Source organism: Mesorhizobium sp. P2_B11, from assembly GCF_056404855.1.
On the sequence record NZ_JBFUDF010000008.1, the window covers coordinates 54,113 to 273,821 of the forward strand.

Below are 219,709 nucleotides of genomic sequence, written 5' to 3' on the forward strand. Positions count from 1 at the left end.
GAATAAAGCGTTATTTTCCAATACTCTGGCCGATTGAAAAGCCGAAGGTACTTGCGGATGAATTTGTAGGAGGCAAACGACGTTGACCCAAACGAGATGCCGAAACCGGCTGCCTTGCCGATGCTGTCCCCCAGTGAGGGGAATAGAAGCGCGAAGATGATAAAGACAGCGGTCAAGCCTATCATCATCAGAGTATAGAATCCGACATAAGGCCAGACATTTACTGATTTTACTTGTTCGACGTCCATGACGCTTGCCCCCATATTTCTAGCAGGAGTAAGCTGAAATACTGCAAGCAAATCAAGTCTACCAGTAAGGCGACACCGGGTTTCTCCCAAAAACCTCACCAATCCGCCGCAGCGTTGCCGGTGTCGTGCCCTCGGGCAAACGGTCGAGCGGGAAGAAGCCGGCTTCGGCGATCTCGTGGTCCGGCAGCTTCGGCGCCGTCTGGCTGAAGGCCTCGATCAGGTAGAAGGCGACATGGTCGCGGCGGCTAGAGCGGCGGTTGAAATGCATCGACTTCAGCAGCGGTGGGGCGGTGAGTGCGACGTTGCCTTCCTCCGTCAATTCCCGCGCCAGCGCTTCGCCAAGCGTTTCGCCCACTTCGACGCCACCGCCCGGCAACTGCCAGCCGGGAACATAGGTGTGGCGGATGAGGAAGACGGAGTTCGACGCGCGATCGTGGATCAGGCCGCGCACGCCGAGCGTCATTGGCCGCCGCAGCAGGAAATAGAGATGGAACAGCCTTGCCCTGAGGCCCGCCCAGCCGGTCTGGCGGAAGGCCTGCTCCGGGTCCGATATCGCCATCGCTAGCGAAACCGCGAGTGGACAGGAAACAGTGAGTGGAAAGCGCAGGGCGCGTCGCCTATGAAGGAAGGATGTTCAGGCTCGCGCATATTTCCGATGTCCATCTGGGGCCGCTTCCCGGTGTAACCTATCGCGAACTCGCGTCCAAGCGCGTGGTCGGTTACGTCAACTGGCAGCGCAACCGCCGCCGCCACATGCACGATGCCGTCATCGACACCATCGTCGCCGACATGAAGGCGAGCGGTCCCGACCACCTCACTGTTACCGGCGATCTGGTCAATCTGGCGCTGGATGGCGAGATCGAGATGGCAAAACACTGGCTGGAGACGCTGGGCTCGCCGGAAGATGTCTCGGTGGTGCCGGGCAATCACGACGCCTATGTGCCGGGCGCCTTCGACAAGGTCTGCCGCTCCTGGGCAGCATGGATGACCGGCGACGGCGTGACTGCGCCGATCGACCGCAACACCTTTCCCTATCTGCGCGTGCGCGGCAATGTCGCGCTGATCGGAGTCTCGACGGCGCGTGCCACCGCGCCCTTCATGGCCAATGGCTTCTTCCTCGAGGGACAGGCGCAAAGGCTGGCCTCGGTGCTCGACGCTACGGCCAAACGCGGGCTGTTGCGGGTGATCATGATCCATCATCCGCCGGTGCGCGGCGCCGTCACCCAGCAAAAGCGCCTGTTCGGCATCTCGCGCTTCCACAAGATCGTTCACCGGCACGGCGCCGAGCTTGTTCTGCACGGCCATTCGCATCTGCCGTCGCTGTTCTTCATCGGCGGCCGCGGCACCAGGATTCCGGTTGTCGGCGTTGCCGCTGCCGGTCAGTCGCCCGGCGGCAAGAACCCGGCGGCGCAGTATAATCTGCTCGATATGGACGGCGAAAAGGGCAACTGGCGGATCAGGCTAACGCGACGCGGCCTGACAGGGCCGGCCATACCGCCGTCGGACCTGCAGGTGGTCGAGCTCGGCGTCGATGCCGAGGCCTCGCAATCGCTTATCAGAAGCTGATCTTCATCGCCATCAGGCGATCCCAGAACAGCGCGGCGGCCACAGCAAGGCCAACCAGCATGCCGGCGGCGACCAGGCCGAGGCTGGACAGGAAGGTCGACCAGCGCTTGGCTGATGCGGCTGCTTGCAGGGGTGGTTCGGCTTCCCGCACGGTGGCGCGGTTGAGGCCGGCAACCGCTGGCTCGACGCCGCCTTCCATCATGCGCTGACGCTCGACAATACGCTCCGCCACATAGCGCGTGACCTGATCGACGACCGGTTTCATATCGGTCGATTCGGCGAGCACGACGCGGCCGATGCGGGTATCTCTGAGGAAGCGGTAGGTGCGGCGGTCGCGCCCCATGGCGACATGGCTGACGGCGTCGATCCACAGCCGCGGCTGCAGGCCGGAGGAGACGACGAAGTCGAAATTGTCCATGTCGGCGGGTACGTCAGCAAAGACCGGGGTGAGTTCGGCAGCAAGCAAATCGAGCCGCATACGGTGCGCCTCGCGCATGTCGACCACGACATCGTCGCGATCGGCGAAGGCGTTCTTTACGTCGCGAATGGCATCGGACAGTTTGCGCGACGGGGTCAAAGAGGTGAATTGCTCGTCTGAGTCCTTCATTATCCCTCGCTAATATGGTTAAGAGCGAGTTAACACAGCCGCCGGAAAAATGCACTGGCGAGATCGAGGTTCAGCTCGCCGCGGCGCCCAGTGTCGGACGCACACGCCTGCCACGACGGCCCATGTTCCGGCGCAAGGCCTGGGCGATCACGCCTGGCACTTCTTCGACCAGCATATGGCCGGCATCGAGCACGTGATGGATATGAAAATGCGCCGGCAGGCTATCAGCCTGGGTGACGGGCAGCACCGGATCGTCCGTTCCCCAAACCACCATCACCGGCATGTTGAGCGTGTCGAACTGTTCGCGGGGGATGACGCCCTGCCGCTCATCCCTGGTCACGACGGCTGCGATCTCGATCAGCTTGCGCAACTGGCCGGGGCGACGGCGTCCTTCCGCCAGGACGCCAACGACGCGTTCGGGCGGCGGGCTTTGCGGTCCGGACATGGCGGCAAGGCTGGCGCGGATTTCACGCCTGTCGGCCGCCGCCGCGTAACGGCGCAACAGCGGTCCGTTGATCTCCGGGCCAACACCGCCAGGCGCCACAAGCGTCAGCGAGGCTATCCTATCAGGCTCGGCCAATGCCATCAGGGCAGCTACCGCACCACCCATCGAATGACCGGCGACATGCACCCGTCCTATCCCGCGCGCGGTCAGATCGGCGAGAACCGCTCGCGCCGCTGTCCTGGCCGGACCGCTGCCCGGGAAATCGAGTGACAGCCCGTGTCCCGGAAGATCGTAGGCCAGTGTTCTGATCCCGGGCGCCAGTGCTGCGGTCACCTCGCGCCAGATGTCATGGCAGCCGCCGAAGCCATGCAACAGGACGACGGCCTTCGGCCCGGCGCCCCGCTCGGCAACATAGAGGGATGAGACCATGAAAATGTATGATTGTTGCAAGATCGGACAGGAAATTTCGGATTGGGGCTGAATTGCTCCCAGTCCAGACCGATGGCCAGTAAAATTTTCGCGATCCTATATCAGCTGGCGCTGCCGAGGCCCGCGGCGTGCAATGCCTCGACCAGCCGGTCCGCCAGATCGGCGGGATATTTCCGCTCGGCGAAGGCTGCGCGCGGATCGGCGGCGAATTTTGGGAATTTGGTGTTCAGTTCATCGAGAAGCTTGGCCGCCAGCTGATCGCGGCCGGCAGCCTTGGCGCCGATCAGCCGCGCCGCCAGATAATGCGATTTCATCGCCGTCGTGCGCAGCGACTCGCTGGCGATCGCGGCCTTGTTCATATCGCCCAGCATGAACTGCCCGGCGAAGAGTCCGTAATCCCACCAGGTCGGGTGGCCGCTGAACGTCTCGACGGCATGGGTCAGGATCGGTGTTCCCTCGGCATATTTGCCGGCGAAGATCAGGCCATAGCCGTAAGCGGCAGCCATGCTGAGGTCGTAGGGGTTGAGCTCATAGGCCTTGCGCATCCAACGGATCGCTTCCTCGGTGTTGCCGAGGCGCGAGTAAAGGTAACCGTATGCGCGGTGCGCATAGGGGCTGGTCGGTCCCATCTGGATGGCGCGATGAGCAAAAGACATCGCCTGTTCGACCGTCGCGCCAGGCGGATAGGCGTAATGATCGGTGGCAGCCTCAAGGGTCAGCGAGGCAAGTTCCGAATAGACGAGCGACGATTTCGCACCCTGGCTGGCGAGGTTGTCCAGGCAGCGATAGGCGGCCTCGTGGGTCTTGGTGCTCTGGTCGAGATAGTATCTGTCGTTGAGGATAAGGCAGCTCGTCAGCCCGGTCTGGATGCCGTTCTGTTCGATGTAGCTGTAGAGCGGGCCGGAGGCGGGAATGGTCGAACTGAGGATGGCGGCGATACGATCCTCGACGGCGCCAGGTGCGCTGTCGGCCGCCATCAGATTGCGGGACAAAAGCACACGTCCGGTCGCCACGCTCTGCAGTTCGAGCGTCACGTCACCTGCCATCGGTCCCTGCAGGACATCGAAAACGAAGCTGGTCGGGTCGGTGCTCGGGTCGCGCTTGCTGTCGGCGTCACGGCCGATGAAGTCGATGGTGTCGAAACCGGCAAGACCGGCGCGCAGCGAGGCAGCGACACGGCCGGCCTCGGGGCCGGTGGCCTTTACGGCGATGTAGACGAGGGGCAGGGCTTCCATCGACGGCGATGCGATGCTGCTCGTCGCGCCCGCGGTCTCGACCACCGCCGCCGGGTCGCTGCCGGCAAGCAATGCGCCGCTGCCCTGGCGCAGGATGAGCACGCCCAGCATAAGGATGACCAACGCCACGGCGCCCCAGAAGAACTGGAGATGGCGCGCCAGCGAAGACCCAGGTTCCGTAGCCACCGACGCCTCGGGAGCCGCGGCAGGAGCCGCCTGGTCAGGCGATCCGGGCAAGGCGGCTACCGCCTGCGCCAGCGCCACCGGCTCCTGCCCAACCGGCAGGCGTATGGCGTTGAGTTCATAGGACGGAACATAGCCACCGCGTGGAATGGCGATGCGGACCGGTTCGGCTATGCCCTCATTGGCGAAATAATGCTGGAGAAGTTCGCGCAGCCGGCCGGCCTGCACCCGGACCACCGCATCGGTCGACGAATCGAAATCGCCGTCCTTGCCGAAGACGTCCATGGCGATGGAGAAACCCTTGAGCCTGTCGGCTTCGCCGGCTTGCTCGCGCTCCACAAGGTAGCGCAACAACTTGCGTGCGCGTTCGGATCGTCCGAACGTTTCGCTGGCGAGCAGTCGTTCCAGTGTCTCGCGCACTGCGGGGGCGGCAGGCGTGGCATGCTGCAAGTGTCGATCCTCTCGAAGTCGGCACAGGTTAAGGCGCGATAATATAGCGCCTGCACCACCACACAAGCATCCAAATATTATGCGATCGCGTACCGCACCGGATAATTGCCGATGGTTAACACGAAAAAACCGGCAATTCCCCCGGCAAACGGGGGATATCCGGACGCCGCGAAGAAGCGGCGCCCGGGAGGATATCAGCTGACCTTGCGGCCGATGATGCGGTTGGCGGCCGAAACCACGGCTTCCAGCGAGGCGGCGACGATGTTGGTGTTGATGCCGGCGCCGAACAGCTTGCCGCCTGGATATTCCATCTCGACATAGGAGATCGCCGAGGCGTTCGAGCCGCGCTGGAGCGAATGCTCGGAATAGTCGAGCACCGACATGTCGACGCCGACATGGCGCGACAGCGCATCGACGAAGCCGTCGATCGGGCCGGTGCCGGAGCCGGTGATGGTCGTCTCCTTGCCGTTGTCGAGGATCACCGCCTCGACCACGCGCCGACCCTTTTTCTCGGTGTCGGGATAGGTTTGATGGTCGAGGAATTTGATCCGACCGCCGGGCTGGTCGACATAGGTCTCGAGGAAGCGGTCATGGATGCGCTTGGCCGGCACTTCCTTGCCTTCGGCGTCGGTGATCGCCTGGATCTCCTGGCTGAACTCGATCTGCAGGTTGCGCGGCAGATTGAGGCCGTAGTCGGCCTGCAGCACATAGGCGATGCCACCTTTGCCGGACTGCGAGTTGATGCGGATGATCGCCTCGTAGCTGCGCCCGACATCGGCCGGATCGATCGGCAGATAGGGCACTTCCCAGACCGGCGTGTTGGCCTTCTTCAAAGCCTTCATGCCCTTGTTGATGGCATCCTGGTGCGAGCCGGAAAAGGCGGTGTAGACGAGTTCGCCGACGTAGGGGTGGCGCTCAGTGATCTTCAGCTGGTTGGAATATTCGTAGACGTCCTTCATCCGGTTGATGTCGGAGCAATCCAGATGGGGATCGACGCCTTGCGTGTACATGTTGAGCGCCAGGGTGACGATGTCGACATTGCCGGTACGCTCGCCATTGCCGAACAGCGTGCCTTCGACGCGGTCGGCACCCGCCATCAGGCCGAGTTCGGTGGTGGCGATGCCGGTGCCGCGATCGTTGTGCGGGTGCAGCGAAATCAACAGGTTGTCGCGGTTGTCGAGGTTGCGACACATCCATTCGATGCGGTCGGCATAGATGTTGGGCGTCGACATCTCGACCGTCGAGGGCAGGTTGATGATGAGCTTGTTGTCGGGCGTCGGCTTCACGATCTCGGTGACGGCGTTGCAGATCTCCAGCGCGACTTCGAGTTCGGTGCCGGTAAAGCTCTCCGGCGAATATTCGAAGCGGTAGCCGCCGCCGGCCTTGGCGGCCATGTCGGTGATCATCTTGGCCGCGTCGGTGGCGATGCGCTTGATGCCGCCGACGTCTTTCTCGAAGACGACGCGGCGCTGCAACTCGCTGGTCGAATTGTAGAAATGTACGATCGGATTGGTAGCGCCCTTCAGCGCCTCGAAGGTGCGGGTGATGAGTTCGGGACGGCACTGCACCAGCACCTGCAGCGAGACATCGGCCGGCACATTGCCTTGTTCGATGCACCAGCGGGCGAAATCGAAGTCGGTCTGCGAGGCCGAGGGGAAACCGATCTCGATCTCCTTGAAGCCCATGTCGAGCAGGAGGGCGAACATGCGCGCCTTGCGCTCATGGCCCATCGGATCGATCAGCGCCTGGTTGCCGTCGCGCAGGTCGACCGAACACCAGATCGGCGCCTTGTCGATGACCTTGTTGGGCCAGGTGCGGTCGGTGAGGCCGACGGTCGGATAGGGTTGGTATTTGCGGGCAGCGCCCGGCATGTGGCCGGCCGCGCGTTTTACGCTTTCGGCTTCGCCGGATCGGATCTCTTCTCGTGCGTTCATCGTCTTGTTCTCCCGGCGGCTCACGGATCGGTCCTCAGACGGATTGGTGGCGAGCGGCGCCTTACCAGATTTTCGTTCGCTTGATGTGAATTGCCAATGGCCAAGGAGCGTGCGCGTAAGCGGCGGTTCGACCGCCGGGCGCTCCTTCAGCGAACCCGGCGATCGCCGATAAGGCCGAGAAGAAGCAGGGTCGATGCCAGCGCGCGCACGGTCTCGCCGGCAAAGCCGGTCGGACGGGAAGCGACGGAGGAGGCGCGCGTGTTCATGGCGGGTTTCATACAGGAGCCGCCAGGGACAGGCAAGTGGGCTGCCGTTCCACCGCTCGCGAGCGCTCTTCCCCATGCGCGGCAAATGCGCCAAACTTGTGTGTAGCCGAGGTCGCAGTGCTTCGCTGTCGAGAGGGGGTCATCCATGAATTTCGTTTTCTTCTCGCCGCATTTTCCGACCAACGGCGCCGACTTCTGCGACCGGCTGAAGAAGGCCGGCGCCACGGTGCTGGGCATCGGCGACGCGCCTTACGAGGCGCTGGACGGCAAGCTGAAGACGGCACTTTCGGAATATTACCGCATCGCCGATATGGAGAATTACGATCTCGTATTCCGGGCGATGGGCCATTTCATCCATAAATGGGGCCGCATCGACCGTTTCGAGTCGCTCAACGAGCATTGGCTGGAACTGGAAGCCAACATCCGCACCGACTTCAACATCTACGGCACCAAGCTCGATTTCGTGAAGAATCTCAAGCGCAAGAGCCGCATGCGCGCCTTCTTCCGCAAGAGCGGCGTCGCTACGATTGCGCAGCGCAAATGCTCCGACCGGGCAGGCGCCATGACCTTCATCCGCCGCGTCGGCTATCCCGTGGTGGTGAAGCCGGATTCCGGCTCGGGCGCCTCGAACACCTTCAAGATTTCCAACGCCAAAGAGCTCGACCAGTTCTTCCGGGACAAGCCCGAGGATGTGACCTTCGTCATGGAGGAGTTCATCGAAGGCCTGGTGGTGACCTTCGACGGGCTGGTCAACCGCGACGGCGAGGTGGTGCTGGCGGCAAGCCACCGCTACGACCAGAGCGTCATGGAGGTGGTCAACAAGGACCGCCACATGAGCTACACCTGCTTTCCCAGGATCAACCCGGCGGTGGAGGAGGCCGGTCGCAAGATCCTGAAGGCGTTCGACGTGCGCGAGCGTTTCTTCCACATCGAGCTGTTCGAGACCAAGGACCGTATCATCGCGCTCGAAGTCAACATGCGGCCGCCCGGCGCCTGGATGACCGATGCGATCAACTACACGTTCGATATCGACGTCTATGCGGCATGGGCAGACATGGTGGTGAAGGACGCCGCCGGCGGACCCTACGAGGGCAAGTATTTCACCGCCTATGCCAGCCGCAAGCACCACCTCCACTATTTGCACAGCCATGAGGACGTGCTAGCCGCGCATCGCGACAAGATCGTCCACCATCAGCCGATAGAAAAGGTTTTCAGCCGCGCCATGGGAAATTACGCCTATCAGATGCGCTCCAAGGACGAAGCAGCGCTGCGCGCGGCAGTCGCCTATATCCACGCGGAAAAGGCCTAAACGCGATGGACATTTCCTATCACAAGCATTTCTCGGAAAAGCTCGGCCGCGACATGGAATACAAGCGCTACGGCCATGCCGGCCGGCCGGTGGTGGTGTTCCCGACCTCGCAGGGGCGGTTCTACCAGTTCGAGGATTCCGGCGGGGTGGGCGCGCTGGCCGAATTCATCGACACCGGCCGCATCCAGCTGTTCGCGGTCGACGGCATCGATTCGGAATCCTTCTTCAACAAGCATGCCGACGCCGCGCACCGCATCGGTCGCCACGAAGCCTATTTCCGCTATGTCCGCGAGGAGGCGCTGCCGGAATTCCTGGCCACGGCCGCTCAGGCCAATGGCGGGCGCAAGCTCAAGCCGCTGTTCACCGGCTGCTCGATGGGCGGCTACCATTCCTCGAACTTTGTCTTCCGCTTTCCCGAACTCGCCAGCGGCGTGATTGCCCTGTCGGGCGTCTATTCGGCGCGCGACTTCTTCGGCAAGGCGCTTGAAGGCGATATCTTCTACAATTCGCCGCTCGACTATTTGCCTGGCATCGTCGACCCCAAACTGCTGGCGCGGCTGAAGGCGCTGCGGATGATCTTCTGTTGCGGGCAGGGCGCCTGGGAAGAGCGCATGCTGGTGGAGACGCGCAGACTGGAACATATCCTGCGCGACAAATCCATTCCGGCCTGGGTCGACTATTGGGGTGGCGATGTCAGCCACGACTGGCCGTGGTGGCACAAGCAGCTGGTCTATTTCTTCGGCCGCTGGCTGGATGAGGACCTGATGCATAGGTTGGACTAAGGTGCGTTGATATTCAGGTGAGGCTGGCCTGCAAATGGTTGATACCTGCGCTTCCGGTGCTCACGTACGAAAAGTACGCTCCGCTCCGGTTCTCGGTATCAACCATTTTCGACTCAGCCTGACCTGAATCTCAACGCACCTTGGGCACAGATGAATGACCACACCCGAACCCATCCGCCGCTTTGTCGAAGCCACCAATGCGGGTGACACCGAGGTGTTTCTCGACACGTTCACGGCAAATGCATCCTTGACCGACTGGGGACGGTCATTCCATGGCCGCGCTGAGATCGCGCGCTGGAATCAGTCGGACAATATCGGCGTGAACTCCAGCCTCCGCATTATCCGCATCGCCGAGGCGCAAGGCAGCTACCACGTCCGCATCGCCGTCAAAGGCAATGGCTTCAACGGCGAAGGGGACATGGTCTTCACGCTGGACGGCGACCGCATAGCGAGCCTCGTCATCAGTTGAGTTCGCCTAGCTTTCCTGGCTTACCGGTAGAGGCGTGGTCCCGTGTTCCGGCGCCGATGCGCGCCGCAAGCCGAGGAAGACGACAAGAGCGGTGACGACGGTGATTGCCGCCAGCACGATCAGCAGCCTGTCGAACGCCGCCTCGTAGGCCTGGATCAGGACCGTGGTTCCGGCACCGGGCAAGCGGGCTGCCGCCTCGCCGACATTGCCGGTCACCAGCAGCTGGGCGGCGGCGGTTGCGCTCGGGGAAGATGCTGTTCCCTGGGTCACCAGTTGCGCTGCCGTGAAACCCGACAAGACAGCCATGACGATCGCCAGCGCGACGCCCTCGCAGGCGACGCGGGTGGTGTTGAAGATGCCGACCGCCATGCCGGCGCGCTCCTTTGGCACGACGCTGACGGCAAGCCCGTCCATCAGCCCCCAGGGCAAAGCGATGCCGACGCCGATCAGCACCAGCGGCGCCACCAAAGCGAGGGCGATCGGCGGCGTCAGGCTCAGCCAGACCAGGCTGCCGGCGGCAATCAACAGGCCGACGCCGCAGATCGTCGCCGGCGCGATCCAGCGTGCCAGCTGGCCGGCGAGCAGAGGCATGATCAGCAGCGGCCCCGACAGGCAGATCATCAATTGCCCGGCCTCGATCTCGCTCATCCTCTCGATGCCGATGAAGCGGATCGGCAACAGCACCAGCAGGACGACGAAGCCATAGGCCGGCGCCGCCGCCAGAAACTGGACGCCGACGAAGCGGGGAAAGCGGAACAGCGAGAGATAGAGCATCGGCCGTCGAACGCGCTGTTCGACGATGACGAAAGCGGAAAAGAAGAGAACAGCCATGGCAAGCAGCGCGATGACGAGCGGATCGCTCCAGCCGCTCTGCGGCGCCTGCAGCACGCCATAGGTCAGCGTGGCCAGAGCGACGGTGAAAGTGCCCGCGCCCGCCCAGTCGAGGCCGATCGCATCGGGATCGCGCGATTCCTTGATGGTGCGCAGGCCGAGCAGAGCGGCAGCAATCGCAAGCGCTACCACCAGAACGAAGATCGACCGCCAGCCGAAGGCTTCGATGATGAGACCCGACGCGATCGGTCCGAAGGCGAGGCCGATGCCGAAACTGGTGCCGAGGAAAGAGAAGGCGCGCAGCCGCAACTGGCCCTCGAACTCCTGGGCAAGCGCGGAGGCGCCACCGGCGAAGGCGGCGGCACTGCCGAGCCCTTGCGCAGCCCGAAGCGTGTCGAACCAGACGATGTCAGGCGCCAGCATCGCGCCCAGCGTGGCCAGGACATAGAGGCCGAGGCCAACAATGAACATCCGCTTGCGGCCATGATTATCTGCGAGCGCGCCCAGCGCCATCAGGGTGGCGCCAAAGGTCAGCATGAAGGCGTTCGTCACCCAGTTGAGTGCGATCGGGCTGCCGCCGAGATCGGCTGCAATGCGCGAGAGTGCGACGGCCGGGCCGGTGAAGGTCAAAGGCATGGTCATGGCGGCAAGGCATACCGACAGCAGGACGAGCCATGGCGCGGCCGCACCGTTTATAGTCTTCGAAGTCATGGATTTTCCTATCTGAAGCAGGATCCGCCGGCCTACCGTTGGGAGCCCGGCGCCGGTCGTGACGAGAAGATAGGCCAGCGACATTCCCAGAAAAATAGTATTAAATCTCCAGATATACCGGACTAAAACGCTCGAATGGAGGAGCGCCATGGAGCGCCTCAACGGCCTTCTGGCCTTTGCCCGCACGGCTGAGTTCGGCAGCTTCATCGCTGCCGGCCGAACGCTCGGCATCTCGGCATCGGCCGTCGGCAAGAGCGTCGCCAGGCTGGAGCAGGATCTCGGCGTGCGGCTGTTACAGCGCAGCACGCGCCGCATCGGCCTGACCGAGGAGGGCAAGCTTTTCAACGAGCGGGTGCGGCGCATCCTCGACGACATCGACGATGCCGAGGCGATGCTGTCGCGGACACGGGAAACGCCACATGGGCGGCTGCGCGTTTCGACGCCGATCGTGACCTATCATTTGCTGTTCCCGGTGCTGTCGGAGTTCATGGCGCGCTATCCCGAGATCGAGCTCGACATCGACTTCAATGATCGCATCGTCGACCTCATCGACGAAGGCGTCGACATCGCAATCCGCAGCGGCGACCTGCCGGATTCACGCCTGGTGGCGCGGCCGCTCGCGCCGTTTCGGCTGCTGTTGTGCGCGGCGCCTTCCTATCTCAAGCAGCACGGCAACCCGAGCGGACCGGACGATCTCGTGAACCATTACGGCATACGCTTCCGCTTTCCCAACAGCGGCAAGCTGCAGGGCTGGCCGTTCATCGGCGGCAGCGCCGAGCCGCAGGTTCGCTCGATGCTGACCTGCAACAATACCGAGGCGCTGAAGGGCGCCACGATGGCCGGACTCGGCATCAGCTCCATGCCTGATTTCCTGGTCCGTGACGCGCTGCGCGACGGCACGCTGCGCACTGTGTTGGACGACCATGTCGACGGTCGCGGCCAGTTCCGGCTGCTGTGGCCATCCAACCGCCATCTCGCGCCGAAGGTGCGCGCTTTCGTTGATTTCCTTCCCGATCGGCTTGCCGCGACGCTGAGCGGATCGTAGTGCTGCTTCTCAGTAAGTGGCGCGCCCGCCGGACAGGTCGAACGTCGCGCCCGTCGTGAAGGAGTTTTCGTCCGACAGCATGAAGGCGACCATGGCGGCCGCCTCTTCGACTTCGACGAACCGGCCGCGCGGCACCTTGCCCAGCATGTAGGCGACCTGCGCCTCGGTGAGCTGTTCGAGGATGCGGGTGCGGGCGGGCGACGGGGTCAGCGCGTTGACGGCGATGTCGTGGCCGGCGAGTTCCTTGCCGAGCGATTTTGTCAGCGCCAGCACGCCGGCCTTGGCAGCGGAATAGGCGGCGGCATTGGGATTGCCTTCCTTGCCGGCCACCGAGGCGACGTTGACGATGCGGCCGTAGCCGCGCGCGATCATGCCGGGCACCAGACGCTTGCAGCAGTAGAAGACGCCGTTGAGGTCGATGTCGATGATCTGGCGCCAGGCGGCTGGATCATAGTCCACCACGGTTGCCGCCGGCCCGGCGATGCCGGCATTGTTGACCAGCAGATCGACCGGGCCGAGCGAGCGCTCGGTTTGCTTTGCTGCGCTGTCGACGGCGTCGATCAGCGATTGATCGCAAAGCACGGTCTCGACCCGGCCGAGCGGGGCGAGTTCGGCGTCGGCGTTCTTCATCGCGGCCTGGTCGACATCCCAGATGGCAACGCTGGCGCCCGACGACAGCAGGCGTCGGGCAACGGCAAGGCCGATGCCTTGCGCGCCGCCGGTCACCACGGCGACACGGCCTGAGAGATCGACAGCATTCACGCGACGGTTCATGGGCAATTTTCCTCTTCCCTGGATTTTTGAAGCTCAGTCCCTGACGGCTCTCGCCACCAGCCGCGCTATGCTCGGTCCGGCGATGAGCACGACCAGGAAACGGGCCGACTGCAGCGCCATGACGAAGGAGATGTCGACGTTCTGCGCCGCGGCGGCGATGATGGCGACGCTGTCCATGCCGCCGGGGCTGGTTGCGAGATAGGCGGTCAGCGGATCGATGCCGAGGAGATGGCTGATCAGCCAGGCAAGCCCGCCGCAAAAGGCGATCAGCACGACGATCGAGCCGACGATCTGCGGCAGTGCCCGCGTCGCATGGCGCAGGATCGCCCGGGTGAAGTTCAGCCCGATCGACCACCCGACCATCGCATAGGAGAGCGCCAGCAGCCATGGCGGCAATTGCATCGCCACGCCAAAGCCGAGATGGACGATGGTGCCGAAGATAAAGGTGCCGAGGAAGAATGGTGAGGGCAACCGGCACAAGCGGCCGAGGAGGCCGCCGACCAGCGCCACGCCGAGCGTGGCGGCAAAGGCCATTGCGTCGATCGGCGGGAACCAGACAATGGCTGGGATTTCGACGCCGGAGGTGTCGACCCACATCTTGGCGACAAATGCCGCCGTCATCGAGACGAAGATGACGCGCAGATATTGCATGAAGGCAACGAGGCGCTGGTCGGCGCCGAAAGCGCCGGCCATCAGCACCATGGCGGTGGCCGCACCTGGCGACGAGCCCCAGACCGCGGTGGTGCCGGGCAGAATGCGCCAGCGGCTGATCAGCCAGCCAAGCAGGCTGGACGCCGCAAGGGTCGCCAGCACCACGACGAGAAACAGCGGCCATTCCTTGTAGAAGACCGAAAAGATGTCGGCCGAGATCGACGCCGCGACCAGGCAGCCGACGACGGCCTGGGCGGCGCCGAACAGCGGGCGCGGCACGCGCACCGTGGCGCCGTTGGTGCCGGCAAGGATCGCCGCCAGCATCGGGCCGATCAGCAGGGCGGCGGGCAGTGCAGCGTATTCCAGTGCGCCGGCAAACAGCAGCGAGAAAATCAGCAGCACCAGCCACTGCCAGACCGGACGCATGCGCGCCATGCGTTCGACGGCCGGCTGTTCTGGCGAGGAGTCCATATCAGGGTCTTAGACCTGGAGAAGAGAAATGCGAACCCTGTCCGCGAACCGAATTCAAGGTCTGCGTTGCTTGGGATGTCAGCCGGTTTTGGTCTCGGCCAGGCCGAAGCCGCCGGCGGGATGGGTCTCGACCTGGAATTCGAAGCCGGCGATGATCGGCCGCGCCTTGGCGATCGCGGCCTGGACTTCGGGCAGCTGCAGCGACGCCTTGTGGCTCGCGGCGTCGGTCCACACTTCGGTCACCCAGATCGCGTCGGCATCGGCCGGATCGCGGGCGATGACATAACTCAGGCAGCCCGGCATGGCGCCCGTCGAGGCGAGCAGGACGTCCATGATCGCGTCGCGCTGGCCGCGCGCCGCCCGCATCTTGCCGATCAATCCGTACATTGCCTTCCCCTCCAAACCTCAGCAAACGCTCGCAGAACGTGCATGGTTGCAAGACGCAGTATGCAATTGCTCGCTCAAGGCATCAACTGGCCACCGTTCACCTCGATCACCTGGCCGGTGATGTAGCCACTCAGAAGGTCGGAGGAGAGGAACAGATAGGCGCCAACGCAGTCTTCAGCCGTACCGGCACGCCCCTGTGGAATGGTGGCGACCATGCCCTTGATTTGTTCATCGGTGGAATAGCGCTCGTGGAATGGCGTCAGGATCGTACCGGGCGCCACCGCATTGACGCGGATGCCAAAGCCGATCAATTCCTTGGCCATGCCGCGGGTGACGTTGGAGACAAAGGCCTTGGCCGAGCCGTAGAGCCCGGCGCCGCCGCCGGCGCCATTGCGCGCGGCGATCGACGAGGTGTTGACGATGAAGCCGCCCTGCTTCTTCAGCCAAGGCATCGCCTTGCGTGACGCCGTCAGCACCGAGCGGGCGTTGAGGTCCATCACCGCGTCATAATGCGCCTCGGTCTGCTCGGCATAGGGCACGCGTCCAAGCATGCCGCCGGCATTGTTGACCAGCCCGTCGAGCCGGCCGTAATGCTCAGCACTTTCCTCAACGACACGCTCGACATCGGCGGCCTGAGAGAAATCGCCCTGGGTCAGGAACACCTCGCCGCCGCCATCGCGGATGGTTTTGGCCAGCTTCTCGGCGGCGTCGCGGCTTGAATTGTAGTGCAGTGCGACCCGGCATTTCTGCTGGGCATAGGCCAGTGCAAGGGCGGCACCAATGCCGGTCGAAGCACCGGTGACCAGCACCGCCTTGCCGGCAAGATCTGGAATGACAAGAGCGGTCGCGGTCATGGGCATTTTTCCTCCGGGATGTCTAATCTCCCTTCGTAGGCTCTCGTTGCCGTCACGTTCAAGTCCATGGCGGCTTATGGCCTGAGATAAGCGTAACCCTGGCGCTGCAGTTCGGCGAGCTTGACGACGCCGCCCTTGTCGGCGGCGTGGAAGCCCTCGAGCAGGTCGGCAAGCGTGATCTCCATGCCTTTCATGGTGTTGCCGCACGCCTGCGGTTCAAGACCTTGCTGCACCAGGCCGGCGAAGCGTCCCGAAATCGCCGCCGATATGCCTTTCGATTTGAAGGCGGCAAGGGCGGGACCATGCACGACCAGCACGATGTCGACATTGCCGCCGGTGCCTTCATAGTGGTTCTTGATGTTGCCGAGCACGAAATTGACCTTGTCGACATCGCTGAGGTGATAGGCAACCTTCGGCTTGTCTTCGGCGGCGGCCGCTCGGCTCAGCCCGAACAGGCCGGCGGCACCGGCAAGGCTGGCCCGGAACATGTCGCGTCGGCGCATGGCATCCTCCCCGTCCTGGCGCTCACCGCAGTTGCGTGGCTGCGGCCATGATCCTAGCATAAACTGACGTTACGTCCTGTCGATGCGAGGGAGGGGGTCCAATGGCATTCAGGAAGTGGAAGGCGATTGCCGGTGCGGGATTTGGCGTGGTGTTGTTCAGCGCGCTTGCCGGAACCGCTCTTGCCGACGAGAGGCCAGGACTCACCGAACTCAGCCCGAATGGCGCCGATGCCTGTTTCGGCCGGGTCTATGACGCAGCCCACCTCAAGGCGCATCCGAAGCAGAAGGTGGCGCGGATATTCTTCCTCTATGGCCATGATCCGGTGAGCCGTCCGAACGAGGAGCCGATGGCTAACGCCGATACCTCCTACAATGGCTTTCTCTCCACCACCGTGCGCGGCGCCAAGACGCCGCAATGGGCCGGCGGCTGGTGCAACCATGAGTCCGAGGACGGCAAATCAGGTCCGATCCGCTGCGGCATGGACTGCGACCGCACCATGGCCTCGCTGAAACTCGATGACAAAGGCCGCCTGATCCTCACCGATGTCTCGTCCGATCTCTATCTCGACGCCGGATCGGAAGACGAACTGGGCGAGGCCGAATATGACCGGCAGGCGCTGGGCTCAGAAGACGACAATTTCCGCCTCGATCCGATGCCGGTCGCGACCTGCAAGGCCGAATTCGCCAAGATCGATCCGATCGATCCAGCGCTGGGCACGCCTTTGCGCGAGCGGCTGAAGCCGGACCAGCCTTTCTGCTTCGGACGCGACTACGATGCCGCGCATCTCTCCTCTCATCCCGACCAGGTGACGCAGTCGATCCGCGTCTTCCGCGGACCGGTCGAACTGGCGTCCTTCGCCTCAGGCGGCGATGTCGCCAACTGGCCCGACGGCGCCGACATCGCCGTTTCGGTGACCACCAGGAAGAACGGAGCCAAGGTCACGCAGACTTATTCGTGCCAGGGCGAGGCCGACCAATGGCGCTGCGCGGCCAGTTCGAAGATGAGCAATTTTTCCTGCGACATCAGCCAAAAGGAAATTTACCTCAAGCGCGGCGCCAACGGCACCATGATGCTGGCGAATCCCAACAGCAGCCTGGCGATTGTCGACATGTGCTCGAAGGCGGCGGAGGGCAAGACGCAGTCGGACGACAAGGTTTATCGGCTGGAAGCGATGCCGCAGTCGGCTTGCGCCCCATAAGGCCTGTCGACATTCAGGTGAGGCCGGCCTGCGAACGGCGGCTTCCTGCGCTTCCGGTGCTCACTTCAAGTACGCTCCGCTCCGGTTCTCGGAAGCCACCATTCTCGACTCGGCCTGACCTGAATCTCGACAGACCTTCGCACCTAGCGCTGGCCTACGCGAAAGGCACCGCCGTCGTGCCTTTCGGCAGCTTCGCCTCGTCGTCGGGCTCGACGTGGATGGTGACGCGCACGGAGGGGATTTCGGCTTTCAGCGCATCTTCGATGCGGTCGCAGATGACGTGGCTGGCGCCGACGGTCATGTCGGCGTCGACGACCAGGTGGAACTCGATGAAGGTGGCGCGGCCGGCGATGCGGGTCTTGAGGTCGTGAACCTCCAGCGCGCCCTTGCAATTGGCCGAGATGGTGTCGCGGATATGCATGTGCTCCGTGGTGTCGACGGCGCGGTCCATCAAGCCGTTCATCGACGAGCCGATGACGTGCCAGCCCTGCCACAGGATGTTGAGCGCAACGATGACGGCAAGCGCCGGATCGAGGATCTGCCAGCCGGTCAGGATTGCGCCGACGAGACCGCCGAAGACGCCGACGGAAGTCACCACGTCGGTCATGATGTGCTTGCCGTCGGCAACCAGCGCCGGTGATTTCGCAGCGCGGCCTGTGCGGATCAGCGTCCACGCCCAGAAGGCGTTGATGACGGTGGCGACGCCGTTGATCCCCAGGCCTTCCCAGGGCTGTTCGATCGGCGTCGGCGTCTGCCAGGAGCGCCAGACCTCGTTAAGGATCAGCAGTGCCGCGACCACGATCAGCACGCCTTCCAGCACGGCCGAGAAATATTCGGCCTTGTGGTGGCCGAACGGATGGTCCTGGTCGGCCGGCTTGTAGCTGACCTGGATCGCCCAATAGGCGGCGGCCGAGGCAATGACGTTGACGATCGATTCCAGCGCATCCGAATAGAGCGCGACCGAGCCGGTGATGTACCAGGCGGCAAGTTTCAGGGCGAGCACGACGCAGGCGACGATGATCGACCAGAAGGCGAGGGCGGCGACCCTGTGCTTGGCCGCCTCCTTCGCCGCGATCGCCGTTACGCTGTCCGTTGCGGCCATACTGGTCAGGCCGCCTTTTCCTTGGCCTTGCGCGGCAGATGCGCAACGATGTTTTCGATGATGCGCATGCCGGCATTGTGGCCGAGCGTCATGATCGATTCCGGATGGAACTGCACGGCGGCGATCGGCTCCTTGCGGTGCTCGAAGGCCATGATGACACCGTCTTCCGTCTCGGCGGTGACAACGAAGCCGTCAGGCAGCCGCACCGGATCGGCAAAGATCGAGTGGTAGCGGCCGACGGTCACTTCCTTGGGCAGGCCGGAGAAGATGATGCCGGGCTTGGAAACGCGGATGCGCGATGGCTTGCCGTGCATCGGCACATGCAACTGCCTGAGTTCCCCGCCATAGGCTTCTGCCAGCGCCTGCAGGCCAAGGCAGACGCCGAAGATCGGCAGGTCGCGAGCTCTGGCCTTCTTGATCGTTGCGGCGCAGTCGAAATCCTTCGGCGTGCCGGGTCCGGGCGACAGCACGACGAGGTCGGGCTTCAGCCGTTCGAAGACTTCCTCCGGCACCGGCGTGCGCACGGTCGAGACATTCGCGCCGGTCTGGCGGAAGTAATTGGCCAGCGTGTGGACGAAGGAGTCCTCGTGGTCGACCAGCAGGATGTTGACGCCGTCGCCGACGCGCGCGGTGGTGCGTTCGGTGCCGGCGGCATTGCCTAGTTTGGCGTCGCGGATGGCGGAGAGCATGGCGGATGCCTTCAATTCGGTTTCGGCTTCTTCTTCCTCGGGGATGCTGTCGAAGAGCAGCGTGGCGCCGGCGCGCACCTCGGCGATGCCGTCCTTGATGCGGATGGTGCGCAAGGTCAGGCCGGTGTTCATGTCGCCGTTGAAATTGACCATGCCGATGGCGCCGCCATACCAGGCGCGCGGGCTCTTCTCGTTCTGCTCGATGAAGCGCATGGCCCACAATTTCGGCGCGCCGGTGACGGTGACCGCCCAGGCGTGCGACAGGAAGGCGTCGAAGGCGTCCATGCCTTCGCGCAGCCGCCCTTCGATGTGATCCACCGTATGGATCAGGCGCGAATACATCTCGATCTGGCGGCGGCCGATGACGCGCACCGAACCGGGATCGCAGACCCTGGACTTGTCGTTGCGGTCGACGTCCGAGCACATGGTCAGCTCGGATTCGTCCTTCTTGGAGTTGAGCAGCTTCAGGATCTGCTCACTGTCGGAAATGGCGTCGTCGCCGCGCTTGATCGTGCCGGAGATCGGGCAGGTCTCGACCCGGCGGCCATTGACGCGCACGAACATTTCGGGCGAGGCGCCGATCAGATATTCGTTTTCGCCGAGATTGATGAAGAACGAATAGGGCGAGGGGTTGATCGACTTCAGCTTGCGCGAAATCTCGGAAGGCTGCGTCTCGCAGCGCTCGTAGAACATCTGCCCGGGCACGACCTCAAACAGGTCGCCGCGCTTGAAACTGTCCATCGCCTTGCGCACCAGATTGGCATATTCGCCAGGCTCATGGTCGCCGCGCGGTGGGATACGGTCAGCGGTCTTGAACGGTTCGGCGATTTCGTCGCGTGGCAATCCCTCGGTCGAAAAACCCTCGCCGGAATAGTCGTAGCGATCGGTCCAGGCCTTGGTCGAATAATGGTCGACGACCAGGATTTCGTCGGGCAGGAACAGCACGAGATCGCGCTGGCTCTCTCTGCGCTCGAGCTTGTAGTCGACCGGATCGAACTGGAAGGCGAGATCGTAGCCGAAGGCGCCGTAAAGGCCGAGATTGGCGTCTTCCTCGGTCTTGAACAAAGCGGTGATGGCGCGCAGCACGGTGAAGACGGAGGGAACGCGGCTGCGCTCTTCCTCGGTGAAGACCCGGCCAGGCTTGGCGACATCGAGGCGGATGAGCTTCTTCGAGGTTTCGGTGACAGTGACTTCGCTCAAGCCGGCGAGCGCCTTGCCGATCACCGGCAGCAGCACCTCGCCACGGCTGTTCAGCGCCTCGATGCGCATGGCGCGGCCGCGCGCCGAAATCACCAGCGGCGGATCGATGATGGCGGTGTCCCAGCGCGTGTAGCGGCCGGGATACTCGTAATTGGAGGAAAACACCGCACCCCGGCGCGAATTCAGCCCGTCGACATAGGCGTCGATCGCACCGGCATAGGGCTTGTCGTGACGATCACGGGTGATGGTGACGCCACCCGCGGTCACGAAGCGTTCCGCGCCGTTTTCCAGAACCTTGATCGTCGTCATTGCCGTCTCCATCTGGCTTGTTGGGCAACGGACCCGGGACTGGCTTTGAAAAAACAAATGGCCGCCCGGACATTCCGTTGCGGCCACCTTCTATTTTCACGCGCACGCGTTCGAACAGGCCGCTGTCAGCGAGCCCACCACCAAATGGTCTTGATCGAACGCATATTCATGGGCGAAATCCATAGCGGCGAAAAGTAGGATGCGCAACAGGTTTGAAAGGCCTGTTTGTGGCTGTCGCTTCCGAGGCCCATGGCACATCGCCAGGGCCGGCGGTCCTGCCTAGACTGTCCGTCCAACATCGAGAAGACGGGAAAGACACCGATGGCCGACCAGATCGAGCGCGCACGCACGTTCCATTCCCTCCACGTCAAGGGAAACCCGATCGTCCTCTACAATGCCTGGGATCCCGGCTCGGCCAAGATCGTCGAGAAGGCGGGCGCCAAGGCGATTGCCACAGGAAGCTGGCCGGTCGCGGCCGCCTTCGGCTATGCCGATGGCGAGAAAATCCCTCTGGAATTGGCACTCGACAACATCAGGCGCATCGTGGCGGCGGTCGACCTGCCGGTGACCATGGACCTCGAGGGCGGTTACGGCGCCGAGCCGGAGGTCGTTGCTCAGACAGTGTCGCGTGCCTTGCAGGCTGGCGCCATCGGCTTCAATTTCGAGGACCAGATTGTCGGCGGTGCCGGCCTCTATGACATCGCCACCCAGGTGAAGCGGGTCGAGGCGGCAGCGGCGGCGGTGAAGGCTTCCGGCATTCCCGCCTACATCAACGCGCGCACCGACATTTTCCTCAAGGCCAAGCCGGATGAGCACAACAAGGGTCACCTCGACCAGGCGATCGAGCGGGCCAAGGCCTATGAAAAGGCGGGCGCGAGTGGTTTCTTCGCGCCGGGCCTCGGCGATGAGGGGCTGATTGAGGCGCTCTGCAAAGCGACAGCGTTGCCGGTCAACATCATCGCGCTGGCGCACGTGCCACCGCGCCAGCGGCTGGCGGAGCTTGGTGTTGCGCGTGTGAGTCACGGACCGGTCCCATACCGGCAGATGGCCGAATGGCTGGAGGCCAAAGCGCGGCTGGCTATTTCTGGTTAGGACGAGGCGCCTCCGACTTTTCGTCATCCCTGGGCGAAGCAGGAGCGAAGCTCCGTCGCGGAGACCCTGGGATCCATGCCGTGACCTTCGCCGTGGAATGCAGCGGAGCAGAATGCCGCACCATTGCAACGCATCAGCGTCACGGCATGGATTCTAGGGTCTGCGCCGCGTCGCTTCGCTCCTTGCTCCGCCCTAGAATGACGAAGTTTCCTCAATCCTCCAGCGTCCCTGACCTCGCATCGGCGCTCTTCTTGTCGCCGACGAGTTTCAAGAGATCCTCGCCGGTGCGGATGATGCGGCGCGCGCGGCGGGTCAGGATGACGCCGTCCTGCGGGGCAAATACTTCCGTACGGCCGCCGGCCTCGCCTGGTGTGTGGACGATGGTGGCGAGGCGTGCGCCCTTGGCGACACGGTCGCCGGGCTTCACGTCATAGAGGATGGCGCCGGCCCGGGGCGCCGGCATCATCTCGATGTTTTCCAGGGGGGCGGCGAAGCCCTTGAACGGGCCGGGCGCGGGAAGGGCGGAATCGGTGATTACGCCGCGCGCCACCAGCAGCCGGTAGAGGCCTTCGGCATCGGAAGCGGCGAGCGTGCCGTCGACATCGAGCATGCCGCGATATTCGACCGTGGTGGCGACGCGGCGGTCGAGCTTCGCCACGTCGGCGGGGACGTTCTGATAGGGCATGACCATAGCGCCCTCGAAGGTGCCGTCCGTGTCCTCGCTCCACAGCATCACCGCGTCGATGCCCATGGCCGCGGCGCAATCGGCCATGGCCGGCCACAGGCTGGTGTGGACGTAGAGACAGGCGAGCCCCTCATCGTCGCAATGCAGGTCGAGCACGATGTCGTGGCCGAGCGACAGCTGCACCAGCCGGGTCTTCAACCGCTGATCTGGCGTGCCCTGCGTGGTGTCGGGCAACAGCTTGGTGTCAGGCGCAGCAAGCAGTGGGAAGCCGCGGTTGAAATTGGTGCGGGTGCCGAGATGAAAGCGGCCCTGATGCTCGCCGAAATGATATTGCGCGCGGCCGATCGGGTTGGCCCAGGGGACGATCGTGATGTTGCCCTTGATGCGGCCTTCGGCTTCGGCCTTGTTCAGCGCCGGCATCAGCGCGTCGATGGCGACGACGCCCGGCAACTCGCCGGCATGGAGTGCCGCCTGCAGATAGGCCGAGGGTGCGGCCTTGTCGGCGCCGGCAAAGCGGAACACCGGAAATTCGTAGGAAACGCCTTCGGTATCGCCGGCGATGCGTTCAATCGATTTCTGCATGGATGCCTCCTGGAAAAGAGGCAGAACACATGCACGTTTGTCGGAGGGCTGTCGATTGGTCCAGTTCACGCCGCCATGGGCGCAATGGGACTATTCGGCTGGGGCCTGAACGGCAACAGGCGCCGACCGTTCGAGCGCCTGCGAGACCACGGCGACGCTGACCGCCAGCAAAGCGAGCACCGCGCCAACCAGCGGCAGGTGGGCATAGGATACGCCTGCGGACAAAGCCACGCCGCCGATCCAGGCGCCGCTGGCATTGCCGACATTGAAGGCGCCCTGGTTGAGCGTGGCGGCAAGGTTCGGCCCTTCGGACGCCGCCTCGACGACGCGGATCTGCAGCGGCGGCACGACGACGAAGATCAGCAGGCCCCACAGGAAGACGACGCCGATGGCGACGCTGGCAATGGCGCCGAACTGCATGAAACCGACAAACAGCACCGCCATCAGAAGCAGCGTACCGATCACGGTCGGCATCAGCTTCCAGTCGGCCAGCCGGCCGCCGATGATGTTGCCGATGGTCATGCCGGCGCCGAACAGCAAGAGCACCCAGGTGACCGCCGAAGTGGACAGGCCGGAGACGTCGGTGAGGTAGGGCTTGATGTAGGTGAAGACCGCAAACAGGCTGGCCGAGGCCAACGACGCGATCAGCATGGCCAGCCACACCTGCAGTCTGCCCAGCACGCGCAACTCGCCGCGCAGGCCGCCGCCGCTTGGTTCGGCGACGTTGGAAGGCACCAGCCAGGCGATGGCCGCGACTGAAATCAGGCCGATGCCGACGACGGCAAAGAAGGTGGAACGCCAGCCAAACGCTTCGCCAAGCGCGGTGCCGGCGGGAACGCCCAGAATGTTGGAGAGCGTCAGGCCTGCGAACATCATCGCCATGGCGCTGGCGCGCTTGTTGCGCGGCACCAGGCTGGCCGCCACGACCGAACCTATGCCGAAGAAGGCGCCGTGGCCGAACGCGGTGAAGACGCGCGCGGCCATCAACAGCCAGTAGTTGGGTGCGATGGCGCAGAGCAGGTTGCCGACGACGAACATCGCCGTCAGCGCGACCAGCACCGGCTTGCGCGGCAGATGCGCGGTGGCCATAGCGACGATCGGCGCACCGAAGACGACGCCCAGCGCATAGCCGGTGACCAGCAGTCCGGCCGAGGGGATCGACACGCCGAGATCGGCGGCGACCTCCGGCAGCAGGCCCATGATGACGAATTCGGTGGTGCCGATGCAGAAGGATGCAATGGCAAGCGCAAGGATCGGCATAGGCATGGGAAGTCCAGACTGAATCGGTTCAATTTCAGACTGAACGAGAAGCCTGGCCATGCGCAATGCACATTGCTGCAATGCACCAATGCAGAAAGTCGAGAGCTTGACGCGGGGCTATCTCAGGCGAGCGGCTTCAGCTCCTGGGCGATGGTTGGCAACAGCTCGGAGACGTTGGGATGGATGTGCACGGCGCGCGCCAGCGTGTCGACGGGCGCCTTGGCGTACATCAGGTCGAGCACGCAGTGCACGGCCTCGTCGCCGCCAGGGCCGAGCACGGAGCAGCCGAGGATCTCCCTGGTGTCGGCATCGACCAGGATTTTCATGAAACCTTGCGTCTCGCCCTTTTCGACGGCGCGGCCGACGCGGGTCATCGGCCGCTGGCCGACCAGCGCCTTGCGCCCGGATTTCTTCACCGCGGCCTCGGTCATGCCGCAGCGGCCGAGCGGCGGATCGATGTAGAGCGCATAGGCCTCGATGCGGTCGCTGACCTTGCGCGGATCGTTGTCGAGCAGATTGGCGGCGACGATCTCATAGTCGTTGTAGGAGGTGTGGGTGAAGGCGCCCTTGCCGTTGCAGTCGCCCATCGCCCAGATGCCGGGCACGCTGGTGCGCAGCTGATCGTCGACGGTGACGAAGCCGCGCAGATCGACCGCTACCCCGGCCTTGTCGAGTCCGAGATCGTCGGTGTTGGGGGTGCGGCCGAGCGCCAGAAGCACATGCGAGCCGACCGCCGGCGGTTTGCCGGCCGAGAAGGTGACGGCGATGTCGTTGCCCTGTTTGGCGAAGCCGATGTCGTCGGCGCCGATATGGACCGCTATGCCTTCGTTTTCGAGGATCGACAGGATAGCCGCGGACACGTCCTCATCCTCGCGGCCGGTCAGGCGGGGGCTCTTCTCGATGACGGTGACTTCCGAGCCGAAGCGTCGGAACATCTGCGCGAATTCGAGCGAGATGTAGCTGCCACCGACGACGATGAGATGGCGCGGCAAAACGTTGAGATCCATCATCGACGAGTTGGTGAGATAGTCGATATCATTGATGCCGGGCAGGTCCGGCACCGAGGCGCGGCCGCCGGTGTTGAGGAAAATCTTTTCGGCGGTCAGAAGGTCGTCGCCGACGCGCACCGTGTTGGCGGATTCGAAGCGCGCATGGCCGCGATAGAGCGTGCATTTGTCCATGCCGGCGATCCAGGTTTCCAAGCCGGTGCGGGCGTCGGTCGTGACCTTGTCCTTGCGCGCCTTGATCCTTGCGTAGTCGACGCCGACAGGGCCGGAGAGGGTCACGCCATAATCGGCGGCGCGCCGCGCCAGATGCGCGGCATAGGCGCTGGCGACCATGGTCTTGGTCGGCATGCAGCCGGTGTTGACGCAGGTACCGCCGACCAGCTTGCGCTCGATCAGCGCCACGTTCATGCCGGCTGACGTCAGCCGGCCGGCGAGCGATGGGCCGGCCTGTCCGGCGCCGATGATGATGGCGTCATACGCTTTGGCGCTTGGGGTCTTTGCCGTCATACCACCGCTGCCACGATCAGCAGGCCGCCGATGATCGCCACCGCGTCCTCGATGAGGGCAGCGGGCAAATCCTTACCGAAGGCGGCGGCGAGCCGGCCGCGCGCTTCGGCGCCGCCATAGGTGCCGATGACCGCGCCGATGGCGCCGGCGATCAGGCCGCCAATGGTGGAACCGGCGGTGGCGCCGATGACCGCGCCACTGAAGGCGCCAAGCAGGATGCGGGCGCCGAATTGCTGCGGCACTTTGCGGCTCGGCGTCGATGGCAACTGGTCGGTGATGAGTTCGACGATGGCCAGGATGGTGAAGATGCCGACGGCAGCCCAATGGCCCATGAAACTGGCCCAGGTGCCGGCCACCGGCAGCCAGCCGAGATAAGCGCCCCAGGCGACCGCGGCCGGCGCTGCCATGGCGCGAAGACCGGCAATGACACCGATCAAAAGTGCGAGCAGGTAGAGCATGATGGATCCCCTCAGAACCTCGGACAGTCCGCGCGGGCAAGCTAGCATAGGCCGGGCATTTGGCCAGCGGGCTTTTCCCCAATGCGGGATTGTGCTTTGGCAGGAGATCAACCGGAGAAGCCGACATGGCCGGAAGCGAACGCACAAAGATGATCGCAGGCGAATGGTACACCTGCATCGACGACGAGCTGGAGGCGTTGCGGGTGATCGCGCGCGATGCGGTGTTCGAGCACAATTCACTGCCGCCCCGGCAACGCGGCAACATCGGTCCGGCGCTATCTGCCCTGCTTGGCAGCGCAGGCGAGGGCGCCCGCATCGAGGCGCCCTTCCATTGCGCCTACGGGCTCAACATCCATCTCGGCGCAGGCGCCTTTCTCAATGCTGGCTGCACCATTCTCGACACCGCGCCGGTGCGTATCGGCAGGCGAACGCTGCTTGGACCCAATGTGCAGATCTATTGCGCCGAGCATCACAAGGAGGCTGCGGGCCGGCAGGCGGGGCTGGAGATCGCCAGGCCGGTCACCATCGGCAATGACACCTGGATCGGCGGCAGCGCCATCATCCTTGGCGGCATCACCATCGGCGATGGCGCCATTGTCGGCGCCGGTGCGGTGGTGACGCGCGACGTGCCTGATAACACCACCGTGGTCGGCAATCCGGCGCGGGCGGTCAAGCGCGGCTGAATCCGTCGCGAGCGGTCAGTGTGAAGCGACGCGCTCGTCCGGATAGGCTCGCCGCGAAAACTCACGCCGGTATTGCGCCGGTGACGTCTTGAGCCGCGTTGAAAAATGCTGGCGCAGCGAGGTGGCGCTGCCGAAGCCGGCTTCGAAGGCCACCATGTCCATCGATTTCTCCGTCGCCTCCAGCAGCCGCTGCGCGAGTTCGATGCGCTGACCGGCCAGCCACTCGCCGAAGCTGGTGCCGATCGATTTCTGGAAGCGGCGGGTGAAGGTGCGCCGGGTCAGGCCGGCGGCCTCGGCGACGCGGTCCAGGCTGTGCGTTTGCCCCAGCGTTGCACGCACCGTGTCGAGCGCCTGGGTGAAGCGGTCGGTTGCCGGGGTTTTCGCCAGCGGGCGCTCGATGAATTGTGCCTGCCCACCCTGCCGGTGCGGCGACAGCACGATGTGCCTGGCCAGCCGCAACGCTATCTCCGCGCCATAGCGGGCGCGCACGATGTGCAGGCAGCAGTCGAGCCCGGCGGCGACACCGGCCGAGGTGACGATGTCGCCATCGTCGACATAGAGCACGTCGGCGTCGACTTCGATGTCGGGATGCAGCGCCTGCAACCGGTCGGTGGAGGACCAATGCGTGGCCGCCCGCCGGCCGGCAAGCAGCCCGGTGGCGGCGATGGCGAAGGTGCCGAGACAGAGGCCAACGATCAGCGCGCCGCGCCGGTTTGCGCGCGTAAGCGCTTCGAGCAGCGGGGTGGGAAGCGGGGCGTCGAGATCTTTCCAGCTCGGAATGATGATGATGTCGGCGGCGTCGAACGCCGAGAGCCCATGCGGAACAGCGATCGTCAGCCCGGCATCGGTGTGGATAGGCCCATCGTCGAGCGCGCAGACGCGAAAGTCGAAACGCGGCAGGCCGAGCTTGGTGCGGTCGGTGCCAAACACCACGCACGGCACTGAGAGGTGGAACGGGCTGATGCCGTCAAAAGCGAGCACGGCAATGATCGGGTCGGTCATGGGCGTTTCCAGCAAGCGAAAGCGAATTGTCCCAATTCTTTCGAATGATGTCAATCGGGCCACTTTTGGCAGGCGGGTGATCCGCCTATTTTCGGCCCATCCCATTCAAGCCCGAGAGGAAACCACCATGTCCGCCAACACCACGCCGCGCCGCGCACTCATCGTCATCGATGTCCAGAACGATTATGATGGCGGCAACCTCGCCATCCAGCATCCGCCGTTCCGCGACAGCGTCGTCAATGTGGCGCGCGCCATGGACGCCGCCGCCGCGGCCGGGGTTAAGGTGGTGGTCATCAAGCAGATGGCGCCGGAGACGTCGCCGATCTTCGCCAAGGGCAGCCATGGCGGCGAACTGCATCCCGAGATCGCAAGGCGTCCGCGCGACCACTATGTCGAGAAGTCGCTGCCCTCGGCCTTTGCCGGCACCGATCTCGAGGAATGGCTGCGCGCCAACGCCATCGATACAATCACGGTGGTCGGCTACATGACACATAATTGCGATCTGTCGACCATCATCCATGCTGCGCATGTCGGCTTTGCGGTCGAATTCCTGTCCGACGCCACCGGCTCGCTGCCTTACGCCAACAGCGCCGGCTATGCCTCGGCCGAGGAGATCCACCGCGTGGTGACCGTCATCCTGCAGTCGCGCTTCGCGGCCGTGCTCGACACCGCCGAATGGATCGATGGGCTGAAGACCGGCGTCCTGCCCAAGCGCGACACGATCTACGCCTCCAACCAGCGGGCGCTGGCGCGCAACGCGGCCTAAACGCCTTAGAGTTCCGAAACAAAAAAGGCGCCGCATCGCTGCGGCGCCTTTCTGACGTCGAGACTAAAAGATCTTAGAACAGGCCTTCGATCTGGCCGGCTTCGTTGAGGAAGATCTTTTCCGAAGACGGCGCCTTGGGCAGGCCAGGCATGGTCATGACCTCGCCGCAGATGACGACGACGAAGCCCGCACCCGCCGACAGCCTGACCTCGCGCACCGGCACGGTGTGGCCGGTCGGCGCGCCGCGCAGGTTCGGGTCGGTCGAGAAGGAATACTGGGTCTTGGCCATGCAGACCGGCAACTTGCCGTAGCCGGCATCTTCCCAGGCCCTGAGCTGGTCGCGCACCGACTTGTCGGCGATGGCTTCCGAGCCGCGATAGATGCGCTGGACGATGGTGTTGATTTTCTCGAACAGCGGCATGTCATCGGGATAGAGTGGTGCGAACTGCGACGCGCCGGATTCGGCGAGCTGCACCACCTTGTTGGCGAGCTCCTCGATGCCGGCCGAGCCCTTGGCCCAGTGCTTGCACAGGATCGCCTCTTCGCCCATCGAGGCGACATAGTCCTTCATCGCCTGGATTTCGGCGTCGGTGTCGGAATAGAAGTGGTTGATGGCGACCACCGCCGGCACGCCGAACTGGCGGATGTTTTCGATGTGGCGGCCGAGATTGGCGCAGCCCTTCTTCACCGCCTCGATGTTTTCCTTGCCGAGGTCTTCCTTCTTAACGCCGCCATTCATCTTCATGGCGCGCACGGTGGCGACGATGACGGCGGCGGCCGGCTTCAGGCCCGCCTTGCGGCACTTGATGTCGAAGAATTTTTCGGCACCGAGGTCAGCGCCGAAGCCGGCTTCGGTGACGACATAGTCGGCGAGCTTCAGCGCCGTGGTGGTGGCGACGACCGAATTACAGCCATGCGCAATGTTGGCGAACGGGCCGCCATGGACGAAGGCCGGGTTGTTCTCCAGCGTCTGCACAAGGTTGGGCTGCATGGCGTCCTTCAAGAGCACTGCCATGGCGCCGTCGGCCTTGAGGTCGCGGGCATAGACCGGCGTCTTGTCGCGGCGATAGGCGATGATGATGTCGCCGAGGCGCTTTTCCAGGTCCTTGAGGTCGGTGGCAAGGCACAGGATGGCCATGACTTCCGAGGCGACGGTGATGTCGAAGCCGGCCTCGCGCGGATAGCCGTTGGCGACGCCGCCGAGCGAGCAGATGATTTCGCGCAGCGCCCGGTCGTTCATGTCCATGACGCGGCGCCAGGCGACGCGGCGGGTGTCGATGCCGAGCTCATTGCCCCAGTAGATGTGGTTGTCGATCAGCGCTGACAGCAAATTGTGCGCCGTGGTGATGGCGTGGAAGTCGCCGGTGAAGTGGAGGTTCATGTCCTCCATCGGCACGACCTGTGCATAGCCGCCGCCGGCGGCACCGCCCTTGACACCAAAATTCGGGCCGAGCGACGCTTCGCGAATGCAGACGATCGCCTTCTTGCCGATGCGGTTCAAGCCATCGCCGAGGCCGACGGTGGTGGTCGTCTTGCCTTCGCCGGCCGGCGTCGGGTTGATGGCTGTGACCAGGATCAGCCTGCCGTCCTTGTTGCCTTTCACCGACTTAATGAATTCAGCCGAGATTTTCGCCTTGTCGTGGCCGTAGGGCAAAAGGTGTTCGGTCGGGATGCCGATCTTCTTGCCGATCTCCTGGATCTGCTTTTTCTTGGCGCCGCGCGCGATCTCGATGTCGGACTTCACTTCGGCCATGACGGCTTTCCTTCGGATTGGACGGTGGAGGGGACGGGTTTGGTCTCACTCGCAGGCATGTTGAACCCGGGCGCGGGCATGTTCTAACCCTGTCGCGGCCGCGGCGTCAACTTGCATGCAACTATGTTTCCTATGAAGAAAGTGTCTATACGGCCGGGCCGACCTGCCGTCGGTTCTTCCTGGCTCCGTTGCCGCGCCGTATAGAAGCCAGAGGACGCGTCGTTCCGCCGTCTCAAAACAGCCGCCCAATGCACGGAATGCGACAGAGGCGACGGCGCAAATTCGCCATCGCCTCGCTAAAGCGCATCGCGCTTTAGCCTTTTGTTTTTGTGCATGTCGTTATCCCAAAACCGGGACCACTTTTGGGCGACATGCATCGAGTAACAGACGTTACTGCGTCAGAACGTTGCTGATCTCGACCATGTTGGAGCGCACGCGAAGGACGTAGAAGCCCATCGTCGTCAGGTGGGTCGGCATGATCCAGCCATCCTCGCGGCCATTGGCGATGATGAAGGGCTGGATGCGTAGCGCCGAGACGAATTGCGCATCCATCGTGTCCCACAGATTGCCGAGATGCTTTTCCTTGATGACGTCCTCAAAATCGGCCTGGGCGCCCTTCATCAGGCCGTAATAGGCATAGAGCTGGCCATAGGCGAACCAGAAGCGGTCGTCGGCGCGGAAGTCGAACCAGCCATTGTTGTGGTTTTCGGCGCGCTCCTTGAGGATCGCCGAGGTCGAGCCGATGTCGGAARAGATGCGGTCGATATACTGCTTCAGATTGTCGGCGCGGGCGTCGAACGTCGCCTGGCAGGTGCCGAGGCGGGCGTTGAAGGAGCGCAGCTTGTTGACGGCATCGCGATAATAGCTTGGCGTCGGCGTCTTGGGGCCGAACGGGTTGAGGCCGAAATACCAGGTCTCTTCGTCAAATTGCAGATTGCCGCGCGCATCCTGCAGATCGGCGTCGATCTGCGAGGTGGTGCGCACGCGGCCAAGATTGTCGGCCAGTTCTGTCGCGGTACGCCGCACAGCCTGGTTGATGCCGCGCTGGAACGAGGCCTTGTTGTCCATGAACGGCGTGTGATCCCAGTCAATGCCGAAAAAGCCGAGCTTGTAGAGGATCATCGACGAGATCCAGGAATTCTGGTTCACGTTGAAGTCGGTCAGGTCAGCCGCAATCTGGGCGATGCCCGAATTGCCGCAAGTCTTGGCGGTCTCGGTGCCGGCGCCGGCCGCCACCTGCTCGCCGGCGGAAATGTTGCGGTTCTCGAAAGTGTATTTGTCGACGTAGTTGGGGTCGAACTTGTTCCACCATTGGGTGGCGTAGAAGAAGTTGGCGTAGAGACCGATCAGCACCAGCAGAGCCAGGCCGACCACCGCTTTCAGGATCCAGCCGCGCTGCGTGTACCAGCGCCCGGCCCACAGGAACGGCCACAGGATCACGCCGATAGCGAGGCCGATGCCGCGGCCGATCCATTGGAAAATCCGGGTGAAGAAGTTCACGATCGGATCGAGCATGGCGATGTCACCTCTCAGCATGATGCCAAAAAAGTTGCAGACTTTTTGGATAACATCATGCGCTAGAACAATAAATTAGAACGAAATGACGGCTCATTTCGTTCTAGTCAGTCAGGCCGTAGAGGCGTGTGCGAAACGCCACCTTGTCCTTCAAATATGTGGTTTTCAGAACGTCCACAACATGCGATCGCCAGGCGTCGCTGTAGCCGTCATAGTCCTTGTAGAAGCCGGGCTTGTTGAAGACGTAGCGCGAGACGAAGTCCTGCGGCACGAAATCCGAAATCAGCTGGTTGGTCAGCCAGGCGTCGGGATGGTCGGGCTTGCCGCGCACGACCAGAAAGCGCTGGCGCGGCGGGACGTCCTCGATCTTGAGATGGCCGAGCTGAGCGATCTCGCGCTTGGCGGCGTTGAGGAAGGGGAAATTGCCGTCGCTGGTGATCAAATCGGCATGGCCGTGGATCCAGGTCTGCAGCCAGACCTTGTCGACGTCGGTCAGATTGCGATTGGGCTCGGTGTCGCGGATCAGCGAGCGCACCACCATCTCGGCGCGATGCTCGAGATAGCCCGAGCTCTCGACCCATGAGGCCCGAGGCAGTTCGATACGGCCGGTCGAGGCCAGGAACTTGAACACCTTGTCGGCATCGTTGATCGAGAGATAGCTGACCTGCCAAGGCCGCGAGCGGCGGAAGCCCGGTGCGGCCGGGTCGCCGATCACCGTGGTCATATCAGGGTCGACGAAGACGTAGAGCCCGCCGAAATGGCTGGTCCAGTAGGCGTTGTGACGGAAGATCACCTGATCCGGCACCAGCGCGTTCTCGCGGATGTCGCCGCAGACCTTGGCCAGTTCGACCATGCGGGTCAGCATGGCATTGTCGCGCCAGGCGTCCGGCTCCTGCTTCAGCCGGTCGACCAACTTGCCGAGTTCGGCGGCCTTGCCCAGCACGTCCTCGGCCGACAGCACCCTGAACTCGACCTGGCTGATCGACAGCAGGTCCTCGATGTCGTTGACCAGCGGGACGGAATCCTCGATCTCGCCGTAGATGACATCCTTGATGGTCAGCGCGTCGATGGCGCGCTGGTTCTTGGACATGAACTCGAACATCAGCTGCGAGGTGTTGGAGAAGGCGGTGTGCACCACCGGCAGCTCGATCTGCGACGGCGTCAGGATGATGAAGCGGCGGTTGACCTCATTGGGGTCGAGATAATCGAAATCGCCGCATTCCTCGGCGATTTCGGGCGAGAAGCCGGTGCGGTCGATCTGGAAGCTCTTCAGCTTGGTCGGCTTGAGGCCGAAGGCGACCAGCGCCTTGTTGTAGCGCTGGATGAGGTGCGACTCGTCGACGGTGAGGAGACGGCCGTAGATCAGCTCGTTGTCGCGGAGAAGGTCGGGTTTTTTGGCGGGGTGGGTCATGCGAAAGGTTCCGAGGAGCTTTGCCTGGAAAGGAAAAGCGCCAACGCCGACGCCCCCCTCTCCCCGTTCTTCACGGGGAGAGGGTAAGGGTGAGGGGCAGCGCTAACGGTCAAGGACATGTCTCCCGATAACCTTTGGCAGCGATAAATCGAAGATCATTCGTCTCGATGTGGCGATCGAGGCGCTGTTCGATAGCTGCCAATATGGTCTCAAGAACCGCGTCCCGTTCTTTTAATACGTCGACGTTCCAAAAGCGGAGCACAGACCAATCATTTGAAACCATGAATTGATCACGAGCCTGATCGTACTTGTTTTCGGCATGTTGACTGCCGTCCACTTCAACAACCAATTGGCACTCTCTGCAGGCAAAATCAGCAAAGTAGCTGCCTATCGGAAACTGTCGCACGAATTTGTGGCCGTTCAGTCTGCGGTCTCGCAATTCCATCCAAAGAGCACCTTCAGCGTCATTGTCTGATTGACGCAAACGTCTTGCCCGTTTTGTCGTCGCGATTTCCGGTCCACGCATGCGCTGCCCCTCACCCTTACCCTCTCCCCGTGAAGGACGGGGAGAGGGGGGCGTCAGCGTTGGCGCCAAGCCTTTCAGCATCCGCGGGCTGCGAAGGAAGCTCACGCATTCCACAGCCCCTTCTTCTTCATCTCCTCCATTTCCCGCGCCGCCCTCTCACGAAGCCTCGCGTCGCGCAGCAGCTTCTCCACAGCCGCGTCGTCTGACTTGTCGGAATAGCGGAATTCTGAGTCGGCGTAGCGGTTGATCTCCTGCATGACCATGTCCATCGAGAACGGGCCGCGCAGTTCCTCGATCATGGCTTTCTTCTCGTCATAGCCCTTGTGCATGAAGGCTTCCGGCTTCTCGAACCACTCGTCGGGCAGCTCGATGTCCATGGCGCGCATCTTGATGGCGTCGGTGACGTTCTTGATGGCGCGCCCGGTGAAGCGTGGTTCGGCGTCCTTGATCAGGTGCAGATAGGTGCCGACATCGGCCATCGATTTCGGCGCGCCATTTTCCTTCATGTAGCGCTCATAGACCTTCATCAGCCCATCTTCCTGCGGCTTCTCGTGCTCCTCATAGGCCTCGGTCACAGCACGCTGGATTTCCTGCGCGGCGTAGAGCTTGTGGTCGCCGAGCGGGATCTTGTGGTTCTTGCCGGCGAGCAGAACGAAGATGTCGATGTAGTCGTCGCGGGTCTGTGGCCCGTCGACCAGCCAGCGGGCGCCGGCGCGCTGGCGCAGCGCGTCGTCGACGTTTTCGGGATAGTTGGAAAACATGCCGAAGGAGCAGTTGCCGCGCACCACCGTGCCGGCGCCGGCAAAGGCGTCCATCAGGACGCCGGTGATTTCCTGCTGGCCGGCCGAGGCGCGGTCGTCGGAGCGGCGCGCGGCCACCTGGTCGATGTCGTCAACGGTACCGAAGCCGATGACGCGCGGGTTCAAGACATTGTTGATGAACTGGCGGCAGTTCTGGCCGGACTTGCCCTGGTAGGACGAGATCTGGTCGACGCCGAAATTCTCATAGGCGAAGGGATAGCCGGCGACCTGGCAATAGCCGTTGACCAGGCCGGCGATCATCTGGATCAGCGTCGTCTTGCCGGTGCCGGGCGCGCCGTCGCCGATGAAGGTGAAGAGGAAGCCGCCGAGTTCGACGAACGGGTTCAGCTCGCGCTCGAAATCATAGGCCATCAGCATCTTGGCGAGCTTGACCGACTGGTATTTGGCGATGTGATTGCCGACCACCTCTTCCGGCTTCTTGAAGGTCATCACCAGCGGCTTCGAGCGTTTGCCGGGTGCTACGTCGAAGCCGTCCAAGGTAAAATCGTCGGCGTCGATGCGGATATGGGCGTTCTCGAACGGACCGATGCCGTCGAAACGGCCTTTGCGGGCCAAGAGCCCGTCAATGGCGACGCGGGCGAAAGCACGTGCCCGCGTCGTCAGGTCGCCATCATCCTTGGAGCCGGCAATCGCCTTGTCGAGACCGGCGACGATCGACTTCACCGCATCCTGCGGCGTGTCGAACAGGAAGTCGGGTTCGGGGATATCGTTGGGCGCCTCGCCATCGCTGTCGATCAGCTGGAACAGATAGGAGGCAAGGCTGAAGGCCGAAATGTAAGCTGAGGCTGACAGAAGCTTCTTGAAAGTTGTGGCTTCGTCGCCTTCGAGCGGCGCGCGCGTGTTTTTGGCCTGCAGGCTTTCGAGATCGGAGCCCTCGGCAAAAACGTCGGAGATAGCGAGCGCAATCGCCAGGCCGCGCCGGGCACGAAACAACAGCGTATGCTGCGGGATGCTCATCAGCTGGTCGTCGGGATGGATGGCGGCGACGGTCTTGGTCAGCTCGACCTCGCGCGTGCGGCGTACCGAGCCGACCGAGACGGTGGAGACGAAGCGGCGGTTGGTGCCGGCCAGCGCTGTGCCGGATTCCCGCGCAGGGTCTTCCAGAACGACGACGCGGGTGATGAAGCTCTGCGCCGTGGCGCGGTGCTTTTCGATCGCGGCTTCCGGGATGGTGGTCAGGCCGGTGTCCATGAAGGATGCTCCGTGGTGTGACGGTCAGACGTCTGAGATGACCTGTCCGTTGGACAGGATGTGAACCTTGTAGCCGGAAAAGATCTTCTGCGCCTCGCCGGCGGCATAGAGCGCCTGGTAGGCTTCGTGCGGGATCAGCGCGTGGTTCTCGTAGCTCGACACGCCCTGGCGCGCGGCTTCGAGATCGTCGGTGTTGATGAAGAATTCCTGCGTCGTCTTCTCGCTGGAAAACAGGCCCTTGCGGCCGGGTTTCTCGCCCTTGGAATAGACCTCCTGGATGGTCCAGGTGAGCAGCCAAGCGTTTTCGGGCTTGCGCACCTTGGCCAGCACCTCGGTCACCGTCGAATTGTTGTCGGTAATCCCTGCGGAATAGAAGGGGCCAAGCACGACGCGGCGCAACTGCTTGGGGTGCAGCGGCTCGAAATCCTTGTCGAGATTGACCGCAATCGTTGCCGGCGACAGCGTGTAGGCGGAATTCTTCTCCGTGAAATCGTCGAAGCGATGGGCAAGCTCGGGGTTGAGCAAGCCGTCGACCGGCAGCGGGATGTCGACCTGTTCGTTGAGCTTGCCATTGCTGTCAACGAGCTGCGCGATCATGGCTTCGGAGGAATCCTCCACCGTCACCATATAGACCAGCGGCAGGTTGGCGCTGCCGTCGAATGTTGCCCAGTGAACGAGGTAATAGGGTCGGAAGGTTTTTGGATTGACCGAGACCTTGGCCGTCTGCGCCAGCGAAAAGGGCCCGAAGGTCTGCTCGCTCTTGACGTCCTCGAGATAGAGCCGCTCGGCCATCGACTTCTGCAGCGCCTCGGGGAATTCCTTGTGGCGCAGAATGAAGTCGGCCATTTCCTCGCGCAATTCACCGGCCAGCGGGATGTTGGCCAGCCGCGCGTCGGCCTGGCGGCGGTCGTTTTCCAGTTCGAGCAGGTTCTGGAAGACGGGATAGCCGCTGTCGGCGCGCGAAATGCGGAACGTGTCCATGAAGCCGAGACGGTTGCGCCAGCAGGAGAACGATTTGTCCAGCCGGGCAATGTATTCGGCAACGATCTTGGCGACGATACCATGCCGGTAGAGCGGCGAGCGGTCGTCGCGCATGAACACTTCAAGGCCGCTGAGTGCGGCCGTGATGGCGGAAAAATAGCGCGCCGCCGCTTCGTTTTCGGGGGTCATGCCGGGTGTGCTCGCGTACAGCCGCTCCTTACGACTGCACGTAGTTCGCCGAATTGTGCTTCTTCATCACGTCGTCGAAACGGCGGGCGAAGGCGTCGTCGGCAAGCTTCTTGCGGCGCTGGATGTCGGATGAGGCCACCATGTTCTTCTCGTGCATTTCGAGGAGATCGCCAATGTGCTTCTGCGCGGCGGCACCAATGCCGGCCATGGTCTCTTCGGCGGTGTTGTCGACCTGACTGCCCAGCGTGTTGATCTTGTGGGCGACGTCCTGCTGTGCGGCGGTCTTCAGCGAATCTTCCAGGGCCTTGTAAAGCACGATGCGCTGCTCTGTATCGATGGTCAGCTTGTTGATCAGCGTCGACTGCGCGGCGATCTGATTGTTGAGCGAATCGACGAAGGTCTGGAACATCGAGGTGTAGCGTTCCAGCGTCTGGCTCTCGGCCAGCAATTCCTGCTCCTTGGCCTGCTTTTCATTGTATTCTGTGGCCAGTTTCGAGCGCTCGCCCTCAAGCTGCGTGCGTTCCTTCTGGCTGGTCGAGGCAGCGATCTTGTTCTCGATGTCGAGCAGCAGCGGGTTGACCTCCTCGATGCGTTTCTGCACCGCTTCGAGGTTGGTCATTGTCACCTTGCGGCGCTCGATCACCTGCGACAGGCTGTTTTCCGAGGTTTTGTAGCGCTGGTCGAGGACCTCTTTCTGCGCCTTCAGGATGCCGACGATCGTATCGGACTTGACCAGAAGCTCCTGCAGATTGCCGGCCAGCGACATGTTGCGGACACGATCGGTGCGCATGCGCTGCTTGCGTTGCGCCGAGAAGACGCCGACGAAACTTTCCCAGCCGGTGTAGTTCTTCATGCTTTCGAATTCGGCGCCGAAGACGTTGGTGGCGTCTTCCAGGCCGATGATCAGGTCGGCGATGTTGCCTTCCATCACCTTCTGCTGCTTCAGCACGTCCTCGATGCGGGCATTCTCGATGTCGAAATTGGCGTCGCCGATCTTCTTGTCTGCGGTGGCCAGCGTATCAAGCACGGTGCCGGACTGCTCTATCTTGGTGCGCATGTCCTGCACGACCTGCCTGGTCTTGGCAATTTCGGCATCGAAATTCTGCAATGTCGCCATAGGAGCCTCCCGCTTCGGCATCAGTTTCGTGTCGGCGCGAATATATGTGGGGCATTTCAGGAATGAAAGGCGCAAGACATCGAAGGCCGCGAAAACAAAAGGATGGGCGCGGCGATTGTATGGCGGGCAGGCCATGCATAAGGCGATGCCACCAAGTCAGCCGCTGCCGATTCAACTGTGGCTGGACTTTGGCAGTCGGCGCGGCTCGCCCTCAAGTAATTTTCGATTCCAGCCGCGGATCAGGGCTTCGGATCGGCCTTCAGATAGGCGATGACGTTGGCAATGTCCTCGCCGCTGGTCAGGCCGGAGAAGGCCATCCTGTTGCCGGGCACTTTCAGTTTTGGAGCGCCGAGATAGGCCTTGAGGTTGGCTTCGTCCCAGACGAGGCCGGCGGCGCCGGCGTCCTTCATGGCCTGCGAATAGTTGAAGTTCGCGGCCGTGCCGGCGGTGCGGCCGACAATACCCAGGAGGTGCGGGCCGATCTTGTCGTGGTCGGTTGCCGCCTCGTGACAGGCCATGCAGCGGTAGAACACTTTCTTGCCCAACGCGGCGTCGCCGTCGGCTTGCGCGGCGAGGATGCTGGCTAAGTAAAAGACAAGTGCTGACGAAATGGCTCGAAGCATGGCGGTCCCCGGCTGGCTCTGGCTGCGGGCAAAATAGGCCGCAGGCCTTAACAAACGCCGCATGGCGGCTGGATTGCAAGGCCGGTGCTATCCCGTTCGGCGGAGCGGCATTTCCGCGATTGCCTGCCGGATCGCTTTTCCAATTGCTGCCGATGAGTGGTTGTCGCGCACGAAGGTACGGCCGCTCTCCGCCATCTCGGCCGCCGCTTGCGGGCGTTTCGCGATTTCGATGATTTTCGACGCCAGTTCGCCGGCATCGCCGCCTGACAGGAAATGCCCGCCCGCTTGCAGGCCTAGCCCTTCGACGGCTTTTTCGGTGGCGGCGACGACCATGCCCGCCGCCATCGCCTCCAACACCTTGATGCGGGTTCCGCCGCCGAAGCGCAGCGGGATCGGCGCGTAGCCGGCACGTCTGAGCAATTCCGGCAGATGCGGTGGATTCTCGATCAGCTCCAGACCATGCCTGGCGCACAAACCGCGCACGACATCGCCTGGGGCCTTGCCGGCGACGGTGATCGACCATGGCCGGCCGGAGGCGGCGAGGCGCGGCACCATCTTGCGGCCGATCTGTTTGACGGCGTCGATGTTGGGGAAATAGCCGAGATGGCCGATGAAGCACAGGCGGAGTTCGCGGTACCGCTCGGCATCAATCGGCAGGGAAAGCACGCTCTCGTCGGGAATGGGGTTGGCGATGAGCCTGATGTCGTTGACGGGGCCGAGAGCGGACAGCAGCGCCCCATCGGTCCGCGAACAGACCCAGACCTGATCGGCGGTGGCTGCCGCACACCTGTCGGCGTCACGCGCCTCTGCCTTCTTGCGCCTGTTTTGGCGCCAGCCTCGAAGTCGCTGCCACGGCGTCAGGCCGGCGATGCGGTCCGCCACTGTCTGGGAATCGATGTTGTGCAAGTCAAGGACGGTGCGCGCGCGATGCTTGCGCGCCAGCGTCAGCAACTGCGCAAGCGCGATCTCTTCGATAACCACGAGGTCGGGGTCGAATTGCCCCCAAAGCGCGTCTGCCTCCGCCAGTTCGTCGTCCGGCATGATGTGCATGGTCGGGTGGGGGCTACGCCGGTACCAGGAAGCCCGGCCGCGCGCCGCCTCGATGGTCCGGTGCCGGATGTTCGGCGGTGGCGAGGGCGCCGGAGCGCCAGTCAGGCTTACCGTCAGAACCTCGCCCATCGATGCCAGGGCGCGCGCATTGGCGGCGTTCCTGATCTCGCCGCCGGACACAGGCGGAAACGGGCAGTCGACTGTGAACTGGAGAATTCTCATGTTGCCCCGGCCGCTCAGCCTCTGGTGAAGCCGATGAAGTCGTCGGGCGCGGCGCGGCCCATTTCCTCTTCCCAGTGGCGGCGGCAGAGCGAGACATAGACGTCCTTGCCGATCGCCACCTGTTCGCCTTGCCGCGCCACCTTGCCGTCAGGGCCGAGACGCACGACCATTGTCGCCTTGCGGCCGCAGCGGCAGATGGTGCGCACTTCGCGCAGGTCGTCGGCAATGGCCAGAAGGGCACGCGAGCCGGAAAACAGATTGCCCTGGAAATCCGTACGCAGGCCGTAGCACATCACCGGGATGTTCAGCCGGTCGGCGATCCGGGCAAGCTGCCAGACCTGCTCCTCGTCGAGGAACTGCGCCTCGTCGACGAAGATGCAATGCACGGTCGTGTGCTCATGATGCTCGGCGACGCGGGCGTAGAGATCGTCGCCGTCGCGGAACATCTCGGCTTCGGTCTCCAGGCCGATGCGCGACGAAATCAGCCCGGTGTCGCCCTTCCTGTAGTGGCCGGCGACGAATAGCATCGTCGTCATGCCGCGTTCGCGATAATTGTAGGACGCCTGCAGCAGCATTGTCGTCTTGCCGGCATTCATCGTCGCATAGTGGAAGTAAAGCTTGGCCATGCCGCCCTTTTAAGCCGAGTTGGCGCCGCGCGGGGAGGGGGCACCGCAGCATTTCATGGGAAAAGCCGTCTGCCATCGAAAAAGCGTCAGCCGTGTCGCTGTTTGGCCAGTCCGCGCCGTTGATCGTGATTGCCTTAACGCTTGAAACCACACCAGAATGGTGTTTGGCTGACGAAACAAGGCGGGCAGAGAAACCGTAACTACGCTTCGCCAAAGAATCACAATGGGAGACTACCAATGTCGCGTATGAACACTTTCGTCGCCGGCCTCGGTCTGGCGACTTTCCTGTCCACGAGCGCAGCGCTTGCCGGTGATCCGGAGAGCTGCAAGGCGGTTCGCCTTTCCGATGTCGGCTGGACCGACATCCAGGCGACGACCGGCGTCGCTTCAGTGCTGCTCACCGCGCTCGGCTACGAGCCGCAGACGATCCAGCTTTCGGTGCCGGTGACCATGGCGTCGCTGAAGAACAAGGATCTCGACGTCTTCCTCGGCAACTGGATGCCGTCGATGACCAACGACATCAAGGATTACACCGCCGACGGTTCGGTCGAGACGATCAGCACCAACCTGACCGGCGCCGGCTACGGCATCGTCGTGCCGACCTATGTTGCGGACGCCGGCGTCAAGTCGCTGACCGATATCGGCAAGTTCAAGGACAAGTTCAACGGCAAGATCTACGGCATCGAGGCCGGCAATGACGGCAACCGCATCATCCTCGACATGATCAAGAACCCGAAGGACAATCTCGAAGGTTTCGAACTGGTCGAGTCCTCGGAAGCCGGCATGCTGACGCAGGCCGAGCAGTCGATGAAGAACAATGAGTGGATCGCCTTCCTCGGCTGGACGCCGCATCCGGTGATGGGCGCCATGAAGATCACCTATCTCGACGGCATGGGCGACAGCGGCTTCGGCGCCGCCACCGTCTTCACCAATGTGCGCAAGGGCTACACCACCGAATGCCCGAATGCCGGCAAGTTCATCGCCAATCTGAAGTTCAATCTCGACATGGAAGGCGAGATGATGGACGCGATCCTGAAAGGCGGCGACGCCAATACGGTCGCAGCCGACTGGCTGAAGAAGCACCCTGACGCGGTTGCGCCGTGGATTGCCGGCGTCACCACCTTCGATGGCGGCGATGCGGCGGCGGCGGTCAAGACCGCGCTCGGAAGCTGAGCCGACTGAATTCGGCAAAGCCGAACCAGGAAGGGCAGCCATTTTAGAAAAGGCTGCCCTTTTTCATATCCTGTGAGAAGATGACGTAACGACAGCCGAGGCCGAGGGGCAGGCGGTCTCGCGCATGAGAGGGGCGATATGGATCCGATTTCGAAATTCATGGTCGATCACAAGATACCGATCGGCGCCTGGGGAAAGGCGTTCTTCGGTTTCCTCACCGACAATTTCGACACTGTGTTCAGGGCTTTTTCTAACGGCCTCAATTTCCTGCTCGACGGGCTGGTCGATATCCTGCTGTTGGTGCCGCCGGTGCTGCTGGCGCTGGTCATCGCCATCATCGCCTGGCTGCTGCAGCGCTCGCGGCCGCTGGCCATCGGCGTCTTTCTCGGCCTGATCTTCATCATCAACCAGAACCTCTGGAAGCAGACGGTGCAGACGCTGGTGCTGGTCGTGGCTGCCGCCGCCATGGCGATGGCGATCGGCGTGCCGCTCGGCATCTGGGCCGCGCACAAGCCGAAGGTCTACCGCATCATGCTGCCGGTGCTCGACCTGATGCAGACGCTGCCGACCTTCGTCTACCTGATCCCGGTCTTGACGCTGTTCGGCCTCGGCAACGCGCCCGGCCTCATCGTCACCATCATCTTCGTCATCCCGACCGCGGTCCGGCTCACTCATCTCGGCGTCGTCTCGGTGCCGAAGTCGATCATCGAGGCCGGCGAGGCGTTCGGCGCCACCAAGCAGCAGCTGCTGTGGAAGGTCGAGCTGCCCTCGGCGCTGCCGACCATCATGGCCGGCTTGACGCAGTCGATCATGCTGTCGCTGTCGATGGTGGTGTTCGCCGCGCTGATCGGCGCCGGCGGGCTCGGTACTGAAATCAACCGCGCGCTTGGCTCGCGCCGCATCGACCTCGGCCTTGAGGCCGGCCTGGCGATCGTCGTGCTCGCCATCGTGCTCGACCGGATGACGCGTATCGGCGTTGGAGGCAAGAAATGACCGTCGCCGTTGACTTCAAGAATGTCGATATCGTCTTCGGATCCGATCAGGCCGGTTCGCTGGCGCTGATCGACGGCGGCGCTACGCGTGCCGAAATCCTCGAAAAGACCGGCAATGTGCTGGGCTGCGCAGGGGCCAGCCTGACCGTGCATGAGGGCGAGATTTCGGTGCTGATGGGCCTGTCGGGCTCCGGCAAGTCGACGCTGCTTCGGGCTGTCAACCGGCTCAACGTGGTGTCGCGCGGCCAGGTGCTGGTCAAGGACGGCGACAACATCGTCGACGTCGTGACCTGCGATCAGGCGACGTTGCGGCGGCTGCGGCAGAAGCAGGTGGCGATGGTGTTCCAGCAGTTCGGCCTGCTGCCATGGCGCACGGTCGAGGAGAATGTCGGCCTCGGCCTCGAACTCGCCGGCGTGCCGGACGCAGAACGCAAGGAGCGCGTGCACAAGCAGCTCAAGCTGGTTAATCTCGACCAGTGGTCGAAGAAATACGCGCACGAACTGTCCGGCGGCATGCAGCAGCGTGTCGGCCTGGCCCGCGCCTTCGCCACGGAAGCGCCGATCCTGCTGATGGACGAGCCGTTCTCCGCACTCGATCCGCTGATCCGCACCAAGCTGCAGGACGAATTGCTGCAGCTGCAGGCGGAACTGAAGAAGACCATCATCTTCGTCAGCCACGATCTCGAAGAGGCGCTGAAGATCGGCAGCCACATCACCATCATGGAAGGTGGCCGCATCGTGCAGACCGGCGCGCCGGAAGACATCGTGTTGCGGCCGGCCAACGACTATGTCCGCGACTTCATCGCCAATGTGAACCCGCTTTCGGTGCTGACCGCCTGGAACGTCATGCGCGACAGCCGCGACCTCGAGCACGGTGACAACGGCTGGGTGTGGCTCGACCGGCGCAAGACGACGCGCTTCAAGATCGACGAGCACGGGCTGGTGGCCGCGGCTGAACGCGACGGCAAGCCGGCGGTGTGGGTGTCGTGCGCCGATGTCGAGGCGCAGCCGGAGGAGACGGCGCAGGTATTCTGGGCCACTCCGGGCACCTCGCTGAAGACGGTGATGCTGGCCATGCACCGCTCGCAGACGGCACCGGTGGCGCTGTTCGACGACCAATCGCGCTTTGTCGGCGCGATCGGCATACGCGACGTGCTGAGCGCGGTGCTGCGGCGCTAGGGGAGCTATCAGCCGCTGGTCTGAATCAGTTCAGCCCGATGCGCCTGGCGCCGAGCTTGAACAGGGCTGTGGCGTCCGGGTCGAAGCGGAAAGTGTCGATGAAGTCGTCGGCGCGGTAGCCCGGAAGCGTCTTGCGGATGGCGGCGGCGAAGGTTTTGGCCTCGTCCAGCCGGCCGGCCAACGCCAGGCAGTGGGCGGCGATCGACAGGATGATGATATGGGCGTTGGGGCGCGCGGCCGCCTTCAGCGCCCAGTCTGCCGCTTCGTCGAACTGGCCGAGGCGGACATGGGCCATGGCGCGCGCGCCGAGCATGCCGAACAGCATCGGGTCGAACGGCGACAGATGGCGCGAATGATCCGACGACCCGATCGCCGCTTGCGGGTCGCCCGACTGCGACTGCACGAAAGACAGCGCATAGTGGCCAAGCGCGAAGTTAGGGCTGAGGTCGACAGCTTGCTCCAGTTCGAGCAGGGACGCGTTGCCTTCGCCGCGCAGCCACAGCGCCCGGCCCATCGCCCAGTGCGCGGCCGGATTGTGATCGTCGATCAGCAGGCTCTGGCCGGCCGCCTCAAAGGCGAGCGCGGTGTCCTGGTCGCGGTCGCCCCAGCGCTGGAAGGCGCTCTGCCAATGGGTGAAGGACAGGCCGGCATAAGCGCGGGTGAACGTCGGGTCCTGTTGCAGGGCGATGCCGAAGAAGTGCCTGGCCTGATCGTTTTCGCTGCGAGTGAAGCGATACATGTGCCAGAGGCCGCGATGGTAGGCCTCCCAGGCATTGAGCGAATTGGGCGCCTTCAGCATGGCGCGGTTGCGCTCGACCGTCTCGATCTCGGATGAGATAGAGGCCACGATGCTGTTGCAGATGTCGTCGAGGACGAAGAAGATGTCGTCGGGCCTGCGCTCGAACGTTTCGGCCCAGACGATCCTGGCGGTGCGCACCTCGACCAGTTCGACGGTGACGATGAGGCGGCCCGCCAGGCTGCGCACGGTGCCGGTGGCGACATAGTCGACATTCAGCCTGCGGCCGGCATCCTCCGGCGCGATGTTCTTTTCCGCAAGCGCAAACACCGAGCCCCGGGCAATGACGAAGAAATCCCTGAGCTTGGCGAGGCGGGTGATGATGTCGTGCGTCAAGCCGTCGGCCAGCCCGCCGCGAACGCCGCCGGCGTCTTCGGCGAACGGCATCACGGCAAGCGAAGCCTTGTGGGGCGTTGCCGTTTCGGTACCGGCAAGCATGATCGGGCTTTGGTTCGGCGCGGGTGAGGCTGCCGGCTGTGCCGGCGCAGTCGCGCAGGGTCGTTCCGCGCGAATGGCCAGCCACGCCTGGCGCACAGGGCCGAAGTCCAGTTCTTCCGACTGGAAGAGCGCTGCGGCGGCGGCAAGATGGTCCTCGCAGGCGCCGAACTGGCCGTGCCGCGCCAGCCTCGTGAGAAGCGCTATGTGGGCGCAGCTGTCGAACGGGGTCAGCTCCAGCCATTTTTCGAGATGGGCGGAGACGTCCTCGGACACGGCCGGGAGCGTCTTGACCAGATGTTCCAGTATCACCGCGTGGCAGGAACCGAATCGGCGGCGCTGCGCGGTCAACCAATTGTTGAAGAGTGGGTTGCGGTCGATCTCCAGCCCCTCAAGGAAATCGCCGACGAAGAGCTTCGACAGGGCCTGCAGCCGCTCGGTATCAAGCTCTTCGATTCCCGTAGCAGCCGCTGACGCGACATCCAACGCGTCGATGCAAATACCATCGAGATCAAGCGCGATCGTATCGTCAGCGGCTTGGATCCTGCGGCGGCCCGGTTCGTCGAGAGCGGCCCGCAATTTGCTCAGGCACCAGCGAAGCTCGCCGCGGGGATCATTTGGAACATCCCACAACAATTCGCACAGCTTGCCACGTCCGACCGGGTGGGGCGCCAGCGCCAGATATGCGAGCAGCGCACGCAGCTTGCGCGATGCCGGCAAAGCCACAGAAACGCCGTCGCGAACAATCGCCAGCGGCCCGAAAAGCCGCACGACAAGGCCTTTCTGGCCCTTGGTCCGGCTCGATTCCACGCCCGTTTCCACGCCTGCTCCCACGCTGGCCCTCCAGCTATTGCTTTATCACTGATCCCGACAAAGTGCACCGGCTCGCAAAATATGCGCGTCGAATGTGGCGTTTACCACATTGCTAGACGTCAAGGACCTGTAGTGCGGCAAGGTGTCGAAATCTCGTCGCCCAAACCGCCGGTGTGTAACCGGCCCGTGAGCAAAACCAGGAGTTCATCCATGTTGCATCAGCAGAAAATCAGAACCACGGCCGGCCGCGGCCGCCTGTTCGACAGCATTCTCGACACCGTCGGCGACACGCCGGTCATCCGCGTCAACAATCTCGGCCCGGCGCATGCCACCATCTACGTCAAGGCCGAGTTCTTCAATCCGGCGGCGTCGGTGAAGGACCGGCTGGCGCTCAACATCATCGAGGAAGGCGAGCGCACCGGCGCGCTCAAGCCCGGACAAACCATTGTCGAGGCGACGAGCGGCAATACGGGCATCGGCCTTGCCATGGTTTGCGCGCAGAAGGGCTATCCGCTGGTGGTGACGATGGCCGACAGTTTTTCGGTCGAGCGCCGCAAGTTGATGCGCATGCTGGGCGCCAAGGTGGTGCTGACGCCGCGCGCCGAAAAAGGCTTTGGCATGTACAAGAAGGCGGTCGAACTGGCTGAAGCCAATGGCTGGTTCCTGGCTCGCCAGTTCGAGACCAAGGCCAACGCCGCCATCCATGAAGCAACCACGGGACGCGAGATCGTCAACGATTTCGCCGGCTCGCGGCTCGACTATTTCGTCACCGGCTACGGCACCGGCGGCACCGTTGCCGGCGTGGCGCGTGTGCTGCGCCGCGAGCGGCCCGAGACCAGGATCGTGCTGACCGAGCCGGCCAATGCGCAGCTTGTCGGCAGCGGCAAGCCGCAGGTGCGCGGCGCCGGTGGCGCGCCGGCTGCCAGCCATCCGGCCTTCGAGCCGCACCCGATCCAAGGCTGGACGCCGGACTTCATCCCGAACGTCCTGCAGGAAGCGATCGATGGCAACTTCTATGACGAGGTGATGCCGATCGCCGGACCGGAGGGCATGAAATGGGCCAAGGCGCTGGCGCAGCAGGAGGGCATCTTCACCGGTATTTCCGGCGGCTCGGCTTTTGCCGTGGCGCGCCAGATCGCCGGCACGGCGCCTGCCGGTTCGGTGATCCTGTGCATGCTTCCCGATACCGGCGAACGCTATATGTCGACGCCGCTGTTCGATGGCATCGAGGCCGAGATGAATGCGGAAGAGCTTGCTCTCTCGCGCTCGACGCCCGGCTGCCAGTTCCCAGCATGATGACGCGGGAGCAATCTGCATGGACGCGATGCCTGTCACCTCGGCTGTCGAGGAAACGCTTGACCCCTCGGACTGGGCCGATGTGCAGAACCTGTCGCATCGGATCGTTGACGATGCCGTCGCCTATTTGCGCGACGTCAGGCAACGGCCGGTGTGGCAGGAGATGCCTGGAGATGTGAGGGAGTTCTTCACCGCGTCCCTGCCGCAATCGCCGACGCCCCTTGCCGATATCTATGGCGATGTCGTGGACAAGGTGATGCCCTATCCGATGGGCAACATCCATCCGCGCTTCTGGTCCTGGTATATGGGCTCGAGCAATTTTACCGGCGCGCTTGGCGATTTCCTGGCGGCCATCCAGGGCTCCAATCTCGGCGGCGGCAATCATGCCGCCGCCCTGATGGACGGCCAGGTCGTCGACTGGTGCAAACAGATGACGGGCATGCCGGCTTCGGCCAGCGGCACGCTGGTCAGCGGCGGCTCGATGGCCAACATCATCGGGCTGACCGTGGCGCGCAACACCAAGGCCGGCATCGACGTGCGCGAGCACGGCGTTGCCGCCATCGAAAAGCCCTTGCGTTTCTATGGCTCGGACCAGATCCATTCCTGCCATCGCAAAGGCATGGAGGCGCTCGGCCTCGGCAACAAAGCGTTGCGCCGCATTGCCAGCGACGCCAGCCTGCGCATCGACATCGCGGCCTTGCGGGCGGCAATTGCCGAGGATCGCACAGCCGGGTTCAAGCCGGCCTGCATCATCGGCAATGCCGGCACGGTCAACACCGGCGCCATCGACGATCTGCAGGCGCTGGCCAAGTTGGCGCATGAGGAAGACATGTGGTTCCATGTCGACGGCTGCATCGGCGCATTGATCGCGATTGCACCTGAGAATGGCCATCGCGTCGCCGGCATCGAATGGGCCGATTCCATCGCGCTCGATCCGCACAAATGGCTGCATGCGCCGTTCGAGGCGGGCTGCGCGCTGGTCAGGGATGCCTCGGCGCATCGCAAGACCTTCGCGGTGACGCCCGAATATCTGGAATCGACACCGCGCGGCCTCGCTTCCGGGCAATGGCTGCACGATTACGGGCTGCAGACGTCACGCGGCTTTCGCGCGCTCAAAGTGTGGATGGCGCTCAGGGAACATGGCGTCGAAAAATTCGGACGCCTGATCGACCAGAACATTGCGCAAGGGCACTATCTCGCGGGCCTGATCGAGGCCGAACCGGCGCTCGAGCTGACGGCGCCGACCAGCATCAACATCGTCTGCTTCCGCTATCGCGCGGAAGGGCTCGATGGAGAGCGTGCGAAGGCACTCAACACCGAGATCATGCTGAGGCTGCAGGAAGAAGGCATCGCCGCCATTTCCGATACGACGGTGCAAGGCCGGCATTGCCTGCGGGTGGCAATCAACAACCACCGGACCCGGCGCGAGGATCTCGACCTTCTGGTCGCTGAAACGGTGCGTCTGGGCAATGAGATCGCGGCGGCCTGAGTTGGTGAGGCAGGCCCCCCTATTGCCGGCAGCTGTGTGGCGGCGGTTGAGATCGCCGCTACCTCATCCTTCTGCAGCCGGAAAGGTTACGCCGGGAAGGTAGAATGTGATCGGCCGGATTTCATACACGGCCGAAGGGTTCACGCGGCGCAAGTCACGCGCGGCCGCGATGGCCTCCTCCTGGGTCGCGCAGTCGATGACGTACAAGCCCAGCAATTGTTCCTTGGTCTCGGCAAACGGCCCGTCGATGACGATGCCGTCGTCCGGGCCGCGCAGCGTGACGGCGTCGGCGGTTGCGCCCAGCCGTGCCGCCGGCCCAAGCTTGCCCTCGCGGGTCAGCCTGGCATTGACCTCGAGAAGGTCGTGCATCAGCGCCGCGTCCTCTTGCGGCGTCAGGGCCTGGATGGTCTGTTCGACGTGATAGGCCAGGATGGCGTAAAACATGCGGCGATCTCCTCCCGTTAGAGCGGCGGCACTATTGCAAGGGAGGGCGGCCCGATCCAGCCTGTCGCTCACCGAGACGGTAGCCTGCTGCCTTATACTGCCAGTGGCAGGCGCAGTTCCGTTTGCAGGCCGCCGCCGGGATGGTTGGAGAGGTGGACTTCGCCGCCGGCGGCACGCGCAATGTTGCGGGCAATGGTCAGGCCGAGGCCGAGGCCACCGGTCTGGCGGTTGCGCGACTGTTCCAGCCGCACGAAGGAACCGAACACCTGGTCGAGCTGTGCCTGCGGAATGCCCGGTCCTTCGTCGCGGATGACCAGCGTGATAACATCGTCCGACTGGCGTAGGCTGAGATGCGCCTTCTTGCCGTAGGTCACGGCATTCTGGACCAGATTGTTGACGCAGCGCTTCAGCGCCACCGGCCGCGCCATGCAGATCATGCCGCGGGGTCTGGCGCCGTCATGGTCGAACGAGACGTCTTCGAAACTGTCGGCGATCGATTCCACCAGCGACCAGAAATCGATCCGTTCGCTCTTCTCCTCGGTGACTTCGAAAGTGGCGAAGTCGATGACGGAGCTGGCGATGCTCTCGATGTCGGCGAGGTCGTGCGCCAGCGCCTCGCGCGCCGTCGATTTGCGCAACAGTTCAAGGCGCAGCCGCATTCGGGTCAGTGGCGTGCGCAAATCGTGGGCGAGGGCGGCGGCAAGGTGTTCGCGATCCTCGACATAGTCGCGCAGCCGGACCTGCATGGCGTTTACGGCTTTCGCCGCGGCGCGGATCTCGCGGCTGCCGGTCTCGGCGATCGGCGGGCTCTTCAGATCCGTGCCGATCCGGTTGACCGCCGTTTCCATCATCCGGTAGGGCGCCGTCAGCCGGCGCAGCGACCAGATCGACATGATCACCACCAGGGCCGCGATCAGCGAATAGAGCGGCAGGCTGTCGAAGCTCAATATCGGCCCGACCGGCGTGTTGGGCTCGGTGAAGTTCAGCCATTGGCCGTCGGCGAAGCGGACCGATGCCGTCAGCTTGTCGCTCTGGGCGAAGCTCGCCGCCAATCCCAGGAGGTCGCGCTCCACCGCGCCGACATCCTTGGTGAGCACCACGCCGCCTGGCGCGTTGGTTGCCTGCGATGCCGGATCGCGCCGGACGCGGGCGTCGGTGATGCCGAATTTCGACAGCCGACCGACCAGAATGTCCTCGAGCTCGGCCAGTTCGTCGTCGCCGGCGATCGACGAGGTGACCGCGGGCGTGTCCGAAACGGTGAGCGCATAGGTGGCGTTGAACAGGCCGGACGCCGTCAGCTTGCGCTGTTCGGGCGTGTCGTCATGCATCAGCTGCACCAGCGAATAGGCGCGATCATTCAACCGATAGAGATCGACCTCGTCATTGGCGACGGCACGGTCGCGCGAGACGATGTACAGCGTCGCCACCTGGCTGATCAGCAGGCCGGCAATGACGATGAGCAAAACCCAGACCGGCAGGGTTTGCGGCAGGAAGCGTCTCATTCGGAGGTGGTCTCTGGCAGGAACTGGTAGCCGCCGCTGCGCACGGTCAGGATCAGTTTCGGCGTCTTGGGGTCGTCTTCCATCTTGCGCCTGAGACGGCTGACCAGAATGTCGATGCTGCGATCGAAGGAATAGTCGCTGTCGCCACCGGAAAGTTCGATGAGCTGGTCTCGCGTAAGCACGCGCTGCGCGCTTTTGACGAAGGTCTGAAGCAGGTTGAACTCCGCCATGGTCAGCTCGACCCTGACGTCGCCGGGCGCCATCAGCCGGCGGCGCGAGCAGTCCATCGTCCAGCCGGCGAAGTGGTAGATCTGCTTGGTGCTGGCGCGCTTGGGCTCGGCCGTACCATTGCGCCTCAGCACGGCGCGGATGCGGGCAAGCAGCTCGCGCGGATCGAAAGGCTTCGGCACATAGTCGTCGGCGCCCATTTCGAGGCCGACGACGCGGTCGGTGGTTTCGGTGACCGCCGTCAGCATGATGATCGGTGTGGAGTAGCTGGCGCGCAGGTCGCGGCAGAGCTCCAGCCCGCTTTTCCCGGGCAGCATCACATCGAGAACGATAAGGTCGACCTGCGTGCGGCGCAGGATGTCTTCCATCTCGATGCCGTCGGCGGCAACCGTGGTGCGCAGGCCGCGCTTCTGGAAGAACTCCTGAAGCAGGTCGCGTATGCCCTTGTCGTCGTCGACGATCAGTATGTGCGCATCGGATTTCACGGCGATCCTGTCTTTGTTGGCCGGGCAGGCGGTGGCTGCCTTCTTGAGTCTGCTTCTGTGGCGTCACCCACACGATAGAATTCTGGCCACATGTTGGCCAGCGGCGATGATCGCCCGGCATCGGCTTTGCCAGAAACAATCCAGAAACAAAATTCTATAGTTCGGAAAAACTCACGAAAAAAATCAAGGGCATAAAGGGTGCCGTGGCGGTCAGGACATCGGCTGCGACGCGAAGTCTCCGGAGTAACGGACATTACCGATGCACAGGTTCACGATCAGCTTGATGGGTGCGCTGTTCAGCATTTCGCTCGTCACGGCCGCGGTCGCAGCCTCCAGCGCAAAGGTGACGCCGATCACAAGGAGCGAGCGCTGCATCGATCTCAATCGCCAGGTAGACGAAGCCCTCGAAACCCATGCCGCGGCAACGCAGGTCACCGCGGCGAAAGCACTGCAAAGAAAGGGAAACCGGTTCTGCGCCAACAAGAAACAGGCACAGGGTATCCGGATGCTCGCGAACGCTTTGAAGCTGCTTGGAGTGACACCGATCGACCCGGTTCAGTGACACTCAAACCGACCCGCACCAAAAAGGAAATGAAGCCATGAAAAAGTCCATCCTCTCCGCCACCGGTCTCGCCGTCGCTCTCGCTTTCGCAATGCCGGCCCTGGGCAACGCCGCTGCCACCACGACCGCTGCTCCGGCTGCCACGACGGCTGCTCCGGCGACCACGACCGCCAAGCCCCCGGTGAAGAAGGTCGTCGCCAAGAAGCCCGTCAAGAAGCACAAGAAGGCCAAGAAGGTCGTCAAGAAGGACGCTCCGAAGGCCTGATTTCAGACAGCCAACAGGCTTGTCTGGTACAAGGCCGCTCCAGTCCCCCCGGCTGGAGCGGCCTTGTCGCATGAGTTGTCATGATTACCCGTTGATGGGTGCCGGCCACCCAGGACTTTAACCCGTTTGCAATGCCGGTCCGCTAGGACAGCTCGCATGAAGAAGCGGCTTTCGTACATATTGCGTTCGATGACCATTGGCGGTCTCCTGGCCTCGGCCGTGGTGAGACTTCTGATTCAGTTCACAGCGAGCCCGGTGCCCGACCCGGCAAGCGGCCGCACCGAGCCGTCCTCGTTTGCGCCGTTGATCTCCGCCGGCTGGCAATATGTCACGCCATTGCAAAGCCTGCTGCTTTCCCTGCTCAGCGGCTTTACGGTCATCTGTCTCGCCGGATGGCTTGCGAGAGCATGGATGGAGCGCAAGGCCTCCGGCTTCGGCCCGCACGCCGCGCGCGAATTCCAAGGCCGTCGCGCCATCGATCGTCAGGGCCGTTGAACGGCACCAAACTGTTCCTAAATTTGTGAACGGCAGCACCCCCGGGAAGCCGGTTTTGCGCGCCGATCAAAATGGACGACCGCTTTCCCCCATGACAAAGTGAGAGCGACCCTGGCGCGATGACGGTTCCCCATGCCTGAGATCACCTCCAAGCCCCGCACCAAGACCAAGCCGCAGACCGAGCGGCCGAAGCTCTACAAGGTCATCCTCGTCAATGACGATTTCACGCCGCGCGAATTCGTGGTGACGGTGCTGAAGGGTGAGTTCAAGCTCAGCGAAGACCAGGCGCGCCGGGTGATGATCACCGCCCACCAGCGCGGCGTCTGCGTCGTCGCCGTGTTCACGCGGGATGTCGCCGAGACCAAGGCGACACGGGCGACAGACGCCGGCAAGGCGAAAGGCTATCCGCTGCTGTTTACGACGGAGCCGGAGGAGTAGCTTCTTTCTCCCCGTTTACGGGGAGAAATGTCCGGCAGGACAATGAGGGGCGGCGCTGAGGCTGACGAAAGTGCACTTGGGCAGGCTGTGGAGATCGCCAATCACATCACGTCGGCGCTGCCCCTCATCCGCCCTTCGGGCACCTTCTCCCCGTGAACGGGGAGAAGGAAAAGGCTCTCACCGTCCCTCTCTGAACCACATCGCGCCCATGGCCAGCAGCAGCAGGCCGAGGCCGAGGAAGCCGCCGAACAGGGGTACGCGCGAAACGGCTTTGAGCACGCTGTCGTCGGTGGTGCGCAGGCCGATCCAGTCCGCGCCCGAGGCCGCACCCGAGGCGCGGACCGGGACGATGGAGGGCAGGGCGACACCGCCGGTGAGCTGGCCAAGCGTCGAGGACGCCGCAAGCCGGCGCACGCTGCCACCCGTGGCTTCCGCCGGCGCCTTCAGCCGGTCTTCGGTGGAGATGACGTCGGAGAATTCCGGCGCGTTGACCGGGCCGACATGGGCGAGTGCGGTCAGGTCGCCATTGCCGATCTGGTAGAGGCCGATCTCACGCGTCTCGATGCTGCCGAGAAACACGCCGGGCTCGGATTTTTCCAGCTTGACGATCAGCGCCTTGCCCGACGGGGTGATGACCTGGGCCGAGCCGGGGTCGTCGCTCATCGTCTGGCGGCGGATTTCCAGCACCATGCCGCGTCCGTCGGCGGTCAGCCGCTCTTCCTCGAGCTCGGGTTCTTTCATCAGCCAATGGGCGATGCGGCGGTAGAGCTGGACATGCGGGCCGCCGCCCTCGAAGCCGCGCGCCCACAGCCAGCCCTGATCGGACAGGAGCATGCCGACGCGGCCTTCGCCCTTGTGGTCGAGCAGAAGCAGGGGACGGTTGTCGGCGCCCTTCATGACCACTTCGCCTTCGGGATTCTGCACGCCGATGGTGCGGAACCAGCGGCTCCAATGCGGTGGCTCCGTCGCCGAGCCGTCGAGCCCGCGCGTCACCGGATGGCGCTGGCCGACATCGGTGAGGCGCGGATAAAAGGCCTTGTCGATGACTTCGCCGGTCGGCATCGCCGGCAGCGACGACATCAGCGGCGTGCGCGCGATCGAGGCGTCGCCGGCATATTCCGGCCCGGCGGCGATCAACAGCGCGCCGCCCTTTTCGACATATTCGGAGATGTAGTCGTAATAGAGGATCGGCAGCACATCGCGGTGCTGGTAGCGGTCGAAAATGATGAGGTCGAAATCCTTGATCTTCTCGACGAACAGTTCACGCGTCGGGAAGGCGATCAGCGACAATTCGTTGATCGGCGTGCCATCCTGTTTTTCCGGCGGCCGTAAAATGGTGAAATGGACGAGATCGACCGAAGCGTCCGACTTCAGCAGATTGCGCCAGGTGCGCTCGCCGGCATGCGGCTCGCCCGAAACCAGCAGCACGCGCAGGTTTTCGCGGATGCCGTCGATCAGCGCGATGGCGCGGTTATTGGCTTCGGTCAGTTCGCCCGGCTCGCGGTCGATGGAGAGTTCGACGATGTTGCGACCGGCGCCGGGAATGGTCACCTGCAGCGGCATCGCCTGGCCGATGGTCGCTTCTTCGACCGCGACCTGCTCGCCATTGACCGAGACGCGAACATCGACCGGGCCGGTTTCGCCGTCGGTGGCGATGACGCGGTAGGTCATGTCGAGCGGCTTGCCGACCAGGCCGAAGCGCGGCGCATTCTCGAAGCGGATACGGCGGTCCTTCTCGTGCTCATTGCCGGTGATCAGCGCATGCAGCGGGGCGTTGAAGTCGGAGGCGGCCGGCGGCGCGTCATGCACCTCGCCATCGGTGATCATGATGGCGCCGCCGATGCGCGAGGGCGGCACGTCGCGGAAGGCGCCTTCGAGGGCTGCGAAAAGCTTGGTTTCGGTGCGCTCCTCGGCGGCTTCGGACTTGCCGGCCTCGACGACACGCACGTCGAACTGCTTGAAGCGGCCAAGGCGCTGCTGCAACCCTGCCAGCGCTTCGTCTGTCTGTTTGGTTCGGCCGCCGATGTCCTGGCTCTGGCTACGGTCGACGATGACGGCAACGACGCTTTTCAGCGCTTCGCGCTCCTCGTCGAGAAACACCGGGTTGAGAAGCGCAGCGCCGAGCGCAACAAGTGCTGCAAAGCGGAAGATCGCGCCGCGCTGGCGAAACCACAGGCCGACGGCCGCCAGCAACAGCAGCGGCACCAGCACCAAAGCCAGCAAGGGCCAGGACAGCAGCGGTTCGAAGGAGATCGACCAGTTCATGATCTTACTGCCCCAACCGTTCGAGCAGGATGGGCACGTGCACCTGGTCGGATTTGTAGTTGCCGGTCAGCATGTACATCATGATGTTGACGCCGGCGCGTAGTGCATAGACGCGCTGCATCGGGTCCGACGGCACGGTCGGCAACAGCGGATCGCCGTTCTCGTCGACGGCCCAGGCGCCGGCAAAATCATTGGCGGTGATCAGGATCGGCGAGACGCCGTCACCGACGCGCACCGGCCGGTTCTCGGCATTGCTGGCGTCAAGCGAGGCTTCGACCCAGAGCGGGCTGCCGGCGAAGCGGCCGGGAAATTCGGGCAGGATGAAGAAGGATTTGGTCAGCACATGGTCGGCAGGCACCGGCTCCAGCGGTGGCACATTGAGATTGCCGAGGATGTCGCGCAAGCGTTCCGTCGCCGGGCTCGCCGAATCCGCGCCGATGCCGTTGGCGAACTGGTCGCGGGTGTCGAACAGCACCGTGCCGCCCTGCTGCATATAGGCGTCGATGCGGGCGATCGCGGCCTCGCTCGGCATCGGGGCGGAGGGGTCGATCGGCCAATAGATCAGCGGATAGAAGGACAGCTCGTCCTTCGAGATGTCGACGCCCGCCGGCGCGCCCGGCTCGAGCGCGGTCTTCTCGATCAGGAAGCGGGTCAGGCCTTCGAGCCCGGCGCGGCTGATCGAATCGTCGCCGGGCACTCCGGTCAGCACATAGGCGATGCGGGTCTTGGCAATGTCCTCGATGGCCGCGGCGTCGCCCGGTTTGGCATCGTCGGCGCGGGCGAGGTCGGCATGGCCAAACAGCATGCCGAGGCCGAGCAGAAGTGCTGCCGTCGTTGCCGCAGCCGTGCGGGTGCGGCGTGGCCGGCGCGACAACAGCCCGCCCATCCAGAACACCGCAAGCGTGTCGAGCAGCATCAGCACGAGTGCCGCGGTCACCAGCGGACCCTTGAGGTCGCGCGATTCATCGAAAGCATATTGGATATTGGTCACCGGCACGGTGAATTGCGGCCGCACCAGCGGTGCGAAGGCGGTGGCCGGATCGAGCAGATTGTGGGCGAAGACGCCGGTTTCCGAGCCGTAGAGGCCGGGCGGGTTCTCGAACGTCACCGGCAGCGGACCGGCGACGGGCACCAGCGGCCGGGCATCGGGCGTCGGCGGCACCAGCGTGCCGTCGGCGGCGATCATGCGGTAGGGCGCGAGCGATGTCGCGGCGGCTTCGGCATTGGCGACCGCCGCGCCCTGGTTGCGCGACAGCTGCACGATACGTCGCAGCATTTCGACGAAGCTGCCGGAGATCGGCAGGGTCGACCACGTCGCCTCCGGCGTGACGTGGAATAGGACGAGCGTGCCCTTGCCCTTCTTCAACCCGGTCACCAGCGGCGTGCCATCGGCAAGCGTCGCCCAGGTGCGCTCGACGATGTCGGGCGTCGGCTCGGCCAGGACCTGCCGGCTCACCGTGACTTCGGCCGGCGGCGCGAGGTCGGCAAAGGGGCCGTTCTTCGGGAATTCGGTCACCGGCTGCGGCGTCGTCCATGACAGGGAGCCACCGAGCGAGCGTTCGCCGGTGCGCAGTCTGACCGGCAAAAGATCATCGTCATTGCCGGCGGCGGCCAGCCGCGACCCGGCGAAGCGCACCAGCGTGCCGCCATTGTCGACCCAGTCGACCAGCCGCTGATGGACCTGCGGCGGAATGGTGCCGATATCGGCCATGACGATCATCGCCGGCTTCTGGTCGAGGAGCTGCGGGATGGCGTCGGCGAGGTCGGCGCTCGACGGTTCGACCAGGTCGGCGAAGGGCTGCAGCGCGCGCCTGATGTAGTAGAGCGGCGACAGAAGCGGCTGCGCCTGGTCGGCCTCGGCCTGCGACAACAATCCGACGCGGCGGCGCTTCGAGCTTTCGTCGAGCACGCGTACCGCACCTGCCTGGCGCTCGCCATCAAGCGCGATCGAGGCGAAGTCGTTGCGCAGTTCGAACGGAACCGCCATCGTGCCCGTGGCGGTGGTCTCGCCGGGTGCGAAAGTCAGCGTTGCATCGGCGATACGGCGGCCCTTGTCGTCGAAGGCGCCGGCGGTGACCTGTGCCGGCGCCGGATCGCCGGGTGCGCGAATGGCGGTCAGCGCGAAGCCGTCGACCTGGTTCTCGGCGCCGGTCAGCCCGGTCAGCGCCAGGCGGTCGGAGCTAGCCCAGACGACACGGGCGGCATTTTGCGACAGCAGCGTGTTGAAGGCGGCCTCGTCGCCTTTTGCCGCAAGGCCGTCGGCCAGCACGGCAACGCTGGCGCCAGGCAAGGTCTCCAGCACGCCGGCGACGCGGGCATAGACGGCGGGACGGTCGGTCGGGATCGGTCGCGGTTTGGCCGCGCGCAGCCGGTCGAGAGCGGCCGCGGCGTCGAAGGGTCCGATTTCGGCATTCGGTTTTTCGGCAGTGAAGGCGATGACGACAGGAACACCGTTCGAGCCGGCATCGGCGATCAGCCGCTGGGCGGTGGCGACGCGTTTGCCCCAGTCGGCGGCACTTGCCCAGTCATTGTCGATGACAAGCGCCAGGGCGGCACCCTCGGCCGGCAGCTTTTCGCGCGGGTTGAATACGGGTTCGGCCAAGGCCGCGACGACAAGGGCTGCCATCAGCAGGCGAAGCAGCGTCAGCCACCATGGGCTCTGCTGCGGCGTTTCCTCGCGCTTCAGCACCCGGGCGAGGATCTTCAGCGGCGGAAACACTTCGGTCTGCGGCTTGGGCGGCGTCAGCCTGAGCAGCCACCAGATCACCGGCAGCGCCAAAAGGCCCCACAACACCATGGGAGCGCCGAAGGAGAGCGGCAACCAGCTCATGCGCCGGCCTTTCCGGCACGGCCGCTAGCGGCCGGCCCGGCGAAGCCATCGGCGGTCATCGCCAAATGGATGCGCACCAGCGCCTCGGAGGCGAGGCGATCCGTGTGGTTGACCGTATAGCTCCAGCCGAGGCGCTTGCACCATCCGGCCAGCTCCTGGCGGCGGGCGGTGTAGAGCAGGCGATATTCGTCGCCGAGCATTTCGGCGCGGCCGGCGGTCAGCTTGTCGCCGGTCTCGGGATCGGTGAATTCGGTGCGGCCGGCGTAAGGGAAAGTCTCCTCGGCCGGATCGGCGACCTCGATCAGATGCGCGCGCACGCCATGGCGCGCCAGCACGTCGAGCCAGGCCATGGTCTCCTCGACCGGATCGAGGAAATCGCTGACGATGACGATGTCGCAGAAGCGGCGGATGTTGGAAAGATCAGGCTTTCCCGGTGGGTCGGCGGCGTGCATCAATTGCGCTGCGATGCGCTCGGCGCCGTTGCGGGCTGTGAAGGGATCAGTCAGGCCCGGCCAGGCGATGCGTTCGCCGCTGCGCGACAGCAATTCGGCCATGGCCAGCGCTAGCACCAGCGCGCGCGATTCCTTGGAAACGCTGGCGCCGGTCGATTTGTAGAGCATGGAAGGCGAGGGGTCGGCCCACAGCCACACCGTATGGGCCGCTTCCCATTCGCGGTCGCGCACATAGGTATGGTCGTCGCGGGCCGAGCGGCGCCAGTCGATGCGCGAGGAATCGCCTTCGACATAGGGGCGGAACTGCCAGAAATTCTCGCCGATGCCGCGCTTGCGGCGGCCATGCCAGCCGGCAATCACCGTGTTGACGATGCGGCGCGCCTCGACCAGCAGGTCCGGCACCAGCGAAGCCCGCAACCGGCCTCTGGCGAGCGCGTCGCGCGTCGCTGCCGGTGCCTGGACTTCGCCGATACGCGCCATCAGATGCCTTTGGCCAGTTTCGCCACCACGTCACGCACGGTCGTGCCCTCGGCGCGGGCGGCGAAGGTCAGCGCCATGCGGTGCTGCAGCACAGGCTCGGCCAGTGCGCGGATGTCGTCGACCGACGGCGCCAGCCGTCCATCATAAAGCGCACGCGCGCGGGCGCAAAGCGTCAGCGCCTGGCTGGCGCGCGGGCCCGGGCCCCAGGCGACATGTTTGTCGGTCTCGGCATTGCCCTGGCCGGGGCGCGCCGAGCGCACCAGCTTGAGGATTGCGTCGACGACGCTTTCGGGCACCGGCATGCGGCGGATGAGCGTCTGGATCTCTTTCAGCCGCACGGGCTGCAGGACGTTTTGCGCCTTGGCGTCCTCGATGCCGGTGGTCTCAAGCAGGATGCGGCGCTCGGCCTCGATTTCGGGATAGAGGATATCGACCTGCATCAGGAAGCGATCGAGCTGCGCCTCGGGCAGGGGATAGGTGCCTTCCTGCTCCAGCGGGTTCTGCGTCGCCAGCACATGGAAGGGTGCCGGCAGGTCGTGGCGAATGCCGGCGATGGTGACGTGATATTCCTGCATCGCCTGCAACAGCGCCGACTGGGTGCGCGGCGAGGCGCGGTTGATCTCGTCGGCCATCAGCAATTGCGCGAAGATCGGGCCGGAGATGAAGCGGAAGGAGCGCTTGCCGGCCTCGTCCTGCTCCATCACTTCGGAGCCAAGAATGTCGGACGGCATCAGGTCGGGGGTGAACTGGATGCGGCGCGAATCGAGGCCGAGCACGACGCCGAGCGTCTCGACCAGCTTGGTCTTGGCAAGGCCGGGCACGCCGACCAGCAGCGCATGGCCGCCGGCGAGCAGCGCCACCAGCGTGCGTTCGACCACCGCTTCCTGGCCGAAGATGACGCGGCCGACACCGTCGCGAACCCTCGAAATATCGGCCAGCGCCGCCTCCGCCTGGGCGATCATGTCCTTTTCGTTGATCGGGCTTTCCTTGACCATCACGCTCATGCCGCTTCGATCCTTGTGCTGGAAGTACCGGCTTGCACTGTAGCAGTGCCGCAGAATGCCGCGATTCGGCCTCGCCTGGCGCCTGCATTTCAACTTAAATCACAGACTTAGGCTGACAAGCGGAACAACAGTGACTATTTCGTGACCATGACGGAACGCTCCGAACATCGCGAACAAAGCCTTACCGGTGCCACAGAGGCGCGCGGTCTCGAGGCGCTGATCTCGCGCGCCACCCGCGCCGGCAAGGGCGCGGCGCCGGTGGAGCGCTGGAATCCCGAGTTTTGCGGCGATCTCGACATGGAGATCAAACAGGACGGAACCTGGTTCTATCTCGGCACGCCGATCGGCCGCATGCCGCTGGTTCAGCTGTTTTCCACAGTGCTGCGCAAGGACGAGGATGGCAGGACCTATCTGGTGACGCCGGTCGAACGGGTCGGCATCCGCGTCGTCGATGCGCCGTTCATTGCCGTCGAAATGGACGTTTCCGGCGCCGGCGCCGAGCAAATCATCACGTTCCGCACCAATGTCGGCGATGTCGTCGAGGCCGGGCCCGGCCATCCGCTGCGCTTCGTCGACGAGGACGAGACCGGCGGGCTAAAACCCTATGTGCTGGTGCGCGGGCGCCTGGAAGCGCTGGTGGCGCGGCCGGTGATGTACGAACTGGTCGAGCATGGCGAGGAAATCGACATCGACGGCAGGACGATGTTTGCCGTGCGTTCGAAAGGCGAGATCTATCCGATCATGCCGGCGGAAAAACTGAAGCGGCTGAGCGCATGATGGACCAGGTGACGCCGGCAGCGTTTTCCACAGCTGATTTTCGGGCGCGCGTCGCCGCGCAAGCAGAAACCCATGCCGGGGACGACTATGGCGACCATCGCTTCAACCCAGGCCATCCCCGGTTGAAGCAGCTGAAGGCGCTGCGCGATGCCGCGGTGCTGATCCCGGTCGTCGATCACGGGCGCGATGCGACCGTGCTTTTGACCAAGCGTGCGGAAAAGCTGCGCAGCCATTCGGGCCAGGTGGCTTTCCCCGGCGGCACCATCGATCCGACCGATCCGACACCGGAAGCAGCTGCGCTGCGCGAGACTTTCGAGGAGATCGGGCTCAGCCAGGACCGCGTCGAGATCATCGGCCGCATGCCCGACTATGTCGCCGGCAGCGGTTATCGCATCGCCCCGGTGCTGGCGATCGTGCAGCCCGGCTTTACGCTGTCGCTGAATGCCGATGAGGTCGATGCCGCCTTCGAAGTGCCGCTTTCGTTCCTGATGGATCCGGCCAATCACACCAGGGACAGCCGCATGTGGAACGATCTCGAATGGTTCTTCTACGATATGCCCTATGGCGGCCAGCGCATCTGGGGCGTCACCGCCGGCATCATCCGCACGCTCTATGAAAGGCTTTATGCGTGAAGGTTTCGATCGCGGGCAAAGCAGACTGGCTCGGCGGAAAACATCTTCAGCGGCTGCTTGCCGTGCTGGCGCAAGGCGGTGAAGAAGCCCGTATCGCCGGCGGCGCGGTGCGCAATGCGCTGATCGGCCAGCCGGTCGCCGACATTGACATCGCCACCACGTGCCTGCCGCAGGAAACCATCCGTCGCGCCGAAGCGGCGGGGTTCAAGGCGGTGCCGACCGGCATCGAGCACGGGACGGTGACGGTGATCGCCGGCGGCACGCCCTATGAGATCACCACGCTGCGCGCCGACATCGAGACCGACGGCCGCCGCGCCAAAGTGTCGTTCGGCCGCGGCTGGAAGGCCGATGCCGAACGGCGCGATTTCACCATCAACGCGCTCTATGCCGAGGCCGACGGCACGGTCATCGACCTGGTTGGTGGCGTTGCAGATATCGAAGCGCGCCGGCTGCGCTTCATCGGCGATGCCGAGCAGCGCATCCGCGAGGACTATTTGCGCATCCTGCGCTTCTTCCGCTTCTTCGCCTGGTATGGCGAAGGCCGGCCCGATGCCGAGGGCCTGAAAGCCTGCGCCCGGCTCAAGGAAGGGCTCGGCCAGCTCTCGGCCGAGCGCATCTGGTCCGAACTGAAGAAGTTGCTGGCGGCCCCCGATCCGTCGCGCGCGCTGCTGTGGATGCGCCAGGCCGGCGTGCTCACCAGCGCCCTGCCGGAAAGCGAGAAATGGGGCATCGATGCCATTCACGGACTGACCAAGACCGAGAAGGATCTGGGCTGGGCGCCGGATCCGCTGCTCCGGCTGGAGGCCATCGTGCCGCCCGATGCGACGCGGATGAAGGTGTTGGCGGAGCGGCTGAAACTGTCCACCAATGAAGCGGAGCGCCTGCGGCATTGGGCGCTGACGGCTGCGATCGAGCCCAGGACGAGCGAAGCGGAACTGGCCAAAAAGCTTTATTCCGGCGACCGTCAGGGTTTTGTCGATCGCCTTCGGCTGTCGCTCGCCTCGGCAAGGGCGCGCGCTGTCGAGGACAATGACGCAATGATCCAGGCTGGCGGCTTTTCGCGCCTGCTGGCTTTCGCTGGAAAATGGGAAAAACCGGTGTTTCAGGTCAAGGGCGCCGATCTGACAGCGCTTGGCGCGTCGCCGGGGCCGAAACTCGGCGCGATCCTGAAAAACCTCGAAAAGGAATGGATCGGCTCAGGCTTTGCGCTCGATCGCGACGCGCTGCTTGAGCGCGCCGCGGAGGCCCTGAAGGCCCAATAAGCGTAGGTTACTCAGGCCGCGTCGCGAACCTTCTCGATGCGCGAACGGATCGCTTCGATCATCGTCTCGCGGATGACAGTTTCGCCATGCGTCTCGCGCATATGGTCGACGGCGCGGCGCATCACCTCGGCTTCCTCATCGGCACGGGTGTGCCACTCACAGCCGGGGACCAGCGAGCCGCAATGGAATTCCTTCATGGGATTTTCTCCTTTCCTCCTGGAAGCCTGCGCCTCTCATGGGCACACGAAGCTCCGCAACCTTGTTTCGCGCCCTTCGCAGCAGTCGGTTTTGGGGGCACGTACGGGGGAACAAGCATAACACGGTTCGGCGGTTTTGGTTGCCGCCTTTGATTTCATGCATGTCATTCTCCCAAAACCGAGGTCATTTTTGGGTGACATGCAGACGAAAAAGGCGGAGCAGCGCTGCTCCGCCTCTCTACGCCTCGGTCAAGACCAAGTCGGTCTTGTCCCGACAGGGCCGTCACTTCACGATTTTGACGGACTCGGCAACTTTGTTCTTGCCGCTCATGTCCCATGAAACGCGGACCTTTTCGCCGGCCTTCAGGCCAGGATCCTTGAAGGTCTTGGGCAGCGTAAAGGTGGATCCATCGTCCAGAACAAGGCTCATGGCCGTTCCATCATAGGTTTTGATCGTGCCCGTGGTGTGCTTGACCGCGGCAAAGGCGACCGAACCGGAAGCGAGAACGGCAGCGGCGGCTGCCGTTACAATGAGCTTTCGCATGGTAAGTACTCCTGGAAATGCGGGCATCCGTTTCCTGAGAATGCTCCGCCTTGTTCAGGGCCGTCCGGTAGCGTCGTGTCGCGGCACCCTTCATTGACGCAATTCCGGACGGAAAACCGCTAGGCACTTTTCCTGGAATTGCTCTCGGGAACCGCCGGCGCTTCCCGGCCCGGAAACGACAAATAGTCGTTTTATTTCAATTGCCTATTAGACGAAAAAGATAATCCACGCGCCACATTGGATGCCAAGATTCGGCAAATGGGACGCTTTTGCGGCTCACGCTTCGCTCACCGATTTGTTACGGCCACCTGACCTCCGGCGGCAGGCTGGACAGGATCGAGGCGACATTGCCGCCGGTCTTCAGGCCGAAGATGGTGCCGCGATCGTGAAGAAGGTTGAATTCGACGTAACGGCCGCGCCGGATCAGCTGTTCGTCGCGGTCGTCATCCGTCCAGTTCTCGTTGAAATGGGCCCGAACCAGGTGACCGTAGACGACAAGAAAAGAACGTCCGACATCCTGGACGAAGTTCAAATCGGCATTCCAGCCGCCTATGTCCTCGCCTGAATGCAGCCAGTCGAAAAAGATGCCGCCGACGCCGCGCGGTTCGTTGCGGTGCGGCAGATAGAAATACTCATCGCACCAGGCCTTGAATTTCGGGTGGTCGGCGACCGCGGCGTTCTTCTCGCAAGCGAACTGCATAGCGCGGTGGAAAGCGACCGTGTCGGGGTGATCCTCGGTGCGGTTGCGGTCGAGCACCGGGGTCAGGTCGGCGCCGCCGCCGAACCAGTGGCGCGACGTCACCACCATGCGGGTGTTCATGTGCACGGCCGGCACGTTGGGGCTCCAGGGATGCGCGATCAGCGAAATGCCTGAGGCCCAGAAACTCGGGTCTTCCTCGGCGCCGGGCATCTGCTTCCTGAATTCGGGCGAGAATTCGCCATAGACGGTCGAGGTGTGGACGCCGACCTTCTCGAAGACGCGGCCATGCATCATCGACATGGTGCCGCCGCCGCCCTTGCCCTGGTCGCGCTCCCACGGCGTCTTTTCGAAGCGGCCGGGCGACCAGGCGGCCATCGGCCCCTGCAATTCCTGCTCGATCTGCTCGAAGGTCGCGCAGATGCGCTCGCGCAGCGTCTCGAACCAGAGCCTGGCCTTCATCTTCTTCTGTTCGATGTCGGCCGGCAGGCCTGCCGGTATTTCTGGTCGTTCCAAAATCATGTCTCCGGTCGCAGCCGACAAAGGACTCGTCTTTTTAGGGCGCGATCCCTAATCTCTTAAGGGCAAGGGTCAAGTGTCATCTGGTTCAGGCCCAGGAGTTCTTTCATGCGCGCCCCGGCAAGACCGCCGCTGCACGGGTTGAAGAAAAGGCTCGATCGTTCGCGCGCCGAGCGCGAGCGCATGCCGCGCGACGGTTTTTTGCGTGAAACCTTCGTGCTGCCGCGTTCGGACGCGCGGCTCAAAGCCAAGGAATGGTTCGAGCGCTTCCCGAAGCAGGCCTACTGGACCGAGATCGAAAGCTGGTTCGAGCGGCCGGGAGATGTGATCGAATTCACGATACGGCGGTTGCCGGCGGCGGACTGAACGCCGACGGCGTCGACGCGGATCGTACTCGACTATTTGCCTTGGACGATCTTGATGAATGTGCTCCTGTCGCCCGTTCCGAGATGCGCCCGCTTCATCTCGGCATAGGTCAGACGGCCGCTCTTGAAAGCGCGCGCGGTTCTTGCGCACCAAACCTTCGAAACGCTGGCTGCATTGACATTGATCAACTTGGCAATTTGCTGCTTGGTGGCAAGCGGCGCTTGGTCGCCATGTCGGATGCATTCCGCAAGCAGTTGCCGATACATTGCAGGGCTGCCCTGAACCATTGTTCTTGCAGTATTCCATTCACCTTCGCTCGGCGTGCATGCCGAGAGCGCGACGGCAGCAAGCAACGCTCCAAAAATCTTACAAGAGAATTTCAACTCTACCCCCAAAAGCCAATTGCAGCTGATATCAAGCATACAGATTTGAGCCCGGCAAGACTGGGCGGACGCTTTATAGTCAGAATATTGCCGGAGGGGCAGCGGACCGTAGATTGGCTCAGTGCGGCACCAGCCGCCTCGCGCCTGGCCCTTCGGCACTCAGCCGGTCTTCCCTGTTCCGCAATGGGCATTTGTCGATCGACATGCAGCCGCAGCCGATGCAGTCGGTCAGGCCGTCGCGCAACTTCTTCAACTGACTGATCTTGCGGTCGAGGTCGTCGCGCCAGCCGGTCGACAACAGGTTCCAGTCTTCGCGGGTCGGCGTGCGGCCTTCCGGGAGTGATTCAAGTGCGGCGCCGATCTCGGCCAGCGAGATGCCGACCTCCTGCGCCACTTTGATGATCGCCACCCGCCGCAGCACGTCGCGGCCATAGCGGCGCTGGTTGCCCGATGTGCGGTGGCTGCGGATCAGCCCGCGTGCCTCGTAGAAATGCAGCGCCGACACCGCCACGCCGCTGCGCATGGCCACCTGGCCAACCGTCAATTCCTTCACCGGAGCCATTTCACTTTTCCGCTTGACCTCAAGTTAAGTTGAGCTTGTAGCCAAGAAAACATGGATGTGCAAACGACGGAGAAGGCGATGTGCGCCTGGACGAAGATGACGGAAGTTGCCAGCGTGCCGATGGAGCCGTTCATCGTTTCACAGAAACGCCGAACAACTCCCTCTCTTTGTCTTGGCGCAATTCCCAAGGGAAAGCGCTATGCGCTTTTCCCGGGAAAACCGCTTCACACTTTTCCTGGAATTGCTTTAGCCGAGCTGCCGGATGGCTTCGCCGGCAACCATAGCCACCGACAGCGCGACATTGATGCTGCGCGTGCCCGGCTGCATCGGGATCGTCAGCCGCGCATCCACAGCCTGGTGGACAGAATCCGGCACGCCGGCCGATTCGCGGCCGAACAGCAGGATGTCGCCGTCGGCGAAGGCAAAGCCGGTGTAGGCGGTCGCGCCTTTGGTGGTGAGCAGCACCAGCCGGTGCGCGCTCGCTTGGCGCCAATCCTCGAAGGCGTTCCAGTCGACATGCCGGGTCAGGGCAGCCATTTCGAGATAGTCCATTCCGGCGCGCTTGAGTGCTTTGTCGGAGAGCGGGAAGCCGGCCGGCTCGATGATATCGACACCGAGACCGAGGCAAGCGGCGAAGCGCAGGATTGTCCCGGTGTTGCCGGCAATGTCAGGCTGGTAGAGGGCGATGCGGAGACGGTGGTTCATTTCCGCGTCTTTCTAATAAGTGGCAGATCGGCCACAGCGGTCTCCTGGTTTTGGAAATTGCTGGACCTGCGGGTGGCCATTTTCTGCGAAGTCGAGTATACCGCAAGCATTGTCAACCCGAACCGATGGAGGGGAAATTCATGATGACCATGCACATCCAGCGCCCCTCTCGTGGGCTTACCTGCCTGCTGGCGGTTTCGGTACGACGATTCACCTGACTTCTTAATCTGATCGCACCGATTCCCGCCGAACCCAGTTTTCGGCTGTTGAAGGAATCCTGCGATGTTTTTCAAACTGTTAAAGGGGCTGTACGCCCCAGTTGAACGCGTCCCGACCGAGGTGTCCCCTCGCGTCCCGACCGATGCAATCCGTGCCTCCGGCCGAATGCCGGCGCACGACGTTGCTTCGCCTTTCTATCTCTATTTGCACACGGAGGATGGACCGATGTTCGATCCCTACAAAATACCTGGCTCAAGGAGCCTGCACGAGCGCAAGACGGCGACCTGGGCGTTGCTGATCGGCGAGACCTATTCGTCGGCGGTCCACGCCGAGACGCGTCGGCGTCCACATCGCGGCATGCTGCCGGATGTCGATTTCTCGTGCGCGGTTCCCGACCACAGCCGACCGTCGCTGGTCCGCCGGATCATCCGGCTGATCCGGCCGGGCGCGAAAAACCGGGCTGGCAGCAGCGTGCCGTCAGGTCAGTCGCACGCGTCTGTCGGCGAAAAGCCCGCAAGTCCCTATATTGCGCGAAGCAGGACCGATGGCCCGGGTGATTCCGGGCCGTCGGTCCCCGACGTCGTGCGGTCCGGGGATTTTTCCCGTGCCGCGTGAGCGGACAACAGTTTTGTGAGCATCCCTATGTTTAACTGGTTTGAAAAAAGGCTCGATCCGTTCCCCGCAGCGGAACCGGTCGAGCCGCCGAAGACATTGGTTGCCTTCTGCGTGCATTATACACGAGGCGCCTGGCCCTACATCATCGTCGATGCGGTGCTGGTGACGGCGATCGCGGTGGCCGAAGTGTGGATGTTCGGCTTCATGGGCCGCATCGTCGACTGGCTGTCGGGGCAGAATCGCGAAACCTTCCTGCAGACCGAGAGCTGGAAGCTCGCCGGCATGGCCTTCGTCGTGCTGTTCGCGCTGCCGGGTACGGTATGGCTTCATTCGCTGCTCAACCAGCAGACGCTGATGGGCAACTACCCCATGCGCATCCGCTGGCAGGTGCATCGCTATCTCCTGAAGCAGTCGATGAGCTTCTACCAGGACGAGTTCGCCGGCCGCATCGCCACCAAGCTGATGCAGACGGCGCTCGCCGTGCGCGAATGTGTCATCAAGGTGATCGACGTGCTCAACTACGTCATCGTCTATTTCCTTGGCATGCTGTTCATCGTCGGCTCGGCCGATTTGCGGCTGGCAGCGCCGCTTGGCGTCTGGCTGCTCGGCTATATCGGGTTGTTGCGCTACTTCATCCCGAAGCTGGGCAAGGTCGGCGAGGCGCAGGCCAATGCGCGCTCGACCATGACCGGCCGCGTCGTCGACAGCTACACCAACATCCAGACGGTCAAGCTGTTTTCCCATGCGCGCCGCGAAGCAACGTTTGCCAAAGAGGGGATGGCCGGCTTCCTCGACACGGTCTACCAGTCGATGCGGCTGGTGACGGTGCTTTACGGCCTGCTTTACATCCTCAACGCGCTGCTGCTGTTTTCGGTGACGGCGCTGGCGCTGTGGCTGTGGCTCGGCCAGGCAGTGACGATCGGCGCGGTTGCCGTGGTCATCGGCCTGGTGCTCCGGATGTGGGGCATGTCGCAGTGGATCATGTGGGAAATGTCTGGCCTGTTCGAGAACATCGGCACGGTGCAGGACGGCATCGCCTCGATCTCGTTGCCGCGCCTGGTCGAGGACCGGCCAGGAGCGAAGGACATTGCCGTCACCAAGGGCGAGATCCGCTTCGACGATATCCGCTTCCACTACGGCAAGCAGAAGGGCGTAATCGAGAGCCTGTCGCTGACGGTGAAGCCCGGCGAGAAGGTCGGCATTGTCGGCCGCTCGGGTGCGGGCAAGTCGACGCTGGTCAACCTCTTGTTGCGCTTCTACGACCTCGAGAACGGCCGGATCCTGATCGACGGCCAGGAGATAGCTTCGGTGACGCAGGATTCGTTGCGGGCGCAGATCGGCATGGTGACGCAGGACACCTCGCTGCTGCACCGTTCGGTGCGCGACAACATCCTGTATGGCCGGCCCGACGCCACCGAAGAGATGCTTGTCGAGGCAGCCGGGCGGGCCGAGGCGCTGGAGTTCATCGCCGGGCTTTCGGACCACACTGGACGCAAAGGGCTCGACGCTCATGTCGGCGACCGCGGCGTCAAATTGTCCGGTGGCCAGCGGCAACGCATCGCCATTGCTCGCGTTATGTTGAAGGACGCACCGATACTTATCCTTGACGAAGCGACGTCGGCGCTGGATTCCGAAGCCGAGGCCGCCATCCAGGAGAATCTCTACAAGCTCATGCAAGGCAAGACCGTCATCGCCATTGCGCACCGGCTGTCGACCATCGCGGCGATGGACAGGCTTGTCGTGCTCGACAAGGGCCGCGTCATCGAGGAAGGGTCGCACGAGGAACTCGTCGCCAGCGGCGGGCTCTATGCGCAGCTCTGGCAGCGTCAGTCGGGCGGGTTCCTGCTCGACGACGGTCCGCCCGATCCAGCCCCGGACCCCGCCAATGACGCTGTGGCCAAGGGAGAAGCCGCGGAGTGATGACATCAGCATGATGACAGCCGTCTATCGCTGGTTCGAGAACTGGGTCTATCCGTTCAGGGAGCCAGCGAATCTTCGGCCACCGTCAAGCGTCGGCGGCTTCCTCTGGCACTATGTCGGCCAGGCGAAGTTCGCCTTCTTCGCCATGCTGGTCATCGGCGGCTTCGCGCCGCTGATCGAGGCCGGGCTGTTCTACTTCGTCGGGCGGCTGGTCGATATTCTCGACCAGCTTCCCGCCGAACGCAGCTGGCACGCGCTGTGGGCCGCTGCCGGGCCCGAGCTTGTCTTCATGATCGCGGTGGTGCTGGTCATCCGCACCGTGGTCGTCGGCATGGCGGCGCTGGTCAACGAACAGACGATCACGCCGGGCTTCTACAATCTGGTGCGCTGGCAGGCGCACCGGCATGTGTCGCGCCAGTCCTACACCTTCTTCCAGAACGATTTCGCCGGCCGCATCGCGACAAAAGTCTGGCAGGCGGGGCAAGCGACCGGCGACCTGATGGAGAGCTTCATCGAGGTCATCTGGTTCATGCTCATCTATACGGTGACGACGCTGGCGCTGGTCGCCGGGCTCGATCTGCGTCTGGCCGTGCTGGTGGTGGTCTGGATTCTCGCTTTCGCCTGGCTGGCCAAGCTCTATCTGCCCTCGATCCGCAGGAATGCCGAGGCCACGGCTGAAGCCGGCTCGATGATCAATGGGCGTATCATCGATTCCTATTCCAATGTGCAGACGCTGAAACTGTTCTCGGCCGATGGCGACGACCGCTACATCAGGAATGGCTTCGACATCTATCTCGACGCATTGCGGCCATTCACCCGCCGGCTGACCGGCGTGCGCATGGCGCTGACGACGCTGTCGGGCATCATGATCACGGCGATCGGCTGCTTTGCCGTCTATCTCTGGGTCGAAGGGTCGATCACCGTCGGCGCTGTCGCCTTCACGCTCTCGCTGGTGCTGCGGCTCAACATGCTGCTCGGGCGGGTGATGATGCAGCTCAACGGCATATTGCGAAATCTCGGCGTACTGGAAAACTCCAAGGCGCTGATCTCGCAGCCGCTTGGGCTTGTCGATGCGCCCGATGCGAAGGAGCTTGTCGTGGCCGGCGGCCGCATCGACGTGAAGAATGTCGAGTTCCACTACGGCAAGGGCTTTGGCGTGCTGAACGGCATCAACCTTGTCGTCAGGCCGGGCGAGAAGGTCGGGCTGGTCGGACCGTCGGGCGCCGGCAAGACGACACTCGCCAACCTCATCTTGCGCCTCTACGACCTCGAAGGCGGGTCGATCACCATCGACGGCCAGAACGTTGCCGATGTGACGCAGAACTCGCTGCGCGCCAATATCGGTGTCGTCAGCCAGGACACCGCGCTCTTCCACCGCTCGCTGCGCGACAACATCAAGCTCGGCATGCCGGATGCAACCGACGCCGAGGTGATCGCGGCAGCGAAGAAGGCTGAGGCGCACGACTTCATCCTTGGCCTGCGCGACAACCGGGACCGTGCCGGCTATGAAGCCTTTGTCGGCGAACGTGGCGTCAAACTGTCAGGCGGCCAGCGCCAACGCGTGGCGATCGCCCGCGTCTTCCTCAAGGACGCGCCGATCCTGATCCTCGACGAGGCGACCTCCGCGCTCGATTCCGACATCGAGGCGGCGATCCAGGAGAACCTGGCAAAGCTGATGGAGGACAAGACTGTCATCGCTATCGCCCACCGGCTGTCGACCATTGCCGCGCTCGACCGGCTGGTGGTGCTGGATGGCGGCCGCATCGTCGAACAAGGCACGCATGACGAGCTGGTGGCGCAGGACGGGCTCTATGCGCGTCTGTGGAAACGGCAATCCGGCGGCTTCCTCTATCACGAGGAAAGCGTGCTGGAAGAGACGCGGCCGGCGGAGTAGAAGGCGATCATGTCGGTCCGGATGCCTTCGAATTTTGGACAAAGCAGCGCGCAGGAGAGCGCCCTCGACCTGCTCGGCCACGAGATCCTGGCTGAAAAGGCTGCCGCCCTCGGCCGCACCGGCCAGCGTGTCGAGGAGACACTGAAGAAGCTGCGCGAAAACAGTGAGGACGAGCATCGCCCGCAGTTGCTGAAGGAGGCCGCCGCGGCGGTGCACGCCTATTTCATCCAGCGCGAACTCTGCGGCTTGCGCCGGCATGAGTCGGTGATCCGCGAATACGACATCCCAAGGGCGGTGCTGGTCAGGCTCGGCGCCAGCTAGAGATCATCGGCCGGCAAACGATCATTCCAGCCATTCGGTGATGAAACTGCCGTTTTCGTGAATGTCGGTCGATTCGAGCGGGCCGGGTCCGAGATTGGTGAATTTGTGCGGTGTGTTCGGCGGCACGATCAGGATCTGGCCAGCCGTGGCCTCGATCTGCTGGTCGCCGATCGTGAACAGGCCGGTGCCCTGGCGGATGATGAAGATCTCGCTATAGGGGTGGGTGTGCAGCCGCGGGCCGCCGCCGATCTCCGCCTGGTAATTGAAGATCAGGCAAGAGTTGGAGCCATGGGCGGCGAGTTGCAATTCGCCCTGCCAGCGGCCGGGCGTCCTGGTCCAGGTCTCGAGGTCGATGATGTGTGCCATGTCGACGAGACTAGATCACGGCAAGCTGTCCTGTCGAGACAGGGCGGGGTGCCCAGGATTTGCTGAGATTTCCCTGTTGTTTAGCCGCCTTTTCTGGCCGTTGGACGTCTGGCCGGCTGACATGGTGTTTCGTCCCCGCGACAATCTGCCCTTGTGGCCTCACCCCGCTGGACAAAAACGGGCTTCACGCATAAACCGAAATCCAAATGCCGGAGGAATTCGCTAGCTTGTTCGCCATGCGCTGTCGGGCCGGCGCGATGGAGCGGGGAACAAAGCTCGACCGCCGGCTCGGAAGAGGCGAAAGGATCAGGCACCCGTGAGCGCAACCGACACCCAGGATCCCAACCGTCGTGATTTTCTCTACGTCGCCACCGGCATGGCCGCAGTGGTCGGCGCAGGGGCCGTCGCCTGGCCGTTCATCGACCAGATGCGCCCCGATGCCTCGACGCTGGCGCTGGCCTCGGTCGAGGTCGATGTTTCCTCGCTGACCCCTGGCACGTCGCTGATCGTCAAATGGCGTGGCAAGCCGGTCGTGGTGCGCAACCGCACCGAGCAGGAGATGAAGGACGGCGAGGCGGTCAACCTTGGCGACCTCAAGGATCCGATCGCCCGCAACGCCAATCTGCCGGCCGATGCGCCGGCAACCGACGCCAACCGCACCACGCCCGGCAAGGAAGCCTGGATGGTGATGGTGCAGGTCTGCACGCATCTGGGCTGCATTCCGCTCGGCCAGGAAGGCGATTTCGGCGGCTGGTTCTGCCCGTGCCATGGCTCGGTGTACGATACCGCCGGCCGTATCCGCAAAGGCCCGGCGCCGGAAAACATGGCTGTGCCGGTATTCAAGTTCATTTCCGATACCAAAATCCTTATCGGTTGAGGCAGGGGATATTTCGATGAGCGAGGGACACTCGACCTATACGCCCAAGACCGGTATCGAACGCTGGTTCGACGCCCGCATGCCGCTGCCGCGCATGGTCTATGACAGCTTCATCGCCTATCCGGTGCCGCGCAATCTCAACTATGCCTGGACCTTCGGCGGCATCCTGGCGATCATGCTGGTGGCGCAGATCCTGACCGGCATCGTGCTGGCCATGCACTATACGGCCGACACCAATCTCGCCTTCAATTCGGTCGAGAAAATCATGCGCGACGTGAATTCGGGCTGGCTGTTGCGCTACATGCATTCCAACGGCGCATCCTTCTTCTTCGTCGCCGTCTATATCCACATCTTCCGCGGGCTTTATTACGGCTCATACAAGGCGCCGCGCGAGTTGCTGTGGATCCTCGGCTGCATCATCTACCTGTTGATGATGGCAACCGGCTTCATGGGCTATGTGCTGCCATGGGGTCAGATGAGCTTCTGGGGCGCCACCGTCATCACCGGGTTCTTCAGCGCCATTCCGCTTGTCGGTGACTGGATCCAGCAACTGCTGCTCGGCGGTTTCGCCGTCGACAATCCGACGCTCAACCGCTTCTTTGCGCTGCACTATCTGCTGCCGTTCATGATTGCCGGCGTCGTCGTGCTGCACGTCTGGGCGCTGCATGTGGTCGGCCAGTCGAACCCGACCGGCATCGAGGTCAAGTCGAAGACCGACACCGTCGCCTTCACCCCTTACGCGACCATCAAGGACGCGTTCGGCATGATCGTGTTCCTGTTCTTCTTCGCCTATTTCGTCTTCTACCTGCCGAATTTCCTCGGCCATCCCGACAATTACACGATCGCCAACCCGCTGAAGACGCCGGCCCATATCGTGCCGGAATGGTACTTCCTGCCGTTCTACGCGATCCTGCGCGCCATCACCTTCAACATCGGGCCGATCAACTCCAAGCTCGGTGGCGTGCTGTGCATGTTCGGCGCCATCGTGATGCTGTTCCTGGTGCCGTGGCTCGACACCTCGAAGGTACGCTCGGCGGTTTACCGGCCCTGGTACAAGCTGTTCTTCTGGCTGTTCGTGGCCGATGCCGTCCTGCTTGGCTGGCTGGGCTCGCAGCCGGCGGAAGGCGGTGGTCTGTTGACCCTCGTGATCGGTGAGGTCTCGGGCAACTACGTTGGCTACGCCCAAGCGGCGACACTGTTCTACTTTGCCTTCTTCCTCGTCATCCTGCCGGTGCTCGGCCTGATCGAAACGCCGCGCAGACTGCCGAATTCGATTACCGAGGCGGTGCTGGAGAAGAACAAGGGTGCCGGTGGGGGACATCCGGCCGGTGCAACCTCCGCGCCGGAAACCAAGGGCTGAGCGAGAATCTAAGGGGATTTGGCATGAAGAAGATTCTCACCTCGCTCGCCCTGCTCGGCCTGTTTGCCGGCGGCATCGGGTCCGTCGGCAGCGTGGCTATCGCCGCCGAAGAGGCACACAACGCGGCAGCGCCGACGCATTTCCCGATCGACGAGCCGAAGGAAATGGACTGGAGCTTCGCCGGTCCGTTCGGCACCTATGACAAGGCGCAGCTGCAGCGCGGCCTGAAGGTCTACAAGGAAGTCTGCTCGGCCTGCCATTCGATGAACCTCGTGTCGTTCCGCACGCTGGAAGGTCTTGGTTATTCGGAAGCGCAGGTGAAGTCCTTTGCCGCCGAATACACCATCCATGACGGCCCCAACGATGCCGGCGACATGTTCGACCGCCCGGGCAAGCCGTCCGACTATTTCCCGGCGCCGTTCGCCAATGAGGCGGCGGCCGCTGCCTCCAACGGTGGCGCTGCTCCGCCCGACATGTCGCTGCTGGCCAAGGCACGCGGCGTCGAGCGCGGCTTCCCGCGCTTCGTCTTCGACATCTTCACCCAGTACGCCCAGGGCGGCCCGGATTACATCCATTCGCTGCTGACCGGCTACGACGAGACGCCGCCGGCCGGCATGGTGATCCCCGAAGGCACCCACTACAATCCGTACTTCATGTCCGGCGTGTCGCTGAAGATGCCGAAGCCGCTGTCCGACGGCCAGGTCACCTATGATGACGGCTCGCCGCAGACCGTCGACCAGTATTCGCGCGACGTCTCCGCCTTCCTGATGTGGGCCGCCGAGCCGCATATGGAAGACCGCAAGAAGACCGGCTTTCGCGTGCTGGTGTTCCTGCTTCTGTTCGGGACGCTGATGTATCTGACCAAGCGCAAGGTATGGGAAGGCGTGGCGCACTAAGCGCCCACCAGCCAAGTCAAAAAAGGGCGCCGAGAGGCGCCCTTTTGCTTTTGCGGAGGCGGCGTGTCACACGGCCGTCACTGCCGCTGGCGATCCTGCGGCGCCCTCATCAAAGGATCGCACCCATGAAAAGATACGCATCGCTCGCGGCAGGACTGCTGCTGCTCGTCGTCGGCTCGGCCGCCCAGGCCGAAGACGCAAAACCCTTTATCACCAACAAGGATGTCGACCTGACGATGATCCTGCCGCCGCCGCCGGCCAACGATTCGGCTGAGACCAAGGCCGAGCTAGGCGCAGTGCTGATGCTGCAGGTGACGCGCACACCCGAAATGGAGGCCAGCGCCGTTGCCGACGCCGAGGAAGACGTCTGGCGCTTCACCAAGGTCATGGGGCCGAACTTCAACAAGGAAAAGCTGCCGAAATTCGCGGCCTTCTTCGATCGTGTGGTGGCCACCGAAGGCGCCGTCGTCGATCCGGCCAAGGATGTCTGGAAGCGGCCGCGCCCGCATCAGCTCAGCGACCTCGTCAAGCCGGTGGTCAAGCTGTCGAGCTCCGGCTCCTGGCCTTCGGGTCATGCCACGGTCGGCACCATGATGGGCATCATCCTGGCCGACATGGTTCCGGAAAAGCGCGCCGAGATCATGGCGCGTGCGGCCGAGTACGCCCACAACCGCGTGGTCGGCGGCATCCGCTACCCGTCCGATGTCGAGATGGGCAAGATTTCCGGCAGCGTCATTGCCGCCGTCCTGCTCAACCGCGACGACTTCAAGGCCGAGTATGATGTAGCCAAGGCCGAGCTGCGCTCCGACCTCGGCATATAAGCTATTCCCAACAATCGATTTTCGACGGGAAGGGGCGCCAGAGGCGCCCCTTTTTCGTTTATGGCTGTGGCCAAGAGGCAGTTCGGCAAATCGCCCGTTGGCACGGCGGCATCGGATTGATATTCGACGCAGCGAGCTTCTTGCGCCATGTATTGGAAATCGATGATGCGGCTACGCGACTGTCACAACTTTTCCGATTTCCGCCGCATGGCGCAGCAGCGGCTGCCGGGGCCGATCTTCAACTACATCGACGGCGCGGCGGACGACGAGGTCACCTATCGCCGCAACACCGAGAGTTTCGAGCGCTGCGACCTCGTTCCCAACGTGCTGCGCGGTGTCAGCGAGATCGACATGTCGGTGACGGTGATGGGCCAGAAGCTGGCGATGCCCGTCTATTGCTCGCCGACCGCCTTGCAGCGGCTGTTCCATCATCAGGGCGAGCGCGCTGTGGCCAAGGCTTCGGCCAAATTCGGCACCATGTTCGGCGTGTCCTCGCTCGGCACGGTCAGCCTCGAGGAMGCGCGCAGGATCAGCAGCAGCCCGCAGGTCTACCAGTTCTATTTCCACCGGGATCGCGGCCTCAACCGGGCGATGATGCAGCGGGCGAAGGCGGTTGGCGTCGAGGTGATGATGCTGACCGTCGACTCGATCACCGGCGGCAATCGAGAGCGCGACAAGCGCACCGGCTTTGCCATTCCCTTCAAGCTCAGCCTTGCCGGCATGCTGCAGTTCGCGCTCAAGCCCGGTTGGGCGATCAACTATTTCACCCATGAGGGGTTCAAGCTGCCGCAGCTCGACGAGCATGTCGACATGGGTGGCGGCACGATGTCGATCAGCCGCTACTTTACCGAGATGCTCGATCCGTCGATGACCTGGGACGATGTCGCCGAGATGGTCAGGCTTTGGGGAGGCCCGTTCTGCCTGAAGGGTGTCATGTCGGTGGAGGACGCCAGGCGCGCCGTCGAGATCGGCTGCAGCGGCATTGTGCTGTCGAACCATGGCGGCCGGCAGCTGGACGGCTCACGGGCGGCGTTCGACCAGTTGGCGGAGATCGTCGATGCCGTTGGCGACAGGATAGACGTCATCATGGATGGCGGCGTGCAGCGGGGCACGCATGTGCTGAAGGCGCTCTCGCTCGGCGCCAAGGCAGTCGGCGTCGGCCGCTACTATCTGTTTCCGCTGGCGGCTGCCGGCCAGCCCGGCGTCGAACGGGCGCTCGAGCAGATGCGGGTCGAGATCGAGCGCGGTATGAAGCTGATGGGCTGCAGTTCGATCGAACAATTGTCGCGCACGAATCTCCGTTTCAGGTAATCTCGGCTCATGAAATCCTCGCTCGAAGACACGCTTCTCGCCGCGATCCGCACCATTCCGGACTATCCCAAGCCCGGCATCCTGTTTCGCGACATCACCACGCTGCTCGGCAATGCGCGCGCCTTCCGCCGCGCCATCGACGAGCTGGTGCATCCCTATGCCGGCCAGAAGATCGACAAGATCGCCGGCATCGAGGCGCGCGGCTTCATCCTCGGCGGCGCCGTCGCGCACCAGCTTTCGGCCGGCTTCGTGCCGATCCGCAAGAAGGGCAAGCTGCCTTACGAGACGGTGCGCGTCGCCTACAGCCTGGAATATGGCCTGGACGAGATGGAGATGCACAAGGATGGCGTTGCGCCGGGCGAGAAGGTGATCCTGGTCGACGACCTGATCGCCACCGGCGGCACCGCGGAGGCAGCGGTCAAGCTGCTCAGGCAGATCGGTGCAGACATTCTCGCTGCTTGCTTTGTGATCGATCTGCCGGACCTCGGCGGACGAGCGAAGCTTGAGGCGCTGGGTGTTCCGGTGCGGACGCTGATCGGGTTCGAGGGGCATTAGAGTAGAGCACTTTTTCCCTTCTCCCCTTGTGGGAGAAGGTGTCGCCGAAGGCGACGGATGAGGGGTGTTCCAGGGAACGCCAACGCCTCACTCCGCTGGAACACCCCTCATCCGTCTTGCCGCTTCGCGGCAATCCACCTTCTCCCACAGGGGGAGAAGGTAAGAGGCGCCGCTGCTACTCCACCTTCACCAGCACCGCGCTGTCGAATGCGATGACCTTGTCGCCGGTCGAATCGGAGCCCTCGCAGAGCAGCGTCAGCAGGCTCCAGCCGGGACGCGCGGGAAGCGGGCGGTGGGCCAGCGCCGTGCGCGTGAAGGTGACGGTCTCGCCGGCATAGACCGGCTTCAGCCATTTCAGGTTCCGGAAGCCGGGCGAGGGGCCGAATTCCGGCTGCGGGCCCGGGCCGGTCCAGCGCACGCCCTCGGTCTCCATGCGCTTTTCGAGGTTGTATTTCATCCAGGTCGCGGCGGTGTGCCAGCCCGAGGCGCAGAGCCCGCCGAGCACGCTCTTCTTCGCTACCTCCTCGTCGACATGAAAGATTTGCGGATCGTATTTGCGGGCGAAGGCCTTGATCTCGTCGGGCTCGAATCGGTGTGAGCCCAGCGTCACGGTGACACCGATTAGGAAGAACTCGTCGAGCGTCATGCGGCGGCCTCGCGGGTCAGGAACATGCCGGTGTTCTCGAGCTCGAAGACGCTTTCGCCGCGCTGGTTGAACAATTCGCTGCGCATGGTGACGAGGCCGAGCTGAGGCCGTGATTTGGACTGGCGCTTGGCAAGCACGGTGAGGGTGCCGGTAAGCCGGTCGCCGGCCAGGACCGGCTTCTTCCATTTGACATGGTCGATGCCGGGCGAACCTTGCGAGGTCGAGTCGAGCAGGAAGGCATCGCACAGCATGCGCATGAACATGGCGCAGGTGTGCCAGCCCGAAGCCGACAGGCCGCCGAGAATGCTGGCCTTGCCGGCTTCCTCGTCGAGATGCATCGGCTGGGCATCGAATTCGCTGGCGAACTCGATAATCTCGGCAGCACTCACCTGCTTGACGCCGAGGTCGAACGAGCCGCCCTCGACGAAGTCCTCATAGGCCCAGGTCTTTGCGGTCATGATCCTAATCCGGTTCAAGGTTGTACGATCACCGGGCATCCGGATGCCGTCCGGGTGGCGTTTGGTCAAGCGATTTCTACTGAACCAGGGGGATCAGAGCCAGCCGCGGCGGCGGAAATACCAGAAGGGCAGGATCGCCGACAGGATCATCAGGCCGATGGCGAAGGGATAGCCGAGCTGCCATTTCAGCTCCGGAATGACGTCGAAGTTCATGCCGTAGATCGAAGCCACCAGCGTTGGCGGCAGGAAGATGACGGCGGCGACCGAGAAGATCTTGATGATGGCGTTCTGTTCGATCGAGATCATGCCGAGCGTCGCGTCGAGCAGGAAGGAGATCTTCTGCGACAGGAAGGTGGCGTGGTCGGCGAGCGACAGCACATCGCGCGACACGGTCTTGATGCGGGCGCGGACGTCCTTGCTCATCTTGATCTGGGTCGCGACATGGGCGAGGAAGCCTGAGAGGCGCTGCAGCGAGATCAGGCTGTCGCGGATCGAGGAGGCGATGTCCTCCTTGCGGCCGATGGCCTTGAGCAGCTCCTGGAAATCGCGGTTGCGCTTGTTCACCTTGGTCGAGCGCGCTTCGAAAATATCGCGCGAGATCGTCTCGATGTCGCGGCCGGCGCGTTCGAGAATGTCGGCGAGCCGATCGACGATCGCCTCCAGCAGGCCGATCAGGATGGTGTTGCCTGTGGTGCAGCCTGTCGCCACTTTCTCGGCGCGCAGCGGAAAGGTCTTGAACGCCTTCGGCTCATGATAGCGGATGGTGACCAGTCTCGGCCCGGCAAGCACGAAAGTGACCGGCGACATCAAGGGATCGTCGATCTCGGTCTGCGCCGGCAAAGTGGCGGTCATGAAATAGGCGCCGTCCTCGATGTAGAGCCGGCTCGAGATCTCGATCTCCTCCATCTCCTCACGGGTCGGGATGGCGACGCCGAGCCAGGTCTCGATCGTTGTTTCTTCTTCCTTGGTCGGGTTCAGAAGGTCGGCCCAGACGACGTGGTCGCCGTCGGTCGCGAGATCGTCAGTGACGCGCAGGCGGTCATTGTCGACGACGAAGGCCTTGATCATCGCCGGTCTCCGTTGGTTGAGCCCAAGAGGTTTCGTTCGAAAGCGATGGGTCCTGCGCGCGCAGCCGTTTCCCACGGAGACGGGCCAAGTCGCATGCAGACGGCCTTAGACCCGGTGCCAAGGGCAGTCAAGCGAAGCAGCATATCGGCTCGTCCACTTGACGCAGCTGTGAACGGGCGCAGTCAGCGCGCCAGCCGCGAGATGCATTGGCACCTCAAGTATTGAACTTGAACAGCAGGACGTCGCCGTCCTGGACGACGTATTCCTTGCCTTCGTCGCGCGCCTTGCCGGCTTCCTTGGCCGCCACTTCGCCACCCAGCGTGATGTAGTCGTCATAGGCGATGGTCTGGGCGCGGATGAAGCCGCGCTCGAAATCGGTATGGATGACGCCGGCGGCCTGCGGGGCCTTGTCGCCCTTGTGGATCGTCCAGGCGCGCGTCTCCTTCGGCCCGGCGGTGAAATAGGTGATGAGATGCAACAGATCGTAGCCGGCGCGGATCACCTTGTTGAGGCCTGGCTCGTCGAGGCCGAGCGAGGACAGGAATTCCATCTCTTCTTCGTCTGAGAGCTGGGCAACTTCGGCCTCGATCGCGGCCGAGATCACCACCGTGCCGGCGCCCTGGGCGGTCGCCATCTTCTCGACAGCCGCAGTGTGCTCGTTGCCGGTGGCAGCATCCGCCTCGGCGACGTTGCACACATAGAGCACGGGGTGCGAGGTCAACAGGTTCAGCCCCTGCAGGATGCGCAGGTCTTCGGCGGAGATACCCTTGAGCAGGATGCGGGTCGGCTTGCCGGCCTGCAGCAGTTCGAGGGCTGCCTCCATCATCGGCAGCACGGTTACGGCTTCCTTGTCCTTCGAGCCAGCGCGCTTGCGGAACTGCACGATGCGGCGCTCGAGGCTATCGAGGTCGGCGAGCATCAGTTCGGTCTCGACTGTATCGGCGTCGGCGACAGGGTCGATCTTGCCCTCGACATGGGTGATGTCGTCATCCTCGAAGCAGCGCAGCACATGCACGATGGCGTCGACCTCGCGGATGTTGGCGAGGAACTGGTTGCCCAGGCCTTCGCCCTTGGACGCGCCGCGCACCAGGCCGGCAATGTCGACGAAGGAGATGCGGGTCGGGATGATCTCCTTCGACTTGGCGATCGCGGCGATCTTCTGCAGGCGCGGATCGGGCACCGCCACCTCGCCGGTGTTCGGTTCGATGGTGCAGAACGGATAGTTGGCGGCCTGCGCCGCCGCCGTCCTGGTCAACGCGTTGAAAAGCGTCGACTTGCCGACGTTGGGCAAGCCAACGATGCCGCATTTGAAACCCATGTGTCCGGTCCTATCGGGAAACTAGAAATTTGATGAGGGCTATGGGCGATAGCGGTGAGCAACGTCAAGCCCCGCGGCCCCGATCCTATCGAAGCTCAGTCCTTCTTGCCGAACAGTTTCTTCAGCATGGCGGCCATCGGGCCGCTTTCTGGCAGCTTGGCCGGCGCCTGCTGCGGCCGCGCCTGGCGGATGTGGCTTTGGGCTTTCGGGCCCTGCACTTTCGGCGCCTTGGGCGGCGGCCGGTCGTCATCGCCGGTCGGCACGAGCTTGTCGCGCAAGGCCAGCGTCACGCGGTTCATGAAGGAACTGTCATCGCCCTTGGCCAGCAGCCCGGCATCGTCGGCGATGGTGTCGAGCAGCACGTTCAGCCATTCGCGGTCGGCCTTGGCGAAGTCGCCGAGCACATGGCCCTGCACCATTTCCCTGACGCCGGGATGGCCGACGCCGATGCGCACGCGGCGATAATTCTTGCCGACATGCTGGTCCAGCGAGCGGATGCCGTTGTGGCCGCCGGCGCCGCCGCCGACCTTGACCCGCAATTTGCCGGCCGGCAGGTCGATCTCGTCGTAAAGGACGGTCAGCGCCTCGGGGCCGAGCTTGTAGAAGCGAAGGGCTTCACCGACCGGCTGCCCCGACAGGTTCATGAAGGTCTGTGGTTTGATCAGGAGGATCTTTTCGCCGGCAATCGTGCCTTCGGCGATCAGGCCCTGGAATTTCTTCGACCAGGGCGAAAAGGAATGGCGGCGGGCGATAGCGTCCGCCGCCATGAAGCCGACATTGTGCCGGTTATCAGCGTATTTCGCGCCCGGATTGCCGAGGCCTGCAAAGACAAGCATCGTCAAGCTCCGGACCCGAAAATTACTTCTCGTCGGCAGCAGGAGCCGCCGCTTCGGGGGCTGCCGCTTCCGCCGTCTCTTCCGCCTCCGGCTTCATCGCCGAGGAGCCGGCAATGGTCGCGATGGTGAAGTCGCGGTCGGAGATCACCGGCTTGACGCCGGCCGGCAGGGTAACCGCCGAGATGTGGATCGAATCGCCAATGTCGGCGCCGGTGAGATCGACGGTGATGAATTCCGGGATCGCATTGGCCGGGCAGTGGAACTCGACCTCGTGACGCACGATGTTGAGCACGCCGCCGCGCTTGATGCCGGGCGACTTGTCTTCATTGATGAAGTGGACAGGCACGTCGACATTGACCTCGGTGTCCTTGCCGATGCGCAGGAAGTCGACATGGACCGGGAAATCCTTGACCGGGTCGAGCTGGAAATCCTTGGGCAGAACCTGGATCTTCTTGCCTTCGACATCGATCGTGGCAATCGTGGTCAAAAACCCGCCGCCATGGATCTTGTAGTAGACGTCCTTGTAGTTCAGCGCGATAGCCAGGGGAGGCTGTCTGTCGCCGTAGATGACTGCAGGCACTTTACCGTTACGGCGAACTGCACGGGCGGACCCCTTACCGACCTGTTCGCGCGCTTCGGCCTTGAGCTCGTAAGTATCGTGGCTCATGGCATTTCCTTTCGCGTGTTATGGAGCGTTTGCGGCGGGCAAAGTGCCTGAACCGTAAACGTCGAAAGCCGCCAGGCCTGGATATCCGAATGCGAGATGCCGCATACGCGGACCTTTGTTCGGGATCACAGGGGGAAGGCAGCCTTCCGCCGCGTTGCCTCCAAGGGTGTCTACGCGGGTGGCGGCTCTATAGCGGAAGGCGGGAAAGGGTGCAAGTCGGTGGCAATTGTCTGCTTTGCACCATGATTGGACATTTCAAAGTCCTAAGCTGTCGATAGCGCCAGAGCCGGAGATACTCCACCGCCTAGATGTTCTCGCGCGTATAGATCTCGAACGGCAGGATGGTGGTGACGTTGCCGCTTTCGTTCGGCGCCGAGACGGCGCGGATCATGCCGGCCAGCGCTTCCTGCGCGATGCGGGCGAGCGGGTGCGAGATGACGAAGGTCAGCGTGCCGTCGAGCAGGGCCGGGCGGGTCGAGTCCATCAGTTCGTAGCCAACGACGACGATGCCGCCGGCGCGGCCGGTGGAGCGGAGCGCAGCGATGGCGCCGGTGATGCCGCCGCCGGCGACATAAAGGCCGGACAGATCCGGATTTTCGTTGAGCAGCTTTTCGGTCATCTCCTGCGCGATGGCGCTGGATTCGAAGGTCAGCAGCGGCTCCAGCAGCGTGAAATCAGGCGCGTGCTCGCGGAAATAGGAGCGGAAACCGCTTTCGTTCATCTCCTGGCAGCGATAGCGATGATTGCCGACGAGGATGCCGAGCTTGCCGGGCGCCCGGCAGACATGCTCGAACACCCAGGCAGCGGTGCGCCCAACCTTCCAGTTGTCGAGCCCGATATAGTTGACATGGCCTGTGGCCGAAATCTGCGAAATCAGCGCGAAGACCGGGACGTTGCGGGCCTGCAGCGCATCGACCGCCTGGGTGACGAGAGGATGGACCGCGGCGACAACGCCGACGGCGTCACATTCGGCGCCGAGCGCCAGCATCCGGGCAGCGACGTTCTGCGGCGACAGATCGTCGAGAAACTCGCTGCGCAGCTCAATCTCGCAGTCAGGCATGGTCGGCGCCACCGCGCGCAGCGCCTCGGCGATGTTGCGATAGAAGGCGCGGCCGGGCTGGTGCAGCAGAAAGCCGAAGCGGTAGCGCGGCCGGGCGGCCGCTATGCGGCTGCGCAGCGCGCCCATACCATAGAAGCCGATCTGCTCGGCCGCCAGCCTGACGCGCTCGCGCGTGCCCTGGCGGACGGCGCCGGCACCGCTCAGCACCCGGTTCACTGTGGCCACCGAGACCTTGGCCTCGGCGGCAACATCCCTGATCGTCGGCCGCTTGTTTTGATCCATTTCGTCTCATCCGTCTGTAGCAATTGATACGAAGATATCATTTGCCGTGCACGATTGATATGAATGACACAATCAATTTGGAATAAAAATTCTATTCTTGATTCATTTTGGATCAAGATGTTTATCTCAGCAAAAGCAAGCAAGGCGGACGCACCGCCCGCCCAAGGATAGCAGCAGCACAGCACAGAGGGTTTCCGCCCACCGCCTCGGCGGTGTCAGGCAGCGTGCGCGTACGGGCTATGTCGGGCGTTGCGGGTGCAGCATTGCGGGTGGAGGATTGGCATGGACGATCTCAAATACGGCGCGCGCGACAAGCGCGGCGACTGGAAGCCGAACGGGCGCATCGAGGGCGCGCCGTTGTTGAACTGGCCGCCGAGACTGCCGAAGATCCTGGCGTGGCTGCCCGGCTATATCTGGCCGTGGAATGCGTTCCACATGGCCACGGCGCTGATCTACTGGTTCTATGTCGTCCCCGGCGTCGAGACGATGAAGACGATCAGTTGGGGGTGGGCGCTCTGGCTCTATGCCGTCAATGCCGCGGCGATCCTGATGTTCTACGGCATCTTCGAGCTGCGCTATTACATCAGGCGCGCCCAGGCGACGCGGTTCAAATACAACCACAAATTTCCAGGCGATGCGCCTTCGGACGTGTTCTGGTTCCAGAGCCAGAACCTCGACAACTTCCTGCGCTCGTTCTTCATCACCATGCCGTTGTGGACCGTGGTCGAAGTCATTTTCCTGTGGTGCTTTGCCAATGGCTACGCGCCGTGGGTCAGTTGGTCGGATCATCCAGTCTACCTCGCCGCCCTGGTGCTGATCGCGCCGGCCATCCACGAGGTGCACTTCTTCTTCATCCACCGCCTGATCCACTGGGGGCCGCTGTATCGCTGGATCCATTCGGTGCATCACAATTCGATCAACCCCTCGCCGTGGTCGTCGCTGTCGATGCATCCGGTGGAAGGGTTCCTCTATCACGCGGTCGCCTTCTGGCACCTTGTCATTCCGTCCAATCCGATCGTCGCGCTGTTCCAGCTGCACGTCGCCGGCTTCGGCGCCGTCAACGGTCATCTTGGCTTCGACAAGCTGGAAGTGACCGACGACAGGGCCGTCGATAGCCATGCCTACGCGCATTACCTGCACCACAAATATTTCGAGGTGAACTACGGCGGCGACGGGCTGATCCCGCTCGATCGCTGGTTCGGCACCTGGCACGACGGCACCAGGGAGGGCGACGCCATGATGGACGCCCGCTTCCAGAAAAAGAAGGAACGCATGAACGCCAAGGCCGCGGCGAACCATTGATCACGCGACGCCACGCGCAACGGGAGAGGGTGCGCGCCGGCAGACGAATTCACTGTTTTTCTGAACCCGTCGAACGACGGCAACTGGGAGGAGACGACATGAAGCGTACAACGAAACTCTTGACGGCGATGATGGCGGCGGCCGTGCTGGCGACATCAGCCACAGCCGCGATGGCCGACGGGGCGAAGATCTTCGTCATCGGCGGCAAGGCGGACGACCCGTTCTGGTCGAAGGTCAAGAAGGGCGCCGACGATGCCGGCAAGGTTGCCGAACTGACCGGCGGCTCGGTCACCTGGCTCGGTCCGCAGAACTACGACAATCTCGGCCCTGACGCGGCCAAGCTGATCCGCACCGCGCTCAGCCAGAAGCCGAGCGCCATCGTCGGCCCCGACTGGGTGCCGGAGGCCATGGATGACGCCTTCAAGGAAGTCGTTGCCGCGGGCGTGCCGCTCATCATCTACAATTCCGGCGGCATGGATGCAGCCAAGCGGCTCGGCGCCATGAACTATGTCGGCAACGAAGAATACACGGCTGGCCTGGGCGGCGGCGCCTATTTCGGCAACCATGGCGCCAAGAACGTTTTGTGCGTCAACACCTTGCCGGGCTCCACCAACACCGAGGACCGCTGCAAGGGCATCGCCGACGCCATCGCCAAGAGCGGCGGCAAATCGAGCCAGCTGCCGCTGCCTTCATCCAGCTTCGGCAACCCGACCGCGGTCGCCGAGGCGATCAAGGCCGCCGTGCTGAAAGACAATACGCTCGACGGTGTCATCACCATCAGTGCCGGCGACGCCAACAGCGCGGCCAACGCCATCAGCCAGGCCAGTGTCGGCGACAAGGTCAAGCTTGCGTCGTTCGACATGGACGAAACCGGCCTGCAGCGCATCAAGGACGGCACGCAATTGTTCGCTGTCGACCAGCAGCCGTATTTGCAGGGCTATCTCGCTGTGTCGCTGCTCAACGGCTTCGTCAATTATGGGCTGGACCTGCCGACGAAACCGGTGCTGACCGGGCCGGGGATCGTCGACGCGGCCAATGTCGCCGCGACTATGGGTGGCGCGGCGGCCGGCGCCCGGTAACGCTCCGCCTTGCCTTCTCCCCTTGTGGGAGAAGGTGGATCGGCGCGCAGCGCCGAGACGGTTGAGGGGTGCGTGGCGGATCGCCATCCTTGCCAAGCTGGAACACCCCTCATCCGTCGCCTGCGGCGACACCTTCTCCCACAAGGGGAGAAGGGGGAGCCAACGTGCCGACGCCCCAAAGAGAGCGGCAACCAAACCACAACGCCAGGGACCACTTCGATGACATCCCAAGCCCATCACCAAACCGCCGTGGCAGCCACCGCGCCCCCGCACTCTTCGATGCCCTCGATCGGCAGCCTCGTGCGCCGGCCCGAGGTCGGCTCCCTCATCGGCATGATCGCCGTTCTGGTGTTCTTCTCGATCTTCGGCGGCGCGAATTTCCTGTCGGCCGGCGGGTCCGCCAGCTGGCTCAACGTCGCTTCGGAACTGGGCATCATTGCGCTGCCGGTGGGATTGCTGATGATCGCCGGGCACCTCGATCTGTCCATCGGGTCGATGATCCCGGCCAGCTCGATGACCATAGCTATCCTCTCGGGTCATTACGGGTTGCCGATCATCGTCGGCATCCTCGCGGCGCTCTCCCTCGGGCTGGCTGTCGGCTTCATCAACGGCGTCCTGGTGATCCGCACCAAGGTGCCGTCCTTCGTCGTTACGCTCGCAACGCTGTTCGCGCTGGCCGGCCTGACGCTCGGCCTCTCGGTCATCCTGTCCGGCAGCACGAGTGTGGCACTGAAGAGCGGGCCGACCGCCAAGCTTTTGTTCGGCGACTATCTCGGTGGCAAGTTCCAGGTGACCCTGTTCTGGTGGATCGCCATCATCCTGATCGTTGGCTTCATCCTGAATTTCTCGCGCTTCGGCAACTGGATCCTGGCCATGGGCGGCGATGCCGTCAGCGCCCGCAATGCCGGCATCCCGACAGACCGGGTCACCATCGCGCTGTTCATGAGCAGCGGCCTGTGCGCATCCTTCGTCGGCATGTCGCAGGCGATCCTCTACAACAGCGCCCAGGTGGCGGCGGGGCAGTCTTTTATCTTCAACTCGATCATCGCGGTGGTCATCGGCGGCGTGCTGCTCACCGGCGGCTACGGCTCGGTGGTCGGCATCGTGCTCGGCACGCTGACCTTCTCCATCGTCAACCAGGGCATCTTCTACACCGGTTTCGACGCCAACTGGGCGAGCCTGATCATCGGCGTCCTGCTGCTCGCCGCCGTGCTGATGAACAACACCTTCCGCACCATGGCGCTCACCTACGCGCCGCGCACCAAGCAGAGGGCCCGCTGATGACAATGCCCTTGCTCAAGCTGACTGGAATCAACAAGTCGTTCGGTCCGATCGACGTGCTCCACGACATTTCGCTCGAGGTTAACGCAGGCGAGGTGCTGTGCCTGCTCGGCGACAATGGCGCTGGCAAGTCCACGCTGATCAAGATCCTCTCCGGTGTCCACAAGCCGACATCGGGGACAATGGAAATGGACGGCAAGGCAGTCGAGTTCGCCAGCCCGCGCGATGCCAGCGACCATGGCATCGCCACCGTCCACCAGTTTGGCGGGACGTTCGCGCTGATGAGCATCGGCCGTTCCTTCTTCGTCGGCGCCGAACCGACACGGCGCTGGGGGCCGCTCACCATCTACGACCGCAAGCGGGCCAACGAGATCGCCGTCACCGAGATGCGCCAGCTCGGCATCACCCGCATCGACGACGGCGACCGCCTGGTCGGTGGGCTGTCCGGCGGTGAACGCCAGGCGCTGGCCATCGCGCGCGCCGTGCATTTCGGCGCCAGCGTGCTGATCCTCGACGAGCCGACCGCGGCGCTTGGCGTCAAGGAGGCGGCGCATGTGCTGCGCATCGTGCTGCAGGCACGCCGCAAGGGCATCGCTGTCATCTTCATCACCCACAATGTCGTCCATGCGCTGACCGTCGGCGATCATTTCGCCGTGCTGATCAGAGGCTCCAAGGCCGCCGATTTCCGCAAAGGCGAGAAGAGCCGCGAAGCGATCACCGACCTGATGGCGGGCGGCGAGCAGATGGCCGAGCTTGAAGCGGAGATCGAGAGCTTCAGCGCAACACAGTGAAGACGCCCATCTCCTCCTCCCGGGCATCTTCCTGCGGCCGGCGGAATTCCGCCGGCCGCCTTTTCAGCCAACCAGAGACAGCTTGCAGGAACCAGCAATGGCAAAGTGGATTGATGCGTGTGCGACGGACGATATCGAGGAAGAGGATGTCATCCGCTTCGATCACGAAGGCCGGACCTTCGCCATCTTCCGCAGTCCGGACGATGCATTCTTCTGTACCGACGGGCTGTGCACGCATGAGAAGGTGCATCTGAGCGACGGGCTGGTTATGGGACACAGGATCGAATGCCCGAAGCACAACGGCGTGTTCGATTATCGGACCGGCGAAGCGGTGCGCGCGCCGGTCTGCGTGAACCTCAAAACCTACAACACGAAGGTCGAGGACGGCCGCGTGTATATCGAGGCCTGACATGTCCGATATTTTTACGCTTGCGGCTTGCGCGGAAATGCTTTGGCGCGACCGGCCGATGGAATTCCGCGTCAAGCGCCTCACCGAAATGGGTTTTCAGGTCGGCCTGTGGAACTGGCCTGAGCACGACCTCGCAATGCTGGAGAAATCCGGTGCCACCTTCTCGATCATGAACGGCTATCTGCGCGGCCGGTTGGCCGATGACGAGGGCGCCGCCGAACTGTTGAAGACGGCAAAGGAGACGGCGGCGGTCGGCAAGCGCCTCGGCGTCGCACGGCTCAATCTGCACGGCACCGGACTGGGCGAGGGCGGCCTTCCGGTTACGCCTTGCGAGATCGTTACCGGCGCGATGTGGCTCAAGGCGCGCGACACGCTCAACCGCATCGCGGACCTCGCCGACGCCGAGGGCGTGACCTTCACGCTGGAGAATTTGAACCTGCCAGTCGACCATCCCGGCGTGCCGTTTGGGCGCGCGGAAGATACGTTGGCGCTGGTGTCGAGCGTGAACCGGCCGGGACTTCGTCTCAATCTCGACCTCTACCATGCGCAGATCGGCGAAGGGAACCTGATCGAGCTCTGCCGCGCCTGCCTGCCATGGATCGGCGAGGTGCAGGTCGCCGATGTTCCGGGACGCATGGAGCCCGGGACCGGCGAGATCAACTACCGGGGCATCGCCCGCGCGCTGAAGGACATGGGCTATCGCGGACCGGTCGGCATGGAGGCGTTTGCCTCCGGCGACCCCGAGGCGGCGCTACTGGCCTTCCGCGACGCTTTCACTGTCTGAGGAACAACAATGGTCACCAAGAGCAACCGCCCCACCGTCGCCGACATCCGCGCCATGAAGAGCCGCGGGCAGAAGATATCCATGCTCTACGTCACCTCGCTCGAGGAGGCGGCGGCGGCGGATGCGGCCGGCGTCGACATGCTGTCGATCGAAGGCCGCTTCTTCTCGCCCGAGATGCGCGAGGCCGCCGGCCGCTGCTTCGTGCAGGTCGGGCTGCCCTATGGCCCGTTCGGCAATCTGATCACGGCCGAGGACTATCTGAAAACCGCCTATCACTACATGCGCATCGGTGGCGATTGCTTCTACTGCGCTGCCTCGCTCGATATCCAGAAGACGCTTTGTGACAATGCGGTGCCGGTCGTCGCCCATGTCGGCCTGATCCCGTCGCAATGCACCTGGACCGGTGGCTTCAAGGCGGTCGGCAGGACAGCCGAGGGCGCGCGTGCGGTGTGGGATCACGTCAAGCGCCTGGAAGCCATTGGCTGCTTTGGCGCCGAGCTGGAGGTAGTGCCAGATCGGATCGCCGAACTGATCACCGCGAATACGCCGATGATCATGCTTGGCATGGGCGCCGGGCCGCATGCCGATGCGCAGTATCTGTTCAGCGAGGACGTGCTCGGCCACACGGCCGGCCACAGACCGCGCCACGCCAAGACCTACCGTAACTTCGCCGCCGAGTTTGAGCGGCTGCAGCGCGAGCGTGTCGCCGCCTATCGCGAGTTCATCTCCGATGTGCAGACAGGCGCGTATCCCGAACCGCAGCACGTGGTCCCTATCACCGACACGGAACTGTCCACTTTCAAGGCCGCTCTGGGGCTGTAGCGATTTTCAGGCCGGCACACTGTCGGCGGATGATCCGTTGCCTTTCGCGCCGGCCAGTGTGGACAGGGCGCTCAGCAGCTTCGTCCGGTCCTTGCCGATCATGAGCACACCGCTGTCGGGCGCCAGCAGCGCCGAGAACGGCAGCATGGCGGCTCCAATCGAGGAAGCCTCGGCACCGAATTGCCCCGGCACGATCTCTGGCGCGACGATTCCGATGGCGCTCGCCTGGTTGAACTGGGTCTGCACCCTGGCCAGCAGTTCGAGATGGATCGGCCGCGGCAGGATCGAGTCGAGGACGATGGCCTCGATGTCGATGATGGAGGTGATGGCGATGATCGCCTCGACCAGCGCGCTTGCGCAATCGTCGATCCACTCGAACAAAGGCGCGCGCGCCTCCGGCGGCAGCGGGTCGAGTTCCCGCACACGGTTGATCACCACGCCTCGCGACCTCAGATGATTGACCAGCACATAGATCGAGGCGCGGTGCAGCAGGCTCTGGTAGCGCGCCGGCTTGGCGGCCACCGAATCGAGGCTTGAGGGCGAGACCGGCAAGGGCCCGAGTGCTGCGCTGTTGCCGTGCGGTCCGGTATGGACCTTGCCGCCTTGCACCAGGCCGCCGCCGACGAAAGTGTCGATCGAGATGTGCATGAAGTCGCGGAAGCGGGCGCCGGCGCCCWGGACCAGTTCGGCAAGTGCCGCCGACGTGGCATCGTTTTCGACGAACACCGGCGTCTTTGCCGGGGTGGCAAAGCATGTCGTCAGGTCGATTGCTTCCCAGCGGCTGCCGAGATCGTCGGGAAAGCAAAGCTCCTCGCTCCAGCCGCCGAGGAAATAGGGCGAGGCAATGCCGACGCCGACGATGCTGGCATCGCCAAGCCCGTCGACCAGTTTTTCGAAAGTCGCCAGCGCCGTGTTGCCGGCCTTGAGCACTAGGTCGGGATCGGGGAAGCGGTATTCGTGCGACTCACGCGCCCGGATTTCGCCAGCAAAATCGACCAGCACCGCTTCCAGCGCGCGTCGGCCGATCTTGATGCCGACGCTGTAGATGCGCTCCGGCGTCAGCCGGTACAGCGTGGAGGGCGATCCGCGCTGCCCGAACCTTTTTCCCACTTGCTTTACAAAACCGGACGACTCCAGCCCGTCGACAATCGCAGCGACCGCTGCCGGCGTCAGGCTGGCCGCACGCGCCAGATCGGACTTGGACGCTTCCTTGAGACGGCGGATAGCGTCGAGCACGAAACGCTCATTGTAGTGCCGAACTTTGACAGAATTGCTGCCTTTTCCTGACAAACCCGCATCTCCCCAATTGTCGCCATTCCGCCCGCGAAGGCTGCAAACCACCTGCGGCCGAGGGCACCCGGTGGTGCCTGTGTTGGCAGCGACAGTGCGCGCCGGCACCATGGAAGTCAATTTTCTCGTTGCGCCTTTGTCTCATTTAATATAGCAAATTGAAAAAATAACTAGACCGGGAGGAGACGTGCTGCACTCGGGCACACAAAGCAAAGCCGACGCTGCGGTGGTGCGGGCTGTCCCCGTGGCCCTGGTCCAAGCGACGAAGGCTTTCGGCGGCACGATTGCGCTCAAGGACGCCTCCTTCGAGTTGCGCTCTGGCGAGGTGCTGGCGCTGCTAGGCGAAAACGGCGCCGGCAAGAGCACCTGCGTGAAGCTGTTGGCCGGGGTGCATTCTCCCACCAGTGGCCACGTCGAGGTCGACGGCAGGCCGGCAACCTTTCATTCGCCGCACGATGCGCAGGCCGCAGGCATTGCGGTCATGCACCAGCATCCCGGCCTGTTTCCCGATCTCTCGGTGGCGGAAAACATCTATCTCGGCCACATGCCGCGCGGCTTCGGCGGCATCGACAATGCCGCCATGCTTGCCGGCGCGCGCAAGGTGCTGGCCACCGTCGGCCTCGATGTACCGGCGGCAACGCGGTTAGGGACACTGCGCACCTCCGAACAGCAGCTGGTCGAGATCGCCCGGGCATTGTCGCTCAATGCGCGCGTGCTGATCATGGACGAGCCGACGGCCGCATTGTCGCAGCGCGAGGTCGAGCGGCTTTTCACAGTCGTTGCCGATCTCAGGCTGCACGGTGTGGCGATGATGTTCGTCGGCCACCGCATGGACGAGATATTCCGCATCGCTGATCGCATCGCCGTGTTGCGCGACGGCCGCCTCATCGGCGTCAAGCCGAAGGCCGGTCTTGGCCGCGCAGCCGCCATCAGCATGATGGTCGGCCGTGAAGTTACCGACCTCTATCCCGAACGGCATCACGCTTCAGGCGCGCTGGTGCTGGAAGCGAAAGGGCTTTCGCGCGCCGGCGGTTTTTCCAACATCGACATCAAGCTGCACGCCGGCGAGGTGGTCGGCCTCGGCGGGCTCGTCGGCAGCGGGCGCACCGAGATCGCGCGCGTGCTGTTCGGCATCGACCGTCCCGACGCCGGCGAAATCCTGATCGACGGCAAGCCGGTGCAGTTCGCCTCGGCGCGCGACGCCATGGATGCGCGCATCGCCTATGTCTCTGAAGACCGCATGGGCCAGAGCCTGGTGATGGATTTCTCCATTCTCGACAATGCGGTGCTGCCGGTGCTCGACAAGGCCGCACCCGCCGGCCTCTACGGTACCGATCGAGCTATCGATCTGGTGGCGGATTGGCTGAAGCGCATGAAACTGCGCTTTGCCGGCTACGGGCAGCCGGTCAAGGAATTGTCGGGCGGCAACCAGCAGAAGGTGGTGCTGGCCAAATGGTTGCGCACCGAGCCGCGTGTGCTCATCCTCGACGAGCCGACGCAAGGCATCGATGTCGGCACCAAAGCGGAAGTGCATGCGATGATCGCCGACCTTGCCGCGCAGGGCATGGCGATCCTCTTGATCTCGTCTGAAATGCCCGAACTGATCGGCATGTGCGACCGCATCGTCGTGCTGCGCGAAGGCCACCAGACGGCCGAGTTTTCGCGTGGGCAAGCCACGCAGGAAAAGGTGCTGGAGGCAGCGACCAGGACCGATGAGCGCGCCGGCCAGGCGACGCAGCTGGAGCGCAGTGACGAAAAGGCAAAAGGCCCGTTCGATTTTCTGAAGCGGCGAGAGTTCGGTCTGCTCGCCGCGATGCTGGCGGTCGCCATTCCCGTCACCATCATCAACCCGCGCATGGTGAGCGCGGCAAACCTCACCGCTGTGTCGATGGATGCTGCCTTGCTGATTGTTGCGGCGCTCGCACAGATGCTGGTGCTGATCACCCGCAACATCGACCTGTCGATCGCTGCCGTGATCGGCCTTTCCGCCTATATGGCGGCCAGCATGGTGCAGGCCTATCCGGGGTTGGACATCGCCATCGGGCTGGTCACCGCTTGCGCGATCGGCGGCTTTGCCGGGCTGCTCAACGGGCTTGTCGTGACCCGGGGAAAAATCCCGGCCATCGTCGTCACGCTGGCCTCGATGTCGATCTTTCGCGGCTTCAATTCGATCTGGGCGGCGGGCGACCAGGTCAGCGCCGATGAGGTCACGCAAGCCTGGCTCGACATGACCGGGCTGAAGATCGCCGGCGTGCCGCTGATCGTCGTCATCGCCATTGTCATCCTGTGTGCCGGCTATGTGCTGCTCTACCGCACGGCCACCGGGCGCGAGCTGTTTGCCACCGGCTCCAACCCGGATGGCGCAAGGCTGATCGGTATCCCGGTCGACCGGCGCATCCTGCTCGCCTTCGGCATGGCCGGCCTGCTCGGCGGCCTGTGCGGGGCGCTGTGGGCCTCGCGCTACGCCACCATCGACGCCCGCGTCGCGCTCGGCTTCGAGCTGACGGTCATCGCCTCCGCCGTGGTCGGCGGCGTCGCCATCCGTGGCGGTTCAGGCACGCTGCTCGGCATCATCCTTGGCGCGCTCACTTTGCTGGTCATCAAGAACGGGCTGACGCTGGTGCGGGTCGATCCGCTCTGGCTGCAAGGCGTCTACGGCCTGGTGATCCTGGTCGCCATCGGCATCGACACTTTCATCGTGCGGCGCGCCGAGCAGGCAAGACAGGCGAGGGCGAGATGAGAAAATTCCTGCGCTCGATCGACTTCTGGGACCTGCTGCTGGCGACCGCTTGCCTCGCCGTCTTCGTCTATGCGGCGGTGTTCGTGCCGAATTTCGTGTCCGGCTTCAATCTCTCGCAGCTGGCGGCGAGCGCTTCGGAAAAGGCGTTGCTGATCCTGCCGATGACGCTGCTCATCATCACCCGCGAGATCGACCTGTCGATCGCCTCGGTGCTGGCGCTGACCTCCGTGGTGTTCGGCCTGGCTGTCCAGGCCGGTGTGCCGACGCTGGCCGCAATCCCGCTGACGCTTGCCTTCGGCGGCCTGCTTGGCGCCTTCAACGGCTATCTCGTCTCGGGGCTGGGGCTGCAGTCGCTGGTGGTGACGCTCGGCACCATGGCGCTCTACCGGGGCATTGGCTACATCCTGCTCGGCACCGGCTCGGTCAACATATTGCCGCCCGCTATCGTCGATTTCGGCATCAACAATTTGCCGGGCACACAGATTCCATGGACGATTGTGCCGTTCCTGCTGCTGGCGCCGATCTTCGCGATCGTGTTGCAGAAGACGCCGACGGGAAAACGCATCTACGCGCTCGGCGGCAGCCCGGAAGTGGCGCGCTATTCCGGCATCGACACGCGCAAAATGGTGCTGAAGCTGTTCGTCGTCTCCGGCGTCGTCGCGGCCATTGCCGGCATCGTCTATACCGCGCGGCTTTCCAATGCCCGCGCCAACAATGCGCTCGGCATGGAACTCGACGTCATCACCATCGTGCTGCTCGGCGGCGTCAGTGTCTTTGGCGGCAAGGGCAAGCTCACCGGCGTGATGCTGGCGCTGCTGCTGATCGCCATCATCCGCAACGTGCTGGCGCTCAACCAGATCGGCGGCGACGCCCAAGGCATGATCATCGGCCTGCTTCTGATCGGCTCGCTGCTGGTCGGCAATTACTGGCGCTCCCTGGAGGAGCGGCTCTCGAGATCGCGCGCCTTGCGCGAAACCAAGGGGTGATTTCGGGACCCTTCCTGCAAGCCCGAATTCTTTGATGGAGGAGTGTACAATGAAAGCGTTTAGACTAGTCCTGCTCGCATCCGCGGTTCTGCTTGCGCCGGTATCGCTGGCTTACAGCCAGGAATGCGCCAAGGAACCGGTGACCGTCGGCTTCCTGCCCAAGCTCGACACAGATCCCTATTTCAAGGTGGCTTTCGGCGGCGCCGAAGAGGCGGCGAAGGAAATTGGCGGCACCGCTACCCAGGTCGCCCCGTCGCAGGCGACGGCCGAGGCACAGATCGAATTCATCAACAGCCTGGTGTCGCAGAAGGTCGGGGTCATCGCAATTGCCGGCAACGACGCCAACGCTGTTGCGCCCGCGCTGAAGCGCGCCGTTCAGCAGGGCGTCCGGGTTATCTCGTATGACTCCGACGTGGCGGCCGATGCCCGCGCGGTCTTCGTCAACCAGGTGAAAGGCGACAGTCTCGCCGAAATGATGCTGGAAAGTGCCTTCAACCTCAGCGGCGGCGAGGGCGAATTCGCCATCCTGTCGTCGACGCCGACAGCAACCAACCAGAACGCCTGGATCGACTTCATGAAGGCGAAGATGGCGGCCGAGCCGAAATACGCCAAGATGAAGCTGGTGCAGGTCGCCTATGGCGAAGAAAGCGAGCAGGTCAACCAGCAGCAGGCACTGGCGCTGGTGCAGGCGTTTCCGGATCTCAAGGTGATTATCGTTCCGGCAGGGATTGGCCTTCCGGCCGCCGCGCGTGCACTCGAGGAAGCCGGCATGATCGGCAAGGTCAAGCTGACGGGGCTGGCGCCGGCCACTCTGATCTCGAAATACATCAAGGATGGCGCGGCGCAGGATATCTGGTGGAATGTCACCGATCTTGGCTATCTGACCTATCAGACGGCCCAGGCTCTGGCGCAGTGCAAGATCACCGGCAAGGAAGGTGAGAAGTTCACGGCAGGCAGGCTCGGCGAATACACGATCGGGGCCAGCGGCGAACTGATCCTTGGCCCGGCCAAGATCGTGACGCCGGAAAACCTGGCCGAGTTCAAGTTCTAAGCCTCCCAAGGCCCGGCGGGCGCCGGTTCGAGCCGGCGCCCGCCCTTCCAATCTTCAGTTGAACAGTGCGAGGGCGACGATGAAACTCTTGCTGGCAGGCGAGACGTTCGCAGCGACGACTTCTGTCGCTGCCGGCGGCGACGTGCTGACAAGTGCGACATGGATAAACGGCGCGACGGCCTTCAATGCCGCGCTCGCCGCCGAGGGCATCGCGGTCACGCAGATCGGCGGCGATCGCTGCGCGGCCGAATTCCCCTATGATGTTGAAGCGCTCGCCGAATACCAGGCGGTGGTGATCTCCGATGTCGGCGCGCTGACCTTGCTGGTGACCCCAGAGGCCCGCACCGGGCGCATCGGCGTCAACCGGCTCGAGGTGCTGAAAACCTATGTCGAAGGCGGCGGCGGGCTGATGCTGGCCGGCGGCTATATGGGGTTCCAGGGCATGTTCGGCACGGCACGCTTCCACGACACCCCGGTCGAGGATGTGCTGCCGGTCCGCTGCCTTCCATTCTCGGACGGGCTGGAAGTGCCGCAAGGCCTACAGGCTTCCATTCTGCAGTCGTCGCATCCGATCCTTGCCGGTGTGGCGGGTCCGTTGCCGCCGATCCTCGGCATGAACAAGCTGGATTTCAGGCGGGACGGCTCGTCCCAGCTTCTGGCGACCTGCCACTATCGCGGCACCGACTGGCCGTTGCTTGCGGTTCGTCAGCATGGCCGCGGCCGCACCGTCGCCTGGGCGACCGATATCGGCCCGCACTGGCTGTCGCAGGACTTTCTCGGCTGGCCGCTCTACGGCACGCTGATGGGCAACATCGTCCGCTGGCTCGCCGGCAAGGATTAGAGCCAGGCATGCTTGCGGGGCAGGGCTAGTCCTGATCGCTGATCAGTGCGTCGCGCAACGTCTGGATCTGCCGATTCAGAGCGTCGAGCTGAGGCAGCGTCATGCCCGAGCGCTCGATCAGGGTTTCGTTGAGGCAGTTGCACTGGGAGAGCAGGGCGCGGCCGGCGGGGGTCAGGTCGACCTGCACCTGGCGCTCGTCGGTCTGGCTGCGCTGACGGGTGACCAGGCCGGCCTGTTCCATGCGCTTGACCAGCGGCGTGATCGTGCTCGATTCCAGAGCAAGCCTGTGCGCAATCGAGCCGATCGACATGCCGTCGGCCTCGGCAAGCGCGTTCAGCACGAGGTACTGCGGATAGGTGATCCCCATCTTGTCGAGCATCGGCTTGTAGGTGCGGTTGATCGCCATTGACGTGGCGTAGAGGGTGAAACAGATCTGGTTGTCCAACGGGAGAGGCACGACGCATTCCTTTGCCGACTGAGCGTTTTTGATATGTACCACGAAAAATAATATCGCGATACATATTTCCTGTAGACAAGGGTTTCGATCTGCGCTAGTCATATTGTTATCGCGATATTGATTATCGCGAAAACAATCAATGGAGATTGAGATGACCAAGCCCGGCAGCAGCACGATCACCACCAAGGACGGCACCGAGATTTTCTACAAGGATTGGGGCACCGGCCAGCCCATCGTCTTCCATCATGGCTGGCCGCTGAGCAGCGACGACTGGGACGCCCAGATGCTGTTCTTCCTGGAGAAGGGCTATCGCGTCATTGCCCATGACCGGCGCGGCCATGGCCGCTCGACCCAGACCGATACCGGCAACGAGATGGACACCTATGCCGCCGACGTCGCGGAACTTGTGGCGCATCTCGACCTCAAGGACGCCATCCATGTCGGCCATTCCACGGGCGGCGGTGAGGTGGCGCGTTATGTCGCCAAGTACGGCAAAGGCGGTCGCGTCGCCAAGGCGGCGCTGCTCGGCGCCGTGCCGCCGATCATGCTGAAGACCGCGGCCAATCCCGGCGGTCTGCCGATCGAAGTGTTCGATGGCTTCCGCGCTGCCCAGGCCGCCAACCGCGCCCAGTTCTTCCACGATGTTGCAGCCGGTCCGTTCTACGGCTTCAACCGTCCCGGCGCTCAAGTCTCGCAGGCGGTCGTCGAGAATTGGTGGCGCCAGGGCATGATGGGCGGCACCAAGGCGCATTATGATTGCATCAAGGCCTTCTCGGAAACCGACTTCACCGAAGACCTGAAGGCGATCGACGTGCCGGTGCTGGTCATGCATGGCGACGACGACCAGATCGTTCCGATCGCGGACTCGGCGCTGCTGTCGGTCAAGCTGCTCAAGAAGGGCGAGCTCAAGGTCTACAAGGGCTTCCCGCATGGCATGGCCACGACCCATGCCGACGTCATCAACGCCGACCTCTTGGCCTTCATCAAGGCCTGATACTGTCCGCCTGGAACAGGCAAGGCACCCGCCGTCAGGCGGGTGCCTTGTGCTTTCATCGAAATGCTCGCTAGGCCTACTTGGCGAGAAAATCCGTGATCAGCTTGACGGTGGCGTCGGGATTTTCCTCCATGATCCAGTGACCGGAGGCGGGCACGATGCCGCCGGTGACATCGGTCGCAACAAGCCGCAAGGTATCGGCCTGCGTGGTGCCGGCGGATTTTTCGCCGCCAACAGCCAGCACCGGCATGGTCAGTTTGCCGCCGGCTGCAAGCATCGCCTGGTTGTCGATCGCGTCCTGGTCAAAGGCCTTGAACTGCTCGAAAGCGTCATGCATCGCATGCGGGCGGGCATAGAGTTTGGCGTAGTGCCTGCGCGTTGCCTCGTCGATCTTCTTCGGGTCGGCCGACAGCTCGTTGTAGAAGCGGTCGAGATAGATGCGCTCGCGCCCCGCGACCAGCCGCTCCATGTCCGGCCCGCGGAAGTTGAAGTGCCAAAGCAGCGGGCTCTGCTTGATCTTTTCCCAGTCGCCGATGCCGGGCAGCGGCGCATCGATGATGACCCATTTGGTGATGCGCTTGGGATATTGCGCGGCAAGCGCATAGCCGACCATGTTGCCGATATCGTGGGTGACCAGGTCGGCCTTGTCGATCTTCAGGGCATCCAACACGCCGGCGATGTCCACGGCCTGGTTCTTCTTGGTGTAGCCAACGTCCGGGTGGGCAGACAGACCCATGCCGCGCAGGTCCGGCACGATGACGGTATGGTCCTTCGCAAGCGCCACCGCAGCCGCGCCCCACATGTCGCCGGTATCGGCAAAGCCGTGCAGCAGCACGACAGCGGGACCCTTTCCGCCGACGCGCACATAGAGTTTGGTTCCGTTGGTTTCGACGGACTGCGTCTTGAATCCCGGCGGGAAAGGAACGATGCGTGCCGTGGCCGGCACGGTAACAAAAAGCAGGCCCAACACGGCCAACACGATCTTGCGCATACCATTCTCCAGAGACGTCGGAGGCCCCAAGCCTTCAGCGATGACTATCTCGTAGCAGGCTTTTCACCCGGCGTATGGCGAAAGAAGCAAAGAGGGCGCAGCAAATGCCGCACCCTCTTGTCTAATCCGGAAAATCGAACGGTTTAGCTGGCTACCGCCTGCGCCTTCCTGGCTTCCTTCATGTTGGGCAGGAAGACCGTCAGCAGACCGAGCAGCGGCAGATACGAGCAGATCTGGAAGACGAAATCGATGCCCTTCATGTCGGCGACGACGCCGAGCACGGCAGCAGCGATGCCGCCCATGCCGAAGGCGAAGCCGAAGAAGATGCCGGCGATGGTGCCGACACGCCCCGGCACCAGTTCCTGCGCGAAGACGACGATGTTGGAGAAGGCCGAGGACAGGATCAGGCCGATCAGCACCGTCAACACCATCGTCCATTCGAAATTGGCGTAGGGCAGGGCGAGCGTGAAAGGCAGCACGCCGACGATCGAGAACCAGATCATCGCCTTCTGGCCATAGCGGTCGCCGAACGGGCCGCCGAGCAGGATGCCGAGCGCCGAGGCGCCGAGGAACAGGAACAGCATGACCTGGCTCATCTGCACCGACACGCCGAACTTATGGATGGAGTAGAAGGTGTAGTAGCTGGAGAGCGAGGCGATGTAGGCGTTCTTGGTCAGCACCAGCAGCGTCAGCACGGCCAGCGCTGCCATCACCTTGCGGCGCGGGAAGGGCGAGACGAAGCTTGCCGCCTTGCGATTGCCTTGCGCGGCGCGCATGCGGCTGTACCAGCCGCCGACCCGCGACAAAACGATGATGCCGATCAGCGAACCGACGGCGAACCAGGAAATGCTTGTCTGGCCGAAGGGCACGACGATGAAGGCGGCAAGCAGCGGCCCCATCGACTGGCCGAAATTGCCGCCGACCTGGAACAGCGATTGCGCCAGGCCAAAGCGGCCGCCCGAGGCGAAGCGGGCAATGCGCGAGGATTCCGGATGGAAGATCGCCGAGCCGATGCCGATCAGCGAGGCGCCGACCAGAAGCAGCGCGTAATGGCCGGCATAGGCGAGCACGACCAGGCCGATCAGCGAAGACGCCATGCCATAGGGCAGGGAATAGGGCATCGGTCGCCTGTCGGTGATCATGCCGATGATCGGCTGCAGCAGCGACGCCGTAACCTGGAAGGTGAAGGTCAAAAGACCGATCTGCCAGAAATCGAGGCCGTAATTCTCTTTCAGCAGCGGATAGATCGCCGGCAGCAGCGACTGCATGATGTCGTTGATGCCATGGCAAAAGCTCACCGCCAGGATGACGGTGAAGGCGGTTGCCTGGACTGAAGGGAGGCTGGCGGACGCCGGCGGCGCTATGCTGGTGGCTGTGGTATCGGTCAAGACAGGCTCCGAGGTCTTTTTGGCGGGTGTTTGCCCGCGGGCAGGCTTGGCGGCCGCTCCTGCGGACCGCCTTAAGGACGCTCGTCTGGAAGCGCCTTGGGGGACGACTGCCTTATAAGCTGCTTGCGAGGCGACTTCTTTCGTGGTTTGGTCCAATAGTTTCGCAAGTGGGCCATAGCCGATGCCACATGGCAGGGACGTCTTCCGCGCCGGCAATGCCGATCTCGGGCAACTGCACGAAAGCCGCTGGCAGTGGCTGGAGGAGGTTTCCGGGCCGGCGGTGGCTTTGCCGACCGAGTATCCTGATGGTTACCATGTGCCGCAACACCGCCACAGCCGCAGCCAGCTCTTGCATGCGCTGGTCGGCGTCGTGCTGGTGACGACGCGGTACGGGCGCTGGATGGTGCCGCCCGACCATGCGATGTGGATACCGGCCGGCACGGAGCATTCGGTCGAAATGCTGGGCGATGTCTCGATGCGCTCGGTCTATGTCATGCCAGGCGCAATCCCCGGCCTGCCGGAAGGCTTGCGCGTCGTCGGCGTCACCGAGCTGATGCACAGCCTGATCGTCGAATCGGAAAAGCTGCCGCAAGGCGGCGAACTGGAAGGGCGCGGCGGGCTGATCATGAACCTGTTGTTGCACGAGATTCCGATCTTGCCGGAACGGCCGCTCGGGCTGCCGTTCCCGACCGATGCGAAGCTGGCAGCACTCTGCCGGCGCTTCGTCGCGGCACCGTCGCCGCATGCCACGATCGACGAGTGGGCCGATGCCGCTGGCATGAGCCGCCGCTCGTTCACCCGCGCCTTCCATCGCCAGACCGGGCTGTCCCTGTCGACATGGCGCCAGCAGGCCTGCCTGTTTGCAGCGCTGCCCAGGCTCGCCGATGGCGAGCCGATCACCAGGGTGGCGCTCGACCTCGGCTATGACAGCGTGCCGGCCTTCATCACCATGTTCAAGCGCATGCTGGGCGCCTCGCCGCGCGGCTATATGCGCGGCGCGCGCGACGAAGGCATGCGGCGGGCTCTGCCTCGCCTGGAGGGCCCGACGCCATAAGCAGCGCCGGAGCCCGCATCGACGTGTTAATCCAGTTGGACCCCGCTGGCCTTGACGATCGGCTCCCATTTGGCGAGCTCGGCCTTCACATGCGCTCCAAGTTCCTCCGGAGTGGAGGCCACGATCGAGGCGCTGAACTGGGCCATGCGGGCAATCACGTCCGGATCTCTAAGGGATTCAACTGCCGCCTTCTGAAGAACGGCGATCACCTCCGGCGGGGTGCCCGCGGGTGCGAACAAAGCGTTCCAGCTGTAGGTTTCATAGCCGGGGATGGTTTCGGCAATGGCCGGCACGTCGGGGAAGGAGGGAACGCGTTCCTTGGTGGTGACGCCGAGCGCTCTCAGCGTCCCGCTCTTGATGTGTCCCGACGAGGACGGAAGGTTGTCGAACATCATCGGCACCTGATTGCCGATGACGTCGTTCAAGGCCGGTCCGGCGCCTTTGTAGGGAATGTGCTGCATGCTGACGCCGGCCATGGTCTTGAAAAGCTCGCCAGAGAGATGCAACGGGGTGCCATTGCCCGAGGAGGCGTAGGCGTATTTGTCCGGATCCTTCTTCAGCATCTCGATCAGTTCCTTGACGTCCTTGGCGGGGAATTCAGGGTTCACGACCAGGACGTTCGGCACCAGGACAAGCAGCGATATCGGCGCGAAATCCTTCTCTGCGTCGTAAGGCTTTGTCTTCAGAATCAGAGGGTTGAGCGCGTGTGTGGCAACCGTACCCATGAGAATTGTGTAGCCGTCCGGCTCGGCCCGGGCGACCTGCGCAGCGCCAATGCTGCCGCCCGCGCCGCCGACATTTTCGACGACAATCTGCTGCCCAAGCTTCTCGGACATCTTGTTGGCGACGAGCCGCGCGACCAGATCCGTCGAGCCGCCGGCGGAGAAAGGGACAACCAGTGTGATGGTCCGGTCCGGAAAATCGGCGGCTGAGGCCACCGGCGCCGAAAAGGCGGCCGCGATGGAAACCGCAAGCCCGAGCAAAGTCCTACGCCGCATCTGCTACTCCTCCATTGTTTGGAGGGGCAGTATGTCACGGCAAGTGCGTCAGGAGAAACGTCTGCTTCCCGCAACAATGCAGATTACGGGCCGCTAATGTAGGTGTCCGCTTTATCTGTTTGTTTGACGCAATTCCCCAAGGGAAAGCGCTACGCGCTTTTCTCGGGAAACCGCTTCACACTTTTCTTGGAATTGCTAGTCGAACAGGCTCGACACCGACTCTTCGGTCGCCGTGCGCGAAATCGCCTCGCCCATCAGATCGGCGATGGAGATGACGCGGATGTTCGGCGCGTCGAGCACGCCTTGCGTCGGCTGGATCGAATCGGTGATCACCAGTTCCTGCAGCTTCGAGCCGCTGATGCGAGCCACCGCCCCACCCGACAGCACGCCATGGGTGATGTAGGCGGTGACGCTGGTGGCGCCGTTGGCGAGCAGTGCGTCGGCGGCGTTGCACAGCGTCCCGCCGGAATCGACGATGTCGTCGATCAGCAAGCAATCTTTGCCGGCAACCGCGCCGATGATGTTCATCACCTCGGATTCACCGGGGCGCTCACGGCGCTTGTCGACAATGGCCAGCTGCGCGTCGAAGCGCTTGGCCAGCGCACGGGCGCGGACCACGCCGCCAATGTCGGGTGATACGACAACCACGTTGCCGAGCTGCTTGTATTTCGCCTTCACGTCGCGGGCCATCACCGGCACCGAGAACAGATTGTCGGTCGGGATGTCGAAAAAGCCCTGGATTTGTCCGGCATGCAGATCGAGCGTCAAAACGCGGTCGACGCCGGCGCGGGTGATCATGTTGGCGACCAGCTTGGCTGAGATCGGGGTGCGGCCCGATGCGCGGCGATCCTGCCTGGCGTAGCCGAAATAGGGGATAACCGCGGTGATGCGCTTGGCCGAGGAGCGCATGAAGGCGTCGATCATGATGAGCAGTTCCATCAGATGATCGTTGGTCGGGAACGAGGTCGACTGCAGGATGAAGACATCCTCGCCGCGCACGTTTTCCTGGATTTCGACGAAGATTTCCTGATCGGCGAAGCGTCTGACGCTGGCTTTGCCCAGCGGGACGTTGAGATAGCGGGCGACCGCTTCGGCCAGCACCCGGTTGGAATTGCCCGCGAAAAGCTTCATGCACCGTTCCTGGCGAAGGATGGGGGAGGTCCTCTTAACCGGGCTTTTAGCGAGCCGCGCCGGTATTGCAAGCCCGTTGACGGGAATCCGCCGGCTAATCTCAAAAACGTCAACAGTGACGAAAGTCTGCAACAGGCGGATCAGCCGGCACTGCCGCCGAGCCAGGCCGCGAACTGGTCGATCGTCTGGTCGGCGATCGCCTGCATTGTAGCTGGCGCGACCGCGGGCCAGCCTTCGGTGGCGCCGACCGAGGGCGCCTTCTGCTGGCCGTTGATGCGGTGCAGCCGGTTGCCAGCGGGATCATAGATGTCCCAGACATAGATGACAGTGGTGTCCTTACCCTCCGTCATGGTCGAGAAATAGCCCTTCAGCACATGCGTGGCGGCCTGATCGGCGCTGCCGGCAAGGGTGATGCCGCGCTGCCTGGCGCGCGTCTGCAGTTCGGCCGTCAGCGGCGTGGCCGCTTCCACCGAGGCGCCGACGATCGGCGCGATCTGCAGCCGCGTCTTCGAGAGGGCGGCAGCACTTTGCGCTGGATTGGCGGGTGGTGCAGGTGCGGCCGGTGATGACGGCGACGGCGTTGCAGGGTCAGTGCCTGAAGCTGCCGATAGAGGCTGCGCGGGCTGGGCCGAGGCGGCCGGCGGTGTGATGGCGGAGGGTTCGAGCACGTCCTTGGCATTCGGCGTGCAGGCGGTGAGCACAAGCGCTGCGAGCAATGACACGGTCGTCACATGCGATCGTCTCATCTGCCCGAAAACTCCCTGTGCCTTTACGCAATTCCGGACGGAAAACCGATTACACTTTTCCTGGAATTGCTCTCGTGAACGCCCCCGCGTGAACCAACCATTATGGATTCACTGTACGATCAAGTCGAGATCATGGCGCGAAAGCGGCTTCGGTTGGGATTCGGTGGTCAGGTAGGTGCGGCCAAGCGTCATTGCCGTCTCGGTTTCGGAGTCCATGATGATCATGTGCGCGAACAGCGTCATGTTGGGCGCAATCGGCTCGGGATTGCCCTGGTAGAACATCGGCATGTCCATCCAGGACGGGGTGAAGCGGGCGCCGACCGAGTAGCCGCACGCGTTGAGCCGGTGCTTGGTCAGATTGTGCGCTTCCAGCGTGCGGGCATGGGCGTCGAAGACGTCGCCGAAGGTGTTGCCCGGCGTCATCGCCTTCTCGACCGCCAGCAGAGCGGCGCGGGCGGCGTCGAACAGCTCCTGGTGGCGCTTCGACACCTTGCCGGTCAGCACGGTCCGCATCATCGGCGCGTGATAGTGGTGGAAGACGCCCGCCCATTCGAGCGTCAGCTGGTCGTTCTTGGTCAGCTTGCGGCGCCCGGCCTTGTAGCGGCAGAGCAGCGCGTCGACACCCGAGCCGATGATGAATTCATTGGCCGGATAATCGCCGCCGCCGGCAAAGACAGCACCCTGCATCGCCGCAAGGATCAGCGCCTCGTCGCCGCCTTGCTTTATCAGCGGCAGGGCCGCGTCGAGCGCGTCGTCGGACAGGTTGGCGGCTTTTTCGGCCTTGGCGATTTCGGCTGGGCTCTTGAACAGGCGCAGACGGCCGACAATGCCTGAGGCATCGGCGATCTGGCCGAAGGTCTGCAGCTGCTCGTCGACGCGGCGGCCATTGAAGGCGGTCAGGCCATGGGTGTCGTATTCGACGCCGATGCGGGCGCCGAGCAGATTGAGATCGTTGAGCAGGTTGCGCAGGTCGATCGCCGGGTTGGCGCCGTCGCGATCGGTCCACAGCACGATCTTGTCGATGATCGAGGTGTGGCGCGCCTGGCGCAAATCGGCCGAGCGGGTGAGCAGCACCATCGAACCGTCGGCCTTCACCACCAGGCACTGGAAGAAGCAGAAGCCGAACGTGTCGTAGCCGGTCAGCCAGTACATGCTCTCCTGGGCGAAAAGCAGCACCGCATCGAGCTTCTTCTCGGTCATTTCGATCATCAGCCGGTCACGCCGGGCGTCAAATTCCGATCGTTCGAAATGCAGCGCCATCAGTCATTCTCCAAAACAATTGCCGAAACCTGCCGACCGTAGTCCGGTTCCTTGCGATGCGTCGTGCGCCGGTAGGAAAAAAAGAGATCCTCCTCGGCATAGGTACAGCGGCCAAGCCCCTCGGCGGTCACGCCCGCCTTTTTGAGCCGGTCGACCGTATAGAGGTTGAGGTCGAACATCGCATGCCCGGCATTGGCCGACGGCATAAAATAGCTGATGTTTTGCGCATCGGCCTCGACGAAGCGCGCGACGAATTCCGGTCCGACCTCGTAATTGTCGGGTCCGATCGAAGGACCGAGTACCGCAACGATGCGATCGCGGTGGGCGCCGAGGCTTTCCATCGCCGCAATGGTGTTTTCAAGCACGCCCGTGAAAGCGCCCTTCCAGCCGGCATGTGCCGCACCGATGATGCGAGCTTCGGCGTCAGCGAACAGCACAGGGCCGCAATCCGCGGTCGAGGCGCCGATGGCGATGCCCGGGCGGTCGGTGACGATGGCGTCGGCCTTGGGCCGCGGACCGGGAAACGGCTCATTCACGATGACGACGTCGGGCGAGTGGACCTGATGCGCGGTCAAGAGATGGCTGGCCGGCACGCCCATCCAGGCGGCGACGCGGCGGCGGTTCTCGGCGACCAGCGCCTGGTCGTCATCCGAGCCGGTGCCGATGTTGAGGCCCTGGTAGATGCCACCGGAGACGCCGCCGATACGGGTGAAATAGCCATGGCGGATACCTTGCGGCTTCGCCGCTTCCAGCAACGCTGCGCGAACAGGATCCGGTTTGGTCAGATTCAGCATGGATGGGTTTGTTGTCTGCCCCAACGCTTTCGTCAAGGCGAAGTTCGGCCAAGTGATTGCGGCAGCGATGCCGGATTGGGCCCATGTTGGCGAAAAGCAGGCATTCGACTATAGGCAATGGCCAGACAATTTCCGGGGCGGGCGAAAGTGCATGGGCTGGAATCCAGTCAAAAGCCTGATCCGACAGATCCACCGGAACCGGCATGTGCGCAAGGCGAAGGATTTTCGCAACGCGCTGGTGAAAGGCTATTTCCGCTCACGCAATACGGCGTCGGGCGCGGAATTCGCCGAGAGCCTGCTGCGGACCGGCGCCCGGCATTTCTGCTTTTCCATTGCCTACAACACGCCTTGGGTCATCGATGCGCTGACCAAGGCGTGGCTGACCTATTCGAGCGGGATGACGCTGGTGGTCATCGACAATTCGTCCAGGCCCGCGGCGCGGCAGGCGATCGAGGCCATCTGCCGGCAGCGCGGCATTGCCTATTTCGGCCTGCCGCGGAACCCGGAATGGAATCCGAACCGGTCGCACGGCATCTCGATGAACTGGGTTTTTCATAACATCGTGCGCCCGCTGCGGACCGAGCTGTTCGGCTTTCTCGACCATGACTGTTTTCCGGTGGTTGCCCTCGACATAGCCAGGCGCATGGAAGGCAAAGACGCCTTCGGTGCCAAATACCGCGCCAAGCGGGGCCATGAGGGATGGTACTTCTGGGCGGGGCTTTGCTTCTTTCGCTTTTCCGTCGTCGAGGACCTTGAGCTCGATTTCACGCCGCGCTTCGACACCGGGCTCGATACTGGCGGCGGCAACTGGCCGATGCTGCGCGACAGGCTGAATGACGGCAACATCGTCAATGCCGGGAAGGCCACGATCAGCCTGAAGCTCGGCGGCATCGAAGCCGACCATCGCATGCTGGATGACAGCTTCTTTCATGTAGGCGGTGCTTCGTATCGCGGCCTGATCAGCACCGGGCACTATCGCCGGCTGATGAGCGACCATGTCTGGGAGACTTACCTTGGCGGTGTGGCTGGGCGGCTTGTAAACGATCTCTGACGCGATCAGTCAGCCGGCTGGTGCGGCAGGATTTTCAGGACCTTGAACAGCGTGCCCATCGCGTCGGGGCCTGCGAGGCGCTCGACGGCGTCGGCAATGGTTTGTCGTGCCTCTTCGCCTGCCTGGCTGCCCAGCAGGCCGGCCCGTTCGAGCAAACCCATGGAAAGCAGGAAGTCGCCCTGCGTCGTCAATTCCGCTTCGAGTCCATGCGCGCGCACGACAGCGGCCAGTGCTGCGAAGTCGACATGGGCGGTGAGATCGGCTTGCCCGGGATTGGCCAGCACATCTTCGGGAGCGTGCTTGCGCACGGCCTGCAATGTGTCGCCGAAACCGGGCTGGATATGGCCGTAGTCGGGAAATAGCCCGGCGCCGCCGTGGCTGGCTATTCGCTCGGCAATGGCCGCCATCAGCGCCGCGCGGGCCGGTGCTACTTCGAAAATAGCGCCTTCCGGCGCCTCGGTGGCGTCGCCCGGCAGCAGCGTTGCCTCGACTGAACCGGCGCCGGCGAAGAAGCTCAGTTCATCTGACACATCGAGGCCGATCATCCGTTCGCGCCAACCGGCGCCGGCGCGGATGAATTGGCGGATCGGCACGGCGTCAAACAATTCATTGCCTACGATCAGCAGCGGCGCTTGCGGCAGGGTGGCGATGGTTTCGTGCCAGCCGACCTCAGCCGAGCTGCCGGCAAGCGTCTGCTTCTGGATTTCGGTCAGGCGCGGGCTGGTCTCGATCAGAGCAAACGATGCGCCTTCGGCGAGCGCGGGGTGGAGCCGCGCCAGGGTGCGCAGCATGTCCTTCATCAGCGTGCCGCGGCCGGGACCGATTTCAGCAATGGTGACCGGCAGCGGGCGGCCGACGGCCAGCCAGGCCTGATATAGCCAGACGGCGACCAGTTCGCCGAACATCTGGCTGATCTCCGGCGCGGTGATGAAGTCGCCTTCGGCGCCGAACGGTTCGCGTGTCGTGTAGTAGCCGTCGCTCGGGTCGAACAGGCAGAGCGCCATATACTCGTTGACGGGGAGGGGGCCTAGCGCACCGATCAGGTCGACGATGCGGGTTTTCAGCCGTGTCATGCCGGCTGCGGTTGCGGCGCCGGTCTGGCGGTGGCCATAGCCCAGATGCCGGCCAGCACCATTGGCAGGGACAGCACCATGCCCATGGTGAGCCAGCCGCCGAAGAGGTAGCCGAGCTGCTGGTCGGGCTCGCGGAAGAACTCGACGAAGATGCGCGACAGGCCATAGCCGCAGATGAAGGCGCCGCCGACGAAGCGCGGCGTCTTCAGCTTCAGCCGCGAATGGGTAAGGAAGCGCAGGACCAGGAACAGCACCAGGCCCTCGAGCAAGGCCTCATAGAGCTGGCTCGGATGGCGCGGTTCGAGGCCTGCGACACAACCAGCCACCGATTGCTGAAGGCGCTCATTGCAGAAGACGACGCCCCAGGAGACATCGGTCACGCGGCCCCAGAGTTCGGCATTGACGAAGTTGGCGACGCGAACAAGGCCGAGGCCGACCGGCACGCCGGCGGCGACGACATCGAACAGTGTCCAGGTGCGGATGCCGCGTTTGATGGAAAACAGCGTCATGGCGAGGATGACGCCGAGCAAACCGCCATGAAACGACATGCCGCCCTGCCAGATGGCGAGGATATCAGCGGGATGGTCGATATAGCGCTTGAGATCGTAGAACAGCACATAGCCGGTGCGTCCGCCAAGAACGACGCCGACAGCGGCCCAGACGATGAAATCGTCGAGATCGATTGGCTTCATCGGCAAGACACCGTCCGGCCACAGCCTGGTGTTGGTGACCAGCCGCTTGGCGTACCACCAGGCGAACAGGATGCCGACGATGTAGCCGATGCCGTACCAATGCACCGCCAGCGGGCCGATCTGGACCAGGATCGGGTCGATGTTGGGGAAGGGCAGCGACGCCATCGGCAGCAGGAAATACTCGTTCAACAGGGTCTCCCGGGTGGGCTCGCGTTCGGGCGCGGACCATGCGGCAGGGTTTTGGCAGGGTCAAGGCAAGGTGGTGGTGGCCTCATCGTCGCAGATGGTGGGCTCAGCCCTGCGGCTTGCCGGCGACCCATTGCCTGAGCGCGTCGTTGATCCTGTCCTGCCAGCCGGGACCATCCTCCTGGAAATGGTCGAGTACGGCCCGATCGATCCGGATCGAAACGAGCTCCCTGACGTTTGGTGCGGTCGACGCTTCGCGAATGGGAGGGGCGGGTTTTTTGATCGGCTTGAAGGCCGCTTCAGCGGCTTCCATTGGATTTGTCGGTCGGCGTGGGGGCGTTGCCATGGGGTGATCCTGAGTGCGAGCGGCTTGACGTAAGCCGACTTGAAAGCACTACAATAGGCGACGTGGCGCCATGACGTATAGGCCGCGATGCCGCAGCCATCGCATCGTTCTTGCATTCCGCGCACGGCGCCATTACGTCAATTCGAGCAAGCGAGGATTTGCCATGTCGACCGGACCGAACCGCATTCTCGATGAATTCGCCAAGCTGATGACCGATGCCGCGGGTGCCGCGCAAGGGGTGCGCCGCGAAGTAGAGACTGCCTTCAAAGGGCAGGCCGAGCGCATCCTCAACACCATGGACGTGGTGCAGCGCGAGGAGTTCGAGGCTGCCCGCGACATGGCCGCGAAGGCCCGGGAAGAGAACACGAAGCTGGCTGCCCGCATCGACGCGCTCGAGGCCAGGCTTGCCGAATTGACCGGACAGGCCGCACCTGCGGCTGCGGCAAAGCCCAAAGCAAAAAAATAATCCTTAAACTTTTCCACAAAGCACAATCCGAAAAAGTGCTTTGCCGTGAATCGTTTACCGGCAATGCATGAATCTTTGTGACAGCGCCTTTCCACATGCTGATGACGCAGTGCGAAAAATTAGGCTGTTCACGCGACTCCCGATCAATAGACTGAATTTGTTGCATGATTCGGAGCAGGGTCATGCGGCCGGGCGGTGGGGTCCGGTCTGGGGTCTTTGTGTCATGAAGTCCTGGCCGTCCGAGTTCTAGACAAGATTGTTCGTCGTGTGTGCCCCGCGGAGCGTGTGGCGCTCCCCTGAACACAGGAAGCATTCCATGGAACTTCTCGAACTCGAATTCTCCCGCGAAATCCATCCGGTGGATGTTATCGAGCAGGTGGCTCACAACAATGACTGGGCCTTCGAACGGGCCGGCGATGACGAGATTTCGATCTCGGTTGCCGGCAGCTGGACCGACTATCACGTCTCCTTCTCGTGGATGGAGGATTTCGAGGCGCTGCACCTGGCCTGCGCTTTCGACATCAAGGTGCCGGAAGCGCGCGCGCTGGAAGTAATGCGGCTACTGTCGCTGATCAACGAGCAGATGCTGTTTGGCCATTTCGATCTCTGGGAGCAGGAGGGCGCGATCATGTTTCGCCAGTCGCTGCTGCTCGCCGGCGGGGTCGAACCATCGAGCCAGCAGGTCGAGGTGCTTTTGTCGTCGGCGCTGGAAGCGTGCGAATGCTATTTTCAGGCCTTCCAGTTCGTCGTCTGGTCGGGAACCTCGGCCAAGGATGCGCTGGCCGGCGTCCTGTTCGAGACCTATGGCAACGCCTGATCGTCCATAAGAAAAGACGATGAGTTCGAGCAGCGCGCGCAAGCCTGAGATCAGCTTTGCCGATTTTGATCGTGTCGACATCCGTGCCGGCACCATTGTCGAGGCCGAGCCTTTCCCCGAGGCGCGCAAGCCCGCATTCAAGCTGAAGATCGATTTCGGCCCCGATATTGGCGTGAAGAAATCTTCGGCGCAGATCACCAAATATTATGCGCCGGAAACGCTTGTCGGACGGCAGGTGTTTGCGGTGGTCAATTTCCCGCCGCGCCAGATCGGCCCGTTCATGTCGGAAGTGCTGACGTTGGGCTTTCCGGACGAAGAAGGCGCGGTGGTGCTGGGCGCCATCGAGCGCAAGGTGCCCGACGGCGGCAGACTGTTTTAGGATACATTGATATTCAACGCATCCTATGCGTCAGGCCCATCACGCCGCGAGCTTGCGCGTCGTGCCCAGCGCTTCCTCGACCGTGTCCATGAACATTTCGGCGCAGGCTTTCCAGCTGTAGCGCATGGCGCGTTCGCGCGCCTCGGCGCGGTCGACATTGAGCGCGGCGAGTGAGGCCTCGCGCAGATCGGTCGACACCGCGCCGCCAATGCCGTCGCCGACAATGTCGATCGGTCCGGTGACCGGATAGGCGGCGACCGGCGTGCCGCTGGCCAGCGCCTCGATGATGACGTTGCCGAACGTGTCGGTGCGGCTGGGGAAAACGAAGACGTCGGCCGAGGCATAGATCTCGGCGAGTTCGTCGTTCGGGCGGTGGCCGAGGAAGTGTGCCTGCGGGTATTTCGCCTTGAGCTTGGCCAGTTCCGGTCCCTCGCCGACGATCACCTTGCTGCCGGGCAGGTCGAGATCGAGGAAAGCGGACAAGTTCTTTTCGATGGCGACACGGCCGACGCACAGGAACACCGGGCCGGGAAAGCCGAGGTCCTTCTTCTTGTCGGGGCGGAAATGATCGGTGTCGACGCCGCGCGTCCAGGGCCTGAGCTTGTTGAAGCCGCGCGCGGCGAGATCGTCGGCCAGCGACTGGGTGGCGACCAGCGTGCCTTGTCCCGAATTGTGGAAATCGCGCAACCACCGATAGGCCCAGCTCTCCGGCACCGGCAGGCGGGCGCTGAGATATTCCGGAAAACGGGTGTGATAGCTGGTGGTGAAGGGACGGCCGGCATTGCGGCAATAGCGCCGCGCCATGATGCCAAGCGGGCCCTCGGTGACGATGTGGATGTGGTCGGCCTTGCGCTGATCGATCAGCCGCGCGACATGGCCGGGCGTTGTCAGCGCCAGCCTGATGTCGGGATAGGTCGGCAAGGGCAAGGTGCGAAAAATGTTCGGGGTCAGGAAGTCGACCGCAACGTCGAAGGATTTCAGCGTTTCGGTGAGCCGCTCCAGCGTGTGGACGACGCCGTTGACTTGTGGGCGCCAGGCGTCGGTGACCATCAGGATGCGCATGGCGGTCCTTTGCTCGGATCGTCGGTTGCCTTGATGCGATGGCGGAAGGGCACCCATGCGGCTGCCCTCGCTTCGCTCCAGCGCACCCGGGCAGGCACGAGGTCGAAGTGAGGCGGCTGAGCCGAATCAACTGAGGTCGCGCGCTTCATGCGCGCTCTTGACCATGGTTTCATGACGGGCGGATGAAGGTGGTTTTTGGCCGAGCCGCCCAGCGGATCATGCTCTGATCAGGCAGGCACCTTGATCACGGCCCGCAGGCCGCCGAGCGGGCTGTCGTCCAGCATGATGTCGCCGCCATGGCTGCGGGCAATGTCGCGGGCGATGGAGAGGCCAAGACCGGTGCCGCTGGCGTCGAGGTTGCGCGCCTCGTCGAGCCGCACAAACGGTTTGAACACGTCCTCGCGCTTTTCCAGCGGAATGCCCGGACCGTCATCATCGATGGTGACGACGAGCGAGCCGCGGCCGTGATTGGCGCTGATCTCCACCGTCTTGGCATAGCGCAAGGCGTTGCCGGCGACATTGGACAACAGCCGGGCGAAAGCGTGCGGGCGCACATGCACGTCGGGGTCGCCGGCGAGCACGGTCGACAGCTTGCGCTTGTGCAGCGACGCCTCCTCGCCGAGCTTCTGGAAATAGGCCTCGAGATCGAAATGGCCGGCATCTTCCGACGCTTCGCCGCGGGCAAAGGCGATATAGCCTTCCAGCATCGACTGCATGTCGTCGATGTCCTGGTTGAGCGCCGCCTTGGTCTCTGGCTTGCCGCCGGCCAGCGCCAGCTGCAGCTTGAAGCGGGTGAGGATGGTCCTGAGATCGTGGCTGACGCCGGTCAGCATGGCGGTGCGCTGTTCGAGCTGGCGTTCGATGCGCTCGCGCATCTGGATGAAGGCAAAGCCGGCGCGGCGAACCTCCTCAGCGCCGCGGGGGCGGAAATTCTGCGGCATCGGCCGACCCTTGCCGAAGCTTTCGGCGGCCTCGGCCAGAGACAGGATCGGCCGGATCTGGTTGCGCAGGAAGGGAATGGCGATGGTCAAAAGCACCAGCGAGGTGCCGACCATCCAGATCAGGAAGATGTGGGTGTTGGAGGCATAGGCCTGGCTGCGGCGCACGAAGACGCGCAGCACCTTGCCCTCGAGCTGGATGCGTACCTCGACGATGTTGGAATTGCCGACGGTGTCGATCCAGAACGGGCGGTTGATCTGGCGCGTGATCTCGGTGGAAAGGACATCGTCCAGGATCGAGAAGAAGGGTTTCGGTCCGGGCGCCGGCAGCGGGTCAGGCGGCAGAAGGTCGACCTTCAGCTGCATGCGGTCCTGCGCGATGCGGATGATGTTGGCGTAGTCGCCGTCGTGCGGATAGGTCTCGATCATGTCGATGATGGCGGCGATGTCGCGCACGGTCGCCTGCGACAGGCGCTGCGTCACGGTTGCCCAGTGGCGTTCCATGAAGTCGAAGGCGACAACCGATTGCAGGAGAATCATCGGCGCGATGACGATGATCAGCGAGCGGGCATAGAGCCGCTTCGGCATATAGAGCGCGACCAGCCGCCAGAACCGGTTCCAGGCGCGCGGCATGGCTTTCAGCGCGCGTGATATGCGCGCGCCAAAACCGTCCGGCCGTTCCAGTTGCGTGGTCGCCATGTGTCCTTCCGCTGGTCGCTCGTCGATGGCACTCGTCTATGGCCAAACGGCGACCGTGAATGGCATTCTATTCCAGGCTGCCGCTCTGGAACAGCCGTGGCATGGCGGCCTGTGACCAGTAGGGCACAGAAGCGCATGAATCGTGATCAAGCGTACGTCTGTGCGTTGCCACGCTGGAACCACTTCGCGGATTGAGCGTTGCGAGCGGATGATCAGACGATTTGCCTACGCCCTTATCTTCGTCCAGGTATCCATGGCGTCTGCGCTGGCTACGCAGGTATTCCTGTCGACCACCGAGGAAGCGCTTAAGTCAGAACGCTGGCTTGCGCTGGTGCCAAGCGAAAACGAGGGATGCGCCAAGGCGACGTGGCCCAATATTCCGCAACGATGTCTGCAGCGAGTCGAACCGAAGGTGGTGACGCTCGTGCTCAGCCAAAACAACTAATGGCTCTTGCAGGCTGCCATGCGCAGTTGGCTGCGCTGCCGCAGGACCAGCAACGTTCCGTTAAGCCTCGCGTAATCTCTGCAATCTATCTTGAATGCCAGATTGTCGAGGGTGACATGAGGCGCAAGTCGATACTGCTGTTTGCCTTCCCGGCCCTGATCCTGCTGATTCTGGCAGGGGAACGGATGGCGGCCTTCTTGCTGGGGGCCTTTCCTGCCAGTCCCACAATGTGGCGGATCTGGCTTGAGCTGCGGCCGCTGTCGACGATGTTCTGGCAACAGATCGATCTCTATCTGGGGGCGTCGATGGTGCTTGATGCCGCCATCTTGGCCGCCGCGTCGATCGTTTGCTGGACGGCGTGCCGCACAAGAAAGTCGGCTTCGTTCTTCTTCCTTGCAAATCACGTCGCCCTGCTTTTCGCTGGGTTGATGATCGCCGCCACCAGCCACTCCGAAACAGCCAGCACGATCGCCTCGTTCACCGTACCCGGCGGCCTTCCATTCTCACTAATGGTCGATTTTACCTTGAAGAACAGCCTTGTGCTGTTTCTGGGCCTGACAGCATGCGCCTACTGTCATGTTGCCTTCCTGAGCGAAACCCGACAGCGGTCCGAAGCGCTGGCCGCGAGGCTTGTTGCTCTGCAGCGAGATTACTAGGCAGCCCCACTTTTCCGGCGCTTGAGCGTTTCACCGTTTCACGGAAACAGCGAACCGCTCTATCTCTTTGTTTTGATGCGGTCCTCGGGAGCGCGCGCCACACTTTTCCCGGAACGGCCCTAGTTGATCTTCTTGTAGTAAACCTTGCCGTCGGCTTGTTGTATGCGCTGGTAGTTGGGGCTTGGGGCAGGTGCTACAGCTACGATCCTCTTTTTCGGAGCAGGCGGCGCATCGACAACGCTTGGCTCGGTCGCGTCTTCACCATCGAGAGCGGCGGGTGCCTCCGCCACGGCGTTGGCCGCGACCATCGACGGTTCCGCTGCGCTCGACACGACGTCGTCACCGGCAAGAGGCTGGCTCTGTTCCAGGCGGGCTATGCTCCTCTTGATTTCACCAAAGCTGCTCTGCAGTTGGCTGTCGAGCTTTTCAAATCGGCTCTGAAAACCGTTATTGACGGTGTCCAGCCGGCCCCCGATTCGTTGTTCGAACGTGCTGAGCTGTTCCAGGCGCGCTTCCAGAGAGCGCATATCGCTGATGCCGCGGGAGAGATAAACAGCGGCTACCACATTCACCAAGGTGATCAGGGACGTGCCGATAATGACCGCGCCGATAATGCTTCTGTCGCCCGGTTTCCCAACGGCAGCCTGCTCTCCAGTGCGGGTTGCTGTCCCAATCTCGATTGCCGGCATGTCCGGTTCGCTGATCATGGTCATTGAACCACCACCTTTGCGCCGATCGCGACGCGCTTGAAGAGATCGATCACATCGGTGTTGGTAAGGCGAAAACACCCCGATGTTCCGTCGAAGCCAACCCCTTTGGGATCGTTGGTTCCGTGAATCCGATAGAGCGTGTCACGCCCGTCCCGAAGCAGATAGAGCGCCCTGGCGCCGAGTGGATTGTAGGGACCGGCCGGCACCATTTGCGGCAGGTCCGGCTGGCGGGCGCGCATTTCGCGGGGTGGGCGCCATTCCGGCCATTCGGTCTTCGCCCCCACCTTGACGACCCCGGTCCAGCCAAATCCGTCGCGGCCGACGCTGATTTGATAGCGAAGCGCCTGGCCTTGTCGGGTCACCAGATAAAGCGCTTTCTCGTCCTTGCGGATAATGATCGTCCCGGGTTGTTCCGTGGTCTCAAAAGCGACAGTCTTGCGCAGGCTGGGGCCCATTGCCGGCAGCGGCGGCCGATCAGCAAGCGCCGATCGCGCGCTGGCGAAGTCCTGGACCGACATCGCCAGCGCCATGCCCATGACGCAGGCCAATCCCGGGCCAATCCGATACCTACTTGGCCGATACCTATTTGGCAGCGTCATCGAGCCGCTCTTTGAACATCCGCTTCAGGTCCTTGTTGAAGCGCGCACGCCCATCCACCTCGGCAGGCAGGATAGCACGGTTCAACGCATCGGCCAGAAGCGCATTGTCCAGCGCGACCGATTTGATGTGCGGCGCCTTGAAAATCTTTTCCAGCTCGCTGCGCGAAAAGTGGTTCCCGAACCATTTGCGCTTGTGCTTGTTGGCGACCAGCGTGATGCTGACGGCGTTGCCACGCAACTCACGGATCTTCTTGTAGAGCCGCTTGCCTTGCCGCAGCGAGGCGACGTTGAGTTCGAAGACGATGAAGATCTCATCGCTCGTCGACAGCACGGAATTATGCCAGCGCGTCTCGATGTTCGGCAGGTCGATGACGATGTCGTCGAACCGGTAGGCGACGAGGTCCAGCAGACGAAACACGAAATCGGCGCCCTGAGGCTCGAAAGGCAATTGCGGCCTCTCGAAGGAATAGAGGGTCAGCCCGGACGGACGCGAGAGCTTGATGACATCCATCAGCTCGACGTCGAGCCTTTCCGGCTGGCCGATGATGCCGCCGAGGTCGAACTGGTTGAACTGGTTGAGATAGGCGCCGCAATTGGCGCTCTGGAAATCGAGGTCGACCAGGCAAGTGGAAGCCGCCCGCTCTGTCGATTTCGAGGCCAGGTATTCGGCCGCCGACAGTGCCAGCGTCGTGGCTCCGGCGCCGCCGCTGGCGCTGATGAAGGTGATGATGCGGCTTTTCGTTCCCTGGTTGCCGGTGTCGTGGAAGGTCACGGCGTTCAGCAGTTCCTTGCCGTCGAGCGGCTTGTGCAGCCAGTCCGAAGCGTTCATGCGCACCAGCACGCGCGTCTGCTCCGACGACAGCTCGTCGGAGACAGCGATCAGCGGCACGGCTGCCCAAAGGGCGCGCGCTTCGACGATGTCCGGCCTGCCGAGCAACTCGCCATTGCCGAGGTCGAGGATGACGATGCCGGGGCGTGTGTCCGCCGGCGGACCCGTAAGAAAGTCGCCGGTATCGGAAACCCTGACGTCGTAGATCGCCAGCGCATCGAGGCGCGTCGCCACATCGCGCTTGAAATTAGGATCCGACGAGAACAGCGCCACCTGCTTTCGCTTGGTCGGTGTAACCTTGGTGTTGATGGCGTTCATGGGTATGCGACCTTCAAATCTTCGCCCGTGACCGTGCTCAGCATGGAGGGCATTGTCATATCGTTGAGACTAAGCAGTCCGCCCAGAAAGAAGAATTGGTAGGTCATATTTTGCAGGCTGACGCTGATTGTCGGCACTGGTCCCCCCAATCGTGTCTGGTAGCCAAGACCAGTGGCAGTATAGGTGATGACAACATTGGTGCGCCGCAGGCCTGGGAAGATGTGACACATGCCGGGCCGTATGGTGAGTCGCTGGGCTGCGGTTATTGTCGGACACAAATCGTTGTTGGTGACGGCCGTGTCGCCGCGGAATATGCGGCTGAAATTGGTAGCGCTGAAGGTGCCGCCATTGCTGCAGGCCCCGGTTGTACCGGTGTATCTACATACAAAGGGCCCATACGCCCCGGCAACAACCGGGGCGCCCGGCGATGCGATCGGCGCGGCAGCGGCAAGATTGGTTGCGACCGGGTCGGAGATGGATGCCAGCCGCGCACCAACCTGGACGGCCTTGGTCGCGGTATTCCACTGGTAGAGCGCGTAGCCGAAATCGACGAAGCCCAGTGTCAGCGCAAACAGCAGCGTCGAAACGATGGCCATTTCAACCATCGTTGCACCGTCTTCCGATTTTGCAAACTGCCTGATCATCCTCAGAACCGGATCAACCGCTCCTCATGGAAGCCGTTCAAAGTGATCGCGTCGAGGCCGAGCAAAGACAGCATGCCGATGCCGCTATAGGGATAGGCTCCCGTCACCCTGACGATGCACACCTGTGAGGTTGTGGAGCGGTATTCGGTGACACCGGCAACCACCGCGTCGTGGCACGAAGCGCTGGCCGCGATGGTCACCGTCACATTGTTGGATGCCCCCCCCGCTTTCACCCAGCCTTTGACGCGCGCGCTGCCTGTGCCTCCCACATTGCCGAACACCGCAATATTGGCGGCCATGGTGGCGCAGTTGATCGCCGCGAGGCCGTTGTCGGTGTACATCTGGCTGTTGCAGCGAGCGGCAAAACGGGCGGCGTCCGTGAGTCCGGCCTCCATCAGCAGCTTGTCGTGGATCAGATTGCCGAATTCGAACACGCCTGCCGACAGGGGCACCATCAGCGGCAGTATCAGCGCCGTCTCGACAATTGCGGTGCCGCGATGGTCGCGCCAAAATCTTTCGAGGTAACGGAACAGGGTGCTGATCATCGCCATCACCGGTAAAGCTGGGCTTCGTCGCGCAGGTAGTTGTCGAGCGTACCGCTACCGCCCTTGCCTGTGATGTCGACGAGTTCCACCATGATATCTTTTCCGTCGACGATGGGCTCTGTGATGAAGAAACTGGCGAATCTCCTGACCGGGATGCCTGTCTGACGGCCATTGAAATTTGTGCCGGCAGCAGCGAGCGCATTGCAGTCCAGGACTGCGCCGTAAAGCAGCCGGCGGTCAGGGATCGAGATCGGGGTACCGGCCCCAGCAGGCGGGATACCTTTTTCGCCACCAACAGACGCGTCTCCAACGATGTTGTTGTCGATCTCGTAGCGATACACCTCATACCGCGTCGGAAGGTTGGCGCCAGTGCCGGATAGGGCCGAAGGCACGGCGCGCGTGGGGTGATTGGCCGCCCAGTAGCGCGCGAAGTTCCAGTCGCCCGCGCCCATGCGGCCGCCCATCATAGTGCAGTTACCGGCGATCTGACACGAGTCGCGTTCAAGCCCGATGCCTTTGGTCGGGTCTGTTTGGTAGTTGACCTTGTTGTCCTTGACAAATTGGTCCCAGTTTATGGCACCCTTGCGCACATTGACCGCAGGTCCGTCCGAAAACGATGACGCATTGATGCCGAAGCGCGAGTTGATGCCATCTTTCACCGGACCGGAATTCTGTCCCGGCTCCGTGTCGACGCCGTCGCGCGAATAACAATTCTGCGGCTTGGAGTCGGCGAGCATCCTTTCGAGCTGATTGGCGCCGTTGCCAAACGGCGAAGCCAGGAAAGCGAAATTGCCGGGAAAGTAAGACCCGTCGCCACGCAGCTTGATCTGGCGACGACGGTATTGCCTGGTTTGCGCTGCCTGTTCCAGGGTGACGCCGCCGGTGATGGCCGTATTCTCATAGGGATTGCACATGAAAACGGGCGTGTACTCGCAAACGCCTGATGTGAAACCGGCAGTCGCCGCCGCCCCGATGGTCATAGAATAGCTGGTGCCGCCGGTCAGGAACGAGACCGGGAATATTGAGTCGAAGCCCGTCGGTGTGACCTTGACCTGTATGAATTTGGTCTCGTCTTCGCCAGTAGCCTGGTTGGCATTGGCAAGATAGGTGGCCTGGTTGGCAGTCGTTATCTGTGTGCCATCTGCGGGGGGAATCGCTTTGAGGAAGCACCAAGAAATGTTTCCGGCGGCGTTGCATCGTGCCGTGCCGCCCGGTTGCCCGGAGGTCAGAGTGAATCGGCCGGAGGTCGAGAAATTGCTCTCATTGTCGACCAAGGTCGCCATGGCGCGCTCTGCCCTTGCCCATGCACCGGGAAAGCCATCAAGCTCGGCTGCACCAGCTAGAGCGAATGAGTCGGCAGCCTTCTGCATGTCGTTCGAGAGATTGTTGGCCCGGCTCATGTCGATCACCACCAGCGAAAAACCGACGAGCACAGGCAACATGATGGCCACTAGAACGAGGGCTATACCTCTTTGATCGTGCCAGAACGCGCGAATGGTTCGCAACATGGCTTTACTCTTAGCTCCCTTGGCGCCGGAACCCCTCGTCCGCCTGGCGCCTTCTCGGCCGCATCCTTCTGTTCAATTCGCTCCGTTGTTCACTGCCCCGCCGACATTGACCGTGATCGCAGGCGGTGGCGGTGGTGGTGGTGGAAATTTGTAGTTGCGGGCGACAAGCGCCGCCCGCGTGCCGTCGCCTTCGATATGTGTGTTCTTCGCGTTCGGAGTGAACGGATCGACCGTCTGCGCCAGCGAATTGAATTTTTGTGTGTCGCCGGCGGCCAGGGTCACCGTGTCATAGTTGTTCAGATAATCGGCGGCGCAGCCCGATAGTGCACCGGCGCACAGAATGAGGATCAAGGCGCTATTTCTTGACATAGAGCATCTTGTCCTTCGATTTGAAGTCCAGCATGTGGCCATAGGGGCCAATCACGCCGTCGCCTGTTTCGTATTTTCGGATCATGTCCTTGTTCACCTCAAGCTGACCGAGCACGAAGAATTCCGGATCGTTGGCCGGCCGTGTCTTGTCGAACGGCGTCGCCAGTTGTTCGCCGGGCTTCACCGGCCGCACGACATGCGGCGTGACGATCACGACCAGTTCGGTCTCTTCCTTCTGGTTGCTCGAATTGCGAAACAGCGTGCCGATGACCGGCACCTGGCCGAGCCATGGCACCTGTTCCTGCAGCTTGGTGGTCTTGCTCGACAGCAGCCCTCCGACCGCAAAGCTCTGGCCATCGCGCAGTTCGACGACAGTATCGAGCTTGCGGTTGGTGAAGATCGGATCGCCGGCGCTGGTGAAGCCGGTCAGATCGCTAACCTCCGGCGCCAGCTTCATATGGATCTTGCCGTCATCGAGGACGACCGGCGTGAACAGGAGATTGACACCGAATTGCTTGTACGTGACGGTTACCTGGCCATCATTGCCGACGACACGGATAGGCACTTCGCCGCCGGCGTTGAAGCTGGCTGGCTCACCCGAAAGTGTTGTCAGGTTGGGATTTGCAAGCGTGCGCACGACCCCTTTGGCCTCGAGCGCTTCGATGATCAGGTCGACCTTGATGTTACTGTCTATGACCTGGGTGATCAGTGTTGCGAAAGGGTTCGACGTCGACAGCAGACCCGACACCAGATCACCAGGTTTTACGCTCCGTGGCTGGGCAGCTGCGATGCCCGTTCCAAACTTGGTTGCATTGCTGTCCCTGCTTCGGAACGATACGCCGAGATCGCGGCCGGCATTGCGCTTGGCCTCAAGCACGCGGACCTCGAGATTGACCTGCTGGCTGTCATCGACGATGACGGAATTTATTATGGCGTCAGGCCCATATTGCTGCACCACCTCCATGATGGATGCCAGCGTCGCGCCATCTTTGACGTGGCCGCCAAGCCTCACCTTGCCGTTGATCGAACCGATTTCGATGCGCGCCCTGGGCGCCACCTGGCGGATCGCCTGCGCCATGTCGCTGACGTCGACGCCGACTTCGATCTGGATCACGCCCAGCGAACGCTTTTCCGGGGAGAAGAGATTGACAGTGGTGGTGCCGGCGCTCTTGCCGATGACATAGAGCGTGCGGTCGGTCATCGGCTGGGCATCGGCGATCTTCTCGTCGCCGACAACGATATCGCCGAGATTGGCGCTCACCTGGAGCGTCACCGACTGCGACATCGGCAGGAAGATGCGATGGACGCTCGGGTTCGATACGTCGATGAACCGGTCGGCTGCTTCAGCTGCCGCAATCGACGTCAGCAGCGCAGCCAAACAAGACAGCGCGGCCGCCGCTACCCTCATCCAAAACCCCTGCATCCCCATCTCCCAAACTGCTGCCGCCGGCAGCCCCCGCTTCGCCGCGCGCCCTTTTATGGCTGTCGCGGCACGTCATAGGATTCGAGCTTCACGCCGCGAAACACTCCCACTGTAACATTCTTCGGCGGTGCCGGCTCCAAATACTTTATAACTTCCTTGACGACTTCGGTTGATGCGGGTGCCGTCACCACGGCCGGAACCGGCTTGACCTTGCTCAACTCGTCCACGGCCTTTTCCAATCCGGCGATCTTGGCGTTCGCGCGCTGACGTTCGGCAGCGGCGGCGGCGTCGGCCGCGGTCTGTTTGTCCAGTTCGGCCTGCCTCTTTGCGACATCGTCCGGCGTCTCGCCGGTCAGATCGGAAAGCGTGACACGTTCGGTCGTCTCGCCCTTGCTGCCGGCGGCCTGGCGCAGTGCAAGAGACAACTGCCCCGCGCCGGCGGCCAGCGTCAGTTTCTGCGCGTCCTTTGTGCTGGCTTCCAGCGTCACCGACTTAACCACCGTCGGGCTGTCCTTGCTCACGTCAGCGACCTGGTCGACGGCAAGCACTTTCATGCTCTGCAGCAGAACGTCGACAAAACTCTTGTCGGAACCATCTTCACCGCGCACGGAGCGCGTCAACAGCACATCAACCCGGTCGCCCGGGAAGACGAAGCCGGCGACTCCGAGCACATCGTTGACCCTGATGGAAACGGCTTTCATGCCTTCGCCGAGCACTGCCGAAAGCGTGGCGCGCTGGCCAGGACCGGTGATCTTGGTGGCGAGGATCGGCTCGTTGGCGCTGATCGCCTGCAGTGCCTGCTTCGAACCTTCTCCGGCCAGCAGATCCTTGGTGGTCTTGAAGGCTCCCGCCGGGACGGCGCCCGCGGGCCAAGCTATCTCATGCAACTTGTCGGCGCTCAACGTGTCGCCGAATTTCAGTGGCAGTGCCGCGACAACGATCGTACTGCCTGTGCCGGGTGATTGAGCCAAGGCAGTACGCTGGCCAGCCAGCCAGATGTTGATCAGCACGACCGCCAGCACTCCGAAGATGCCGGCGAGGACTATCATAATAAGCGTGTTGGCGCGCATAACCCCAAGCCCCCAACCAATAGAGCGGGAATTCGCCCGCCACGACTGAATTCAGGCCCGGGTTTGGACAACCCGGGCCTGATGCCGATCAAATGATCAAGAACCGCTACCGCTGGCGCAAGTTCCGATACCGGAATTGTCCATGGCGGTGCAAAGGCCCGTGAAGCGGCCCGTAACCCACCCGCCGATACCGATGATGAAGCCGATAGAGGCGACTGCGATGATGCCGATCAGGATAGAATATTCGACCATAGCAGCGCCGTTTTCGTCGTCGCGGAACTGCCGGGTCATCGTCATGAGCTTTTTCATGTCAATTTCTCCCTCTGGAGGTTTTAACCCGACGAGACAGAGCCAAGGATGAACCCCATACCCAAGCATCCCCCGTCACCTCAATCCTAGGTCGCACCAAAAAGCAGAGTCAAACGGATTAACAGTTCCTTAACCTTCGAATACCTGATCAGAAGCCACTTAAATTTTGACAAGAGCTTGATTCGTTTAATTTTTCAAGCCGCCTTAACCATTCGTTCACAATTCCGCCACGGTGCCGCGGCGAGGCAGCTAAATTAGTGTCCCTGCATATTCGTTTATATCTAATGGGTTAGAGAAGGCTTCCTGAAGCGCACGGCTTGTTGCGTGCCGAAAGGTTCCGTGAGGTTCGGCGGAAGGCCGCTTTCCTGAAAGATAAGACGTCCTTTTCCAGAAGCCATTCTTAACTATGTTGCAAGTATCGGTCGCCTTGACCTTGTTCGGCGCTTGTGCGCCTCGTGGTTAACGCTTAGTTTCAGCCTGGGGATTTTAGAGGGCTGGGCGAAATGTTGGGCCGCTTCATCAAGGGACCGAGTGAGCCGCAGGCGCTGCAGCAGCAAGCGCCGCAGCCGGCAAGTGTTTCGGCATCAACTCCGGCGCCGGAAGCCGAACCGCACGGCGACGATTTTCTGACGCTCAAGGTCGAGCTGCACCGACACCTGATTGACAGGTTCAATCTTTCCGCTCTTGAAACAGCGTCCAAGGACCAGATCCTCAACGAGATCCGCCCGATCGTGCGCGAGTTCGTTCGCACTCGTGCCGTGCCGCTAAACGCCCGCGAGCTGGATCAGCTGACCAGCGACACCGCTGACGAGATGCTCGGTCTCGGACCGATCGAACCGCTGCTCAAGGACGATTCCATCACCGACATCCTCATCAACACGCACGACCGCGTGTTCATCGAGCGGCGCGGCGTGATCGAGGAGACGGCAATCCGTTTCCGCGACGAGGCGCATCTGTTGCGCGTCATCAACAAGATCGTCTCGGCTATCGGCCGGCGCGTCGATGAATCGGCGCCTATGGTCGACGCTCGCCTGGCAGACGGCTCGCGCGTCAATATCGCGGTACGACCGATTTCTGTAGACGGTCCGCTGGTGTCGATCCGCAAATTCTCCAAGAATCCCTATTCGCTCGAACGCCTGATGGCGTTCAATTCGATACGCCCGCCAATGATCGAGCTGCTGCGGATCGCCGTCCAGGCGCGCAAGTCGATCCTGGTCTCGGGCGGCACCGGCAGCGGCAAGACGACGTTGCTCAACGCGTTGTCGAGCTACATCCCTTCGAAAGAGCGCCTGATCACCATCGAGGACGCGGCGGAACTGCAATTGCAGCAGCCGCATGTCGGCCGTCTGGAGACGCGGCCACCGAATGTCGAGGGCAGAGGCGAGGTTCGTCAGCGCGAACTGCTGAAGAACGCGCTTCGCATGCGGCCGGACCGCATCATCGTCGGCGAGGTCCGCGGCGAGGAGGCCTTTGACATGCTGCAGGCCATGAACACCGGCCATGAGGGATCGATGACCACGATCCATGCCAACACGCCTCGCGACGCCATTTCTCGTCTGGAGCAGATGGTCGGCATGGCCGGCATGCCGATGACGCACGAATCCATCCGGGCACAGATTGCTTCCGCCATCGACATAATCGTGCAGACGCAGCGGCTCGCCGATGGCGGCAGGCGCGTAACGTCGATTTCCGAGATTACCGGCATGGAAGGCAATGTCGTCCAGCTGCAGGAAATCTATAACTTCGTGAGGCGCGATGTAACCGCGGATGGAATGATCATCGGGGATTTTCGCGCCACCGGTGTCCGTCCGCGCTTTGCGCCTGAGGCCGCAACGCTGGGGCTCCATTTTGCCAAGGATGCCTTCAACCCGCAGGTCGCCCTCTGATGCTTACCGGACAGGCGCTGCTTTATTTCATCTACGTGGTCGCGGCAGCCGCCGTGATCCTTGCCGGCGAAGCCCTTTACCTTTCTCTGGCCAGTCGCCGCTCCCGACTGGTGGCAGTGAACCACCGGCTCCGCCGTCTCGCTGATGACGCGCCCGCGGAACAAACCTTGCAAGGTTTGCTGCGAGAACGCGGCCTGACCGATTCAGGAGATTTTGTCTTCGGCTATGTCTCGCTGAACAGGCTTTATACCCAGTCCGGCATCACCGGAAACCCGATCACCTTCGCAGCGTCGTTTTTTCTGGCCGGCCTGACGTCGGCCTTGCTGCTCTGGCTTTTCCTGCACGTAGCGGTGCCGGCGGCCTTCGTCATCTTTCTCGTGGTGGGCTTTGCCTTGCCTGTTCTTGTTTTGCGCCGGGCACGCAACAGCCGGATCAAGAAATTCGCCAGGCAATTGCCCGATGCACTGGACATGATCGTTCGTTCATTGCGCGCGGGGCATCCTGCGTCAGTTGCGATAGGTCTCGTCGCCCGCGAGATACCTGATCCGCTTGGCACGGAATTCGGCATCGTCGCTGATGAGATTACGTTCGGACTCAGCATGGAACAGGCTGTGCGGAAATTGACGCAACGGGTCGGCTTCGAGGGACTCAATTTGCTATCGGTGTCCCTTTCTATTCAGGCGAGGACCGGCGGCAATCTCACCGAAATCCTGGCGAATCTCTCGAACGTGCTGCGGGAACGCCAGAAACTGCGGTTGAAGATCAGGGCGTTGTCGGCCGAAGGCCGGGCCTCGGCCTGGATCATTTCCTTGTTTCCGCTCGTCATGTTTGGGGTGCTCTGGATCATCGCGCCGGGCTACTATGGCAAAGTCTGGAGCAGTCCTCTGATTACGCCTGCTTTCGTCATCTGTGGAAGCTGGGCCCTGTTGGGAGACTTCATCATGTATCGAATGGTTAATTTCGATTTCTGACAGGAGCGAGTCATAAATCCCTTTTCGAACACCGGCGACCTGACCTTTTTTGTCTCCATCGCGGTCTTCGCGTCGGCGGTCGCGCTGTTCCTGTTTGCGGCGCTGGTCTTCCTGCCGGCACTGCAAACGCGGAAGCTGGTCGCGGACAGCCTTTTGGGCGAAGGCTCTGTCGATCCGCGATCGATCCTGGGACAGGATCGTCTCGCCAAGATCGCGGCGCAGAAGCCGGTTGAAGCTTACTTCAAATCGATCGAGAAGGAACGCACCGAGCCCAATGCTCTGGAGGCGAAACTCTTCCGCGCAGGATTTTATCGAGCGAGTGCGCCTGCCGTCTACACGATTTGTCGCCTCGGCGCGGTTTGTATAGGCTTTCTGGCCATGTATGCGTTGCTGTCGTGGGTGATGCCGCCACGACTGCCGGGATTCTTGACTTTCGCTGGCGCGGCCTTGTTTGGGTTGGGCTGCATTGTCATTCCCAGCATCATGCTCGACCGGTTCGAGAATTCACAGAAACAGATCTATCGTCGCGCCTTCCCCGATTTCATGGATATGATGATCACTTGCGCCGACGCCGGCATGAGCCTCGAGGCCGCGGTCGAACGGGTAAGCCAGGAACTTGCGGCCACGCACAAATGGCTGGGAATTCAGCTCACGATCATGAATCTGCAGCTGCGCGCCGGCAAGCCGCTTCGGGAAGGGCTTCGCGAACTGGCTGACCGCATTGGCCTTGACGAGGCGCGGGCGCTGGCCGTGCTGTTCCGGCAGTCGGAAGAACTGGGCACCAGCCTGACTGATGCCCTGCGTGTCTACAGCGCGGAGATGCGTAGCCAGCGGATTCTGCAGGCGGAAGAGCGCGCCAATTCCTTGCCCGTAAAAATGATGATCCCACTGGGACTTTGCATCTTTCCGGTGGTTATGATGGTAATCATGCTGCCGGTGATCATTCGCATGAAGGGCATTTTCTTCTAGTTGCGTATATGCTCTGTTCCTAATATGGGTCGGGGGACTCGGGGAGATTGTATGCAAAGGCCAATAGCAGTCGTAGCCGGCCTGTTCATGATGACGCTCGTCGGCTGTCAGACGAATGGGGCGGACGGTGTCGTTCGCACCAACGAGCCGTCGAAAGGCGACGTAACATCCTTTGGCGATGCCTTCGACGGGTTGAAGACAGTCGGCGATGTTGAATACTACGCCTCGGACCAGGCCGTCGCGGAGGCCAAGAACCAGTTCCGCGCTGAAAATTACGGCAATGCCGGGGCCTTGTTCTTCAAGGCGACTCAGCTCGCTCCCAATGATGGTGGCGCCTGGATGGGACTGGCCGCCTCCTGCGACCGGATACACCGCTTCGACCTTGCCGATCGGGCCTATGGCCGTGCCTTCAAGCTGGTTGGCGCGACGCCCGAATATTACAACAATGTCGGCTATTCCTATCTGCTGCGCGGTAAGCTTCAGGACGCGCGCAGCAATTTCCTCAAGGCCTACGAACTGGCGCCCAATGATCCGACCGTGGCCAACAATCTGAAGCTGCTATCGTCCAGCGTGCAAAACATCGAGCGGTAGAATGTTGTTTGCCGTATCGCTGCTGCTGAAAGCGCTCGCCGTTCCTTTGCTGGCAAGGATCGCCTGGGTCGACTTCGTCACCCAGAAGATAGCCAACCGCGAAGTGCTGTTGCTGCTTTGCCTCGGGCTGGGATCGCTCCAGCTTGTTTCTGTAGCAAGCGGATCGTGGTGGGATATGGGATTGAGTGCGATCGCCGGACTTGTGCTGTTCGTTGCGCTCTTTCCTTTCTGGATCATGCGCAAGGTCGGAGCCGGCGACGTCAAGCTGATGGCGGTCGTTCCGTTTCTGACCGGTGGAAGCGGTCTCGCCGTGTTCTCGGTGCTGCTGTTGGTTTTCGCCCTCGCCACCGCGGCGATCGTGAAAAACCCTTTCATGCTGCCGGCAGGCGCGTTTCGCGTCTACATACAGCACTTGGACCGCAAGGGCGTCGTGCCCTTCGGGGTGCCGATTTCGGCGGCTGCGATCTGCACGATAGCGTTCCAGATCTATGCAAGTCTGGCGCTGGTGGGTAGCTCGGGGATACTGCAGCAGCTTAACTAGCGCTTGGTTCCGGAGATTTTCTTCCATGTCGATAGCGCGGCTAGCGATCCGTAGCACTTCGGAGGCTTGGCGCGCCAACCAACCATTTTTCGTGACGGTAATCGCCTATGTTCTACTCGCGCTTGTTGCTACGGAGCATTGGAAAATCGTCATCAACTTAAAAATATATAATAAAAACTTCTTATTTTTTGGGGCAATCGTGACCCTGATCCTTCTTGCTATAGTTTTGATTCGTTTGATTATTCAGCGGCCAGAGCAACCGTTACGTGCCATGAAGGATATTATGCTTGCCAACAACCTGCCGGATCGACTTGCGGCCGGACTGCCGGTTGCGCTCGTCATCCCGCTCTTTTTCTCGATGTTCACCAGCATCAAGGGAGGACTCAGCAAAATTCAACCATTCTATGCAGACACGCCCCTGGTGGCGATCGACAGGGCAATTCATGGCGGGGTCGATGCATGGAGATTTTTTCATCCTGTGCTTGGCTTTGGCCCTCTCACCTTTTCGCTGAACGTTCTTTACAATCTTTGGTTTGCCGAGGTTTTCATCGTTTTGTTTTGCGTCGCCTTTTCAACGAGGAACGGGCGGCTGCGTTCCCAGTTTCTGGTCACGTTCGTCCTTACCTGGGTGCTGATAGGTAACGTTTTGGCGGCGGCCTTCGCTTCAGTCGGGCCAGTATTCGTTATGCCCTTTTATGGTGAAGGTACGTTTTCGCCCCTGATGGACTACCTTCAGACGACCAACTTGACCTATCCCATCTCGGCACTGGATACGCAAAATTATCTGCTGGCCAATGCCGGGCTCGATGGGCCACGCTTGGGCAGCGGCATTTCAGCCTTTCCATCGCTGCACGTGGCTGTCGCGACCCTGAACGCGATTTATCTCTGGCGTTTTGGGCGTTTACTCCGCTGGGGCAGCATTGCGTTTCTGGCCGCAATCCAGCTGGGCTCGGTGCACTTGGCCTGGCACTACGCGGTCGATGGATACGCTTCTATGCTGTTGACGCCAATCATCTGGGCTATTGCAGGACGGCTGTCGAACGCCCAGCCTGGGCTTCAGATCGGTATGAAAGATCGCCGGGTCGAAACGGACTGAGCTTGTTTGTATCGCGATTGAACCCGGCTACCTCCTATTCCAACGAGATCACCTTCTCACCAACAAATCGCCCAACATATCGCCAGATCACTACGGTACCGAGGATCGCCAAATAGCCATCGATCGCATAGTGCCAACCGAAATAGACCGATCCGAACATGATGGCGGCGAAGTAGAACAACCCCCAATATCTGCACCACCGGCCGAATTGAGACAGGAACAGCGCGTTCAGAAGCGCCACGGCTACATGCAAACTTGGCATCGCGGCTATGCCTGTTCCAAAAACCGTACGGTCGTGAGCGTAGGATGAATAGAGATAGTTTGAGGTTGCGATCATTCCTCTGCCGGATGCGGTTGTGCCGAGGGCCGAAATAAGGTCGGCGAAGCGAGGATCACCGACGATCCTCTCGAAGAAAATCGGCCCCGCAGAGGAGCCGATGATCCTGACGACATTTCCGAGGACGATGGCAACGAGAAGGAACGAAAGCAAATAACGAGCTCGACGTGCATGATCCGAAGTGAAGGCTGCCACAAGTATCATACCTACCATTTGGACAAACCAGACAGGTCCGTAGAGCACGAACAGAGCTGGCTCCAGCACCTGGGGGAATATGGCATGCGCGCCCTTCCAAGGGTCGCCCAGATGAATGGCAGCATCCAGGTCCGCCAGGAACGAGTCGGCGAAAAAGGGGACATAGATCGGGGTGACATGTTTAAGTGTGGAAAACGCGGCCGCACCAAGAACGAACATTCCGGTGATCATCAGTGCGCCCTTGCCCCTGTCGCGCAGCTTCTCGAGGACGAACGCCAAAGGCGAGAAAGGCCGCGACAACACCGCCACGCCTGCCATTCCGAAAAGTAGAAGTACGGGGATAGCGAGCGAGTATTTTTTGAGCGTGTATTCCGTCAACATCTCGAAGTAGGTTGTTGGTGCTACCGCAACAGCCACAGCAACATACGCGATGCAAAGGGCGGCCACGCCAGTCGTGGTCACACGAAAACGCCGCGCTATAACCGTTTCTGAGACGTCCATCTCCCCCACGGTGCGGAATTACGTCAGCGCCCGCCGCCATATTCGTTTCTTTGGCGGGTCTTTCTTCAGAAGGACCGGAGCGTCGACCGCGACCGGTGGTGGTGGGGTAAAGGTCAAGTATTCGACGACCTTGACGAAACCACCGGCACCGGCGCTCGCAATCGCGCAAATCACAAGCATTCTCAAAAAGCCCACGCGCAAATCGCTCCTCAAGCCGCGAGAAAAGATGCGCTCGACCTGGTTAAGAAGCAACTAATTCGTTAGGGAGCGCATCCACATGAAGTGATGAACGCCATCGCCTGGCACGGGTTCAGGATCAAAAACTGTCAAACCAAAATACTTTTGTTTGACAGTTCTGCCGGCCGACGAGCCAGCTTATTCCACGCTGAGCCGATAGCCGATGCCGCGCACCGTCTGCAGCCAGACCGGATTGGACGGATCGCGCTCGATCTTTCGGCGCAGCCGGTTGATCTGGACGTCGATGGTGCGCTCGCCGACTTCGGAATCGTCGCCGACCAGCTCGTGGCGCGGAATGGTTTCGCCGGCGCGCGCGGCGAAGATCGCCAGGATCTCCTGCTCGCGGTCGGTCAGTTTCAGCGCCTCGCCGCCACGCTTCAATTCGCGCCTGGCGATCTGGAAGGTGTAGGGGCCGAAGACCAGTTGCTCCACCTTGGGCGTGGTCGCCGGGCCGCCGCGGCGCAGGATGTTGTTGATGCGCAGGATCAGCTCGCGCGGGTCGAAGGGCTTCGGCAGATAATCATCGGCGCCGGCCTCGAGCCCGGTGATGCGGCTGTCGGTCTCCGACAGCGCGGTCAGCATCAGGATCGGCACGTTCTTTTCCGCCCGCAGCGCCTTGGTGAGGTCGACGCCGGTTTCACCGGGCATCATGACGTCGAGGACAAGGAGGTCGAAGTCGAGCCCGGCGAGCTTGCGCCTGGCCTCGCCGGCATTGCCGGCGACGGTGACGCGAAAGCCGTTTTCGGTCAGATACTGCTTCAGCAAATTGCGGATGCGGGTGTCGTCGTCGACGACAAGCAGATGCGGCGCGTCATCGTCCGGCGCCGCCGGCTGGTCCACCCTCTCAATGGTCTCCATGGCTTTTCCCTGACATGTTTGCAGGCACAATGTCGATCTGCGCCCTTAGTTCCGGATTGACCATCGCTTCCAGGAATCGTTCGATCAAGGGGCGCTCGCTGGCTCCGGAATCTTCCAATGCAGCACGGATGCGGCGTGACTGTGGCCGCGCCAGGGCCAGCGCCAGGGCGCGGCCCTTGGCCGTTGGGTAGAGTTCACGCTGGCGGCGGTCGCGCGGCCCCTGCAACTGCAAGATATGGTCGGTGTCGATCAGCTGCTTGAGCACCCGCGCCAGGCTCTGCTTGGTGATCTTGAGCACGTCGAGCAGTTCGGCGACCGTCAGCCCCGGCCGGCGGTTGACGAAATGCAGCACCCGGTGATGGGCGCGGCCAAAGCCGTAATCGGCCAGGATCTGGTCGGGGTCGGAGGTGAAGTCACGGTAGGCAAAGAAGAACAGTTCGATGATGGCGAAGTCGATGCCGTCTTCATCCGACATCGCCGTCTTGATTGGTTTTCCGGCAGCTGGGCTTCGATCCGTCATCATTTCTCCGTCCATAGAGGGAAATTATGTCAGTACTATTGACGTAATTTCCCTGCAATGGTAATTTTTGACAAGCTTTTGGGCGGATTGCGAACGAAAAGGCAAGGGAGCGCGGTTTTTCCGGAACTTCCTGAGTTTGCCAGAGTTCGATTATCCGCTTACGCTTTAAAGATATCCGGCCGCCTGATGCGGCTGTCGCGAAACAAACAACAACACCAATGATGTGCGGGTCGCCGCCCGCGGGAGGTTTCCATGGCATCCGTTCCCTTCGACCAGCTGGAAGGCTTCATCTGGATGAACGGCGAGTTCGTCAAATGGGCCGACGCCAAGATCCACGTGCTGACCCACGGCCTGCACTATGCCAGCGCCGTCTTCGAAGGCGAGCGCGCCTATGGCGGCGCGATTTTCAAGCTGAACGAGCATACCGAGCGCCTGCATGAATCGGCGCGCCTGCTCGGCTTCAAGATTCCTTATTCGGTGGCCGAGCTCAACGACGCCTCGACCACGCTTCTGAAGAAGCAGGGTTTCCAGGACGCCTATGTCAGGCCGATCGCCTGGCGCGGCAGCGAACAGATGGGCGTGTCGGCGCAGAACAGCCGCATCAACTGCGCCATCGCCATCTGGCAGTGGCCGAGCTATTTCGATCCGGCGCAAAAGCTCAAGGGCATCCGTCTCGATCTGGCGGAATGGCGCCGGCCCGACCCGCGCACGGCGCCGTCGAAGTCGAAGGCCGCCGGCCTCTACATGATCTGCACCATGTCCAAGCATGCCGCCGAAGCCAAAGGCTATGCCGACGCCATGATGCTCGACTGGCGCGGCCAGGTAGCGGAAGCCACCGGCGCCAACATCTTCTTCGTCAAGGACGGCAAGATCCATACGCCGAAGCCCGATTGCTTCCTCGACGGCATCACCCGGCGCACCGTCATCGGCCTCGCCAAAGACCGCGGCCTCGAGGTCATCGAGCGTGCCATCATGCCTGAGGAACTCGAAGGCTTCGAACAGTGCTTCCTCACCGGAACGGCGGCGGAAGTGACGCCGGTTTCCGAGATCGGCCCGTACCGATTCGAGGTCGGCGAGATCGCCAAGACTTTGATGAACGACTATTCTGCTGCAGTGCAGCCTAAGCATGCGATAGCCGCAGAATAACGGAAATCACAGCTTTTTTCGCAAGCAGGGGCGGTTTTAGGGCCGCCCCTTTTATTTCAGCATTTGCGCATTTGACTTTCGTCTAATTCGGCGTCTCATGATGGTGTCGGCCCGGGAGGCTGGCAGCTATGGAGGGACTAGGTACATGGATACGAACACGCTCATTGCGATCGTTGTGCAGGTAATAGCGGGTGTTGTCGGTGGTCAGGCAATCGGCGTTGCGCTGAAGAATGCGGCGATGGGCCAGTTGACCAAAATCCTGGGTGGCGCCATTGGCGGCGTCGGCGGCGCGGCGATCCTCGGCCAACTGCTCGGCGGCGGCGCGTTTGACCCGGCAGCGGCTGCGACGGCAGCGGGCAGTGCGTTTAACGTAGACAATCTCGTTGGCGGCGCAGGCGGCGGCGCGATCCTGACCGGCATCATCGGTGCCGTCATGGGCGCGATGAAGAAATAAGCCTCGACATCTCGGGCTTCGTCAAATGGGCGGCCGTTGGGCCGCCCATTTCTGTTTTCGGGTCCGTCAAGATTGTCGCGGAGCTGTGGACGTTGCGCGCCTGTGTGTATTTTGGGCGCAATTCCCAAGGGAAAGCGCGACGCGCTTTTCCCGGGAAAACCGTTTCACACTTTTCCTGGAATTGCTCTACATCACGCGAGACACAGCGAAAGGACAATCATGGGTCAGCTCAACGCCGGCATCGTGCCGGTCACGCCCTTCCAGCAGAACTGCACCATCCTGTTCGACATGGATGACAAGCATGGCGTCGTCGTCGATCCGGGCGGCGACATCGACCAGGTGCTGGCGGTGCTGAAGGACAATGCGATCTCGGCCGGCGCGATCTGGATCACCCATGGCCACATCGACCATGCCGGCGGCGCCATGGAACTGAAGGAAGCGCTCGGCATCGAGATCATCGGCCCGCATGAGGCCGACAGACTGCTGCTCGACAATCTGGAAAAGCAGGGCCAGCGCTATGGCATTGCCGGCGTGCGCAACTGCGTGCCCGACCGGTTCCTCACTGAAGGCGAAACCGTGTCGTTCGGTTCGCATGTGTTCGAGGTGCTGCATTGCCCCGGCCATGCGCCCGGCCATGTCGTCTACTACAACCGCGCGGCAAAGTTCGCCCATGTCGGCGATGTGCTGTTTCGCGGCTCGGTGGGGCGCACCGACCTGCCGGGCGGCGACCATGCGACGCTGATCGCCTCGATCAAGGACAAGCTTTTGCCGCTCGGCGACGACATCGGCTTCATCTGCGGCCATGGGCCGGGCGGTCGTTTTGGCGAGGAGCGCAGGACCAATCCGTTCCTGACCTAAGCGTGTGTCGATATTCAGGTGAGCCCGGCCTGCGAGCCATGGTCTCCTGCGCTTCCGGTGCTCACGTACCCAAAAGTACGCTCCGCTCCGGTTCTCGGAGCCCACCATTCTCAGCTCGGCCTGACCTGATCTCAACACACGCTGGGTGAGCACCTGGCAACGGTCTAGAAATAAGCGAGCCTAAAAACAAAAAAGCGCTGGCCTTTCGGTCAGCGCTTTTGTTTGGGGCAGGGAAGCCTCAGTTCGCGGTGCAGAAATGCTGCTCGCCGTCATTGCCGGTGAACGTGCCGCTGCGGGCATTGAAGCTCCGGTAGCGGTCCGAGCAGTACTCGTACCAGTCGCGGGTCCACGGCTCGGCATAGCGGTCGGCATAAACGACCCGCGGCTGGGCATAGTAACGGCGAACCGGGCGCACTTCGCGATACTCGTAGTCGTCGTCATAGTCATAGTTGCTGTTATAGCGCGGCTGCGGGTTGCTCAGCGCACCGGCGATCAGGGCGCCGGCCGCGAGGCCAACGACACCGGCGGCAATGGCGTCGCCATTGTGGTGACGGCCATGATGGCGGTGGCGCCAGTCGTCGGCATTGGCGGCGGGCAGAGTGGCGAGTGTGGTCGCGGCGAGAGCGGCGCCCAGGATGGCGGTTTTGACAATGCGATTCATTTTGGTCTCCTTCGTGCCGGCCCGGGTCGTTTTTTCGGGGATGCGGTCCGGCCTTGGCGACGATTAATAGGAGACCGTGGCTGAACGGGGGCTGAACGGAATTTGCTGATATGGTTCAGTTCATGCGGCAATAATCGCATGCGTGCGCAAGGCGCTCCGCCCCGTCAATCTCCGTCCAGACTGTCTTGAGCCGGCTTAGCCGACCGACAGGTTGACGGCCTTCGGACCCTTGCCGCGCTTGTCCGGCTCGGTGTCGAATGTCACTTTCTGCCCATCCTCAAGACCGGGAAGACCCGACGCCTGCACGGCGGAAATGTGGACGAAGACATCCTTCTGGCCGTCGTCCGGCGTGATGAAGCCGAAGCCTTTGGCATGATTGAAGAATTTGACGGTGCCGGTCTGCGGCATGGGAAGCTCCCTTTGATCCCATAAAGTCAGTTTCGGGCCGGCAAATGCCCGAAGGGAAATTTGTCCTTTATTTTAGCGCTATCGGCAAGAGAAAGTTTTGGCGAGGGCGGCAACGGTCAAGGGGTGTCAAATAGATCGTTGCAGCCAGGGCAATTCGCGCCAGACGATCGCTCCGGCGATCAGCCGTTCCCAGAACAGGTTGATCGTCCTTTGCCACGGCGACGGCGGACATGAAAAAGGCGCGACGGAAAACGTCGCGCCTTCGAAAACTATGGGACGGCTGACAAAGCCGCTTCAAGCACGTTTCGAGTGCTTTTTCGCGCGCCCTGGCGGGCGCGCGGGCACCGCCGGTTCAGGCCGCGCGGAGATTGACCGCCTTCGGGCCCTTGCCCATGCGGTCGGGTTCAACGTCGAAGGTGACCTTCTGGCCGTCGACGAGGGTACGCAGGCCCGATGCCTCGATCGCGGAAATGTGGACGAACACATCCTTGGCGCCGCCGTCGGGCGTGATGAAGCCGAAGCCTTTGGTCGCGTTGAAGAATTTAACGGTGCCGGTCTGGGCCATTGGGGAAACTCCTTCACCCGTGTCAGTCTTGTGGTTTGCCCGCCGCCTGGCATCGTGGGCAAGTCCCGGTGGTTGCTTCGGCAGTCCTGCATTCGCGCATGGTAAAACCCCCCGCCGAAAACGGGGCCGTCAGAGATTCACAGTATCGGGGAAAGGTCGTCCAAAACGTTCCGCTCTCCGGGTCGCAAATGCCCGAACACAAAATTTATCGCACGGAAACGTGATAGTTGCAAGATAGCGCCGCGGGCCGCGCCCATCGACGCATCCCAACGCAGGCGCTTCGATAAACCCGGCCCCGTTGGCGGTCATCAGCCAGAGCCCGGCCACGCATGGTCCAGCCGCTATAGTCCAGCATCGGGCGATGTGTGGCCAGAGCATTGCGTGGCTCCGGGGCGCCGCAAACAGGGGTTGCATTTGGCAAGGGAATGGCGAGGATCGACAGGCGCGTTTTGCGCCGGGACGAGGGACCCTGCACTTTGATTTTGCGCATGATCCTTTTCCGAACCTCCGGTTCGGGGTCATGCGCCGGGAGACATATTCATGAAATTTCTTGCGACGATCTTCTCGCGCCGGGGTTTTACCATTCTCTTCCTGTCGGGTCTTCTTGCCGCCTGCACCGTCGTCGTCGACGACGGGCCGGGACCGCGTCCGCGCCCGCCACGGCCGGAGCCGGAGTTCTGCACCAGGGAATATGAGCCGGTCTGCGCGCGGCGCGGCGGCGATCGCCAGACCTTCGCCAATGCCTGTCTCGCGGAGCGCGAGGGCTACCGCATCGTGCGCGACGGCCCTTGCCGTGACGGTGGCGGCGGTGGCGGTGGCGGCAGCGAAGAGCCGACATTCTGCACCCGCGAATACGCGCCCGTCTGCGCCCGCCGCCATGGCGAGCTGCGCACCTTCCCCAATGCCTGCGAGGCTCGTGCCGCCGACTATCGCGTCGTCGACAACGGTCCTTGCTGAACATCTAAGGAGCGGATCGTTGCTACGCCGGATACGCCCCATCGGCCGGGCCGGCGTAGAGCTCGGCACCGTCCTCGTCGCAGATGCGCAAGCGGTCAGGAATCTGCGGCATGGCCAGGCTGTGGAACAGCGCGGTGGCGCCCTGCAGGGCGGCGCGCAGGTTCGGCGCATCCAGCGATACCTTGTCGAGCGTGGCTTCGTCGGCGTCGCGCGAGCGGTAGAACTCTATGAAGAAGGTCAGGCAAGCCTCCGTGGCAGAGCGTTGCGCGAGCTGTTGCCGTCACCTGGCACCTAAGGCGACGGAGGGGCGCACGAGGCGCCCCTGGCTGGTCAGGTCTTGGACTTTGGCTTCAGGCCGTTCTCTGCCTGCTTGACCGCGGAACCGAACGGGGAGGCGGCCTTGGCCACCACCTTGTCTTTCTTGGGCTTGCGCGTTTCGCGGTTGCTGCGCTGCTGACCCTTGGCCATCTTGTCTGCTCCTCGTAGGTGTTGGGTGGGTGTGACGTCAGATGACCGGGTTGTTGGCAGCAACCGGATCGTCCGCCACTTCGAGATTGTCTTCCGTAGTCACCCGCTCATAAGTCTCCTGCTCGCTACGGATGCGGTATTGCGGCGAGCCGTCCTTGACCGGCAACCTGCTCTTGATCTCAAACAGTTCCACGGGCTTCTGGAGCATCCCGATGCGGCTCTTCATGCGGACCGTCTGGCCGACGGCGAAGCGGTGCGAGGGCGTGTCGTTGCGCGGACGCGCATTCTGCTGGAAGCGGATCATGCTGCGCTCTCCTGGTCGCGCCTCAGCGCTGTTTCGAGTTCGAGGTAGTCGATGGCGACAAGTTGGCTGGTGGTCGGGTTCTTCACCGCCCTTGCCGGCAAATGGATGAAGGTGGCGACGCGACGCCAGGCAAGCCGCGACATGCCCTCGATCAGCTCTTCGTCGTGGTCGATGTCATAGTCGCCGGCCGGCAGTTGCCCTTCCAGTCCGCCGAGCACGAAGGGTGCCGCGAAATGGGCGATGGAATGGGTGGTGCGCTCCGACATTGGCTTGGCTCTGGTTCCGCCTGGACGCGCTGCACGCCACTGTGCCGGCAATTCACATATCGGCGATTTGGAATGAGTTTGGCGGGTCGAGAACTTCTGACGCCGCGATATGCCAAGCTTGGCCCAAAAACGATCGTGCAATCCATAGCCTTAAACAGTGGCTTGTTCAAGATAATTTCCACCTCGATCCGGCCGATTTGGAAATTTAGCGCATATAAATCTTGGATAAAACTGCTATGACGTATTCATATTCAACAAATCCATTGTCGATGGCGCACCGGAATAATTGTCCTGTCGCCTGCTTTTATTTTTTAGTGAAAAGGCGAAAACTATGAGAATCATGAAAACGCCGGACGGACCAGCCACAACCATCGCGCCAATCGTCGCGTTCCCTAACGCCCTCTCCGCGCGCCTGACGATCAGGAGCGACGAAGCGGCACGACGCAAGGTCGCCGACACCGACGGGACGCTGCGGCGGGAGCGCCAGCTTGCCGAAAGCAATCGGCTGATTTGATCGGGCGAGCGCTGTCGTGAGCTGCAGCGTCGTGCGCTCGCAGGTCACGCAAACCACTGCAGCAACACACGGTTCTTGTCCGAGCGAAGAGGATACCCGGCCGCGATCTACTCTTGAATCTGCCTCTTCCATGCCTTAGGTCCGGCAAGCGGACAAACACGGCAGGTTTCCCATCAACAGAGATCAGAGAAGAGCGGCGGGTGCTGGAGCTGGCGGACAACCGCCGCTGGGCCTCGACCAATATGTGCAGCAGGCGCTGCAGCTGCATCAGGCCGGGCGCCGGCAGGAGGCCGAGACGCTCTATCGGCAGGTGCTGGCGCGCAAGGCCAATCACGCGGCGGCGGCGCATTTCCTCGGCTTGCTGTTGCACCAGACCGGGCGCAGCCCCGAAGGCCTGGAACTGATCGAGCAGTCGGTGCGTCTGCAGCCGAAGAATCCTGACTTCCTCAACAATCTCGGCACGGTGATGCGCGATCTCGGCCGTGTCGCAGCGGCCGCCGATTTTTTCCAGGGTGCGGTCGATCTCAAGCCCGACCAGCTTGCGGCACGCGATAATCTCGGCTCCGCGTTGAAACAGCTCGGCCAGTTCGAGGCGGCTGAAACGATGTATCGCGGCACGGTCGGGCGCAATCCCTTCCATGTCCGCGCCCGCATCGGGCTTGCCGAAACGCTGCAGGAAGCCGGGCGTCTGGACGAGGCGCTGGCGACTTTTCGCGAGGCGCTGACCATCCGGCCCAAGGATGCCGACCTGCTGCACGGGCTCGGCGTCGGGCTGATGGAAAAAGGCAAGCTCGATGAAGCGGCCGACCTGTTCCGGCAGGCGCTGGCGATCACGCCGGGCATGGCCAAAGCCTGGCTGATGCTGACGCAGGTCAAGCGCCAGAAGGAGCGCGATGCCGAACTCGCCGGCATGGAGGCACAGCATGCCAAGGCGCCGGCCGACAGCCTGGCGCGCATGCAGCTCTCCTTCGGCCTCGGCAAGGCCAATGACGATTTGAAGGATTACAACAGGGCCTTCGACTATTTCGCCGAAGGCAATGCCATCCGCCGTAGGGGTATCGACTATGACCCCGAGAGGACGCGCGCCGAATTCGAGGCGATGAAGACGGTGTTCGATACCGGCTTTTTCGAAAAGCACAAGCCGAGCCCGATTTCCAACGACACGCCGATCTTCGTCGTCGGCATGCCGCGTTCGGGCACCACGCTCGTCGAGCAGATCATCGCCAGCCATCCTCAGGTCTATGGCGCGGGCGAGCTCAGCATTTTGAAGACCGCGGTCGGCAAGCGGTTCCCGACGACAATGCCCGGCGGCTTTCCCTGGGGACTTGTCGACGTATCCGATACGGAGTTTGCCGAGGCGGGCCAGGCCTATCTCGACATGCTACATGCCCGCTATCCCGACTTCAGGCATGTCACCGACAAGATGCCCGGCAACTTCCTGCTCATCGGCTTCATCCATATGATGCTGCCGAAGGCGAAGATCATCCATTGCGCGCGCGATGCGGCGGCGACCTGCCTGTCGATCTACAAGGTGCATTTCCGCGGCGACAGTCACCGCTACGGCTATGATCTGGGCGAACTCGCCGACTTTCACAATCTCTACACCGACATCATGGCGCATTGGCGCAGCGTGCTGCCCGGCGTCGTCCATGACGTGCGTTATGAGGATTTCGTCGCCGACCAGGAAGGACAGACGCGGGCGCTGATCGCGCATCTCGGCCTGCCCTGGGACGACAAGGTGCTGTCGTTCCACGAGACCGATCGCCCGGTGCGCACGGCCTCGGCCGCGCAGGTGCGCCAGCCGATGTATCAAGGATCGGTCGATCTGTGGAAGCGCTATGGAGAGCGGCTGAAGCCGCTGCTGGACAGGCTGGACTGAGGCAGTTCCTCAAAGCTCCATGAAGGGCTGGAAGCCGCCGTAGATCATGCGCTTCATATCGAAGGGCATTGGTCCCCAATCGGGTGTGAAACGGGGATCGGCCATGACCTTTGCCATCACCGCATCGCGGCTCTGCCTGGATTCATAGATCGCCCAGGAGAGGACGACCACCTCGTCGTCCTTGGCCTGCACGGCGCGTGGAAACGAGGTCAGCTCGCCATTGGGCACGTCGTCACCGATACATTCGACATAGGCGAGCGCGCCGTGCTCAATCCATATGGGGCCGGCGAGGTTGGCCAGTTTCTTGTAGTCATCGAGATTTGCCTTGGGCACGGCGAGCACGAAACCATCGACATAGGACATGAGGTTCTCCCTGGAGTGTCTCAAAAAAGCAGCCTCACCGGCACCAGCCGGTGAGGGAATTCGTCGTTGACGATGGTCAGCCTTTCTTCGCCGGCGCGTTCATCGCCCATTCGACACCGAAGGGGTCGCGCATGTTGCCCCACTGGTCGCCCCAGAACATCAGCTGGAGCGGCACGGCGACTTCGCAGCCGGCATCGACAGCGCGCTTCCACCAGGCGTCGATCTCGTCGGCGCCGAGATGGAGTTGCATGGTGTAGCCCTGCGGCTTGACGGCGGGCATGCCGTTTTCGGGATAGAAATCGGAAATCATCAAGGTCGAGCCGTTGATGTGGAGATGGATGTGCATGGTGCGGCCCTGGTCGTCGGGCGGATAGAAGAACACCTGCTCGGCGCCGAAGGCTTTTTTGTAGAATTCGGCAGCCTTGAAGGCGCCGTCCAGTTGCAGATAGGGGGTCAATCCACCGAGAACTTTCGCGGCCGGCTGAACGGGGGTCTGGTCGGTCATGTCTTGCTCCTCTTTGCTTTCGGTCTGGGCGTTGTTTGGCCTTTGCGAACCCTAGGACGAACGAGGCGGCGGCAATCCTACAGGGCCGGTGCGATTTTTTTGGCGCGAAATGAACTTGCGTCGGAGGCGCCCAATCAGAGCGCAATCCTCGCGGCCCGCAGGCTAGAACAGGGGACTGCTTCTTCAATCCCAGAGACGACAATGATCCTCTACTACCAGACCCATTCGCCCTTCGCGCGCAAGGCGCTGGTCTTCGCCCATGAGGTCGGCCTTGCCGATCGGCTCGAGGTCATTCATCACGAAACCAGCCCGACCTTGCGCAATGCCCGTGTCTACGCCGAAAACCCGCTCGGCAAGGTGCCGGTGCTGCTGCGGCCGGATGCGTCGCCGCTCTTCGATTCTGATGTCATCTGCGCCTATCTCGACACGCTGCATGGCGGCCGCAAGCTGCTGCCGCTGGATGGCGAGGCGCGCTGGCAGGCTTTGCGGTTACAGGCGGTCGCCCAAGGGCTGGCGCAGACGGGTATCGCCTTGCGCTGGGAGACGGAAAGAAGACCCGAACAATTGCGTTACGGCGCCCTTGCCGAAGGCTACCGCGAAAAGATCGAGGCGAGCTATGACTGGATCGACGGCACGCTGGACGATGAGGCGCCGCTCCATGTCGGCCACATAGCGCTTGCCACCACGCTGTCCTGGATGGCGTTCCGCGAACTGCCGTCGTTTCGCGCGCGGGCACGGCTGACCCGCTGGTTCGAGGCGTTCGAAAAGCGCGGATCGATGCAGGCGACACCGCTGTCGGGCGATACGCATGACTGAGCAACGGTCGCCCCGTGGCGGCCTGCATCGATATGTCCCGGCCGCATGGTCAGGGCGCCCTGCAGATCCGCGGACCGTTTTGCGCGTCGATGATGATTTCCGGCCAGCCGATATCCTTGCGCAGTTCGATCGGCAGGGCCAGCAACTCGCGCTCGCTGCGATGGCGGGCGCGGTTCTGGGCGTAACGGGTGGCGACGCGGCCTATGGATGACAGAATGGACATGATGCTTTCTCCTCAGATGAAGCCGGCATCACTGTGTCGGCATCCCAAGGACGCGGCAGATTCAGGCGATCCGACAGCGCGCTGAAATTATTTTAGAGCACTGACGCGGCGAGGGCAGTGTCGTAGTACTCCACCATCTCGACGACCTTGCCGTCGCGCACCGTCCAGAAATCGGCGGTGCGCATGACGAGCTCCTGGCCGTTGGTCCTGCGCGTCAGATGGATCTCGACCTGCACCGCAACCCTGTCGCCGCTATGGATGTAGTCCAGCGGACGGAAGCTCCGGTATTCGAAATCATTGTCCAGCGACTTCAGGCGGGCAAGGAACTCCTCCTTGCCGCTGCCTGCCCTGATATAGGGCGCGCCCGGTTCGGCGACCCAGCGGAAGACGACATTGTCGGCGCAGTGGTCCAGCGCACCCTTGATGTCGCGCTTTGCATAGGCATCATAAAGGCTCTTGACGACGTCCACCCCACCCATGACCGTTTCCTCCCTCGGGTTGCGGAAGCTTCAGAATGCGCCTTTTCCGAGCGATGGGGAAGTATGGTAATGTCGCCAATACTTTTGACGGGCCGGCAGTACTTCCAGATGCCGGCCCCAACTTTGTAGTCGCCACTCAATCCTGTGTCTCCGCGACCGAGCGGAAGAATTCTTCCGGATCCTCGACTTCGGTCAGCTTGCGTCTGTCGATCAGCCAGAAGCGGTTGCCGATGGCGCGGATGAAGGAGCGGTCGTGCGAGGCGAGGACGCAGCTTGCCTGATGTTTCAGCAATTCCTCCTCCAGTGCTTCCTGGCCATCGATGTCGAGATGGTTGGTCGGCTCGTCCAGGAGGTAGAAGTTGGGGTTGGCGAGCCTGAGCGCCAACATCATCAGCCGCGCCTTCTGGCCGCCCGACAGCACGCCGATCTTTTTCTCCTGCATCTCGATGACCACGCCGGCGCCGGCAAGCAGCGAGCGGGCGCGTTGCTCGCCGACATCGTAGCGGCGCGAGACCATGGCCAGCGGCGTGTCGTCGCCGCTGATGCCGGCCAGCGCCTGGTCGCTGTAACCCAGCACTGTCGACGGCGTCACCTTGACGTTCGGCGCCGTGTCCGGCTCGGTGATGGCGTTGCGGATCAGATTGACGAAACGCGACTTGCCGACGCCGTTGCGGCCGAGCAGCACGATGCGGTCGCCCTGGCAGATGTGGCGCTTGCCGGTTCGAAACAGCAGCGTGCCGTCGGGCGTTTCCACCGCCGCGTCGTCAAGCGTGATCAGCACCTTGGCGTGGGTACCGCGGTTGGCCAGCCGGATCGCGCCGGCCGATTTCTCGCGATGCGCCGATACCGCGGCGTCTTCCAGCTTCTCCGCCCGTTCCCTGAGATGCTTGGTTTTCACCGTCAAAAGGTCGCTGCCGGAATTGATGCCGATGTTGTTGAGCTTGGCGGCCTGTTTGCGCAGTTGCTGGGCAACCTTCATGTCGCGCTCGAACCTGCGCGCCGTCGAGGCATCGAGCTCGTCGAGAGCCTGCCTCGCCCGCGAGTACGGCAGCGCAAACACCGGCGATTCCTCAGGCCGCAGGAACAGCGTGCGGTTGGTGACGGCGTCGAGGAAGGCGCGGTCGTGGCTGGCGATGACCACCGGCACTTCGCGCGGCAACGCGTTCAGCCAGCTTTCCAGCTGGCTGATCTTGGCGAGGTCGAGATGGTTGGTCGGTTCGTCGAGCAAAAGCACATCGGGGTCGGTGACCCAGACGCGCGCGATCAGCGCCAGCCGCTGCCAGCCGCCGCTCAGCGCCTGCATTGGCCGCTCGCGCATCGGTTCGGGCACGTCGAGCGAGTCCAGCACCACGTCGACCCGCCACATCTCGCTGTCGGCCTGCTCCGGCGGCAAGGCGTCCGCCACCACCTGATGGAAGGTGCGGCTGAGAAGGGCAGGGGGTACGGATTGCTCGACATGGCCGACGCGCAGGCCGCGCGTGCGAGAAATGTCGCCGGAGGTCGGTTCCATCGCGCCGGTCAGGCACTTCAGCAACGTCGACTTGCCGCGGCCGTTGGCGGCGACGATGCCGAGCCGGTCGCCGGTACGGATGGTGAGGTCGAGGTTGGAAAACAGCGGCGCACTCAGGGTGACGCCGAGGGATTTGAGGCTGATCAGGGCCATTTTTGATTTCTCTGGTCTAGCCGGAGACAACTCCGGGTGCACTTTGACGGTGCGCGTGCCGGCCATCAGGCTCAGTGTTGCGCACCACGAAGGGCAGACCAAAAAATCGAAGCGGGAAAAAACCCCGGACCGTCCTGGTCAGCCCTGCAAGCGAACTCGCAGGGCAGAAATCGGGCCACGCTGACGATGGTGATCGATAAACACGCAGCCCTCCTTTCAAGACAGACGTTGAGTGTGGGGAGCGATTACACCAAAGGCAGGGGTGGGGCAAGTGGGGCGGGGCGCGCGGGCGGTGAGACTGCTGATCTCCCCCCTTGTGGGGGAGATGTCCGGCAGGACAGAGGGGCGCGAAGGATCGCTACTTACCCGGCCGCCCAGTCTTGCCGGGCCGCCGCTTTTCACGACGCGCGTCGACGGGGTCTTCATAGGAGCCGATGCCGGTGCGCTGGCGAACGAATGGTTTAGGGGTATCGTCGCGTTCCTTCGCGCCCCCCTCTGTCCTGCCGGACATCTCCCCCACAAGGGGGGAGATCGGCTGGGGTTTCGCTGGCACTTTTCCTTCGACCGGCTTTTCCGTCCGGCGCACCGTCATCTCGTCCAGCGAATTCTTCTTGAACAGCGGTTTTGCAGGCTCGCCCGGAATGCCGAAGTCGGAGCCGTGCGCTTCCTGCGCCGACTGCTTCTTGAACAGCGAACGCGACACCGCGCCTGACGGCGTCGGCATGTCGGTGCCAGGCCCCATATCGTCCAGAGAGGGCTTGGCAAACAGCGGCTTCTTCACCGGCACGGCGCCGTCAGCGCCCATTTCGTCGAGCGCCGGCTTGCGGAAGAGGTTGGAGCGGGCAGCCCTGGCCGCCTCTTCGGCGGCACGTTCGGCGTCGAGCTTGCGGAAACGCTCCTGTTCCTCCGCCGTACGATGCTTGGCTACGCCCTTGTTGTGCTTGCCCTTCTCGCGGCCCGAAACCGGGCTTTCCATGTCGGCGTATTTGGCCAGCGGGTCTTCCGAGATTGACAGTTCCATCTCGCGCAGCCGCTTGATCTCATCGCGGATGCGGGCGGCCTTTTCGAAGTCGAGATTGGCGGCGGCGTCGCGCATCTGCTTTTCCATGGCGTCGAGATGGGCTTTCAGATTGTTGCCCATCATGGCGCCGGCGCTGTCGGTGAACTGCGAGATGTCGGCGCGGACGTGGTCCTTTTCGTAGACCGAATCCAAGATATCGGAGATGCGCGACTTCACCGATTCCGGGGTGATGCCGTTGGCTGCGTTCCACTCCATCTGCTTTTCGCGGCGGCGGTTGGTCTCGGCCATCGCCCGCTCCATCGAGCCGGTGATCTGGTCGGCATAGAGGATGACCTTGCCGTCGACGTTACGGGCGGCGCGGCCGATGGTCTGGATCAGCGATGTCTCCGAGCGCAAAAAACCTTCCTTGTCGGCGTCGAGAATGGCGACGAAGCCGCATTCGGGAATGTCGAGGCCTTCGCGCAGCAGGTTGATGCCGACCAGCACGTCGAAGGCGCCGAGGCGCAAATCCCTCAGGATCTCGATGCGCTCCAGCGTGTCGATGTCGGAGTGCATGTAGCGAACGCGGATGCCTTGCTCATGCAGATATTCGGTCAGGTCCTCGGCCATGCGTTTGGTCAAGACGGTGACCAGCGTGCGGTAGCCGGCGGCCGTGGTGTCACGGATCTCTCCGACGACATCGTCGACCTGGCTTTTGGCCGGGCGCACCTCGACCGGCGGGTCGATCAGGCCGGTCGGGCGGATGACCTGCTCGGCGAATACGCCGCCGGACTGTTCCATCTCCCAGCCGCCAGGCGTCGCCGACACCGCGACCGAAAGCGGGCGCATGGCGTCCCATTCCTCGAAGCGCAGCGGGCGGTTGTCCATGCAGGAGGGCAGGCGGAATCCATACTCGGCCAGCGTCGCCTTGCGACGAAAGTCGCCGCGATACATGCCGCCGATCTGCGGCACGGTGACGTGGCTTTCGTCGACGAAGACCAGAGCGTTGTCGGGGATGTATTCGAAGAGCGTCGGCGGCGGATCGCCGGGCTGGCGACCGGTGAGATAGCGCGAATAGTTCTCGATGCCGGCGCAGGAGCCGGTGGCTTCCAGCATCTCCAGGTCGAAGCGGGTGCGCTGTTCCAAGCGCTGCGCCTCCAGAAGACGCCCAGCCTTTTCAAGCTCTTGCAGGCGCTGCTTGAGCTCTTCCTTGATCGACTTGATGGCTTGATTCAACGTCGGGCGCGGCGTCACATAGTGCGAGTTGGCGTAGATCTTGACGCTTTTCAGCTCGCCGGTCTTCTGGCCGGTGAGCGGGTCGAACTCGGTAATCGCCTCGATCTCGTCGCCGAACATCGAGATGCGCCAGGCACGGTCTTCCAAGTGGGCCGGGAAGATTTCGATGGTGTCGCCGCGCACCCGAAACGAGCCGCGGACGAAGTTGATGTCCTGGCGCTTGTATTGCTGGGCGACGAGGTCGGCGAGCAGGGCGCGCTGATCCAGCCGGTCGCCGATCTGCATCTGGAAGGTCATCGCCGTATAGGTCTCGACGGAGCCGATACCGTAGATGCAGGAGACCGAGGCGACAATGATGACGTCGTCGCGCTCGAGCAGGGAGCGCGTCGCCGAATGGCGCATGCGGTCGATCTGCTCGTTGATCGAGGATTCCTTCTCGATGAAGGTGTCGGTGCGCGGGACGTAGGCTTCCGGCTGGTAGTAGTCGTAGTAGGAGACGAAATACTCCACCGCATTGTCGGGGAAGAATTTCTTGAACTCGGAATAGAGCTGCGCGGCCAGCGTCTTGTTCGGCGCCAGGATCAAAGCAGGGCGCTGCGTCTCCTCGATCACCTTGGCCATGGTGAAGGTTTTGCCGGAACCGGTGACGCCGAGCAGCACCTGGGTGCGGTCATTGTTGTCGACGCCCTCGACGAGGTCCTTGATGGCGGTCGGCTGGTCGCCGGCCGGCTCGAAATCCGACACCATCTTGATGGCGATGCCGCCTTCGGATTTTTCCGGCCGGGCAGGGCGGTGCGGTGTCCACAACACGCCGTCCTTGTGCAGCGGATTGCCGGATTCGATCAGCGCCGACAGCGCCGCGACGGTGGCGGTGACGCTGCCCGAGGCCATCGTCTCGGCGTCTTCCAGCGAAATGTCGAGGCCGGCGACCGGATTGAGGCCGGCGGCGGTGCGTTCGCGGGCCGTGGCGGCGCCGCCCATCGAGGTGCCACGCGAACTGCGGCCGGGCGCGGCGGAGCGCTCCGGGATCTTTTTCGCTGCCTTCGGCGATTTGCCGCCGTCCTTGCCCGATAGGCGGCCTTCCTTCTCGGCCTCCTGTTCGATCTGCTCGGCCCAGTCGGCAATCGAGCCGGTCAACGGCGTGCCGGTGAAGTCGGCCTGCGGCGCCTCGGCAAAGCCGCCCTTGTGCAGCGGCTCCGAGGCATCGAGGAAATCGGTCAGCGGACTGCGCCGCTTGGGCGGCGAAGCGCTGTTATCACCCGCCGGCGAGGGCGTCTTTTTGTCAGGGAGTTTGGCCATGCCCCGAATATGGGCAGAGTCCGGCAAAATGGAAAGGGTGCAGTGGCGCAGGGCATTGCGCGAACCGAGGCTGCTGACACAAGGGTGTCAGGAGCGCTGGCGTGAGTGCCTGGCGATTGCCCTCAGTTGAACCATAGCGCGAAGGTCAAAAACCCGGCGCCACCGAACTGGCGCTGGATCTGGTCGAATTCGTCGCTGGTCAGGATCTTGCCGCTCTCGAGATAGGGCGCGATCGCGGGGCCGGTGATCGACAGCACGAGATCGAAGTTTTTTGGCTCCTCGAAGAAGTGCTTCATGTTGATGCCCTTGTCGGCGATGCGGAAATGCGGCAGCAGCGTGCGACCCTCAAGCAGATCCTCGGCCATGGTCAAAGTGGCGAGCCAGGCCTGCACCTGCTCCTCGCCGACTTCGAGGCCGGTCAGCGGATTGGCGCCCTTCTGCTGCGGGCCGGGCAGCCATTCGCGGTCATTGTCGGTCTCGGCGCGGATCGCCTTCCAGTCCTCGCGCGACAGCCGGATCATTTCCAGGAGATGGCGGCGCGCCGCCTGCCGGCGCTCGGGTTCGACCACCGGCCAGTTGACGAGGTGGACCAGCGAGATGAAGTCGGCAATGCGCCATTCGGAAGCCAGCATGCCACCGGTGCCGCCGTCGAGCGGCACGAGAATGTCCTGCAGCGGCAGTTTGGCGTGGGGGAACAGCATGTGGAACGACCCGTCGAACATGTTCCTGAAATCATGCGCCAGCCAGAAATCCGCCTGCGCCATCAGGAACTCTGCATAGCCCTGCAGCCAAAAACCGTCGGCACGGTCGAAGCGGAAGGCAAGCGCCGGCGCGGTATCGTCCGGCGCGATGCCGCCGCGCGCCAGCGACGCCATGATGGCGGCCATGCTTTCATCGGGCGCGATGGTACCGTCCTCGTTGAGGTCGATGCCGACATGGGTGAGGTCGATGACCATGCCGATATCGGCGTCCGCCGGCACCGAGCCCAGCGTGGCGGCGGATTTTTCCAGCCGGTCGCGGAAGGCGACGAGAATGGCGCGAAACTGCTCATAGGTCAGCGGTTCGGGATTGGGATTGTCGGGAACCGGCAGCCGCATCAGCGGCAGCACGAAGGATTGCGGGCTGTCGAAACCGTGGCGGTGCAGGCCGCCGGCCAGGATTTCCAGCGCGGTGAAGAATTCGCCCGCGCCTGCGGCATAGGCCGCTGCCGGATCGCCTGGTGCCGCGGCCTCGAGCGTGGTGAGCGCGGCGTTGCGGTCGGCCACGGTTTTGGCCTCGAACAGGGCCGAGGCCGCTTCGGGCGGCGCGGCGGATGCCGAAGACAGGGGCAGCAAAAGAAGAAGGGCGGACGCCAACAAGCTTGCTACACGTGTCATCTCATTCCTCCACTATGCCATAGCGCGGACCATACACGTATTCAGTGCACCGCGTCTGCCCATCACCGGCGGCAGTGTTTCGAGACTGACGGTCGACACTTCCCGGGCAGACCGTCTACACAAGCCAACCGATTGGGCCAACCGATTGGGCAAACGATTGGGCGTCGCGTGTCGAACTATCCGCTTTCCTACAAACTGTCATGGCTGCCGCGTTTCCTGAAGCCGTCGCTCGGCGGCGATGTCAGGGACTTTGCGCCGATCGCGGCGACGACCATCATCGATCCACCGCCGGCGCGGAAGGTGCGGCTGGCGTTCGTCGGCGACATTTCGGCGGTGGCCAATAGCAGCGCGCCGGAGTGCGATCCGGAGATCGCCAAGCTTCTGGCTTCGACCGATCTGGTGATCGGCAATTGCGAAAGTCCGGTGGTCGAGCGGCCAAGCGTGGCGCTTGGCACGCGGCTCGGCACGCATCATGCGATGAGCGAACGGTTTCTCGCAGAGGCGCTGGCCGCCGTCGGTATCGCGCGCGAAAAACTGGTTCTGTCGCTGGCCAACAATCATGTGCTCGACCAGGGCGTCGCCGGTTTCGACGAGACCGTTGCGGCGCTGAAGCGGCTCGGCATCCGCACCATCGGCACCGCAAGGAAGGAACCGGTCGAGCAGGTCAAGGCCGGGCCGCTGACGATCGGCTTTGCCGCCTTCACACTGTGGCGCAATGCCGATGCCGCGCCATTTGCTGAGCTTGTGTCGATGCGAAGCGATCCGGCGGCATGGCCAAAAGATGCGGCGGACAAGAGCATCGATCTGCGCTGTGCCATTCCGCACTGGGACTGGGAGTTTCGGCATTTTCCGCACCCGCAGACGCAGGCGCTGGCAAGGCTGCTTGCCGCGCACGGCGTCGGGCTGATTGCCGGCCACCATGCCCATGTCGTCCAGCCGGTGCAGTGGGTCGGCAAGACGCTTGTCGCCTACGGGCTCGGCGACTTCCTCGGCACCGCCCTGGCGCGGCAACCATGGCCCGGCCGCATCGGCGGCATTTTTGTCGTCGATGTCAGCGCCGATCTCGGCAAGCGCGGCGCCATTGCCGGCTACCGGATGCATCCCTTCATGCGGCTGCGCGCCGGCGGGCATGAGCGGCTGGTTCCGGTCGAGGCGCTGGCGGGCGGGATGAAGGGCAAGGTCGAGGGCCGGCTGAAGGCGATTTTCGGCGACTGACGACTTTCCGCAAAAACGGTATGGTAGGCGAAATGGGCTTGCGAGGGGGCGATGGAAGCAGCTGAGTTCATGCCTGATGAAGCGGTGGTCGCCGGCATCAGGAAAAGCATCGAAACCTACGAGGCCGGACGCGCCTCGGCCTATCGCCAGGTGCGCTGGCGGGTGCCGGTGTTTCTGGGGCTGCTGCTGGTCTTTGTCGTGCTGGTGGCCTGGCTAATCAATAAGGTCGCCGACTTGAACGAGCAGTGGTTCTCGACACCGCATGTGTTCCTCTATGTCGTAAACTTCTTCGCGGCGCTGCTGCTTTACTTCCTGGCGGTCAGGCCGGCGACGCGGCTGCAGCAATCCTTCCGCGACACGCTGCTGCCGATCATCTTCGGCTTCATCAGGGATGTGCGCTATCAGCACGGCGTGACGCCGAACTCCTTCGACCGGCTGCCGCGCGCCGTCGTCGGCGCCTTCAATCGGCAGAGCTTCGACGACATCGTGTCAGGCCGCTACGAGGAGTTTCCGTTCGAGCTCTACGAGGCGGAGTTGCGTCAGGGCTCGGGCAAAGGTTCGTCGACGGTCTTCAAGGGCGTCATCGTCGCCTTCGAGACGATCGCGCCGTTCCCCGGCACATTGGTGGCGACGCGCCGCAGCAATGCCGTCGTCGGTTTCTTCCGCGGCATCTTCGCCGGCAAGATGCAGGAACTGTCGAGCGGCGATCCCCTGCTCGATGGCGACTATGAATTCCGCACCGACAATGTTGCCGCCGCCCAGCCGCTGGTGGCTGGCCGGCTGGCGCAGGCGCTGAAATGGCTGCATGAGACCTGGCGCGACGATCCGGCGCGGGTCGCGCTCAACGGCAGCGACGGTTTCCTGCTTTTGCCGCAGTCGAAGAATTTCTTCGAATTGCCCGCCATTTCCGTGCCGCTCGACTACACCAGGCATATTGCGCCGATGATCGCCGACATGGGCGCGATCCTGGCGACGGCAGCACTGGTGCGCAAGATCGGCGCGACGGATGGCGAGGTTCAGCCCGGCTGACTGAGGTCAGCAGTCGAAGCCGTGAGATAGCCGAACGGCGCGCCCGCTCACAACCCGCCGGGCACCAGTCCTGCCAGCCAGTTCGCGGAGCGCTTGGCCATGCCGACGGTTGCCGATGCGGCACGGCCGAGATCGGTCTTGACAACCGCATAGCCGTTCCTGGTGCGGTAGAGCACGCCGGTTCCGCCATCGACCACTTGCTCATAGGCGACGGGCCGGGCTGCGGCCGCTTCCATGGCCGTCGTCGGCGAGCCGACGGGAACGCTCGGCCGGTGGCTCAGTTCCGGCGGCAACGGGCTTTCAGACTGAACACTCCGGCTGGCCGGCTTCAGTTCCGGGCGGGATGCGGTCGCCGCCAGTTGTGATGAGGATGCCGACCCCTTGGTGCGGCAGATGCCGGAAACCAGCGGATAGTCGAAGTTCTTCTGGTGCAGCATCTGGCTTTTCATCGCCGCTTCGCAGTCGGCGATGGTCGCCCACTTTGCCGGCGTCTCGCCGATATATTCGCAAAGCTTGGCGTCGCAGTCGCAGCCGACGATGGTCATGGCGACAAGGGCGGTCTTGATCACGGTCTTGTCCTTCGGATTGCCCCCCCGGCAGCCAACCCTTCCATCGCGCGCGAACAAGGCGGGATTTTGGCCACGCTCGCGCAATGAGCGAGGCGATACGTTTTCGGGAGCGGCTGACTAGAGGTGCATTTCGAAACGCCCGGAAGCAGATGGGGTGGCGGCCATGGTGCGTTTGCGGAAAGAAGCACAAAATAAACATTGCCTTCGATCGCAGCGACAACTGTTTCCTGGAGCGGTTTTCTATTACAATACTGACGGCGCGATAGAACAAATATCGGAGGGGGTACCATGGGAAGAATTGTCCGGTCCGCGGTGGTGTCGAGAGGCAAGCCGGAGCTTGAGGCCGCTGCAGGCGCAGAAGACGACGCAGGCGGGCAGAACGGTCAGGGCGAAACAGACTCGAAAGACGGCGATGGCTATCTCGACCGGGTGGCGAAATATGTGCCGGCCGAAGTCGTGGCATTCTTCATCTTCGTCAATTCCATATTGGACAATGCGGTCGAACAACCTGTCGCCAAGGCGATGGCGTTAGCGTTGAACGAGAATTCCAAAGATGTCCCGGGCGCGGTGCGCGCGGCGATCTCTGGGGTAGACATGGCTGGCATCAGCATATGGACCATTTCGTGGATCATGCTGGTGGTGGCGTTGGCCATGACGCCCGTCTACCTGAAGTCGGTGAGCGATTCCTCCGATCACGCGGAGTCACCGGGGGCGAATATCATCATGTCCATGCTCGCTTTCCCGTTCTGGGCCTACGCGGTCGACGCGGTAGCCTTCAGGCCATGGCACGATGGCGCGCTGGCCAGCATCATGCTGGCGACATTCACGCTCATCAGTGGCGCCATCCGTCCGGAATACATAAACGCCGGGCTCAATCTGATCCCGGGCATCGGCCCGAAGAAATAGGCTGGCATGCAGTCCGACCGCAGTGCGGGGCGGCTTTAGTCGTAGACGTGCTCCAGCCTGGCGCCGGCCTTCAGCAGCGCCGGCAGCACAAGGTGCAGCTTGCGCACGGCGACGATCAGCCCGGTGCGGCGCGTGGCTGGATCGACCGGAATCGGCTGGCTGAACAGCGCGCGGGCGCCTTCGGGCGGCGCAAGCTCGGCCGCCGACAGCATGGTGATCATGATTTGGTCATTGCCGCCGATCTCGACAAAGGACACGCCTTTGTCGATCAGCCGGGGGATCATGTCGGTGAAAGGCTGACCGCGCTTGGTGATGAAGATGGTGCCGTCAGCGGCGAAGTCGCGCTCCAGCAGAGTGTCGGCTTCTTCACGCGTCGCTTCGCCGACCGGACCCTTGGCCCAGACATGGATGTCGAGCGCGGTCGGGTCGGAGGGCGTGCCGAGTGCGCCGACAAGCCAGGCGGAGCCCTGCTTGACCGTGTCGGCGAAGCCGAAGGCAAGCTTGCGCTCGCCGCTGCGCACCGCCCCATCGCCGGGTGAAGGCTGCACGGCAAACAGTTCGGCGCGCTTTTCGGCGTACGGGAATTGGTACCATGACGACCGACCGAGAAAGCCGGCATAGTCGGCCGCCGCTTTGGCCTGGTAGATGTCGGTGGCGGTGCGCTTGCCGGCAGTGGCCTCGGTGATGCGGCCGACGGTGTTCTCATAGGCCCATTGCAGGGCGTAGCCAAGCGTGTAGCCGGTGCCGGTGACGAGCGGCATCAACTGGTCGTCATAGTTGAATGTCTCGGCGGAGCTGGCGCGCAGAATCGCCGCGTGGTCCTGCCAGTAGCTGCCGATATAGGACCAGTACGGGAAGCCGCTCGGCTGGTCCTTGGCGACAAAGCCGGCATAGTCGTGTGCGGCATGGACGGTCGCCCATTCGGGATAGGCGAGGAAGGTTGAAGTTTCCGGACGCTTGTAGCCCGGGATTTCGGCGCGGACCTTGTCGGCCAGCGCCTTGGGCGGAGCGCCGCCGGCGACACCGGCAAGCGGTTCCGGCGATGACGTCGTCAGGAAGCCGTAGGCGAGGCCGGCGATCGGGGTCAGCACGACAATGACGACCAGCCAGAGGATGGTCTTGACGATGCGCTTCAGCCAGCGGAGCAGGAGCATGGCCGATCAGGCCGTGGCAGGACAGCAGCGTCGGTGCGGAATGCAGGTGGCGGCCGGCTTCCGGATCAGCGTCATGAAGTATCCCCCTTCAAACGACACTGGACGTTAGCCGATTTTACCGGAGGTTGCAGCCCCACCTGCAACCGGGTTGCAGCCCCAGCTGGAAAGGTGTGTGGGGCCAAAAGACAGTCGGCGCCGGGATTTCTCCCAGCGCCTCCCTGTCAGATCAGGAACCATTCAGGCAGCAACTTCCCTAAAGATGTCGCGCCATGCAGGCCTTGATTTTGACGGCCCTGCCAGTCACCACCCGAGGGCGATGCCCGTTCCAGGCCACGCCGTTCTCCACCCTTGCGAGCTTCGCTCAGCGTGCCATCGAAGGTTTTTGCCGTCCTTCATGGCAGCATCGGTCCGCCGTTGGCGTTCGCACGCTTTCCGCGGCCCCGTAGGTCTCGGCATCCGTCCCTCGTACAGGCAAGCCTGCTCTCGTTCCGGGCCGTACGGGCCTCAGGAAATCCGCCTTTTCGCTTTGCCTTTCGGCGTGGCGATCGGTAGCCGCCTGAGATGGGTTAAACTTACGCCGGGTAAGGGTTTTGGGGAATGGGCACGAGCCTGTGGATAACGGGATTATCGGGGATCATTTGCCACGAACCTCGGAATTCTTGCGGCCGCTGCTTTAGACAGCCTTTCCCGCTTTTTGACGCTCCAATCGGCGGTGCCCCTTGCTCCGGCGGTCGGCACGGGTTTCAATGCCGGCAAAGGACTCCGCGGCCACCACGTCCCGCCGTCCTTTTGGGGAGGCGTCGTTGAAAGTCGGGGTGGTGCTCAATCCGATTGCCGGTGGCGGCCGGCTGAAACGGCATTGGCCGGAGGTCGCCGCGTCGCTGAACAAGCATTTCGGCGAATTCGAGCTGCGCGAGACGCAAGCCGAGGGCGACGCCGAAAGGCTGGCGCTCGACCTGGCGGCCAGCGGCTTCGACCTCGTGATCGCGGCCGGCGGCGACGGCACCGCCAGCGAGGTGGCGGATGGGTTGCTGCAGGCATTCGACGAGAGCGGCCGGACAACCGAACTCGGTTTGCTGCCTTGCGGCACAGGGATCGACTTCGCTCGCGGGCTCGGCCTGCCGAAAGAGGTGGATGCAGTGGTGAAACGGATCGCGGAGGCCAAGGCGCGCAAGGTCGATGCGGGGCGCATCTGCTACATCGACGATCATGGCGCGCTGGCCAGCCGCCATTTCATCAACATCGCCAGCCTCGGCCTGTCCGGCGCCACCGATCGCGCGGTCAATGCCGACAAGCGCAAAGGCAAGATGTCGGCCAAGGCGCTGTTTCTGTGGCGCACCGTGGTCGAGTTCATCCGCTACCGGTTCCAGGATGTTCGGATCACCGTCGATGATAGTGCGCCGGTCGAGGCGCGCATGGCGCTGGTGGCGGTGGCCAATGGAAGGTTCTTCGGCGGCGGCATGATGATCGCGCCGGATGCCGAGCTCGCCGACGGCCAGTTCGACATCGTCATCCTGCGCGCGGCCGGCAAGCTGAAGCTGATCTGGGACATCCGCCTGCTCTATGGCGGACGGCATCGCAATCATCCGGCCATCACCATCCTGCGCGGACGCAAAGTGGTGGTCGAACCGCTCGGCGACGTTGAGAAAAATGGTGCGCTGGTCGATATTGACGGGGAGTCGCCGGGCAGGATACCGGCGACCTTCGAGATTTTGCCGGGAGCGCTGACGCTGAGATATTGAGTTTAGGTCCGGTGGGTTTGGTTAGAGCATTCCAAGCTTCGTCATCCTAGGGCGAAGCAAGGAGCGAAGCGACGCGGCGCAGACCCTAGGATTCATGCCGTGACGTCTGTGCGATGCTACGGTGCAGAACCGGCTCTGGTGAGCGTGACCTTCATTCTGAGCCGCTGGGCCTGTGTCGGCCGGCACGGCATGGATCCTAGGGTTTCCGCGACGTCGCTACGCGACTGCTCCACCCTAGGATGACGAAGGGATGGCTGTTGTTTCCGCCAATCGCCGAGGCATGCTCCTCGGTCGAAACTCATGCCCAAGAAACCGGTCGAGATGTTGCAGTTCTGATTCAAGTTGTTCCGGCGCTGATTCCAGATTCTTGCCCAACGGCTTGATTTCACTTGCTGATTCATCTTGATCAGATTTCCAGCTTGGCTGGAAACCCGGGTGCGCGCAGGTCGGTGCCGACGGCATCCTCAAGCAGTTTGACGATCTCGGTCGACCAGGCGCCGCCGCCATAGGCTGCCTTGCCCTGCTCAAAAATCGCATTGACGCGCGCGGCAAGATCGAGCGGCACGCCGGATTGTTCGGCCATGGTGAGCGCGAAGCCGAGGTCCTTCAGCGCCAGGTCCATGGTGAAGCCGATGTCATAGGAGCCGTTGAGAATGAGCTGGCTTTCGGTCTCATGGACGAAGCTGTTGCCGGAGGAGGCGACGATGGCGTGGTAGGATTGGGCGAGGTCGAGGCCACCCTGTTTGGCCAGCATCAGCGCCTCGCCGGCGGCGACCAGATGGATGAAGGCCAGCATGTTGGTGATCACCTTGATCACCGCCGCCGAACCGACCGGTCCCATCAGAAACGACTTTGCGCACATCGCCTCGATCGCCGGCCGATGCCGCTCATAGAGCGCAGCATCGCCGCCGACCAGCGCGGTGATTTTGCCGACCGCCGCCAGATGAACGCCACCGGTGACCGGGCACTCCAGCGTCTCGACGCCCTTGGCCGAGGCGAGGGCGGCAAGTCGCAGGATCTCGTCGCGGCCATTGGTCGACATCTCGATCCATGTGCCGCCTTTGGGCAGGCCTTCGAGCAGCCCGCCCGGACCGGCAAGCACGGCTTCGCTGACCTTGGGCGACGGCAGGCAGGTTATGGCATTGCCGGCCAGCGCTGCCGCTTCCGCGGGGCTGTCTCGCGCCGTCGCGCCGAGCGCAACGAGGCGCTCGACCGCGGCCGGGTCGCGGTCGACGACGGTGACGGCAAAACCGTTGCGCAGCAGGCTGGCGGCAAGGTTGCCGCCGAGATGGCCAAGTCCGATGAAGGCGTAGCGCTCGCTCACGGCATCAGCGGCGTCTGCATCATCTGCAGATGCAAATCCTTGCCGGTGTAGGGATGCGCGTCGCAGACCGCTTCGTTGAGCTCGACGCCGAGGCCGGGCTCCTTCGAAGGGATGACATCGCCGTCCTGCCACTCGATCTTCTTCTTCAACAGCGTGGCGTGGAAACCATCCCACTGCTTCAGCGATTCCAGGATGAGGAAATTGGGCAGCGTTACCGCCAGCTGGATGTTGGCGGCGCCGACAATCGGCCCGCAATAGCAGTGCGGCGCGATCTGGATATGATAGGCCTCGGCCATGGCGGCGATCTTCTTGGTTTCGAGGATGCCGCCGGAGCGGCCGAGATCCGGCTGCAGGATGGTGGCGGCGCGGTTCTCGATGACGCGGGCAAATTCGAATTTCGTCGTCAACCGCTCGCCGGTGGCGATCGGGATCGACGTTCCGCGGGCAACCTGCGCCATCACTTCGGGCATATCCGGCGGCACCGGCTCCTCGAACCACAGCGGATCGTATGGCTCGATGGCGCGCGCCATGCGCAGCGCACCCGATGCGGTGAACTGGCCGTGCGTGCCGAACAGAATATCGGCGCGAGTGCCGACGGCCTCGCGGATCGCTTTGATCATGCGTGTGGAGACATCGATGTCGACGAGGCGCGGCTGATGGCCGTCAAAGGCGGTGTAGGGGCCGGCCGGGTCGAGCTTGACGGCCGTAAACCCCTGCTCGACATATTCGAGTGCGCAGGCTGCCGCCATTTCGGGGTCGTTGTAGACGTTCCTGCCGTCCGGTGCGTCTTCCGAATGGACGCTGCCGGTGTGCGGATAGAGATAGGTGTAGGAGCGCAACGTTTCGTGCACCTGGCCGCCGAGCAGTTTGTAGACCGGCTTGTCGGCCTCCTTGCCGATAATGTCCCAGCAGGCCATTTCCAGCGCCGAGAAACAGCCCATGCCGGTCACGTCGGGGCGCTGGGTGAAACCAGAGGAATAGGCGCGACGGAAGAAGTTCTCGATGTCGTGCGGATCGTGGCCGATCAGATAGCGCTCGGCCATGTCTTCGACCAGCTTCGCCGTGATGTGGGCCGAGAAGGTGGCGTTGTAGGCCTCGCCATAGCCGACGACACCGCCATCGGTGGTCAGCTTGACGAAGATGAAATACTTGCCGCCGATGCCGGGTGGCGGATTGCCGACAACCCAGGTCTTGACGTCGGTGATCTTCATTTTTGGTCCTCCAGAACCAGTTCGGCGCCCTTCCATCCGGTCATGATGGCGGCGGCATTGGTGTTGCCGGTGATGTTGGCGGGAAAGATCGAGGCGTCGATGACGCGCAGGCCTTCGAGGCCGTGTACTTTCAGCCGCGGGTCGACGACCGCCTGCACGGCATCGGGGCCCATGCGGCAGGTCGAGACCGGGTGATAGACGGTGCCCGAACGCTTCCTGAAATCGGTGATCAGGTCGGCATCCGACTGGACCGACGGTCCCGGCAAAACCTCTTCGGCGATGATCTCGGCCATGGCCGGCATCGAGGCCATCTTGCGCACGAATTTCACCGCCGCCAGCATCTCGTCGACATCGGCATTGGTGGAGTAGGCGTTGGCGGCGATTTTGGGGTAATCGCGCGGATTGCTGGAGCGGATCATGATCTCGCCGCGGCTCGACGGGCGGCAGTTGGACAGGCCGATGGAAAAGCCCGGCCAAGGATCGGGCGTCAGGATCGGCCGCTCGCCGCTCTTCGGAATGACGGTCGAGAAGGCCTGGAAATAAAGCTGCATGTTGGGGCGCGAGAACGCCGGATCGGTGCGGAAGAAACCTCCGCCATGGTTCATCGACAGCGACAGCGGGCCAGAGCGCGTCAGGATGTACTGCATGCCGACCAAGAGCTTGCCCCACCAGGGACGTAGGATCTGGTTCAGCGTCGGCACTTTGCCCTTGAAGGTGTAGTTGATGCCGACATGGTCCTGCAAATGCGCGCCGACATTCTCGTTGGCGTGGACGACCGGAATGCCGAGCCCGTTGAGCAGCGCCGATGGGCCGACACCGGAGAGCTGCAAGAGCTGCGGTGAGTTGATCGAGCCGGCGGACAGGATGACCTCGCGGCCGGCGCGCGCCGTCTTCGTCTCGCCGTTCTGCAGATACTCGATGCCGACGGCGCGCTTGCCTTCGAACAGAATCTTGGTCGCCAGCGCATTCGTCTCGACGCGAACATTCTTGCGCTTCATCGCCGGGCGCAGGAAGGCGCGCGCCGCCGACATGCGGCGGCCACCCTTGGTCGAGATCTGGTAAGTGCCGACCCCTTCCTGGGCGGCGCCGTTGAAGTCGGGGTTGAGCGGCAGGCCGGCCTGCTGGCCGGCAGCGAGATAGCGTTTGGTCAGCGGATGGACGGCGTTCGTGGTGTCGGTGATGTGCAGCGGCCCGCCGGTGCCGCGCCATGCGTCGGCGCCGGACTCATTGTCCTCGAGCGCCTTGAAGCCCGGCAACAGATCGTCGTAGCCCCAGCCGGGATTGCCGGCATCGCGCCAATCGTCAAAGTCTTCGCGCGCACCCCTGATCCAGACCATGGCGTTGATCGAGCTCGAGCCGCCGAGCAGCTTGCCGCGCGGCCAGTGGTCGACATTGCCGCCGAGGCCGGGATCCGGCTCGGGCTTGTAGTTCCAGTTGACCGCCGGATCGAAGAAGGTCTTGCCGTAGCCGAGCGGCATCTGGACATAGAAGCGACGATCGGTGCCGCCGGCTTCCAGAACCAGCACGGAAAAACGGCCCGAAGCCGACAGCTTGTCGGCGAGAACCGAGCCGGCCGAGCCGGAGCCGACGATGATGAAGTCATAGGTCTGCATGTGAATTTGGACGGCTCCGGAAAACTGGCCGCAGCCTAGACGCGGCAGGCTCGCCGCGTCGCCGCGCCTTCCGGCATGCGTTGTGAAAAATGCGACTGGAAGGCGCATGGTTCTGAAATGTCAGCAGGGAAACGACATTGCGTGCAAGCAGCCTTGCGCGTCGCGTTGACCTGTTGGCGCCATGACGCTACGGGATCGAGGCAATCGATATCGAGGGGGCAACGGCATGGTGCATTACGCGGACGGACGGCCGGTCGGCGATCTGACGCTGCGCACGCTGGCCATGCCGGCCGATGCCAATGCGGCCGGCGATATCTTTGGTGGCTGGGTGATGGCGCAGATGGATCTTGCCTGCGGCATCCGCGCCGCCGAGCGCGCCAAGGGCCGCGTGGTGACGGCGGCGGTCAAGGAGATGTCCTTCGCCAAGGCGATGAAGATCGGCGACACGCTGTGCATCTACACCCATGTCGAGCGTGTCGGCCGCACCTCGATGACGCTCAAGGTCGAAGCCTGGGCGCAGCGCTACCTCTCCGACCTGATGGAGAAGGTGACGCACGCCGATTTCGTCATGGTGGCGCTGGATAGCGACGGCAAGCCGAAGCCGATTCCAGCAGAAAGCTGACGCAGTCGATTCCGCCAAGCTTGTGCTTCTGTAACATCCCCCACGCGGGCGATGCGCTGCGCGACATCCAATGGTTGCCTTCGTCTCCGATTCTACGGATGGCGGAGGGAAGACAATGCGTCAACATATGCTGAACGGCTGGCTTGTGGCGGCCCTTGTCGCGGTGATCTGCCTGCTCGGCACGACCGCTTATACCGAGATCAGGAAGGAACTTCCGAGCGTCGCCTGCACGCATGACCGGACAGTCGGCGACCAGCGGACTGCTCGACGGGCTGCAGGCGTCGAGACGTGCGGCGCGATGTGTTGCAGCAACCCTGCGCCAAAGGCCTGAGGGCCCCTCGGCGGAAGACGCTTATCAGCCTCGAGATGATGCTGCGCCGGCGAACCAAATGCTGCCGTTGGTGGTGATGGCGTGACCAAAGAGGCAAGGCGGCTCAGTCGAGCCCGAACCGCGTGTCTTCGAGAGAAAACCTTTGCACTGCAAGGGTTTTCAGGTGTGCACGCCGTCGAACTTTTCGCGCGCAGCCTGGACCCGCACGGTGTTTTTGCGGGCCCATTCGCCCAGCGCGCCGACCGGGACCAGCAGCTCATGGCCGAGCTCGGTCAGCTCATAATCGACGCGTGGCGGGATGGTCGGGAACACGGTTCGGGTGACGAAACCGTCGCGCTCCAGACCGCGCAAAGTGGTGGTCAGCATCTTCTGCGAAATGCCGCCGACGGCCGCGCGCAATTCATTGAAACGCAGCGGCCCGCCGCCGAGTTTGCCGACGACCAGGACGGTCCATTTGTCGCCGACGCGTTGCAGGATTTCCGAAACGGCGCGGCAGTCTTCGGTGTTGTGCGGGTGCCTCAGTAACAAAACGGTGCCTCCTTGCGCGGCCAGTTGTCAGTATCTCATATAGCGCCGGTATCCAAACGATACCAGCTTTTACATATATGGAGAGCCCCATGTCCAAGCCCAAAATCGCCATTGTCGTCGGTTCGACACGCGCCGCGCGTTTCGCTGATGTTCCCGCCCAGTGGATCGCCAAAATCGCCAAATCGCATGCCGACATCGATGTCGAGATCGTCGACCTGCGCGACTGGCCGCTGCCCTTCTTCGACGAAGTTGCCTCGTCCGCCTGGGCGCCCTCGCAGAACGAAGTTGCGCAGCGCTGGCAGAAGAAGGTGGCCGAGTTCGACGGCTTCATCTTCACCGCCGCCGAATACAATCATGGCCCGACGGCCGTGCTGAAGAACGCCATCGACTATGCCGCCAATGAGTGGAACAAGAAGCCGGCCGGCTTTGTCGGCTATGGCAGCGTCGGCGGCTCGCGTGCTGTCGAACATCTGCGCCTTGCCGCCGTCGAACTGCAGATGGCGCCCGTCAAGTCCGCCGTCCACATCGCCTGGGGCGATTTCCTGGCGGTCCGCCAGGGCGAGAAGAAGCTTGAGGACATCGAGCATCTGAACCAGGCCGGCGCTGCCTTGGTCAACGACGTCGCCTGGTGGGCCCGGGTGCTCAAGGCTGCGCGTCAGGCCGACGCGATTGCCGGCGAAGCCCAGGCAGCCTGAGCCTTATCCTCCTAGGGATCAATCATCTTCCCAAGGGGCGGCGCTTGCGCCGCCCTTTTTCATTTCCGCGAATCCGTTGGTGCCTTGAGTATCTTGCTCGACTAATTGCGCCAGCGGCCCGTCACAGCCAGCCGCCCGAAAAGCCGGCTCGGCGAAGCCCGGTAGCGATGGCCGGCACGCGGCGCATCAGCTGCCACAGGAAGTCCGATCGGTAGTTTTCGATCATCAGGGCGATCGGCCCCTGATTGATGCCGACATGGTCCGGCGACACCCAGCCGCAGGCGCGGCCGTCGGCGGCCGCGATCGTCGGATTGAAGCTTGCGACGAAGCCGTAAGGATTGCCCACGTGCAGGTCCATCTCGTGAAAATGGCGCAGCGCCGGCAGCACGATTTCTGGCGCAAACGGCAAGGAGGCGATCGCCGCCCAGGGCGACAGTGTGCCGTCATCCGGGCCGAAAGGCGCACCGCGCGCGAGATATCCGTAGAAGCGGCGCCCAGCGACCGTCATTTCACGCTTGATCGGTCCTGGGCCGTCGCTGGCGGTGACGCCCCAGCAATTCTCGGCGTAGCCCGCGAACCCCTTCGGATTGCGGATGGCGTAGTCGCGCTGCAAGTAGGTCGCCTGGCGGCTGTTTTCGAAATAGTTGCTGTCGTGATCGCGCATGAAGGCATCGCGGATGCCGCGAAAGTCAATCCAGATATGCGAGAACTGGTGGATGAAAAGCGGCCCGGCATAGATCAGCTCCCGGCCGTAGATGGTCTTCCACTTGTAGCTGGACAGCCAGGCCGYGTAGCTCTCGGGCGGCAGCGCGTGGGTCGGCGATCCCAGACCAAGCACGTACAGGATCAGCGCTTCGTCAAATCCTTCCCAGCGGTAGCGCAGAAAACCTTTTTCAGGCCGCCAGCCATGGGTGACGGTGGCGCCGCCATTTTGCGCCCAGCGCCAGTCGGCGCGGCGGTAGAGCGCATCGGCGAGCCGGCGGATTTCCACTTCGGATTCATCGTCCTGGTCGAAATAGGCGCCGGCCGCCAGGATGCCGGCCAGCAGAAGGGCGGTATCGACCGTGGACAGTTCGCACTTCCAGACGCGGCGGCCGGTCTTCATGTCGAGGAAATGATAGTAGAAACCCTTGTAGCCGGTGGCATCGGGCTCCGGCCCGTGCGGGGCGTTCCAGAAGAAGCGAAGGGTAGCGAGCGTCCGCTCGATTGCAGCGGCGCGGGTCATGAAACCGCGCTCGACACCGACGGGATAGGACGACAGAGCGAGCCCGACGGCGGCTATGCTGGCCGGCGACGCCGGCGTGTTGCGGTCGGCGACCAGGCCGTTTTCAGGATTGGCCTCGTTGAGGAAATATTCGAAGGACAGGCGCTGGATGTCCTGGAGAAGCTCGTCGTTACGGGCGTGTTCGTTCGATGCATCCATGGCCTTCGATATAGAGGCTTTGGCCGCGTTTCCCAATCTTCCGGTGGATCAATCATGGGTGCGGGCGGGGAAGGCCGATAGCGAACCATGGGGCGGGCAGGAGGCTGGCATGCTGCGGCCCCGCTTCGTCATCGCCACCGCGCTGGTTCCGTTCTTGCGCAACGTCACACCAAAGGCGCCGCCGCCGGACACGCACTGAGGCTGGGCCGCCCTTGGACCGTCATCTGGACAGGGCTGCCATCTGGCCCTGCTTTTTTGCCCTGATATATCCGGCGGGATCCATCACATGAGCATGCCCCGTGAAGTCACCCAGCCTGTCAGGCGCCGTTTCCCCCATGATCCCGGTGCTGGTCTGCGCGCTGGCGATCTTCCTTTTGTCGGCCATGGACGCGGCAATGAAGATCCTGGTCATCGCCGTCGGCGTCTACAACACGGTGCTGTGGCGAAGCATGCTTGCAACCGTCGTCGCGGGCACGGCCTGGGCGGCAGGGCCGCGCACGCTTCCCACGCCTTCCGTGCTCAGGCTGCATGCGCTGCGCGCCGTCGTCGTCTGCATCGTTCTGCTGTCATTCTTCTGGGGGCTTGCCAGGCTGCCGCTTGCGGATGGGATCGGGCTTAGTTTCGTGGCACCGCTGTTTGCTCTTCTGCTGGCCGCGCTGCTGCTCGGTGAACGCATCCAGCGCCAGGCGATCTGGGCGTCGCTGGCCGGCATTGCCGGTGTCATCATCATCATGGCCGGACAGTTCGGGCAAGGCAGCTACTCCGGGGATGCCTTGCTTGGCACGGTGGCCGTGCTCGCATCGACGGTGTTCTACGCCTACAATCTGATCCTCTCGCGGCGGCAGGCGCTGGTGGCCAAACCGGTCGAGATCATGATGTTCCAGAACCTGTGCGTTGCCACCGTCCTTCTCCCGGCCGCGCCCTGGCTTGCGGTTGCCCTGCCGGGCAATCTCTGGCTTCCACTGGCCGGGGTGACGGCACTGTCGCTCTCCGGCCAGTTCCTGATGAGCTGGTCCTATGCGCGGGCCGAAGCGCAATATCTGATCCCGACGGAGTATTCGGCCTTCATCTGGGCGATCGTGTTCGGCTGGCTGTTCTTCGACGAGGCGGCGACCTGGACCACGCTGGCGGGTGCCGCCCTGATCGTCGCCAGCTGCCTGATCGCCTCGCGCTCCAATCCCAGGCTTGCCGAGCCGATCGAAGCCGCGGTCTGAAGAGGCGCTGTTGTCACCGCACCACTTCGCGATGGCCGCTCGGCAGGCGGGTGGCGATCAGCTTGTCGATGCGGCGGCCGTCGAGGTCGACCACCTCGAAGCGCCAGCCTTGCGCGTCGACGCATTCGCCGGTCGCCGGGAGATGGTGCATGTGCGCCAGCACATAGCCGGCGACGGTCTCGTAATCGCGGTTTTCTGGCAGGTCGATGCCGAGAACCTCGGCCATCTCGTCGGCCTGCATGTAGCCGGCGAGCAGCCATGAGCCGTCCTCGCGCTTGACGGCGTTTTCCTCCTCGCCGGCATCGAGGTCGGCGCGGAAGACGCCGGTGATGGCTTCGAGAATGTCGGCGGGGGTGACGATGCCTTCGAAATGGCCGTATTCGTCATGCACCAGCGCCATCGGCACGTCGGAATCCTTCAGCTTCTGCAGCACGTCCAGCGCATCGGCCTGGTCATAGACAATAGGGGCGGCGCGCACATGCTTGCGCGGGTCGAGCGCGCGGCCGGCAAGGATCGCCGCCAGCACGTCGCGCGTCTGGACAACGCCGACCATGACATCGACGCCGCCGTCGCCCGCCGGCAGGCGCGAATGCTGGGTATCCATCAACAGCTTGCGGATGGCGCTCTCATCGGCCTGCAGATTGATCCAGTCGACCTCGGTGCGCGGCGTCATCACCGCGCGCACGGCGCGGTCGCCAAGCCGCATGACGCCGGCGATCATGCGCCGCTCGTCGGATTCGATGGTGCCGTGATGCTCGGCCTCGGCGACCAGCATCTTGATCTCCTCGTCGGTGACCTTCTCCTCGCTCTCGCCGCGTTGGCCGAGCAGCCACAATATGGCGCGGCCGGAAATGTCGAGCAGGAACACCAGCGGCGCCGAGACGGTGGCAAGGATGGTCATCGCCGGCGCGGCACGGGCGGCGACGCGTTCGGGATCGCGCAGCGCAATTTGCTTGGGCACCAGTTCGCCGACGATCAGCGAGAAATAGGTGATGATGGCAACGACGATGCCGACGCCGAGCGGATCGGCGATGGTTTCGCGGATGCCGGTCGAGGCCAGGTACACCGACAGCCTGTCGCCCAGCGTGGCGCCGGAGAAGGCGCCTGACAGCACGCCGACCAAGGTGATGCCGATCTGCACCGACGACAGGAACTTGCCGGGGTTGGAGCCGAGCGCCAGCGCGCGCCCGGCGCCATTGACGCCGCGGTCGATCATCGCCTTGAGCCGTGCCGGGCGCGACGAAACGATGGCGAGCTCGGACATCGACAGAAGGCCGTTCACACAGATGAGGACGACCACGGTAGCGATTTCGACGTATAGCATCAGGGGTCAATAGCATTGCCGCAGGCCGCTGGAAAATAGTCCGCGTTGATTTTTGAAAAATGACAGTGGTTCAGGGAAGTTGCCTGAGCACGCCGACAATCGCCTTGCCGTCGGTGAAATAGGGATCGCCGCCGCCATTGCGGCCGGTCCTGGTGGCGCCGATGCCAGGGATATCGCTCACCGAGATCACCATGCCGGCAGCCGACAGGTCGTGGATCACGAGATCGCGCTCGGCATCGATGTCGGGGCCGATATGGTGGGTGATGGCGCCGGTGTCGTGGCTCAGCCCGACGCCACGATCGAAGCTGGCCGAGCCCAGCCAGAGCGGGCGGCCGTCGTCGCCGGTCGCATCGGTGCGCCAGAAGCGGACGTGATGACGCCGGTCGGCGCTGTCGCCGACGGGTTTCTCGAAGGCGAGATCCTGGGCGCGGCCTTCAAACAGCAGCCGGCTGACCGGGGCGTCGGGATAGGGACGGTCGAACAGCACGCTTTCCCCGATTTCGATCGCGGTCTTCAGGGTCACGCCGTCGGCGGTGTCCCAACCGGCCACGGCGAAGGCATGCACAAGCTCCTTTTCGCTGCCGACAAGGCCGACATTGATCGGGTCGCCCGGAATGCCTTGCGGCGTATGCGTCACCATTTCGAAGGTCTGCTTGCGAAAGCCGCGGTCGCGAAACGTCCAGAACTCAGGTGCGGCGACATAGGCAAGCGCCAGCCAGGCGGCGCAGAGCGCCGCCAGCCAGGTCAATGCGCGTCGTCGCAGGCTTCGTTGGCTCATGAATGCGGCTCGATCCGTGCGGTATCTGTTGCCTGACGGACCCTGGAAATCAATGGTCAGCAGCGCGCAGCCGTTCTATCGTCGGCCATCGTTTTTGCGTGGGGTGAGCAGGAATGGAGCGGAAGCCGGTGGGTCGCGGCTCGATGGCATTGACCGCCGACCTTGTCGCAAGGGTCGAGCGTATCGAACCGGATCCGGGTCCCGAGCCCGGAACAACCGAGCATACAGACGCGGAGTTCGACATCCTTGTCGAGCAACTCCTGTCGGAACATCGGCCTGAAGCGCTGTGGGTTTTTGCCTATGGATCGTTGATCTGGAACCCCGAATTCGCCCATGTCGAGCAGCGCCCGGCCACGGCGCCGGGATGGCATCGCTCGTTCTGCCTGAAGCTGACCCGCTGGCGTGGAACCCGCGATTTGCCGGCCTTGATGCTGGCCCTCGATCGAGGCGGCAGCTGCAACGGCATCGTCTATCGGCTGCCTGCGGAAGACCATTTCGGGCAACTTGGCCAGTTGATGCGCCGCGAGATCGATGCCAACCCGCCAACCAACGTGCCATGCTGGATCAAGGTCAAGACCAAGGACGGGCCGCTGCGTGCTTTGGCTTTCGTCGCCGCGCCAGACGGCAGGGCCTATGCCGGCCGGTTGCCATTGGAGCAGGTTGCCAACACGCTGGCGCAGGCTGCCGGTCATTGGGGCTCGTCGGCGCAGTACCTATTCCGAACCGTAAGCAAACTGGAGGAGAGCGGGATTCGCGACCGGAATCTCTGGCGCATCCAGGATCTGGTGGCACGACAAATCATCGCTTCCACAGGTGACGCCCAGCGCACCTGATCTTTCCTAGCGACAGGCGCGATAGCCGCTCTTGCGGTTCTTGATGTCGAAATGGAAATGGTTGCGGTGGTCGTAATTGTAGCCGGGGCCGAGCACGGTGGTGAAATACTGGCAGCCGTCGGCGCGCACATTGTTGAGGAAGCCGCGGGTGCGGAAGGCAAACAGGCCGGGCTTGCGCACGTCGATGTCGTCGCCATTGTTGAGCTCGATGCTCATGACGTCGAGCGCGTTGCCCTTGCCGTGTTCGGACAAAACGCCTTCGCCGGCGATGTTGCGGCAGGAATAGCTCGAACCCTGGTGGATGGTCTTGACGCCGGAGAAATAGCGCCAGCGGGCGGAGGGAACCAGTTCGTTCCTGGTCCAGGCGGCGAAGGTTGCGGCCATGTCGCACGTCAATGTCGCCGCCGGCTTCATCTGAATGCCGGCGATGGACGAGACCTTGACCGGCCAGTCGATGCCGCATTGTCCCTCGTGGATAGGCTGGACATCGGTGTAGACTACGCGAAGGCGCTTCAACTCGCTGCGGCAGTCGGTTTCGCTGGCCGGCATCTGCTGCGGCTCCGACAGCGGCTCGTCCATGCGCGGATAGGCGGCGGTCATGTAGGGATTGGAGGGGACAAGCTTTTGCATGCCTTCATATTGCGGCTCGGCTTGCGGCATAGCTGCGGTCTGTGAGCCGACATCGACGRCCGGCTCCAAATTCAGCACGCTGCCGGTGTTGCAGGCCGAAACGCTGGCCAGCGCCAGGCCGGCGGCAAGCATCGCTGCGCGTTTCGACTGGCGCAAAGTGGCGAAAAAAACGGCGCGAAATCTGCCGGCCATTGACGGAATCCCTTTGACGGATATCCGGCATTTTAACGATCAAGGGTAAAGGAAAACTCAGTGACGGCGTTCACGCCTGCGGCCGAAATACGGCACGCCGGGTCAGCCTGCCAGCCTATTGGCAGAAGGTGCCGCCGTGCCGGCGCGGTTCGAGATCGAGGTGGAAATGCAGGGCATGGTCGGGGTCGGCGCCCGGCCCAAGCACGGTCTTGAACGGTCCGCAGGCGGCCTTGCGCACCGCGTTGAGGAATTTGCCATCCTTCTCGGGCGGCGTTGGACCGACTTCGATCTTGCGACCATCGGACAAGGTGAAGCTGGCGATATCGAGGGCGTTGCCGAAGGCGTGTTCCGACAGTTTGCGCGTGCCATTGCGCGGCCGGCAGACAAAGGCCGATGCCTGGTTGATCGATTTCAGGTCGGCGCCGAATTCGGCTTGTGCCGCCGGCTGGATGACGTTGGCGGCAAAGCGGGCGGCCGCCTCGGCCATCGGGCAGTTGAGCTCGGTAGCAGGGCCGACGGCGATGGATTTTCCGAGCGATTTCAACACGATGGGGTAGGGGATCGAGCAGCCAATTTCGGGGTTGCTTTCCGCCTTGTGCTCTTCGAATTCGACGCCAAGCGCCGTCAGCCGCTGGCGACAGGCAACTTCCTCCGCCGGCATTTTTGCGTCGGGCAGGTCGGCCGAGCGAGGGTCCGGGAGCATCTTCTTGTCGTCGGTATCCGCCGGCTTTTCAGGCGGTTGCGGACCGACGACCGGCGGCTCTACCTCCGGCTTCGTGACGTCGGGCCTTTGTGTCGGAACGGGCACCACGGCAGGCGGCCCGCTTTCGGTATCGGTTGACGGCTGGGCTGGCTGCCCTGGAGCTGACGGCCCGGGCCGGGCCTGCTTTTTCTGGCGGGACTTTTCTTCATTGAACCGGTCGTCATCGGACCGGTTGGGCGCACCACTGGTCTTTTGCTCTTCGGTCTTTGCAGCGTCGGTCTTCTGCGCCTCCTCGGGGCGCGCCTTGGGCACCGGGACATCGTCAGCTGAGGGCTGCGGATCCGGCGTTTTCGGTTCTGCCTGGTTCGGCACGATATGCCGCTTGCCGCGCGGTTTCAGGCGATGCTTGCTGCGCGGCTTCGACGGCTGATCGGCTCCTTGTGTCAGCAGTTGTTCAACCCAGGAAGGCTGGTGAGCCCGTCTGTGCTTGGCGTCGGCAGGCGTCGCGAGCAATCCGGCCACCACCATGGCCAGCGCCAACCCGAACATTCTGGAAAAGACAAGCGCCGCCATCGGTCCTAAACGGCGTGGGCTTGCGGAGGTTGCCGGGAAAAGCGCATGCGCCCGATCACGATCGGTTACCCCGGCGTTACGCGCCGATCGCCTCCAGCCCTTCTTCCAGCCAATCGGCCAGCAGCGGCATGCCGAGCAGATATTTTGCCGTGCGCTTGTTGGCGCGCTCGCGCGCGGCGGCCACCGCGTCGGACCATTCCGCCGCGTCATAGTCGCCACGTCCGACCCAGGCCAGCGCGATCAATTCAGCGGCTTCGTCGACATTGAGGTCGTTGATCAGTTCGCGCAGCTCTTCCTCGGTGAGGTTTTCAGAGCTTTCCTCGGCAAGCCCGTCATGGTGGTGATTGTCGTGCCTGTCGCCGTCGAACTCGACCTCGTGCTCGGCGCCGTCGGCATAGTCTTCGTTGACGGCTGCACTCAGACCCTTTGCCTTGAGAATGAACAGGCGCACGGTGTCCGGGCCGATCGATAGCTCCCATTCCCGTTCACGGCGCTGTTGCACTTTCGCGCACTCCGCTGGTCATTTCGCGGATGATAGCTGATTTGCAGCCCGCGTCACGTCCGTTCGGCCGGCTGGGCTCACCGCCCGGCGGGATTCCGACTCGCGTGCCTGTCTTTTGAAGTGGTTTTGCGAAATAGTTTTGGCGGCGCGGCTTTTCCGGGATGAAATGGCATCCGCCTGGCGTTAGCATTTCATCATTATCCCTCAAGGAGGCTTCGATGCGCAGACGTTTGCTGATTCAAGTTCTAGCTGTTGTCGCTCTGCCGCTGTTTGCGGCGCCAGCCTTTACCGCCGGCGAGGGCGGCGGAGGCGGCAGCGACGGCGGGAGCACGAAATGCAAGAAGGGCGAGGTCTGGGACAAGAAGCTCAAGAAGTGCGTCGCGCCGAAGTACGGCATGCTCGACGACGACAACATCTATGAGGCCGGCCACGATCTGGCGATGGCCGGGCGCTATGATGAGGCGATCGCCGTGCTCAGCCTTGCCGAGAACAAGCAGGATCCGCGCATCCTCAACTATCTCGGCTATTCGCACCGCCATTCAGGCCGCGTCACGGTCGGCCTCGGCTATTACGAGGAAGCGCTGCGCATCAACCCCGATTACACGCTGGTGCGTGAATATCTCGGCGAGGCGCATCTGCAGATCGGCGATCTGGCCGGCGCCCAGGAGCAGCTGGCCGAAATCGAGAAGCGCACGGGCAAAGGCTCGCGCGAATACGGCATGCTGGCTGAACAGATCTACCATTTCATGAGAAGCTGACCCCACCCCAACGGCTTCTCTGGGCCGGTTGCGAGCAATCGCAGCCGGCTTTTTGCCGTCTCAGCCGCAACACAACGCGCATGCCGTTGCGGCAACTGCACAATCGGCTCATGATTTTTCAAAAGCCCGCTTTTTCAGCGTGAAAAGCGCGCGAAGATCGCTATATTGGGGGAAATTGCGGTGAAACGGTTCCGTTAGCCCGAGGCTGCCGGACCCGTTTTCTTTTTGTACCCATCGACAAGGCTTTCCCCGAAACGCGGGGGTGGCGGCAGGAAAGGTCAGGCATCATGAACAAGGTCCCGATGACAGGCGAGGGCTTCGCGTCATTGAAGGAAGAACTGCGTTGGCGCCAGCAGGAAGAGCGGCCGCGCATCATCGAGGCGATCTCCGAAGCGCGCTCGCATGGCGACCTGTCCGAAAATGCCGAATACCATGCGGCCAAAGAGTCGCAGAGCCTCAATGAGGGCCGCGTCAACGAGCTCGAAGACTATATTGCGCGCGCCGAGGTGATCGACGTCACCAAGCTCAGCGGCGACAAGGTCAAGTTCGGCGCCACGGTGGTGCTGGTCGACGAGGACACCGAGGAGAAGAAGACCTACCAGATCGTCGGCGACCAGGAAGCGGACGTGAAATCGGGCCGTATCTCGATCTCGTCGCCGATCGCGCGCGCGCTCATCGGCAAGGAGGTCGGCGACGCCATCGAGGTCAATGCACCCGGCGGCGCACGGGGCTACGAGATCGTCCAGGTGCAGTTCATCTAGGACCTCAGATAATTCTGAAGGGTTCTAAGCCGGCGCTCGTGATTTGAGCGCCAGCTGCTTTTCAGCTTCCGCCACCACCTCAGCCGGCGTTAGGCGCTCCCCTGATGCCGCCAGCAGCGTTGAGGCATATTGCCCACGCGGGCCGGTCAGACCGGGCTCCGTCGCCAGGAACACTGCGACCGTCGGTAGTCCGAAAGCGCTGGCGAGGTGGGTGAGGCCGGTGTCGGCGCCGATGACCAGCGTCGAGCGGCCAAGGATCGCGGCGATCTCCGCCAGCGGCGATTTCGGCACCACGATTGTTGACGGCACGTCTCTGGCGATCGCCTCGGCGACCGCCTTCTCGCGCTCGTTCGACCAGGTGGTGACCGGTGTCATCCCCCGTTCAGCCAGCAGGCGGGCGGTTGCGATCCAGTCTTGCGCCGGCCATTTCTTGTCCTCGCGGCTGGTGCCGTGCAGCAGGAAGGCTGTTTTGCCGTCGATGCCGGTCAGGCCGCCTGTGGGCGGCACAATCCCCGATGCTAGCGTCGAAAGATCGGGCTGGTAGCCCAACGCCAGTCCGAACAGCCGCCGCGTGCGTTCAATGGCGTGTAGGTCGCGCGGTACGGCGTATTTGTGCTGATAGAACAACGTCGCTGAGGGTTCGCGCGCGCTGGCGCGGTCGAAACCGGCAACCGGCGCGCCGGCCTGTTTCGCCACCAGGGCCGATTTCAGCAGCCCCTGCGCATCGATGACGAGGTCGTACCGGCTTGCCCGTAAGGTGCGGCGCAAGCTCGTCGCCTCCCGCCATGTGCTGGCGTTGAGCAGATGCTTGCGCCATCGGCGGATGGCGACGGTGTGGATGGTTGCGATCGCCGGATGTAGCGCGACGATGCCGGCAAAGGCCTCTTCGACGCACCAGTCGAAGGCAATATCGGGGCAGTTGTGGCGCGCATCCTCGAGCGCGGGGAAGGTGTGGATGACGTCGCCCATCGACGATGTCTTGACGATCAGCACCTTCATGCCGCGGCCGGGACGTCCAGTAGTCGATCGGCCGCCGCCGCTACTTTGGCGACATCGAGCGTCTTCAGGCAGTTGAGATGGCCGAGCGGGCAGACCTTCTGATGGCAGGGCGAGCAGGACAGATGCAGCCAGATCAGTTCGCGCTGTTCAGCCAGCGGCGGCGTGTTTTCAGGCGAGGTGGAGCCGTAAACGGCAACGATCGGCGTGCCGACGGCGGCCGCGACATGCATCAGGCCGCTGTCGTTAGACACCGCCAGCCTGGCCGCCGCAATCAGGTCGATGGCGTCCTCCAGCCGCGTTTTCCCGGCGAGATCGACGACACCGGGCGCAAGCGCTGTGATCTCGGCGGTGACGTCGCGGTCGTTCTTCGAACCGAACAGCGCGACCTTGAACCCCTTTGCCATCATCTCCCGGGCAAGACCGGCATAGCGCTCGCTCGGCCAGCGCTTGGCCGGACCGAATTCGGCGCCGGGCATCATGGCGACGAATTTTCCGGCCTCCAGCTCGAAGCGGCCGAGCAACTCTTTCTGATTGCCGGCATCGACGGTGAGGTGCGGCGGCCGGAAATGCCCGCCCTGGGCAAGGCCGAAATAGGCCTGGGCGGTGCGCCGCTTGACGGCATCGGGCAGCGGCACGATGTCGGTCAGCAGGCCATAGCGCATCTCGCGCAGATTGCCGAAGCGGCGCGGAATGCGGGCAAAGAACGGGATCAGTGCCGATTTCCAGCTTCCCGGCAGGACATACGCCATGTCGTAGCGGCCGCGCAGCAGGCGGCCGAAGCGGCGGCGAATGGTGAATTCGAGCGCGCCGGGTTTTAGCGGGAAATCGATCTGCTGGCGGAGTTCCGTCATGCGCTTGACCAAGGGTGCAGCCCAGGCCGGGGCCAGCACGTCGATGGCGGCGTTGGGATGGAGTTCCTTCAGCGCCGAAAACAGGCACTGCGCCATGACCATGTCGCCTACCCAGCGTGGGCCGATCACGAGGATCGTTGGGCTTTCAGCCATTCGACATAATCTCTGACGCCGGTTTCCACGCTGCGGAATTGCCCATTATAGCCGGCTGCGCGCAAGCGGGACATATCAGCCTGGGTAAAACTCTGGTAGCTGCCCTTGAGATGGTCGGGGAAGGGGATGAACTCGATCTCGCCCTTGCCCAGCGTGTCGATGACGGTTTCGGCGATGGCGCGGAACGGCTGGGCGCGGCCGGTGCCGCAGTTGAAGATGCCGCTCGAGCCGCGCTTCCACAGCCACAGATTGACGTCGGCGACGTCGCCGACATGGATGAAATCGCGGCTTTGTTCGCCTGGCCCAAAACCGTCATAGGCGCCGAACAGTTTTGGATTTTCGCCGCGCCCAACCTGGTTGAACAAATGAAAGGCGACCGAGGCCATGGCGCCCTTGTGCGCCTCACGCGGGCCGTAGACGTTGAAGTAGCGCAGGCCAGCCACCGGCGAATGGTCGGTGTCGAACACAGTGCGCCGGACATAGTCGTCGAACAGCTTCTTCGAATAGGCATAGACGTTGAGCGGCCGTTCCAGCGCCGGATCCTCGCGAAACTCCGAGCCGCCGCCATAGACCGAGGCCGAGGACGCGTAGAGGAAGGGCACGCGCAGCGACAGGCACGCATGCAGCAGGCGCTTCGAATAGGCGTAGTTCACGTCCATCATGTACTTGCCGTTCCACTCTGTGGTGGTCGAGCAGGCGCCCTGATGGAAGATTGCCTCGATGCGTCCGAGGTCGCCTGCCTCCAGGCGCGGCAGGAATTCGTCCTTGTCGAGATAGTCGGCTATCTGCAAATCGGCGAGATTGGCGATCTTGTGGCCATCGGTGAGGTCGTCGACGACGAGAATGTCGTCATGACCTTCGGCATTGAGTGCGGCGACAATGTTGGAGCCGATCATGCCGGCGCCGCCCGTGACGATGATCATCCTGTTGGCCCTGATACCCGATTTCGCTTGCCGATTCCGGTCCTTATAAGGGAGGCAGGTTGGGCTGTCGATAAAGCAGGCCGGGCTCACAGCAGCAAGGACAGATGAATGACAGGAGATCTTTCTGGAACGATACCAACCGATAGGCAAGGCGCGGCAGTGTTTGTCGGCTCATACGTTAGGATTTTGTCCCTGTCGGACGAGAACTATGGCACGCCGGTTGAAGAGGCACGCAGGTCATCCGTTGGACGCATTTGCCGAATTGTTGAGCCGTACGAAGGGACGTCGACGAATGGCGTTCAGATCAGCACCGGTGAATTTCGGGTCCACTACGCGCCACTTTCTCCCGATGGCATCGAAGGCATCTCTTTCTATGCAGCTCCCGGGGATATAGAGGTCGTTGGAGCTACGGAGGAAATGCTGCTCCTCTATAGCGAGGACATCTGGCAACTTATCCGGCCTTTCGGCGAAAAGCAGGATACGCCTACCTTCGAGCGGCTGGTGGCAGCGTTTGGGTTTTCCGATTTGAGGGGCTGAAGCACAAGCCGGTAAGAATAGAACTGAACGTCTGATCGGCGTGATTCCCACGCTTTGCCGACAGGAGCAAAAAGATGCCGTCGACGGAACTGCTCATCGCGTTTTTCGCCACCACGGCGATCTTCGCCTACATTCCAGGTCCGGCCATGCTCTATGCCGCCGCGCAGACCATGGCGCGTGGGCGCTGGTCGGGGCTGACGGCGGCGCTTGGCATCCATCTTGGCGGCTATTTCCATGTTTTCGCCGCTGCCGCCGGGCTGTCAGTGCTGTTCCACGCCGTGCCGCCGCTCTACATGGCGGTCAAGCTGATCGGTGCGCTCTATCTGATCTGGCTCGGCGTGTCGCTGTTCCGCAAGCGCGGGGAGGGGGATGCAGCACTGCCCGTCATAGAGCGCAAGTCGGCGCGCCGCGCCTTTTTCGAGAGCATCACAGTCGAAGTGCTCAATCCGAAGACAGCGATCTTCTTCATGGCGTTCCTGCCGCAGTTCATCGATGCCTCGGCGGCGTTGCCGGTCTGGTTGCAGTTCGTCGTTTTGGGCACCATCGTCAATCTGATGTTTTCCTCGGCCGATATCGTCTGCGTGTTGCTGGCCGGGCTGGTGATCGGCCGGCTCAAGCGCTCCAGCCGGGCGCAGCGCATGATGCAGCGGGCGGGCGGGGCGGTGCTGGTCGGACTGGGCGTCCACGTCGCGCTGCAGAAGAACTGACCTGACGTTGCGCTGCGTGGATTTGCGGTATATCGGCTTCGCCATGAACGATCCGGCCCGTAAATTGACAATTTTCAGCGTGATTGAGAGTGGCCTTTCCCTCGCATTGCCAGTGACATGATCAAGCACAATCCACCTTCGCCCGAACCTTTGCACCGTGCCATTGCCCGCTTTGGCGACGTCGCCGTTCTGGTGGTCGGCGACTTCATCCTCGACCGTTTCGTCAACGGCGTCATTGAGCGGATATCGCCCGAAGCGCCGATCCCGGTGCTGCATGGGCGTGGCGAGACCTCGACGATGGGCGGCGCCGGCAATGTCGTCGCCAATATTGTTTCCCTGGGTGCCAGCGCTATCCCGGTCTCGGTGATCGGCACCGATGTGGCCGGAGACAATGTGGTGCGGATGCTCGGCGAGCTTGGCGCCGACACGGCGGGCCTGGCGCAGGCGCGCGGCCGCATGACCTCGTCCAAGAGCCGCTTCAGCGCGCTCAACCAGCAGGTGCTGCGCTTCGACGAAGAAGAGATCAAGCCGCTCGACGACGCCGAGCGGGCGGGCCTGATCCGGCATTTCCGCGACGCGCTCTCGCGCGCGGACATTGTCATCCTGTCTGACTACGGCAAGGGCATATTGCTCGACGGCGTGGCCGCCGAACTGATCGCCATCTGCCGCGAGGCCGGGAAGCCGGTGCTGGTCGACCCCAAGGGTCGCGATTATGCCCGCTATGCCGGGGCGACCGCCATCACGCCCAACCGCAAGGAGCTCGGTGAAGCGGTCGGTCATCCTGTTTTCGCCGATGACGAGATTGTGGCGGCGGCTCGTGAATTGATTGCGGCGCATGGCTTCGACTTTGTCGTTGCCACCCGCAGCGAAAAGGGCATGAGTGTCGTTGGCGCGGATGAGGCGCGCCACATCGCCACCCAGGCGCGCGAAGTGTTCGACGTGTCGGGCGCGGGCGACACAGTGATCGCGAGCTTCGCGCTGGCCCTGGCCGCCGGCGCCGATCGCGTCATGGCCGCCTCCATTGCCAATGCCGCCGGCGGCGTGGTGGTCGGCAAACGCGGCACGGCACGGCTGAGCGTCGAGGAACTCACCGGTGCGCTGTTTCGCTCGCACGGCCCGACCGCCCACAAGGATGCCATTCTCGACGCAGCCTCGGCCGCGCGCATGGTGGCGGCGTGGAAGGATGAGGGCCTCAGCGTCGGCTTCACCAATGGCTGTTTCGACATATTGCATGCCGGCCATGTCAGCCTGCTGCATGCGGCGCGCAGCCAGTGCGACCGGCTGGTGCTCGGCCTCAACAGCGATGCCTCGGTGCGCCGGCTGAAAGGGCCGGGGCGCCCGGTCAACGACCAGCACGACCGCGCCTGCGTGCTCGCCGCACTTGCGTCGGTCGATGCGGTTGTGGTGTTCGAGGAGGATACGCCGCTGGCGCTGATTGAGGCGCTGCTGCCCGACATTCTGGTCAAGGGTGCCGACTACACCGTCGAAACCGTGGTCGGCGCCGATGTGGTGCAGAAGGCCGGCGGGCGCGTCGTGCTGGTCGATCTCGTCGCCGGCAAGAGCACCACCGGCACCATCGGCAAATTGCGCGCCGGCGGCGCCACTACTTGAGGGATTTCATGTCCGGACTGAACGATTACCTGGTCCGCTCGGCGGCCGCGATCACCGCCACGGCTGAGCGCGATTTGACCAGCGAGATGGAACGTGCCGTGAGCGCTGTCGTGACGGCGCTTTCGTCAGGCAAGGCTCTGCTGGTCTGTGGCAATGGCGGCTCGGCCAGCGACGCCATCCACATCGCCACCGAACTGGTCGGCCGCTTCCTGAAAGAGCGTAAGGCCTACAATGTGATCGCGCTGCCGGCCAATGCCGGGATGCTGACCGCCTGGGGCAATGATTACGGCTTCGACACGGTGTTTTCGCGCCAGGTCGAAGCGCATGGCGCGGTCGGCGGCGTGCTGCTCGCCATATCGACCAGCGGCAATTCGCCAAGCATTCTTGCCGCCGCCGAACAGGCGCGGATGATGGGCATGACGGTGGTCAGCCTGACCGGTGACACCGGCGGCAAGCTTGCGCCGCTCACCGACATCCTGCTCAACGTGCCCTCGACCTCGACGCCCATCATCCAGCAGGGGCATCTCTGCCTCTACCACTATCTCTGCGAAGTGGTCGAAGCGCGTCTCAGCGATGGCTGACACCGGCGCCTCCGGCCCGTACCCGCTGGCTGAGCCCGGCCTGTGGGTCGAGCGGGTCGGTTCGCGGGTGTTTCCAGCCAACACACCGGCGCTGTTCCTCGACCGCGACGGCACCATCAATGTCGATACCGGCTATCCCGACGATCCCGCCAAAATGGTGCTGCGCGACGGCATCATGCCGGTGATCGCGGCAGCCAACCGGGGCAAGATCCCAGTGGTGATCGTCACGAACCAGTCCGGCATTGCGCGCGGCTATTTCGGCTGGAAGGAATTTGCCGCCGTCAACGGCCGGGTTCTCGAACTGCTTGGCGCCGGCAATGCCTTCGTCGACATGGTCCTGGCCTGCGCCTATCACGAGGCGGGCAACGGGCCGCTGGCGATCGCCGATCACCCGATGCGCAAACCCAATCCGGGCATGCTGTTCGAGGCTCAGAAGCGTCTCCGCGTCGATCTCAAACGCTCGCTGATCGTCGGCGACAAGCCGGCGGACATGGAGGCCGGGCAGCGTGCCGGCCTGCCGCGCGGCGGGCTGGTCGACGGCGAGGGGAGCAAGCAACCGGGGTTTGAGGTTTTGCCGCTGCGGGATAGTAGCGACCTGAATGCACTGCTGGCGGCGATCAACGATCTGAAGGCTTGATCGCCAATCGATTCAAGTATTGGATCTATCCTGCTGTTCTTACAGCGATTTTAAGTGGATCCATTTGGTCAAGCGCTGAACGCCACCAGGCCCTCATCCTTGACGCGGCGGATGGTGAGCGCGGTGCGCACCGTGTCGACATTCGGCGCCGAAGCCAGCTGTTCGATGACGAAGATCTGGAACGTGCCGAGATCGCTTGCCACGCAATGCAGCAGAAAGTCGGATTCGCCTGACACCATCCAGGCATCGCGCACGATCGGCCAGCCGCGGGTGCGTTCGGCGAAGGTTTTGAGCTCGGCATCGGCCTGGTGATGCAGGCCGATCAGGCAGAAGGCGACGACGTCCATGCCGAGCGCCGGGGCATTGAGCAGAGCGCGGTAGCCCTTGATGATGCCGGTTTCCTCCAGCCGCCGGACACGGCGCAGGCAAGGAGGAGCGGAAATGCCGACACGGCTCGACAGTTCGACATTGGTCATGCGCCCGTCGCCCTGAAGCTCGCGCAGGATCTTCCAGTCGATGGCGTCGAGGTCGGCTTTCAGGGGCATGGCTGTCTCAGCTTAAACGCAAGAATCTTTCGCGATCTCGTCATTAAACGACTTTTGTGGCGATGCCAGCCCTTGGCCGGGCGATTTTAGGGCGGTAGCGAAAGCGGCGACCCACGCGAATATGCCTATGGGCCGAAGCTTTCCGGGGACGACGGCCCGTTCGTCTTGCTGGCGTGGTTGGCAACCCTTACATTACCGGCAACATTTCACGTCTTTTTCCAAGGCACACTCGATTGTCTGCCCCGCAGAGGCTCTAGATGACCACCAAGCACGCGCCTGTCCTTATCATCGGTTCCGGCCCCGCCGGCTATACCGCCGCGGTCTATGCCGCGCGCGCCATGCTGAAGCCGATGCTCGTCGCCGGCCTGCAGCAGGGCGGCCAGCTGATGATCACCACCGATGTCGAAAACTATCCGGGCTTTGCCGATCCGATCCAGGGTCCGTGGCTGATGGAGCAGATGCTGAAGCAGGCCGAGCATGTCGGCACCGACATCATCAACGACATCATCACCGAGGTCGATCTCAACGTGCGGCCGTTCCGCGCCAAGGGCGATTCCGGCACCACCTATACGGCCGACGCGCTGATCATCGCCACCGGCGCGCAGGCGAAGTGGCTCGGCATCCCGACCGAACAGACCTTCATGGGCTTCGGCGTGTCGGCCTGCGCCACCTGCGACGGCTTCTTCTATCGCGGCAAGGATGTTGCGGTGATCGGCGGCGGCAATTCGGCGGTGGAGGAGGCGCTCTACCTCTCCAATCTGGCGAAGAGCGTGACCGTCATTCATCGCCGCAACGATTTCCGCGCCGAGCGCATCCTGCGAGAGCGGCTGCTGAAAAAGGACAATGTCCACGTCATCTGGGACACGATCGTCGACGAGATCACCGGCCGGCCCGGCAAGACCCCGCTGCCGCCTTCGGTCGAAGGGCTGAAGCTTAAAAATGCGGTGACCGGCGAGATCAGCCATCTGAAGGTCGACGGCGTGTTCGTGGCGATCGGCCATGCGCCGGCGGTCGAGCTGTTCGTCGGCAAGCTGAAGCAGAAGCCGAACGGTTATCTGTGGACGGCGCCCGATTCGGCCCGCACCGACGTGCCCGGCGTGTTTGCCGCCGGCGACGTGACCGACGACATCTACCGCCAGGCGGTGACCGCCGCCGGGCTCGGCTGCATGGCCGCGCTCGAGGCGGAAAAGTACCTGGCCGGCATCGAGGTGCACCGCGAAGCCGCGGAATAAAATCTATCAAGACGGCGGAGCAAGCCGTTCAAAAGCCTGATTTTTCATTCAGACGCCAAAAACAGAACGAGGGGAACTCAATGGCGTTGGACTGGGACAAGCTTCGCGTGTTTCACGCTGCGGCGGAGGCTGGGTCTTTCACCCATGCCGCCGAGACATTGCATCTGTCGCAATCGGCGATTTCACGCCAGGTCAGCGCGCTCGAACACGATGTCGGCGTGCCGCTGTTCAACCGCCATGCCCGCGGCCTGGTGCTGACCGAGCAGGGCGAGATGCTGTTTCGCACGGCGCATGACGTGCTGATGAAGCTGGAGACCATCAAGTCGCGGCTGACCGAGGCCAAGGACCGGCCGTCCGGCGTGCTCAGGGTGACGACGACGGTGGGCCTGGGAGCCGGCTGGCTGACCGAGCGGGTGCAGGAATTCATCGAGCTCTATCCCGAAATCAGCCTGCAGCTGATCCTCGCCAATGAGGAACTCGACCTCACCATGCGCCAGGCCGATTGTGCGATCCGGCTGCGCCAGCCGCAGCAGCCCGACCTGATCCAGCGCCGCCTGTTCACCGTGCATTTCCACCTCTATGCCTCGCCGGCCTATGTCGGCAAACACGGTAAGCCGACTTCGGTCGCCGATCTGAAGAACCATCGCATCGTCACTTTCGGCGTGCCGGTGCCGTCGCATCTGTCGGAGCTGAACTGGCTGGAGACGATCGGCGATTTCGAAGGCGGGCAAAGGGTCCCGACGCTGCAGATCAACGACATCCTGTCGATCAAGCGCGCCGTGCAGGGCGGCGCCGGCATCGCCATGCTGCCAGACTATGTGATCTCCAAGGAGTCGGATCTGGTGCAGCTTTTGCCGGAGACCGAGGTGCCGTCCTTCGACACCTATTTCGCCTATCCCGACGCGATGAAGAACCAGGCCAAGCTGCACGTGTTTCGCGATTTCATCATCGCGAAAGCCAGAAGCTGGTCATTTTAGGGATACGCCGATATTCAGGTGAGGCCGGCCTGCGAACGGCTGCGCTCCGCTCCGGTTCTCGGCCTCAGCCATTCTCGGCTCGGCCTGACCTGAATCTCAGCATATCCTCAGGGTTGATTACCCCCGCCACGGCGTCAGCCGCGGCAGCCAGCCGGGGACATTGCGGCGGTAGGTCTCGTATTCGGCGCCGTAGCGGCTGGCCAGCGTCGGCTCTTCGTAGAACCTCACGAAGGAGCCCATGACGACCCCGCCGATGACGGCATAGGCGACGACGGTCCAGCTCGAAAACAGCAGCGCCTGGCCGAGGATGATCGACAGCACGGCGACATACATCGGGTTGCGGACATGGCGGTAGACGCCGCCGATCACCAGTCTCTCGGTGGGCGCGACAGGCGCCGGCGTGCCGAGGCCTTCGAGTGCGAATCGAGCAAAGGAATGAACGAGCAGGGCGATGGCCGCGACGATCAGTAGCCAGCCGAGCGGAACGAAGCCCGGCACGGTCGACAGCGGCAGATGGTAGTGGTCTGTCAGCAGCCAGGGCACCACACCGGCGACGACGCAAGGCGCTGCGATGAAGAAGACCGCGCTGCCGGCGATCGCCTGAGGTGTCCGCATTTCAGCTCTCCCTTGCCGGCGGCCTGGCTTTGCGATTCTGGCCGGTGCCGCAAAAATAAACTTGCTCTGCCTGATTCCGTGTCATTTGGCGTTTTCGCGCTTCGGCGCAAAAATCGGGTCCGGTTACGGTTCTGTGACAGCAATGGGCCGGTCGCACAGGCCGTTTGAAGGTTTTTTCTGGTCCTATCGGGCTCTAAAATGGGTTAGACCACAGCCTATGCCTTTTTGCATGCGTGTGTTGCAAAATAGATGCTTGTTTCTTGGGCATGATGAGCACATATATAGATCATCTCCTGGGCGCGTTCTCCTCCCATTAGCGCCCTCGAGTGTTCCCCTCTGGAGGTTAGCCTTAACAGGCACTTCCAATCAAACTCAGCCGGATCTTCGTTGATCCGGCTTTTTTGTTTTCGGGCCTGCCGCATCCACGAAAAACCGACCGGAATTGCCGCGTAACAGTGACATGTAACCTCAGGTAACATGTCGCAAGCGCGAATCGTCGTATAAGCAGACCATAGGACGCGGTGTGGTTCGTCCGGGAGATGGGGGCATCACTCGGAAGATCCGGGCTCAGGCGGCTACCGCGTCCGAACCTATTCGTCTGCCAGTGCCGCGTGGCGCGGCGGATACATGCGGCGGACCTGCCGTTTTCCTCCCAAGAAGACGGTCCGCAATAGGAGCGGCGTCCGGATCATCCGGGCGCCGTTTTTTGTGCGGATCAACTGCTCCTGTCAGGCAGCCTTGCCGTTGGAGTTCATCGCCTCGTCGGCCAACCGTCCGGTAAGCTCGGCCATGTGATCGAAGGCGCAGCGATAGCTGGCGACGCCGGCGGTCGCCGAGCGCAGTTCGATGATCAGATCGCCGATCTCGGCCTGCGGCATGGTCGCCTCGACCACATCCCATCCCGGCCAGTCGGGCCGCGCGTCGTAGCCGAGGATCTGGCCGCGCCTTTGCGGGATCAGCGCGATGATCTTCGAGGTGGCTTCGGACGGGGTGACGATCTCGACCTTCATCACCGGCTCGAGCAGCACCGGCGAACACGCCGCCATGCCTTCCTTCATCGCCAGCTTGGCCGCCATCTGGAAGGCCATGTCGGAGGAATCGACGGCATGGTAGGAGCCGTCGGAGAGATTGACGGCGACATCGACCACAGGGAACCCGAGCGGGCCGGATTTCAGATAGTCGCGAACGCCGGTCTCAACCGACTGGATGTAGGTCTTGGGCACGACGCCGCCGGTGATGGTATCCGAGAACTGGAAGCCGGAGCCACGCGGCAGCGGCTTGATCTCGATCACCACATCGCCGAACTGGCCATGGCCGCCTGATTGCTTCTTGTGGCGGCCGCGCTGCTGCACCGTCTTGCGGATGGTCTCGCGATAAGGAACGGCAGGGGCATGGCCTTCGACCGGGATCTGGTTCTTGCCTTCCAGCCGCTCGCGCACCACCCTGAGATGCATCTCGCCATGGCCAGACAGAACGGTCTCTGCCGAGTCCTGGTTGTGGCGCAGGCTGAGCGAGGGATCTTCCTCGGCCAGGCGCTGGATGGCGGCCGACATCTTGACCTCGTCCTTGCGTTCCTTCGGCCGCAGGGCAAAGGCAAAGACCGGCTGCGGCGGCGTGAGCGTCAGCAGCGGCTTGATGCCGCCCTTGGTGGAGCTCAATGTCTCGCCGGTCTTGACCTCGTCCAGCTTGCCCAGCGCCACCGTGTCGCCGGCCTTGGCGGCAGTGAGCTTGGACTGGTCCTTGCCGAGCATCTTGTAGATGCCCGAGACCTTCGCTGTCTCGCCGTTCGACAGATAAAGCTCGGCGGCATCGGCGACCTGGCCGGAGAGCACGCGCGACACCGACAGTTTGCCGCCATGCGCGGTGTGGATGGTCTTCATCACCTGGACCACGGTCTGGTTGCCGTCCGGGACGCCGAGCCGCTTGCGGGTCGCCTCGACATCGGGTGCGTCATGGCGGATCGCCTTCAGCAGGCGCAGCACGCCATTGCCCTTTTCAGCGGTGCCGATCAGCACCGGCGTTATGGCGCCGGCGCGCAGGTCGGCCGACAGGTCGTCGAAGACCGCGTCCTTGGGCGGCTCGATCTCCTCCAGTAACTGCTCCATCAGCTGATCGTCGTGATCGGCGAGCGTCTCCAGCATCGAGAAGCGGGCTTCCAGCTCGCGCGCCTTGTCGTCGCCCGGAATCTCGGCGACCTGGCTTTCGGCATACTCGCGGTAGATGTAGGCGCGCTCCAGCGCCAGGTCGATCGAACCGATCACCACATTGTCCTTGCGCAGCGGAATCTGGCGCAGCAGCAGCGGGGCCGCGCTCGTCGGCTGCAGCATCTTCAGCGTATCGCGCACGCCGGCAATCGCCTTGTCGACCTTGTTGAGGAACAGGATGCGCGGCACGCCGAGATCATCGAGCTTGCGCATGATGAGCTGCAAGGCGGGGATCTTCTTCTCGTCGGCCTCGGCGACGACCACGGCGAGGTCGCAGGCGGCCAGCACCGGCTCGGCCTCGAACGAGAATTCGATCGAGCCGGGACAGTCGACGAAGGTGATCTGCTCGCCCATGAATTCGGTGGTGGCAAAGGTCGCCTCGACGCTCATGGCGTGCGCCCGCGCCTCGGGCGAGTGATCCGAAACTGTGCTTCCCGATGAAACGGGATTTTGGCGGGGGATGGCGCCCGTACGGGCGAGGATGGCTTCGAGAAGTGTCGTCTTACCGCTTGCAAAGGGACCGACTATGGCAATGCATTTCGGTCCCGTGCGTCGTCCTCCGGCGCGAGTACCCATGGCTGACCTCCACTCAGGCGTTGGCCTTGGAGTACGATCAGCAAAAGTGGAAACGGTTTTGCGCCGATCGCACCCTGTCGTGAGCGGCGGCCGGCCTGTTCGACCGTCGCGGGCGGGGTTGTTTTCATTTAGCCACCTGCCCAAACCCATCGTCCCACGGGTTAGGCGGCAGGGCAAGGAAAATAGAAATGCGCCGCCGTCAGGCGGACAGGGCCAGAGCCTGGATCAGAAACCGTCGGGAGATTTTCAGCCAGCCTGGGTGCGGCGCGCCGGCGCGGCTGCAGTCTGCTTCACCACCGTCTCGGCGTAGCGCGACAACAGCGGGTTGAACAGGTTTGGGCGTTCCCAGAACGGCGCGTGGCCGGCATCCGGGATGACATGGCACTGTTCCCACAGCGAGGTATAGGCCACCGTCTCGAAATAGCTCAGCCGCACCAGCGGGTCATGCTCGCCATTGATCACCGCGACGGGGAACGGGGCGTGTTCGACCACCTGTTTCTGGTCGGCGCCCTTGCCGGCAAACATGGAGCGCGCCACACCGGCGCGCAGCCTGCCGTCGGTGCGCCGTATGGCTTCGCGGAAAGACGGACTTGCGGTGTCACCGAAGCAAAGCGCCTCAAAGCGCTCGATATCGCGTTCGGAGTAGACCTTCTTGGAGGCGAGCAGCATGTCCCAGTTGGCGTGAAAACCGCGCAGCATGCCGAGCGGTCCCCTCGACACCGGCGGCGCCCCGGTCAGCACCAGGCCGTTCACCGCATGGTGGAAGCTGGCAAGTTCGATCGCCACATGGCCGCCGAGCGACCAGCCGAAGATGATGGCGCGGTCGATGCCCAGCGCGTCGAGAAGACGGGCCGTCGTCTGCGCGAGACCGGTAATCGTATAGGCGGCGGCCGGGTCTCGGGCATCGGAGGAATCGCCATGACCGGGAAGATCGAAGGCGATCAGCCGGTGGGTATCGGCGAGCGGGCTGTCGAACTGCCGGGCAAACACGGCGCGCGAGGCGCCCGAGCCATGGATCATGACGATGGGCATGCCGGAGCCCGACGACTGGCTGAGGCGCAAATCGGCCTGCGGCGTGCGGATGGTGCGATCAGTGACGCTCATGCTGGATTAGACCCTCAGATTTGCCTGACGGCCAACATCGCATCGCTGGCTCTATATGTTCTTTAAACATGTGGTTAAGAAAGGATTTCCAGAAATCGACCGCCGGCGTGACTACCGGCTGCATGGCAACCACCGCGGAATCCCGAGAATGGAACCAGTCCTCGATCTTCTTGTCTCGATCTGCAGCATCGCGACGCTTGGCCAATATGTCTGGTCGATGCGGGCGCATTTCCAACCGCAGGCCATGTCTCCAGGCGCCATGGCGATATCGGCGGCGGTCATCGCCACGGCGCTGTTCTTTCTCGCCATACTGTGGATCCAGTCGCAGCCGGTTTCGGCAAAACTCACCGGGCTTGCCGTCGAGCTGGCGAGTTCTGCCCTGTTCTGGTGGGCGATTGTCACGTCGCGCAAGGCGCGGCTGCGCTTCGCCTTCGCGCCCGACGATCCACACAGCCTTTTGACCGACGGCCCCTACGGCTATGTCCGCCACCCCTTCTACACCTCCTACATCGTCTTCTGGATCGGATGGGGGATCGCGACCTGGTCGATCTGGGCGGTGGTGCCGGTCGCCGGGATCGCCATCCTCTATGTGTTTGCCGCGCTCGACGAAGAGAAGAAGTTTTCGCGCACGCCGCTGGCTGGCGACTATCAGGCCTATCGCGGCCGAGCCGGCCTGTTCTGGCCGCGGCTGGGGTGGTAGGCAGGGGTAAGGGTTTGCCGGATTGAGGATCGCCAGATGAAGATCATTGCCTGCGGCAGCGTGCCGACCATCATCGCACCGGACAAGTATTTCACCGGCCGCGTGCTGCAAACACCGATCATCGAGAAGGAAGCGCCGGCGCGGTTGCGCGCCACGCTGGTCAGCTTCGAGCCCGGCGCACGCACCCACTGGCACACGCATCCGCTCGGCCAGACGCTCTATGTCACCGCGGGCGCCGGCCTTGCGCAGACATGGGGTGGGCCGATCCAGGAGATCAGGGCCGGCGACGTCATCTCGTTCGACCCCGGCGAAAAGCATTGGCACGGCGCGGGCCTTAAGACGACGATGACCCATGTCGCCATGCAGGAAGCGCTCGACGGCGTCCATGCCGATTGGATGGAAGCGGTTACGCCTGAACAATATGGCGGCTGAGCGCATCGCGGGCGAACGCGAGATGCACCGCCCATGAGGCGCCAACAAAAAACCCGGCGTGACGCCGGGTTTTCTGTTTCAGGCCGGCCCGGTCAGGTCAGCGACGCGGTAAAGCGCTGGATGCGCGTGCAGGCTTCCTCCAGCAGCGTCTCCGACGTCGCGTAGGAGATGCGGAAATTGGGGCCGAGGCCGAAGGCCGAGCCGAACACCACCGCGACGCCCTCGGCCTCGAGCAGTTCGGCGCAGAAGGCTTCGTCGGTGTCGATGACCTTGCCGGCCTTGGTCTTCTTGCCGATCAGCTGCGCGCAGGACGGATAGACATAGAAGGCGCCCTCCGGCGACGGGCACGTAATACCGCGCGCCTGGTTGAGCATCGACACGACGAGGTCGCGTCGGCCCTGGAAAATCGCCTTGTTCTTGGCGATGAAATCCTGCGGACCGTTGAGCGCCTCGACCGAGGCCCACTGCGCGATGGTGCAGGCGCCGGAGGTCTGCTGGCCCTGGATCATGTCCATCGCCTTGGTCAGCTGCACCGGACCCGCGGCATAGCCGATGCGCCAGCCGGTCATGGCATAGGCTTTCGAGACGCCGTTCATGGTCAGCGTGCGCTCGTAGAGTTTTGGCTCGACCTCGGCGATGGTCTTGAAGACGAAGTCGCCATAGGTCAGGTGCTCGTACATGTCGTCGGTCAGCGTCCAGACATGCGGGTGCTTTAGCAAAACATCGGCCAGAGCGCGCAGCTCGGCTTCCGTGTAGGCGGCGCCCGAGGGGTTTGACGGCGAGTTCATCAACAGCCATTTGGTCTTCGGCGTGATTGCCTTCTCCAGCACTTCGGGGGTCAATTTGAAACCATTCTCGATCGATGTGTCGGCAAACACCGAGGTGCCGCCGCAGATCGCCACCATTTCGGGGTAGCTGACCCAATAGGGGCGGGGGATGATGACCTCGTCGCCCGGGTTCAGCGTCGCCATGAAAGCATTGAACAGGATCTGCTTGCCGCCGGTGCCGACGATGGTCTGCTCCGGCTTGTAGTCGAGATTGTTCTCGCGCTTGAACTTTTTGGCGATCGCCTCGCGCAGCGGCACGATGCCCGAAACCGGCGGGTACTTGGTCTCGCCGCGGCGGATCGCCTCGATCGCCGCATTCTTGATGTTGTCGGGCGTATCGAAATCCGGTTCGCCGGCGCCGAGGCCGATAATGTCACGGCCGGCATTTTTCAGCTCGCGGGCTTTCTGCGTCACTGCGATGGTGGCGGAAGGCTTCACGCGGGAAAGGGCGTCGGCAAGAAAGGCCATGACCAGATATCTCCAGAGGGTCGACGCAGCGGGAACAGCTGCGGCGCTTCTCATGTCGCATCAACCCGCCAAGTGCAAGCATTGTCGGATGAGCCAGGGGTCAAGGACCTGTGAAGATCGGCCTTTGGAGCGCCGGGTTTCGTCCGCGCCGAGGACCTTGCAATCCATGCGGCGTATCGCTGGCAAGAATAAATTCATCAACGGCCGTTAAAACCTTTGACGGCAGGATCGCCAGCCATTTCGCCTGTCTCGCGGAGCGAGGGACCTTGTCGCGCAGCATCGGGCTTGCCCACACCATCCGTAACGATGACGGCACCTCGTCAGGTGTCTGGGGCATCTATACGCTGCAAAGCGCCTTCCAGCCGATCTTCGCCTTCAACGAGGGCAAATTGTCGGTGGTGGCGTTCGAGGGGCTGATCCGGCCGTTTCGCGACGGCGAGTCGCAATCGCCGATGAGTTTCTTCTCGACCTGTCCGGCCGGCGACCGCCTGCATATCGAGGCGCTGACGCGCACGCTGCATTTGCTCAATGCCGGCGCCTGCCTGCCGCAAGAGGCCTCGATCTTCGTCAATTTCGACCCGTCGGTGTTTACCGAACGCGCCATCGTCGACAACGCGCTGCGCGACATGCGCCTTGTGCTGCACGAGGCGGGGATCGATCCGCGCCGCATCGTGTGCGAGGTGACCGAGCAGAAGTCGGCGTCGCAGGAAACGCTTTACAGCTTCGTCGAGGCGCTGCGGGCCAATGGCTTCCGCATCGCCGTCGACGACTACGGCGCCGATGAATCCGACATCAACCGCATCAAGGAACTCAAGCCTGACATCGTCAAATTCGATGCGCACTGGATCACGCAGCTGATGGAGTCCGGCGCCGGCTTTGCCCTGTTGACCACCATGGTGGCGAACTTCGAGAAGCAAGGCATCCGCACCGTGTTCGAAGGCATCGAGGAAGGCTGGCAGCTTGAACTCGCTGAGAAATCGGGCGCCTCGATGGTGCAGGGTTTCGTGCTGGCGAGGCCGGAACTGGCGCCGACCAGCTTTCGCGTTTTCGGCAAGGAAGCACAGGCACCTGCCGCGGAGGCCGAGCCGGTCAAGGCGCCTCTCGGGCGGACCGCTGCAGTGCGGCCGGGCAGGGTGTTCGGGCGCAGGATCGGGCCATGACCGGGCAGCGCGAGCGGCGGCGTGACGTCGGAGAAGCGATCTTTGCCGACGAGGTCGGCATCGAATATGGCGTCTATGGCGCGTTCCGGCTGAAGAGCGCCTACCAGCCAATCTTTGCGCCACGCGGCGGCGCGTTGGCCGCGGTCGCCGTCGAGGCGCTGATCGAACCGCACCGCGCGGCGATGCCGGTTGCGCCGGCCGTGTTCTTCGAAAGCATCGCAGCGGGCGACCGGCTGTTCGTCGAGACGATGTGCCGGATGCTGCATCTGAGAAACTTCCGCAACATCGGCGTCGATGGGCTCGACCTGTTCTTCAACTACAACCCGATGATCAACGATCATCTCGGGCGTGCACTGGCCGAGATCCGGCTGATGACCCGGCATCTCGGCGATCTCGACCTCAATGCCGGCATGCTGGTCTGCGAGATCACCGAGCAGGCGGCCGACGATCATGTGCTGGCCCCGCTGGTGCGCGAGATGCGACGCCACGGAGTTCGCATCGCCATCGACGATTTCGGCACCGGCCATTCGACCGCGGAGCGGATGAGCCTGCTTCAACCGGATATCGTCAAGATCGACGGCGGCTGGTTCGCCGAATTCTGCCGTCACGCTGCCGCCGAGCGCTTCTTCCGGCCGCTTGTCTCGTCGCTGCACGATCGCGGCGCCAAGGTGCTGGTCGAAGGCATCGAGCAATCCGTGCATCTGCGCGTCGCGCTGGATGGTGGTGTCGACCTGCTGCAGGGGTATCACCTCGGGCGCCCGGCGCTGGCGGGTACGCTCTTCAAGCAGCAGCCGCTGTCGATCGAGGCGCTGCTGGGCACTGACAACAAGGTGGTGCCGCTGCATCTGCGGAGGTGATGGTGAGCGTCCTTCTCCCCGTTTACGGGGAGAAGATGGCGGCAGCCAGATGAGGGGCGGCGCCAGCCTTTCGTAAATTGGTCAGATGACGGACAGTCTTGCAGCGCCGGCGCTGCCCCTCATCGCCCTGCCGGGCACTTCTCCCCGTAAACGGGGAGAAGGACGCTAACCCCAGACAAACAAAAAGGCGGGATAAATCCCGCCTTCCCATTTCGGTAGCCTGATCGGGAGCTTCAAGTCCGGACTGGCAGCTATCTGCTGATCCAGCTGGTCGGGTCTTTCCGCTCCAGCGCGCTTCTCGCGCGACTGTCAGTACATCCGTGACTTGCCGTGCGCCCCGAACTCTCGTCCGGCGCGCGCACTTCGCAAAATCAGGCTGCCTTGCTCAGAGAACCAGCGGACGACTTGCCAGTGCGGCGGTCCTGCTCGATCTCGAAGTTGATCTTCTGGCCTTCGACCAGGGTCGACAGTCCAGCGCGCTCGACAGCGGAGATGTGGACGAAAACGTCCGCGCCGCCCGAATCAGGCTGAATGAAGCCGAAGCCCTTGGTGGCGTTGAACCACTTGACCGTACCAGTTGCCATATTAATAGTCCTCGCATTTGCTTTGGTTTGACCGAACCGAGGTTCAGCCGGTGTGTATCGAGATTTTGGAGATAGACGTCAGCAAACGCGAAGATCGCGAGGCCCGGATCGATCGGCCGAAATATCAATGGCCCTGATATAGGCAGGTTTTGCACCAAAAACAAGATGGCTCGAAAAAGGCGCCGCCCAAAGGCCGCCCCAATCGCATGAAAGCGTTGAGCAATCGGGAAGATCGGGACGCCCCGCGGCGTTAGTCCGGTTTTGGGAGACGACCATGAAAGCGCTAGTGAAAACCGTTCTGCTTGCCGCCTGCCTGACGTTTGCCGCCGCCGAGGCGCAAGCGATCTCGCGCTACGATCCCACCCATATGAGCTGTGACAGGGTGCAAGGCACGATCGCCCGCCAGGGCGCGGTGATCCTGCGCTACCAGTCGGCGCGGGTGCCGGGCCTGCCGCTCTTCGACCGCTATGTGCAGAGCCAGGCGTTCTGCAATTTCGGCGAGGTCAGGAAGCGCGCCTATGTGCCGAGCGCCGATACGAATTCCTGCCCGGTCTATCTCTGCAAGCGGATCGAGAACGACCATTTTCATCGCCGCTTCCTGCGCCGCCATTAAGTGGTTCGGGTTCTGATTTTTCAGAACCCGAACGACACCTGCGCCGGCGGCGGCGGGCCGACGCGCACGCCTTCCATCGCCAGCATCTTTTCCTTGGTGGCCGAGCCGCCGGGCGCCGAGAAGCCGCCGATCTTGCCGCCCGCGGCCAGGATGCGGTGGCAGGGAATGACCAGCGGCACCGGGTTGGCGCCAAGCGCTGCGCCGGTTTCGCGCGGCAGGCCGGGTTGGCCGGCGCGCTTGGCCAGTTCGCCATAGGTGGTTGTTTCGCCATAGTGGAGTTTTCGCGCCGCCTCGTAGATGGCGAGCCGGAAGTCGTCGACGCCGTCGAGATCGACCGGCACGTCGGAGAAATCGACGTCCTCTCCGGCGGCATAAGCCTTGATCGAGGCGATGAGTTCGACGACCCATTGCGGCTGCCCAATGTTGGCGGTTGTATTGCCTGAGACACCGGCGTGGCGCATCAGCCGGCGCTCCACCGCTTCGCGGCTCTTTTCGGGCAGGCAGAGCCGGATCAGGCCCTTTTCGCTCCAGGCGATGCCCATGAAGCCGATCACTGTTTCTAACACTGCGTGGCCGGCTGTGATCGAAGATGTCGTTTCCATGATGCGCTCCTTTCCGCAAAGTGGCGAAAACCGGGATACCAACCGGTACATATGCAGAACAATATGGCATCTGGGCCTAGCTCTCGCCACCCGAAAACCACCAGAGGGCCCCGATTGCTCACCAGGAATCGCTGGTGTAAGGGAATTCTTAACACCCCGACAAACCGGACCCGCGCGGCTTGCCAGCAAAATTCAACCTTACTGCGATCTGCGTGATCGTCGGTGCCGCCGCACTCAGCGGCTGCCAATCGACCGCGCAGATGAAGGCTACGCCTGCGCTGACCGAAACCGCGACCGCCGCCGGCAGCGATGCCGGCTTCACTGTGCCGCTGCCCGACACGGTTTCGGTGCTGCCGGAATCCTCAGGGGTTACCCCCGTCCAGGCGGCCGAAGCGACGCCCGCCACGCCAGCGCTCGATGCCGCCGCGCAACCGGCTGCCGCGACCGCGGCCTTTGCCGGCGCAACGCCGGCGGTGGCAGCCATGCCCGCCGCAATGACCGCCAATGCCTGGCAGGCGCCGGCACCCGCCAAGGCCGGGCAGCCAGTCGCGGCTGAGACATACACGACCGCCGGGCTTGTCATGCCCGCAACGGCGAAGGGCGGCCAGAAAGCCCTGCCCGGCGTGCAGCAGGTCGCCTACGTCGGGCCGCAGAACCCGGCTGCCCTGGTTCAGTTCCCCACCGCGCCGCTCAACCCGGCGCCGGCAGAAGAGCATGCGACCGGCATGCGCGGCAACATCGACCAGCTGATCCAGAAATATGCTGCACTCTACGAGGTGCCGGTCGATCTGGTGCGCCATGTCGTCAACCGCGAAAGCACATACAATCCCAAGGCCTACAATAACGGTCATTGGGGCCTGATGCAGATCAAGCACGCGACGGCGCGCGGCATGGGCTATGACGGGCCGGCCAAGGGCCTGTTCGATGCCGAGACCAATCTGAAATACGCGGTCAAATATCTGCGCGGCGCCTGGCTGTGTGCCGACGGCAACGCCAAGAAGGCCGACTGGCTCTACCAGACCGGCTATTATTTCGACGCCAAGCGCAAAGGCCTGCTCGAGGCCACCGGCCTCGGCGTCGACCGCAGGCGCCGCCGGCTGCAGCCCGACGCCTGAGCGCCATGCCTGAACCGCGCCCGCCGGCTCCAAACGACATCCGGCTGCGCAAGATCCTCGACGAGACACTGGTTGCACCGCACTGGCCGGACGGCTTTGTCATGCGCTGCTTCGAACATGGTGACGCGCAACCCCTGCATGCGCTTCTGACCGAGGTGTTCGACGACGGAACCGACGGCCCGTTCGACGAATGGTGGCTGCGTATCTCAAGCGATGCCGAATTCGACCCGGCGCTGTGTTTTCTGGTCATCGACACCAAGGGAAGGCTGGCGGCCGCAGCTTTGTGCTGGACAAGGGCCTTCGTGAAGGACCTCGCCGTTCACCCCGAAGCGCGCGGCAAAGGCATTGGCGAAGCGCTGATGTGGCAGGCTTTCAACGCGTTCCGCGATCGGGGCGCTGCCCATGTCGACCTCAAGACCAACACGGTCGAGAATGCCGCGGCCCTCAGGCTCTATGAGCGGCTGGGCATGATCCCCGTTGCCTGGGAAGGCTGAGGGTTTGCGCTGTTGAAAACTTTCGGTTTGTGAACTGCTTCACATAGGCCGCTGCAACCGGATGCTACTTCACCATCCATGCCTTTCGACCGATGGCGGATCGACGACTGGCAGATGTGGGAGCGGCTGCACCGGCATGTGTTCAGCCACTCCTTGGCGGGTCCCAGGCGGGGGTTTGGGGCCCGCCAGTCGTTTTTCCCTCAGATATCGGGCGCCCCTCAGATATCAGGCGCATTGCCGATCTTCTTTTTGAGATCGAGCGCCCAGGCGCGGCCCTCGTCGCCGCCCCACAGCAGCCAGGCGATATGGCCTGCCGACGGATTGTCCTCATTGCCGTAATTCTTGCCGCGCTTGTCGACCTCGTGGCGGGCGAAATAGCTGACCATGCGGCGGATGGTGGAGGGCGCAAGTTTTTCACGGTTCTTCAATTCGGTGGCGCGGGCAACGCCGATCTCGGTGCCGCCACGGCCGAATTCTCTGCGCAGCCTGAGGCCCTTGGCGGCGTTGTCGGCGACGATCTGTGGGCAACGCAGGTCGATCTCTTCGGCGTTCTGCTCGTGCATGTGTGCTCCCTGATCCCCAGAGATCTAGCTGACGGAACGAATACGGCAAGGCTGGCTCGTTTCCCGGATCAAAAATGTCGGAACCGATCGCCGTGAAACGTCCTTGGGCCGTAGAGCAATCCGCGCCGGGACGCCGGCGCAACGGCCAAGGAGACGATCATGATCAGCTTTCCCAACGAATCCGCCAGATATCGCACCGCGCGCGAAAAACTCCTGCAGAAAGAACTCGAATTGCGCCGCGCCATGGAGGCCGTGGCTGTCGCCAGACGCGCGCTGCCGCCAGGCGGGCTGGTGCCGCAGGATTATGTCTTCGACGGGCTGGATGCGGACGGAAGGCCGGCACGGATAAAGCTGTCGGACCTGTTTGCGCCGGGCAAGGATTCGCTCATCCTCTACAACATGATGTTCCCGCGCCATCCGCAGGAAACGCGCGATGTCGCGGTGAGCGGCGAAACGGCGAAGCTGGCCAGGCAGGACCAGCCGTGCCCGTCCTGCACGGCGCTGCTCGACCAGCTCGATGGCGCCGTTGGGCATCTCGAAGGCGCGGGCTTCAATTTCGCCGTGGTCGCCAAGACCGCGCTGGACAACATGGTTGCGCTCGGCCGCGACCGCGGCTGGAAGAACATCCGGCTCGTTTCTTCCGTCGGCAATACTTTCAAGCGCGACTACTACGCCGAGTCCGATGACGGCGCGCAGCTGCCGCTGATGTCGGTGTTTCACCGCGACGCCGACGGTATCAGGCATTTCTGGTCGTCCGAGCTTGGTTTTGCGCCAACGGACCCCGGCCAGGACCCCCGCGCCCTCGGGACCTGCGAGATCCTGTGGAATCTGATGGATTTCACGCCGGAAGGGCGGCCGGATTGGCATGAGCAGCTGCAGTATGGTGAGAGGTGCTGTCAGTGAGAACGCCCCGCGACGGTGCATTGGGGTGAGCTGGCCCGAAGAATGTGAACGGTCAAAAACCAGCGTTCTACGGCGCCCCCCTCTGTCCTGCCGGACATCTCCCCCACGGGTGGGGAGATTGGCAGTTTCGGCGCCTCGCTCATCCTGCAACGTTGGCGATTGGCGAAAGCCTCCGCGACATCTGATCTCCCCCCATGTGGGGGAGATGTCCGGCAGGACAGAGGGGGGCGCCGTGAGCGCCATCGCCAGCCACAGTACCCTTGACGGATCCTGTTCCTCAACTTGGCTCTGTGCCTGCGATTGGCCAGCGTTAGACTGGGTCATCCACTCAGGAGGATACCATGCCCAAGATCGACCTATCCACCGTGCCCGCCCGCAAAGGCTCCGGCTATCCCGCGCCCTTCGACGCCCCTTGCGCCAACCGCACGCGCCAGCGCCTTGGCGATGCCGGCGGGCTGACCGATTTCGGCGTCAACCTGATGACCCTCCCGCCCGGCGGATGGTCGAGCCAGCGCCACTGGCACAGCCATGAGGACGAGCTTGTCTATGTGCTGGAAGGCGAGCTGGTGCTGGTCGAGGATGGCGGCGAGACGCTGCTCAGGGCAGGCGATAGTGCTGCCTTCGCCAAGAATAGCGGCAACGGCCATCACATGATCAACCGCTCGTCGACGACGGCGCGCTACCTCGAAGTCGGCTCGCGCTCTCCAGACGATGTCATCACCTGCTCCGATATCGACATGATGAGCCCGAGTTCCGACGGGCGGTTCCTGCACAAGGACGGCATGCCGTATCCGGGGCAGGGGTGAGCGAGGCTCCTCCTTCTCCCCTTGTGGGAGAAGGTGTCGCCGCAGGCGACGGATGAGGGGTGTTCCAGCGGAGTGAGACGCTAACAATTAGCCAAACGATCGCGGCTGGATAAGCGGTATTGCCAAGCTGGAACACCCCTCATCCGTCTCGGCGCTATCGCGCCGATCCACCTTCTCCCACAAGGGGAGAAGGGAAGAACGCCGCTGGCGTTCCTCCGCCGCCACGATAGGCTCGCTCCCAAAACAAAGGGAGATCACCGTGAAAAAAGAAATCGTCGAAGTGCCGGTGCTGTCGGCGGCGGTGCGGGCGCTGGGCGTGCCGCTGTCGCTGGTGACCAAGGGGGCGGGGCTGGTTTTCGTCTCCGGCACGCCGCCGCTCGATCTCTCAACCGGCAAACTCGTCAAGGGCGACATCGAGGTGCAGACCGAGGCGTCGCTGAAGGCGTTGCGCCATTGCCTGGAAGCGGCGGGAAGCTCGCTGGAGAACGTGCTGATGGTGCGGATCTACGCCGCCAATGCCGGCTTCTACAGCGCCATCAACCGCGTCTATAGCAGGCATTTCCCCGAAAACCCGCCATCGCGAACCTTCGTGCCGGTGGCGTCGTGGCCGATGGAGTTTGATATCGAGATCGAGTGCGTGGCGGTGGAGTGATCACTCGGATCAATAGAGCCGGGTCTTGCCGTCCCGGTCGATGATCTCCTGCATTTCGGCAACGCCAAGCGCGAGCTTGCCATGTGCGACCATCGCCTGTGCAAGCGAGGGAACGCAAGACGAGTCGCGCCATGTCTCCTGGCGCCACAGGCCGGCCCGCACAATGCTCTTGGCGCAATGCAGGAAGGCCTCGCGCACCGTGACCAGAAGAACGAAGCGCGGTTCCTTTCCATTCACCGGGTAGCGGCCGAGCAGTTCGGGGGCGCGGCTGATACGGCCTTCTCCGGCAACGCGAAGCGTATCGGTGTGGCCCGGAATGAGGAAGATCAGGGCAAGCGACGGATCCGCGATGAGGTTCTCGTAACTGTCGAAACGGCCATTGCCGAGACGGTCGGGGATGGCAAGCGTCTTGCGGTCCAGCACCTCGACAAAACCGGCGGGATCCCCCTTGGGGGAGAGATCGAGCAGACCGTCCTGACCCCTGGTCGCCATGACGAGGTATGGCGACATGGAAATGAAGGTCGCGCAAATGTCGTCTATATGGTCGATGGTCTTGTTCGCCACCTTTTCGCCCACCGGGCCAACGATTTCGCGAAGCTGGGCGATGGTCGTCAGGATGTCCGGTTCAGCCTGTGCCATGGTTCGATCCCTCCCTTGATCGCCGCAATCGCTGGCGTTGCGAACGATGCTCTCACCTGAAGGGGAGCACAACTAGTCCGGAAACCGGACTGGTAGCGGGGTCTCAGGAGGCCTATACAATCTCAAGCAGTCCTTCTGGCCGTTTTCTCTCGCGGGGCAAGCCGGGTCGATATGCAGGAGCACAATAGCTACGGTCAGTACTGTCCGCTCTCGATGGCGGCGGACATCCTGTGCAACCGCTGGACCGTTCTGGTGCTGCGCCAGCTGCTCGAAGGAGCGTCCGGCTTCAACGAGATCCGGCGCGGCGTGCCGCTGATATCGCGCACGATCCTGTCGCAGAGGCTGAAAGAGTTCGAATCCTACGGTCTCGTATCCCGGGGCAGCGGCGGCGCCGGCAAGCCGGTCGACTATCGGCTGACGGAGGCGGGCAAGGCTCTCGGCGAGGTGGTGCGCGCCATCGCGGCCTGGGGACAGGAGTGGATCGATGTCGAGCCGTCGCTGGCCGATGTCGATACCGATTCCCTGATGTGGGATATCAGGCGCAACGTCCGCCGCCTGCCTGGCCTGCCCGACCGTTTCGTCGTCCGTTTCCATTTTCCCGATGCGGCGGAAGGCAAGCGGCTGCATTGGCTGGTGTTCGAACGCCAGGACGTCGACCTCTGCTACATCGACCCCGGTTTCGATATCGATGTGCAGATCGAAGCGCCCCTCAAGACCATGGTGCGCATCTGGATCGGTTCGCAGGGCCTTTCCGGTGCAATCGCCAGCGGCGAAATCCAGATCGATGGTCCCCGCAAATTCACGTCCAACGTGGCCGACTGGCTCGGCCTCGGTTCGCTGGCCGCGATACAAAAACGCCCGGCGGAACTGCGCGTGCTGCGGGCGATTGGCTAGGGATCGCCGGAGGGGCTGACGTATTGCCCGGAAGCTGTGGCACCTCGTTGCAAGACAGGTGCGCATCTACGCCGCCAATGCCGGCTTCTACAACGCCATCAACCGCGTCTATAGCAGGCACTTCGCCGAAAACCCGCCGTCGCGAACCTTCGTGCCGGTGGCGTCCTGGCCGATGGAGTTCGATATCGAGATCGAGTGCGTGGCGGTGGGGTGAGCTGGCTGGACCATGCGTCTTCGCTGGCGTTCGGCCAGTGCCGGAATAAGCTCCCTGCAAACAAAGGGAGATCGCCGTGAAAAAAGAAGTCATCGAAGTGCCGGTCATGTCGGCCAAGGTGCGGGCGCTTGGGCTACCCTGTTCGACGGCGGTAAGAGCCAATGGCTTCGTGTTCATCTCGGCGACGCCGCCGGTGGACATGGTGACCGGCGAGATGGTGCGCGGCGACATCGAAACGCAGACCGAGGCGTCGCTGAAGGCGCTGAAACACTGCCTGGAAGCGGCGGGAACCTCGCTCGACAATGTGGTGATGGTGCGCATCTACGCCGTCAATTCCGGCTTCTACAACGCCATCAACCGGGTCTACGCCAAGTACTTTTCGACCAACCCGCCGGCGCGGAGTTTTGTGCCGGTGGCGTCATGGCCGATGGAGTTCGATATCGAGATCGAGTGTGTCGCGGTGGGGTGAGGGGGTGCTTCTACCCCACGGAATAATTTCCGCTTGTCTTTGAAGTAAAGTCGTCCTCAAATCTCTCCGGGGAAAGGGAGGGCGAGTCATGAACAAATTACCGAAGAAATTCGGCGAACGGGTTGCGTCGAATCTCAAGAAGTATCAACGGATTACGCTGGCTCAGCAAAAATCTGACGTTGCAGAGGCTGATACGGTTACCTTGGTCAAGGACATCCTGGCTGATGTCTTTGGTTACGACAAATATGACGAACTGACCTCGGAACATCAGATCAAGGCTACATACTGCGATCTCGCGATCAAGATCGCAGGAAAACTTCGATTGCTTGTCGAGGTGAAATCAGCGGGCAGCAGTCTGGCTGATAATCACTTGAGGCAGGTCATAGACTATGGAGCTCACCAAGGCATTCACTGGGTGATCCTGACCAATGCGGTCGAGTGGCGGCTGGTCCGTATCTATGTGGCAAACCAGATCAGCCACGAAGAAGTTTGCCGCATCGTGCTTGCGGACATGAATCCCAAAAATGAGGATCATCTGCAATGCCTCTTCCTATTCGCCAAGGAAGGGCTGACGACCGATGCGATGGATGCGTTTCATCAGCAGGCCCAACTGTTCAACAAGTTTACGGTGTCAGCCATCATCCGGTCCGAAGCAGTGATTTCGGTGGTACGCCGGGAAATCCGGAGGCTCTTTCCAGACATCAAAGTTGGCAACGAGAATCTCTCGCAGTTGGTCGAAAATGAAGTGATCAAGCGAGACACGATCGAGGGCGATAAGGCTAAGGAAGCGGTCGCCAGAATGCGGAAGGCGATGAACAAGCTCGAAAGAGCGAAAGCCAAGGCCGTGAAAGCGGTTGTTGCGGATGTCGCGACTTGACGGCCTAGGTTCGCGCCGCCCCTCATCCGCCTGCCGGCACCTTCTCCCCGTTGAACGGGGAGAAGAGAGCTAATCGTCTAACTAAAATACTCCTGCAGCGGCCTGACCTCCAGGCTCCCCGCCTTCAGCGCCGCAATCGCCTCGGCCACAGCGGCAGCCCCCGAGAGCGTCGTGTAATACGGCACCTTCTGCATCAGCGTTGCCCGGCGCAGTGACTTCGAGTCCGACACCGCCTTCTGGCCGTCCGTCGTGTTGAAGACGATCTGGACCTGGCGGTTGCGGATGGCGTCTTCGATGTGGGGGCGGCCTTCCAGCACCTTGTTGATTTTTTGGGCGTCGACGCCGTTTTCGGCGAGGAAACGCTGCGTGCCGGATGTGGCGAGCACTTTAAAACCCTGGCCGGCGAGACGTTTCACCGCCGGCAGGATGCCGGCCTTGTCTTCGTCACGCACCGAGACGAACAGCGTGCCGGAGCGCGGCAGGTCTACGCCGGCGCCAAGCTGGCTCTTGGCGAAGGCCAGCGCAAAGTCGCGGTCGAGGCCCATGACCTCGCCGGTCGAGCGCATTTCCGGGCCGAGCAAGATGTCTACGCCGGGGAAGCGGGCGAAGGGGAAGACGGCTTCCTTGACCGCGATGTGGCCGGGATTGCGCGGATCGGGCATGGCGCCGTAATGGGCGAAGGCGTCTTCCAGTTTTTCGCCGGCCATGATGCGGGCGGCGATTTTCGCGATCGGCCGGCCGATGGTCTTGGCGACGAAGGGCACGGTGCGTGACGCGCGCGGATTGACCTCCAGCACATAGACCGTGCCGTCCTTGATCGCATACTGCACGTTCATCAGCCCGCCGACATTGAGCGCGCGGGCGAGCGCCGCCGTCTGGCGTTCCAGCTCGTCGACCAGTTCCGAAGGCAGCGAGTGGACGGGCAGCGAGCAGGCCGAGTCGCCCGAATGGATGCCGGCCTCCTCGATATGTTCGAGGATACCCGACACGAACGTGTCCTTGCCGTCGCAAAGGCAGTCGACATCGACCTCGATGGCGCCGGAGAGATAGGTGTCGAACAAAAGCGGGTTCTTGCCGAGCAGCGTGTTGATCTGGCCGGTCTTGTCGTTCGGGTATTTCTGCTTGATGTCCTCCGGCACCAGGCCGGGCACGGTGTCGAGCAGATAGCTCTGCAGCATGCCCTCGTCATGGATGATCTGCATGGCGCGGCCGCCGAGCACATAGGATGGGCGCACCACCAGCGGGAAGCCGAGCTCGCCGGCGACGAGGCGGGCCTGCTCGACCGAATAGGCGATGCCGTTCTTCGGCTGGCTGAGGTTCAGCTTGTGCAGCAGCTTCTGGAAACGGTCGCGGTCTTCGGCGAGATCGATCATGTCGGGTGACGTGCCGAGGATCGGGATGCCGGCCTTCTCCAGCGCATCCGCGAGCTTCAGCGGCGTCTGGCCGCCGAACTGGACGATGACGCCGACCAGTTCGCCCGAGGCCTGTTCGGCGCGCAGGATCTCCAGCACGTCCTCCGCCGTCAGCGGCTCGAAATAGAGCCGGTCCGAGGTGTCATAGTCGGTCGACACGGTCTCGGGGTTGCAGTTGATCATGATCGCTTCATAGCCGGCGTCGCGCAGCGCAAAGGCGGCATGGCAGCAGCAATAGTCGAACTCGATGCCCTGGCCGATGCGGTTCGGACCGCCGCCCAGGATGACAACCTTCTTGCGCGATGAGACCTGCGCCTCGTTGGCGAGCGCGCCGGCGAAGGGCACTTCGTAGGTCGAGTACATGTAGGCGGTGGGCGAGGCGAACTCGGCCGCACAGGTGTCGATGCGCTTATAAACGGGATGAACGTCGAGCTTTTCGCGAATCTTCTGAATCACTTCGGCGTCGGTCTTCGTCAGCGACGCGAGGCGGGCGTCGGAGAAGCCCATGGCCTTCAGCATGCGCAGATTGACGGCGTCCTGCGGAATACCGTGCTCGCGGATGCGGGTTTCCATGGCGAGGATGCCGGCGATCTGTTCGAGGAACCACGGGTCGATCTTGCACATGGCGTGCACGTCTTCCAGCGAGGTGCCCATGCGGATCGCCTGCGCCACCATGCGCAGCCGGTCGGGCGTCGGCGTGCCCAATGCGGCGCGGATGGCGTTGCGGTCGTCGACGTGGCTGGCGGGCGCAGTGCCATGACCAAGGCCGGGGATCTCGATCTCATCGAGGCCGGTGAGGCCAGTCTCCAGACCACGCAGCGCCTTCTGCAAAGACTCCTGAAAAGTGCGGCCGATGGCCATGACTTCGCCGACCGACTTCATGGCGGTGGTCAGCACCGGCTCGGCGCCGGGGAATTTCTCGAAGGCAAAGCGCGGGATTTTTGTGACGACGTAGTCGATCGACGGCTCGAACGAGGCGGGCGTGGCGCCGCCGGTAATGTCGTTTTCCAGCTCGTCCAGCGTGTAGCCGACGGCTAGCTTTGCGGCGATCTTGGCGATGGGGAAACCGGTCGCCTTGGAGGCCAAGGCGGAGGAGCGCGAGACGCGCGGGTTCATCTCGATGACGACGAGCCGGCCATCGGCCGGGTTGACGGCGAACTGCACGTTGGAGCCGCCGGTCTCGACGCCGATCTCACGCAGCACCGCGATCGAGGCGTTGCGCATCATCTGGTATTCTTTGTCGGTGAGCGTCAGGGCAGGGGCGACGGTGATCGAGTCGCCCGTATGCACGCCCATCGGGTCGATGTTCTCGATCGAGCAGACGATGATGCAATTGTCCGCTCTGTCGCGGACAACCTCCATCTCATACTCCTTCCAGCCGAGCACGCTTTCCTCGATCAGCACTTCGGTGGTCGGCGAGGCGTCGAGGCCGGACTGGACGATGTCGTAGAATTCGGCGCGGTTGTAGGCGATGCCGCCGCCGGTACCGCCCATGGTGAAGGACGGGCGGATAATGGCGGGCAGGCCGACATGGTCGAGCGCCTGGGCGGCAATCGCCATGCCATGGCTGATGTAGCGCTGCTTGCGGTCGCCTTCGCCGAGGTTCCAGCGGGTTTCCAGTGCATCGAGCGCGGCATCGAGATCGGCAGGCGCCTCGGCCTTAACAGTGGCGCGCTCGGCCTCATGCATCTTGCGGTCGGTGTTCTTGACGTCGGTGGCATTGGCCAGCATCGACTTCGGCGTTTCCAGCCCGATCTTCTTCATCGCCTCGCGAAACAGCGCCCGGTCCTCGGCCTTGTCGATTGCCGTGGCGTCGGCGCCGATCATCTCGACATTGTACCGCTCCAGCACGCCCATGCGGCGCAGCGACAGAGCGGTGTTGAGCGCGGTCTGGCCGCCCATGGTCGGCAGCAGCGCGTCAGGCCGTTCCTTGGCGATGATTTTGGCCACGACTTCCGGGGTGATCGGCTCGATGTAGGTGGCGTCGGCCAGTTCCGGGTCGGTCATGATGGTGGCCGGGTTGGAATTGACCAGGATGACCCTGAAGCCTTCCTCCTTCAGCGCCTTGCAGGCCTGGGTGCCGGAATAGTCGAACTCGCAGGCCTGGCCGATGACGATGGGGCCGGCCCCGATGATCAGGATCGACTTGATGTCAGTGCGTCTTGGCATCGTTATGAGTTCCGTTCGGCGAGCGGCTTGCACGAAAAACCGGGACGGGAAGACCCGGCCGGTTGTGCTTGCGATTCTGGTATCAGGCTAGGAGGGCCTTATAGGGAAGAGTTTTGGCGGATGTAACCCCGAAAATGCATGGAAGGCAGTCGGGATTGGGCAGTAGGGATTAGGCGAACTTGAAGTGCCTACTGCCTATTCCCTACTGCCTAACACCTAATCCCCGGTCGCCACGGCGTCGGTGATCTCGAAGCGCTCGGAAGCGCCAATGCGGATCATGTTCAAGCTGCCTTCGCGGGTGAAGCGGAATTCGTCGGCAGAGTCGGAGCCGGCTGGCAAGCCGCCATGGAAGTTGATGATGCGCGCGCCGCCGTCCGGCCAGGTCACGGTCACGGCGCTGTCGCCGCCGGTATGGGCGACGCTTATTTGGCACTGGGTCATCGGCTCGCCGACATGTCGCGCGCAGGGGATGCCAGGCGCGGACGGAGCAGGGGAGGGTTCGATCGCCGCGAACGCCATGCCATAGGCATCGTCCATCGCGGTCTTGCCGATCTCGGCGGCGGACTTTGGCGCGCCAGGATCCGTGACGCCGAGACGCTGCGTCAGGTCAGGCGGCGGCGCAGGTGCGGGCGGCGTCGTGGCGTCCGGGTTGGCATCAGTGGTCGTGGCGACCGTGGGCGCACCCGCCGGCTGGTCGGATTCGGGCACGGTCGCCGGATTGACCGGAACGAGATAGCGCGCCGGCGCCCAGCCGGTGGCGCTGGGATTGTCTGAAACAACCTTGCACCACGGATGTCCGTCAATGTCGTTGCAGCCGAGGTTGCGCACGCTCGCACCGGCAGCCACCCGCGCCTCGGTCTTGCCGATCGGCGATGGCTTGGCGCGGATGTTGAGCAGATCATCGGGGGCAAGCCCGGTGACGATGGAGATGAAAGGCGCCTCTTCGGCATGGGCCGGAACAACAACCGGCCACGCCGCCGTCAGCAGCGGAGCGGCAATCAGCGCATGCAAACTTGTTCGGAGCGTAATGATGCGCCTCATCATTGGCCGTGCACTGATACTCTGTACCTTTGCCGCGGCAGGTCCTGCCGAGGCGGTTTTATAAGGGACGATGCGGCGCCATGTAAGTCCAAAATGCGTCCGATGTTTGGTGCCGGGAGGCGCAGGCAAGGGGGCGGTGCAGTCACACGGAGCCTTGCCCAGAGGATTTGGGCATGAAGCCGGTTCTGAGCGCATGCGCCCACTCCGGCCGCCCCGCCTGTTCGGCCTGAATGGCCGCCGCCTCGTGGTCGTAGTCGACGGCGATGCTCTCGAAACGGTCGGGTCCGTCGCCATCCAGTGTGACGATGCCGTAGCGCGCATGCGGACTGCCTTGCTCCGAAACATGCGCCGGCGGCGTGTCGTCGTCATAGGCGGGGGCGCCGACACTGCCGGGGTTGAAGATCACGGGGCCGCCGGGAATGCGGATCAGTTCGGGGCGGTGGCTGTGGCCGCACAGCACGATGCGGCAGGCGGGGTCCAGCGGCTTCAGCCGCCGCTGAACAGCCGCAAGCGGCGCGCGCACCAGTTGGCCATCGACGATCGCGTCGAGCAGATATTTCTCGTCATGGTCGGGCCGGGCATGGAAAGCGACCACGCCGGGAATGATCTCCAGCATGAAGGGCAAAGCGAACAGGGCTTCGCGCTGCGCTGGTGTCAGCCGCTCCTGCGCGTAGCGGTCGGAAGCCCACATCGTGTCGTCGGCGGGATCGACGGCGACGCGGCGGTCATGGTTGCCGCGCACGGTCGGCAGGTCGAGCGATTCGAGCCGCTCGAACGTCTCGCGTGGCCACAGCGGGCCGGATACGCAATCGCCGAGATTGGCGGTGAGATCGGCGCCGCCGCGCCGCTCGAGATCGGCGAGCACGGCATCCAGTGCCAGCACATTGCCATGGATGTCGGCGAGAACGGCGATGCGCATGCGGCGGGCTCCCTGGTGCAGCCGCATTGGAGGCTTTGCGGCCCGTCTTCGTTATCAAGCCCCTGCCTCGGCCGGAAGCCCCTTGGCTTTCGTCGAAGCACTCCATCTGCTAGCGTCCACGCCGTTCCAGAGTTCATCTGGGGGGAGATCTGCTCAAGACAGCCTTGGAGGGACCAGGCGATGACCCGCGACCAGATGGTTGCCCATCTTCGAGCCGCCAACGACGTCGCGCGCGAGACTGCCGCGCACGGGCATCATCCGTTCGGCTGTGTGCTTGTCGGCCCAGACGATCGCATCCTGATGCGGCAAGGCAACATCAACACCGTGCGCCACGCCGAAACCGAGCTCTCCAGGCGAGCCGCGGACGCCTATCCCCCGGAATTCCTCTGGTCCTGCACGCTGGTCACCACCGGCGAGCCCTGTGCGATGTGCACCGGAACGCTCTACTGGGCCAATATCGGCCGGCTGGTCTACGGCTACGAGGAGACCAAGCTTCTTGCGCTGACTGGCGACCACGCCGAGAATCCGACGATGAACCTGTCGTCGCGCACGGTCCTCGCCTCCGGGCAGAAGCCGGTCGAGGTCCACGGTCCCTTCCCCGATATGGACGAGGAACTTCTCGCCCCGCATATCGGTTTTTGGCAGCGCTAGGACGGCAGAAACCTTACTTGCGAACCTGCCGCCTCAGGCCGGCAGTTCGATGTCGTGGCCGCCGACCATGGGCAAAGCAGGGTCGTCTCCGGCGGCGGCTATGACGCTGTCGAGCAGGCCGGGGAAGCGGGCGTCGAGATCGGCGCGGCGCAACGTGATCATGCGGTTGGTGCCGACCACTTCGGCGCGGGTGACACCGGCTTCGCGCAGTTTGGCGAGGTGATAGCTGAGATTGGTCTTGGAGCCGAGGTCGAGGAACTGGCTGCAGTTCAGCGCCAAGCCCTCCTTGCTGGCGAGATAGCGCACGATGGCGAGCCGGGTCGGGTCGCCAAGCACGCCGAGTACGATCGGCAGGCTGATCTGGTCTGTGTTGGGATGCGGCAAGGTCATGGCCCGAAACTAAGCACAGTCGGTGGCGATTTCAACGCGTCCATCTTGTCGCGCGCATGCACAGTGTTTCTCCGTTTCGCGATTGGCCCAATGGCTGTCCTGACACAGGGCTGTCAGCAGGCTTCAGCTATTTTCGTCTGGCTTCATTGACATCATGCCCTGTTATGTCCAATTGTTCAATAACTTTTGAACTAAGGACATTGCAATGGACAAGCGCCTCTTCTGGCTTGCGCTCGGATCGTTCACGATCTCGACCGAAGGCTTCGTCATTTCCAGTCTTTTGCCCGATATCGCCGGCGATGCCGGCATCTCCATTCCGCTCGCCGGCACGCTGATCACCGCCTTCGCGCTCGCCTATGCGATCGGCACGCCGATCCTGGCGACGCTGACCGGCGAATGGGACCGGCGTCGCGTCATCCTGTGGACGCTGGTGTTCTTCGTCGTTGGTAATGTTGCTGCCGCGCTGAGCTCGTCCTTCGAACTGCTGCTCATTGCCCGCATCATCATGGCGCTGTCGTCGGGCCTGTTCGCGGCGACCGCGCAAGGCACGGCGGTGGCGCTGGTCGATGACCATCACCGCGCCCGCGCCATTGCCGTCGTCGTTGGCGGCACCACCGTGGCGGTTGCGCTTGGCGCGCCGCTCGGCGCGCTGGTCGCCACGATTGCCGGCTGGCGCGGCACTTTCTTTGCCATTGCCGGGCTCGGCGCGCTGGTTGGCGCCATCCTGTGGTACCGGCTGCCGCGCGGCATTGTCGGCACCAGGCTGCCGCTGCGGCGCCGTCTCGCCGCGGCGCTGCGCCCCGGCGTCATGCCGATCCTCTTTACGACAGCTCTCGCTCTGATCGGTGCCTTCTCGGTCTTTTCCTATATCGCACCGCTCGCCATCCAGAGCGGCGGCCTGAGCCCGATCGCGCTGCCGGGCATGCTGCTCGCCTTCGGCGTCGGCGCCGTCATCGGCAACATTGCCGGCGGCCAGGCGGCCGACCGGTTCGGCGCGACGCGAACCGTCGGCTGGTCGCTGGCGCTGAGTGCGGCGATGCTGGTCATGCTCTCGGTCGTCCCAACCTTCCTGCCGCAGCACATTGCCGGGCCGGTGCTGGTGGCCATGATGGTGCCGTGGGGCATGGTCGGCTGGGCGTTCCCGCCGGCGCAGGCCAGCCGCATCATCAAGCTGGCGCCCGACGCAGCGCCCATCGTGCTGTCGCTCAACGCCTCGGCGCTCTATCTCGGCGTGGCGCTGGGCGCGGTGGTCGGTGGTGCGGTGCTGCGCTACGGCGTGCCGGCCGATCTCGGCCTCATCGCCGCAATCTTCCCGCTGATCGGGCTTGGCGTGGTGCTGGCCGGCCGCTGGGCGGCCCGCCCGGTCGCCGTGCCGGCAGAGTAGACCTGCCTGTAGAACCTTACTGACGGCCGCTCTTTCAGTCCTGAAGAGCGGCCGTTGGTACTTCGTAGTCCAGCGCCGCGACTTCATCGAGCATTACGCGTAGCTCTGCCGCCCGGTCCTTGCCGACCATGGCCTCAAAACGCTGCTGGGCAATGCTCCACAATTTCGTCGCCTCTTCGAGTTTTGCCAGGCCCTGGCTTGTCAGCCGCACCCGCTTGATGCGGCGATCGTCCTTGTCGGCGAAGGTCTCGATGTAGCCGTCGCGGATCAGCGGCTTCAGCGTGTGGCCGAGCGCCGACAGATCCATGACCATCTCTTCGGCAATGGTGCCCATCGCCGGCTCGCGGCCGACATAGATCTGGTAGAGCAGGCCGTATTGCGTGCCCTTCAGGCCAGAAGGCGCGATCACATCGTCATAGAAGCGGCTGAGCTTGCGCGCGGCGCGCCGCAGCGTGGCGTTGTTGCAGGGGCTGAATCCCGGCATCGCAGTCTTGTTCATCATGACTCCTTGGCCGGCAAAAGCGTCTGCCGGCCTGCCGCAGAAATAGTTTCTGCCGTCGCCGTTGACAAGATAGTGGCATATACCTATTTCCCAGATAGTGGTATATGCCACTAATTGGAAATCAGGCGGCGAGAGCGGGGACATCCCGTCTCGCCGGGCAGCTAAAAGGAACAGGACAATGAGTGGACAGGACAACAAGGGCACGGCAGTCATCACCGGCGCATCGGCGGGCATCGGCGCGGTCTATGCAGACCGGCTGGCAGGGCAGGGCTACGATCTGGTGCTGGTGGCGCGGCGCGCCGACCGGCTCGAAGAACTGGCTGAGAAGCTGCGCTATGCCTACAAGCGCAAGGTCAGCGTGATTGCCGCCGATCTCGCCGACGACAATGATGTGCGCCGCGTCGAACAGGCGATCGCCGCCGACGACAGCGTGACGCTGCTGATCAACAATGCCGGCATCGGCGGCCAGGCCGTGGTGGCTACCGCAGACGCCGATGAGGCCGAGCGCATGATCAAGGTCAATGTCATTGCCTTGACCCGCCTGACCCGCGCCGTGCTGCCGGGGCTTCTGGCGCGTAACCGCGGCGCCATCGTCAACATCGCTTCGGTGCTCGCCTATGAGACTTCGTTCGGCGGCATCTACAGCGGCACCAAGGCCTATGTCGTCAACTTCACCGAGGGCCTGCAGCGCGAAGTCGCCAGCACCAATGTGAAGGTACAGGCGGTGCTGCCGGGCGCGACCCGCACCGATTTCTGGGAGCTCGCCGGCAGCGACATCGACCAGCTGCCGAAGGAAATCATCATGAGCGCCGACGATATGGTCGATGCCGCGCTCGTTGGTCTCTCCAGGGGCGAAGCCGTCACCGTGCCGGCGCTTGCCGATGCGGCCAAGCTCGACACTTTCCTCGGCGCACGCCAGGCTTTCTACGGCAGCCTGCACGCCGACAAGCCGGCGGCGCGTTACGCGGCTTGAGGATGGCTGGTTCGCTTGCGCGAACCAGGACCCCCACCAAAAAGACCCCCACCCCGACCCGCTATGCGGGTCGACCCTCCCCACAAGGGGGAGGGTGGGGCGCGCTTCGTTCACTTGAAGCGTGAAAGGGTACGCTCCCTACCTCCCCCTTGTGGGGAGGTCGGACCGAAGGTCCGGGTGGGGGTACTGGCGCGAACTTCTACGTCAAAGCCCCCCGCCACATCGGAATGATCGACGCAGCCAGCACCAGCGCCAGCACGATGTTGAGCGCGCGCCATTGCCATTCGGTCCTGAGCAGACGTGCCAGCACCATGCCGGCCACGCACCAGATGGACAACATCACGGCGGCAGCGAGGCCAAAGGTCGAGCCGAGAAGCAGTGCGAGTTGTCCCGGTCCGTCGGCAAGTGCTGCGAACGATGCCGCGGCACCCAGGCCCATCGCCCAGCCCTTGGGATTCAGCCATTGGATGCCGGCGCCGCTGAGGAAACTGGTGGGCTTGGCCATCGTGACATCGAGATTGGGCGGCCCGGCGCGGCCGATCTTGATCGCCAGCCAGACAAGATAGAGCGAGCCGACAAGTTTCATCGCCAGCTGTAGCGACGGCACGGCGAGCAGCAGTCCGGCGAGCCCGGCGGCCGCGGCTCCCGTTACTGTGGCAAGACCGGTGGCGCTGCCCGTCATCAGCGGGACGGAACGGCGGAAGCCGAATTGCGCACCGGAGGCCGTCGACAGCGTGGTGGCAATGCCAGGCGTGCCGGTGGCGATGATTGCGAAAACGACAAGGGGAATGATGGGCTCGAGCATACGGGCTTCCTCGGTGAGGGCTCCCATCGTAGTGGCGTGCCTACTTCAGTAAATGCAATGTTTGCGATGCCTTGCATTAGCAGATATAATGTTAGCCATGATCCGAAACCTCGACACGGCGCTGATCCGCACCTTCGTCACCGTTGCCGATAAGGCCAGCATGACAGCCGCAGCGAACGCACTGCATTTGACGCAAGGCGCCGTCAGCCAGCAGGTCAAGCGGCTGGAGGAGGCGCTGGGCTGCAGCCTGTTCGAGCGCGACCGCCGCGGCTTGCGGCTGACGCGGGCCGGCGAGCGGCTGTTCGGCAAGGCAAAGCGGTTGCTTGGCCTCAATGACGAGATCTGGGCCGAGATGGCGGGAACGGAAGTGGCCGGCCAGGTGCGGCTCGGCGTGCCTTACGACCTCGTCGGCACCTTGCTGGCGCCGGTAATGAAGGCCTATGCCGAGACCTATCCGCAGGTCGAGATTTCACTGCTCTGCGCCGCCTCGCCGGACCTTACTGCTGCCCTTGCGGCCGGCACCATCGATCTTGCCGTCATCGAGGAACGGGTTGGCCCGACTGCGGGCGAGTGCCTCGCCATCGACCGGCTGGTCTGGGTCGGGGCCAAGGGCGGCGTCGCCCGCGCTAAGCGGCCGCTGCCGGTGTCGATTGTCGCCGACACCTGTGCCTTCCGCCCGGTGGTGCTGGCCGCACTCAACGAGCACGGGCTGGAATGGCGCACTGTGTTCGAAAACGGCAACATCGATGCCACGACGGCGACGGTGCGCTCCGACCTCGCCGTCACCGCCTGGCTCGCCTCCACCGTGCCGGCCGACCTCGACATTCTGCCTTTCGATGCCGGGCTGCCGCCGCTGCCGAATTTTTCGATCAACCTGCATCTGCCAAGATTTGGCGTGGCGCCCGCAGCGCAGGAGTTCGCGCGGTATATCAGGGATGGGCTGGCACGGCGGGCTGTGGCGGCTTGAGCGCCGCACTTCGCTGGAGCACCCCTCATCCGTCTCGGCGCTGCGCGCCGATCCACCTTCTCCCACAAGGGGAGAAGGCAAGGCGCACGCAGGTTACCGCTAATTGCAAACGCTGGAGATAGGCCGAGCCGTATGCGCCGGGCTCCCCCTTCTCCCCTTGTGGGAGAAGGTGGCCGAGCGAAGCTCGGTCGGATGAGGGGTGCTCCAGCTTGGCGCCACGTCCGACAATCTTACTTCCAGTTCCTACGCCGCTCCAATTCGGCGTCGGACGGCTCCTGCGTGACAAACGACCCGACCTTGATCTCACCGCCGCGTTCGTAGGTCGCCATGATGACGCCGGTGGTCGTGGTCTGCGACTTCACGAGCTTGAAGGCGGCCGGCATCGCGCTGCCGTCGAACAGCCGCTTGCCCTTGCCCAGCAGCAGCGGGAAGATCATCAGCCGGATCTCGTCGATCAGCCCGTTGGCGAGCAAGGTCTGGATCAGTTCGCCCGAACCCTGGATGAGAAGGTTAGGTCCATCCTCCTTTTTGAGGCGGCGCAACGCCGCGACGATATCGTCGCCAAGCCATTGCGTGTTCTCCCAGGTCAGGCTGTCCGGCCGATGCGTCGCCACATATTTGGTCGCAGGGTTGAAGGCATCTCCGATCGGATCCTTCTGGTAAGGCCAGTATGCCGCGAAGATGTCGTAGGTTCTGCGGCCGAGCAGCAGGGCGAAAGGTTTGGAGAACAGTTCATCCATGGCCACGCCCGCCACCTCGTCAAAGTAGTGGAAGGTCCAGCCCCCGAACTCGAAGCCGCCAACCGGATCCTCTTCCGGACCGCCGGGGGCCTGCATGACGCCGTCGAGGCTGACGAAGGTGGCGGCGATGATCTTTCGCATTGGATTTTTCCTTCTCATTGGTCCGCGCCGTCAGGGCCGGACTTCGATCCAAGGACGCTCAAGCCGGCGGCCGCCCGACAGTCGTGGGCAAAAACGTCCAGCCCTGGCCGATGAACGATCGCTATTGCCGTTTTAGCCCGCTGCCAGGAGCCTGCGACGAAAACCAGACATCGCCGATGACAGCGGTGGCGGTGCGGTCCGGCGCCTTGTCTGATGTCAGCCAGATCGAACGGCTACGCGCCGCCTGCTGGCCGTCCGGGATCTTCGCTGTGGCGGCGGCTGTCGACGCTCCAACGCAAGGGATAAACCATGAGCGCATGAACGGGTTGCAGGCAAAGCCCTTGTCGGTGCGGGTCACCATCACGGCAAGGCCGACGCTCTGGGCCGGGCGCCAGGGAAAGATCATGCGGCCGCCAGGCTTCAGCGCCTGTAGCCATCTAGCCGGTGGGGCGACGACGCCAGCGTTGACATAGATGATGTCGGATGGCGGCAGATCGCCCGTGACCGCATCGCCATGGACGACGCTCACATTGCGATACGTTTCGAGGTTCTTTGTCGCTCTGGCGGCGAGGTCGGCTTCCAGTTCGAAGGCGGTCACCTGGCCCGGCGAAACCAGCCGGGCCAGCAAGGCTGTGTAGTAGCCGGTGCCGGCGCCGACATGGGTGACGGCATCACCCGGCCTGGGGGCGATCCTGGCAATCCACATGGCGTGCAGGGAGGGCTCGCCATTGTTGATACCCTTGTCGGCATCGAGCGCCACCAGCACATCCTGATAGATGTGAACCGGATCGGCGCTCGGCGTCACGATCTTGCCGTTGCCGGTGATGAGCGCCCTGCCGGCGACCACCGTCCACGGGCCGGGACCGAGAAAGGCCTCGCGCGGCACTGTGGCGAAAGCCTCTTCGAGACGCGGATCGGCCGAGCCGGCATTGGCCGCCATCAGCTGCGCATAGAATTTCCTGGCGTCTTCGACACTTGTCATGGTGGCTAGCAAGATAGCGCAAGCCGCCGGTTTGTCGCGATCCGGAAAAAGAAACTCAGCCGACGCCGAAGACGGTGTCGTAGAGCAGCTTGAAGTTGAGCACCAGGATGATCGCCGCGACCACCCAGGCAAGCGCCGCCACGCTGCGCGGAATGGCAAGGTTGCCCATCTTCTTCTTGTCGGAGACGAACTGCACCAGCGGGATGACTGCGAAGGGCAGCTGCATCGACAGGATCACCTGGCTGAAGACCAGCAACTGGCCGGTACCCTTCTCGCCATAGAGCGCGGTGACGACCACCACCGGAACGATGGCGATGCCGCGCGTCAGCAGCCGGCGCGCCCACTGCGGAATGCGCAAGCGCAGAAAACCTTCCATGACGATCTGGCCGGCCAGAGTGGCCGTCACGGTCGAGTTGAGGCCGGAGGCGAGCAACGCCACCGCAAACAGGATCGAGGCGATGCCGAGGCCAAGCAGCGGCGACAGCAGCTCGAAGGCCTGGCCGATTTCTGCGACGTCCTGATGGCCGGTGCCGTGGAAGGCGACAGCCGACACGATCAGGATCGACGCGTTGACGAACAGCGCCAGTATGAGCGCAATGGTGGAGTCGGTTGTCGCCCATTTGATGGCGTCGCGCTTGCCTTTTTCGGTTCGTTCATAAGCACGCGTCTGCACGATCGAGGAGTGCAGGTAGAGATTGTGCGGCATGACCGTGGCGCCGATGATGCCGATGGCGATGTAGAGCATCGCCGGGTTGGTGACGATCTCCGTCGACGGCACGAACATCGAATGCAGGATCGAACCGACCGGCGGCGCCGCGGCAAATATCTGGATGGCGAAGCAGCCAAAGATGATGATCAAAAGCGCGATGACGAAGGCTTCGAGATAGCGGAACCCCTTGTTCATCAACAACAGCACGATGAAGGCGTCGAGCGCCGTCAGCATGGCGCCGCCGATCAGCGGAATGCCGAACAGAAGCTGCAACGCAATGGCCGTGCCGATGACTTCGGCGAGGTCGCAGGCGATGATGGCGAGTTCACAGGCGATCCACAGCACGAAACTGACGGGGCGCGGATAATAGGCGCGGCAAGCCTGGGCGAGGTCGCGGCCGGTGGCGATGCCAAGCCGGGCGGCGAGCGCCTGCAACAGGATCGCCATCAGGTTGGACAGCATGATGATGAACAAAAGCGTGTAGCCGAACTGCGCGCCACCGGCGAGGTCGGTCGCCCAGTTGCCCGGATCCATATAGCCGACCGAAACCATGTAGCCCGGCCCCATGAAGGCGAACAGGCGGCGGAACCAGACGCCGGATTGCGGCACCGCGATCGTAGAATTCACCTCACGCAGGCTGGGCGGATTGTCCTCCGGCCTGTCAAATCGCCAGGAGGTTGATCCCAAGGTTGCGTCGGCTTCGGACATGGAGAGTTTTCCGCTGGATGGATTGGTGTCTGCCATCCTATCTATGCCAGGGCTCAACATTATGCAATATGCTATATTTCATTGTATGTGCTTCCTATGTGTGACGGACGGACACGCAGGGGGTGATCGCAAACGCCGGTTGCGCCTGCCATGGAATGCAAATAAACGGCTTGAACAGTTAAGCCCGTGCTATGAATGGCAAAGGGCGGTTGATTTGTCGAAAGCCAGGAAGGAGCGCGTATTGGCGCTGAAGCACAAACCGGTTCGACGCGAAGAGCCGCTTCCGGATGCCGATGTGCATTCCGAAGGCTTCCGGCATACGCGCGAAGCGCGCCGCAGCGCGCTGGTCGAGGACTATGTCGAGCTGATTGCCGACCTGATCGAGGACGGCAACGAGGCGCGGCAGGTCGATATTGCGGCACGGCTCGGTGTCGCCCAGCCGACGGTGGCCAAGATGCTGACCAGGCTGTGCGCCGACGGGCTCGTCTCCAGAAAACCGTATCGCGGCGTGTTCCTGACCGATGCCGGCCGCAAGGTGGCGGAGGAAAGCCGCATCCGCCACCAGACGGTGGAGGCCTTTTTGCGCTCGCTCGGTGTCAGTGCCGAGACGGCGCGCATCGATGCCGAAGGCATCGAGCATCATGTCAGCGCCGAGACGCTGGAAGCCTTCCGCAAGGCGATGATCGCGCCGCGCTGAGGCTTCCCGGCCTCGGACCAAAGTCTACCGGAACCTCTGCACCTCAGGCTCGTTGCTCCTGACGTCGCGCGCGATTGTTGCGCGCCAAGGGAGGAAAATCATGGGCGTCGAACAGGCACCGACCGCGAAGGGCAAGCAGGCTGCCAAGGGATTGAGGCAGGCAGCCGCGAAAGACGAGCGCAAGACCGAGGCAGAAACCGGCCGGCCGCTGAAGAAGGGCGCCGCACGTTTCGAGGAGCGCTCCAAGAGTTCGGACGGCAAGAGCGCCGGCGCCAAGCAGAAGAGCTGAGATCGCAAGCGGCAACGCGCAGCCTATTCCTCGCTCACATCCTGCACCCAGCTTCGTGGATGGCCGTCGACGCGGAACTGGAAGATGAAGTAGGGCGGAATGCAGGTGCCCTTGCCGGGCTTGGCTTCGGCCAGATCGTCGTAGCCGGCGGTGCAGATATAGTCCTCGCGGCACGGGTGCGCCTTGTCGCAGGCGCGCAGGCCAGCGGTCTTGGTGAATTCGCTGGTGCAGGATTTGTGATCCTTGCCGGATGCGATGCAGTCGTTGAAGCCAGTCTTGGCGAGGCGGCCGCATGTCGCCTCCTCGGGAAGCTTATCGCAGCTCGCCTTGCGCAACATGCCGCCGGGAAAACCGCCGGTCTTCTGCTCGGGATTGTCGTAGCGCTGGCGCGCCGCGCCATAGCCGGCAAGCTTGATTACCGGTTTCTTGTCGCGCGCCGGATCGATGGCGCAGGCCTTTGCAGTAGCCGGCGACAGGCGGCAATACTGGTCGCTGCCCCATTTTGACATCTTGATCTCGCCGAACTCGACGGGGTCGCCGACCGCGGTGCCCTTCTCGCTGACGCAGGTGCCGAAGCCCGGATGGATGGCGCTTTCATGGACGCCGGCGCAGCGCAGGCCGGCGCCGCAGCTCCAGTCCTTGAAACTCGCATCCTCGCCGCGATAGCAGATCGAACCCCAGCCATTGTAGAGATCGGTGCCGTTCAGCGCCTCGGCATATTTCGCGTCGGGGCGGGCGGCGAAGCCGCGCGAGAAATCAGGATGGCCGCCGGCGGCGAAGTCCTCGACGATGGCGCGGCGGCGCGGCAGGTCGGCGAAGAACACCGCCGAGCCCGGCACCAAGACGGCGTTGCGGCGCGGCTCGCTGGAAGGATCGGCGCCGGTATAGTGGAAGCCGGCAATGCCATGCGTCTGGTGGCAGCCGGTGCATGTCATCTCGTTGAGGCGCAGGTTGAAGCCGGCCACGGATTTCACGCTGCGCAGCGTGTTGCCCCTGGCGACATAGTCCTGCAGCGCCTTGTCGATATCGGCATCGTCGAGCAGTCCATAGGCGATGTTGTTTTGCGATCTGGCCATGCCGCCGGGTGCGACCGAGACCGCGCTGGTCGCCAGGAATTTGTCGTCGATCACTAGCCGGCCGCGATCGAGGTCGTAGATGTTGCGGTCGGTCAGCAGCCATTTGGCGAAGGCCGGCCGGTCGGCCAGAACGACCTTTCGGTCGATCTGGTTCTCCATCTTTGATTCCTGGAAAGTCGAGCTCGCCGGATCCCATTTGAAAATTTTCAGGAGATATTCGGCATGACCGCCGAAATCGCGCCGGCTCGAAGCCGACAGCCGGAGAACCTGCATGTTGAGTTCAAGCCGCATGATCTGCGATGAATTCAACATGGCGTTGGAGAGCGGACCTTCATCGGAGAGCAGCCACGCCGCCAACTGATCGGGTGGCAAATCCTTCTCACCGGCGGTCAGCCAGCGCTTGGCAACATCGGCACACGACACGGCGGTGGCGCTTGGACGGTCCCTTGAGGCGCGGGCGCGGGCCTCACCAGGCTTTGCATTGAAGACCAGGCTCATGGTCAACGGCAGGCGCGACGAAATACGCTGCGCCGTCTTTCCTTTCGCCGGCTTCTCCGCCACCGAATAGTGGAAGCGGTAGATCAGCCTGATTTCGCCGCATTCGGTGTGGCCGAGATAGCCGCGATCCATGCGGTTGACGACGCCGGTCAGGTCCAGCGTCGAGCCGTCATCGTCGATGTATTTCGGGTTGAATTTCTGGCTGGGGTCCTTCGACTTCGCCATCGCGGCGACATAGGGGTCGGGACTGGCGGCCGGTTCGTCGCCGATTTCCTGCTTGACGGCGTTGCGCACCGGGGTCAGCGCGCGCACCGAAAACAGGCCGCGATTGTCGACCTCACGCGTCAGGCCTAGCGCCGGGCCGAGCAGGCGGCTGATGGAAAGACCACCGCGCTCGAGCGCCTGCAGCGTGTCGGGATCGGTGACGGCGACGCTGGAATCGAGCGTGACGGCGCCAACCGGCCATGAGCCGAGGCACAGCAGCACCGCCAGCAACAGAAATCGGCCGATCGTCCGCAAGCCCCCGACACCCCTTTCGAACCGGATGCTACAGCGCGCAGGCCGCCTCGGCCAGAGGCGAAGCCGCGATGCGCTGCCGCGAAAAATACTGTGACTTGATGCAACCATTGGGATATTCGTTTGTTGGGTCGGACCGGGCTGAGACATCGGCCAGGTCAGCCGGAAATTCGCATCACGGGGAGTTGCCATGCTCTGGAAGGGCCGCCGTCAGAGTGACAATGTCGAGGACGAGCGCAGCGACAGCGGCGGCGGTGGTGGTTTCGGCGGCGGCAGCCCTGGCCAGTTCCGCGTCCCGATCGGCGGCCGCACCGGTGGTGGCGGCAGCATCCTGCTCGTGATCCTCGTGGTGCTGGCCGGATGGTATTTCGGCTTCGATCCATCGCAGATTCTGGGCACAGGCGACAGCGGCGGCGTGCTGCCGGGTGGCGGCGGCCAGATCACCGACAAC

The 219,709-nt window shown here is 63.1% G+C and carries 227 protein-coding genes and 1 pseudogene (2 of these 228 cut by a window edge); 103 read left to right on the forward strand and 125 right to left on the reverse strand.

From position 1 onward, the window contains the following. Positions 1-248 carry the 5' portion of an ABZJ_00895 family protein gene (locus tag AC1DYJ_RS25075; RefSeq protein WP_477285438.1) on the reverse strand. Its footprint begins 232 nt before the window's first position, so the window shows 248 of its 480 coding nt (coding positions 1-248); its start codon is at positions 246-248; its stop codon lies off the left edge, out of view. Positions 249-306: 58 nt separating this feature from the next. Then, positions 307-807 (reverse strand): NUDIX domain-containing protein, encoded by a 501-nt coding sequence (locus AC1DYJ_RS25080; RefSeq protein WP_477285436.1) that lies wholly within the window; start codon positions 805-807, stop codon positions 307-309. 71 nt (positions 808-878) lie between these two features. On the opposite strand from AC1DYJ_RS25080, the gene AC1DYJ_RS25085 reads away from it, so the two are divergent. Continuing rightward, positions 879-1,814 carry a metallophosphoesterase family protein gene (locus tag AC1DYJ_RS25085; protein ID WP_477285555.1) on the forward strand — a complete coding sequence of 312 codons (936 nt, stop codon included), beginning with the start codon at positions 879-881 and terminating at the stop codon, positions 1,812-1,814. Here AC1DYJ_RS25085 and AC1DYJ_RS25090 read toward each other — a convergent pair. The 4 genes from AC1DYJ_RS25090 to leuA form a co-directional block, all read right to left on the reverse strand. Then, positions 1,804-2,421: a hypothetical protein gene (locus AC1DYJ_RS25090; RefSeq protein WP_477285434.1), complete on the reverse strand. Its 618-nt coding sequence runs from the start codon at positions 2,419-2,421 to the stop codon at positions 1,804-1,806. The genes AC1DYJ_RS25085 and AC1DYJ_RS25090 overlap by 11 nt on opposite strands. 70 nt (positions 2,422-2,491) lie before the next feature. Next, positions 2,492-3,295 (reverse strand): alpha/beta fold hydrolase, encoded by an 804-nt coding sequence (locus AC1DYJ_RS25095; protein WP_477285432.1) that lies wholly within the window; start codon positions 3,293-3,295, stop codon positions 2,492-2,494. A gap of 101 nt (positions 3,296-3,396) precedes the next feature. Next, on the reverse strand, positions 3,397-5,163 hold the full coding sequence (locus tag AC1DYJ_RS25100; RefSeq protein WP_477285430.1) for a tetratricopeptide repeat protein: 1,767 nt from the start codon (positions 5,161-5,163) through the stop codon (positions 3,397-3,399). Between the two features lie 194 nt (positions 5,164-5,357). Then, complete coding sequence (gene leuA / locus AC1DYJ_RS25105) at positions 5,358-7,034, reverse strand: 2-isopropylmalate synthase (protein ID WP_477285553.1); 1,677 nt, start codon at positions 7,032-7,034, stop codon at positions 5,358-5,360. Between the two features lie 474 nt (positions 7,035-7,508). Between leuA and AC1DYJ_RS25110 the strand changes: the two genes are divergently transcribed. The 3 genes from AC1DYJ_RS25110 (at position 7,509) to AC1DYJ_RS25120 (ending at position 9,923) form a co-directional block, all read left to right on the forward strand. Then, a complete protein-coding gene (locus AC1DYJ_RS25110) occupies positions 7,509-8,672 on the forward strand; it encodes an ATP-grasp domain-containing protein (protein WP_477285428.1) in 1,164 nt (387 codons plus the stop codon). 5 nt (positions 8,673-8,677) lie between these two features. Next, positions 8,678-9,454 carry an esterase family protein gene (locus AC1DYJ_RS25115; RefSeq protein ID WP_477285426.1) on the forward strand — a complete coding sequence of 259 codons (777 nt, stop codon included), beginning with the start codon at positions 8,678-8,680 and terminating at the stop codon, positions 9,452-9,454. Between the two features lie 154 nt (positions 9,455-9,608). Beyond that, positions 9,609-9,923, forward strand: a complete 315-nt coding sequence (locus AC1DYJ_RS25120) for a nuclear transport factor 2 family protein (RefSeq protein WP_477285424.1) — start codon at positions 9,609-9,611, stop codon at positions 9,921-9,923. A gap of 6 nt (positions 9,924-9,929) precedes the next feature. On the opposite strand, the gene AC1DYJ_RS25125 is transcribed toward AC1DYJ_RS25120, so the two are convergent. Then, positions 9,930-11,465: an MFS transporter gene (locus AC1DYJ_RS25125; RefSeq protein WP_477285422.1), complete on the reverse strand. Its 1,536-nt coding sequence runs from the start codon at positions 11,463-11,465 to the stop codon at positions 9,930-9,932. 148 nt (positions 11,466-11,613) lie between these two features. Between AC1DYJ_RS25125 and AC1DYJ_RS25130 the strand changes: the two genes are divergently transcribed. Beyond that, complete coding sequence (locus AC1DYJ_RS25130) at positions 11,614-12,510, forward strand: LysR family transcriptional regulator (RefSeq protein WP_477285420.1); 897 nt, start codon at positions 11,614-11,616, stop codon at positions 12,508-12,510. Between the two features lie 9 nt (positions 12,511-12,519). Here AC1DYJ_RS25130 and AC1DYJ_RS25135 read toward each other — a convergent pair whose 3' ends face one another. The 5 genes from AC1DYJ_RS25135 to AC1DYJ_RS25155 all read right to left on the reverse strand — a co-directional run bounded on the left by AC1DYJ_RS25135 (position 12,520) and on the right by AC1DYJ_RS25155 (position 16,150). Beyond that, positions 12,520-13,272 (reverse strand): SDR family NAD(P)-dependent oxidoreductase, encoded by a 753-nt coding sequence (locus AC1DYJ_RS25135; protein WP_477285551.1) that lies wholly within the window; start codon positions 13,270-13,272, stop codon positions 12,520-12,522. Positions 13,273-13,317: 45 nt separating this feature from the next. Continuing rightward, the gene (locus AC1DYJ_RS25140; protein ID WP_477285418.1) at positions 13,318-14,406 is read right to left on the reverse strand and encodes an AbrB family transcriptional regulator; all 1,089 of its coding nucleotides are present in this window, start codon (positions 14,404-14,406) and stop codon (positions 13,318-13,320) included. A 78-nt stretch (positions 14,407-14,484) separates the two neighbouring features. Next, positions 14,485-14,793: a putative quinol monooxygenase gene (locus tag AC1DYJ_RS25145; RefSeq protein WP_436261115.1), complete on the reverse strand. Its 309-nt coding sequence runs from the start codon at positions 14,791-14,793 to the stop codon at positions 14,485-14,487. Between the two features lie 74 nt (positions 14,794-14,867). Beyond that, entirely contained in the window at positions 14,868-15,653 is a 786-nt protein-coding gene (locus tag AC1DYJ_RS25150; RefSeq protein WP_477285416.1) for an SDR family NAD(P)-dependent oxidoreductase, read from the reverse strand. 68 nt (positions 15,654-15,721) lie between these two features. Further along, the gene (locus AC1DYJ_RS25155; RefSeq protein WP_477285414.1) at positions 15,722-16,150 is read right to left on the reverse strand and encodes a DsrE family protein; all 429 of its coding nucleotides are present in this window, start codon (positions 16,148-16,150) and stop codon (positions 15,722-15,724) included. Between the two features lie 101 nt (positions 16,151-16,251). Here AC1DYJ_RS25155 and AC1DYJ_RS25160 point away from each other — a divergent pair, with 101 nt between their 5' ends. Next, positions 16,252-17,349, forward strand: coding sequence for a hypothetical protein (locus AC1DYJ_RS25160; RefSeq protein ID WP_477285412.1), 1,098 nt, complete (start codon positions 16,252-16,254; stop codon positions 17,347-17,349). Between the two features lie 154 nt (positions 17,350-17,503). Here the strand turns inward: AC1DYJ_RS25160 and AC1DYJ_RS25165 are convergent, their stop codons facing one another. Next, positions 17,504-18,451, reverse strand: coding sequence for a cation diffusion facilitator family transporter (locus AC1DYJ_RS25165; protein ID WP_477285410.1), 948 nt, complete (start codon positions 18,449-18,451; stop codon positions 17,504-17,506). Between the two features lie 5 nt (positions 18,452-18,456). After that, positions 18,457-20,661: an anthranilate synthase gene (locus tag AC1DYJ_RS25170; protein ID WP_477285409.1), complete on the reverse strand. Its 2,205-nt coding sequence runs from the start codon at positions 20,659-20,661 to the stop codon at positions 18,457-18,459. Between the two features lie 309 nt (positions 20,662-20,970). On the opposite strand from AC1DYJ_RS25170, the gene AC1DYJ_RS25175 reads away from it, so the two are divergent. Then, on the forward strand, positions 20,971-21,741 hold the full coding sequence (locus AC1DYJ_RS25175; protein WP_477285407.1) for an isocitrate lyase/PEP mutase family protein: 771 nt from the start codon (positions 20,971-20,973) through the stop codon (positions 21,739-21,741). Positions 21,742-21,952: 211 nt separating this feature from the next. On the opposite strand, the gene AC1DYJ_RS25180 is transcribed toward AC1DYJ_RS25175, so the two are convergent. From AC1DYJ_RS25180 to AC1DYJ_RS25195, 4 genes are all read right to left on the reverse strand, one after another. Next, positions 21,953-23,008 carry a peptidase M14 gene (locus AC1DYJ_RS25180; protein ID WP_477285405.1) on the reverse strand — a complete coding sequence of 352 codons (1,056 nt, stop codon included), beginning with the start codon at positions 23,006-23,008 and terminating at the stop codon, positions 21,953-21,955. A gap of 90 nt (positions 23,009-23,098) precedes the next feature. After that, positions 23,099-24,274, reverse strand: a complete 1,176-nt coding sequence (locus AC1DYJ_RS25185) for an MFS transporter (RefSeq protein ID WP_477285403.1) — start codon at positions 24,272-24,274, stop codon at positions 23,099-23,101. Positions 24,275-24,390: 116 nt separating this feature from the next. Further along, positions 24,391-25,782, reverse strand: a complete 1,392-nt coding sequence (locus AC1DYJ_RS25190; RefSeq protein ID WP_477285401.1) for an FAD-containing oxidoreductase — start codon at positions 25,780-25,782, stop codon at positions 24,391-24,393. Then, positions 25,779-26,240 (reverse strand): DUF4126 domain-containing protein, encoded by a 462-nt coding sequence (locus AC1DYJ_RS25195; RefSeq protein WP_477285399.1) that lies wholly within the window; start codon positions 26,238-26,240, stop codon positions 25,779-25,781. The genes AC1DYJ_RS25190 and AC1DYJ_RS25195 overlap by 4 nt, the downstream gene beginning before the upstream one ends. Before the next feature lie 125 nt (positions 26,241-26,365). Here AC1DYJ_RS25195 and AC1DYJ_RS25200 point away from each other — a divergent pair, with 125 nt between their 5' ends. Then, entirely contained in the window at positions 26,366-26,923 is a 558-nt protein-coding gene (locus AC1DYJ_RS25200; protein WP_477285397.1) for a sugar O-acetyltransferase, read from the forward strand. A 15-nt stretch (positions 26,924-26,938) separates the two neighbouring features. On the opposite strand, the gene AC1DYJ_RS25205 is transcribed toward AC1DYJ_RS25200, so the two are convergent. Beyond that, on the reverse strand, positions 26,939-27,925 hold the full coding sequence (locus AC1DYJ_RS25205; RefSeq protein WP_477285395.1) for a helix-turn-helix domain-containing protein: 987 nt from the start codon (positions 27,923-27,925) through the stop codon (positions 26,939-26,941). Positions 27,926-28,052: 127 nt separating this feature from the next. Here AC1DYJ_RS25205 and AC1DYJ_RS25210 point away from each other — a divergent pair, with 127 nt between their 5' ends. After that, positions 28,053-28,691, forward strand: a complete 639-nt coding sequence (locus AC1DYJ_RS25210; protein ID WP_477285393.1) for a cysteine hydrolase family protein — start codon at positions 28,053-28,055, stop codon at positions 28,689-28,691. Positions 28,692-28,764: 73 nt separating this feature from the next. Here the strand turns inward: AC1DYJ_RS25210 and AC1DYJ_RS25215 are convergent, their stop codons facing one another. From AC1DYJ_RS25215 to AC1DYJ_RS25260, 10 genes are all read right to left on the reverse strand, one after another. Next, a complete protein-coding gene (locus AC1DYJ_RS25215) occupies positions 28,765-30,444 on the reverse strand; it encodes a formate--tetrahydrofolate ligase (RefSeq protein ID WP_477285391.1) in 1,680 nt (559 codons plus the stop codon). Between the two features lie 390 nt (positions 30,445-30,834). Then, entirely contained in the window at positions 30,835-31,959 is a 1,125-nt protein-coding gene (locus AC1DYJ_RS25220; protein WP_477426286.1) for a DUF2333 family protein, read from the reverse strand. A 103-nt stretch (positions 31,960-32,062) separates the two neighbouring features. Continuing rightward, positions 32,063-33,370: a DUF6638 family protein gene (locus AC1DYJ_RS25225; protein WP_477285387.1), complete on the reverse strand. Its 1,308-nt coding sequence runs from the start codon at positions 33,368-33,370 to the stop codon at positions 32,063-32,065. Positions 33,371-33,479: 109 nt separating this feature from the next. Then, complete coding sequence (locus AC1DYJ_RS25230; protein WP_477285385.1) at positions 33,480-33,896, reverse strand: endonuclease domain-containing protein; 417 nt, start codon at positions 33,894-33,896, stop codon at positions 33,480-33,482. Positions 33,897-33,997: 101 nt separating this feature from the next. Then, positions 33,998-35,908, reverse strand: a complete 1,911-nt coding sequence (locus AC1DYJ_RS25235; RefSeq protein ID WP_477285383.1) for an ATP-binding protein — start codon at positions 35,906-35,908, stop codon at positions 33,998-34,000. A 24-nt stretch (positions 35,909-35,932) separates the two neighbouring features. Continuing rightward, positions 35,933-37,078 carry a hypothetical protein gene (locus AC1DYJ_RS25240; protein WP_477285381.1) on the reverse strand — a complete coding sequence of 382 codons (1,146 nt, stop codon included), beginning with the start codon at positions 37,076-37,078 and terminating at the stop codon, positions 35,933-35,935. A gap of 28 nt (positions 37,079-37,106) precedes the next feature. Further along, the gene (locus tag AC1DYJ_RS25245; RefSeq protein ID WP_477285379.1) at positions 37,107-38,195 is read right to left on the reverse strand and encodes a hypothetical protein; all 1,089 of its coding nucleotides are present in this window, start codon (positions 38,193-38,195) and stop codon (positions 37,107-37,109) included. A 239-nt stretch (positions 38,196-38,434) separates the two neighbouring features. Beyond that, positions 38,435-38,818: a c-type cytochrome gene (locus AC1DYJ_RS25250; RefSeq protein WP_477285377.1), complete on the reverse strand. Its 384-nt coding sequence runs from the start codon at positions 38,816-38,818 to the stop codon at positions 38,435-38,437. A gap of 87 nt (positions 38,819-38,905) precedes the next feature. Further along, on the reverse strand, positions 38,906-40,090 hold the full coding sequence (locus tag AC1DYJ_RS25255) for a glycosyltransferase (RefSeq protein WP_477285375.1): 1,185 nt from the start codon (positions 40,088-40,090) through the stop codon (positions 38,906-38,908). 14 nt (positions 40,091-40,104) lie between these two features. Then, positions 40,105-40,716 carry a thymidine kinase gene (locus AC1DYJ_RS25260; RefSeq protein ID WP_477285373.1) on the reverse strand — a complete coding sequence of 204 codons (612 nt, stop codon included), beginning with the start codon at positions 40,714-40,716 and terminating at the stop codon, positions 40,105-40,107. Positions 40,717-40,953: 237 nt separating this feature from the next. Here AC1DYJ_RS25260 and AC1DYJ_RS25265 point away from each other — a divergent pair, with 237 nt between their 5' ends. The 3 genes from AC1DYJ_RS25265 (at position 40,954) to choV (ending at position 44,060) form a co-directional block, all read left to right on the forward strand. Next, entirely contained in the window at positions 40,954-41,889 is a 936-nt protein-coding gene (locus tag AC1DYJ_RS25265; RefSeq protein ID WP_477260685.1) for a choline ABC transporter substrate-binding protein, read from the forward strand. 138 nt (positions 41,890-42,027) lie between these two features. Then, positions 42,028-42,882: a choline ABC transporter permease subunit gene (choW, locus tag AC1DYJ_RS25270; protein WP_477285371.1), complete on the forward strand. Its 855-nt coding sequence runs from the start codon at positions 42,028-42,030 to the stop codon at positions 42,880-42,882. Next, on the forward strand, positions 42,879-44,060 hold the full coding sequence (gene choV, locus AC1DYJ_RS25275; RefSeq protein ID WP_477285369.1) for a choline ABC transporter ATP-binding protein: 1,182 nt from the start codon (positions 42,879-42,881) through the stop codon (positions 44,058-44,060). The genes choW and choV overlap by 4 nt, the downstream gene beginning before the upstream one ends. Before the next feature lie 25 nt (positions 44,061-44,085). Here choV and AC1DYJ_RS25280 read toward each other — a convergent pair whose 3' ends face one another. After that, positions 44,086-46,101, reverse strand: a complete 2,016-nt coding sequence (locus tag AC1DYJ_RS25280; RefSeq protein WP_477285367.1) for a transcriptional regulator — start codon at positions 46,099-46,101, stop codon at positions 44,086-44,088. A gap of 213 nt (positions 46,102-46,314) precedes the next feature. Between AC1DYJ_RS25280 and AC1DYJ_RS25285 the strand changes: the two genes are divergently transcribed. Beyond that, positions 46,315-47,400: a PLP-dependent cysteine synthase family protein gene (locus AC1DYJ_RS25285; protein WP_477285365.1), complete on the forward strand. Its 1,086-nt coding sequence runs from the start codon at positions 46,315-46,317 to the stop codon at positions 47,398-47,400. A 19-nt stretch (positions 47,401-47,419) separates the two neighbouring features. Next, positions 47,420-48,889, forward strand: coding sequence for a pyridoxal phosphate-dependent decarboxylase family protein (locus AC1DYJ_RS25290; protein ID WP_477285363.1), 1,470 nt, complete (start codon positions 47,420-47,422; stop codon positions 48,887-48,889). Between the two features lie 63 nt (positions 48,890-48,952). On the opposite strand, the gene AC1DYJ_RS25295 is transcribed toward AC1DYJ_RS25290, so the two are convergent. The 3 genes from AC1DYJ_RS25295 to AC1DYJ_RS25305 form a co-directional block, all read right to left on the reverse strand. Continuing rightward, entirely contained in the window at positions 48,953-49,333 is a 381-nt protein-coding gene (locus AC1DYJ_RS25295) for a YciI family protein (protein WP_477285361.1), read from the reverse strand. A 92-nt stretch (positions 49,334-49,425) separates the two neighbouring features. Beyond that, positions 49,426-50,835, reverse strand: coding sequence for an ATP-binding protein (locus AC1DYJ_RS25300; RefSeq protein ID WP_477285359.1), 1,410 nt, complete (start codon positions 50,833-50,835; stop codon positions 49,426-49,428). Further along, a complete protein-coding gene (locus tag AC1DYJ_RS25305; RefSeq protein WP_477285357.1) occupies positions 50,832-51,548 on the reverse strand; it encodes a response regulator in 717 nt (238 codons plus the stop codon). Before AC1DYJ_RS25305 ends, AC1DYJ_RS25300 begins: the two co-directional genes overlap by 4 nt. 259 nt (positions 51,549-51,807) lie before the next feature. Here AC1DYJ_RS25305 and AC1DYJ_RS25310 point away from each other — a divergent pair, with 259 nt between their 5' ends. The 4 genes from AC1DYJ_RS25310 to clpS all read left to right on the forward strand — a co-directional run bounded on the left by AC1DYJ_RS25310 (position 51,808) and on the right by clpS (position 53,308). Beyond that, positions 51,808-52,110 (forward strand): hypothetical protein, encoded by a 303-nt coding sequence (locus AC1DYJ_RS25310; RefSeq protein WP_112561109.1) that lies wholly within the window; start codon positions 51,808-51,810, stop codon positions 52,108-52,110. A 37-nt stretch (positions 52,111-52,147) separates the two neighbouring features. Next, positions 52,148-52,375: a hypothetical protein gene (locus AC1DYJ_RS25315; protein WP_477285355.1), complete on the forward strand. Its 228-nt coding sequence runs from the start codon at positions 52,148-52,150 to the stop codon at positions 52,373-52,375. A gap of 156 nt (positions 52,376-52,531) precedes the next feature. Next, the gene (locus AC1DYJ_RS25320) at positions 52,532-52,870 is read left to right on the forward strand and encodes a hypothetical protein (protein WP_477285353.1); all 339 of its coding nucleotides are present in this window, start codon (positions 52,532-52,534) and stop codon (positions 52,868-52,870) included. Between the two features lie 132 nt (positions 52,871-53,002). Then, positions 53,003-53,308, forward strand: a complete 306-nt coding sequence (clpS, locus tag AC1DYJ_RS25325) for an ATP-dependent Clp protease adapter ClpS (protein ID WP_477285351.1) — start codon at positions 53,003-53,005, stop codon at positions 53,306-53,308. Between the two features lie 177 nt (positions 53,309-53,485). Here clpS and AC1DYJ_RS25330 read toward each other — a convergent pair whose 3' ends face one another. Genes AC1DYJ_RS25330 through AC1DYJ_RS25345 form a run of 4 tightly spaced genes read right to left on the reverse strand, consistent with a single transcriptional unit; the run spans position 53,486 to position 60,339 of the window. Next, complete coding sequence (locus AC1DYJ_RS25330) at positions 53,486-55,573, reverse strand: hypothetical protein (RefSeq protein ID WP_477285349.1); 2,088 nt, start codon at positions 55,571-55,573, stop codon at positions 53,486-53,488. A gap of 4 nt (positions 55,574-55,577) precedes the next feature. Beyond that, positions 55,578-58,403: a DUF4159 domain-containing protein gene (locus AC1DYJ_RS25335; RefSeq protein ID WP_477285347.1), complete on the reverse strand. Its 2,826-nt coding sequence runs from the start codon at positions 58,401-58,403 to the stop codon at positions 55,578-55,580. Beyond that, entirely contained in the window at positions 58,400-59,335 is a 936-nt protein-coding gene (locus tag AC1DYJ_RS25340) for a DUF58 domain-containing protein (protein WP_477285345.1), read from the reverse strand. The genes AC1DYJ_RS25335 and AC1DYJ_RS25340 overlap by 4 nt, the downstream gene beginning before the upstream one ends. After that, positions 59,335-60,339, reverse strand: a complete 1,005-nt coding sequence (locus AC1DYJ_RS25345; RefSeq protein ID WP_477285343.1) for an AAA family ATPase — start codon at positions 60,337-60,339, stop codon at positions 59,335-59,337. Before AC1DYJ_RS25345 ends, AC1DYJ_RS25340 begins: the two co-directional genes overlap by 1 nt. Before the next feature lie 147 nt (positions 60,340-60,486). On the opposite strand from AC1DYJ_RS25345, the gene AC1DYJ_RS25350 reads away from it, so the two are divergent. The 3 genes from AC1DYJ_RS25350 to AC1DYJ_RS25360 are packed head-to-tail and all read left to right on the forward strand — an operon-like array spanning position 60,487 to position 63,010. Next, on the forward strand, positions 60,487-61,116 hold the full coding sequence (locus AC1DYJ_RS25350; protein WP_477285549.1) for a DUF1285 domain-containing protein: 630 nt from the start codon (positions 60,487-60,489) through the stop codon (positions 61,114-61,116). Then, a complete protein-coding gene (locus AC1DYJ_RS25355; RefSeq protein ID WP_477285547.1) occupies positions 61,116-61,748 on the forward strand; it encodes a CoA pyrophosphatase in 633 nt (210 codons plus the stop codon). Before AC1DYJ_RS25350 ends, AC1DYJ_RS25355 begins: the two co-directional genes overlap by 1 nt. Then, a complete protein-coding gene (locus AC1DYJ_RS25360; protein WP_477285341.1) occupies positions 61,745-63,010 on the forward strand; it encodes a CCA tRNA nucleotidyltransferase in 1,266 nt (421 codons plus the stop codon). The genes AC1DYJ_RS25355 and AC1DYJ_RS25360 overlap by 4 nt, the downstream gene beginning before the upstream one ends. An 11-nt stretch (positions 63,011-63,021) precedes the next feature. Here AC1DYJ_RS25360 and AC1DYJ_RS25365 read toward each other — a convergent pair whose 3' ends face one another. The 3 genes from AC1DYJ_RS25365 to hemF all read right to left on the reverse strand — a co-directional run bounded on the left by AC1DYJ_RS25365 (position 63,022) and on the right by hemF (position 64,964). Next, positions 63,022-63,207 (reverse strand): DUF1059 domain-containing protein, encoded by a 186-nt coding sequence (locus AC1DYJ_RS25365; protein WP_112561098.1) that lies wholly within the window; start codon positions 63,205-63,207, stop codon positions 63,022-63,024. 283 nt (positions 63,208-63,490) lie between these two features. Beyond that, complete coding sequence (locus AC1DYJ_RS25370) at positions 63,491-63,751, reverse strand: DUF1344 domain-containing protein (protein ID WP_477285339.1); 261 nt, start codon at positions 63,749-63,751, stop codon at positions 63,491-63,493. A gap of 298 nt (positions 63,752-64,049) precedes the next feature. Next, complete coding sequence (gene hemF, locus AC1DYJ_RS25375; protein ID WP_477285337.1) at positions 64,050-64,964, reverse strand: oxygen-dependent coproporphyrinogen oxidase; 915 nt, start codon at positions 64,962-64,964, stop codon at positions 64,050-64,052. Positions 64,965-65,075: 111 nt separating this feature from the next. On the opposite strand from hemF, the gene AC1DYJ_RS25380 reads away from it, so the two are divergent. Beyond that, entirely contained in the window at positions 65,076-65,333 is a 258-nt protein-coding gene (locus tag AC1DYJ_RS25380) for a hypothetical protein (RefSeq protein ID WP_477285335.1), read from the forward strand. Positions 65,334-65,365: 32 nt separating this feature from the next. On the opposite strand, the gene AC1DYJ_RS25385 is transcribed toward AC1DYJ_RS25380, so the two are convergent. From AC1DYJ_RS25385 to AC1DYJ_RS25395, 3 genes are all read right to left on the reverse strand, one after another. Beyond that, a complete protein-coding gene (locus AC1DYJ_RS25385) occupies positions 65,366-65,755 on the reverse strand; it encodes a hypothetical protein (protein ID WP_477285333.1) in 390 nt (129 codons plus the stop codon). A gap of 79 nt (positions 65,756-65,834) precedes the next feature. Then, complete coding sequence (soxR, locus tag AC1DYJ_RS25390; RefSeq protein WP_477285331.1) at positions 65,835-66,278, reverse strand: redox-sensitive transcriptional activator SoxR; 444 nt, start codon at positions 66,276-66,278, stop codon at positions 65,835-65,837. Between the two features lie 246 nt (positions 66,279-66,524). After that, entirely contained in the window at positions 66,525-66,983 is a 459-nt protein-coding gene (locus tag AC1DYJ_RS25395) for a tRNA (cytidine(34)-2'-O)-methyltransferase (RefSeq protein WP_477285329.1), read from the reverse strand. 282 nt (positions 66,984-67,265) lie between these two features. Here AC1DYJ_RS25395 and AC1DYJ_RS25400 point away from each other — a divergent pair, with 282 nt between their 5' ends. The 4 genes from AC1DYJ_RS25400 to AC1DYJ_RS25415 are packed head-to-tail and all read left to right on the forward strand — an operon-like array spanning position 67,266 to position 71,952. Continuing rightward, entirely contained in the window at positions 67,266-67,817 is a 552-nt protein-coding gene (locus tag AC1DYJ_RS25400; RefSeq protein WP_477285327.1) for a hypothetical protein, read from the forward strand. Positions 67,818-67,844: 27 nt separating this feature from the next. Beyond that, entirely contained in the window at positions 67,845-69,737 is a 1,893-nt protein-coding gene (locus AC1DYJ_RS25405; protein WP_477285325.1) for an ABC transporter ATP-binding protein, read from the forward strand. A 10-nt stretch (positions 69,738-69,747) separates the two neighbouring features. After that, positions 69,748-71,631: an ABC transporter ATP-binding protein gene (locus AC1DYJ_RS25410; protein WP_477285323.1), complete on the forward strand. Its 1,884-nt coding sequence runs from the start codon at positions 69,748-69,750 to the stop codon at positions 71,629-71,631. Between the two features lie 9 nt (positions 71,632-71,640). Continuing rightward, entirely contained in the window at positions 71,641-71,952 is a 312-nt protein-coding gene (locus AC1DYJ_RS25415) for a DUF6665 family protein (protein ID WP_477285321.1), read from the forward strand. Between the two features lie 21 nt (positions 71,953-71,973). Here AC1DYJ_RS25415 and AC1DYJ_RS25420 read toward each other — a convergent pair whose 3' ends face one another. Continuing rightward, complete coding sequence (locus AC1DYJ_RS25420; RefSeq protein WP_477285319.1) at positions 71,974-72,318, reverse strand: cupin domain-containing protein; 345 nt, start codon at positions 72,316-72,318, stop codon at positions 71,974-71,976. Between the two features lie 316 nt (positions 72,319-72,634). Here AC1DYJ_RS25420 and petA point away from each other — a divergent pair, with 316 nt between their 5' ends. From petA to AC1DYJ_RS25450, 6 genes are all read left to right on the forward strand, one after another. Beyond that, complete coding sequence (petA, locus tag AC1DYJ_RS25425; protein ID WP_477285317.1) at positions 72,635-73,195, forward strand: ubiquinol-cytochrome c reductase iron-sulfur subunit; 561 nt, start codon at positions 72,635-72,637, stop codon at positions 73,193-73,195. Positions 73,196-73,211: 16 nt separating this feature from the next. Beyond that, positions 73,212-74,555 (forward strand): cytochrome b, encoded by a 1,344-nt coding sequence (locus AC1DYJ_RS25430; RefSeq protein ID WP_477285315.1) that lies wholly within the window; start codon positions 73,212-73,214, stop codon positions 74,553-74,555. 23 nt (positions 74,556-74,578) lie between these two features. Next, on the forward strand, positions 74,579-75,451 hold the full coding sequence (locus tag AC1DYJ_RS25435) for a cytochrome c1 (RefSeq protein WP_477285313.1): 873 nt from the start codon (positions 74,579-74,581) through the stop codon (positions 75,449-75,451). 125 nt (positions 75,452-75,576) lie between these two features. Further along, positions 75,577-76,272: an acid phosphatase gene (locus AC1DYJ_RS25440; protein ID WP_477285311.1), complete on the forward strand. Its 696-nt coding sequence runs from the start codon at positions 75,577-75,579 to the stop codon at positions 76,270-76,272. A gap of 165 nt (positions 76,273-76,437) precedes the next feature. Continuing rightward, entirely contained in the window at positions 76,438-77,583 is a 1,146-nt protein-coding gene (locus AC1DYJ_RS25445; RefSeq protein ID WP_477426288.1) for an alpha-hydroxy acid oxidase, read from the forward strand. 9 nt (positions 77,584-77,592) lie between these two features. After that, complete coding sequence (locus tag AC1DYJ_RS25450) at positions 77,593-78,138, forward strand: adenine phosphoribosyltransferase (protein ID WP_013529989.1); 546 nt, start codon at positions 77,593-77,595, stop codon at positions 78,136-78,138. Between the two features lie 175 nt (positions 78,139-78,313). Here the strand turns inward: AC1DYJ_RS25450 and AC1DYJ_RS25455 are convergent, their stop codons facing one another. The 7 genes from AC1DYJ_RS25455 to AC1DYJ_RS25485 all read right to left on the reverse strand — a co-directional run bounded on the left by AC1DYJ_RS25455 (position 78,314) and on the right by AC1DYJ_RS25485 (position 84,473). Further along, a complete protein-coding gene (locus AC1DYJ_RS25455; RefSeq protein WP_477285307.1) occupies positions 78,314-78,784 on the reverse strand; it encodes a MaoC family dehydratase in 471 nt (156 codons plus the stop codon). Then, entirely contained in the window at positions 78,781-79,242 is a 462-nt protein-coding gene (locus tag AC1DYJ_RS25460) for a MaoC family dehydratase (RefSeq protein ID WP_477285305.1), read from the reverse strand. The genes AC1DYJ_RS25455 and AC1DYJ_RS25460 overlap by 4 nt, the downstream gene beginning before the upstream one ends. Before the next feature lie 93 nt (positions 79,243-79,335). Next, complete coding sequence (gene corA, locus AC1DYJ_RS25465; protein WP_477285303.1) at positions 79,336-80,310, reverse strand: magnesium/cobalt transporter CorA; 975 nt, start codon at positions 80,308-80,310, stop codon at positions 79,336-79,338. Between the two features lie 214 nt (positions 80,311-80,524). Next, positions 80,525-81,628, reverse strand: coding sequence for a redox-regulated ATPase YchF (gene ychF, locus AC1DYJ_RS25470; RefSeq protein ID WP_477285301.1), 1,104 nt, complete (start codon positions 81,626-81,628; stop codon positions 80,525-80,527). A 95-nt stretch (positions 81,629-81,723) separates the two neighbouring features. Next, positions 81,724-82,464 carry an aminoacyl-tRNA hydrolase gene (pth, locus tag AC1DYJ_RS25475; protein ID WP_477285299.1) on the reverse strand — a complete coding sequence of 247 codons (741 nt, stop codon included), beginning with the start codon at positions 82,462-82,464 and terminating at the stop codon, positions 81,724-81,726. A gap of 22 nt (positions 82,465-82,486) precedes the next feature. Next, a complete protein-coding gene (locus AC1DYJ_RS25480; RefSeq protein ID WP_477285297.1) occupies positions 82,487-83,131 on the reverse strand; it encodes a 50S ribosomal protein L25/general stress protein Ctc in 645 nt (214 codons plus the stop codon). Positions 83,132-83,435: 304 nt separating this feature from the next. Further along, complete coding sequence (locus tag AC1DYJ_RS25485; protein WP_477285295.1) at positions 83,436-84,473, reverse strand: LacI family DNA-binding transcriptional regulator; 1,038 nt, start codon at positions 84,471-84,473, stop codon at positions 83,436-83,438. 282 nt (positions 84,474-84,755) lie between these two features. Here AC1DYJ_RS25485 and AC1DYJ_RS25490 point away from each other — a divergent pair, with 282 nt between their 5' ends. The 7 genes from AC1DYJ_RS25490 to AC1DYJ_RS25520 all read left to right on the forward strand — a co-directional run bounded on the left by AC1DYJ_RS25490 (position 84,756) and on the right by AC1DYJ_RS25520 (position 90,941). Then, entirely contained in the window at positions 84,756-85,775 is a 1,020-nt protein-coding gene (locus tag AC1DYJ_RS25490) for a sterol desaturase family protein (RefSeq protein ID WP_477285293.1), read from the forward strand. 98 nt (positions 85,776-85,873) lie between these two features. After that, positions 85,874-86,854, forward strand: a complete 981-nt coding sequence (locus AC1DYJ_RS25495; RefSeq protein ID WP_477285291.1) for a sugar ABC transporter substrate-binding protein — start codon at positions 85,874-85,876, stop codon at positions 86,852-86,854. Positions 86,855-87,133: 279 nt separating this feature from the next. Further along, positions 87,134-88,135 (forward strand): ABC transporter permease, encoded by a 1,002-nt coding sequence (locus AC1DYJ_RS25500; RefSeq protein WP_477285545.1) that lies wholly within the window; start codon positions 87,134-87,136, stop codon positions 88,133-88,135. After that, complete coding sequence (locus tag AC1DYJ_RS25505; RefSeq protein ID WP_477285289.1) at positions 88,135-88,926, forward strand: ATP-binding cassette domain-containing protein; 792 nt, start codon at positions 88,135-88,137, stop codon at positions 88,924-88,926. The genes AC1DYJ_RS25500 and AC1DYJ_RS25505 overlap by 1 nt, the downstream gene beginning before the upstream one ends. A 97-nt stretch (positions 88,927-89,023) precedes the next feature. After that, entirely contained in the window at positions 89,024-89,335 is a 312-nt protein-coding gene (locus AC1DYJ_RS25510; RefSeq protein WP_477285287.1) for a MocE family 2Fe-2S type ferredoxin, read from the forward strand. Position 89,336: 1 nt separating this feature from the next. Beyond that, positions 89,337-90,119 (forward strand): TIM barrel protein, encoded by a 783-nt coding sequence (locus tag AC1DYJ_RS25515; protein ID WP_477285285.1) that lies wholly within the window; start codon positions 89,337-89,339, stop codon positions 90,117-90,119. Between the two features lie 9 nt (positions 90,120-90,128). Beyond that, the gene (locus AC1DYJ_RS25520) at positions 90,129-90,941 is read left to right on the forward strand and encodes a 3-methyl-2-oxobutanoate hydroxymethyltransferase (protein WP_477285283.1); all 813 of its coding nucleotides are present in this window, start codon (positions 90,129-90,131) and stop codon (positions 90,939-90,941) included. A gap of 6 nt (positions 90,942-90,947) precedes the next feature. Here AC1DYJ_RS25520 and AC1DYJ_RS25525 read toward each other — a convergent pair whose 3' ends face one another. Next, entirely contained in the window at positions 90,948-92,177 is a 1,230-nt protein-coding gene (locus tag AC1DYJ_RS25525) for an ROK family transcriptional regulator (RefSeq protein ID WP_477426290.1), read from the reverse strand. Positions 92,178-92,475: 298 nt separating this feature from the next. On the opposite strand from AC1DYJ_RS25525, the gene AC1DYJ_RS25530 reads away from it, so the two are divergent. The 4 genes from AC1DYJ_RS25530 to AC1DYJ_RS25545 all read left to right on the forward strand — a co-directional run bounded on the left by AC1DYJ_RS25530 (position 92,476) and on the right by AC1DYJ_RS25545 (position 97,849). Continuing rightward, on the forward strand, positions 92,476-94,971 hold the full coding sequence (locus AC1DYJ_RS25530; protein ID WP_477285279.1) for an ATP-binding cassette domain-containing protein: 2,496 nt from the start codon (positions 92,476-92,478) through the stop codon (positions 94,969-94,971). Beyond that, positions 94,968-95,957, forward strand: a complete 990-nt coding sequence (locus AC1DYJ_RS25535) for an ABC transporter permease (protein ID WP_477285277.1) — start codon at positions 94,968-94,970, stop codon at positions 95,955-95,957. The genes AC1DYJ_RS25530 and AC1DYJ_RS25535 overlap by 4 nt, the downstream gene beginning before the upstream one ends. Positions 95,958-96,006: 49 nt before the next feature. Then, positions 96,007-97,008 (forward strand): rhamnose ABC transporter substrate-binding protein, encoded by a 1,002-nt coding sequence (locus AC1DYJ_RS25540; RefSeq protein WP_477285275.1) that lies wholly within the window; start codon positions 96,007-96,009, stop codon positions 97,006-97,008. A gap of 79 nt (positions 97,009-97,087) precedes the next feature. Continuing rightward, the gene (locus tag AC1DYJ_RS25545; protein WP_477285273.1) at positions 97,088-97,849 is read left to right on the forward strand and encodes a glutamine amidotransferase; all 762 of its coding nucleotides are present in this window, start codon (positions 97,088-97,090) and stop codon (positions 97,847-97,849) included. 25 nt (positions 97,850-97,874) lie between these two features. On the opposite strand, the gene AC1DYJ_RS25550 is transcribed toward AC1DYJ_RS25545, so the two are convergent. After that, on the reverse strand, positions 97,875-98,306 hold the full coding sequence (locus AC1DYJ_RS25550) for a MarR family winged helix-turn-helix transcriptional regulator (protein ID WP_477285271.1): 432 nt from the start codon (positions 98,304-98,306) through the stop codon (positions 97,875-97,877). A gap of 151 nt (positions 98,307-98,457) precedes the next feature. Here AC1DYJ_RS25550 and AC1DYJ_RS25555 point away from each other — a divergent pair, with 151 nt between their 5' ends. Next, positions 98,458-99,300, forward strand: a complete 843-nt coding sequence (locus AC1DYJ_RS25555) for an alpha/beta fold hydrolase (RefSeq protein ID WP_477285269.1) — start codon at positions 98,458-98,460, stop codon at positions 99,298-99,300. 76 nt (positions 99,301-99,376) lie between these two features. Here AC1DYJ_RS25555 and AC1DYJ_RS25560 read toward each other — a convergent pair whose 3' ends face one another. Together AC1DYJ_RS25560 and AC1DYJ_RS25565 are read right to left on the reverse strand one after the other, a co-directional pair. Then, positions 99,377-100,291 carry an alpha/beta fold hydrolase gene (locus AC1DYJ_RS25560; protein WP_477285267.1) on the reverse strand — a complete coding sequence of 305 codons (915 nt, stop codon included), beginning with the start codon at positions 100,289-100,291 and terminating at the stop codon, positions 99,377-99,379. 143 nt (positions 100,292-100,434) lie between these two features. Next, the gene (locus AC1DYJ_RS25565; protein WP_477285265.1) at positions 100,435-101,679 is read right to left on the reverse strand and encodes an MFS transporter; all 1,245 of its coding nucleotides are present in this window, start codon (positions 101,677-101,679) and stop codon (positions 100,435-100,437) included. 181 nt (positions 101,680-101,860) lie between these two features. Here AC1DYJ_RS25565 and AC1DYJ_RS25570 point away from each other — a divergent pair, with 181 nt between their 5' ends. Next, entirely contained in the window at positions 101,861-102,733 is an 873-nt protein-coding gene (locus AC1DYJ_RS25570) for an AraC family transcriptional regulator (RefSeq protein WP_477285263.1), read from the forward strand. A gap of 26 nt (positions 102,734-102,759) precedes the next feature. Here AC1DYJ_RS25570 and AC1DYJ_RS25575 read toward each other — a convergent pair whose 3' ends face one another. The 5 genes from AC1DYJ_RS25575 to pgeF form a co-directional block, all read right to left on the reverse strand. Then, a complete protein-coding gene (locus tag AC1DYJ_RS25575) occupies positions 102,760-103,731 on the reverse strand; it encodes a Bug family tripartite tricarboxylate transporter substrate binding protein (protein WP_477285261.1) in 972 nt (323 codons plus the stop codon). Positions 103,732-103,926: 195 nt separating this feature from the next. Then, positions 103,927-104,862: a ribose-phosphate pyrophosphokinase gene (locus AC1DYJ_RS25580; RefSeq protein ID WP_015316090.1), complete on the reverse strand. Its 936-nt coding sequence runs from the start codon at positions 104,860-104,862 to the stop codon at positions 103,927-103,929. Positions 104,863-105,002: 140 nt separating this feature from the next. Further along, positions 105,003-105,608 (reverse strand): hypothetical protein, encoded by a 606-nt coding sequence (locus AC1DYJ_RS25585; protein ID WP_477285259.1) that lies wholly within the window; start codon positions 105,606-105,608, stop codon positions 105,003-105,005. Between the two features lie 108 nt (positions 105,609-105,716). Next, a complete protein-coding gene (locus tag AC1DYJ_RS25590) occupies positions 105,717-106,868 on the reverse strand; it encodes a M24 family metallopeptidase (RefSeq protein WP_142869245.1) in 1,152 nt (383 codons plus the stop codon). Then, positions 106,868-107,662 carry a peptidoglycan editing factor PgeF gene (pgeF, locus tag AC1DYJ_RS25595; protein ID WP_477285256.1) on the reverse strand — a complete coding sequence of 265 codons (795 nt, stop codon included), beginning with the start codon at positions 107,660-107,662 and terminating at the stop codon, positions 106,868-106,870. Before pgeF ends, AC1DYJ_RS25590 begins: the two co-directional genes overlap by 1 nt. A 151-nt stretch (positions 107,663-107,813) precedes the next feature. On the opposite strand from pgeF, the gene AC1DYJ_RS25600 reads away from it, so the two are divergent. Beyond that, a complete protein-coding gene (locus AC1DYJ_RS25600; protein WP_477285254.1) occupies positions 107,814-108,713 on the forward strand; it encodes a hypothetical protein in 900 nt (299 codons plus the stop codon). Between the two features lie 5 nt (positions 108,714-108,718). On the opposite strand, the gene AC1DYJ_RS25605 is transcribed toward AC1DYJ_RS25600, so the two are convergent. The 3 genes from AC1DYJ_RS25605 to AC1DYJ_RS25615 all read right to left on the reverse strand — a co-directional run bounded on the left by AC1DYJ_RS25605 (position 108,719) and on the right by AC1DYJ_RS25615 (position 111,010). Then, complete coding sequence (locus AC1DYJ_RS25605) at positions 108,719-109,786, reverse strand: class I SAM-dependent methyltransferase (RefSeq protein ID WP_477285252.1); 1,068 nt, start codon at positions 109,784-109,786, stop codon at positions 108,719-108,721. Continuing rightward, a complete protein-coding gene (gene lgt, locus AC1DYJ_RS25610; protein WP_477285250.1) occupies positions 109,783-110,667 on the reverse strand; it encodes a prolipoprotein diacylglyceryl transferase in 885 nt (294 codons plus the stop codon). Before lgt ends, AC1DYJ_RS25605 begins: the two co-directional genes overlap by 4 nt. 103 nt (positions 110,668-110,770) lie before the next feature. Continuing rightward, positions 110,771-111,010: a BrnA antitoxin family protein gene (locus AC1DYJ_RS25615; RefSeq protein ID WP_477285248.1), complete on the reverse strand. Its 240-nt coding sequence runs from the start codon at positions 111,008-111,010 to the stop codon at positions 110,771-110,773. A gap of 163 nt (positions 111,011-111,173) precedes the next feature. On the opposite strand from AC1DYJ_RS25615, the gene AC1DYJ_RS25620 reads away from it, so the two are divergent. The 3 genes from AC1DYJ_RS25620 to AC1DYJ_RS25630 all read left to right on the forward strand — a co-directional run bounded on the left by AC1DYJ_RS25620 (position 111,174) and on the right by AC1DYJ_RS25630 (position 112,672). Continuing rightward, positions 111,174-111,476: an accessory factor UbiK family protein gene (locus tag AC1DYJ_RS25620; protein WP_477260586.1), complete on the forward strand. Its 303-nt coding sequence runs from the start codon at positions 111,174-111,176 to the stop codon at positions 111,474-111,476. Between the two features lie 316 nt (positions 111,477-111,792). Beyond that, positions 111,793-112,293, forward strand: coding sequence for a type III secretion system chaperone family protein (locus AC1DYJ_RS25625; RefSeq protein WP_112396392.1), 501 nt, complete (start codon positions 111,793-111,795; stop codon positions 112,291-112,293). A 19-nt stretch (positions 112,294-112,312) separates the two neighbouring features. Then, complete coding sequence (locus tag AC1DYJ_RS25630; RefSeq protein WP_477285245.1) at positions 112,313-112,672, forward strand: tRNA-binding protein; 360 nt, start codon at positions 112,313-112,315, stop codon at positions 112,670-112,672. A gap of 39 nt (positions 112,673-112,711) precedes the next feature. Here AC1DYJ_RS25630 and AC1DYJ_RS25635 read toward each other — a convergent pair whose 3' ends face one another. Together AC1DYJ_RS25635 and AC1DYJ_RS25640 are read right to left on the reverse strand one after the other, a co-directional pair. Then, positions 112,712-113,734, reverse strand: a complete 1,023-nt coding sequence (locus tag AC1DYJ_RS25635) for a glycosyltransferase family 4 protein (RefSeq protein ID WP_477285243.1) — start codon at positions 113,732-113,734, stop codon at positions 112,712-112,714. A 227-nt stretch (positions 113,735-113,961) separates the two neighbouring features. After that, positions 113,962-115,371 (reverse strand): ATP-binding protein, encoded by a 1,410-nt coding sequence (locus AC1DYJ_RS25640; RefSeq protein ID WP_477285241.1) that lies wholly within the window; start codon positions 115,369-115,371, stop codon positions 113,962-113,964. Positions 115,372-115,513: 142 nt separating this feature from the next. Between AC1DYJ_RS25640 and AC1DYJ_RS25645 the strand changes: the two genes are divergently transcribed. Together AC1DYJ_RS25645 and AC1DYJ_RS25650 are read left to right on the forward strand one after the other, a co-directional pair. Beyond that, complete coding sequence (locus AC1DYJ_RS25645; RefSeq protein ID WP_477285239.1) at positions 115,514-115,816, forward strand: hypothetical protein; 303 nt, start codon at positions 115,514-115,516, stop codon at positions 115,814-115,816. Then, a complete protein-coding gene (locus AC1DYJ_RS25650; protein WP_477285237.1) occupies positions 115,816-116,472 on the forward strand; it encodes a hypothetical protein in 657 nt (218 codons plus the stop codon). Before AC1DYJ_RS25645 ends, AC1DYJ_RS25650 begins: the two co-directional genes overlap by 1 nt. A gap of 119 nt (positions 116,473-116,591) precedes the next feature. Here AC1DYJ_RS25650 and AC1DYJ_RS25655 read toward each other — a convergent pair whose 3' ends face one another. From AC1DYJ_RS25655 to AC1DYJ_RS25700, 10 genes are all read right to left on the reverse strand, one after another. Beyond that, on the reverse strand, positions 116,592-117,185 hold the full coding sequence (locus tag AC1DYJ_RS25655) for a hypothetical protein (RefSeq protein WP_477285235.1): 594 nt from the start codon (positions 117,183-117,185) through the stop codon (positions 116,592-116,594). Continuing rightward, positions 117,182-117,781 (reverse strand): L,D-transpeptidase, encoded by a 600-nt coding sequence (locus AC1DYJ_RS25660; protein ID WP_477285233.1) that lies wholly within the window; start codon positions 117,779-117,781, stop codon positions 117,182-117,184. Before AC1DYJ_RS25660 ends, AC1DYJ_RS25655 begins: the two co-directional genes overlap by 4 nt. Next, entirely contained in the window at positions 117,765-118,928 is a 1,164-nt protein-coding gene (locus AC1DYJ_RS25665) for a CpaE/TadZ family protein (RefSeq protein WP_477285231.1), read from the reverse strand. The genes AC1DYJ_RS25660 and AC1DYJ_RS25665 overlap by 17 nt, the downstream gene beginning before the upstream one ends. After that, on the reverse strand, positions 118,925-119,572 hold the full coding sequence (locus AC1DYJ_RS25670) for a TadE/TadG family type IV pilus assembly protein (RefSeq protein WP_477285229.1): 648 nt from the start codon (positions 119,570-119,572) through the stop codon (positions 118,925-118,927). Before AC1DYJ_RS25670 ends, AC1DYJ_RS25665 begins: the two co-directional genes overlap by 4 nt. A gap of 2 nt (positions 119,573-119,574) precedes the next feature. Next, a complete protein-coding gene (locus AC1DYJ_RS25675) occupies positions 119,575-120,123 on the reverse strand; it encodes a TadE/TadG family type IV pilus assembly protein (RefSeq protein WP_477285543.1) in 549 nt (182 codons plus the stop codon). Then, on the reverse strand, positions 120,123-121,625 hold the full coding sequence (locus tag AC1DYJ_RS25680) for a TadE/TadG family type IV pilus assembly protein (RefSeq protein WP_477285227.1): 1,503 nt from the start codon (positions 121,623-121,625) through the stop codon (positions 120,123-120,125). The genes AC1DYJ_RS25675 and AC1DYJ_RS25680 overlap by 1 nt, the downstream gene beginning before the upstream one ends. 72 nt (positions 121,626-121,697) lie before the next feature. Continuing rightward, positions 121,698-121,976: a hypothetical protein gene (locus tag AC1DYJ_RS25685; protein ID WP_477285226.1), complete on the reverse strand. Its 279-nt coding sequence runs from the start codon at positions 121,974-121,976 to the stop codon at positions 121,698-121,700. A 4-nt stretch (positions 121,977-121,980) separates the two neighbouring features. Further along, complete coding sequence (locus tag AC1DYJ_RS25690; RefSeq protein ID WP_477285224.1) at positions 121,981-123,417, reverse strand: type II and III secretion system protein family protein; 1,437 nt, start codon at positions 123,415-123,417, stop codon at positions 121,981-121,983. A 53-nt stretch (positions 123,418-123,470) separates the two neighbouring features. Then, the gene (cpaB, locus tag AC1DYJ_RS25695; RefSeq protein ID WP_477285222.1) at positions 123,471-124,487 is read right to left on the reverse strand and encodes a Flp pilus assembly protein CpaB; all 1,017 of its coding nucleotides are present in this window, start codon (positions 124,485-124,487) and stop codon (positions 123,471-123,473) included. A gap of 96 nt (positions 124,488-124,583) precedes the next feature. Continuing rightward, positions 124,584-124,796, reverse strand: a complete 213-nt coding sequence (locus tag AC1DYJ_RS25700) for a Flp family type IVb pilin (protein ID WP_477285221.1) — start codon at positions 124,794-124,796, stop codon at positions 124,584-124,586. A gap of 503 nt (positions 124,797-125,299) precedes the next feature. Here AC1DYJ_RS25700 and AC1DYJ_RS25705 point away from each other — a divergent pair. From AC1DYJ_RS25705 to AC1DYJ_RS25730, 6 genes are read left to right on the forward strand one after another with little or no spacing between them, the layout of a single operon-like run. Further along, positions 125,300-126,682, forward strand: a complete 1,383-nt coding sequence (locus AC1DYJ_RS25705; RefSeq protein WP_477285219.1) for a CpaF family protein — start codon at positions 125,300-125,302, stop codon at positions 126,680-126,682. Then, entirely contained in the window at positions 126,682-127,653 is a 972-nt protein-coding gene (locus AC1DYJ_RS25710; protein ID WP_477285217.1) for a type II secretion system F family protein, read from the forward strand. Before AC1DYJ_RS25705 ends, AC1DYJ_RS25710 begins: the two co-directional genes overlap by 1 nt. 12 nt (positions 127,654-127,665) lie before the next feature. Next, the gene (locus AC1DYJ_RS25715) at positions 127,666-128,622 is read left to right on the forward strand and encodes a type II secretion system F family protein (protein ID WP_477285541.1); all 957 of its coding nucleotides are present in this window, start codon (positions 127,666-127,668) and stop codon (positions 128,620-128,622) included. Positions 128,623-128,673: 51 nt separating this feature from the next. Continuing rightward, positions 128,674-129,213, forward strand: coding sequence for a tetratricopeptide repeat protein (locus tag AC1DYJ_RS25720; protein ID WP_477285215.1), 540 nt, complete (start codon positions 128,674-128,676; stop codon positions 129,211-129,213). Between the two features lies 1 nt (position 129,214). Next, positions 129,215-129,754, forward strand: a complete 540-nt coding sequence (locus tag AC1DYJ_RS25725; RefSeq protein ID WP_477285213.1) for a prepilin peptidase — start codon at positions 129,215-129,217, stop codon at positions 129,752-129,754. Between the two features lie 25 nt (positions 129,755-129,779). Further along, positions 129,780-130,850, forward strand: coding sequence for a phosphatase PAP2 family protein (locus AC1DYJ_RS25730; RefSeq protein ID WP_477285211.1), 1,071 nt, complete (start codon positions 129,780-129,782; stop codon positions 130,848-130,850). A gap of 34 nt (positions 130,851-130,884) precedes the next feature. Here the strand turns inward: AC1DYJ_RS25730 and AC1DYJ_RS25735 are convergent, their stop codons facing one another. The 3 genes from AC1DYJ_RS25735 to AC1DYJ_RS25745 form a co-directional block, all read right to left on the reverse strand. Next, complete coding sequence (locus AC1DYJ_RS25735; RefSeq protein ID WP_477285209.1) at positions 130,885-131,844, reverse strand: phosphatase PAP2 family protein; 960 nt, start codon at positions 131,842-131,844, stop codon at positions 130,885-130,887. Positions 131,845-132,258: 414 nt separating this feature from the next. Continuing rightward, a complete protein-coding gene (locus AC1DYJ_RS25740; protein WP_023744302.1) occupies positions 132,259-132,978 on the reverse strand; it encodes a response regulator in 720 nt (239 codons plus the stop codon). Then, complete coding sequence (locus AC1DYJ_RS25745; RefSeq protein WP_477285206.1) at positions 132,965-133,498, reverse strand: MarR family winged helix-turn-helix transcriptional regulator; 534 nt, start codon at positions 133,496-133,498, stop codon at positions 132,965-132,967. Before AC1DYJ_RS25745 ends, AC1DYJ_RS25740 begins: the two co-directional genes overlap by 14 nt. Before the next feature lie 252 nt (positions 133,499-133,750). Between AC1DYJ_RS25745 and AC1DYJ_RS25750 the strand changes: the two genes are divergently transcribed. From AC1DYJ_RS25750 to AC1DYJ_RS25760, 3 genes are all read left to right on the forward strand, one after another. Further along, positions 133,751-134,644 carry a branched-chain amino acid aminotransferase gene (locus AC1DYJ_RS25750; protein ID WP_112561042.1) on the forward strand — a complete coding sequence of 298 codons (894 nt, stop codon included), beginning with the start codon at positions 133,751-133,753 and terminating at the stop codon, positions 134,642-134,644. 145 nt (positions 134,645-134,789) lie between these two features. Next, positions 134,790-135,098 (forward strand): hypothetical protein, encoded by a 309-nt coding sequence (locus AC1DYJ_RS25755; protein WP_477285204.1) that lies wholly within the window; start codon positions 134,790-134,792, stop codon positions 135,096-135,098. Positions 135,099-135,317: 219 nt separating this feature from the next. After that, a complete protein-coding gene (locus AC1DYJ_RS25760; protein WP_477285203.1) occupies positions 135,318-135,956 on the forward strand; it encodes an MBL fold metallo-hydrolase in 639 nt (212 codons plus the stop codon). A gap of 238 nt (positions 135,957-136,194) precedes the next feature. Here AC1DYJ_RS25760 and AC1DYJ_RS25765 read toward each other — a convergent pair whose 3' ends face one another. The 3 genes from AC1DYJ_RS25765 to AC1DYJ_RS25775 all read right to left on the reverse strand — a co-directional run bounded on the left by AC1DYJ_RS25765 (position 136,195) and on the right by AC1DYJ_RS25775 (position 137,590). Further along, positions 136,195-136,617 carry a BA14K family protein gene (locus AC1DYJ_RS25765; protein ID WP_477285201.1) on the reverse strand — a complete coding sequence of 141 codons (423 nt, stop codon included), beginning with the start codon at positions 136,615-136,617 and terminating at the stop codon, positions 136,195-136,197. A gap of 195 nt (positions 136,618-136,812) precedes the next feature. Next, a complete protein-coding gene (locus AC1DYJ_RS25770; RefSeq protein WP_112561038.1) occupies positions 136,813-137,025 on the reverse strand; it encodes a cold-shock protein in 213 nt (70 codons plus the stop codon). A gap of 352 nt (positions 137,026-137,377) precedes the next feature. Next, entirely contained in the window at positions 137,378-137,590 is a 213-nt protein-coding gene (locus AC1DYJ_RS25775; protein ID WP_006202520.1) for a cold-shock protein, read from the reverse strand. A gap of 540 nt (positions 137,591-138,130) precedes the next feature. Between AC1DYJ_RS25775 and AC1DYJ_RS25780 the strand changes: the two genes are divergently transcribed. Further along, entirely contained in the window at positions 138,131-138,547 is a 417-nt protein-coding gene (locus tag AC1DYJ_RS25780) for a Kazal-type serine protease inhibitor domain-containing protein (RefSeq protein WP_477285199.1), read from the forward strand. A gap of 330 nt (positions 138,548-138,877) precedes the next feature. Here the strand turns inward: AC1DYJ_RS25780 and AC1DYJ_RS25785 are convergent, their stop codons facing one another. From AC1DYJ_RS25785 to AC1DYJ_RS25795, 3 genes are read right to left on the reverse strand one after another with little or no spacing between them, the layout of a single operon-like run. Then, positions 138,878-139,015, reverse strand: a complete 138-nt coding sequence (locus AC1DYJ_RS25785; protein WP_477285197.1) for a hypothetical protein — start codon at positions 139,013-139,015, stop codon at positions 138,878-138,880. A gap of 37 nt (positions 139,016-139,052) precedes the next feature. Next, positions 139,053-139,319, reverse strand: coding sequence for a hypothetical protein (locus AC1DYJ_RS25790; protein WP_477285195.1), 267 nt, complete (start codon positions 139,317-139,319; stop codon positions 139,053-139,055). Next, positions 139,316-139,585: a hypothetical protein gene (locus tag AC1DYJ_RS25795; RefSeq protein ID WP_477285193.1), complete on the reverse strand. Its 270-nt coding sequence runs from the start codon at positions 139,583-139,585 to the stop codon at positions 139,316-139,318. The genes AC1DYJ_RS25790 and AC1DYJ_RS25795 overlap by 4 nt, the downstream gene beginning before the upstream one ends. Positions 139,586-139,925: 340 nt before the next feature. Here AC1DYJ_RS25795 and AC1DYJ_RS25800 point away from each other — a divergent pair, with 340 nt between their 5' ends. Beyond that, a complete protein-coding gene (locus AC1DYJ_RS25800) occupies positions 139,926-140,099 on the forward strand; it encodes a hypothetical protein (protein ID WP_477285191.1) in 174 nt (57 codons plus the stop codon). Positions 140,100-140,343: 244 nt separating this feature from the next. Beyond that, complete coding sequence (locus tag AC1DYJ_RS25805) at positions 140,344-141,978, forward strand: tetratricopeptide repeat-containing sulfotransferase family protein (protein WP_477285189.1); 1,635 nt, start codon at positions 140,344-140,346, stop codon at positions 141,976-141,978. A 9-nt stretch (positions 141,979-141,987) separates the two neighbouring features. Here the strand turns inward: AC1DYJ_RS25805 and AC1DYJ_RS25810 are convergent, their stop codons facing one another. Both AC1DYJ_RS25810 and AC1DYJ_RS25815 read right to left on the reverse strand, forming a co-directional pair. Beyond that, the gene (locus tag AC1DYJ_RS25810; RefSeq protein ID WP_477285187.1) at positions 141,988-142,341 is read right to left on the reverse strand and encodes a DUF1428 domain-containing protein; all 354 of its coding nucleotides are present in this window, start codon (positions 142,339-142,341) and stop codon (positions 141,988-141,990) included. 76 nt (positions 142,342-142,417) lie between these two features. Further along, a complete protein-coding gene (locus tag AC1DYJ_RS25815) occupies positions 142,418-142,846 on the reverse strand; it encodes a VOC family protein (RefSeq protein WP_477285185.1) in 429 nt (142 codons plus the stop codon). Positions 142,847-143,047: 201 nt separating this feature from the next. On the opposite strand from AC1DYJ_RS25815, the gene AC1DYJ_RS25820 reads away from it, so the two are divergent. Further along, the gene (locus tag AC1DYJ_RS25820; RefSeq protein WP_477285183.1) at positions 143,048-143,662 is read left to right on the forward strand and encodes a glutathione S-transferase family protein; all 615 of its coding nucleotides are present in this window, start codon (positions 143,048-143,050) and stop codon (positions 143,660-143,662) included. Between the two features lie 49 nt (positions 143,663-143,711). Here the strand turns inward: AC1DYJ_RS25820 and AC1DYJ_RS25825 are convergent, their stop codons facing one another. The 5 genes from AC1DYJ_RS25825 to AC1DYJ_RS25845 all read right to left on the reverse strand — a co-directional run bounded on the left by AC1DYJ_RS25825 (position 143,712) and on the right by AC1DYJ_RS25845 (position 150,938). After that, complete coding sequence (locus tag AC1DYJ_RS25825) at positions 143,712-143,885, reverse strand: hypothetical protein (protein ID WP_477285181.1); 174 nt, start codon at positions 143,883-143,885, stop codon at positions 143,712-143,714. A gap of 92 nt (positions 143,886-143,977) precedes the next feature. Then, positions 143,978-144,364 (reverse strand): nuclear transport factor 2 family protein, encoded by a 387-nt coding sequence (locus tag AC1DYJ_RS25830; RefSeq protein WP_477285179.1) that lies wholly within the window; start codon positions 144,362-144,364, stop codon positions 143,978-143,980. 136 nt (positions 144,365-144,500) lie between these two features. After that, a complete protein-coding gene (locus tag AC1DYJ_RS25835; protein ID WP_477285177.1) occupies positions 144,501-146,027 on the reverse strand; it encodes an ABC-F family ATP-binding cassette domain-containing protein in 1,527 nt (508 codons plus the stop codon). 358 nt (positions 146,028-146,385) lie between these two features. Continuing rightward, on the reverse strand, positions 146,386-149,562 hold the full coding sequence (gene uvrB, locus AC1DYJ_RS25840; protein ID WP_477285176.1) for an excinuclease ABC subunit UvrB: 3,177 nt from the start codon (positions 149,560-149,562) through the stop codon (positions 146,386-146,388). Positions 149,563-149,684: 122 nt separating this feature from the next. Further along, the gene (locus AC1DYJ_RS25845; RefSeq protein ID WP_477285174.1) at positions 149,685-150,938 is read right to left on the reverse strand and encodes a hypothetical protein; all 1,254 of its coding nucleotides are present in this window, start codon (positions 150,936-150,938) and stop codon (positions 149,685-149,687) included. Positions 150,939-151,106: 168 nt separating this feature from the next. Here AC1DYJ_RS25845 and AC1DYJ_RS25850 point away from each other — a divergent pair, with 168 nt between their 5' ends. Further along, positions 151,107-152,153 (forward strand): CapA family protein, encoded by a 1,047-nt coding sequence (locus AC1DYJ_RS25850; RefSeq protein ID WP_477285172.1) that lies wholly within the window; start codon positions 151,107-151,109, stop codon positions 152,151-152,153. Positions 152,154-152,204: 51 nt separating this feature from the next. Further along, complete coding sequence (locus AC1DYJ_RS25855) at positions 152,205-153,182, forward strand: hypothetical protein (RefSeq protein ID WP_477285170.1); 978 nt, start codon at positions 152,205-152,207, stop codon at positions 153,180-153,182. A 47-nt stretch (positions 153,183-153,229) separates the two neighbouring features. Here AC1DYJ_RS25855 and AC1DYJ_RS25860 read toward each other — a convergent pair whose 3' ends face one another. Then, positions 153,230-153,751, reverse strand: coding sequence for a hypothetical protein (locus tag AC1DYJ_RS25860; RefSeq protein ID WP_477285168.1), 522 nt, complete (start codon positions 153,749-153,751; stop codon positions 153,230-153,232). 288 nt (positions 153,752-154,039) lie between these two features. Between AC1DYJ_RS25860 and AC1DYJ_RS25865 the strand changes: the two genes are divergently transcribed. Beyond that, positions 154,040-154,657 (forward strand): hypothetical protein, encoded by a 618-nt coding sequence (locus tag AC1DYJ_RS25865; protein WP_477285166.1) that lies wholly within the window; start codon positions 154,040-154,042, stop codon positions 154,655-154,657. Between the two features lie 35 nt (positions 154,658-154,692). Here AC1DYJ_RS25865 and AC1DYJ_RS25870 read toward each other — a convergent pair whose 3' ends face one another. Next, entirely contained in the window at positions 154,693-155,811 is a 1,119-nt protein-coding gene (locus AC1DYJ_RS25870) for a hypothetical protein (RefSeq protein ID WP_477285164.1), read from the reverse strand. Between the two features lie 803 nt (positions 155,812-156,614). Here AC1DYJ_RS25870 and AC1DYJ_RS25875 point away from each other — a divergent pair. Then, entirely contained in the window at positions 156,615-157,553 is a 939-nt protein-coding gene (locus AC1DYJ_RS25875; RefSeq protein ID WP_477285163.1) for a diacylglycerol/lipid kinase family protein, read from the forward strand. Between the two features lie 406 nt (positions 157,554-157,959). Here the strand turns inward: AC1DYJ_RS25875 and AC1DYJ_RS25880 are convergent, their stop codons facing one another. Genes AC1DYJ_RS25880 through AC1DYJ_RS25890 form a run of 3 tightly spaced genes read right to left on the reverse strand, consistent with a single transcriptional unit; the run spans position 157,960 to position 161,701 of the window. Next, positions 157,960-158,877: an NAD(P)-dependent oxidoreductase gene (locus tag AC1DYJ_RS25880; protein WP_477285161.1), complete on the reverse strand. Its 918-nt coding sequence runs from the start codon at positions 158,875-158,877 to the stop codon at positions 157,960-157,962. Continuing rightward, positions 158,874-160,088: a mandelate racemase/muconate lactonizing enzyme family protein gene (locus tag AC1DYJ_RS25885; RefSeq protein WP_477285159.1), complete on the reverse strand. Its 1,215-nt coding sequence runs from the start codon at positions 160,086-160,088 to the stop codon at positions 158,874-158,876. Before AC1DYJ_RS25885 ends, AC1DYJ_RS25880 begins: the two co-directional genes overlap by 4 nt. Next, positions 160,085-161,701, reverse strand: a complete 1,617-nt coding sequence (locus AC1DYJ_RS25890) for a GMC family oxidoreductase (protein WP_477285157.1) — start codon at positions 161,699-161,701, stop codon at positions 160,085-160,087. The genes AC1DYJ_RS25885 and AC1DYJ_RS25890 overlap by 4 nt, the downstream gene beginning before the upstream one ends. Before the next feature lie 226 nt (positions 161,702-161,927). On the opposite strand from AC1DYJ_RS25890, the gene AC1DYJ_RS25895 reads away from it, so the two are divergent. Together AC1DYJ_RS25895 and AC1DYJ_RS25900 are read left to right on the forward strand one after the other, a co-directional pair. Continuing rightward, a complete protein-coding gene (locus AC1DYJ_RS25895; protein WP_477285155.1) occupies positions 161,928-162,323 on the forward strand; it encodes an acyl-CoA thioesterase in 396 nt (131 codons plus the stop codon). 115 nt (positions 162,324-162,438) lie between these two features. Then, positions 162,439-162,654 carry a hypothetical protein gene (locus AC1DYJ_RS25900; RefSeq protein ID WP_477285153.1) on the forward strand — a complete coding sequence of 72 codons (216 nt, stop codon included), beginning with the start codon at positions 162,439-162,441 and terminating at the stop codon, positions 162,652-162,654. A 159-nt stretch (positions 162,655-162,813) separates the two neighbouring features. On the opposite strand, the gene AC1DYJ_RS25905 is transcribed toward AC1DYJ_RS25900, so the two are convergent. After that, complete coding sequence (locus AC1DYJ_RS25905) at positions 162,814-163,182, reverse strand: winged helix-turn-helix transcriptional regulator (RefSeq protein WP_477285151.1); 369 nt, start codon at positions 163,180-163,182, stop codon at positions 162,814-162,816. 89 nt (positions 163,183-163,271) lie between these two features. Here AC1DYJ_RS25905 and AC1DYJ_RS25910 point away from each other — a divergent pair, with 89 nt between their 5' ends. Then, positions 163,272-163,877 carry an NADPH-dependent FMN reductase gene (locus AC1DYJ_RS25910; protein ID WP_454585565.1) on the forward strand — a complete coding sequence of 202 codons (606 nt, stop codon included), beginning with the start codon at positions 163,272-163,274 and terminating at the stop codon, positions 163,875-163,877. Between the two features lie 121 nt (positions 163,878-163,998). Here the strand turns inward: AC1DYJ_RS25910 and AC1DYJ_RS25915 are convergent, their stop codons facing one another. Beyond that, positions 163,999-165,300: a glucoamylase family protein gene (locus AC1DYJ_RS25915; protein ID WP_477426292.1), complete on the reverse strand. Its 1,302-nt coding sequence runs from the start codon at positions 165,298-165,300 to the stop codon at positions 163,999-164,001. Between the two features lie 335 nt (positions 165,301-165,635). On the opposite strand from AC1DYJ_RS25915, the gene AC1DYJ_RS25920 reads away from it, so the two are divergent. Continuing rightward, entirely contained in the window at positions 165,636-166,514 is an 879-nt protein-coding gene (locus AC1DYJ_RS25920; RefSeq protein ID WP_477285539.1) for a DMT family transporter, read from the forward strand. A gap of 13 nt (positions 166,515-166,527) precedes the next feature. Here AC1DYJ_RS25920 and AC1DYJ_RS25925 read toward each other — a convergent pair whose 3' ends face one another. Together AC1DYJ_RS25925 and AC1DYJ_RS25930 are read right to left on the reverse strand one after the other, a co-directional pair. Then, on the reverse strand, positions 166,528-167,838 hold the full coding sequence (locus AC1DYJ_RS25925; protein WP_477285147.1) for a hemolysin family protein: 1,311 nt from the start codon (positions 167,836-167,838) through the stop codon (positions 166,528-166,530). Positions 167,839-167,908: 70 nt separating this feature from the next. Then, complete coding sequence (locus tag AC1DYJ_RS25930) at positions 167,909-168,616, reverse strand: LssY C-terminal domain-containing protein (protein ID WP_477285145.1); 708 nt, start codon at positions 168,614-168,616, stop codon at positions 167,909-167,911. A 113-nt stretch (positions 168,617-168,729) separates the two neighbouring features. Here AC1DYJ_RS25930 and AC1DYJ_RS25935 point away from each other — a divergent pair, with 113 nt between their 5' ends. Further along, positions 168,730-169,449 (forward strand): gamma-glutamylcyclotransferase, encoded by a 720-nt coding sequence (locus AC1DYJ_RS25935; protein ID WP_477285143.1) that lies wholly within the window; start codon positions 168,730-168,732, stop codon positions 169,447-169,449. A gap of 6 nt (positions 169,450-169,455) precedes the next feature. Here AC1DYJ_RS25935 and AC1DYJ_RS25940 read toward each other — a convergent pair whose 3' ends face one another. The 3 genes from AC1DYJ_RS25940 to AC1DYJ_RS25950 form a co-directional block, all read right to left on the reverse strand. Beyond that, entirely contained in the window at positions 169,456-170,271 is an 816-nt protein-coding gene (locus AC1DYJ_RS25940) for an extensin-like domain-containing protein (protein WP_477426294.1), read from the reverse strand. 115 nt (positions 170,272-170,386) lie between these two features. Beyond that, on the reverse strand, positions 170,387-171,547 hold the full coding sequence (locus AC1DYJ_RS25945) for an extensin-like domain-containing protein (RefSeq protein ID WP_477285139.1): 1,161 nt from the start codon (positions 171,545-171,547) through the stop codon (positions 170,387-170,389). A 76-nt stretch (positions 171,548-171,623) separates the two neighbouring features. After that, the gene (locus AC1DYJ_RS25950) at positions 171,624-172,049 is read right to left on the reverse strand and encodes a DUF3775 domain-containing protein (protein ID WP_477285137.1); all 426 of its coding nucleotides are present in this window, start codon (positions 172,047-172,049) and stop codon (positions 171,624-171,626) included. Positions 172,050-172,267: 218 nt separating this feature from the next. On the opposite strand from AC1DYJ_RS25950, the gene AC1DYJ_RS25955 reads away from it, so the two are divergent. After that, positions 172,268-172,807: a tetratricopeptide repeat protein gene (locus AC1DYJ_RS25955; RefSeq protein WP_477285135.1), complete on the forward strand. Its 540-nt coding sequence runs from the start codon at positions 172,268-172,270 to the stop codon at positions 172,805-172,807. A gap of 287 nt (positions 172,808-173,094) precedes the next feature. Beyond that, positions 173,095-173,568: a transcription elongation factor GreA gene (gene greA, locus AC1DYJ_RS25960; RefSeq protein ID WP_181058741.1), complete on the forward strand. Its 474-nt coding sequence runs from the start codon at positions 173,095-173,097 to the stop codon at positions 173,566-173,568. A 24-nt stretch (positions 173,569-173,592) separates the two neighbouring features. Here the strand turns inward: greA and waaC are convergent, their stop codons facing one another. The 3 genes from waaC to rfaD are packed head-to-tail and all read right to left on the reverse strand — an operon-like array spanning position 173,593 to position 176,494. Beyond that, the gene (gene waaC / locus AC1DYJ_RS25965; RefSeq protein WP_477285133.1) at positions 173,593-174,567 is read right to left on the reverse strand and encodes a lipopolysaccharide heptosyltransferase I; all 975 of its coding nucleotides are present in this window, start codon (positions 174,565-174,567) and stop codon (positions 173,593-173,595) included. Beyond that, the gene (gene waaF / locus AC1DYJ_RS25970) at positions 174,564-175,571 is read right to left on the reverse strand and encodes a lipopolysaccharide heptosyltransferase II (RefSeq protein ID WP_477285131.1); all 1,008 of its coding nucleotides are present in this window, start codon (positions 175,569-175,571) and stop codon (positions 174,564-174,566) included. The genes waaC and waaF overlap by 4 nt, the downstream gene beginning before the upstream one ends. Next, a complete protein-coding gene (gene rfaD / locus AC1DYJ_RS25975) occupies positions 175,544-176,494 on the reverse strand; it encodes an ADP-glyceromanno-heptose 6-epimerase (protein ID WP_477285129.1) in 951 nt (316 codons plus the stop codon). Before rfaD ends, waaF begins: the two co-directional genes overlap by 28 nt. A gap of 108 nt (positions 176,495-176,602) precedes the next feature. On the opposite strand from rfaD, the gene AC1DYJ_RS25980 reads away from it, so the two are divergent. The 5 genes from AC1DYJ_RS25980 to AC1DYJ_RS26000 all read left to right on the forward strand — a co-directional run bounded on the left by AC1DYJ_RS25980 (position 176,603) and on the right by AC1DYJ_RS26000 (position 180,567). Beyond that, entirely contained in the window at positions 176,603-177,031 is a 429-nt protein-coding gene (locus AC1DYJ_RS25980) for a hypothetical protein (RefSeq protein WP_477285127.1), read from the forward strand. Positions 177,032-177,105: 74 nt separating this feature from the next. Next, positions 177,106-177,738, forward strand: coding sequence for a LysE family translocator (locus tag AC1DYJ_RS25985; RefSeq protein WP_477285125.1), 633 nt, complete (start codon positions 177,106-177,108; stop codon positions 177,736-177,738). Positions 177,739-177,855: 117 nt separating this feature from the next. Continuing rightward, on the forward strand, positions 177,856-179,349 hold the full coding sequence (rfaE1, locus tag AC1DYJ_RS25990; RefSeq protein WP_477285123.1) for a D-glycero-beta-D-manno-heptose-7-phosphate kinase: 1,494 nt from the start codon (positions 177,856-177,858) through the stop codon (positions 179,347-179,349). A gap of 8 nt (positions 179,350-179,357) precedes the next feature. Then, positions 179,358-179,930, forward strand: a complete 573-nt coding sequence (locus AC1DYJ_RS25995) for a D-sedoheptulose-7-phosphate isomerase (protein WP_477285121.1) — start codon at positions 179,358-179,360, stop codon at positions 179,928-179,930. Continuing rightward, positions 179,923-180,567 (forward strand): D-glycero-alpha-D-manno-heptose-1,7-bisphosphate 7-phosphatase, encoded by a 645-nt coding sequence (locus AC1DYJ_RS26000; protein ID WP_477285119.1) that lies wholly within the window; start codon positions 179,923-179,925, stop codon positions 180,565-180,567. Before AC1DYJ_RS25995 ends, AC1DYJ_RS26000 begins: the two co-directional genes overlap by 8 nt. Positions 180,568-180,635: 68 nt before the next feature. On the opposite strand, the gene AC1DYJ_RS26005 is transcribed toward AC1DYJ_RS26000, so the two are convergent. Further along, a complete protein-coding gene (locus AC1DYJ_RS26005) occupies positions 180,636-181,112 on the reverse strand; it encodes an Lrp/AsnC family transcriptional regulator (RefSeq protein ID WP_477285117.1) in 477 nt (158 codons plus the stop codon). Positions 181,113-181,369: 257 nt separating this feature from the next. On the opposite strand from AC1DYJ_RS26005, the gene trxB reads away from it, so the two are divergent. Both trxB and AC1DYJ_RS26015 read left to right on the forward strand, forming a co-directional pair. Beyond that, entirely contained in the window at positions 181,370-182,344 is a 975-nt protein-coding gene (gene trxB / locus AC1DYJ_RS26010; RefSeq protein WP_477285115.1) for a thioredoxin-disulfide reductase, read from the forward strand. Positions 182,345-182,424: 80 nt separating this feature from the next. Continuing rightward, positions 182,425-183,321 (forward strand): LysR family transcriptional regulator, encoded by an 897-nt coding sequence (locus AC1DYJ_RS26015; protein WP_181058731.1) that lies wholly within the window; start codon positions 182,425-182,427, stop codon positions 183,319-183,321. A 117-nt stretch (positions 183,322-183,438) separates the two neighbouring features. On the opposite strand, the gene AC1DYJ_RS26020 is transcribed toward AC1DYJ_RS26015, so the two are convergent. The 3 genes from AC1DYJ_RS26020 to AC1DYJ_RS26030 form a co-directional block, all read right to left on the reverse strand. Further along, positions 183,439-183,936, reverse strand: coding sequence for a methyltransferase family protein (locus AC1DYJ_RS26020; protein WP_477285113.1), 498 nt, complete (start codon positions 183,934-183,936; stop codon positions 183,439-183,441). Positions 183,937-184,664: 728 nt separating this feature from the next. Then, positions 184,665-186,716 carry an elongation factor G gene (locus AC1DYJ_RS26025; protein WP_477285112.1) on the reverse strand — a complete coding sequence of 684 codons (2,052 nt, stop codon included), beginning with the start codon at positions 186,714-186,716 and terminating at the stop codon, positions 184,665-184,667. A 246-nt stretch (positions 186,717-186,962) separates the two neighbouring features. Beyond that, positions 186,963-187,820 (reverse strand): alpha/beta fold hydrolase, encoded by an 858-nt coding sequence (locus AC1DYJ_RS26030; RefSeq protein WP_477285111.1) that lies wholly within the window; start codon positions 187,818-187,820, stop codon positions 186,963-186,965. A 148-nt stretch (positions 187,821-187,968) separates the two neighbouring features. On the opposite strand from AC1DYJ_RS26030, the gene AC1DYJ_RS26035 reads away from it, so the two are divergent. Beyond that, entirely contained in the window at positions 187,969-188,520 is a 552-nt protein-coding gene (locus AC1DYJ_RS26035; RefSeq protein ID WP_477285109.1) for a methyltransferase family protein, read from the forward strand. Positions 188,521-188,556: 36 nt separating this feature from the next. Next, the gene (locus AC1DYJ_RS26040; protein ID WP_477285107.1) at positions 188,557-188,952 is read left to right on the forward strand and encodes a (R)-mandelonitrile lyase; all 396 of its coding nucleotides are present in this window, start codon (positions 188,557-188,559) and stop codon (positions 188,950-188,952) included. A 92-nt stretch (positions 188,953-189,044) separates the two neighbouring features. On the opposite strand, the gene AC1DYJ_RS26045 is transcribed toward AC1DYJ_RS26040, so the two are convergent. Continuing rightward, positions 189,045-190,247: a pyridoxal phosphate-dependent aminotransferase gene (locus tag AC1DYJ_RS26045; protein ID WP_477285105.1), complete on the reverse strand. Its 1,203-nt coding sequence runs from the start codon at positions 190,245-190,247 to the stop codon at positions 189,045-189,047. A gap of 266 nt (positions 190,248-190,513) precedes the next feature. Between AC1DYJ_RS26045 and AC1DYJ_RS26050 the strand changes: the two genes are divergently transcribed. Together AC1DYJ_RS26050 and AC1DYJ_RS26055 are read left to right on the forward strand one after the other, a co-directional pair. Continuing rightward, positions 190,514-191,407 (forward strand): EAL domain-containing protein, encoded by an 894-nt coding sequence (locus tag AC1DYJ_RS26050; RefSeq protein ID WP_477285103.1) that lies wholly within the window; start codon positions 190,514-190,516, stop codon positions 191,405-191,407. Next, the gene (locus AC1DYJ_RS26055) at positions 191,404-192,264 is read left to right on the forward strand and encodes an EAL domain-containing protein (RefSeq protein WP_477285101.1); all 861 of its coding nucleotides are present in this window, start codon (positions 191,404-191,406) and stop codon (positions 192,262-192,264) included. The genes AC1DYJ_RS26050 and AC1DYJ_RS26055 overlap by 4 nt, the downstream gene beginning before the upstream one ends. Before the next feature lie 371 nt (positions 192,265-192,635). Here AC1DYJ_RS26055 and AC1DYJ_RS26060 read toward each other — a convergent pair whose 3' ends face one another. Further along, positions 192,636-192,848 carry a cold-shock protein gene (locus AC1DYJ_RS26060; protein WP_015316174.1) on the reverse strand — a complete coding sequence of 71 codons (213 nt, stop codon included), beginning with the start codon at positions 192,846-192,848 and terminating at the stop codon, positions 192,636-192,638. Between the two features lie 286 nt (positions 192,849-193,134). Between AC1DYJ_RS26060 and AC1DYJ_RS26065 the strand changes: the two genes are divergently transcribed. Continuing rightward, a complete protein-coding gene (locus tag AC1DYJ_RS26065) occupies positions 193,135-193,461 on the forward strand; it encodes a hypothetical protein (RefSeq protein ID WP_477285537.1) in 327 nt (108 codons plus the stop codon). 20 nt (positions 193,462-193,481) lie between these two features. Here AC1DYJ_RS26065 and AC1DYJ_RS26070 read toward each other — a convergent pair whose 3' ends face one another. Then, the gene (locus tag AC1DYJ_RS26070) at positions 193,482-194,063 is read right to left on the reverse strand and encodes a methylated-DNA--[protein]-cysteine S-methyltransferase (RefSeq protein ID WP_477285099.1); all 582 of its coding nucleotides are present in this window, start codon (positions 194,061-194,063) and stop codon (positions 193,482-193,484) included. A 179-nt stretch (positions 194,064-194,242) separates the two neighbouring features. Between AC1DYJ_RS26070 and AC1DYJ_RS26075 the strand changes: the two genes are divergently transcribed. Together AC1DYJ_RS26075 and AC1DYJ_RS26080 are read left to right on the forward strand one after the other, a co-directional pair. Then, positions 194,243-195,178, forward strand: coding sequence for a transglycosylase SLT domain-containing protein (locus AC1DYJ_RS26075; protein WP_477285097.1), 936 nt, complete (start codon positions 194,243-194,245; stop codon positions 195,176-195,178). A 5-nt stretch (positions 195,179-195,183) separates the two neighbouring features. After that, entirely contained in the window at positions 195,184-195,672 is a 489-nt protein-coding gene (locus tag AC1DYJ_RS26080; protein ID WP_477285095.1) for a GNAT family N-acetyltransferase, read from the forward strand. 218 nt (positions 195,673-195,890) lie between these two features. Here AC1DYJ_RS26080 and AC1DYJ_RS26085 read toward each other — a convergent pair whose 3' ends face one another. Further along, entirely contained in the window at positions 195,891-196,235 is a 345-nt protein-coding gene (locus tag AC1DYJ_RS26085) for a hypothetical protein (protein ID WP_477285094.1), read from the reverse strand. Between the two features lie 159 nt (positions 196,236-196,394). Here AC1DYJ_RS26085 and AC1DYJ_RS26090 point away from each other — a divergent pair, with 159 nt between their 5' ends. The 3 genes from AC1DYJ_RS26090 to AC1DYJ_RS26100 all read left to right on the forward strand — a co-directional run bounded on the left by AC1DYJ_RS26090 (position 196,395) and on the right by AC1DYJ_RS26100 (position 198,596). Next, positions 196,395-197,138: a DUF899 family protein gene (locus tag AC1DYJ_RS26090; RefSeq protein ID WP_477285093.1), complete on the forward strand. Its 744-nt coding sequence runs from the start codon at positions 196,395-196,397 to the stop codon at positions 197,136-197,138. A gap of 341 nt (positions 197,139-197,479) precedes the next feature. Further along, positions 197,480-197,944, forward strand: coding sequence for a cupin domain-containing protein (locus AC1DYJ_RS26095; RefSeq protein WP_477285091.1), 465 nt, complete (start codon positions 197,480-197,482; stop codon positions 197,942-197,944). Positions 197,945-198,203: 259 nt separating this feature from the next. After that, positions 198,204-198,596 carry a RidA family protein gene (locus AC1DYJ_RS26100; RefSeq protein ID WP_477285089.1) on the forward strand — a complete coding sequence of 131 codons (393 nt, stop codon included), beginning with the start codon at positions 198,204-198,206 and terminating at the stop codon, positions 198,594-198,596. A gap of 9 nt (positions 198,597-198,605) precedes the next feature. Here AC1DYJ_RS26100 and AC1DYJ_RS26105 read toward each other — a convergent pair whose 3' ends face one another. Next, positions 198,606-199,235 carry an MSMEG_1061 family FMN-dependent PPOX-type flavoprotein gene (locus AC1DYJ_RS26105; protein ID WP_477285087.1) on the reverse strand — a complete coding sequence of 210 codons (630 nt, stop codon included), beginning with the start codon at positions 199,233-199,235 and terminating at the stop codon, positions 198,606-198,608. 171 nt (positions 199,236-199,406) lie between these two features. Between AC1DYJ_RS26105 and AC1DYJ_RS26110 the strand changes: the two genes are divergently transcribed. From AC1DYJ_RS26110 to AC1DYJ_RS26125, 4 genes and pseudogenes are all read left to right on the forward strand, one after another. Next, positions 199,407-200,129 (forward strand): winged helix-turn-helix transcriptional regulator, encoded by a 723-nt coding sequence (locus tag AC1DYJ_RS26110; protein WP_477285085.1) that lies wholly within the window; start codon positions 199,407-199,409, stop codon positions 200,127-200,129. A 58-nt stretch (positions 200,130-200,187) separates the two neighbouring features. Further along, positions 200,188-200,343 (forward strand): annotated as a pseudogene (locus AC1DYJ_RS26115) (RidA family protein); the annotation flags it as partial. A gap of 76 nt (positions 200,344-200,419) precedes the next feature. Beyond that, positions 200,420-200,812 (forward strand): RidA family protein, encoded by a 393-nt coding sequence (locus AC1DYJ_RS26120; protein WP_477285083.1) that lies wholly within the window; start codon positions 200,420-200,422, stop codon positions 200,810-200,812. Positions 200,813-200,900: 88 nt separating this feature from the next. Further along, positions 200,901-201,689 carry a hypothetical protein gene (locus AC1DYJ_RS26125; RefSeq protein WP_477285081.1) on the forward strand — a complete coding sequence of 263 codons (789 nt, stop codon included), beginning with the start codon at positions 200,901-200,903 and terminating at the stop codon, positions 201,687-201,689. Positions 201,690-201,766: 77 nt separating this feature from the next. On the opposite strand, the gene carB is transcribed toward AC1DYJ_RS26125, so the two are convergent. From carB to AC1DYJ_RS26140, 3 genes are all read right to left on the reverse strand, one after another. After that, the gene (carB, locus tag AC1DYJ_RS26130; RefSeq protein ID WP_477285079.1) at positions 201,767-205,270 is read right to left on the reverse strand and encodes a carbamoyl-phosphate synthase large subunit; all 3,504 of its coding nucleotides are present in this window, start codon (positions 205,268-205,270) and stop codon (positions 201,767-201,769) included. 216 nt (positions 205,271-205,486) lie between these two features. Continuing rightward, the gene (locus AC1DYJ_RS26135) at positions 205,487-206,314 is read right to left on the reverse strand and encodes an SH3 domain-containing protein (protein ID WP_477285077.1); all 828 of its coding nucleotides are present in this window, start codon (positions 206,312-206,314) and stop codon (positions 205,487-205,489) included. A 139-nt stretch (positions 206,315-206,453) separates the two neighbouring features. Then, complete coding sequence (locus AC1DYJ_RS26140) at positions 206,454-207,230, reverse strand: metallophosphoesterase family protein (protein WP_477285075.1); 777 nt, start codon at positions 207,228-207,230, stop codon at positions 206,454-206,456. Between the two features lie 180 nt (positions 207,231-207,410). On the opposite strand from AC1DYJ_RS26140, the gene AC1DYJ_RS26145 reads away from it, so the two are divergent. Further along, positions 207,411-207,881, forward strand: coding sequence for a nucleoside deaminase (locus AC1DYJ_RS26145; RefSeq protein ID WP_477285073.1), 471 nt, complete (start codon positions 207,411-207,413; stop codon positions 207,879-207,881). Between the two features lie 33 nt (positions 207,882-207,914). On the opposite strand, the gene AC1DYJ_RS26150 is transcribed toward AC1DYJ_RS26145, so the two are convergent. Further along, a complete protein-coding gene (locus AC1DYJ_RS26150; protein WP_477285071.1) occupies positions 207,915-208,271 on the reverse strand; it encodes an ArsR/SmtB family transcription factor in 357 nt (118 codons plus the stop codon). A gap of 205 nt (positions 208,272-208,476) precedes the next feature. Between AC1DYJ_RS26150 and AC1DYJ_RS26155 the strand changes: the two genes are divergently transcribed. After that, positions 208,477-209,655 carry an MFS transporter gene (locus tag AC1DYJ_RS26155; RefSeq protein WP_477285069.1) on the forward strand — a complete coding sequence of 393 codons (1,179 nt, stop codon included), beginning with the start codon at positions 208,477-208,479 and terminating at the stop codon, positions 209,653-209,655. Between the two features lie 34 nt (positions 209,656-209,689). Here AC1DYJ_RS26155 and AC1DYJ_RS26160 read toward each other — a convergent pair whose 3' ends face one another. Beyond that, entirely contained in the window at positions 209,690-210,154 is a 465-nt protein-coding gene (locus tag AC1DYJ_RS26160; RefSeq protein WP_477285067.1) for a MarR family winged helix-turn-helix transcriptional regulator, read from the reverse strand. A 181-nt stretch (positions 210,155-210,335) separates the two neighbouring features. On the opposite strand from AC1DYJ_RS26160, the gene AC1DYJ_RS26165 reads away from it, so the two are divergent. Next, positions 210,336-211,130 carry an SDR family NAD(P)-dependent oxidoreductase gene (locus AC1DYJ_RS26165; RefSeq protein ID WP_477285066.1) on the forward strand — a complete coding sequence of 265 codons (795 nt, stop codon included), beginning with the start codon at positions 210,336-210,338 and terminating at the stop codon, positions 211,128-211,130. A 199-nt stretch (positions 211,131-211,329) separates the two neighbouring features. Here the strand turns inward: AC1DYJ_RS26165 and AC1DYJ_RS26170 are convergent, their stop codons facing one another. After that, positions 211,330-211,935, reverse strand: coding sequence for a LysE family translocator (locus tag AC1DYJ_RS26170; protein WP_477285064.1), 606 nt, complete (start codon positions 211,933-211,935; stop codon positions 211,330-211,332). A gap of 97 nt (positions 211,936-212,032) precedes the next feature. Between AC1DYJ_RS26170 and AC1DYJ_RS26175 the strand changes: the two genes are divergently transcribed. Continuing rightward, positions 212,033-212,902 (forward strand): LysR family transcriptional regulator, encoded by an 870-nt coding sequence (locus AC1DYJ_RS26175; RefSeq protein WP_477285535.1) that lies wholly within the window; start codon positions 212,033-212,035, stop codon positions 212,900-212,902. 230 nt (positions 212,903-213,132) lie between these two features. Here the strand turns inward: AC1DYJ_RS26175 and AC1DYJ_RS26180 are convergent, their stop codons facing one another. The 3 genes from AC1DYJ_RS26180 to AC1DYJ_RS26190 form a co-directional block, all read right to left on the reverse strand. Beyond that, positions 213,133-213,783, reverse strand: coding sequence for a dihydrofolate reductase family protein (locus AC1DYJ_RS26180; RefSeq protein WP_477285062.1), 651 nt, complete (start codon positions 213,781-213,783; stop codon positions 213,133-213,135). A 121-nt stretch (positions 213,784-213,904) separates the two neighbouring features. Next, on the reverse strand, positions 213,905-214,765 hold the full coding sequence (locus tag AC1DYJ_RS26185) for a protein-L-isoaspartate O-methyltransferase family protein (protein ID WP_477285060.1): 861 nt from the start codon (positions 214,763-214,765) through the stop codon (positions 213,905-213,907). Positions 214,766-214,820: 55 nt separating this feature from the next. Continuing rightward, positions 214,821-216,182: an Nramp family divalent metal transporter gene (locus tag AC1DYJ_RS26190; protein WP_477285058.1), complete on the reverse strand. Its 1,362-nt coding sequence runs from the start codon at positions 216,180-216,182 to the stop codon at positions 214,821-214,823. A gap of 241 nt (positions 216,183-216,423) precedes the next feature. Here AC1DYJ_RS26190 and mntR point away from each other — a divergent pair, with 241 nt between their 5' ends. Together mntR and AC1DYJ_RS26200 are read left to right on the forward strand one after the other, a co-directional pair. Further along, positions 216,424-216,879, forward strand: coding sequence for a manganese-binding transcriptional regulator MntR (mntR, locus tag AC1DYJ_RS26195; protein WP_181058845.1), 456 nt, complete (start codon positions 216,424-216,426; stop codon positions 216,877-216,879). 100 nt (positions 216,880-216,979) lie between these two features. Further along, positions 216,980-217,168: a hypothetical protein gene (locus tag AC1DYJ_RS26200; protein ID WP_097572777.1), complete on the forward strand. Its 189-nt coding sequence runs from the start codon at positions 216,980-216,982 to the stop codon at positions 217,166-217,168. 23 nt (positions 217,169-217,191) lie between these two features. On the opposite strand, the gene AC1DYJ_RS26205 is transcribed toward AC1DYJ_RS26200, so the two are convergent. Next, on the reverse strand, positions 217,192-219,261 hold the full coding sequence (locus AC1DYJ_RS26205; protein WP_477285056.1) for a hypothetical protein: 2,070 nt from the start codon (positions 219,259-219,261) through the stop codon (positions 217,192-217,194). A gap of 187 nt (positions 219,262-219,448) precedes the next feature. Here AC1DYJ_RS26205 and ypfJ point away from each other — a divergent pair, with 187 nt between their 5' ends. After that, positions 219,449-219,709: the 5' end (the start) of a KPN_02809 family neutral zinc metallopeptidase gene (gene ypfJ / locus AC1DYJ_RS26210; protein WP_477285054.1), read on the forward strand. 675 nt of this gene lie beyond the right edge of the window; only the first 261 of its 936 coding nucleotides appear in the window; the start codon lies at positions 219,449-219,451; its stop codon lies beyond the right edge, outside the window.

Bases quoted from the DNA above. Each gene is read 5' to 3' on its own strand.
- AC1DYJ_RS25745 (WP_477285206.1), bottom strand. From the start codon at position 133,498: ATGACGGATCGAAGCCCAGCTGCCGGAAAACCAATCAAGACGGCGATG.
- AC1DYJ_RS25430 (WP_477285315.1), top strand. From the start codon at position 73,212: ATGAGCGAGGGACACTCGACCTATACGCCCAAGACCGGTATCGAACGC.
- AC1DYJ_RS25770 (WP_112561038.1), bottom strand. From the start codon at position 137,025: ATGCCGCAGACCGGCACCGTCAAATTCTTCAATCATGCCAAAGGCTTC.
- AC1DYJ_RS25345 (WP_477285343.1), bottom strand. From the start codon at position 60,339: ATGAGCGTGATGGTCAAGGAAAGCCCGATCAACGAAAAGGACATGATC.
- AC1DYJ_RS25710 (WP_477285217.1), top strand. From the start codon at position 126,682: ATGCTTACCGGACAGGCGCTGCTTTATTTCATCTACGTGGTCGCGGCA.
- AC1DYJ_RS26085 (WP_477285094.1), bottom strand. From the start codon at position 196,235: ATGCACGAGCAGAACGCCGAAGAGATCGACCTGCGTTGCCCACAGATC.
- AC1DYJ_RS25205 (WP_477285395.1), bottom strand. From the start codon at position 27,925: ATGACCGACCCGATCATTGCCGTGCTCGCTTTTGACGGCATCAGCCCG.
- AC1DYJ_RS25520 (WP_477285283.1), top strand. From the start codon at position 90,129: ATGGTCACCAAGAGCAACCGCCCCACCGTCGCCGACATCCGCGCCATG.
- AC1DYJ_RS25600 (WP_477285254.1), top strand. From the start codon at position 107,814: ATGGGCTGGAATCCAGTCAAAAGCCTGATCCGACAGATCCACCGGAAC.
- AC1DYJ_RS25440 (WP_477285311.1), top strand. From the start codon at position 75,577: ATGAAAAGATACGCATCGCTCGCGGCAGGACTGCTGCTGCTCGTCGTC.
- AC1DYJ_RS26025 (WP_477285112.1), bottom strand. From the start codon at position 186,716: ATGGGTACTCGCGCCGGAGGACGACGCACGGGACCGAAATGCATTGCC.
- AC1DYJ_RS25785 (WP_477285197.1), bottom strand. From the start codon at position 139,015: ATGGCCAAGGGTCAGCAGCGCAGCAACCGCGAAACGCGCAAGCCCAAG.
- AC1DYJ_RS25165 (WP_477285410.1), bottom strand. From the start codon at position 18,451: ATGGCCGCAACGGACAGCGTAACGGCGATCGCGGCGAAGGAGGCGGCC.
- AC1DYJ_RS25355 (WP_477285547.1), top strand. From the start codon at position 61,116: ATGGACCAGGTGACGCCGGCAGCGTTTTCCACAGCTGATTTTCGGGCG.
- pgeF (WP_477285256.1), bottom strand. From the start codon at position 107,662: ATGCTGAATCTGACCAAACCGGATCCTGTTCGCGCAGCGTTGCTGGAA.
- AC1DYJ_RS25835 (WP_477285177.1), bottom strand. From the start codon at position 146,027: ATGGCCCTGATCAGCCTCAAATCCCTCGGCGTCACCCTGAGTGCGCCG.
- AC1DYJ_RS25720 (WP_477285215.1), top strand. From the start codon at position 128,674: ATGCAAAGGCCAATAGCAGTCGTAGCCGGCCTGTTCATGATGACGCTC.
- carB (WP_477285079.1), bottom strand. From the start codon at position 205,270: ATGCCAAGACGCACTGACATCAAGTCGATCCTGATCATCGGGGCCGGC.
- AC1DYJ_RS25450 (WP_013529989.1), top strand. From the start codon at position 77,593: ATGAAATCCTCGCTCGAAGACACGCTTCTCGCCGCGATCCGCACCATT.
- AC1DYJ_RS25370 (WP_477285339.1), bottom strand. From the start codon at position 63,751: ATGCGAAAGCTCATTGTAACGGCAGCCGCCGCTGCCGTTCTCGCTTCC.
- AC1DYJ_RS25340 (WP_477285345.1), bottom strand. From the start codon at position 59,335: ATGGCGCGTATCGGCGAAGTCCAGGCACCGGCAGCGACGCGCGACGCG.
- AC1DYJ_RS25900 (WP_477285153.1), top strand. From the start codon at position 162,439: ATGCGTCAACATATGCTGAACGGCTGGCTTGTGGCGGCCCTTGTCGCG.
- AC1DYJ_RS25190 (WP_477285401.1), bottom strand. From the start codon at position 25,782: ATGACGGCAAAGACCCCAAGCGCCAAAGCGTATGACGCCATCATCATC.
- AC1DYJ_RS25640 (WP_477285241.1), bottom strand. From the start codon at position 115,371: ATGGCGACCACGCAACTGGAACGGCCGGACGGTTTTGGCGCGCGCATA.
- AC1DYJ_RS25330 (WP_477285349.1), bottom strand. From the start codon at position 55,573: ATGAACTGGTCGATCTCCTTCGAACCGCTGCTGTCCTGGCCCTTGCTG.
- AC1DYJ_RS26155 (WP_477285069.1), top strand. From the start codon at position 208,477: ATGGACAAGCGCCTCTTCTGGCTTGCGCTCGGATCGTTCACGATCTCG.
- trxB (WP_477285115.1), top strand. From the start codon at position 181,370: ATGACCACCAAGCACGCGCCTGTCCTTATCATCGGTTCCGGCCCCGCC.
- AC1DYJ_RS25540 (WP_477285275.1), top strand. From the start codon at position 96,007: ATGAAAGCGTTTAGACTAGTCCTGCTCGCATCCGCGGTTCTGCTTGCG.
- AC1DYJ_RS25315 (WP_477285355.1), top strand. From the start codon at position 52,148: ATGAAAAAGTCCATCCTCTCCGCCACCGGTCTCGCCGTCGCTCTCGCT.
- AC1DYJ_RS26090 (WP_477285093.1), top strand. From the start codon at position 196,395: ATGATCAGCTTTCCCAACGAATCCGCCAGATATCGCACCGCGCGCGAA.
- AC1DYJ_RS26055 (WP_477285101.1), top strand. From the start codon at position 191,404: ATGACCGGGCAGCGCGAGCGGCGGCGTGACGTCGGAGAAGCGATCTTT.
- AC1DYJ_RS25160 (WP_477285412.1), top strand. From the start codon at position 16,252: ATGGCATTCAGGAAGTGGAAGGCGATTGCCGGTGCGGGATTTGGCGTG.
- AC1DYJ_RS25120 (WP_477285424.1), top strand. From the start codon at position 9,609: ATGACCACACCCGAACCCATCCGCCGCTTTGTCGAAGCCACCAATGCG.
- AC1DYJ_RS25260 (WP_477285373.1), bottom strand. From the start codon at position 40,716: ATGGCCAAGCTTTACTTCCACTATGCGACGATGAATGCCGGCAAGACG.
- cpaB (WP_477285222.1), bottom strand. From the start codon at position 124,487: ATGCGCGCCAACACGCTTATTATGATAGTCCTCGCCGGCATCTTCGGA.
- AC1DYJ_RS25790 (WP_477285195.1), bottom strand. From the start codon at position 139,319: ATGATCCGCTTCCAGCAGAATGCGCGTCCGCGCAACGACACGCCCTCG.
- AC1DYJ_RS25310 (WP_112561109.1), top strand. From the start codon at position 51,808: ATGCACAGGTTCACGATCAGCTTGATGGGTGCGCTGTTCAGCATTTCG.
- AC1DYJ_RS26040 (WP_477285107.1), top strand. From the start codon at position 188,557: ATGAAGATCATTGCCTGCGGCAGCGTGCCGACCATCATCGCACCGGAC.
- AC1DYJ_RS25365 (WP_112561098.1), bottom strand. From the start codon at position 63,207: ATGAAGGAATTCCATTGCGGCTCGCTGGTCCCCGGCTGTGAGTGGCAC.
- AC1DYJ_RS26165 (WP_477285066.1), top strand. From the start codon at position 210,336: ATGAGTGGACAGGACAACAAGGGCACGGCAGTCATCACCGGCGCATCG.
- AC1DYJ_RS25080 (WP_477285436.1), bottom strand. From the start codon at position 807: ATGGCGATATCGGACCCGGAGCAGGCCTTCCGCCAGACCGGCTGGGCG.
- AC1DYJ_RS25455 (WP_477285307.1), bottom strand. From the start codon at position 78,784: ATGACGCTCGACGAGTTCTTCCTAATCGGTGTCACCGTGACGCTGGGC.
- AC1DYJ_RS25590 (WP_142869245.1), bottom strand. From the start codon at position 106,868: ATGGCGCTGCATTTCGAACGATCGGAATTTGACGCCCGGCGTGACCGG.
- AC1DYJ_RS25400 (WP_477285327.1), top strand. From the start codon at position 67,266: ATGTTTTTCAAACTGTTAAAGGGGCTGTACGCCCCAGTTGAACGCGTC.
- AC1DYJ_RS25865 (WP_477285166.1), top strand. From the start codon at position 154,040: ATGGGAAGAATTGTCCGGTCCGCGGTGGTGTCGAGAGGCAAGCCGGAG.
- choV (WP_477285369.1), top strand. From the start codon at position 42,879: ATGACCGTCGCCGTTGACTTCAAGAATGTCGATATCGTCTTCGGATCC.
- leuA (WP_477285553.1), bottom strand. From the start codon at position 7,034: ATGCCGGGCGCTGCCCGCAAATACCAACCCTATCCGACCGTCGGCCTC.
- AC1DYJ_RS25630 (WP_477285245.1), top strand. From the start codon at position 112,313: ATGAGTTCGAGCAGCGCGCGCAAGCCTGAGATCAGCTTTGCCGATTTT.
- AC1DYJ_RS25195 (WP_477285399.1), bottom strand. From the start codon at position 26,240: ATGCTCTACCTGCTCGCACTTTTGATCGGTGTCATTGCCGGTCTTCGC.
- AC1DYJ_RS26135 (WP_477285077.1), bottom strand. From the start codon at position 206,314: ATGATGAGGCGCATCATTACGCTCCGAACAAGTTTGCATGCGCTGATT.
- AC1DYJ_RS25795 (WP_477285193.1), bottom strand. From the start codon at position 139,585: ATGTCGGAGCGCACCACCCATTCCATCGCCCATTTCGCGGCACCCTTC.
- AC1DYJ_RS25395 (WP_477285329.1), bottom strand. From the start codon at position 66,983: ATGAACCACCGTCTCCGCATCGCCCTCTACCAGCCTGACATTGCCGGC.
- AC1DYJ_RS25755 (WP_477285204.1), top strand. From the start codon at position 134,790: ATGGATACGAACACGCTCATTGCGATCGTTGTGCAGGTAATAGCGGGT.
- AC1DYJ_RS25170 (WP_477285409.1), bottom strand. From the start codon at position 20,661: ATGGAGACGGCAATGACGACGATCAAGGTTCTGGAAAACGGCGCGGAA.
- AC1DYJ_RS25890 (WP_477285157.1), bottom strand. From the start codon at position 161,701: ATGCAGACCTATGACTTCATCATCGTCGGCTCCGGCTCGGCCGGCTCG.
- AC1DYJ_RS25800 (WP_477285191.1), top strand. From the start codon at position 139,926: ATGAAAACGCCGGACGGACCAGCCACAACCATCGCGCCAATCGTCGCG.
- AC1DYJ_RS25115 (WP_477285426.1), top strand. From the start codon at position 8,678: ATGGACATTTCCTATCACAAGCATTTCTCGGAAAAGCTCGGCCGCGAC.
- greA (WP_181058741.1), top strand. From the start codon at position 173,095: ATGAACAAGGTCCCGATGACAGGCGAGGGCTTCGCGTCATTGAAGGAA.
- AC1DYJ_RS25385 (WP_477285333.1), bottom strand. From the start codon at position 65,755: ATGCTTGATATCAGCTGCAATTGGCTTTTGGGGGTAGAGTTGAAATTC.
- AC1DYJ_RS25380 (WP_477285335.1), top strand. From the start codon at position 65,076: ATGCGCGCCCCGGCAAGACCGCCGCTGCACGGGTTGAAGAAAAGGCTC.
- AC1DYJ_RS25650 (WP_477285237.1), top strand. From the start codon at position 115,816: ATGGCTCTTGCAGGCTGCCATGCGCAGTTGGCTGCGCTGCCGCAGGAC.
- clpS (WP_477285351.1), top strand. From the start codon at position 53,003: ATGCCTGAGATCACCTCCAAGCCCCGCACCAAGACCAAGCCGCAGACC.
- AC1DYJ_RS25150 (WP_477285416.1), bottom strand. From the start codon at position 15,653: ATGCCCATGACCGCGACCGCTCTTGTCATTCCAGATCTTGCCGGCAAG.
- AC1DYJ_RS25660 (WP_477285233.1), bottom strand. From the start codon at position 117,781: ATGACGCTGCCAAATAGGTATCGGCCAAGTAGGTATCGGATTGGCCCG.
- AC1DYJ_RS25895 (WP_477285155.1), top strand. From the start codon at position 161,928: ATGGTGCATTACGCGGACGGACGGCCGGTCGGCGATCTGACGCTGCGC.
- AC1DYJ_RS25930 (WP_477285145.1), bottom strand. From the start codon at position 168,616: ATGAGCCAACGAAGCCTGCGACGACGCGCATTGACCTGGCTGGCGGCG.
- AC1DYJ_RS25555 (WP_477285269.1), top strand. From the start codon at position 98,458: ATGACCAAGCCCGGCAGCAGCACGATCACCACCAAGGACGGCACCGAG.
- AC1DYJ_RS26200 (WP_097572777.1), top strand. From the start codon at position 216,980: ATGGGCGTCGAACAGGCACCGACCGCGAAGGGCAAGCAGGCTGCCAAG.
- AC1DYJ_RS25290 (WP_477285363.1), top strand. From the start codon at position 47,420: ATGGACGCGATGCCTGTCACCTCGGCTGTCGAGGAAACGCTTGACCCC.
- AC1DYJ_RS25435 (WP_477285313.1), top strand. From the start codon at position 74,579: ATGAAGAAGATTCTCACCTCGCTCGCCCTGCTCGGCCTGTTTGCCGGC.
- rfaE1 (WP_477285123.1), top strand. From the start codon at position 177,856: ATGATCAAGCACAATCCACCTTCGCCCGAACCTTTGCACCGTGCCATT.
- AC1DYJ_RS25885 (WP_477285159.1), bottom strand. From the start codon at position 160,088: ATGAAGATCACCGACGTCAAGACCTGGGTTGTCGGCAATCCGCCACCC.
- AC1DYJ_RS25605 (WP_477285252.1), bottom strand. From the start codon at position 109,786: ATGACACGGCTGAAAACCCGCATCGTCGACCTGATCGGTGCGCTAGGC.
- AC1DYJ_RS26190 (WP_477285058.1), bottom strand. From the start codon at position 216,182: ATGTCCGAAGCCGACGCAACCTTGGGATCAACCTCCTGGCGATTTGAC.
- AC1DYJ_RS25730 (WP_477285211.1), top strand. From the start codon at position 129,780: ATGTCGATAGCGCGGCTAGCGATCCGTAGCACTTCGGAGGCTTGGCGC.
- AC1DYJ_RS25235 (WP_477285383.1), bottom strand. From the start codon at position 35,908: ATGGACACCGGCCTGACCACCATCCCGGAAGCCGCGATCGAAAAGCAC.
- AC1DYJ_RS25155 (WP_477285414.1), bottom strand. From the start codon at position 16,150: ATGCGCCGACGCGACATGTTCCGGGCCAGCCTTGCCGGTGCCGCCGGC.
- AC1DYJ_RS25925 (WP_477285147.1), bottom strand. From the start codon at position 167,838: ATGCTATACGTCGAAATCGCTACCGTGGTCGTCCTCATCTGTGTGAAC.
- AC1DYJ_RS25680 (WP_477285227.1), bottom strand. From the start codon at position 121,625: ATGTTGCGAACCATTCGCGCGTTCTGGCACGATCAAAGAGGTATAGCC.
- AC1DYJ_RS25570 (WP_477285263.1), top strand. From the start codon at position 101,861: ATGCCACATGGCAGGGACGTCTTCCGCGCCGGCAATGCCGATCTCGGG.
- AC1DYJ_RS25110 (WP_477285428.1), top strand. From the start codon at position 7,509: ATGAATTTCGTTTTCTTCTCGCCGCATTTTCCGACCAACGGCGCCGAC.
- AC1DYJ_RS25705 (WP_477285219.1), top strand. From the start codon at position 125,300: ATGTTGGGCCGCTTCATCAAGGGACCGAGTGAGCCGCAGGCGCTGCAG.
- AC1DYJ_RS25810 (WP_477285187.1), bottom strand. From the start codon at position 142,341: ATGTCCTATGTCGATGGTTTCGTGCTCGCCGTGCCCAAGGCAAATCTC.
- AC1DYJ_RS25415 (WP_477285321.1), top strand. From the start codon at position 71,641: ATGTCGGTCCGGATGCCTTCGAATTTTGGACAAAGCAGCGCGCAGGAG.
- AC1DYJ_RS25945 (WP_477285139.1), bottom strand. From the start codon at position 171,547: ATGGCGGCGCTTGTCTTTTCCAGAATGTTCGGGTTGGCGCTGGCCATG.
- AC1DYJ_RS25830 (WP_477285179.1), bottom strand. From the start codon at position 144,364: ATGGGTGGGGTGGACGTCGTCAAGAGCCTTTATGATGCCTATGCAAAG.
- AC1DYJ_RS25515 (WP_477285285.1), top strand. From the start codon at position 89,337: ATGTCCGATATTTTTACGCTTGCGGCTTGCGCGGAAATGCTTTGGCGC.
- uvrB (WP_477285176.1), bottom strand. From the start codon at position 149,562: ATGGCCAAACTCCCTGACAAAAAGACGCCCTCGCCGGCGGGTGATAAC.
- AC1DYJ_RS26020 (WP_477285113.1), bottom strand. From the start codon at position 183,936: ATGCGGACACCTCAGGCGATCGCCGGCAGCGCGGTCTTCTTCATCGCA.
- AC1DYJ_RS25505 (WP_477285289.1), top strand. From the start codon at position 88,135: ATGACAATGCCCTTGCTCAAGCTGACTGGAATCAACAAGTCGTTCGGT.
- AC1DYJ_RS25625 (WP_112396392.1), top strand. From the start codon at position 111,793: ATGGAACTTCTCGAACTCGAATTCTCCCGCGAAATCCATCCGGTGGAT.
- AC1DYJ_RS25920 (WP_477285539.1), top strand. From the start codon at position 165,636: ATGATCCCGGTGCTGGTCTGCGCGCTGGCGATCTTCCTTTTGTCGGCC.
- AC1DYJ_RS25765 (WP_477285201.1), bottom strand. From the start codon at position 136,617: ATGAATCGCATTGTCAAAACCGCCATCCTGGGCGCCGCTCTCGCCGCG.
- AC1DYJ_RS25585 (WP_477285259.1), bottom strand. From the start codon at position 105,608: ATGAGACGATCGCATGTGACGACCGTGTCATTGCTCGCAGCGCTTGTG.
- AC1DYJ_RS25615 (WP_477285248.1), bottom strand. From the start codon at position 111,010: ATGGCAACGCCCCCACGCCGACCGACAAATCCAATGGAAGCCGCTGAA.
- AC1DYJ_RS25655 (WP_477285235.1), bottom strand. From the start codon at position 117,185: ATGACCATGATCAGCGAACCGGACATGCCGGCAATCGAGATTGGGACA.
- AC1DYJ_RS25480 (WP_477285297.1), bottom strand. From the start codon at position 83,131: ATGAGCCACGATACTTACGAGCTCAAGGCCGAAGCGCGCGAACAGGTC.
- AC1DYJ_RS25200 (WP_477285397.1), top strand. From the start codon at position 26,366: ATGGCCGGAAGCGAACGCACAAAGATGATCGCAGGCGAATGGTACACC.
- AC1DYJ_RS25545 (WP_477285273.1), top strand. From the start codon at position 97,088: ATGAAACTCTTGCTGGCAGGCGAGACGTTCGCAGCGACGACTTCTGTC.
- soxR (WP_477285331.1), bottom strand. From the start codon at position 66,278: ATGGCTCCGGTGAAGGAATTGACGGTTGGCCAGGTGGCCATGCGCAGC.
- ychF (WP_477285301.1), bottom strand. From the start codon at position 81,628: ATGGGTTTCAAATGCGGCATCGTTGGCTTGCCCAACGTCGGCAAGTCG.
- AC1DYJ_RS25285 (WP_477285365.1), top strand. From the start codon at position 46,315: ATGTTGCATCAGCAGAAAATCAGAACCACGGCCGGCCGCGGCCGCCTG.
- AC1DYJ_RS26185 (WP_477285060.1), bottom strand. From the start codon at position 214,765: ATGACAAGTGTCGAAGACGCCAGGAAATTCTATGCGCAGCTGATGGCG.
- AC1DYJ_RS25295 (WP_477285361.1), bottom strand. From the start codon at position 49,333: ATGTTTTACGCCATCCTGGCCTATCACGTCGAACAGACCATCCAGGCC.
- AC1DYJ_RS25090 (WP_477285434.1), bottom strand. From the start codon at position 2,421: ATGAAGGACTCAGACGAGCAATTCACCTCTTTGACCCCGTCGCGCAAA.
- AC1DYJ_RS25410 (WP_477285323.1), top strand. From the start codon at position 69,748: ATGATGACAGCCGTCTATCGCTGGTTCGAGAACTGGGTCTATCCGTTC.
- AC1DYJ_RS26150 (WP_477285071.1), bottom strand. From the start codon at position 208,271: ATGACCTTGCCGCATCCCAACACAGACCAGATCAGCCTGCCGATCGTA.
- AC1DYJ_RS25125 (WP_477285422.1), bottom strand. From the start codon at position 11,465: ATGACTTCGAAGACTATAAACGGTGCGGCCGCGCCATGGCTCGTCCTG.
- AC1DYJ_RS25485 (WP_477285295.1), bottom strand. From the start codon at position 84,473: ATGGATCAAAACAAGCGGCCGACGATCAGGGATGTTGCCGCCGAGGCC.
- AC1DYJ_RS25240 (WP_477285381.1), bottom strand. From the start codon at position 37,078: ATGACCCCCGAAAACGAAGCGGCGGCGCGCTATTTTTCCGCCATCACG.
- AC1DYJ_RS26000 (WP_477285119.1), top strand. From the start codon at position 179,923: ATGGCTGACACCGGCGCCTCCGGCCCGTACCCGCTGGCTGAGCCCGGC.
- AC1DYJ_RS25825 (WP_477285181.1), bottom strand. From the start codon at position 143,885: ATGTCCATTCTGTCATCCATAGGCCGCGTCGCCACCCGTTACGCCCAG.
- AC1DYJ_RS26110 (WP_477285085.1), top strand. From the start codon at position 199,407: ATGCAGGAGCACAATAGCTACGGTCAGTACTGTCCGCTCTCGATGGCG.
- AC1DYJ_RS25300 (WP_477285359.1), bottom strand. From the start codon at position 50,835: ATGAGACGCTTCCTGCCGCAAACCCTGCCGGTCTGGGTTTTGCTCATC.
- AC1DYJ_RS26175 (WP_477285535.1), top strand. From the start codon at position 212,033: ATGATCCGAAACCTCGACACGGCGCTGATCCGCACCTTCGTCACCGTT.
- AC1DYJ_RS25185 (WP_477285403.1), bottom strand. From the start codon at position 24,274: ATGCCTATGCCGATCCTTGCGCTTGCCATTGCATCCTTCTGCATCGGC.
- AC1DYJ_RS25215 (WP_477285391.1), bottom strand. From the start codon at position 30,444: ATGGCCGAAGTGAAGTCCGACATCGAGATCGCGCGCGGCGCCAAGAAA.
- AC1DYJ_RS26005 (WP_477285117.1), bottom strand. From the start codon at position 181,112: ATGCCCCTGAAAGCCGACCTCGACGCCATCGACTGGAAGATCCTGCGC.
- AC1DYJ_RS25995 (WP_477285121.1), top strand. From the start codon at position 179,358: ATGTCCGGACTGAACGATTACCTGGTCCGCTCGGCGGCCGCGATCACC.
- AC1DYJ_RS25955 (WP_477285135.1), top strand. From the start codon at position 172,268: ATGCGCAGACGTTTGCTGATTCAAGTTCTAGCTGTTGTCGCTCTGCCG.
- AC1DYJ_RS25490 (WP_477285293.1), top strand. From the start codon at position 84,756: ATGGACGATCTCAAATACGGCGCGCGCGACAAGCGCGGCGACTGGAAG.
- AC1DYJ_RS25675 (WP_477285543.1), bottom strand. From the start codon at position 120,123: ATGGCGATGATCAGCACCCTGTTCCGTTACCTCGAAAGATTTTGGCGC.
- AC1DYJ_RS25130 (WP_477285420.1), top strand. From the start codon at position 11,614: ATGGAGCGCCTCAACGGCCTTCTGGCCTTTGCCCGCACGGCTGAGTTC.
- AC1DYJ_RS26125 (WP_477285081.1), top strand. From the start codon at position 200,901: ATGAACAAATTACCGAAGAAATTCGGCGAACGGGTTGCGTCGAATCTC.
- AC1DYJ_RS25775 (WP_006202520.1), bottom strand. From the start codon at position 137,590: ATGGCCCAGACCGGCACCGTTAAATTCTTCAACGCGACCAAAGGCTTC.
- AC1DYJ_RS25670 (WP_477285229.1), bottom strand. From the start codon at position 119,572: ATGATCAGGCAGTTTGCAAAATCGGAAGACGGTGCAACGATGGTTGAA.
- AC1DYJ_RS25145 (WP_436261115.1), bottom strand. From the start codon at position 14,793: ATGTACGGATTGATCGGCAAGATGCGGGCGGCGCGCGGCCAGCGCGAC.
- AC1DYJ_RS25500 (WP_477285545.1), top strand. From the start codon at position 87,134: ATGCCCTCGATCGGCAGCCTCGTGCGCCGGCCCGAGGTCGGCTCCCTC.
- AC1DYJ_RS25750 (WP_112561042.1), top strand. From the start codon at position 133,751: ATGGCATCCGTTCCCTTCGACCAGCTGGAAGGCTTCATCTGGATGAAC.
- AC1DYJ_RS26030 (WP_477285111.1), bottom strand. From the start codon at position 187,820: ATGAGCGTCACTGATCGCACCATCCGCACGCCGCAGGCCGATTTGCGC.
- AC1DYJ_RS25225 (WP_477285387.1), bottom strand. From the start codon at position 33,370: ATGACCCACCCCGCCAAAAAACCCGACCTTCTCCGCGACAACGAGCTG.
- AC1DYJ_RS25250 (WP_477285377.1), bottom strand. From the start codon at position 38,818: ATGCTTCGAGCCATTTCGTCAGCACTTGTCTTTTACTTAGCCAGCATC.
- AC1DYJ_RS26105 (WP_477285087.1), bottom strand. From the start codon at position 199,235: ATGGCACAGGCTGAACCGGACATCCTGACGACCATCGCCCAGCTTCGC.
- AC1DYJ_RS26160 (WP_477285067.1), bottom strand. From the start codon at position 210,154: ATGAACAAGACTGCGATGCCGGGATTCAGCCCCTGCAACAACGCCACG.
- AC1DYJ_RS25405 (WP_477285325.1), top strand. From the start codon at position 67,845: ATGTTTAACTGGTTTGAAAAAAGGCTCGATCCGTTCCCCGCAGCGGAA.
- AC1DYJ_RS25175 (WP_477285407.1), top strand. From the start codon at position 20,971: ATGGCCGACCAGATCGAGCGCGCACGCACGTTCCATTCCCTCCACGTC.
- AC1DYJ_RS25760 (WP_477285203.1), top strand. From the start codon at position 135,318: ATGGGTCAGCTCAACGCCGGCATCGTGCCGGTCACGCCCTTCCAGCAG.
- AC1DYJ_RS25980 (WP_477285127.1), top strand. From the start codon at position 176,603: ATGACAGGAGATCTTTCTGGAACGATACCAACCGATAGGCAAGGCGCG.
- AC1DYJ_RS26145 (WP_477285073.1), top strand. From the start codon at position 207,411: ATGACCCGCGACCAGATGGTTGCCCATCTTCGAGCCGCCAACGACGTC.
- AC1DYJ_RS25855 (WP_477285170.1), top strand. From the start codon at position 152,205: ATGGAAGCAGCTGAGTTCATGCCTGATGAAGCGGTGGTCGCCGGCATC.
- AC1DYJ_RS25935 (WP_477285143.1), top strand. From the start codon at position 168,730: ATGGAGCGGAAGCCGGTGGGTCGCGGCTCGATGGCATTGACCGCCGAC.
- rfaD (WP_477285129.1), bottom strand. From the start codon at position 176,494: ATGATCATCGTCACGGGCGGCGCCGGCATGATCGGCTCCAACATTGTC.
- AC1DYJ_RS25820 (WP_477285183.1), top strand. From the start codon at position 143,048: ATGATCCTCTACTACCAGACCCATTCGCCCTTCGCGCGCAAGGCGCTG.
- AC1DYJ_RS25180 (WP_477285405.1), bottom strand. From the start codon at position 23,008: ATGCAGAAATCGATTGAACGCATCGCCGGCGATACCGAAGGCGTTTCC.
- AC1DYJ_RS25320 (WP_477285353.1), top strand. From the start codon at position 52,532: ATGAAGAAGCGGCTTTCGTACATATTGCGTTCGATGACCATTGGCGGT.
- AC1DYJ_RS25700 (WP_477285221.1), bottom strand. From the start codon at position 124,796: ATGAAAAAGCTCATGACGATGACCCGGCAGTTCCGCGACGACGAAAAC.
- AC1DYJ_RS26080 (WP_477285095.1), top strand. From the start codon at position 195,184: ATGCCTGAACCGCGCCCGCCGGCTCCAAACGACATCCGGCTGCGCAAG.
- AC1DYJ_RS25870 (WP_477285164.1), bottom strand. From the start codon at position 155,811: ATGCTCCTGCTCCGCTGGCTGAAGCGCATCGTCAAGACCATCCTCTGG.
- AC1DYJ_RS25350 (WP_477285549.1), top strand. From the start codon at position 60,487: ATGACGGAACGCTCCGAACATCGCGAACAAAGCCTTACCGGTGCCACA.
- AC1DYJ_RS25665 (WP_477285231.1), bottom strand. From the start codon at position 118,928: ATGAACGCCATCAACACCAAGGTTACACCGACCAAGCGAAAGCAGGTG.
- AC1DYJ_RS26140 (WP_477285075.1), bottom strand. From the start codon at position 207,230: ATGCGCATCGCCGTTCTCGCCGACATCCATGGCAATGTGCTGGCACTG.
- AC1DYJ_RS25460 (WP_477285305.1), bottom strand. From the start codon at position 79,242: ATGACCGCAAAGACCTGGGCCTATGAGGACTTCGTCGAGGGCGGCTCG.
- AC1DYJ_RS25420 (WP_477285319.1), bottom strand. From the start codon at position 72,318: ATGGCACACATCATCGACCTCGAGACCTGGACCAGGACGCCCGGCCGC.
- choW (WP_477285371.1), top strand. From the start codon at position 42,028: ATGGATCCGATTTCGAAATTCATGGTCGATCACAAGATACCGATCGGC.
- AC1DYJ_RS25910 (WP_454585565.1), top strand. From the start codon at position 163,272: ATGTCCAAGCCCAAAATCGCCATTGTCGTCGGTTCGACACGCGCCGCG.
- AC1DYJ_RS25210 (WP_477285393.1), top strand. From the start codon at position 28,053: ATGTCCGCCAACACCACGCCGCGCCGCGCACTCATCGTCATCGATGTC.
- AC1DYJ_RS25265 (WP_477260685.1), top strand. From the start codon at position 40,954: ATGTCGCGTATGAACACTTTCGTCGCCGGCCTCGGTCTGGCGACTTTC.
- AC1DYJ_RS25560 (WP_477285267.1), bottom strand. From the start codon at position 100,291: ATGCGCAAGATCGTGTTGGCCGTGTTGGGCCTGCTTTTTGTTACCGTG.
- AC1DYJ_RS25510 (WP_477285287.1), top strand. From the start codon at position 89,024: ATGGCAAAGTGGATTGATGCGTGTGCGACGGACGATATCGAGGAAGAG.
- waaC (WP_477285133.1), bottom strand. From the start codon at position 174,567: ATGAAGGTGCTGATCGTCAAGACATCGTCGATGGGCGACGTCATCCAC.
- AC1DYJ_RS25845 (WP_477285174.1), bottom strand. From the start codon at position 150,938: ATGACACGTGTAGCAAGCTTGTTGGCGTCCGCCCTTCTTCTTTTGCTG.
- AC1DYJ_RS26045 (WP_477285105.1), bottom strand. From the start codon at position 190,247: ATGGCCTTTCTTGCCGACGCCCTTTCCCGCGTGAAGCCTTCCGCCACC.
- AC1DYJ_RS26070 (WP_477285099.1), bottom strand. From the start codon at position 194,063: ATGGAAACGACATCTTCGATCACAGCCGGCCACGCAGTGTTAGAAACA.
- AC1DYJ_RS25255 (WP_477285375.1), bottom strand. From the start codon at position 40,090: ATGAGAATTCTCCAGTTCACAGTCGACTGCCCGTTTCCGCCTGTGTCC.
- AC1DYJ_RS25535 (WP_477285277.1), top strand. From the start codon at position 94,968: ATGAGAAAATTCCTGCGCTCGATCGACTTCTGGGACCTGCTGCTGGCG.
- AC1DYJ_RS25140 (WP_477285418.1), bottom strand. From the start codon at position 14,406: ATGGACTCCTCGCCAGAACAGCCGGCCGTCGAACGCATGGCGCGCATG.
- corA (WP_477285303.1), bottom strand. From the start codon at position 80,310: ATGATCAAGGCCTTCGTCGTCGACAATGACCGCCTGCGCGTCACTGAC.
- AC1DYJ_RS25620 (WP_477260586.1), top strand. From the start codon at position 111,174: ATGTCGACCGGACCGAACCGCATTCTCGATGAATTCGCCAAGCTGATG.
- AC1DYJ_RS25335 (WP_477285347.1), bottom strand. From the start codon at position 58,403: ATGAGCTGGTTGCCGCTCTCCTTCGGCGCTCCCATGGTGTTGTGGGGC.
- pth (WP_477285299.1), bottom strand. From the start codon at position 82,464: ATGCTTGTCTTTGCAGGCCTCGGCAATCCGGGCGCGAAATACGCTGAT.
- AC1DYJ_RS25985 (WP_477285125.1), top strand. From the start codon at position 177,106: ATGCCGTCGACGGAACTGCTCATCGCGTTTTTCGCCACCACGGCGATC.
- AC1DYJ_RS25245 (WP_477285379.1), bottom strand. From the start codon at position 38,195: ATGGCGACATTGCAGAATTTCGATGCCGAAATTGCCAAGACCAGGCAG.
- AC1DYJ_RS25095 (WP_477285432.1), bottom strand. From the start codon at position 3,295: ATGGTCTCATCCCTCTATGTTGCCGAGCGGGGCGCCGGGCCGAAGGCC.
- AC1DYJ_RS26170 (WP_477285064.1), bottom strand. From the start codon at position 211,935: ATGCTCGAGCCCATCATTCCCCTTGTCGTTTTCGCAATCATCGCCACC.
- AC1DYJ_RS26035 (WP_477285109.1), top strand. From the start codon at position 187,969: ATGGAACCAGTCCTCGATCTTCTTGTCTCGATCTGCAGCATCGCGACG.
- AC1DYJ_RS25580 (WP_015316090.1), bottom strand. From the start codon at position 104,862: ATGAAGCTTTTCGCGGGCAATTCCAACCGGGTGCTGGCCGAAGCGGTC.
- waaF (WP_477285131.1), bottom strand. From the start codon at position 175,571: ATGGCTGAAAGCCCAACGATCCTCGTGATCGGCCCACGCTGGGTAGGC.
- AC1DYJ_RS26095 (WP_477285091.1), top strand. From the start codon at position 197,480: ATGCCCAAGATCGACCTATCCACCGTGCCCGCCCGCAAAGGCTCCGGC.
- AC1DYJ_RS25635 (WP_477285243.1), bottom strand. From the start codon at position 113,734: ATGCGCATCCTGATGGTCACCGACGCCTGGCGCCCACAAGTCAACGGC.
- AC1DYJ_RS25725 (WP_477285213.1), top strand. From the start codon at position 129,215: ATGTTGTTTGCCGTATCGCTGCTGCTGAAAGCGCTCGCCGTTCCTTTG.
- AC1DYJ_RS25575 (WP_477285261.1), bottom strand. From the start codon at position 103,731: ATGCGGCGTAGGACTTTGCTCGGGCTTGCGGTTTCCATCGCGGCCGCC.
- AC1DYJ_RS25815 (WP_477285185.1), bottom strand. From the start codon at position 142,846: ATGACCGACCAGACCCCCGTTCAGCCGGCCGCGAAAGTTCTCGGTGGA.
- AC1DYJ_RS25085 (WP_477285555.1), top strand. From the start codon at position 879: ATGTTCAGGCTCGCGCATATTTCCGATGTCCATCTGGGGCCGCTTCCC.
- AC1DYJ_RS26180 (WP_477285062.1), bottom strand. From the start codon at position 213,783: ATGCGAAAGATCATCGCCGCCACCTTCGTCAGCCTCGACGGCGTCATG.
- AC1DYJ_RS25230 (WP_477285385.1), bottom strand. From the start codon at position 33,896: ATGCGTGGACCGGAAATCGCGACGACAAAACGGGCAAGACGTTTGCGT.
- AC1DYJ_RS26060 (WP_015316174.1), bottom strand. From the start codon at position 192,848: ATGGCAACTGGTACGGTCAAGTGGTTCAACGCCACCAAGGGCTTCGGC.
- AC1DYJ_RS25780 (WP_477285199.1), top strand. From the start codon at position 138,131: ATGAAATTTCTTGCGACGATCTTCTCGCGCCGGGGTTTTACCATTCTC.
- AC1DYJ_RS25740 (WP_023744302.1), bottom strand. From the start codon at position 132,978: ATGGAGACCATTGAGAGGGTGGACCAGCCGGCGGCGCCGGACGATGAC.
- AC1DYJ_RS25690 (WP_477285224.1), bottom strand. From the start codon at position 123,417: ATGCAGGGGTTTTGGATGAGGGTAGCGGCGGCCGCGCTGTCTTGTTTG.
- AC1DYJ_RS26015 (WP_181058731.1), top strand. From the start codon at position 182,425: ATGGCGTTGGACTGGGACAAGCTTCGCGTGTTTCACGCTGCGGCGGAG.
- AC1DYJ_RS25495 (WP_477285291.1), top strand. From the start codon at position 85,874: ATGAAGCGTACAACGAAACTCTTGACGGCGATGATGGCGGCGGCCGTG.